This is a genomic window from Paenibacillus sp. N3/727, assembly GCF_022637315.1.
Taxonomy (GTDB): Bacteria; Bacillota; Bacilli; order Paenibacillales; family Paenibacillaceae; genus Paenibacillus_AQ; species Paenibacillus_AQ uliginis.
The window spans coordinates 661,050-891,735 of sequence record NZ_CP093336.1; the positions used below are offsets into that span (position 1 = coordinate 661,050).

General features: G+C 45.9%; 206 protein-coding genes, 1 tRNA gene, 5 pseudogenes, 2 riboswitches and 1 other annotated feature (1 of these 215 running past the window's edge). Of the genes and pseudogenes, 148 read left to right on the forward strand and 64 right to left on the reverse strand.

Annotation, left to right across the window (positions count from 1 at the left end; translation table 11 throughout):
* Nucleotides 1-415, reverse strand: partial view of a CoA-disulfide reductase gene (locus MNQ98_RS02950; RefSeq protein WP_241933825.1) — the 5' portion only. Its footprint begins 1,235 nt before the window's first position; 415 of the gene's 1,650 nt are visible here — the first part of the coding sequence; its start codon is at nt 413-415; the stop codon falls past the left edge of the window.
* 506 nt (nt 416-921) lie between these two features.
* Between MNQ98_RS02950 and MNQ98_RS02955 the strand changes: the two genes are divergently transcribed.
* The 8 genes from MNQ98_RS02955 (at nt 922) to MNQ98_RS02990 (ending at nt 5,526) form a co-directional block, all read left to right on the forward strand.
* A complete protein-coding gene (locus tag MNQ98_RS02955; protein WP_208916051.1) occupies nt 922-1,182 on the forward strand; it encodes a metal-sensitive transcriptional regulator in 261 nt (86 codons plus the stop codon).
* Nucleotides 1,183-1,273: 91 nt separating this feature from the next.
* Nucleotides 1,274-1,501: a sulfurtransferase TusA family protein gene (locus MNQ98_RS02960; RefSeq protein ID WP_241933826.1), complete on the forward strand. Its 228-nt coding sequence runs from the start codon at nt 1,274-1,276 to the stop codon at nt 1,499-1,501.
* A 64-nt stretch (nt 1,502-1,565) separates the two neighbouring features.
* Nucleotides 1,566-2,051 (forward strand): DsrE/DsrF/DrsH-like family protein, encoded by a 486-nt coding sequence (locus MNQ98_RS02965; protein WP_241931853.1) that lies wholly within the window; start codon nt 1,566-1,568, stop codon nt 2,049-2,051.
* Nucleotides 2,052-2,099: 48 nt separating this feature from the next.
* The gene (locus MNQ98_RS02970) at nt 2,100-2,459 is read left to right on the forward strand and encodes a rhodanese-like domain-containing protein (protein ID WP_241931854.1); all 360 of its coding nucleotides are present in this window, start codon (nt 2,100-2,102) and stop codon (nt 2,457-2,459) included.
* A gap of 28 nt (nt 2,460-2,487) precedes the next feature.
* Nucleotides 2,488-2,784, forward strand: a complete 297-nt coding sequence (locus MNQ98_RS02975; RefSeq protein ID WP_241931855.1) for a rhodanese-like domain-containing protein — start codon at nt 2,488-2,490, stop codon at nt 2,782-2,784.
* Nucleotides 2,785-2,923: 139 nt separating this feature from the next.
* Nucleotides 2,924-3,499, forward strand: coding sequence for a sulfurtransferase TusA family protein (locus MNQ98_RS02980; RefSeq protein WP_241931856.1), 576 nt, complete (start codon nt 2,924-2,926; stop codon nt 3,497-3,499).
* Nucleotides 3,500-3,536: 37 nt separating this feature from the next.
* Nucleotides 3,537-4,664 carry an MBL fold metallo-hydrolase gene (locus tag MNQ98_RS02985; RefSeq protein ID WP_241933827.1) on the forward strand — a complete coding sequence of 376 codons (1,128 nt, stop codon included), beginning with the start codon at nt 3,537-3,539 and terminating at the stop codon, nt 4,662-4,664.
* Nucleotides 4,665-4,749: 85 nt separating this feature from the next.
* Complete coding sequence (locus MNQ98_RS02990; RefSeq protein WP_241933828.1) at nt 4,750-5,526, forward strand: sulfite exporter TauE/SafE family protein; 777 nt, start codon at nt 4,750-4,752, stop codon at nt 5,524-5,526.
* Between the two features lie 85 nt (nt 5,527-5,611).
* On the opposite strand, the gene MNQ98_RS02995 is transcribed toward MNQ98_RS02990, so the two are convergent.
* Both MNQ98_RS02995 and MNQ98_RS03000 read right to left on the reverse strand, forming a co-directional pair.
* Nucleotides 5,612-6,103, reverse strand: a complete 492-nt coding sequence (locus MNQ98_RS02995; RefSeq protein WP_208916045.1) for a cytochrome c biogenesis protein CcdC — start codon at nt 6,101-6,103, stop codon at nt 5,612-5,614.
* A gap of 144 nt (nt 6,104-6,247) precedes the next feature.
* On the reverse strand, nt 6,248-6,958 hold the full coding sequence (locus MNQ98_RS03000; protein WP_241931857.1) for an MBL fold metallo-hydrolase: 711 nt from the start codon (nt 6,956-6,958) through the stop codon (nt 6,248-6,250).
* 718 nt (nt 6,959-7,676) lie between these two features.
* Here MNQ98_RS03000 and MNQ98_RS03005 point away from each other — a divergent pair.
* The 4 genes from MNQ98_RS03005 to MNQ98_RS03020 all read left to right on the forward strand — a co-directional run bounded on the left by MNQ98_RS03005 (nt 7,677) and on the right by MNQ98_RS03020 (nt 12,182).
* Nucleotides 7,677-8,855 (forward strand): FxLYD domain-containing protein, encoded by a 1,179-nt coding sequence (locus MNQ98_RS03005; RefSeq protein ID WP_241931858.1) that lies wholly within the window; start codon nt 7,677-7,679, stop codon nt 8,853-8,855.
* Nucleotides 8,856-8,868: 13 nt separating this feature from the next.
* The gene (locus MNQ98_RS03010) at nt 8,869-10,104 is read left to right on the forward strand and encodes a S1C family serine protease (protein WP_241931859.1); all 1,236 of its coding nucleotides are present in this window, start codon (nt 8,869-8,871) and stop codon (nt 10,102-10,104) included.
* Between the two features lie 160 nt (nt 10,105-10,264).
* Entirely contained in the window at nt 10,265-10,789 is a 525-nt protein-coding gene (locus MNQ98_RS03015) for a sigma-70 family RNA polymerase sigma factor (protein ID WP_241931860.1), read from the forward strand.
* Nucleotides 10,782-12,182, forward strand: a complete 1,401-nt coding sequence (locus MNQ98_RS03020; protein ID WP_241931861.1) for a DUF4179 domain-containing protein — start codon at nt 10,782-10,784, stop codon at nt 12,180-12,182. The genes MNQ98_RS03015 and MNQ98_RS03020 overlap by 8 nt, the downstream gene beginning before the upstream one ends.
* A gap of 126 nt (nt 12,183-12,308) precedes the next feature.
* Here MNQ98_RS03020 and MNQ98_RS03025 read toward each other — a convergent pair whose 3' ends face one another.
* Nucleotides 12,309-12,935 (reverse strand): helix-turn-helix transcriptional regulator, encoded by a 627-nt coding sequence (locus MNQ98_RS03025; RefSeq protein WP_241931862.1) that lies wholly within the window; start codon nt 12,933-12,935, stop codon nt 12,309-12,311.
* 230 nt (nt 12,936-13,165) lie between these two features.
* The gene (locus MNQ98_RS03030) at nt 13,166-14,155 is read right to left on the reverse strand and encodes a copper amine oxidase N-terminal domain-containing protein (RefSeq protein ID WP_241931863.1); all 990 of its coding nucleotides are present in this window, start codon (nt 14,153-14,155) and stop codon (nt 13,166-13,168) included.
* 185 nt (nt 14,156-14,340) lie between these two features.
* Here MNQ98_RS03030 and MNQ98_RS03035 point away from each other — a divergent pair, with 185 nt between their 5' ends.
* A complete protein-coding gene (locus MNQ98_RS03035; RefSeq protein ID WP_241933829.1) occupies nt 14,341-15,393 on the forward strand; it encodes a lactonase family protein in 1,053 nt (350 codons plus the stop codon).
* A gap of 709 nt (nt 15,394-16,102) precedes the next feature.
* Here MNQ98_RS03035 and MNQ98_RS03040 read toward each other — a convergent pair.
* Nucleotides 16,103-16,387: a hypothetical protein gene (locus MNQ98_RS03040; RefSeq protein WP_241931864.1), complete on the reverse strand. Its 285-nt coding sequence runs from the start codon at nt 16,385-16,387 to the stop codon at nt 16,103-16,105.
* Nucleotides 16,387-16,686 (reverse strand): DUF2089 family protein, encoded by a 300-nt coding sequence (locus MNQ98_RS03045; RefSeq protein WP_241931865.1) that lies wholly within the window; start codon nt 16,684-16,686, stop codon nt 16,387-16,389. Before MNQ98_RS03045 ends, MNQ98_RS03040 begins: the two co-directional genes overlap by 1 nt.
* 462 nt (nt 16,687-17,148) lie before the next feature.
* On the opposite strand from MNQ98_RS03045, the gene MNQ98_RS03050 reads away from it, so the two are divergent.
* From MNQ98_RS03050 to MNQ98_RS03090, 9 genes are all read left to right on the forward strand, one after another.
* Nucleotides 17,149-17,844, forward strand: a complete 696-nt coding sequence (locus MNQ98_RS03050) for a response regulator transcription factor (RefSeq protein ID WP_208916037.1) — start codon at nt 17,149-17,151, stop codon at nt 17,842-17,844.
* Nucleotides 17,845-17,851: 7 nt separating this feature from the next.
* Nucleotides 17,852-18,784, forward strand: coding sequence for a sensor histidine kinase (locus tag MNQ98_RS03055; RefSeq protein ID WP_208920803.1), 933 nt, complete (start codon nt 17,852-17,854; stop codon nt 18,782-18,784).
* Between the two features lie 90 nt (nt 18,785-18,874).
* Entirely contained in the window at nt 18,875-19,798 is a 924-nt protein-coding gene (locus MNQ98_RS03060; RefSeq protein WP_208916036.1) for an ABC transporter ATP-binding protein, read from the forward strand.
* Entirely contained in the window at nt 19,791-20,480 is a 690-nt protein-coding gene (locus tag MNQ98_RS03065) for an ABC transporter permease (protein WP_241931866.1), read from the forward strand. Before MNQ98_RS03060 ends, MNQ98_RS03065 begins: the two co-directional genes overlap by 8 nt.
* A gap of 306 nt (nt 20,481-20,786) precedes the next feature.
* Entirely contained in the window at nt 20,787-21,416 is a 630-nt protein-coding gene (locus tag MNQ98_RS03070; protein ID WP_208916034.1) for an HAD-IA family hydrolase, read from the forward strand.
* Nucleotides 21,417-21,678: 262 nt separating this feature from the next.
* Nucleotides 21,679-22,755 carry a sulfate ABC transporter substrate-binding protein gene (locus tag MNQ98_RS03075; RefSeq protein ID WP_241931867.1) on the forward strand — a complete coding sequence of 359 codons (1,077 nt, stop codon included), beginning with the start codon at nt 21,679-21,681 and terminating at the stop codon, nt 22,753-22,755.
* Between the two features lie 39 nt (nt 22,756-22,794).
* Nucleotides 22,795-23,637, forward strand: coding sequence for a sulfate ABC transporter permease subunit CysT (cysT, locus tag MNQ98_RS03080; protein ID WP_241933831.1), 843 nt, complete (start codon nt 22,795-22,797; stop codon nt 23,635-23,637).
* Between the two features lie 24 nt (nt 23,638-23,661).
* Entirely contained in the window at nt 23,662-24,525 is an 864-nt protein-coding gene (gene cysW / locus MNQ98_RS03085; RefSeq protein ID WP_481856715.1) for a sulfate ABC transporter permease subunit CysW, read from the forward strand.
* 162 nt (nt 24,526-24,687) lie between these two features.
* Nucleotides 24,688-24,915, forward strand: a complete 228-nt coding sequence (locus tag MNQ98_RS03090; protein WP_241931868.1) for a YezD family protein — start codon at nt 24,688-24,690, stop codon at nt 24,913-24,915.
* A 78-nt stretch (nt 24,916-24,993) separates the two neighbouring features.
* Here the strand turns inward: MNQ98_RS03090 and MNQ98_RS03095 are convergent, their stop codons facing one another.
* The 4 genes from MNQ98_RS03095 to MNQ98_RS03110 all read right to left on the reverse strand — a co-directional run bounded on the left by MNQ98_RS03095 (nt 24,994) and on the right by MNQ98_RS03110 (nt 28,758).
* Entirely contained in the window at nt 24,994-25,512 is a 519-nt protein-coding gene (locus MNQ98_RS03095) for a DUF4188 domain-containing protein (protein WP_241931869.1), read from the reverse strand.
* A gap of 20 nt (nt 25,513-25,532) precedes the next feature.
* Nucleotides 25,533-26,165 carry a TetR/AcrR family transcriptional regulator gene (locus MNQ98_RS03100; protein ID WP_241931870.1) on the reverse strand — a complete coding sequence of 211 codons (633 nt, stop codon included), beginning with the start codon at nt 26,163-26,165 and terminating at the stop codon, nt 25,533-25,535.
* Nucleotides 26,166-26,372: 207 nt separating this feature from the next.
* Nucleotides 26,373-27,305, reverse strand: coding sequence for a hypothetical protein (locus MNQ98_RS03105; RefSeq protein WP_241931871.1), 933 nt, complete (start codon nt 27,303-27,305; stop codon nt 26,373-26,375).
* Between the two features lie 559 nt (nt 27,306-27,864).
* Nucleotides 27,865-28,758, reverse strand: a complete 894-nt coding sequence (locus MNQ98_RS03110) for a hypothetical protein (RefSeq protein WP_241931872.1) — start codon at nt 28,756-28,758, stop codon at nt 27,865-27,867.
* 298 nt (nt 28,759-29,056) lie between these two features.
* On the opposite strand from MNQ98_RS03110, the gene MNQ98_RS03115 reads away from it, so the two are divergent.
* Nucleotides 29,057-29,689, forward strand: coding sequence for an NAD(P)-dependent oxidoreductase (locus tag MNQ98_RS03115; protein WP_241931873.1), 633 nt, complete (start codon nt 29,057-29,059; stop codon nt 29,687-29,689).
* A gap of 322 nt (nt 29,690-30,011) precedes the next feature.
* A complete protein-coding gene (locus MNQ98_RS03120; protein WP_241931874.1) occupies nt 30,012-31,022 on the forward strand; it encodes a phosphotransferase family protein in 1,011 nt (336 codons plus the stop codon).
* A 39-nt stretch (nt 31,023-31,061) separates the two neighbouring features.
* On the opposite strand, the gene MNQ98_RS03125 is transcribed toward MNQ98_RS03120, so the two are convergent.
* Nucleotides 31,062-31,520, reverse strand: a complete 459-nt coding sequence (locus tag MNQ98_RS03125; RefSeq protein ID WP_241931875.1) for a hypothetical protein — start codon at nt 31,518-31,520, stop codon at nt 31,062-31,064.
* A gap of 322 nt (nt 31,521-31,842) precedes the next feature.
* On the opposite strand from MNQ98_RS03125, the gene MNQ98_RS03130 reads away from it, so the two are divergent.
* Nucleotides 31,843-32,037, forward strand: a complete 195-nt coding sequence (locus MNQ98_RS03130; RefSeq protein WP_208916024.1) for a hypothetical protein — start codon at nt 31,843-31,845, stop codon at nt 32,035-32,037.
* A gap of 237 nt (nt 32,038-32,274) precedes the next feature.
* Here the strand turns inward: MNQ98_RS03130 and MNQ98_RS03135 are convergent.
* A pseudogene (locus MNQ98_RS03135) lies at nt 32,275-32,893 on the reverse strand (SDR family oxidoreductase).
* Nucleotides 32,894-33,123: 230 nt separating this feature from the next.
* Here MNQ98_RS03135 and MNQ98_RS03140 point away from each other — a divergent pair.
* The 7 genes and pseudogenes from MNQ98_RS03140 to MNQ98_RS03170 form a co-directional block, all read left to right on the forward strand.
* Nucleotides 33,124-33,297, forward strand: coding sequence for a hypothetical protein (locus MNQ98_RS03140; RefSeq protein ID WP_241931876.1), 174 nt, complete (start codon nt 33,124-33,126; stop codon nt 33,295-33,297).
* A 45-nt stretch (nt 33,298-33,342) separates the two neighbouring features.
* Entirely contained in the window at nt 33,343-33,825 is a 483-nt protein-coding gene (locus MNQ98_RS03145) for a hypothetical protein (RefSeq protein WP_241931877.1), read from the forward strand.
* A 219-nt stretch (nt 33,826-34,044) separates the two neighbouring features.
* Complete coding sequence (ssuE, locus tag MNQ98_RS03150; protein WP_241931878.1) at nt 34,045-34,590, forward strand: NADPH-dependent FMN reductase; 546 nt, start codon at nt 34,045-34,047, stop codon at nt 34,588-34,590.
* A gap of 58 nt (nt 34,591-34,648) precedes the next feature.
* Entirely contained in the window at nt 34,649-35,239 is a 591-nt protein-coding gene (locus MNQ98_RS03155) for a P-loop nucleotide/nucleoside kinase family protein (protein WP_241931879.1), read from the forward strand.
* 189 nt (nt 35,240-35,428) lie between these two features.
* Nucleotides 35,429-36,139, forward strand: coding sequence for an AAA family ATPase (locus MNQ98_RS03160; RefSeq protein ID WP_481856716.1), 711 nt, complete (start codon nt 35,429-35,431; stop codon nt 36,137-36,139).
* A 174-nt stretch (nt 36,140-36,313) separates the two neighbouring features.
* Nucleotides 36,314-37,111 carry a DUF817 domain-containing protein gene (locus MNQ98_RS03165; protein ID WP_241931880.1) on the forward strand — a complete coding sequence of 266 codons (798 nt, stop codon included), beginning with the start codon at nt 36,314-36,316 and terminating at the stop codon, nt 37,109-37,111.
* 389 nt (nt 37,112-37,500) lie between these two features.
* Nucleotides 37,501-38,040: pseudogene (locus tag MNQ98_RS03170) on the forward strand (GNAT family N-acetyltransferase); the annotation flags it as partial.
* A gap of 87 nt (nt 38,041-38,127) precedes the next feature.
* On the opposite strand, the gene MNQ98_RS03175 reads toward MNQ98_RS03170, so the two are convergent.
* A complete protein-coding gene (locus MNQ98_RS03175; RefSeq protein WP_208916017.1) occupies nt 38,128-39,159 on the reverse strand; it encodes a ribonucleotide-diphosphate reductase subunit beta in 1,032 nt (343 codons plus the stop codon).
* Nucleotides 39,160-39,262: 103 nt separating this feature from the next.
* Between MNQ98_RS03175 and MNQ98_RS03180 the strand changes: the two genes are divergently transcribed.
* Nucleotides 39,263-39,538 carry a hypothetical protein gene (locus MNQ98_RS03180; protein ID WP_241931882.1) on the forward strand — a complete coding sequence of 92 codons (276 nt, stop codon included), beginning with the start codon at nt 39,263-39,265 and terminating at the stop codon, nt 39,536-39,538.
* Between the two features lie 597 nt (nt 39,539-40,135).
* Here MNQ98_RS03180 and MNQ98_RS03185 read toward each other — a convergent pair.
* Nucleotides 40,136-42,469 carry a ribonucleoside-diphosphate reductase subunit alpha gene (locus MNQ98_RS03185; RefSeq protein ID WP_241931883.1) on the reverse strand — a complete coding sequence of 778 codons (2,334 nt, stop codon included), beginning with the start codon at nt 42,467-42,469 and terminating at the stop codon, nt 40,136-40,138.
* 196 nt (nt 42,470-42,665) lie between these two features.
* Nucleotides 42,666-42,898, reverse strand: a riboswitch (cobalamin riboswitch).
* 289 nt (nt 42,899-43,187) lie between these two features.
* Between MNQ98_RS03185 and MNQ98_RS03190 the strand changes: the two genes are divergently transcribed.
* The 4 genes and pseudogenes from MNQ98_RS03190 to MNQ98_RS03205 all read left to right on the forward strand — a co-directional run bounded on the left by MNQ98_RS03190 (nt 43,188) and on the right by MNQ98_RS03205 (nt 44,837).
* The gene (locus MNQ98_RS03190) at nt 43,188-43,373 is read left to right on the forward strand and encodes a transposase (RefSeq protein ID WP_241931884.1); all 186 of its coding nucleotides are present in this window, start codon (nt 43,188-43,190) and stop codon (nt 43,371-43,373) included.
* A gap of 10 nt (nt 43,374-43,383) precedes the next feature.
* Nucleotides 43,384-44,294 (forward strand): annotated as a pseudogene (locus tag MNQ98_RS03195) (RNA-guided endonuclease TnpB family protein).
* 68 nt (nt 44,295-44,362) lie between these two features.
* Nucleotides 44,363-44,668 carry an MTH1187 family thiamine-binding protein gene (locus tag MNQ98_RS03200; protein WP_241931885.1) on the forward strand — a complete coding sequence of 102 codons (306 nt, stop codon included), beginning with the start codon at nt 44,363-44,365 and terminating at the stop codon, nt 44,666-44,668.
* Between the two features lie 97 nt (nt 44,669-44,765).
* Nucleotides 44,766-44,837: transfer RNA gene (locus tag MNQ98_RS03205), tRNA-Thr, on the forward strand.
* A 242-nt stretch (nt 44,838-45,079) separates the two neighbouring features.
* Here the strand turns inward: MNQ98_RS03205 and MNQ98_RS03210 are convergent.
* Both MNQ98_RS03210 and MNQ98_RS03215 read right to left on the reverse strand, forming a co-directional pair.
* Nucleotides 45,080-45,178 carry a YjcZ family sporulation protein gene (locus MNQ98_RS03210; protein ID WP_241931886.1) on the reverse strand — a complete coding sequence of 33 codons (99 nt, stop codon included), beginning with the start codon at nt 45,176-45,178 and terminating at the stop codon, nt 45,080-45,082.
* Between the two features lie 343 nt (nt 45,179-45,521).
* Entirely contained in the window at nt 45,522-45,620 is a 99-nt protein-coding gene (locus MNQ98_RS03215) for a sporulation protein YjcZ (RefSeq protein ID WP_241931887.1), read from the reverse strand.
* Nucleotides 45,621-45,884: 264 nt separating this feature from the next.
* On the opposite strand from MNQ98_RS03215, the gene MNQ98_RS03220 reads away from it, so the two are divergent.
* Nucleotides 45,885-46,595 carry a DUF421 domain-containing protein gene (locus MNQ98_RS03220; RefSeq protein ID WP_241931888.1) on the forward strand — a complete coding sequence of 237 codons (711 nt, stop codon included), beginning with the start codon at nt 45,885-45,887 and terminating at the stop codon, nt 46,593-46,595.
* A gap of 106 nt (nt 46,596-46,701) precedes the next feature.
* On the opposite strand, the gene MNQ98_RS03225 is transcribed toward MNQ98_RS03220, so the two are convergent.
* Together MNQ98_RS03225 and MNQ98_RS29670 are read right to left on the reverse strand one after the other, a co-directional pair.
* A complete protein-coding gene (locus MNQ98_RS03225) occupies nt 46,702-47,295 on the reverse strand; it encodes a response regulator transcription factor (protein WP_241931889.1) in 594 nt (197 codons plus the stop codon).
* A complete protein-coding gene (locus MNQ98_RS29670; protein WP_347272239.1) occupies nt 47,280-47,444 on the reverse strand; it encodes an ATP-binding protein in 165 nt (54 codons plus the stop codon). Before MNQ98_RS29670 ends, MNQ98_RS03225 begins: the two co-directional genes overlap by 16 nt.
* Before the next feature lie 278 nt (nt 47,445-47,722).
* Here MNQ98_RS29670 and MNQ98_RS03230 point away from each other — a divergent pair, with 278 nt between their 5' ends.
* Nucleotides 47,723-48,496, forward strand: coding sequence for an alpha/beta fold hydrolase (locus MNQ98_RS03230; RefSeq protein WP_241931890.1), 774 nt, complete (start codon nt 47,723-47,725; stop codon nt 48,494-48,496).
* Between the two features lie 101 nt (nt 48,497-48,597).
* Here MNQ98_RS03230 and MNQ98_RS03235 read toward each other — a convergent pair whose 3' ends face one another.
* A complete protein-coding gene (locus MNQ98_RS03235) occupies nt 48,598-49,773 on the reverse strand; it encodes a PsbP-related protein (protein ID WP_241931891.1) in 1,176 nt (391 codons plus the stop codon).
* Between the two features lie 483 nt (nt 49,774-50,256).
* On the opposite strand from MNQ98_RS03235, the gene MNQ98_RS03240 reads away from it, so the two are divergent.
* The 6 genes from MNQ98_RS03240 (at nt 50,257) to MNQ98_RS03265 (ending at nt 56,161) form a co-directional block, all read left to right on the forward strand.
* Nucleotides 50,257-50,526 carry a phage holin family protein gene (locus tag MNQ98_RS03240; RefSeq protein ID WP_208920780.1) on the forward strand — a complete coding sequence of 90 codons (270 nt, stop codon included), beginning with the start codon at nt 50,257-50,259 and terminating at the stop codon, nt 50,524-50,526.
* Nucleotides 50,527-50,683: 157 nt separating this feature from the next.
* Entirely contained in the window at nt 50,684-50,791 is a 108-nt protein-coding gene (locus tag MNQ98_RS03245; RefSeq protein ID WP_241931892.1) for a YjcZ family sporulation protein, read from the forward strand.
* Nucleotides 50,792-51,059: 268 nt separating this feature from the next.
* Complete coding sequence (locus MNQ98_RS03250) at nt 51,060-53,258, forward strand: M1 family metallopeptidase (protein WP_241931893.1); 2,199 nt, start codon at nt 51,060-51,062, stop codon at nt 53,256-53,258.
* A 107-nt stretch (nt 53,259-53,365) separates the two neighbouring features.
* A complete protein-coding gene (locus MNQ98_RS03255; protein WP_208915989.1) occupies nt 53,366-54,073 on the forward strand; it encodes a response regulator transcription factor in 708 nt (235 codons plus the stop codon).
* A gap of 3 nt (nt 54,074-54,076) precedes the next feature.
* On the forward strand, nt 54,077-55,495 hold the full coding sequence (locus tag MNQ98_RS03260; protein WP_241931894.1) for a sensor histidine kinase: 1,419 nt from the start codon (nt 54,077-54,079) through the stop codon (nt 55,493-55,495).
* A gap of 276 nt (nt 55,496-55,771) precedes the next feature.
* Complete coding sequence (locus MNQ98_RS03265) at nt 55,772-56,161, forward strand: DUF3888 domain-containing protein (protein WP_241931895.1); 390 nt, start codon at nt 55,772-55,774, stop codon at nt 56,159-56,161.
* Between the two features lie 20 nt (nt 56,162-56,181).
* Here the strand turns inward: MNQ98_RS03265 and MNQ98_RS03270 are convergent, their stop codons facing one another.
* From MNQ98_RS03270 to MNQ98_RS03290, 5 genes are all read right to left on the reverse strand, one after another.
* Nucleotides 56,182-56,643: a 2-thiouracil desulfurase family protein gene (locus MNQ98_RS03270; RefSeq protein ID WP_241931896.1), complete on the reverse strand. Its 462-nt coding sequence runs from the start codon at nt 56,641-56,643 to the stop codon at nt 56,182-56,184.
* Between the two features lie 133 nt (nt 56,644-56,776).
* Complete coding sequence (locus MNQ98_RS03275; protein WP_241931897.1) at nt 56,777-57,271, reverse strand: NUDIX hydrolase; 495 nt, start codon at nt 57,269-57,271, stop codon at nt 56,777-56,779.
* Between the two features lie 112 nt (nt 57,272-57,383).
* Nucleotides 57,384-62,258, reverse strand: coding sequence for a WIAG-tail domain (locus MNQ98_RS03280; RefSeq protein ID WP_241931898.1), 4,875 nt, complete (start codon nt 62,256-62,258; stop codon nt 57,384-57,386).
* A gap of 246 nt (nt 62,259-62,504) precedes the next feature.
* A complete protein-coding gene (locus MNQ98_RS03285) occupies nt 62,505-62,951 on the reverse strand; it encodes a GreA/GreB family elongation factor (protein ID WP_241931899.1) in 447 nt (148 codons plus the stop codon).
* A 116-nt stretch (nt 62,952-63,067) separates the two neighbouring features.
* Complete coding sequence (locus MNQ98_RS03290) at nt 63,068-63,214, reverse strand: hypothetical protein (RefSeq protein ID WP_208915983.1); 147 nt, start codon at nt 63,212-63,214, stop codon at nt 63,068-63,070.
* An 819-nt stretch (nt 63,215-64,033) separates the two neighbouring features.
* Here MNQ98_RS03290 and MNQ98_RS03295 point away from each other — a divergent pair.
* Nucleotides 64,034-65,530 carry an HD-GYP domain-containing protein gene (locus MNQ98_RS03295; protein ID WP_241931900.1) on the forward strand — a complete coding sequence of 499 codons (1,497 nt, stop codon included), beginning with the start codon at nt 64,034-64,036 and terminating at the stop codon, nt 65,528-65,530.
* 129 nt (nt 65,531-65,659) lie between these two features.
* Here MNQ98_RS03295 and MNQ98_RS03300 read toward each other — a convergent pair whose 3' ends face one another.
* On the reverse strand, nt 65,660-66,754 hold the full coding sequence (locus tag MNQ98_RS03300; protein WP_241931901.1) for an FAD:protein FMN transferase: 1,095 nt from the start codon (nt 66,752-66,754) through the stop codon (nt 65,660-65,662).
* A gap of 239 nt (nt 66,755-66,993) precedes the next feature.
* On the opposite strand from MNQ98_RS03300, the gene MNQ98_RS03305 reads away from it, so the two are divergent.
* The 6 genes and pseudogenes from MNQ98_RS03305 to MNQ98_RS03330 all read left to right on the forward strand — a co-directional run.
* The gene (locus MNQ98_RS03305; RefSeq protein WP_241931902.1) at nt 66,994-67,392 is read left to right on the forward strand and encodes a NusG domain II-containing protein; all 399 of its coding nucleotides are present in this window, start codon (nt 66,994-66,996) and stop codon (nt 67,390-67,392) included.
* Entirely contained in the window at nt 67,367-67,921 is a 555-nt protein-coding gene (locus MNQ98_RS03310) for a Gx transporter family protein (RefSeq protein WP_241931903.1), read from the forward strand. Before MNQ98_RS03305 ends, MNQ98_RS03310 begins: the two co-directional genes overlap by 26 nt.
* A 68-nt stretch (nt 67,922-67,989) precedes the next feature.
* Nucleotides 67,990-68,883, forward strand: a complete 894-nt coding sequence (locus MNQ98_RS03315; RefSeq protein ID WP_241931904.1) for an energy-coupling factor transporter ATPase — start codon at nt 67,990-67,992, stop codon at nt 68,881-68,883.
* Nucleotides 68,868-69,761, forward strand: coding sequence for an energy-coupling factor transporter ATPase (locus tag MNQ98_RS03320; protein ID WP_241931905.1), 894 nt, complete (start codon nt 68,868-68,870; stop codon nt 69,759-69,761). Before MNQ98_RS03315 ends, MNQ98_RS03320 begins: the two co-directional genes overlap by 16 nt.
* Nucleotides 69,762-69,770: 9 nt before the next feature.
* Nucleotides 69,771-70,562 carry an energy-coupling factor transporter transmembrane component T family protein gene (locus tag MNQ98_RS03325; protein ID WP_241931906.1) on the forward strand — a complete coding sequence of 264 codons (792 nt, stop codon included), beginning with the start codon at nt 69,771-69,773 and terminating at the stop codon, nt 70,560-70,562.
* Between the two features lie 221 nt (nt 70,563-70,783).
* A pseudogene (locus MNQ98_RS03330) lies at nt 70,784-71,229 on the forward strand (DNA methyltransferase); the annotation flags it as partial.
* Between the two features lie 48 nt (nt 71,230-71,277).
* On the opposite strand, the gene MNQ98_RS03335 reads toward MNQ98_RS03330, so the two are convergent.
* Nucleotides 71,278-72,162 (reverse strand): helix-turn-helix domain-containing protein, encoded by an 885-nt coding sequence (locus MNQ98_RS03335; protein WP_241931907.1) that lies wholly within the window; start codon nt 72,160-72,162, stop codon nt 71,278-71,280.
* A gap of 289 nt (nt 72,163-72,451) precedes the next feature.
* Between MNQ98_RS03335 and MNQ98_RS03340 the strand changes: the two genes are divergently transcribed.
* Together MNQ98_RS03340 and MNQ98_RS03345 are read left to right on the forward strand one after the other, a co-directional pair.
* On the forward strand, nt 72,452-73,930 hold the full coding sequence (locus tag MNQ98_RS03340; protein ID WP_241931908.1) for an erythromycin esterase family protein: 1,479 nt from the start codon (nt 72,452-72,454) through the stop codon (nt 73,928-73,930).
* A gap of 460 nt (nt 73,931-74,390) precedes the next feature.
* Nucleotides 74,391-74,597, forward strand: coding sequence for a DUF5316 family protein (locus MNQ98_RS03345; protein ID WP_241931909.1), 207 nt, complete (start codon nt 74,391-74,393; stop codon nt 74,595-74,597).
* Nucleotides 74,598-74,753: 156 nt separating this feature from the next.
* Here MNQ98_RS03345 and MNQ98_RS03350 read toward each other — a convergent pair whose 3' ends face one another.
* The 4 genes from MNQ98_RS03350 to MNQ98_RS03365 all read right to left on the reverse strand — a co-directional run bounded on the left by MNQ98_RS03350 (nt 74,754) and on the right by MNQ98_RS03365 (nt 79,186).
* On the reverse strand, nt 74,754-75,728 hold the full coding sequence (locus tag MNQ98_RS03350; protein ID WP_241931910.1) for a polyprenyl synthetase family protein: 975 nt from the start codon (nt 75,726-75,728) through the stop codon (nt 74,754-74,756).
* 16 nt (nt 75,729-75,744) lie between these two features.
* Nucleotides 75,745-76,191 (reverse strand): hypothetical protein, encoded by a 447-nt coding sequence (locus tag MNQ98_RS03355; protein ID WP_241931911.1) that lies wholly within the window; start codon nt 76,189-76,191, stop codon nt 75,745-75,747.
* 119 nt (nt 76,192-76,310) lie between these two features.
* Complete coding sequence (locus tag MNQ98_RS03360; RefSeq protein ID WP_241931912.1) at nt 76,311-78,188, reverse strand: FAD-dependent oxidoreductase; 1,878 nt, start codon at nt 78,186-78,188, stop codon at nt 76,311-76,313.
* A 95-nt stretch (nt 78,189-78,283) separates the two neighbouring features.
* On the reverse strand, nt 78,284-79,186 hold the full coding sequence (locus tag MNQ98_RS03365) for an FMN-binding protein (protein ID WP_241931913.1): 903 nt from the start codon (nt 79,184-79,186) through the stop codon (nt 78,284-78,286).
* A gap of 720 nt (nt 79,187-79,906) precedes the next feature.
* Here MNQ98_RS03365 and MNQ98_RS03370 point away from each other — a divergent pair.
* The 3 genes from MNQ98_RS03370 to MNQ98_RS03380 all read left to right on the forward strand — a co-directional run bounded on the left by MNQ98_RS03370 (nt 79,907) and on the right by MNQ98_RS03380 (nt 82,341).
* Nucleotides 79,907-81,148: an MFS transporter gene (locus tag MNQ98_RS03370; RefSeq protein WP_241931914.1), complete on the forward strand. Its 1,242-nt coding sequence runs from the start codon at nt 79,907-79,909 to the stop codon at nt 81,146-81,148.
* A 92-nt stretch (nt 81,149-81,240) separates the two neighbouring features.
* Nucleotides 81,241-81,903: an NAD(P)H-binding protein gene (locus MNQ98_RS03375; protein WP_241931915.1), complete on the forward strand. Its 663-nt coding sequence runs from the start codon at nt 81,241-81,243 to the stop codon at nt 81,901-81,903.
* A gap of 57 nt (nt 81,904-81,960) precedes the next feature.
* The gene (locus MNQ98_RS03380; protein ID WP_241931916.1) at nt 81,961-82,341 is read left to right on the forward strand and encodes a RidA family protein; all 381 of its coding nucleotides are present in this window, start codon (nt 81,961-81,963) and stop codon (nt 82,339-82,341) included.
* 369 nt (nt 82,342-82,710) lie between these two features.
* Here the strand turns inward: MNQ98_RS03380 and MNQ98_RS03385 are convergent, their stop codons facing one another.
* The 3 genes from MNQ98_RS03385 to MNQ98_RS03395 all read right to left on the reverse strand — a co-directional run bounded on the left by MNQ98_RS03385 (nt 82,711) and on the right by MNQ98_RS03395 (nt 86,995).
* Entirely contained in the window at nt 82,711-83,469 is a 759-nt protein-coding gene (locus MNQ98_RS03385) for a tryptophan-rich sensory protein (protein ID WP_241931917.1), read from the reverse strand.
* A 127-nt stretch (nt 83,470-83,596) separates the two neighbouring features.
* A complete protein-coding gene (locus MNQ98_RS03390) occupies nt 83,597-85,219 on the reverse strand; it encodes a response regulator (RefSeq protein ID WP_241931918.1) in 1,623 nt (540 codons plus the stop codon).
* On the reverse strand, nt 85,220-86,995 hold the full coding sequence (locus tag MNQ98_RS03395) for a sensor histidine kinase (protein ID WP_241931919.1): 1,776 nt from the start codon (nt 86,993-86,995) through the stop codon (nt 85,220-85,222).
* A 148-nt stretch (nt 86,996-87,143) separates the two neighbouring features.
* Here MNQ98_RS03395 and MNQ98_RS03400 point away from each other — a divergent pair, with 148 nt between their 5' ends.
* From MNQ98_RS03400 to MNQ98_RS03410, 3 genes are all read left to right on the forward strand, one after another.
* Nucleotides 87,144-88,025 carry a carbohydrate ABC transporter permease gene (locus MNQ98_RS03400; RefSeq protein ID WP_241931920.1) on the forward strand — a complete coding sequence of 294 codons (882 nt, stop codon included), beginning with the start codon at nt 87,144-87,146 and terminating at the stop codon, nt 88,023-88,025.
* The gene (locus MNQ98_RS03405) at nt 88,025-88,861 is read left to right on the forward strand and encodes a carbohydrate ABC transporter permease (protein ID WP_241931921.1); all 837 of its coding nucleotides are present in this window, start codon (nt 88,025-88,027) and stop codon (nt 88,859-88,861) included. Before MNQ98_RS03400 ends, MNQ98_RS03405 begins: the two co-directional genes overlap by 1 nt.
* Nucleotides 88,862-88,996: 135 nt before the next feature.
* Nucleotides 88,997-90,283 carry an ABC transporter substrate-binding protein gene (locus MNQ98_RS03410; protein WP_241931922.1) on the forward strand — a complete coding sequence of 429 codons (1,287 nt, stop codon included), beginning with the start codon at nt 88,997-88,999 and terminating at the stop codon, nt 90,281-90,283.
* Nucleotides 90,284-90,537: 254 nt separating this feature from the next.
* Here MNQ98_RS03410 and MNQ98_RS03415 read toward each other — a convergent pair whose 3' ends face one another.
* Nucleotides 90,538-90,747, reverse strand: a complete 210-nt coding sequence (locus MNQ98_RS03415; RefSeq protein WP_241931923.1) for a PLDc N-terminal domain-containing protein — start codon at nt 90,745-90,747, stop codon at nt 90,538-90,540.
* 187 nt (nt 90,748-90,934) lie between these two features.
* Here MNQ98_RS03415 and MNQ98_RS03420 point away from each other — a divergent pair, with 187 nt between their 5' ends.
* The 9 genes from MNQ98_RS03420 to MNQ98_RS03460 all read left to right on the forward strand — a co-directional run bounded on the left by MNQ98_RS03420 (nt 90,935) and on the right by MNQ98_RS03460 (nt 102,165).
* The gene (locus MNQ98_RS03420) at nt 90,935-94,039 is read left to right on the forward strand and encodes a DEAD/DEAH box helicase (protein ID WP_241931924.1); all 3,105 of its coding nucleotides are present in this window, start codon (nt 90,935-90,937) and stop codon (nt 94,037-94,039) included.
* 67 nt (nt 94,040-94,106) lie between these two features.
* Nucleotides 94,107-94,826 carry a hypothetical protein gene (locus tag MNQ98_RS03425; RefSeq protein ID WP_241931925.1) on the forward strand — a complete coding sequence of 240 codons (720 nt, stop codon included), beginning with the start codon at nt 94,107-94,109 and terminating at the stop codon, nt 94,824-94,826.
* Nucleotides 94,827-95,014: 188 nt separating this feature from the next.
* Nucleotides 95,015-95,857 carry a M15 family metallopeptidase gene (locus MNQ98_RS03430; RefSeq protein WP_241931926.1) on the forward strand — a complete coding sequence of 281 codons (843 nt, stop codon included), beginning with the start codon at nt 95,015-95,017 and terminating at the stop codon, nt 95,855-95,857.
* A 374-nt stretch (nt 95,858-96,231) separates the two neighbouring features.
* Nucleotides 96,232-97,017: a zinc ribbon domain-containing protein gene (locus tag MNQ98_RS03435; protein WP_241931927.1), complete on the forward strand. Its 786-nt coding sequence runs from the start codon at nt 96,232-96,234 to the stop codon at nt 97,015-97,017.
* Between the two features lie 86 nt (nt 97,018-97,103).
* Nucleotides 97,104-97,940: a TrmB family transcriptional regulator gene (locus tag MNQ98_RS03440; protein WP_241931928.1), complete on the forward strand. Its 837-nt coding sequence runs from the start codon at nt 97,104-97,106 to the stop codon at nt 97,938-97,940.
* Between the two features lie 406 nt (nt 97,941-98,346).
* Complete coding sequence (locus MNQ98_RS03445) at nt 98,347-98,652, forward strand: hypothetical protein (RefSeq protein WP_241931929.1); 306 nt, start codon at nt 98,347-98,349, stop codon at nt 98,650-98,652.
* An 83-nt stretch (nt 98,653-98,735) separates the two neighbouring features.
* Entirely contained in the window at nt 98,736-99,836 is a 1,101-nt protein-coding gene (locus MNQ98_RS03450; RefSeq protein WP_241931930.1) for a metallophosphoesterase, read from the forward strand.
* Nucleotides 99,837-99,941: 105 nt separating this feature from the next.
* Nucleotides 99,942-100,041: riboswitch (purine riboswitch) on the forward strand.
* Between the two features lie 154 nt (nt 100,042-100,195).
* Nucleotides 100,196-100,765, forward strand: coding sequence for a xanthine phosphoribosyltransferase (locus tag MNQ98_RS03455; RefSeq protein WP_208915955.1), 570 nt, complete (start codon nt 100,196-100,198; stop codon nt 100,763-100,765).
* A gap of 38 nt (nt 100,766-100,803) precedes the next feature.
* Nucleotides 100,804-102,165, forward strand: coding sequence for a nucleobase:cation symporter-2 family protein (locus tag MNQ98_RS03460; protein ID WP_241931931.1), 1,362 nt, complete (start codon nt 100,804-100,806; stop codon nt 102,163-102,165).
* A 41-nt stretch (nt 102,166-102,206) separates the two neighbouring features.
* On the opposite strand, the gene MNQ98_RS03465 is transcribed toward MNQ98_RS03460, so the two are convergent.
* The 5 genes from MNQ98_RS03465 to MNQ98_RS03480 all read right to left on the reverse strand — a co-directional run bounded on the left by MNQ98_RS03465 (nt 102,207) and on the right by MNQ98_RS03480 (nt 105,464).
* Nucleotides 102,207-102,545 carry a DUF4870 domain-containing protein gene (locus tag MNQ98_RS03465; RefSeq protein WP_241931932.1) on the reverse strand — a complete coding sequence of 113 codons (339 nt, stop codon included), beginning with the start codon at nt 102,543-102,545 and terminating at the stop codon, nt 102,207-102,209.
* Nucleotides 102,546-102,697: 152 nt separating this feature from the next.
* Nucleotides 102,698-102,823: a hypothetical protein gene (locus tag MNQ98_RS29590; RefSeq protein WP_277883723.1), complete on the reverse strand. Its 126-nt coding sequence runs from the start codon at nt 102,821-102,823 to the stop codon at nt 102,698-102,700.
* 32 nt (nt 102,824-102,855) lie between these two features.
* Complete coding sequence (locus tag MNQ98_RS03470; protein WP_241931933.1) at nt 102,856-103,146, reverse strand: transposase; 291 nt, start codon at nt 103,144-103,146, stop codon at nt 102,856-102,858.
* Between the two features lie 77 nt (nt 103,147-103,223).
* Nucleotides 103,224-104,369: an MGDG synthase family glycosyltransferase gene (locus tag MNQ98_RS03475; protein WP_241931934.1), complete on the reverse strand. Its 1,146-nt coding sequence runs from the start codon at nt 104,367-104,369 to the stop codon at nt 103,224-103,226.
* Between the two features lie 75 nt (nt 104,370-104,444).
* Nucleotides 104,445-105,464 carry a serine hydrolase domain-containing protein gene (locus tag MNQ98_RS03480; protein ID WP_241931935.1) on the reverse strand — a complete coding sequence of 340 codons (1,020 nt, stop codon included), beginning with the start codon at nt 105,462-105,464 and terminating at the stop codon, nt 104,445-104,447.
* A 337-nt stretch (nt 105,465-105,801) separates the two neighbouring features.
* Here MNQ98_RS03480 and MNQ98_RS03485 point away from each other — a divergent pair, with 337 nt between their 5' ends.
* The 22 genes from MNQ98_RS03485 (at nt 105,802) to MNQ98_RS03590 (ending at nt 129,711) form a co-directional block, all read left to right on the forward strand.
* Nucleotides 105,802-105,990, forward strand: a complete 189-nt coding sequence (locus MNQ98_RS03485) for a hypothetical protein (RefSeq protein WP_208915949.1) — start codon at nt 105,802-105,804, stop codon at nt 105,988-105,990.
* A 191-nt stretch (nt 105,991-106,181) separates the two neighbouring features.
* A complete protein-coding gene (gene map / locus MNQ98_RS03490) occupies nt 106,182-106,931 on the forward strand; it encodes a type I methionyl aminopeptidase (protein WP_241931936.1) in 750 nt (249 codons plus the stop codon).
* A gap of 365 nt (nt 106,932-107,296) precedes the next feature.
* Entirely contained in the window at nt 107,297-108,346 is a 1,050-nt protein-coding gene (gene coxB / locus MNQ98_RS03495; RefSeq protein WP_241931937.1) for a cytochrome c oxidase subunit II, read from the forward strand.
* A 77-nt stretch (nt 108,347-108,423) separates the two neighbouring features.
* Nucleotides 108,424-110,271: a cytochrome c oxidase subunit I gene (gene ctaD, locus MNQ98_RS03500; RefSeq protein ID WP_241933834.1), complete on the forward strand. Its 1,848-nt coding sequence runs from the start codon at nt 108,424-108,426 to the stop codon at nt 110,269-110,271.
* Nucleotides 110,268-110,894 (forward strand): cytochrome (ubi)quinol oxidase subunit III, encoded by a 627-nt coding sequence (locus tag MNQ98_RS03505; RefSeq protein WP_241931938.1) that lies wholly within the window; start codon nt 110,268-110,270, stop codon nt 110,892-110,894. Before ctaD ends, MNQ98_RS03505 begins: the two co-directional genes overlap by 4 nt.
* Before the next feature lie 3 nt (nt 110,895-110,897).
* Nucleotides 110,898-111,221 carry a cytochrome C oxidase subunit IV family protein gene (locus tag MNQ98_RS03510; RefSeq protein WP_208915945.1) on the forward strand — a complete coding sequence of 108 codons (324 nt, stop codon included), beginning with the start codon at nt 110,898-110,900 and terminating at the stop codon, nt 111,219-111,221.
* A gap of 200 nt (nt 111,222-111,421) precedes the next feature.
* Nucleotides 111,422-112,330, forward strand: coding sequence for a cytochrome c oxidase assembly factor CtaG (ctaG, locus tag MNQ98_RS03515; RefSeq protein ID WP_241931939.1), 909 nt, complete (start codon nt 111,422-111,424; stop codon nt 112,328-112,330).
* A 20-nt stretch (nt 112,331-112,350) separates the two neighbouring features.
* A complete protein-coding gene (locus MNQ98_RS03520; protein WP_208915943.1) occupies nt 112,351-112,815 on the forward strand; it encodes a DUF420 domain-containing protein in 465 nt (154 codons plus the stop codon).
* A 193-nt stretch (nt 112,816-113,008) separates the two neighbouring features.
* Complete coding sequence (locus MNQ98_RS03525) at nt 113,009-113,737, forward strand: hypothetical protein (RefSeq protein WP_241931940.1); 729 nt, start codon at nt 113,009-113,011, stop codon at nt 113,735-113,737.
* Nucleotides 113,738-113,798: 61 nt separating this feature from the next.
* The gene (locus MNQ98_RS03530; protein WP_241931941.1) at nt 113,799-114,224 is read left to right on the forward strand and encodes a GntR family transcriptional regulator; all 426 of its coding nucleotides are present in this window, start codon (nt 113,799-113,801) and stop codon (nt 114,222-114,224) included.
* On the forward strand, nt 114,205-115,107 hold the full coding sequence (locus tag MNQ98_RS03535; protein ID WP_241931942.1) for an ABC transporter ATP-binding protein: 903 nt from the start codon (nt 114,205-114,207) through the stop codon (nt 115,105-115,107). The genes MNQ98_RS03530 and MNQ98_RS03535 overlap by 20 nt, the downstream gene beginning before the upstream one ends.
* A gap of 18 nt (nt 115,108-115,125) precedes the next feature.
* Nucleotides 115,126-116,028, forward strand: a complete 903-nt coding sequence (locus tag MNQ98_RS03540) for an ABC transporter ATP-binding protein (RefSeq protein ID WP_241931943.1) — start codon at nt 115,126-115,128, stop codon at nt 116,026-116,028.
* The gene (locus MNQ98_RS03545) at nt 116,021-117,316 is read left to right on the forward strand and encodes an ABC transporter permease (protein WP_241931944.1); all 1,296 of its coding nucleotides are present in this window, start codon (nt 116,021-116,023) and stop codon (nt 117,314-117,316) included. Before MNQ98_RS03540 ends, MNQ98_RS03545 begins: the two co-directional genes overlap by 8 nt.
* A gap of 321 nt (nt 117,317-117,637) precedes the next feature.
* Complete coding sequence (locus MNQ98_RS03550; protein ID WP_241931945.1) at nt 117,638-118,843, forward strand: TraB/GumN family protein; 1,206 nt, start codon at nt 117,638-117,640, stop codon at nt 118,841-118,843.
* Nucleotides 118,844-119,155: 312 nt separating this feature from the next.
* A complete protein-coding gene (locus MNQ98_RS03555) occupies nt 119,156-119,812 on the forward strand; it encodes a response regulator transcription factor (protein ID WP_241931946.1) in 657 nt (218 codons plus the stop codon).
* A 4-nt stretch (nt 119,813-119,816) separates the two neighbouring features.
* Entirely contained in the window at nt 119,817-121,250 is a 1,434-nt protein-coding gene (locus tag MNQ98_RS03560) for a HAMP domain-containing sensor histidine kinase (RefSeq protein WP_241931947.1), read from the forward strand.
* A complete protein-coding gene (locus MNQ98_RS03565; RefSeq protein ID WP_241931948.1) occupies nt 121,247-122,032 on the forward strand; it encodes a hypothetical protein in 786 nt (261 codons plus the stop codon). The genes MNQ98_RS03560 and MNQ98_RS03565 overlap by 4 nt, the downstream gene beginning before the upstream one ends.
* Before the next feature lie 208 nt (nt 122,033-122,240).
* The gene (locus MNQ98_RS03570; protein WP_241931949.1) at nt 122,241-123,698 is read left to right on the forward strand and encodes an ABC transporter substrate-binding protein; all 1,458 of its coding nucleotides are present in this window, start codon (nt 122,241-122,243) and stop codon (nt 123,696-123,698) included.
* Between the two features lie 106 nt (nt 123,699-123,804).
* Nucleotides 123,805-124,671, forward strand: a complete 867-nt coding sequence (locus tag MNQ98_RS03575; RefSeq protein ID WP_241933835.1) for a carbohydrate ABC transporter permease — start codon at nt 123,805-123,807, stop codon at nt 124,669-124,671.
* Nucleotides 124,672-124,724: 53 nt separating this feature from the next.
* Nucleotides 124,725-125,558, forward strand: coding sequence for a carbohydrate ABC transporter permease (locus MNQ98_RS03580; RefSeq protein ID WP_241933836.1), 834 nt, complete (start codon nt 124,725-124,727; stop codon nt 125,556-125,558).
* A 21-nt stretch (nt 125,559-125,579) separates the two neighbouring features.
* Nucleotides 125,580-126,716: an efflux RND transporter periplasmic adaptor subunit gene (locus MNQ98_RS03585; RefSeq protein WP_241931950.1), complete on the forward strand. Its 1,137-nt coding sequence runs from the start codon at nt 125,580-125,582 to the stop codon at nt 126,714-126,716.
* Nucleotides 126,717-126,783: 67 nt separating this feature from the next.
* Complete coding sequence (locus tag MNQ98_RS03590) at nt 126,784-129,711, forward strand: hypothetical protein (RefSeq protein ID WP_241931951.1); 2,928 nt, start codon at nt 126,784-126,786, stop codon at nt 129,709-129,711.
* A 409-nt stretch (nt 129,712-130,120) separates the two neighbouring features.
* Here the strand turns inward: MNQ98_RS03590 and MNQ98_RS03595 are convergent, their stop codons facing one another.
* Together MNQ98_RS03595 and MNQ98_RS03600 are read right to left on the reverse strand one after the other, a co-directional pair.
* Entirely contained in the window at nt 130,121-131,824 is a 1,704-nt protein-coding gene (locus tag MNQ98_RS03595; protein WP_241931952.1) for a sensor histidine kinase, read from the reverse strand.
* Complete coding sequence (locus MNQ98_RS03600; protein WP_241931953.1) at nt 131,821-133,353, reverse strand: response regulator; 1,533 nt, start codon at nt 133,351-133,353, stop codon at nt 131,821-131,823. The genes MNQ98_RS03595 and MNQ98_RS03600 overlap by 4 nt, the downstream gene beginning before the upstream one ends.
* Nucleotides 133,354-133,608: 255 nt before the next feature.
* On the opposite strand from MNQ98_RS03600, the gene MNQ98_RS03605 reads away from it, so the two are divergent.
* The 11 genes from MNQ98_RS03605 (at nt 133,609) to rbsB (ending at nt 147,683) form a co-directional block, all read left to right on the forward strand.
* Nucleotides 133,609-135,318 carry an extracellular solute-binding protein gene (locus tag MNQ98_RS03605; protein WP_241931954.1) on the forward strand — a complete coding sequence of 570 codons (1,710 nt, stop codon included), beginning with the start codon at nt 133,609-133,611 and terminating at the stop codon, nt 135,316-135,318.
* A gap of 21 nt (nt 135,319-135,339) precedes the next feature.
* Nucleotides 135,340-136,230 carry an ABC transporter permease gene (locus MNQ98_RS03610; protein WP_241931955.1) on the forward strand — a complete coding sequence of 297 codons (891 nt, stop codon included), beginning with the start codon at nt 135,340-135,342 and terminating at the stop codon, nt 136,228-136,230.
* A 17-nt stretch (nt 136,231-136,247) separates the two neighbouring features.
* Nucleotides 136,248-137,126 (forward strand): carbohydrate ABC transporter permease, encoded by an 879-nt coding sequence (locus MNQ98_RS03615; RefSeq protein WP_241933837.1) that lies wholly within the window; start codon nt 136,248-136,250, stop codon nt 137,124-137,126.
* 279 nt (nt 137,127-137,405) lie between these two features.
* Nucleotides 137,406-139,073, forward strand: coding sequence for a glycoside hydrolase family 13 protein (locus MNQ98_RS03620; protein ID WP_241931956.1), 1,668 nt, complete (start codon nt 137,406-137,408; stop codon nt 139,071-139,073).
* A gap of 81 nt (nt 139,074-139,154) precedes the next feature.
* On the forward strand, nt 139,155-141,377 hold the full coding sequence (locus MNQ98_RS03625; protein WP_241931957.1) for an amylo-alpha-1,6-glucosidase: 2,223 nt from the start codon (nt 139,155-139,157) through the stop codon (nt 141,375-141,377).
* 644 nt (nt 141,378-142,021) lie between these two features.
* Complete coding sequence (locus MNQ98_RS03630) at nt 142,022-143,011, forward strand: LacI family DNA-binding transcriptional regulator (RefSeq protein ID WP_241931958.1); 990 nt, start codon at nt 142,022-142,024, stop codon at nt 143,009-143,011.
* Nucleotides 143,004-143,882, forward strand: a complete 879-nt coding sequence (gene rbsK / locus MNQ98_RS03635) for a ribokinase (RefSeq protein WP_241933838.1) — start codon at nt 143,004-143,006, stop codon at nt 143,880-143,882. The genes MNQ98_RS03630 and rbsK overlap by 8 nt, the downstream gene beginning before the upstream one ends.
* A gap of 1 nt (nt 143,883) precedes the next feature.
* A complete protein-coding gene (rbsD, locus tag MNQ98_RS03640; protein ID WP_208915921.1) occupies nt 143,884-144,282 on the forward strand; it encodes a D-ribose pyranase in 399 nt (132 codons plus the stop codon).
* Between the two features lie 16 nt (nt 144,283-144,298).
* On the forward strand, nt 144,299-145,780 hold the full coding sequence (locus MNQ98_RS03645; protein WP_241931959.1) for a sugar ABC transporter ATP-binding protein: 1,482 nt from the start codon (nt 144,299-144,301) through the stop codon (nt 145,778-145,780).
* Between the two features lies 1 nt (nt 145,781).
* The gene (gene rbsC / locus MNQ98_RS03650; RefSeq protein ID WP_208915919.1) at nt 145,782-146,750 is read left to right on the forward strand and encodes an ABC transporter permease subunit; all 969 of its coding nucleotides are present in this window, start codon (nt 145,782-145,784) and stop codon (nt 146,748-146,750) included.
* 15 nt (nt 146,751-146,765) lie between these two features.
* Entirely contained in the window at nt 146,766-147,683 is a 918-nt protein-coding gene (rbsB, locus tag MNQ98_RS03655) for a ribose ABC transporter substrate-binding protein RbsB (protein WP_241931960.1), read from the forward strand.
* Between the two features lie 269 nt (nt 147,684-147,952).
* On the opposite strand, the gene MNQ98_RS03660 is transcribed toward rbsB, so the two are convergent.
* A complete protein-coding gene (locus MNQ98_RS03660) occupies nt 147,953-148,762 on the reverse strand; it encodes an AraC family transcriptional regulator (RefSeq protein ID WP_241931961.1) in 810 nt (269 codons plus the stop codon).
* Nucleotides 148,763-148,863: 101 nt separating this feature from the next.
* Here MNQ98_RS03660 and MNQ98_RS29595 point away from each other — a divergent pair, with 101 nt between their 5' ends.
* Entirely contained in the window at nt 148,864-148,989 is a 126-nt protein-coding gene (locus MNQ98_RS29595) for a hypothetical protein (RefSeq protein ID WP_277883724.1), read from the forward strand.
* A gap of 76 nt (nt 148,990-149,065) precedes the next feature.
* On the opposite strand, the gene MNQ98_RS03665 is transcribed toward MNQ98_RS29595, so the two are convergent.
* The 4 genes from MNQ98_RS03665 to MNQ98_RS03680 all read right to left on the reverse strand — a co-directional run bounded on the left by MNQ98_RS03665 (nt 149,066) and on the right by MNQ98_RS03680 (nt 153,350).
* Nucleotides 149,066-150,082 carry a S66 family peptidase gene (locus tag MNQ98_RS03665; protein ID WP_241931962.1) on the reverse strand — a complete coding sequence of 339 codons (1,017 nt, stop codon included), beginning with the start codon at nt 150,080-150,082 and terminating at the stop codon, nt 149,066-149,068.
* 114 nt (nt 150,083-150,196) lie between these two features.
* Nucleotides 150,197-151,120, reverse strand: coding sequence for an aminoglycoside phosphotransferase family protein (locus tag MNQ98_RS03670; RefSeq protein WP_241931963.1), 924 nt, complete (start codon nt 151,118-151,120; stop codon nt 150,197-150,199).
* Between the two features lie 374 nt (nt 151,121-151,494).
* Nucleotides 151,495-152,589, reverse strand: a complete 1,095-nt coding sequence (locus tag MNQ98_RS03675) for a Gfo/Idh/MocA family protein (protein WP_241931964.1) — start codon at nt 152,587-152,589, stop codon at nt 151,495-151,497.
* Between the two features lie 62 nt (nt 152,590-152,651).
* Nucleotides 152,652-153,350 carry a ThuA domain-containing protein gene (locus MNQ98_RS03680; protein ID WP_241931965.1) on the reverse strand — a complete coding sequence of 233 codons (699 nt, stop codon included), beginning with the start codon at nt 153,348-153,350 and terminating at the stop codon, nt 152,652-152,654.
* Nucleotides 153,351-153,748: 398 nt separating this feature from the next.
* Between MNQ98_RS03680 and MNQ98_RS03685 the strand changes: the two genes are divergently transcribed.
* From MNQ98_RS03685 to MNQ98_RS29600, 5 genes are all read left to right on the forward strand, one after another.
* Nucleotides 153,749-154,522 carry a hypothetical protein gene (locus MNQ98_RS03685; RefSeq protein ID WP_241931966.1) on the forward strand — a complete coding sequence of 258 codons (774 nt, stop codon included), beginning with the start codon at nt 153,749-153,751 and terminating at the stop codon, nt 154,520-154,522.
* Nucleotides 154,523-154,552: 30 nt separating this feature from the next.
* Complete coding sequence (locus tag MNQ98_RS03690; protein WP_241931967.1) at nt 154,553-155,095, forward strand: hypothetical protein; 543 nt, start codon at nt 154,553-154,555, stop codon at nt 155,093-155,095.
* On the forward strand, nt 155,095-155,760 hold the full coding sequence (locus tag MNQ98_RS03695; protein ID WP_241931968.1) for a PspA/IM30 family protein: 666 nt from the start codon (nt 155,095-155,097) through the stop codon (nt 155,758-155,760). The genes MNQ98_RS03690 and MNQ98_RS03695 overlap by 1 nt, the downstream gene beginning before the upstream one ends.
* Nucleotides 155,761-156,097: 337 nt before the next feature.
* On the forward strand, nt 156,098-156,391 hold the full coding sequence (locus MNQ98_RS03700; RefSeq protein ID WP_241931969.1) for a hypothetical protein: 294 nt from the start codon (nt 156,098-156,100) through the stop codon (nt 156,389-156,391).
* Between the two features lie 15 nt (nt 156,392-156,406).
* The gene (locus tag MNQ98_RS29600; protein WP_277883725.1) at nt 156,407-156,532 is read left to right on the forward strand and encodes a hypothetical protein; all 126 of its coding nucleotides are present in this window, start codon (nt 156,407-156,409) and stop codon (nt 156,530-156,532) included.
* Here MNQ98_RS29600 and MNQ98_RS03705 read toward each other — a convergent pair.
* Nucleotides 156,518-156,817 (reverse strand): annotated as a pseudogene (locus tag MNQ98_RS03705) (serine hydrolase domain-containing protein); the annotation flags it as partial. The gene MNQ98_RS29600 and the pseudogene MNQ98_RS03705 overlap by 15 nt on opposite strands.
* 314 nt (nt 156,818-157,131) lie before the next feature.
* Here MNQ98_RS03705 and MNQ98_RS03710 point away from each other — a divergent pair.
* From MNQ98_RS03710 to MNQ98_RS03770, 13 genes are all read left to right on the forward strand, one after another.
* Nucleotides 157,132-157,893: a MerR family transcriptional regulator gene (locus MNQ98_RS03710; protein ID WP_241931970.1), complete on the forward strand. Its 762-nt coding sequence runs from the start codon at nt 157,132-157,134 to the stop codon at nt 157,891-157,893.
* Nucleotides 157,894-158,100: 207 nt separating this feature from the next.
* Nucleotides 158,101-158,321 (forward strand) — a binding site (T-box leader).
* 97 nt (nt 158,322-158,418) lie between these two features.
* Nucleotides 158,419-159,681 (forward strand): tyrosine--tRNA ligase, encoded by a 1,263-nt coding sequence (gene tyrS / locus MNQ98_RS03715; RefSeq protein WP_241933839.1) that lies wholly within the window; start codon nt 158,419-158,421, stop codon nt 159,679-159,681.
* Between the two features lie 47 nt (nt 159,682-159,728).
* On the forward strand, nt 159,729-160,439 hold the full coding sequence (locus MNQ98_RS03720) for a protein rep (protein WP_241931971.1): 711 nt from the start codon (nt 159,729-159,731) through the stop codon (nt 160,437-160,439).
* 802 nt (nt 160,440-161,241) lie between these two features.
* Entirely contained in the window at nt 161,242-162,651 is a 1,410-nt protein-coding gene (gene tyrP / locus MNQ98_RS03725; RefSeq protein WP_241931972.1) for a tyrosine-tyramine antiporter, read from the forward strand.
* Nucleotides 162,652-162,717: 66 nt separating this feature from the next.
* On the forward strand, nt 162,718-164,634 hold the full coding sequence (gene tdc, locus MNQ98_RS03730; protein ID WP_241931973.1) for a tyrosine decarboxylase: 1,917 nt from the start codon (nt 162,718-162,720) through the stop codon (nt 164,632-164,634).
* A gap of 75 nt (nt 164,635-164,709) precedes the next feature.
* On the forward strand, nt 164,710-165,543 hold the full coding sequence (gene pdxK, locus MNQ98_RS03735) for a pyridoxine/pyridoxal/pyridoxamine kinase (RefSeq protein ID WP_241931974.1): 834 nt from the start codon (nt 164,710-164,712) through the stop codon (nt 165,541-165,543).
* A gap of 39 nt (nt 165,544-165,582) precedes the next feature.
* Nucleotides 165,583-166,956 carry a Na+/H+ antiporter NhaC gene (nhaC, locus tag MNQ98_RS03740; protein WP_241931975.1) on the forward strand — a complete coding sequence of 458 codons (1,374 nt, stop codon included), beginning with the start codon at nt 165,583-165,585 and terminating at the stop codon, nt 166,954-166,956.
* A gap of 175 nt (nt 166,957-167,131) precedes the next feature.
* The gene (locus MNQ98_RS03745) at nt 167,132-167,443 is read left to right on the forward strand and encodes a YerC/YecD family TrpR-related protein (RefSeq protein WP_241931976.1); all 312 of its coding nucleotides are present in this window, start codon (nt 167,132-167,134) and stop codon (nt 167,441-167,443) included.
* 404 nt (nt 167,444-167,847) lie between these two features.
* Complete coding sequence (locus MNQ98_RS03750; protein ID WP_241931977.1) at nt 167,848-172,071, forward strand: polysaccharide lyase family 8 super-sandwich domain-containing protein; 4,224 nt, start codon at nt 167,848-167,850, stop codon at nt 172,069-172,071.
* A gap of 108 nt (nt 172,072-172,179) precedes the next feature.
* A complete protein-coding gene (locus MNQ98_RS03755; RefSeq protein ID WP_241931978.1) occupies nt 172,180-173,301 on the forward strand; it encodes a glycoside hydrolase family 88 protein in 1,122 nt (373 codons plus the stop codon).
* The gene (locus MNQ98_RS03760; protein WP_241931979.1) at nt 173,291-175,453 is read left to right on the forward strand and encodes an alginate lyase family protein; all 2,163 of its coding nucleotides are present in this window, start codon (nt 173,291-173,293) and stop codon (nt 175,451-175,453) included. The genes MNQ98_RS03755 and MNQ98_RS03760 overlap by 11 nt, the downstream gene beginning before the upstream one ends.
* A 63-nt stretch (nt 175,454-175,516) precedes the next feature.
* Nucleotides 175,517-177,247 carry a sensor histidine kinase gene (locus MNQ98_RS03765; protein ID WP_241931980.1) on the forward strand — a complete coding sequence of 577 codons (1,731 nt, stop codon included), beginning with the start codon at nt 175,517-175,519 and terminating at the stop codon, nt 177,245-177,247.
* A complete protein-coding gene (locus MNQ98_RS03770; protein WP_241931981.1) occupies nt 177,237-178,826 on the forward strand; it encodes a response regulator transcription factor in 1,590 nt (529 codons plus the stop codon). The genes MNQ98_RS03765 and MNQ98_RS03770 overlap by 11 nt, the downstream gene beginning before the upstream one ends.
* 83 nt (nt 178,827-178,909) lie before the next feature.
* On the opposite strand, the gene MNQ98_RS03775 is transcribed toward MNQ98_RS03770, so the two are convergent.
* A complete protein-coding gene (locus tag MNQ98_RS03775) occupies nt 178,910-179,053 on the reverse strand; it encodes a hypothetical protein (RefSeq protein WP_241931982.1) in 144 nt (47 codons plus the stop codon).
* A 70-nt stretch (nt 179,054-179,123) separates the two neighbouring features.
* On the opposite strand from MNQ98_RS03775, the gene MNQ98_RS03780 reads away from it, so the two are divergent.
* From MNQ98_RS03780 to MNQ98_RS03815, 8 genes are all read left to right on the forward strand, one after another.
* Nucleotides 179,124-180,053, forward strand: a complete 930-nt coding sequence (locus MNQ98_RS03780; RefSeq protein ID WP_241931983.1) for a carbohydrate ABC transporter permease — start codon at nt 179,124-179,126, stop codon at nt 180,051-180,053.
* Between the two features lie 15 nt (nt 180,054-180,068).
* Nucleotides 180,069-180,905 (forward strand): carbohydrate ABC transporter permease, encoded by an 837-nt coding sequence (locus tag MNQ98_RS03785; protein ID WP_208915895.1) that lies wholly within the window; start codon nt 180,069-180,071, stop codon nt 180,903-180,905.
* Between the two features lie 135 nt (nt 180,906-181,040).
* Nucleotides 181,041-182,432, forward strand: a complete 1,392-nt coding sequence (locus tag MNQ98_RS03790) for an ABC transporter substrate-binding protein (RefSeq protein ID WP_241931984.1) — start codon at nt 181,041-181,043, stop codon at nt 182,430-182,432.
* A gap of 219 nt (nt 182,433-182,651) precedes the next feature.
* Nucleotides 182,652-184,994, forward strand: coding sequence for a glycoside hydrolase family 95 protein (locus MNQ98_RS03795; RefSeq protein ID WP_241931985.1), 2,343 nt, complete (start codon nt 182,652-182,654; stop codon nt 184,992-184,994).
* Between the two features lie 36 nt (nt 184,995-185,030).
* Nucleotides 185,031-186,863 carry a glycoside hydrolase family 35 protein gene (locus MNQ98_RS03800; protein ID WP_241931986.1) on the forward strand — a complete coding sequence of 611 codons (1,833 nt, stop codon included), beginning with the start codon at nt 185,031-185,033 and terminating at the stop codon, nt 186,861-186,863.
* Nucleotides 186,864-187,124: 261 nt separating this feature from the next.
* Nucleotides 187,125-188,543 carry an alanine/glycine:cation symporter family protein gene (locus tag MNQ98_RS03805; protein WP_241931987.1) on the forward strand — a complete coding sequence of 473 codons (1,419 nt, stop codon included), beginning with the start codon at nt 187,125-187,127 and terminating at the stop codon, nt 188,541-188,543.
* 130 nt (nt 188,544-188,673) lie between these two features.
* Nucleotides 188,674-189,708, forward strand: a complete 1,035-nt coding sequence (locus MNQ98_RS03810) for an anti sigma factor C-terminal domain-containing protein (RefSeq protein ID WP_241931988.1) — start codon at nt 188,674-188,676, stop codon at nt 189,706-189,708.
* A 122-nt stretch (nt 189,709-189,830) separates the two neighbouring features.
* Nucleotides 189,831-190,523: a spore coat protein gene (locus MNQ98_RS03815; RefSeq protein WP_241931989.1), complete on the forward strand. Its 693-nt coding sequence runs from the start codon at nt 189,831-189,833 to the stop codon at nt 190,521-190,523.
* A 78-nt stretch (nt 190,524-190,601) separates the two neighbouring features.
* On the opposite strand, the gene MNQ98_RS03820 is transcribed toward MNQ98_RS03815, so the two are convergent.
* The 4 genes from MNQ98_RS03820 to MNQ98_RS03835 form a co-directional block, all read right to left on the reverse strand.
* Nucleotides 190,602-191,207, reverse strand: a complete 606-nt coding sequence (locus MNQ98_RS03820; protein ID WP_241931990.1) for a class I SAM-dependent methyltransferase — start codon at nt 191,205-191,207, stop codon at nt 190,602-190,604.
* Between the two features lie 57 nt (nt 191,208-191,264).
* On the reverse strand, nt 191,265-192,701 hold the full coding sequence (locus MNQ98_RS03825) for a serine hydrolase domain-containing protein (RefSeq protein ID WP_241931991.1): 1,437 nt from the start codon (nt 192,699-192,701) through the stop codon (nt 191,265-191,267).
* Nucleotides 192,702-192,851: 150 nt separating this feature from the next.
* Nucleotides 192,852-193,289, reverse strand: coding sequence for a GNAT family N-acetyltransferase (locus tag MNQ98_RS03830; RefSeq protein WP_241931992.1), 438 nt, complete (start codon nt 193,287-193,289; stop codon nt 192,852-192,854).
* Nucleotides 193,290-193,382: 93 nt separating this feature from the next.
* Nucleotides 193,383-194,798 carry an NAD-dependent malic enzyme gene (locus MNQ98_RS03835; RefSeq protein ID WP_241931993.1) on the reverse strand — a complete coding sequence of 472 codons (1,416 nt, stop codon included), beginning with the start codon at nt 194,796-194,798 and terminating at the stop codon, nt 193,383-193,385.
* A 411-nt stretch (nt 194,799-195,209) separates the two neighbouring features.
* Between MNQ98_RS03835 and MNQ98_RS03840 the strand changes: the two genes are divergently transcribed.
* From MNQ98_RS03840 to MNQ98_RS03860, 5 genes are all read left to right on the forward strand, one after another.
* A complete protein-coding gene (locus MNQ98_RS03840; RefSeq protein ID WP_241931994.1) occupies nt 195,210-195,488 on the forward strand; it encodes a hypothetical protein in 279 nt (92 codons plus the stop codon).
* A 366-nt stretch (nt 195,489-195,854) separates the two neighbouring features.
* Complete coding sequence (locus tag MNQ98_RS03845; protein WP_241931995.1) at nt 195,855-197,105, forward strand: sn-glycerol-1-phosphate dehydrogenase; 1,251 nt, start codon at nt 195,855-195,857, stop codon at nt 197,103-197,105.
* Between the two features lie 412 nt (nt 197,106-197,517).
* On the forward strand, nt 197,518-199,485 hold the full coding sequence (locus tag MNQ98_RS03850; RefSeq protein WP_241931996.1) for a methyl-accepting chemotaxis protein: 1,968 nt from the start codon (nt 197,518-197,520) through the stop codon (nt 199,483-199,485).
* 196 nt (nt 199,486-199,681) lie between these two features.
* A complete protein-coding gene (locus MNQ98_RS03855) occupies nt 199,682-200,539 on the forward strand; it encodes a transporter substrate-binding domain-containing protein (protein ID WP_241931997.1) in 858 nt (285 codons plus the stop codon).
* A gap of 382 nt (nt 200,540-200,921) precedes the next feature.
* Nucleotides 200,922-202,895 (forward strand): methyl-accepting chemotaxis protein, encoded by a 1,974-nt coding sequence (locus tag MNQ98_RS03860; protein WP_241931998.1) that lies wholly within the window; start codon nt 200,922-200,924, stop codon nt 202,893-202,895.
* 72 nt (nt 202,896-202,967) lie between these two features.
* Here MNQ98_RS03860 and MNQ98_RS03865 read toward each other — a convergent pair whose 3' ends face one another.
* From MNQ98_RS03865 to MNQ98_RS03875, 3 genes are all read right to left on the reverse strand, one after another.
* Nucleotides 202,968-203,669 carry an ABC transporter permease gene (locus tag MNQ98_RS03865; protein WP_241931999.1) on the reverse strand — a complete coding sequence of 234 codons (702 nt, stop codon included), beginning with the start codon at nt 203,667-203,669 and terminating at the stop codon, nt 202,968-202,970.
* Nucleotides 203,666-204,514 carry an ABC transporter ATP-binding protein gene (locus tag MNQ98_RS03870; RefSeq protein ID WP_241932000.1) on the reverse strand — a complete coding sequence of 283 codons (849 nt, stop codon included), beginning with the start codon at nt 204,512-204,514 and terminating at the stop codon, nt 203,666-203,668. Before MNQ98_RS03870 ends, MNQ98_RS03865 begins: the two co-directional genes overlap by 4 nt.
* A 196-nt stretch (nt 204,515-204,710) precedes the next feature.
* Nucleotides 204,711-205,850, reverse strand: coding sequence for a LytTR family transcriptional regulator DNA-binding domain-containing protein (locus MNQ98_RS03875; protein ID WP_241932001.1), 1,140 nt, complete (start codon nt 205,848-205,850; stop codon nt 204,711-204,713).
* 365 nt (nt 205,851-206,215) lie between these two features.
* On the opposite strand from MNQ98_RS03875, the gene MNQ98_RS03880 reads away from it, so the two are divergent.
* The 3 genes from MNQ98_RS03880 to MNQ98_RS03890 are packed head-to-tail and all read left to right on the forward strand — an operon-like array spanning nt 206,216 to nt 209,131.
* On the forward strand, nt 206,216-207,118 hold the full coding sequence (locus MNQ98_RS03880; RefSeq protein ID WP_241932002.1) for an ROK family protein: 903 nt from the start codon (nt 206,216-206,218) through the stop codon (nt 207,116-207,118).
* Between the two features lie 25 nt (nt 207,119-207,143).
* A complete protein-coding gene (locus tag MNQ98_RS03885) occupies nt 207,144-208,139 on the forward strand; it encodes a Gfo/Idh/MocA family protein (RefSeq protein WP_241932003.1) in 996 nt (331 codons plus the stop codon).
* The gene (locus MNQ98_RS03890; protein WP_241932004.1) at nt 208,136-209,131 is read left to right on the forward strand and encodes a Gfo/Idh/MocA family protein; all 996 of its coding nucleotides are present in this window, start codon (nt 208,136-208,138) and stop codon (nt 209,129-209,131) included. The genes MNQ98_RS03885 and MNQ98_RS03890 overlap by 4 nt, the downstream gene beginning before the upstream one ends.
* Nucleotides 209,132-210,173: 1,042 nt before the next feature.
* On the opposite strand, the gene MNQ98_RS03895 is transcribed toward MNQ98_RS03890, so the two are convergent.
* The 6 genes from MNQ98_RS03895 to MNQ98_RS03920 form a co-directional block, all read right to left on the reverse strand.
* Nucleotides 210,174-211,016 carry an undecaprenyl-diphosphate phosphatase gene (locus MNQ98_RS03895; RefSeq protein WP_208915874.1) on the reverse strand — a complete coding sequence of 281 codons (843 nt, stop codon included), beginning with the start codon at nt 211,014-211,016 and terminating at the stop codon, nt 210,174-210,176.
* A gap of 42 nt (nt 211,017-211,058) precedes the next feature.
* Entirely contained in the window at nt 211,059-211,673 is a 615-nt protein-coding gene (locus MNQ98_RS03900; RefSeq protein ID WP_241932005.1) for a DedA family protein, read from the reverse strand.
* A 48-nt stretch (nt 211,674-211,721) separates the two neighbouring features.
* Nucleotides 211,722-213,665: an FtsX-like permease family protein gene (locus tag MNQ98_RS03905; RefSeq protein ID WP_241932006.1), complete on the reverse strand. Its 1,944-nt coding sequence runs from the start codon at nt 213,663-213,665 to the stop codon at nt 211,722-211,724.
* Nucleotides 213,640-214,410, reverse strand: coding sequence for an ABC transporter ATP-binding protein (locus MNQ98_RS03910; RefSeq protein ID WP_241932007.1), 771 nt, complete (start codon nt 214,408-214,410; stop codon nt 213,640-213,642). Before MNQ98_RS03910 ends, MNQ98_RS03905 begins: the two co-directional genes overlap by 26 nt.
* Before the next feature lie 98 nt (nt 214,411-214,508).
* Nucleotides 214,509-215,501, reverse strand: coding sequence for a HAMP domain-containing histidine kinase (locus tag MNQ98_RS03915; RefSeq protein WP_241932008.1), 993 nt, complete (start codon nt 215,499-215,501; stop codon nt 214,509-214,511).
* The gene (locus tag MNQ98_RS03920) at nt 215,498-216,199 is read right to left on the reverse strand and encodes a response regulator transcription factor (RefSeq protein ID WP_241932009.1); all 702 of its coding nucleotides are present in this window, start codon (nt 216,197-216,199) and stop codon (nt 215,498-215,500) included. The genes MNQ98_RS03915 and MNQ98_RS03920 overlap by 4 nt, the downstream gene beginning before the upstream one ends.
* 231 nt (nt 216,200-216,430) lie before the next feature.
* Here MNQ98_RS03920 and MNQ98_RS03925 point away from each other — a divergent pair, with 231 nt between their 5' ends.
* The 8 genes from MNQ98_RS03925 (at nt 216,431) to MNQ98_RS03960 (ending at nt 225,838) form a co-directional block, all read left to right on the forward strand.
* Complete coding sequence (locus MNQ98_RS03925; RefSeq protein ID WP_241932010.1) at nt 216,431-217,660, forward strand: FprA family A-type flavoprotein; 1,230 nt, start codon at nt 216,431-216,433, stop codon at nt 217,658-217,660.
* A 23-nt stretch (nt 217,661-217,683) separates the two neighbouring features.
* Nucleotides 217,684-218,907, forward strand: coding sequence for an NAD(P)/FAD-dependent oxidoreductase (locus MNQ98_RS03930; protein WP_241932011.1), 1,224 nt, complete (start codon nt 217,684-217,686; stop codon nt 218,905-218,907).
* Between the two features lie 20 nt (nt 218,908-218,927).
* Nucleotides 218,928-219,092 (forward strand): rubredoxin, encoded by a 165-nt coding sequence (gene rd / locus MNQ98_RS03935; protein WP_241932012.1) that lies wholly within the window; start codon nt 218,928-218,930, stop codon nt 219,090-219,092.
* 543 nt (nt 219,093-219,635) lie between these two features.
* Nucleotides 219,636-220,361 (forward strand): Crp/Fnr family transcriptional regulator, encoded by a 726-nt coding sequence (locus MNQ98_RS03940; protein ID WP_208915865.1) that lies wholly within the window; start codon nt 219,636-219,638, stop codon nt 220,359-220,361.
* A gap of 138 nt (nt 220,362-220,499) precedes the next feature.
* Nucleotides 220,500-221,216, forward strand: coding sequence for a response regulator transcription factor (locus MNQ98_RS03945; RefSeq protein ID WP_241932013.1), 717 nt, complete (start codon nt 220,500-220,502; stop codon nt 221,214-221,216).
* Nucleotides 221,213-222,232, forward strand: coding sequence for a sensor histidine kinase (locus tag MNQ98_RS03950; protein WP_241932014.1), 1,020 nt, complete (start codon nt 221,213-221,215; stop codon nt 222,230-222,232). Before MNQ98_RS03945 ends, MNQ98_RS03950 begins: the two co-directional genes overlap by 4 nt.
* Before the next feature lie 84 nt (nt 222,233-222,316).
* Nucleotides 222,317-223,030 carry an ABC transporter ATP-binding protein gene (locus tag MNQ98_RS03955; RefSeq protein ID WP_241932015.1) on the forward strand — a complete coding sequence of 238 codons (714 nt, stop codon included), beginning with the start codon at nt 222,317-222,319 and terminating at the stop codon, nt 223,028-223,030.
* Nucleotides 223,031-225,838 carry an ABC transporter permease gene (locus MNQ98_RS03960; RefSeq protein ID WP_241932016.1) on the forward strand — a complete coding sequence of 936 codons (2,808 nt, stop codon included), beginning with the start codon at nt 223,031-223,033 and terminating at the stop codon, nt 225,836-225,838. It begins immediately after the preceding gene.
* 75 nt (nt 225,839-225,913) lie between these two features.
* Here MNQ98_RS03960 and MNQ98_RS03965 read toward each other — a convergent pair whose 3' ends face one another.
* Nucleotides 225,914-227,410, reverse strand: a complete 1,497-nt coding sequence (locus MNQ98_RS03965) for a sensor histidine kinase (protein WP_241932017.1) — start codon at nt 227,408-227,410, stop codon at nt 225,914-225,916.
* The gene (locus MNQ98_RS03970) at nt 227,407-228,093 is read right to left on the reverse strand and encodes a response regulator transcription factor (protein WP_241932018.1); all 687 of its coding nucleotides are present in this window, start codon (nt 228,091-228,093) and stop codon (nt 227,407-227,409) included. The genes MNQ98_RS03965 and MNQ98_RS03970 overlap by 4 nt, the downstream gene beginning before the upstream one ends.
* A 208-nt stretch (nt 228,094-228,301) precedes the next feature.
* Between MNQ98_RS03970 and MNQ98_RS03975 the strand changes: the two genes are divergently transcribed.
* The 3 genes from MNQ98_RS03975 to MNQ98_RS03985 all read left to right on the forward strand — a co-directional run bounded on the left by MNQ98_RS03975 (nt 228,302) and on the right by MNQ98_RS03985 (nt 230,632).
* Entirely contained in the window at nt 228,302-229,072 is a 771-nt protein-coding gene (locus MNQ98_RS03975) for a pirin family protein (RefSeq protein WP_241932019.1), read from the forward strand.
* A gap of 361 nt (nt 229,073-229,433) precedes the next feature.
* On the forward strand, nt 229,434-230,237 hold the full coding sequence (locus MNQ98_RS03980) for a C40 family peptidase (RefSeq protein ID WP_241932020.1): 804 nt from the start codon (nt 229,434-229,436) through the stop codon (nt 230,235-230,237).
* 197 nt (nt 230,238-230,434) lie between these two features.
* Nucleotides 230,435-230,632, forward strand: coding sequence for a YwbE family protein (locus MNQ98_RS03985; RefSeq protein ID WP_241932021.1), 198 nt, complete (start codon nt 230,435-230,437; stop codon nt 230,630-230,632).
* The last annotated feature ends 54 nt before the right edge of the window (nt 230,633-230,686 follow it).

A 230,686-nucleotide genomic window follows, 5' to 3' on the forward strand; every position in this document is an offset into this window, starting at 1 on the left:
GAATATTGCGAAGGGTGAAGACGTCCTCAGCCTCATCCAGCCCCGGAATGTTCGGTACGATCGGCTTGGATCCGGGAGACAAAATCAGATGATCATAGCTTTCCTTGGTAGTTTCGCCAGTGGTCAGATTTTTGATGGATACCGTCTTTTCCTCACGCTGAATAGACACCACCTCGCTGAGGTTTCGTATGTCGAGATTGAATCTTTTACTCATACCCTCTACGGTCTGTACCATTAGCTTGCCGCGTTCTTTAATACTCTCTCCGATATAGTAAGGAAGCCCGCAGTTGGCAAAAGAAATATGTTCTCCGCGCTCCACCATGACTATCGTTGAATCCTCATCCAATCTGCGCAGCCGGGCTGCCGCAGAGGCTCCACCTGCAACACCGCCGACAATAACGATTTTTTTACCCATCATTAATTCCTCCAGTTATGTTTTTGATAATACCCTTGGGGGTATAATAACATATACGGCAAAAAAAGAAAGTGACAAATATATAAACATCTTTACAGGCGATACGTATTTTCGCACCACGCGCAGCTCACAGCACGAAGTATGGCGGTGCATACCGGCGATCGACTACATGCGGACGGACTCAGGTTCCGTTATTTGGAGCAAATTCGTCTATTAGAGTGAGGTTGAGGACTGAAAGGCCGTTATTTGCGCCTATTCAAGTGGAATCGGCTATGTTTTGAAGAATTAACGGATTCTCAGTCCGGAACGATGGAAAAAGTCGTCAATTGCAGCAAATAGCGGAATGTAAGTCCGTAATGCGCTCCGCCCGGGCCTTTCATACCCCATTGCTGGAAGACATTCCAGTCTTGACTTAATACCCTTAGGGGTATACATTATGGACATGTGTTATATAATGAAATTAAGGGCATGACAATATATAATCGAGTGGACAGGAGGGAAACGCGTTGGATTACAATGATCAAATGAAAAATCGGGTAAAGCGCATTGAAGGACAGCTTCGCGGTATTTTGAAAATGATGGAAGAGGACAAGGATTGCAAGGAAGTAATCACCCAGCTCTCTGCCGCACGGACAGCGATTGACCGGACCATCGGTGTCGTTGTCAGCTCGAACCTTGTGGAATGTGTACGTACTGCGGAAGAGAACGGCCACAATACTGAGGAGCTTGTGCTCCAGGCAGTGAACTTGTTGGTAAAAAGCCGCTAATAACGGAAGGGTTGACACCCCTTTCTGTATATTTATTATACCCCTATGGGTAATTAGAAAGATGATTTTTAACCTTAAGGAGGAATTTATGATGATTGCAAATAAAATATTGGATGCTAAAGGATTAGCTTGTCCGATGCCGATCGTCAAGACCAAGAAAGCGATGAATGATCTGGAAACAGGGCAGGTGCTTGAGATTCACAGCACAGATAAAGGTGCGAAGAACGATTTGGCAGCATGGGCTAAATCAAGCGGGAACGAACTGCTGGATCATAAAGAAGAGGATGGCGTTCTGAAGTTCTGGATCAAGAAAGGCTAAATTTTTTTGAATATTTGTATACCCCATGGGGTAATGATAAATTTAAAAAGGGGGAATCAATAACGTGACAGATCATAAAAGAACAACCATTGTGCTGTTTAGCGGTGATTATGATAAAGCAATGGCTGCGTACATTATTGCCAACGGTGCGGCGGCTTACGATCATGAAGTAACGATTTTTCATACCTTCTGGGGACTGAATGCACTTCGTAAAGACGAAGATGTGATGGTGCCAGTGAAAAAAGGATTCATGGAAAAAATGTTCGGGAAGATGATGCCGAGAGGAGCCAACAAAATGGGTCTCTCTAAGATGAATTTTGCCGGCATGGGTCCTAAGATGATTAAAGATGTTATCAAGAAACACAACGCCGTTCCACTTCCACAGCTGATTGAACTGGCACAGGAGCAGGATGTGAAGTTGGTAGCCTGCACGATGACCATGGATTTGCTTGGATTGCAGAAGGAAGAGCTGCTTGAAAACATTGAGTACGCGGGTGTTGCTGCTTATCTGTCGGATGCCCAAGACGGCAATGTGAACTTGTTTATCTAATTTTACGGGGATTAATTCTCCTAAAATATAAAGAGAGGAATTTCAAATATGGAATATCTCAATATCATCATAATCGCACTTATTGTCCTATTTTTGATCCAGCGCATGCTGCCTGCAAAGGGAATCCGGCAGATCACTACAGCGGAATTAAAAAATGAATTAATGGACAAAAACAAGCAGTTTATTGATGTTCGAACGCTGGGAGAATTCAGCGGGAACCATATTAGAGGGTTCAAGAACATTCCTTTGCAGCAGCTTGCCCAGAAGAGCGGAGAGCTCTCGCGGGACCGTGAGGTTGTTGTCATCTGTCAAAGCGGAATGCGAAGCAATAAAGCGAGTAAACTTTTGAAGAAATCTGGTTTTGGAAAAGTAACCAATGTTAAGGGCGGCATGAGTGCCTGGTCATAGACAAAAATAATTATTGGAGGCCTTTTTAATGAAGGAGATAACACCTGCCGAGGTAGAGAAGCTGTTGGACGAAGGCAAAAGCCTGAACATTATCGATGTACGCGAAACCGAAGAAGTGGAAGAAGGTAAAATTCCGGGGGCGATCAATATTCCGCTTGGATTGGTAGAATACTGCAAGCAAGACCTGGATAAATCCAAAGAATATATTATAGTATGCCTTTCCGGCGGCAGAAGCGGCCGTGCAACCGAGTATCTTCAAAGTCAGGGTTACAACGTAACTAACATGACTGGCGGGATGTTAGCGTGGGAAGGAAAGACAGAATAACGCTGGGAAACAGAATGAGATATGATGCTAAAACTTTGTATGTGACGGGTATCGATTTATTAACGGTGCGTTAAAGCGCCATTTTTTTTGAATGATAATATACCCCGGGCGGTATATAAAATGCAGGAGGTATTCATATATGAAATCTATTGATTCCAACGTGATGTTAGATGCAAAAGGTTTGGCATGCCCTATGCCGATCGTACGAACGAAGAAAGCGATGAAAGATCTTGAAGGAGGTCAAGTGCTGGAGGTAGAGGCGACGGATAAAGGATCCAAGGCAGATATGAAAGCATGGGCGGAAAGCACCGGCCATCAATACCTCGGCACCATTGAAGAAGGAGATGTGCTGAAGCATTACTTACGTAAATCTTCCGGTGAGGAAACGGCTGAACGCTCATACCCTCATGTGACGGACAATACCCAGCTGGAGCAGAAACTCCAGGCAGGTGAGCCGGTCATACTTCTGGACGTAAGAGAGTCTGCAGAATATGCATTCAAACACATTCCAAATGCCATCTCCATTCCTTTGGGAGATTTAGATAACCGTCTTGAAGAGCTGAACAAACAGGATAAGATCTATGTCGTATGCCGTACCGGAACCCGTAGTGACATGGCTGCACAGAAGCTCGCGGCCAGTGGATTTGATCGGGTGATCAATGTAGTGCCTGGAATGAGCGGCTGGACTGGAACAACGACGAGCAGCAACGATTAAATAACCAAACAACCAAGAATAAAGGAGGCAATACATGATGTCAGTCATCGAAATGCACGCAAAAGAAGTAGCAGAGAAGGCGATTGCCAAAGAGAACTTTTTCATACTGGACGTTCGAAATAAGACAGACTTTGAAGATTGGAAAATCGAAGGCGAGAATATCGAATATCTGAATATTCCTTATTTTGATCTGCTCGATGGTGTAGAGGATATTCTGGATCAGATTCCGGCAGATAAGGAAGTAATCGTAGTATGTGCGAAGGAAGGCTCCTCTGTAATGGTTGCAGAGATGCTGGCAGAGCACGGCCGTACGGTCGGGTACTTGAAAGGTGGGATGAAGGCATGGAGTGAGCATCTTATGCCTGTGAAAGTTGGGGATCTGAAAGACGGTGGTGAGCTGTATCAGTTCGTCCGCATCGGTAAAGGGTGCTTGTCCTATATGGCGATCTCGAACGGTGAAGCCGCGTTATTCGATGCGACCCGCATGACGGACGTTTATATCGATTTTGCCAAGAGTGTAAAAGCGGAGATCAAACACGTGTTTGATACTCACCTTCATGCAGACCATATTTCCGGTGGACGGATCATTGCTGAGAAGACCAACGCCATGTACTGGCTTCCTCCAAAAGATGCCGGAGAGGTTGTATTTCAATACCAGCCGCTGGAAAACGGTGATGAAATCGTGATCGGAAGCACCAAGATTAACATTGAGGCACTCTACTCTCCTGGACACACGATCGGATCTACATCGTTTGTGATCGACGATCAGTATCTGCTTACAGGCGACATCCTGTTCATTGATTCCATCGGACGACCGGATCTTGCGGGACTTGCGGAGGACTGGGTAGGTGATTTACGCGAAACGCTTTATGCCCGCTATAAAGAGCTATCAGATGAACTCATCGTACTGCCGGCTCATTTTATGATCATGGAAGAACTGAACGATGATGGCACCGTGGCGAAAAAGCTGGGTGAGCTGTATGCATCGAATCATGGCCTGAACATTGCGGATGAAGAAGAGTTCAGAACGATGGTGACGAAAAACCTTCCGCCGCAGCCGAACGCTTATCAGGAAATCCGTCAAACCAATATGGGTAAAATCAATCCGGACGAAGATAAGCAGCGTGAAATGGAAATTGGACCGAACCGTTGCGCGGTTCGTTAGAAACAAAGGGAACCGATTCGGTTCCCTTTTTTAAAGACATTAATAGATAAAGTGTTATTGAAGAAGGAGGATAAATGATATGGATATGAGTTTTGCATATATAATAACCATTTTCTTAATCGGATTTATTGGCTCTTACATTTCAGGCATGGTAGGCATCGGCGGCTCCATCATCAAATATCCGATGCTTCTGTATATTCCACCGTTGTTTGGATTGGCTGCATTTACCGCTCACGAGGTATCCGGAATCAGTGCCGTGCAGGTGCTGTTCGCAACGATAAGCGGTGTGTGGGCTTACCGTAAAGGCGGATACTTGAACCGAACGCTCATTATATACATGGGTGCTGCGATTCTGGTCGGCAGCTTTATCGGCGGATTTGGTTCCAAGTCGATGAGTGAAGGTGGCATCAACATCATTTACGGAATTTTGGCGCTGATCGCCGCTGTGATGATGTTCATCCCGAAAAAAGGCGTTGACGATATCCCGCTGGATCAGGTGGAATTCAATAAATGGCTTGCCGCTGTACTGGCCTTGATCGTAGGTATCGGAGCCGGTATTGTGGGTGCGGCTGGTGCGTTCCTGCTGGTGCCGATCATGCTTGTCGTATTAAAAATTCCTACCAGAATGACCATTGCATCCTCGCTTGCTATCACGTTTATTTCTTCGATTGGTTCCACGGTCGGGAAGGTTACGACCGGACAGGTTGAATATTTCCCCGCTCTTATTATGGTTATTGCCAGCTTGATCGCTTCCCCGCTTGGCGCTTCTACCGGTAAGAAGGTTAATACAAAAGTGCTGCAGATTATTTTGGCTGTTCTGATACTGGCTACGGCCATCAAGATTTGGATTGATATATTGTGAAACAATCATGTGAAATAAAAAAAAGCTGTCCGGATACATACCCGGATAGCCCTTTTTACTTGGTATTTCAATGAATCGGTTGTGATTACACCATCGGTTCAGGACGAGTAATCTGATGATATTGGCGGTACATAGAAAGACGCCAATGGGTAATCATGCCGTAGGCAAGCAGAAAGAACAGTGCAGCTGTCTGCGGAATGGAAATATGCTCTTCAATATATCCGTGGAGCAGCAGGCGTACAGTAAGCAGTCCGAGCAGAATGTATACAAAACTACGGGATCGTTGAATGAAGATTTGACCGTCCACCTTCTCGAATTTCGTTCCACGAATGAGCGGGTATGAGAAGATAAACCATCCGACAAGAAACGCTAGAATCCCCCACAGAATCGGGATTCTAACTTGTGGCTCGACAAACATCAAGAATCCTGTTGTCATGCCCAGCGGCGGAATAATAATCTTTTTAATAGTAACAGGACGATTGCTTGCTTTCATCCGAATAAAGATAACTGCGAGCGCCATGACCAGCATTCCGATCGTGGAGCCTATTTTAAGAATTGGGGAATTCAGATCAATCACAATTGAATACCTCTTTCCATCAAAAATGTCACACTTCATGCCCATTAATTATAGCACAGAACGATGAAGGAAAAAATTCAGTATAATAGCGTATTAATCTTCTGAAATGTGTCATTCGGTCAAAAATATTACGGATAATGACGTTTACTTGCTAAATGCGTTTTCCGCTTGTTGAATTGCCCGGTTCATAGAGGCAAAAGGATCCGTCAGTAGAGAACCATGGCCGCAGCCGAGTAGGGTGGGCTGAAGTGCTGCCAGTTTTTTGGCACTTTTTAAGGCAGTCTCTTTATGCCAGGTAGCCATGGCCGGAAATGGAAATAACCAACGTTTATCTCCGGATACAGCGAGTCCCGCACGGGTCTGCCACGCGTCTCCTGCAATGAGGAATCCGCTGCGCTTATCGATAAAAGACATATGACCGGGAGTATGACCGGGGGTGGATATAGCTTGCAGAGAGCCAACCATATCACCATCTTCAAGCAGCCGGTCGGGTGTGGATGTAATGCCTTTCGGTATTCCGCCTCGAATCGGCGTCTGTGGCTCGCCTGGTTCTAACTCCGTGTTGCCTGTCAGCAGTACGGCATCCCGGCGGGAGATGAGCACTTCCGCTTGGGGGAGTGACTGTTTTAAACCGTCCAGTGAACCGATATGGTCACCATGGGCATGGGTAAGCAAGATCCGCTTGATGGGTTTGCCCGCTGAGGCGGCAGCCTCTAAAATCCCCTTTTGACAAAATGACATACCGGTATCAATCAAGGTAAATCCGTCATTTTCCTCCACTAGGTATACATTTATAGGAAACAGCCGCGGCATGAACGATAATTGTATGACTTTACCTTTAATATTTTTTTTCATTCGAATTCACTCTCCAATGAACTAATGTTATTTATATATTAACTAATATCATTAGTTTATGCAAGGAGTTTATTTCTATTTATTTTTTCTTACTTAGTATATAAATCGATCAAACATAAAAAAATTAATATTTCTTCCAAATTTTGAGTGCATTTTCGTGAATTTTGAGTTACCATAATGTTATGAATACGGAAAAAAATGTAGATAATTGACCAACAACACAGAAGAAAGTGAGGCTGTGCTAATGGATCTGTACAAGCGTATTACAATATTTTTAATCATGTATACGATCTCAGCATACTTATTGTACATAGCGGGGAAGCACACTCCCTACTTGCTCCCCATTATCTGGTTTGCGGCTCTTATTTTGCTCATATGCGGTCTTTGCTATATTTTTTATCATTATGTATTCCGACACAAAAGAAAACGAAGTCGTTGATTGTCATATCATTAGAGCTCACTGTCCTTAGGGACAGTTTTTTTGTGTTTGCTGAGAAATTGTATTATTTCCGGGGAAATTCGTCATTTCGTGACGTTTTATGAAGAATAGCCCCTTTTACCTAGTCGTATTTTACTATATGATATGGAGGAAAATATTACATGTTCACGGAAACGGATCGTTTACGGCGTTCTAATGGGGGAGAACAAGTTGTATTGTCATGCATGTGGTGCAAAAAATTCATCAAGTCAGCTCAAATGCTCATCATGCGGTGAGGTGTTGGTTCATACTCGGACCGCTTCAACTGCGCGGGCAGGCTCTGCTTCATCCAAGGAAATAGAAGGAGCCGCTAGAAAATCGGGAGATTCTATGGGCGCTCAGCACACCGATGACCAAGGGAAGTCTGTACGAAAGAAGGGAAGCCCTTTTGCATGGCTTATTCCGCTGATGCTGCTGCTAACAACAGCTATGGGGCTGTCTGTGTATTATGTATATGAAGATAAAGTCAATAAGGATGTCAACCAGCTCCAAATGCAAGCTCAGAAGAAGGCACTGGAAGGGAAATATGAGGAATCCATCAAGCTGTTGGATACAGCGCTTACGAAGAGACCGGATCATTATGGGATATTACTCGACCGCGGCATTGCGGCTGAGGCTAATGAATTGGAAGAACAGCTAGCTCAGGCCCGCAGTAGTCTCAAAGCCAAGAAGATTACAGCTGCTGAGAAAAAACTTGGGGAGCTGAGCAAAAAGCTGAAATCCCGTTCAGAGCCATTGTTCAAGCCGCTGAAGAATGACTTGTCCAGCTCACAGGTTACATTGTCTGTTATGAAAGTTAAGGCCGAGCTAGATCAGCTGGCGACAGTACCCAAGCTGGCGGAGAAGCTGGAAACCATCAATAAACTGAAGGGAAAAGAAGCTGCAGAGCTTGAGAAACAGATTATTTCAAAAATCATTGAAGTTAGTCTGAGTGATGCAGCGGAAAGATTGAAATCGAATGATTTCTCTGGAGCAACTCTGGCGGTAGAAGGTGGTCTGGCATACGCCAAGGAGGATAAACGGTTGATCGAGCAGAAAGACCGAATTCTTCAGGAACAGGCTGCTTTTGAACGGGCAGAGGCCAAGCGAATTGAGATTGCCCGGCAGAAGGCAGCGGAAGAAGATCTGGTTAACCGTACAGCTGCTGTAGAAGTTGTTCATATGAACACGGTGCTGGATGATTACGGAGATCTGCGAGTCGAGGGACAGGTTAGGAATGTAGCAACTAGACCGATCTCTTCGGTTCTGATTGAACTTTCCGTCTATAATTTGGACGGGTCGTTCCTTGGAAGCGGAACGATTGATGTTTCTCCTTATGTACTGGAACGCGGGCAAAGCGGAGAGTTCAGGTCGGTTCTGTACGGTGCTTATACCGAAGGCCAAGCCGTTGTAGACAACATCACGTGGTATGTGGAATAGGGGGAAGACGTTCATGAACAAGAGGATTTTGGCAAGCTTCCTGTCCTGCATCATCATACTTGGAGCTGGTGCCGTTGGAGCGGTCTGGGTTTACGTTACCGTAGCGAAGGAAGGGCAACAGGGACCGCTACTCGCTGCTGTCGACAGCGTACAGACTTCGCAAGAGAGCAAGGGGGGAGAAGCGAAGGCTAACGATGTTAAGAGTACTTCGGCTCAACCTGACAACGACAGAGGAAATGATGCTAAGGATCAGTCCAGCGAGAAGGATTTAACCGTAAAGGAGATCATTAAGCAAAGCCAAAAGAAAGTGTTCACCGTCAAAACGATGGATGGCCTCGGCTCAGGATTTCTGTTTAACCGCTACGGTGATCTGCTCACCAATGCGCACGTTGTTGAGGGACACAGCGATGTGACCGTGACTGGACTAGACAAGCAGGAATATGCCGGAACGGTCATTGGGATCGGGGCTAGCATGGACGTAGCCGTTATTCGGGTTCCAGGACTGGCAGGTAAAGACCCGCTGCCGCTGGAGACCCGAAACAAGGCGGAAGTCGGAGATCCGGTGCTTGCACTCGGGAGCCCGCATGGTCTGGAAAATACGGTAACGACCGGAATCATTAGTGGACTGGATCGGGAATTTGAGCTTGATCCATATGTCTACAGCAATCTGTACCAGACCTCCGCACCCATTGCTCCAGGGAACAGCGGTGGACCGCTCATTAACTCGGACACTGGCAAGGTGGTCGGTATCAACTCGGCGATCATGACACAGGGAACGATAGGCTTTAGTATTCCGATCAGCCAAGTTGCGGCTATGATGGAGGAATGGACAGGACATCAAATCGACGGAACCTCGAACTCTACCAAGACGGCATCCGCCCCAAACACTGCGTCCTCTGCGCCTGCTTCAATCAGCAAGGAAGAGGCAGAAGGTCTTGTCATCCAATATTATTTAAGCCTGAGTGTGGAAGATTACGTAACGGCGTATTCTTTGCTCGGCAGCCAGTGGCAAAAGGGAACGACCTATAAGCAGTTTCGTGAAGGCTATTTAAATACACAGCAGGTGACAGTTGATTACATATCAGCCCTGACTGGAACGGGCGGAAAGACGGAAGTGAGCGGACTCATTACAGCGGAAGAGCGCAAAAATGGTGTCGTTTCTTATCGGCAATATGAGGTTTCCTATAAGATTGGATATGAGAATGGAGTTCTGAAGATGCTGAAGGGCTCAGGCAAGCCGCTGGAATAATTCCGGCGGCTTTATTTCTCGCAGAAACAGCCGCCGTCCTTTAAGGACGGCAAAGCCGTTTCTACTTGGTGAAAAAATAAAACGTTTTACCTCAGAGGTCAGTCTAATAATACAGAACTAACAATAAAGAGGGCTAGAATTCGGGGGAAGGAGCCTCGTCATGGAAGAAAGAGAGCTGGCTGCAGCGGCTTGCAGAGGGGATGAAGCAGCATTTCATGCCCTGATTACGGGGCAGAGGAGACGGCTGTACGGTATTGCTTACAGCTACTTGCACAATGAGAACGATGCGCTTGAGGCGGTTCAGGAGACCGTCTGCCGGGCATGGAGCCAATGTGGGCGTCTCAGAAACCCTGAAGTGTTTGTGTCTTGGCTGATCCGAATTTTAATTAACTGTTGTGTGGATGAGCAAAAGCGAAGGAAGCGCGTTGTCCCATACGAAGAGATAAGTACTACAAGCACGGGGGAAATGATCAACGATAGCAAGCTTGATCTGGAACGCGCACTGAATCGGATGAAGCCTAAATATCGTCATGTTTTGATTCTAAAATATTATCAGGACATGACGGTAACGGAAATCGCCAAGGTGCTAGATTGTCCTGAGGGGACTGTGAAGACAAGACTGCACCAGGGATTAAAGCTGCTGAGGCAAAAAATGAAGCCGGGAGGTGCGGCAATCCATGTATGAGAAAGAAGAGCGGATGCTTAAGAGTTATTTTCAAGACGCTGAAGCCAGTGCGGCAGACGTATCGGATGACGCATTGGAAGTCGCTATACAGGAAGGGATTCGTAAAGGAAGACACTCCAAGCGATCCCGTGTACGGTACAGAGGAATGGCCCTCCTGGCAGGAGCTTTAGCTGTAGTAATTCTGTTGGTGCTGAGCGGTTCTCTGCAGCAGACCGAACGGATGGCTTCCGGACCTTATCCTCCGCTTAAGGGGCATGATTTCGGGGAGGACATTACGCTGAATACGGCCAATAAACACGGGATGATTCAGCCGGTGGGCAAGTCCGTAACGAAGGGGGACTACACGATTACTGTAGACGGTGTATTGGTCGGATCCCAGCAGCTGAAGGTGCTGTATACGCTGGAGAATCGGTCTGACCGGAAGGCGATTATAAGGGAGACAAAGCTAACCGATCTTGTGGGAAGCGAACTTCCAGTAGGTACCCATTATGAGGGGAGCAATGAATTGGAGCCGGGTGTTCATCATTTGGAAAACAACTCTATTTTCTCGGACGCCCATTCCATACCAGACCAATTATCCGTCCAGTTCCGTGTTGCGAGGGATTCGGCCAATGCCCGTGTCCGTATTCCAACAGAGGATGAAGAGCTGCTGAGTATAGACCTTACCCTGGATCTGGATACCTACCGGAAGTATATTCGAACCATTCCGCTGAATAAGGTGATCGAGATTCAGGGACAGAAGATGACGATGAGGGAAGCTGTGTTTTCACCAGCGGGCATTGCCCTGAAAGGGAACATTGATGCAGGGAATACGATGAAGGTGTCGGGGCTGTGGGAAGGCTATTTGGAATCGGTCAAAGACGGGAAGACCACTCGGCTTACAAACTCTTTGGGTTGGGGACCAGGTAAGGATGGAGAAGTCACTTATTTCTTCGACAGCAATGCGTTAGATCAACCCGACTCGATTTCTTTGAAAGCGGGGGGCCTGTATGCGGTGGACCCTGCCAAGATGAGTATTGTGGTGGATACGGAAAAAAGGGCTGTGTTGAGCTCGCCAGACAATAAGATGAAATTTGGTCAATATACAAGAAAGAAGGAAGGTCATACTCTTACACTAGAGTACGAGGAAGAAGAGAAGATGAATTATGGCAGTGTTCAATATGATGAAGAGTTCATTGACGGGGAAGGGAACAAACATAAACTGGATGATTCATCGAGAGGAGTTCGATCGACAACGAGCTCAAATTCCGAGACAGGATGGAGCAAAACAACGGAGTATTTGTATCTTATACCGAAGGAGTACCCGCAGCCGTTGACTTTTACATTAACCAGCTATCCGGGTGTTATCGAGAAGGATATCGAGTTGCCTATTCCATATAATCTTAACCTCTAACGGTATAGAGACTGCCAATACAAGAAGGAGCTGCCCCCGCCTAACCGGTGAGGATAGCTCCTTTTTGAAAACTACAGTATAAACTCTGTTCAGACAGACCGTTGATTGCACGGACCCATGTTTCTTCTATTCTGTTATCACATAGACACACCGGCAGCCTCCACTTGCGAGACATTCCGTCCGTTCCACCTTCGCTTGTAGCAGAGATGAAAATAACTCCAGCTCACAGCTGCAGGCCTGATTATACCGGTTAGCAATTTGAGAGATCGGACAGTTATGCTCTTTAATAACATATTTGCCATCATCGGTTTGCTCACATTCAGCCATATACCCGTTGTCATTTTGAATGTCGGTCAGGGTGCGTACCCGATCAGCCAACTCTTTGCCGGAAACTCCCGATTCGTAGCGCTGCCGCAGCTTGTTGCGCCGGCGTTCAAAGAGCCGTGTGACCATTTCCTCGCCGGCTTCCTCGGTCAGCTCGTCGAGCAGATCCAGCGTAAGCGTGGAATATTTGTTCGGAAAGAGCGACTCTGCATGCGGTGAGAGACGGTACAGGGCAAGCGGACGACCCATGGCCTGACGAATCAGCTCGGTCTCAATGACGCCATCCTTTTCAAAACTACCGAGATGTCGGCGGACAGCCATCTCGGTGACGAGCAGGGTAGAAGCTATCGACTTGGCGCTGAGAGGCCCCTGAGTCTTTAACATATGGAGAATGGTATCCCGGGTGGACAGTTCCTGTATCTGTTCCATCTTGATCACCACCTGATAGAATAATGAGAAATATATATATGAGAATTATTATCGCTTATACGTGAGGACCTGTCTACCCGAGAGATCTTTCCTCCCCTAAAGGTACTACCTATGATATATGTCTGTGGAAAGGAAGTATGTCTGCATGGGCGATCAAAAATAGTGAATAGTAAACACCCTGTCCTCAACCGTTTGACGGTATAAAGACAGGGTGTTCATCGGTATAGGGCTTACTCTGTAATATCAATCAGATCGTAAATGAGCCAATGGTCGTTATTCTTTTTCAACCAGTACAGGGAGGAGGAAGTGTATGTGTCTCCATCCGCATCATCGGTTTCTTCCGCATAAATCACAGCTTCATTATCCTGATACAGGACGATATGGGAAGCGTCAGCTTGGATATGGAAGTTCAAATCATCAAAAATACCTGCGTTAATCGCTTCATTCATCATTTCAAAGTAAGGGGATTTCGGATAAACCGTTGACAATAGAGTTACGCGGTCCTCCTCGTTCATTCCCTTGTAAAGAGTTTGAAGTGTATTCAGCATCGCGGTCTGTTCCGCTTCTGGCACTACTGGCTTCTGTTCGAGGAAACCGTCCGGAACATGATACTCGATATCGAGCAGAGTGTTATCGTATTCTTTCCACGCACCTGAGGCATTCTTTTTCAAGATTACATCGTAATATATGGTGAAGTCCCAGATAAATGGTCCGCTGGTACGCTCGTAGGTTTTCTCAACGCTGGCCACAACGGATGAGCCAGCTACCGTTACGTCATAAGCGAAGGAGGACACTTTGACATTGTATCCAGCCATTTCTTTATAGCTCTGCTCGTACTCTTTATAGCTAGGTGATTTCGGATGAATTGCCGTCATCGCTCCCTTGAAATCGCCCTTGCTTTCTGCAGTAGCTTGGTTTTTATACAGCTTTTTGATTTCAGTACTGGCTTTATCCGTAACTGTTTTGCGGTCGATTTTGATCGTGCGGGCTTTGGCGTCCCACTTTACGGGCAAACCTGTGGATTCAGCTACAAAACGAAGGGGTACGAGTGTATGCCCGGCATTTGTATAAGGGGCAATGGGAAGTTTCGTCTTCTGCCCGTTTACATAAGCAATGGTTGATCCAAGCTTCATCACCAGCTTCTGGTCGGCCAGTGTTCCGGTAACCTGCTTGGTGGCGGAAGTCCAGGTTACCTTATATCCAAGCGCCGTACATGACAAACCCAGTAGGGGCAATACCTTTCGATTTATGCAAATATTGGATATATAATAGATGTATAACGAAAGTAATCTTTTCGTGAATTTGAGGAAGGAGGGATAAAGGTCAGCCGGCGTTGGGTAATACATTATAACGGAAGCAATCACAGCAGTTTCTTTCAGAAATTAAAGGAGTGTGGGACGACGTGATGATGGAGCAGGACGTTTATTTTTACATAGGAACCTATGGTTCTGACCAAGACAATGGTATTTATTTGGCTGCCCTTAACCGGGAGAGCGGAGAGATGCAGCTGCTGGACGGAACATCGGGTATTGAAAATGCAACCTATTTGGACTTTGACGAGCTACACCGTGTGCTGTATGCAGTCAGTGAAAAAGAAGCTAGCGAGGTCGTGGCATACAGCGCTGATCCAGAAACACGCAAGCTAAGCGTACTCAGCCGCAAACCGACTGATTCCTCGGGAACCTGTCATGTATCCCGTTCGAGGGATGGGAAATATTTGTTTACAACCGGCTACAGTGACGGGCGGATTACGGTGTTCGCGCTGGAAGAAGGGGGGGCCGTCGGGGAAATCACTTCCATTATCCGCCACAGCGGACGAGGACTGAGGGATGACCGACAGTCCGAGGCACATCCGCACTCCATATTCGAGGATCCTCACCATAAATATGTGGTGGTCAGTGATCTGGGGATGGATGACGTCAACTTATACCGGCTCGAGGATGGGAAGCTTGTGACCCACCGGGAGATTAGTCTGCCGCCTGGGTCCGGTCCTCGCCATATTGCCTTCCATCCGTCAGGGCAATGGGTATATGGCGTAAATGAGCTGAATAGTACGGTTACCGTGTACGCATATGACGCAACGTTTGGAGACCTGAAGATGCTGCAGCATTTTTCCACCCTACCGGAGGACGTGGTCATGGATAACACGGGCGCCCATGTTCTCGTTTCGCTATGCGGCCGCTTTCTGTATGCCTCTAACCGGGGCCATGACAGTATAGTCCAGTATGAGATCGATACGGATACCGGTATGCTGCGTGCGGTGAATTGGATCTCCTCCGGAGGAAAGAGCCCGCGTCACTTTAACATTCTGCCAGGCGGCTTCCTCGTATCCGCTAACCAGGACAACGGCTTAATCGCAAGTTATAAAATCGATAAGGATACAGGCAAGCTGGAATCGACCGGATATACGATCGAGGTTCCACGCCCGGTGTGCATCTGTCCGGTGGAGAAGGCGTAATAGTAGGAGATTATACGTAAGCTTTTTGAATATTGAAAAGGGTGTCTCAGGGGTTGAACTGGGACATCTTTTTCTGCTATAGGACGCAACGAGTACGTATCGTTTCTTACAATCGCTCCTGCCCCCGAATTTCTGGAATATTCCTTCTCTTCAAGAGTAATAGCGATTCAACATTGGCCCTTTAATCTGTTTTTCCAGAACAGACAAAAGCCTCATCCATTTGGATGAGGCTAGTCAGAAGAAAATAAATAAAACGATAGTATCAGAAGAATCGGGTGTCTCGAAAGCGAGTTTATATAACCATTCAGATATCCGCGAGAGGATCGAATCCTTAAGCTGTCAACAATCACAAGCACCTACTCCATAAGGAAAAAAAGCGTGAGGTGAATGATGCGAATAAGGATGTACTCATCGAAACGTTAAAACGCAAAATCAAAGCACTGGAGAACAAGAACAAAGAATTACGAGAAAAAATGAAAAAGGCTTATGCTCAGATTCACAAAAAATTTTAGTTGCACTTCATTGAGCTAACGGGCAGTTTAGTTAACAAAGAGTTTCATCATTCATTATCTTTAACTAGTCTAGAAGATAGCAATTAGAAATCAGAAATCAGAAAGGCAAAAACATTTTAAGTAATACCATTTACATAGAAGGAAAGATCATCTAATTCCAAGAGATAGTCTTTTTGTTATTATTCTTTAAAATTATACTACTTCATATCGTGAGTTTTTATCTTATCCAATTCTTTTTTTCTTTTCTGGTTAAGGGCTTTTCTTCCTGCACTCCATTCTGCAATAAGGAAAAGTAACCCTAATAGTAGATAAAGGATAAACCCTACAGTACTTTCGATACGATCCGTAACAAACATCCATGTTAAAAACACAATATAGGATGCTGGTATAATCGCTCCCCAAAAAACGTTGTTCCGAGTTGAGAAAAAGTATTGGACTGCTAATATCCCGACAATAATTAAAAGTCTATATATATCATCCATTATGGTTCTTTCCTTTCTTGTTTGTATTTTTCAATGATCAGTTTTGCGTCCTCTACGCTTATGCGATCATCAATCGAGAGATTTTTGATAAATTTGATGAATTCCTCGTTATCTATAGCGTCATTGATTTTTATTTTCTGGATTAATCTATCGAGCTTTAGCCTTACTGTTGGATATGACACTTCATATACTTTTGCAATTTCTTTCAATGAACCTGATTTGAGTACAAAATTTTTAATGAATTCCATGTCTTCATTGTCCAAGGATAATATCCAATTCGGCACATTTCTAATATCCATATTCCCCTCCTTCTTCAATAGTAGATTAACAGATGGTTTTAAAAAAATCAAATATAATTTTAATATTATTAAAGTAAATATTTATTGAATATTTTATTATTTACTTATAGAAGTTAAAGTTAAAGTTATTATTCTTATATTCGCAGGTGGAGAGAATAGAAACGCTTATAAAATGATTCTGTTTTTGGATAGTGTAAAGTTATGAATTAAGTGTTCGCCTAAAAGCTTTCCAACGGAAAGCTGCATCGGAAGCATACGCTCGTGTCCTCGAATTTCTTCCTCATAGGAATAATTCAAGAAATTCGGGGGCAAGAGCGATCGTAGGAACGATTCGTACTCGTAGCGTCTTCCTAACAACAAAATGCACATTCGTCGTTCCCGACCCAATCCATTTACTGGTCGCGGTTTTAGGATTAAAGTAATAGAGGAAGTTCTTTTATACACATAGGAGGAAAATGCTGTATGAACGGTACTATACTGCTTGTTGAGGACGATCTTTCCATCGGAGAAATGGTCGTGAGTTACTTATCTGGTGAGGGGTTTCAACTGTTTCATGCCCATGACGGGGAGGAGGCGTTGCAGATGTTCAGCCATCAGACGTTCGATTTAATCCTGCTGGATCTGATGCTGCCTAAGCTTAACGGGATGGACTTCCTTCGAATCGTGAGGGAGAAGAGCCATGTTCCGATCCTGATTTTATCTGCGAAGGGCGGGGAAGCAGACAAGGCGATCGGGCTGGGGTTCGGTGCGGATGACTATATCGCGAAGCCGTTCTCTATGATCGAGCTGTCTGCGAGAGTGAAAGCGGCGATCCGGCGGGCCACACATTATGTCGATAAGCTGCCGCAGCAGTCCCGTGTGATCAACGTACACGAGCTGTCCATGGATATGGATAACCTGACTGTGAGCAAGAACGGAGTAGAGGTCAAGCTGACTGCGAAGGAGCTGCAGATTTTACAGCTTTTTTTGAACAATCCGAAAAAGGTATTTACGAAACAGCAAATATTCAGCTCTGTCTGGAACGATGATTACTACGGAGATGAAAATGTCATTAACGTCCATATGAGCCGATTGCGTGAGAAAATCGAAGACGAACCCTCGGCACCTCAATATATAAAAACACTATGGGGTATCGGATACAGGTTGGGGGAATTCTAGCATGGGATTGACCCTCTTTCTGCTGGGCGTCATCGTGCTTCTTACCATATTAAACATCGTTCAGTACATATCACGGAGAAATACTGCGCGAAATATACAGTATATTACCGATAAGCTGGAGGCCGTCATGGCGTCCTCCTCGCAAGAGCAAGTGCTACTCGTCACCCAGGATCCCGGTGTGCACACACTGTTGAATACAGTCAATCGGCTGCTTGAATTGAAACGGCAGTATGAAGTGGAGTTTACCCGGACAGAGCTTGCGATGCGCAAAATGCTGGCGAACATCTCACACGATTTAAAGACACCCCTTACCGTGGTGCTTGGTTATATTGAGATGATTGCACATCAGCCTGATATGGAGCCTGAGGAACAGAAGCGCCTTCTTACCAAGGTTCATTCCAAAGCGGTGGAAATTGTGGAACTGATCAATCGATTTTTTGATTTGGCCAAGCTGGAGTCGGGGGATCGGGACATTCCGTTGACCCGGGTGGAAATGAACGAGATATGTCGCAGTAGCATCCTTATGTTCTACGATTTGCTGCAATCCCGCAAGCTCGAGGCAGTAATAGATATTCCTGATACACCGGTCTATGCCAAAGGGAACGAGGAAGCTCTCAGCCGGGTATTGGACAATCTTCTCTCGAATGCAATCCGCTACGGCGGGGATGGGGACAAGATCGGCGTAACCTTGCGCTGCGATGACGATCACGTCTACGTGGATGTGTGGGATCGGGGAAAAGGAATCGGCGAACGCGATCAGCGGCTTATTTTTGAACGGATGTATACGTTGGAGGATTCCAGAAACCAATCGTTCCAGGGCAGCGGACTCGGGCTTACGATTACGAAAAGGCTAGTGGAGGAAATGTATGGAGACATTACCGTAAGGAGCAAACCCTTCAAATCTACGGTGTTTACCGTCAAACTGGGTCGACTTTCGTGAACTTAAGAGTTTCGTAAGAATTGCGAAATAAATATGATAGGGCTTCGGTCTAGAATGGAATTAAGCAAGTGACGAGAGGAGTTTATCATTATGAGTTATATAATCAGTACCCGCAATTTAACTAAAGTATTCAACGGTAAAGAAGTGGTATCGGATGTCAGCATGAACATTTCCCAAGGACAAATTTACGGATTTCTTGGACCGAACGGTGCAGGTAAGACAACGGTCATGCGAATGATATTGAATCTTGTGAAGCCGACGAGTGGTGAAATTGAGCTGTTTGGAGAGATGCTGAAACCTTCCTCCGTTGAAATGTTCAAGCGCATAGGGAGCATTATCGAATACCCTATTTTTTACGATAAGCTGACGGCAAAAGAAAACCTGGAGATACACTGTGAGTACATGGGCTTGTATAACAAAAAGGCGATCAGTGATGCACTAGAGCTGGTGAAGCTTACCGGAGCGGACAAGAAGGCTGTCGCGGAATTCTCCCTCGGCATGAAGCAAAGACTCGGCATGGCCAGAGCCCTCGTAACGAAGCCTGAACTGCTCATTCTGGATGAGCCTATCAACGGCCTCGATCCGGCAGGCATCAAGGATTTTAGGGATCTGTTTCATATGCTTAGCAAGGAGTATAATATGACCCTGTTTATTTCAAGCCATCTGCTCAGCGAAATTGAGCAGGTTGCCGATACGATTGGCATTATCCAGAACGGTGTCCTTAAAGAGGAAGCCTCGATGAACGATTTGAAAACGCGCAATTTGGGCTTTATCGAAATCGTTACACCAGACTGCCGAAAAGCGGTATTTGTTCTGGAAAACAGCCTGAATATCCACAATTTCAAAGTCATCGGAGATGATACGATCCGTATTTACCAATCGGATGTTTCGCAGCCTGAAATATCGAAGACGCTCATTCTGAACGATGTGACCATTGAGTCTATTCATCATAAGCGTACTTCGCTCGAGGAATATTTCATCGATCAGACGGGTGGAGGAGAGAAATATGCTTAAGTTGATGAAGTTGGAACTGAAAAAGCACAAGATGGGATGGTACTGGAAGGGCGCTCTAATCGCAAGTTTCTTGATCATTGTGCTTATAGGACTTATATCTTATGTTGAAGAACAGGATCTTAAAGCGGCCTTTTCTACATTTGATGAAATGTTTACGGCGATGAGCGTTATGGTGAGAGTGGTGTTTGTTATTTTTGCAGCGGTCCTGATCGGTAAGCTCATTATTAATGAATACAACAACAAGACGATTTCGATTATGTTTACGTATCCGGTGCCGCGTAAGAAGTTGATTGCGGCTAAACTCTTGCTGATTATGGGGATTACTTTCATTACGATCTTGATCTCGAATGTAACGGTGATTGCCGTCTTTATCGCATTGAATTCTGTTCTTCACATCATTCCTGGGACTCCTTCTATGGAGTTGCTCATAAATGAAGGAATCCAAATGTTGATCCAGGGGTTGTCTGCAGCTGGGATTAGCATGATACCTCTGTATTTCGGAATGCGTAAGAAATCGGTAGCGGCAACGATTGTTTCTTCCTTTATTCTCATTACGCTCCTCAACAATAACGGTGGTTTTTACATCAGCTCTTTTATCGTTATTCCGATTACCCTTGGAATCATTGGTCTGTTAATCGCTTATATGTCCTTTAGAAATGTAGAAAACGTAGATGTCGTTTAACAGGAATTTTCCTTGTCATGTAGAAAATGTCATATAAGTGCGTGTTCAAAAAGTCAGATTTTCAGCACCGAAGCAAATGCTTCCGATGTGCGTTTTTTCAAAACGCTTGAGTTGGATGAAGCTAGGGACTGAGGAGTGGAGCGTAGGCTGAACCTACGTGAGCACGCTTTCGAAGTATGTTTCCTTCGGAAACATTTTAGCTGAATTCAAGATTCGACGTCGATTTCGCTTCCTGATTCACTTCGTGATCAAAAGATGATTTTTTGAACAACCTCTATAAGATATGTGGCATAAAGGAGGAACGACATGTACAAGGTGCTCATTTTTGATTTCAACGGAACGCTCGTCCAGAGTAAATACTTGGTTGTGAAGCTGATGAACGATCTGGCGGATAAATACGGTTATGAGAAGATTAAAGATGAGGATATCGAACACCTGGCTTCCCTCTCGATACGAGAGCGGCTAAAGGTGATGAAATGTCCGATCTACAAGCTGCCGATGCTTGTGGCCGACGTGAAGAAGAAATATAAGGACGATGTGATTGATCTGGACATTGTGCCGGGCATACGTGATGTCCTCTCCAGGGTGAAGTCACAAGGGATGACGATGGGGATTCTGTCGTCCAACAGTGAGGATAACATTCAGAAGTTTCTTGGCATTCATGACAGTCAGATGTTTGATTTCGTATACACGGCGAGCAATATATTCGGTAAGGAGAAGGCACTCCGGAAGCTATTGAAGGAGCGGGGAATCTCGAAGGATGAGGTACTCTACATTGGAGATGAGCTTCGGGATGCGGAGGCCTGCCAGAACACGGGTATTGCTTGCGCCATGGTTACGTGGGGATATGACGCCGAGGAGTTGCTGATTCAGGGAAAACCTACATACCTGATCCATGAACCGGAAGAACTTTATCAGATTGTAGCTTCTGTATGATGTTGTGAAAAAAGGTTTGACAGGTTGCAGTGGAGTCATTACAATTACTTATAACACACTAAACAGGTAGGAATTATATAAATTGTTCTCACCGTATGAACGGAGGAACACCCACAAGGATGAAGCAGATACGGCCGATTTGACCACATCCTTATGGGGGTCCTCCGTTCTTTTTGTATTCCTGTTTAGTAAAGACGGATTGTCAAATGAAGTGTGATAGCTTGGCAATCCGTCTAAAGAAAAATAGGGGAAGTGATTCCATATGAAAAAGGTGTTAAAACGAGGAGTTTTGGTAGGTCTGGCAGTCATGATGGCAGCGGCACTGGCAGCTTGCGGAACGGATAAAACTGACCCGAGCGTTTCGGCTAAAGGAAAGGAGCAGACGGGCGGAGCAGAAGCCAAAAGTGTGGAGCTCTTGAACGTATCCTATGATCCGACCCGTGAATTGTACGAGAGCTATAACAAAGCATTTGCAGCTTATTGGGAGAAGGAGAAAGGACAGAAGGTCACATTCAAACAATCGCATGGGGGCTCTGGCAAACAAAGCCGATCCGTTATTGACGGCTTGGAAGCGGACGTGGTCACGCTGGCACTCGGATATGATATTGATGCAATCCGTCAAGCCGGGCTGATCCAGGATGGCTGGGAAGGTAAGTTCGAGCATAACAGTGCGCCGTACACGTCGACCATTGTGTTCCTTGTACGTAAAGGCAATCCGAAGGGTATTAAGGACTGGCCGGATCTGATCAAGGAAGGCGTGGAGGTTATCACACCGAATCCGAAAACATCGGGCGGTGCGCGGTGGAATTATCTGGCGGCATGGGGGTATGCATTGAAGGCCAACAACAACGATGAAGCGAAGGCTCAGGAATATGTAAAGGAGCTGTTCACCCATGTGCCGGTGCTCGACAGCGGAGCCCGTGGGGCAACAACGACGTTCGTGGAGCGGCAAATCGGAGATGTGCTTCTGGCTTGGGAGAATGAAGCCTATTTATCGATCAACGAGCTTGGCCCAGATAAATTTGAAATTGTAAATCCGTCAGTGAGCATCCTGGCCGAGCCGCCGGTCGCTGTGGTAGACAAGATTGCTGACAAACACGGGACGCGAGAGGTGGCAGAAGCCTATCTGAAATATTTGTACAGTGAGGAAGGGCAGCAAATTGCCGCGGAGAACTACTACCGTCCAACGCTAGACAGTGTAAGTGAGAAATTTAATGATAAATTCCCGGCGATCGAGCTGTTTACACTGAAGGATATATTCGGAACTTGGGAAGAGACGCAAGTTAAGCATTTTAATGACGGGGGCATATTCGACAAGATTTACGTGCCTGGCAGCTGATCAGCCCATTAGGCTGAAGGTGGGAAAGGATGAGGAATGATGGCTTTACTTCAGGCAAAGAGCAGAGGCAGGCGCCGAGTGCTTCCTGGCTTTGGAATCGGAATGGGATTCACTGTGTTTTACATGAGTCTGGTTGTATTGGTGCCGCTATCTGCTCTGCTGCTAAACCATACAGGACTCACCTGGGGCAAGTTCTGGGAAATTGCGGCCGATCCACGTGTACTGGCATCTTATAAGGTCAGTCTTGGAACGGCAGCGCTGGCTGCCTTGATCGATACGATACTCGGATTGCTGCTGGCCTGGGTACTTGTGCGGTATGAATTCCCCGGTAAGCAGCTCTGGGATGCACTGATTGACCTCCCGTTTGCCCTCCCGACCGCTGTGGCGGGAGTTGCGCTTACAGCCATATATTCCGCAAACGGTTGGATCGGATCTCTTCTCGAGCCGCTCGGAATCAAGGTGGCCTTCACGCCGCTTGGCATTACACTGGCGCTGATGTTCATTGGTATCCCGTTCGTGGTAAGGACTGTTCAACCGGTTCTGCAGGATGCAGAGCGGGATGCCGAGGAAGCGGCGGCTACGCTCGGGGCGGGACGTTGGCGGACATTCCGCACAGTAATCTTTCCTGCGCTCATTCCACCGCTCTTGACGGGATTTGCATTGGCCTTCGCGCGGGGCATTGGAGAGTACGGCTCGGTGGTGTTTATCTCCGGTAATATGCCGATGAAGACCGAGATCGCCCCGCTGCTCATTATGTCGAAGCTGGAGCAGTTTGACTATGCCGGAGCCACGGCTGTGGCGCTGCTACTCTTACTCATCTCTTTCCTGATGCTTCTGGGCATTAATCTATTACAGTATTGGACGCGGAAGACCGCTCGCTAAACGGAGAACAAGGAGGATTTTATCATGGCAGGAACCGTACCGATGGCACGGGGAATACCCGGCAGCGTCCCTTCCTCTCCGGCATCAGCGGAGAAAGTGTGGGTGAAATGGACCTTGATCAGTGCGGCGGGTATGGTGCTGCTGTGGCTGATCGTGTTGCCGCTTTTGACCGTACTAACCGAGGCGCTGAAAAAGGGTTGGGACGTTTACACCGCGGCACTGTCCGATCCCGATGCGTTGTCGGCGCTACGGCTGACGCTGCTCGTGGCAGCCATCACCGTTCCGCTGAATACGATATTCGGCGTCATTGCAGCTTGGAGTATAACGAAATTCAGCTTTAAAGGAAAAGGATTGCTGATTACACTGATTGATCTGCCTTTTGCTGTCTCTCCCGTGATAGGCGGATTAATCTTTGTTCTGGTTTTTGGACGGCAGGGATGGCTCGGACCATGGCTGGATGGGCATGACATCAAGATTATATTCGCCCTACCGGGCATCGTCCTCGCCACCCTGTTTGTTACCTTTCCGTTCGTTGCGAAGGAACTGATTCCGTTAATGGAGGATCAGGGGACGAAGGAGGAGGAGGCAGCGGTAACCCTTGGAGCAGGCGGTTGGCACATATTCTGGCGGGTTACGTTGCCGAACATCAAGTGGGGACTTCTGTATGGTATCATCCTGTGTAACGCGAGAGCTATGGGAGAATTCGGTGCGGTATCTGTCGTATCCGGTCACATCCGGGGGGAGACGAATACATTGCCGCTTCATGTAGAAATATTGTATAACGAATACCAATTCTCGGCATCCTTCGCGGTAGCGTCTCTGCTTCTGCTTCTGGCTCTCATTACATTGCTGCTCAAAAATTGGTTATCACGAAAAAGTGCCCATTGACATAGGTTTCCAGACCATGCTAAGTTTAATTCATACTATACAGGTTGGATAAGGATGTTTTTTTGAATCCGGATGCTTCCGGATTTCTTGATGGGGATTATTATTGTTAAGCGCAGCGGTATCATAAAAGGGCTTATGACCCGGGTAAAGGAGGCGGTATCCATGGCGAAACCTTTAAAAGTGGATGAAACGTGGCTGGAACGTATTGCAGGCCTTCTGGACGATATGGAGTTCGGTTCGCTGCATATCGTTGTGCATGAGGGACAGATCGTTCAAATGGAGCGCACGGAGCGTAGGCGTTTTGGAAATACGTCCTCTGGCGCCGTCCCACCGGAAAAGTCCAGCCGGATTTCAGCCAGGCAGCAAACACCTCGTTCGGGTACGAAATAGAGCCGGGCTGTATAAAAGCACTTTCGGAGATCTTTATCCGGAAGTGCTTTTTTGGCTGCTTGATCTATATTCTAGACATCATCCGCGCTGTACAGGATTCGGCGGAGTGGGTACAGCAGGTTCGCTATCCCGGCCGAGTCTGCGGCTCGCCGTTTCTTTTCTTCCAGTTGCCGGAATGTGATGGCCTGCTTTAGCTAGTCCGAATATCGGCATGTTGTTATATACAGATTCGTGTTGACCCTGCTGCACCATATACGTTTCATGATAAATACCGACGGTGCCGTCTGTTCCAATGCTGCGGTTGAAATTTTTCCAAGCTTTAAGATGATTGTCTCCATGTCGCGCATAATGTTCTAGCTCCTCGAAGGATCTCCAATATTGGATAAGGCTTACGCCGCGCCAAGATAAATGTACGCTCCCGTCTAGGAAACCGATCTCCCGATTCGTATAAAGCTCTCGCATCATGGGCCCCATAGCCCGAAAGACCGGTAGCCATTTGTGGATTGCCCATAGGCGATTGACCCGCATCCCGATCATAAACACAACAAACGAGCCATCCATCTGGGCCGTATAGCGGCCTGGTATCACTTTACCCATATTAACTCCTCCTCAAATCTCTAATTCTCGATCAATTTAAGCTGTGCTTCATAAAAGGATCCAATATCATCCGAAGCGTAGAGCTGTGAAGTAAGAAAAGCGCCATAAAACACCATAAACAGAAACTGTATAGCTTCCGGTATGGGAACCCCGGGTTTTAGTGTGCCATCTTGAGCGGCCTCTGACATACAACGTTCAAATAGAGCAAACATATCGGGAGATTCGGCGCCAAGCTCCTCATGACCGGGAAACAGAAGCTGAACTTCAGCTTGACTGAGTTCCGGCATACACGGATGCATTTTCATTTCCGACAAAAAGGCAATCAGGCTTGGCATAATTCCGGCTTTTTCCCGTGACTGTTCTGCAATATGGCGATATAGATGCCGAACTGCTTCAAAACCGCGAAGTTGCTGCTCTTGGATGTCGATGATCCTGCCCGTCAGCCAGATTCGCATGAAATACAGAAGCAGATCTTCTTTTTTGCGGAACAGGTTGAAGTAGGTTACCCGTGATACCTCTGCCATCCGGCAAATGTCGTCCAGCATGACTTCACGGAACACGCGGTCTCCGATCAGTGACATCGCGGCCTCGTACAAGGCTATTCTTGTTTTGGCTTTTTTGAGTTCCCGTAAGGGAATATGAGGTTGGTTCATGAATGTCTCCTTTCTCTGATAATGCGGAATGAGTGAGATTGTTCCATTGAATATTTACTTGTGTAAATAAATTAACACAAGTAAAGTTATTTGTCGAGATGAGAATGAAGGGGTGATTGTCTTTCATGGAGGATTGACAGGATTATTCAACATTAAAAAGACGTCCTGTTGGTCGATATTGACCCTAGGACGCCTTTATGTGGATATTTATTTAAGAGAACGATGCTTGCTGCCTGTGCTGCCATCACGGGGAGGCAGGGGGGAGGGACATTTAGCTGATTGGATGTCGTCCTCTGACGCAGCCCCGGGATGCTGTGAGTACATCTCCAGCAGTTCCGGATGGCCTGCATAAGGCCGTTCTTTTCTGGAGCGGGTTGACGTGAACCAGAATCCTGTCAGGTACAGCATCAGCTGTGTGGCCAGCACATAAGGGGAAGCTTCGGGCCAGATCAGGTTCGGCAGAGCGGTTGCAGCAATCAGAAAATGGAGTCCATAGAAGATCACGCCGAGCGAACGGCGTCTGGAGTCCATCAGCAGTCGATAAAAGGAAACAGTAGCAATCATCCAGGAGAGCCACAGGCACCATACCTCGGGGGCCGTCCATGCCTCTGGATACTGCAGCTCAGAGATGAGCTCAAAGGTCCAGAACACGGCAGCAGCAAAAGCTACGCCAGGTACAGCTGGCTTCAGCAGCAGCCACAGACCGCTTCCCCAGCCAGGAGTTTCTATACGGCGAAGAAGTTCGCCGCGTTCCCGAACGAGCCCATTCATCTCACGTTCCAAAGTTCGGCTCAGCTGCGGCAGCCTTGAATCGTCACGGTCGCGCAGATAGTTGTCGATCTGCTCTAGCAGATCCATCGTCAACCGATCTGCCGCTTTGCATTCCTGCAAGAGTCCCACGAGCTGCTCATCAGGCAGGTCTGCCTCGTCAGGATGTTCGATAACGGCGGTGAGCGGTCCGGCCAGCTGTGTGTAAAGTGTCAAGGACTGCCTTATGCGTTCCAGCGTCTCCGTTCGGGCGGCCTGAAGTCGGGTAGCACTATATATGTATATGCCCAGGAATACGGCCGCTGACAACAGCACTGCCAGCAGACCTTCCATCGAGCCGAAAAAACCATCAATCCATTCAGCAAGGGACAAGCCGACCCCTCCTTCAATTTTCTTCTTTCACTATTGCACAAGAAGGATGGGATTTCAAGACAAGCTGTACTCTTTTATAGAAGAGACAAGCTTCGTTTTTTCACGGAAAAGACATATCACAGGCACTGCAAGAAGAAGACGGCTGTCTGTGTAAAAAGCACCATATTCAATGCCTTAGGGGAATTGGCAAGTTTGGTTTTGTTTCTTCCTTGCTGCTATTTTTTTTGCTCTTGGGAAACAAATTTAGTTGTGGTCAAAATTGATGCAGGGAATATACTGAAATATACAGGATCACGTACGTATGAAATTTCACTCGGAATCAAGGAGGGGATTCGTATGAATACACATATACCCATTGAAAAAGGTCCCATAATGCGTGCGAAACTGACACTTGGCTATGTACTCTTACTTCTATTGGCAGCATGATCAGTTAGAGCGGGGATGTTCGATTGGAGTGTTTGTGACGTAAGAGCGAACAAGAGTAAAGGCTGCCGTTACCGGCGGCCTTTTATGCGTGAAACGTTTGATGTTTCAAGGAATTGTGTGGTGGAATACATGCTTAATTCCCCCGGTCAACTAGATCCTTCCAAGCTCTGTATTCGTGAATGGCAAGACCGTCATAAGACGCGTGCTGAGCTGCCATGACATCCACCTGCTGCAGCTGTTCATTCATGATGGAGGAGCCTTCTTCATAGAACGTGATGAAATTTCCTTCACCGCTTGATTTCGTTTCGACAGCAATGATTGCTTTTTTGCCAAGTTCAGCAGCTTCATTCATTTCCGGAATGGCCAGATTATATATGTTGGTGGCCTGGTCACGGTAAGCCATTACGACGACAGCATCTACTTTGGAAATGATCCAGCGGCTCATCGACATGGAGTCATCTGGCAGATTGTAAGTATACAGCCAGAATGGAATATCGGCCGTAATCGGAAGGTTCAAGGAACGTGCTCCGTCGGCCAGAAAGCGGACATTGCTCTGCCACTGCTTGATCAGGGAAGAACGGTTTGTACTCCATTTACCAAGCACGTGCGGCTCGATATCAATATGTACACCGGTAAAACGTTCCTCAGGGGCAGCGGATGCCTGATAAGCAGCGATCCAGTCCAAAAAGATTTCCAGACGGTAGCGTTCTGACTCGAGTGACCAGCTAGGTGAGCCTCCAAGGACGTGGACTTCAATGCCTTTTGCCGTAGCTTGACGGATAAAGCTCTTGTAGTATTCTGGACGTACATCACGGTTCATTTGCAGATAAAATGTGTTCACGCCATTAGCGAAAGCGAAGGACAAAATATCCTCGGATGATTCCTTGATCATAGCTGTGTCCCAAAACCAGGTTGCTTTTTGTTTCGGCTGAGCCTGGGCGCTGTTGAATGGGAGGGCCAGACTGCCGAGGAACAATAGACAGCAGGCAAGCAACAGGTAGAATCGATGATTGGATTGATTTCTCATGAATAATGTTCTCCTTACACATTGTTTGATAAATAGAGACAGGAGGGACATGGTTAGATGTGATTCATCATTATTCGACAAAACATAAGGCCAACGCAAAGGGCGAGGAACTGTTGTGCAAGTATTTTTCGTAGTTATGCATGTCTATCTATACTATCGGTGAAAATAATGCATATTAATATAGGTCTCTGGTTGTTTTATTGCTAAAATTTGTGAAATATCAAGGTTTGAATGATGATCCATAGGGATAACCGAAAAAGACGATGAAATGATCATAGTTGAAAGGGGCAGGACAAACATGAAAATAGCGGTTGTTGGAGCAGCAGGAACGATTGGAATGCGGATTGCGAATGAGGCGATTCGGCGAGGCCATGAAGTCACTGCGGTAGTTCGAAACCCGGATAAGCTCAGTGAACATAAAGACAATATGAACATCGTTCGGGCCGATGCCGTTGATCCTTCTTCGGTTGCTGAAGCCGTTAAGGGACATGATGCAGTCATCAGTGCTTATGGACCGAGATTCGGCGAAGAGGAAGAACTGCTGGAAGCGGCACGGGCACTGATTGAAGGAATACGACGCGGGGGTGTGCAGCGGCTACTTATTGTAGGCGGCGCCGGCAGTTTGATTACGGATAGCGGAGAGGCACTAATGGATACACGGGAATTTCCGGAGGAGGTTCGTACTCTGGCGAAGGCCCACGCGGACGCTTATGGCATATATCAGGACTGTGATCTTGACTGGTCTTATTTAAGTCCAGCGGCGATCATTGAGCCAGGCCGACGTACTGGACAGTTCCGGATCGGTACGGACTGGCTGATTACGGACGAGAGCGGATCGAGTCGCATCTCTGCGGAAGATTACGCAGTTGCGATGCTGGATGAGCTGGAAGATCCGCAATTTATACGGACACGATTCACAGTGGCGTATTGATTTATACGCTGTCTACAGCACAACGTAGATGATGCACAAGATGTATAGAACAGCGGGCGCCGCACCTTCAGACGGATACGATATCCGGCCTGGGTGCGGCGTTCTTCGTTTTTTTGTCAAGCAATAAAAAGTGAATTGTCATGGGTTGCGGGCAGCGAGGGCTCGTCCTCTTTATAGGGTACATATATAATAGAAATCAGTAAGCTTTATTGGACTTGTCTTGCGGGTGAACGGGCCGCAGGTTTCCGCAGCCATCTGTCATCTGTTATAGCCGGTGATTTAATCCAAGCGTTATAATCTTCAGATCAGGAGTGAGGTTCTAATGTCTACACAAATATACTTTTCTTCTAATAAGCTAGGCGAAGTCAACGGGGAACAGCTGCAGAGTGTACTGGACCGGTTTGATCTAGGGAGGCTGATTTCCTTCTGTAGGACAGATCAAGGGGCCATGGGACAGACCCTGCTTGTATCTTCATCAGCTGGTGAGTTTGTTCTTAAAGGCAATCCTCTTTTTCCAGGACAGTTTTTAGAGGAGCGATATTTCATCCAATATTTGGATCAACATACCGACCTCCCGGTGCCCTCACCTTATCTTGTGGATGAGGGCGATGATATTTTTGGGTGGAGCTATTCGCTTATGCCGCGACTACCTGGAAGTCATCTGTTCTCTCCCGAACTGGAAGCAGAACTTAACCCACAGGATGAATCAGACATAGCCGTCCTATTTGCCGACACGCTGCTCCAGCTCCACCGCTGGAAGGTGGAACAACCCGGTGAATTTGATCCCGCTACAGGGAACGTGCGACCCTTCCACGATTCATACACGACCTGGCTGTTTGATACGATTACGTACTGGCTGGATGACGCCAAACGTTATTCCAAGATAACCGCTGAAGACACAGTTTGGGTGGAAGAGCTGCTGAAAGAATCGAAAGAAGCCTTTGATGATCTGAAGTACCCTTGCTTTGTAATGGGTGATTTCAAGCCCGGAAATCTACTCTTGCAACAGTCGACAAATTCGTGGAAGGTGAGCGGGCTGTTTGATTTTACAACCTCTTATTTTGGCGACGGAATAGCAGATCTTCCCAAAATGACAGCTTTGTACCTGGAAAACGGAAAGGAAGGTACGGCACGCAAGTTCCTCCAAGCGTATAAAGCGGGACTTCAATCATGCGATCAGGACGTTTTTGAGAAGCGGTTTAAGGTCCATATGCTGTACCAGCGGATTCTGTTCTGGGGGTGTGCCCAAGCCACAAATACGGTGACATGGGATACTCATTTATCGTTCTCCGCATGGGCAAGACCTTTCACGGAAGCTGCTTCCGAATTATGATTCCCTTACCGCAGATCGAAGACTTCATGCAACGCGCTTCTAGATTACAAACCAGCAAAGGAGCGGGACCACGAGTGCAAAAAATGGTGTGATGAGTGACTGGTTTGTGAAAGCCTGCTTGCCCCATGAGTACATCAGGAGCATGAAGGCTCCGGCTAACCCGCGTACCCAAAATGTATCGGTGTCTCCTCCGGTAAATAAAGCGAAGAACAGGAAGCCAGCTACTCCGTAAAGGGCGGCTTGTTTCACTTTGTTCAATGACGGGAGTAGAGAAATAATGGCATCGGCAGCCAGGGATGCGATTAACGCATAGCCATACACCCAATGCTCCAGCGGGATGGAGACCCCGAGGATAGATGCTGGACTGTCGGCACTGGCAGGCCACAGCCAGGAGATAATGGTTAGAAGTAACAGAATGGCTCCAGCACAGGCCAATTTATTCAGCGCATAAAATCCCATATCCATACGCCCGGTCAATCTCTTGTTACCGGAATTCATAAGTCTTAACCTCCTGTAAGGATTTTGTTTCGAAGCTAAGTTAATGTACGTTATAGCTTAGAGGAATGTCCCCAAGCATTGCCCCGATCGGCAATTGTTTCAGTTCTGTGAAATGTCCTCATACGGGGGACTTTTCAGGTCGAAAATGATGAAATCACATTCTCAAAAATGGGGGGATATGTTAAAATGAAAGCGTAAACAAAATTCACTCAGATTACTAAATCACCTGCGGCTTAGATCTTGCCGGCCCCCTGAAATGAATGGGAGCTTACTCCTCGGCAGGACAAAGGCTGCCGGTCATTATCCAGGGAGGTCGAGCAAAATGTTCGAAGGTTTTTCGGAAATGCAAAATGTGGTCAGTCGGATTCATACCCGCATGGATATAGACCACGAAGGCGAGTATTACCGTCTGGAGTTTGGCTGCAAACGGTTTAAGCACATTTCCGATACAGCCGAAGACGAGCGGATCACCGTGAAAGAAGAACCATCCTTGCTATGGAAATGGTGGAGACATTAAAAGGTATGACAGTCAGAAAGTTGTTCAGCCCGGAGAAATCCGGGCTTTTTTCATTATTTAAGAAAGTATAACTTTCGGGGTAAAATGCATCTCTATCTCATAAGAAAAACTACCGCTAAATGGGGTCTGTCCTCTTTGAGGTACGCCGATAGAGGTTCATTAAATGATGTCTCTGTATGGAGGACAGTATTCTGTTGTGAAGTGACATGTGATGTCAATTTTATTAACCCTCAATATTTAGCTGGTGATCATATCTCCGCCGTTTATATGAATGGCCTCACCTGTTACGAAGGAGGAGTCATTCGAAGCCAGATATACGTAAGCAGGCGCAAGTTCATACGGCTGAGCGGCCCGCTTCATTGGCGTATCCGTACCAAATACCGATACTTCCTCGGCGGAGTAGCTGGATGGGATAAGCCGTGTCCATACCGGTCCTGGGGCTACGCAGTTCACGCGAATGCCTTGGTCAACGAGAGAGAGGGCAAGGGAACGGGTGAGGGAGACGATAGCACCCTTGGTCGAAGAGTAATCGATGAGTTCGTTTGCCCCTTGATAGGCGGTAATAGATGCTGTATTAAAGTTTGCTTGTTTCATATAAGTATGGAATGACCACATTGGCCCCTTCTTTGGCAAAAGCAATTGCAGCCGCTTTGCCTATCCCGCTGTCACCGCCAGTAATGATAGCAATTTTGCCTTCCAGCTTCCCGCTTCCCCGGTAGTCAGGGTCCTCACTGATCGGGCGGGGATCCATCAGGCTCTCTAATCCCGGCTGACAATCCTGGTGCTGCGGCGGGAACGAGATGGGCTGCTCCTCACAGACGGTTTTGAACCCGAAGTACGGGTAGACCTTGCTAATGGCAACTCCTCCTTGATATTTCCCCTGAAGAATTCACAGGGATGCTTTATCTCTATGCAGATGCCCAGATGGAAGTGCGGTAAAGTCATGATTTTTGACGAATTAGGGATCTGATCACAAAAAATGTTCTTTATCAAGATGAAAAGAATGGTAAAATATTTCCAAACATGGTCCTTTCCAGCAAAAGGAGATGAACGTATGAAACCGGTGAAGCGGTCGAGACTCCGCTTGTGGGCAGGAATGCATTATTTTACGCATGGAGCGGATACGCACGGCATAACATGATCGGCCGGAAAGTGTACACCATGGAGGGTGACTTCATCAGCGATGAGATGATTACGGAAAACAACGCACTGATGAATTATTCCCCACTGCTGGCGGAGAATAATTCAGCTCCTAAATAGGTCATGTGATGAAGTATAAACGTACTTAATCAAAGGGGTGTAAAGATGACACAAAGACAGTTTGTTTTCTTATGGAGCTTCTTTATTTCGCTTTTATCCATCTATGCTGTCGTGCGTCTTCAATGGAACTGGTTGGGCACCTTGGACATTTGGGGTACCCAACATCAAGGAGGCTGGTTTCTGGAGCGTTTCCAGCTGCTGGGTCATCCGTATGTATTTTTAATTATCCAACCTATGGTTCTGTTCGCACTGCATGGCTGTCTCCATTGGCTAATATATAAAAAGTGCGTTTATGATTTTGCAACACGGAGGATGTCACTACTCCTGCTACTGCCGAAGAGGGACTCCCTGCTTATGAATGTTTTCAGAGTGCTGCTGTATACGGTGCTTTGGGGTCTGCTTGCTTTCTCGCAGAGCATTAACGGTCCGGCTCCTTCGACGGTGATTGCCTTTTTGATCGTACTGCAGTATGGCTGGTGGGTGCTGGAATGGGGAAAAGACGCATGGCATAAGGCTTCACAGGATTGACAAATATAGCGGCGGATTGATAACATGTTACTAAATCTGATGAATTCCCTATGAATTTGTCTTATATAGGTTACGACCGGACCACCGGAGGACTTTACAGTAATCTTGTGAAGTCTTTTTTTCTGGATTCCGGCCAGAAGGCCGGTCCTGATAAAGGACAACAATATACCGAACGCCTGCAATGGCGACACGATATTTTTACAACAGGGGGGATAGGTAATGGCTAAAGCTGTCATTATTAACGGCAGTCCTACAGCAGGTTCTCGTCTGAATGCCATTATGGATTTTGCGGAGCAGAGTCTGGCTGCTGCTGACTTTGAAGTAACACGGATTGATGTGGCACAATTGCCACCAGAGGATTTGATTCATACCAAGTTTGGAAGCGAGCATATCGTCAAGGCTAACGGACTTGTAGCCGAGGCTGATGTGGTCATTATCGCAAGCCCGGTTTACAAGGCTTCGTATACAGGCGTGCTCAAGACGTTCCTGGATTTGATTCCGGAAAAAGGTTTGGCAGGCAAAATCATTTTGCCGCTGTTCATTGGAGGGAGTCTTGCTCATCTGCTGGCTATCGACTATTCATTAAAGCCGGTGTTATCCTCGATTGGTGCCCGTCATATTTTGGGGGGCGTGTATGCTGTCAATGCTCAAGTGGCTCGCAAGGAAGATGGAGGGTTTGATATTGCTGAGGAGCTTCAGGAGCGTCTGGATTCCGCTGTTGAAGAATTGATAGAGGAAACGCGCCTGAGAATGCAGCGCAATTAAATTTGCAAGTTAACCCGTTAGGAAGACCAGATTTTCTCATAGGGGAGGGAGGTACGATATGCAAAAGCTAGTGTTTTTTGTTGGTGTGGCCGGAACAGGTAAAACAACCGTAGCCAAAAAGCTTGCGGTTCGTATTCCTGCGGCATTTCTAGATCGTGATACCGTAGGCGGACGTTTCGTTGAAAAGTTTCTGGAGGCTAACGGTCTGGACCCGAATGACCGGGATTCCGCATTTTACAAAGAAAATCTGCGTGATTTGGAGTATGACACGACGAAGGATATTTGTATCGAGAACCTGAATGCGGGTCAGAACGTATTTATGATCTCTCCGTTTACGGCAGAACTGAAAAACCAGGCATGGATTGAAGAGGTTATCTCGGCAGCAGATCTGACTAAGAACGAGGTCGATGTGAAGGTAATTGTTGTTGCACTTCAGGACATGGAGCTACAAAAGGAACGCATTATCGACAGACAAACCGAGCGTGACCAGTGGAAGCTGGAGCATTGGGATGATTTCAAGAAGCGTGTCGACTTCGTTCCGGATGTGAACTGGGATATTCCGAAAACATCTATCAAGGTGTTCGATAATAGTGGAGCTTTGACCGATGAGAAGATCGAGGAATTATACCAATTCCTAATGAATGATTAGAGATAATGAACAACAGCGGCGGATTTCCGGTATGTTAACGGGAAATCCGCCGTTTTTGGGCTAAGGCCGTTATCCGGTATAATGGAATGAAGCATATTACTCATTTACTTACGTGGTTTAATAAGGCCGGGAAAGGGTGTGGGAAAGATCGAATTATCCACTCTAAACGCATATTTAAGGGCTGTAACCTTGCTGAGAGATCGAATCCCTTCTTTTGAGAGGTATCCGTTTAACCTGCCGGCGGTATCGATGCTCGATCAGTTGGACTTTCACCCCAAGGTAACCTATATTGTCGGGGAGAACGGCATGGGCAAATCCACGCTGCTGGAGGCCATTGCTGCTGCACTTGGTTTTAATCCGGAGGGAGGAACGATGAATTTCTCGTTCGCCACGGAAGAGACGCATTCGGAGCTGTACCAATATATCCGGGCGGTACGGGGTGTGAGAAAGCCGAGGGATGGATTCTTTTTCCGTGCGGAAAGCTATTATAATGTTGCCTCCGAGATTGATTCACTGGAACGGGAATGCCCAGGTCTGTATCAATCCTATGGCGGGAAGTCATTGCACCAGCAGTCCCATGGCGAGTCTTTTTTTGCAACCTTTTTACACCGGTTCAGTGGGAATGGGCTGTATATTATGGATGAGCCTGAAGCGGCGCTGTCTCCATTCCGTCAAATGGCGCTGCTGACACGCATTCATGATCTCGTACAAGAAAACTCACAGTTCATTATCTCTACCCATTCACCTATTCTTATGGCATATCCAGACGCACGGATATTGAAGCTGAACGAGGGCGGCATTGAAGAGTGTAGTCTGGAGGAGACAGACCACTTTATTATTATGAAAGAATTTATTAACAATCGCGAAATTATGCTGCGGGAACTGCTTGCTGATGATTGACAAAGTATGAGCTTCAGCTTCAAGTGGATGTTGGGCGTAGGTAATCATATCCATTGGCAAGAGCCTTTTAAATTTCGGCTGCTATCGATTACAATGGTTACTGGATTGTACTTTAACTAGAGGTTCGGCTTGTGGTACGTTGGGACATATTAAGTTTGCATAACAGGAGGACGTATGACATTTATTCGCAAGCTGTGGGCGTTCGGCATTCAGCAGGCGCTGTCTTGTATTTTTCCGGTCATTATTTTCGCTGCGCTCGGTGTGACCAAAATGGTGGAGGTTCCGGGTATTCATCGGTATGACCTTATTCTGATCATTTGTCTGCTCGCACAGGTCGGGATGGTGGCAGCCAAGCTGGAGACGTTCGATGAGCTGAAGGTCATTTGCGTATTCCATGTGATTGGGTTAATGCTGGAGCTGTACAAGGTGCATATGGGGTCATGGTCTTATCCCGAAGAGGGCTGGAGCAAAATCGGCGGGGTCCCTCTCTATAGTGGCTTTATGTACGCGAGCGTTGCAAGCTATATTTGCCAAGCATGGCGCCGGATGAACTTGCGTATAACGGGATGGCCGCTGCCGATCTTGACCGTATTGATAAGTGCTGCAATCTATGCTAATTTCTTCACTCACCATTTCGTATGGGATGCTCGATGGTTGCTGACTCTACTACTCTTTTTGGTGTTTTTAAAAACTGTAGTGCATTTTGATGTCCTGGGCAAAACCTACCGCATGCCGTTGACGCTGTCTTTTCTGCTAATCGGGTTCTTTATCTGGATCGCGGAGAACATTTCGACTTTCCTTGGCGCCTGGACGTATCCAGGTCAGGAAAAGGTCTGGAGTCTGGTGCATATCGGCAAGATCAGTTCGTGGTTCCTGCTCGTTGTGATCAGCCTTATTATTGTGGCACAGTTGAAGCATCTAAAGTTGGGTAAACGTCCGGCAAAGGACGCGCCTAAGGGAACGGTTATGTAATTTTATAAGATTTGATATATCTACAGGAATACTGTATCCTGTTGTTCATAAAGTGATAATCATGAGATTTTAATAATATAGATGCGGGATTTTATAATAAGGATATAAGAGAGAGGAGAGAGTATTCAGATGAAAAAAAGATCGCTGGTGTCTTTATCTAAAGGAATCGGATACTCTACTGCTGTTTTCTTTGATCAAACGAATCACGGGAGAGGTATGTCCAAAATTGGATGCTCAGTGACTTTTATCCTTCGGTTAGGTTGAACTAAACAAGGATACAGTGGGAATAAACACCACAGGTCGCTACCTGTGGTTACATAGATCGACATGTACACCACAGGACTTCTGTGGTGTTTTTTTTATTTTTTCAGGAAGAGGAGATGATCAGAATGTTATTAGAAGGAGCACGTATTGTTGTAAAACCGGTGGAGGAATTCCATGTCGATTCACTATTAAAGCTGGAAGTGCAGAATAAGGATTTTTTCCAGTTGTTCACCGGATTGAGAGAAGACATCTTTTACACGTATCAGGGGCAATTAGTACGAATCCGGGAGGCAGTAGAGTCGAGTAGAGAGGATAAGGGATATGTATTTGTCATTGTGTTAAAAGACACACAACAAGTAATTGGTGAAGTCATACTGTCCGAGGTCGTGCGGGGAGATTTGCAAAGCTGCTGGATCGGTTATTTTCTGGATCAAGAGCATAACGGAAAGGGATATATGACTGAAGCGGTCAAATTGGTTGTGAAGTTTGCCTTTCAGGAATTGAATTTTCACAGAATTGAGGCTGGGGTGATGCCTCACAACATAGGCTCGATCAATGTACTCTTAAAATCTGGATTTCATAAAGAGGGCATCGCCAGGAAGAACGTCAAAATTAACGGAAAGTGGGAAGATCATCAAACGTTAGCTATTATTAACGAGGAAGATAGTTGATTTAGGCAATTTTATACGAATAGAAAACCTCCGTACTTTTCTCATGAGAAAATACGGAGGTTTTTATTGAACAGATAGATTTTACAGATCGTCAAATCCGTTATCGTCGCCAACTTTACCGTAGTTGCGGGATTTGGCTTCGAAGAAGTCAGTTTTCGTTGCATTCAATGCTTCGTCGGAGAAAGGCTTGATCCAAGGCATGCAGTTCACATCCACGCCTTCGTAAGCTTTTTCAAGACCCATCATTTTCAGGCGACGGTTAGCAATGTATTTGATGTAGTCAGACAGCTCGTTCAGATCAATGCCGCGAACTTCACTTAGTGTGTAATGAGCCCAGTTTGTTTCGAGCTCAACGGCGCGGTCAATCGTGCGGTACAGGTAGTCGATATTCTCCTTAGAGTTCAGTTCAGGGAAATCTATCAGCAGCTGCTTGAACACTTCGGCGAAGAAGTAGCAGTGCTGGTTCTCATCACGCTGAATGTAGGAGATCATTTGGCTTGTCGCCATCATTTTCTGGTCACGTGCCAGATTGTAGAAGAAGGCGAACGTGCTGTAGAAGAAAATACCTTCCAGAATCAGGTCAGCCACCATCGATTTGAAGAACGTCTGTGGTGACGGGTTGTCACGGAAAGACTGATAGATGTCAGCGATGAACCGGTTGCGGTCCAACAGAACCGGATCGTGCTTCCAGTATTCGAAAATCTCTTTCTGCTCCTGTTCGGAAACGATAGAAGATAGAACGTAGGAGTAGGATTGGTTGTGGACAACCTCTTGTTGACCGATAATCGCCGAGATTGCTTCAAGGGAAGAGTCTGTGAAGTACCGCTTCACATCCCCGACAAACATCGTCTGCATCGAATCTAATACAGCAAGCAGGGAGATATTGATCTTGAATGTACGTTGCTCTTCCGGATCCAGACGTGGGAACTGCTGTGCATCTTTGGACATCGGAATTTCATCAGCGATCCAGTGGTTCAGCAGCAGCACCTTGTACAGCTTGTACATATGCGGCATCCGGATGTCGTTCCAGTTCAAAATACCCGAGCATTCGCCTTCAATGATGCGTGTTGATTGGTTAGGCGCTTCAGTATTAAATATTTTTTGCATTTGCATGCTTAATCTCTCTCCTTAATATTCTTTTTTAGTAGCATATTCAATCACTGACTTACGGATCGCCCGTTTACAGTAGATAGATGGACAAAGTAACACACAAGTTATGCACAAACGTAGAGCAAATGTAAAGCGAATCCCGAAGGGAGAGCGCTCCAAGCAGGAAGCAACTCTAAAGAACGCCCAAGTAACTAACAAGTTATGCACAAACGTAGAACAAATCCCGAAGGGAGAGCGCTCCAAGCAGGAAGCAACTCTAAAGAACGCCCAAGTAACTCACAAGTTATGCACTAACGTAAAGCAAATCCCGAAGGGAGAGCGTTCCAAGCAGGAAGTAACTCTAAAGAACGCCAAAGTAACTCACAAGTTATGCACTAAGTAGAGCAAATCCCGAAGGGAGAGCGTTCCAAGCAGGAAGACACACTCAAGAACGCACAAAGTAACTCACAAGTTATGCACTAAGTAGAGCAAATCCCGAAGGGAGAGCGCTCCAAGCAGGAAGACACTCAAGAACGCACAAAGTAACTCACAAGTTATGCACTAAGTAGAGCAAATCCCGAAGGGAGAGCGCTCCAAGCAGGAAGCAACTCTAAAGAACGCCCAAGTAACTCACAAGTTATGCACTAACGCAAAGCAAATCCCGAAGGGAGAGCGCTCTAAGCAGGAAGCAACTCTAAAGAACGCCCAGTAACTCACAGGTTATGCACTAACGTAAAGCAAATCCCGAAGGGAGAGCGTTCCAAGCAGGAAATAACTCTAAAGAACGCACAAAGTAACTCATTATCTTCGCTCTAAAAGTAAAGCGTTCCCGAAGGGAGAAAGCGATCCTAGCACCAAAGTAACTTTTCAATCACCTCACAAACGTGTCTCGCATCTTGCGGGTGTCCAGAGGGCAGAGCCCTTGGGGCCCTCCCTTGGAAGGGAGGGTTTGGGAGGGATCGAAAAAAAGGGTTTACCTAAACAGTTCCATATATTCCGATCAGCTGGCACAACTCTCACATTCTTCAATAGTAAGCGCACGGCTGCGCACATAGTAGGTCGACTTCAAGCCGGCCTTCCATGCGTGAAGATGCAGCTCTAGGAACTCCGAAGCTCGGATGTCTGGACGAACGTACAGGTTAAAGCTTTGAGCCTGATCCACGTGACGCTGACGGGCAGCAGCCATTTTGATGGACCAGTTCTGATCGATCAGGAAGGCCGTTTTGTAATACCAGATCGTTTTCTCAGACAGATCGGGAGCTGGGTTGGCAATTTTATACGTTGTTTTCTCTTCATAAGAGAGAAGCTCATACAGCGGATCAATACTGGCAGTTGAGCCAGCAATAATAGAAGTGGAGCCGTTCGGCGCGATGGCAAAGAGCCATGCGTTGCGGACACCGCTTTGCTGTACTTCCTGCTGCAGCTCGCGCCACTGCTCGGTCGTTACATACTTGCCTTCATGCTCGCCGTCGGTGTAACCGCGGTACGTAAAGTACTCGCCGCTCTCCCAGTCGGAGCCTTTGAACTTCGGATAATGCCCTTTTTCCTTAGCCAGCTCCATGCTGGATTTAACGAGCAGGTAGTTAATTTTTTCATACAGATTGTCATTATAGGCAACCGCCTCATCGGATTCCCAGCGGATGCCTTCCAGGGCCAGCAGGTGATGCAGACCGAAGGTTCCAAGGCCGACAGCGCGGTATTGGCTGTTCGTGTATTGTGCTTGCAGCACTTCGATGTTGTTGATGTCAATGACGTTATCTAGCATACGCACCTGGATCGGTACAAGACGCTCCAGTACACCAGCTGGAACTGCACGTGCCAGATGAATGGAATTCAGGTTGCAGACAACAAAGTCGCCAGGAACTTTGGAGATGACAATGCGGGTCTGTCCATCTTTGGTTACGAGCTCTTCATGTTCAATAACTGTAGCCGATTGGTTCTGCATAATTTCAGTACACAGGTTGGAAGAGTAGACCATACCGTGTGCAGAGTTCGGGTTGGCACGGTTTACGGTGTCACGGTAGAACATGTACGGTGTTCCGGTTTCCAGTTGCGATTTCATGACACGTTTCATGATGTCGATCGCTTGAACCGTAATGCGGGAGAGCAGCGGATGTGCTACGGCTTCTGCATATTTTTCACGGAACATTCCTTGACCAAGCTTCTCATCGTAGAAGTCTTCCAGACCAAGCGGGCGGCCGTTCTCGTCTTTCCAGCCCATCACTTTCTTCACTTCGTGAGGACAGAAGAGGCTCCACTCATCGCGGGCTTCTACAGCCTCCATGAACAGGTCAGGCAAGCATACGCCGTGGAACACGTCATGTGCTCTCATACGCTCGTCACCGTTGTTCAGCTTCAGGTCCAGGAATGCGAGAATGTCTTTATGGAAAACATCCAGGTAAACGGCGATGGCGCCTTTGCGTGTGCCAAGCTGATCTACACTAACTGCTGTGTTGTTCAGCTGGCGGATCCAAGGGATAACGCCGGAGCTGGTGTTCTTGTGTCCACGGATGTCGGAGCCACGGGCACGGACTTTGCCGAGGTAAACGCCGATACCGCCGCCCATTTTGCTAAGACGCGCTATGTCGGTGTTGGAGTCGAAAATTCCTTCGAGCGAGTCATCTACCGTGTCGATAAAGCAGCTGGACAGCTGGCCGGCTACCTTTTTACCAGCATTGGACATCGTCGGCGTTGCAGCCGTCATGTAGATGTTGCTCATCGCCCAGTAGGCTTCTTTTACAAGCTCCATACGTTTCTCAGCTGGCTCTTTGTGCATGAGGTACATCGCGATGACCATGTAACGTTCCTGTGGAAGCTCCATCACTCGGCCGTCAAAGTCGGTTGCCAGGTAGCGCTCTGCCAGCGTCAGTAGTCCGATGTAATCGAATAGCAGGTCATGGGTATAATCAATCGTTTCCCCGAGCTCTTCAATCTGCGCTTTGGTGTAGCATTCCAGAAGCTCTTCACGGTAAATTCCTTTTTGTACTAGCTCTGTAATGAGGGGGAAGAAGGCGCCGTAAGGCTCTTCCGGATAAGCTTTGTAACGTCGGTGATTGGCCGCTTTTTTATACAGGGAGGTTAAAAGTGAACGTGCTGCCGCGAACTTCCAGTTCGGTTCCTCTTTGGTAACAAGCTCAAGAGCCGACATTGTGAATGCGCTGCTAATCTCATCGCCGGTCACTTTGTCGCCACGAAGTTTGGAATGAACACCGCGAAGTAGTTGTTCCTTGCTCAGCATATCCAGTTCGTTCAAAATTCGGTCGGCATAGACAGAGAGACGGTTTTCATCAAAAGCAAGTTGACGGTTGTTCGGTTTAATTACGAGTTGGGGCATAGGTAATTCCTCGCTTTCTCGGGAAAAATGGGAAAAAGAACATTAAAAAAACATTTTCCAAACCTTGGGGAGGTTGAAAATGTTCGTGTGCGCTGTGAATAAATATGTGCATACTAGCTTAAGCCGCTATTTTTAGGGCTTGCTGTTATGTACAGACGCAAAAGAGTGAACACTTTCCTAATTTCCCGTAGGATAGGTGTCGTGCTGTATACAGGCAGGTCTCCTGACTTGGGGTGTAGAGTTCGGCGCCTTCCCAAAGGCATAACGAGTTAATCCTTCAGTGGCCATAAAGCCGAATTCATATCAGAATCGCAAAAAAGCGCTCTGAAGCCCTATACAGTGGCGGGACCGTGATGGATTTGCACCATGCTTCCCTATTAAGTCTGACGGGTATATTAGACGCCAGACGCCTGTACACACTATATTTGGTTGATGTTAATAAATTTAACCCAATATATTGTGTTTGTAAACTGTTATCTTAAAATTTGACGCAAGTTGAATTATAGCAAATGACCGAAAAATCCGCCAATTCGCAAACCGCCAAAAGAGAGTGAGATTTCGCACATTTCTTCGAATTACGACCTTTTATACGGTGATACACGCTTTATGAATTAGCTGAGAACACTCGCGGTTTTAATCGTGAGATGAATTGTCCGACATATGTTAAATTGTAAATTAGAAAAGACACTGATAGTTAGTACAAAAACTATCTTGACGTATGTTATCCTATATTTGGGATTCCCAATGTATTAAGGGGGGGCAGCAAGACTGTTTTTTTAAAGAGTTCCCACAGCTAAAAAAGAAACTGTGGGGAGTTCGTCTTTGGAACCCTTCTTACTTTGTGGTAACTATTAACAAACATACAGAAGCACAGAACAACAGTACATTCAAAATCACTAATTGAGGTGAGAACAGTGATTGTAAACAAAGCATATAAATTTCGCATTTATCCAAGTAAGGAACAAGAAATTTTAATTGCTAAAACAATCGGCTGTTCTCGTTTCGTATTCAATCGTTTTTTGACACAATGGTGTGACGCATACAACGAAACAGGTAAAGGATTAAACTACAATTCGTGTTCAGCTAAACTTACACACCTGAAAAAAGAATTCGTATGGTTAAAAGAAGTGGACAGTATTTCCTTGCAGTCATCGCTAAAGAATCTTGCGAATGCATTTGATCGTTTCTTCAAAAAGCAAAATGACGTACCACGCTTCAAGTCTAAAAAGAATAAGGTGCAATCCTATACAACCAAGCAAACGAATGGGAATATTGCTATTGTAGGGAACAAAATTAAATTGCCTAAAACGAAAATCCAAAATGGTATCGCAAACTTGAAGAACAATTAGCGAACGCGCAGCGTATCCTTTCCAGACGTATAAAAGGTGGTTCGAATTGGAACAAGCAACGTGTTAAGGTTGCAAAAATCCATGAAAGAATCTCTAATTCAAGAACAGACTACTTGCAGAAAATCACTACTGAAATCATCAAAAAACACGATGTAATTGGTATTGAAGATTTGCAAGTATCAAATATGCTGAAAAATCACAAGCTGGCTAAAGCAATTAGTGAAGTATCGTGGTCACAATTTAGAACAATGCTTGAGTACAAGGCAAAATGGTACGGTAAAGAAGTGGTTATTGTATCCAAAACCTTTGCAAGTTCTCAGTTATGTTCGTGCTGTGGGTACAAAAATAAAGACGTCAAGGATCTAAAACTTCGTGAATGGGATTGTCCTAATTGTGGCGTGCATCACGATAGAGATATTAACGCAGGACAAAACCTTAAAAATGAAGCTATATTTGAACGGGACTATGGGGGATGAAATTTTGAAATGCTGCTGCTGGCTGATACAATATTAATATTCGAAAGGTTTGAGGAGGGTGAAATAAGATGGCAATTGCGGAAGTTACCGTCATTCCGATTGGAACCGCTACGACCAGCTTGAGTATGTATGTTGCAGAGATGCAGCGGGTGCTGGAGAAGCAGGAGGGGATCTCATACGAACTGACCTCGATGAGCACGATTATTGAAGGAGAGCTTAACTCTGTATGGGGTGCCATTTCTGCTCTGCATGAAGCGCCTTTCCTGTCTGGAGCACAGCGGGTGTCCACATCGGTCAAAATTGACGACCGCCGGGACCAAGTCTCTTCGAGCAAGCAAAAGCTGCAATCTGTGCAGGAAAAACTGGGCAGGTAACGAGGATTACCCTGCCCTTTTTTCATATAAAAAGGGTTGCATTTTCATGTCAAAGAGTTATAATATTTTTTGTCGTTTTATTTATATCATCCCATTCGCTGGTGTAGCTCAGGGGTAGAGCAACGCACTCGTAATGCGTAGGCCGGGGGTTCAATTCCCTTCACCAGCATCTTTGAAAATTCAAGCATGGCGCGACTTTCCGGTGAGATGGGGGTCGCGCTATTTTTATGGTTGCAAACGAATTGCAAACCAGGTAAGACGTGCGAATAGGTATCCAAAGTATAGTAATTGATGAGTGTCCTAAGCGTTCTTGGACGATCTTTGCGTGAACTCCGCGCTTAAGAATACGAAGACCCTACCAGCTTATATGCTGGCAGGGTCTCTCTTCAGCTTTGTGGATGCTAGGTCTTATTAGATGAAACCACAAGTACATGAGACAATAACCAGCAATATGAACAATACCAGAATAGTTCCTATTCCGGTGCCGAATCCACCCACTACATCACCCATGAATGATTCCTCCTTTGTTTTAGACTACACCTTATCTTATGATAATTAATTTAGATGGTAAGGGCATTTAGGTAACAAATGAGCCTAATCCGCTAATAAACGATCAAGGCAGTCCTGACGGAAAACTTGTTTATCGATGTGGCTGCAGACGCAGCCAAGCTGAAACGAGTCGAAGTGATTGAAGTTGTTATAAACGGTCATGTATAGGGGATAGCAAAGTACCTTGGACTCAAAAAGAAGGAGGGAAAGAAGGTGGATGATACCAAGCGCTTAAGAATACGAAGACCCTACCAGCTTATATGCTGGCAGGGTCTCTTTTCAGCTTTGCGGATGCTAGGTCTTGTTAGATGAAACCACAATGACATGAGATAATAACCAGCAATATGAACAATACCAGAATAGTTCCTATTCCGGTTCCAAATCCCCCCACTACTCCACTCATGATGATTCCTCCTTTGTTTTAAACTACACTGTATCTTATGATGATTAAATTGAACGGTCAGGGCGTTTGGGTAACAATTGTTTTTACTTCACTAATTTATGACCGGAAGAACTCAAGATGAAATTACTCAGGGGCTTTCGTCCTTAAGGATACTTAGGGAAACAGCGTGCTCCAGAGGCAATTATCTGACTAAATAAATCAGTGTGGACCATACTATGAAAGTGAAATTTCAATTGAACAATTTAGTTGATTGGAGTGAAGACTTTGATCGAGCATCTGATAATCTTACTTCGTAGTATTTCTGCTTTTGTGCTTCTACTTTTGATCACACGGATCTTAGGAAAACAAACTCTTTCCAATATGAACTTCCATGAATTTGTTACAGCTATCATAATGGGAGCTATTGCTGCTAATCTGGCGTTTAATGACAAAATGAAGGTAGTTTACCTTATCATTTCGCTTGTTGTTTTTACAGCTACATCATTTATATTAACTAAGACTGTACTAAAAAGCAGAAAATTACGCATGTGGGTAGAAGGTACACCAACAGTCCTTATTGAAGGTGGGAAAATTCTTGAAGATAATCTTAAAAAGAACAATCTAACCATGGATTCGTTAAACCAAATGCTCAGACAAAAGGATATTTTTGACTTAAACGAGGTGGAGTATGTGCTTCTTGAAGTCAATGGTAAAATATCCGTTATGAAAAAAAGAGAATACAAAAGTACAATCCTGAAAGATTTAAAGAAAGGGATAAGTAGTGCTCAACAGTTTCCCATCGAGCTTATTATGGATGGACAGGTATTGCATGGAAACTTTGATGCTAATCATATTTCTCGAGAATGGTTGACAGCTCAGCTGAAATTACGGGGGAAAAGAGAACAGGATGTATTTTATGCAGTCAAAGGAAGCAATGGACAGCTATACATTGATTTTTATAATGATAAGATCAAGCATCCTATAGATGTGGAGTAAAGAGGAACCAAAAACCGTATCATCATTGATGATACGGTGTCATAAAAGTCTTATTTGGCGGCGGGTTCTCTATTCTGAGAACACGCGCTTTTTGATTTCTCCCCACTTAAGAAATGAGATGTTCATTTCTTGCCTTCTCCACAGCTTCTTCGCGGCCCTGCACCTGCATTTTCAAATAGATTGAGGAAATGTAGTTCCTAATCGTTCCTTCTGACAAATACAGTCTCTGGGCGATAGCTTTATTGCGAAGCCCTTCCATCAAACACTGAAGGACATCTAACTCCCTCTCGGTTAATTCATACGGATTTTTCGCCGTATCCTTCATCTCATGATGAAACAATTGCTGAGCCATATCCTGTGAGATCATTGTCCCTCCGCCATATACTAGCTGTATGGTCGCTGCCAATTCTTTGGGGTGAATAGATTTCAGTATATAGCCTTCGGCCCCACTGTGAAGCGCTTCAGCCGCATAAGACACATCCTCGATGGTCGTGATAACGGTCACTTCAAAATCTTTTTCTTCTCCTAACAGCAGTTTCAAGCTTTCACGAATCAACGGCTGGTCGTCCGCCAGCAATATTTTAATCTTCTGGCTGCCCTCATTCGCCTGATTCGGGATGGTACAGGTGACTATCGTGCCCTCATCCTTCTGTGAATGGGTGTAGAGTTTGCCTTGTAATGAAGCTAGGCGTTCCTGCATGCCCGCAAGCCCAAAGCCGTATGAATGGTTTCCACGCCTTTGCCATTATCCTCAACCTGCAGCATCACCTGAGTATGATCATATTGCAGAGTAACTTGAATCGAGCTAGCCTGACCGTGCCTGCTTGCATTGGTCAAAGACTCTTGCAAGCAGTTGGATCAGATGTAATAACTATCACGAACATCAATGGACATATCATAGTCGATCAGGTGGGGGCTCGGCTGTGATTGACGTCAGAGACGGCTCCCTTGATATCAACGGTGTGGCAAAGGATGCAGCCATTACACAGTCTGGCAATGGGAAAGTATATTGTACACCGAATATCCGGTTTATTTGATGGAGTACTTTCCTTCAATCTGGACACTCTATATCATAATTGTGCAGAAAACCAACTTATGAATGATTTAACATGGAGTGTGACGATAAAATGACTTCTACCAACATAAACGGATACTCGATGCATTATATCGATCGCGGAAAAGGAACCGCTATCCTCTTTATTCATCCACCGGTACTGACAAGCTTAAATTTCATATACCAAATCCAAGGGCTGTCGCCTTATTTTCGAACCATTGCTTTTGACATCAGAGGACACGGCAAGAGCCAGCCTTCCAAACAAGCGGTTACTTATCCTTTAATCGTTGAGGATATCAAACAGTTGATAGACCAGTTAGGCATCGAAAAAATATTTTTGTGCGGATATTCTACTGGGGGTTCGGTTGTGCTTGAGTTTCTCTTGACTCATCCCGACCGGGCATGGGGAGGTATTGTTATCGGCGGAATGTCGGAAGTAAAAGGAAAGCGTCTAAGAAACAAAATATCTTTGGGTGTTGTATTATCCAAAATCGGAGCAGTCGGCACGATTGCGTTTTCTATTGCCTGGAATCAAGCTAAAAATATTTCTTTGTTCCGTAAGTTATTCAATGATGCGAAACAAGGAGATGCGAAAAATACGGAACAGTATTATCGATACAGCTTGAAGTATAACTGTTCATCGCAACTCCAGGAAATACATCTTCCCGTCCTGCTCGTTTACGGGGAAAAAGACAAGCACTTCCATCCTTACGCTAAAATGTTGCATCAACGATTGCCGAAGAGTGAGCTAGTTTTCATTAAAAAAGTCGATCACCGGATTCCGACGAAAGCCCCCGGACCATTAAACGAACGGATCAAGCAATTCGTAAGTCACTTCAGCAACTGACAGATGCAGCCGCAAGTAGCGTGAATTCACATTCGTTTTTTGTTCTAAAAGAAAAAGCCCAGAAAGGGCTTTTTCTTTTAGAGTGATTTATAAAACGTGACTTATTGAACTTTTTTAAGAGTTGATACTGTTAAAAGAACAGCGTTTGTTGTTCCACCGCCAATATTTTCAAACGAGTATTGAATTGTTGGTACACCCCGCATCGTAACATAGTCGTCATCCAAGATGTCACCCGTTGAGTTAAGATAGATGCCAATAATAGAATTATCGTTGTCATCCAATATATGAACCTCAGCAATAGTGGTGTTTTCATCGATTTTCTCTTCTGTAATCTCAAGAACATATCCACTTACCTCCACCATTTTGTCCAAATAAGGATTGATATTCTTGAACAGGTGGCGTGAGGTTATGGCTTTGTCGACTTCAGCACTTGCGGCCTTTTTCGATTCGGCGGTGACAGCAGGGAACAGTTTGTGGTTGTTAACAATGTAATTATATGTTTTTTCGTTAATAACTCCGCCTTCAACTAAACTAGGAAGCATCAATGACATCATATCGGCTACATTCGTCTTCGCTGTAGCTTTTTCAGTATTTGAATCTGTACTCGTACTGGTTGCCGCGGTTTCAGTTACTTGGAAGGAATCAATGATCTGTTGGACCATTTCTTCTCCGCCGTTTTTATAGGATTCTTCTGAGAAGGTAATGGATGCTGTATAAAGTTTCGTTCCAGTCGACACAAAGTATTGAGTCAAAATAACTGTGGCTCCTGACTGTGGCTGATTATACTGGGCTTTTAGGACACCGGCAGTTTGGTTACCGGAAGCAGAATGATCCTTGTAATCTATCTTTTTATAATCTTTAATAGCTTCCCCACCAGCACCACTGGATAATTGGGATACTGTCAGATCAGCTGCTTCTTTCGCTGATGCAGAAGAATCTTCAACCGTTACATTAAGATTGTCTCCAAATCCATGCTTCGGGTTAGAGTCAACAAATGCCGCTACTATTAATGGAATGTTGAGCTCAGCAGCTTCCCATGAGGAGGGAAACGATAATGAAAAACCATCACCCTTATATGATGTTGTTTCTACTTCGACTTTTTCTTTCTCTTTCTCTGTTTCAGTTGAAGTACTTGCTGGTGCAGCACTTTCTTCGGTTGTTGACTCATTGTTAAACGATGCTGGCGCGTTCGTGGTCTCGTTTTTTCCAGAGCCACACGCAGTCAAAACAACAGTTAATGACAATAGTAGTACTGAAAACTTTCTTAAACCTTTCATGCCTGATTCTCTTTTCTGAGTCCCCATCGGCTGAGGTATTTGCTAACGGGATTACTCCCCTTGTTGTGTTCTGGCGACAGCAATTGCCAAATGTTGTAACACTATGTCAACGGCGTCCATTACTCAAGTCTCTCTCAAAAGCATTTGCCTAGGCAAATTATACCAGAGGGGGTGTGATTAAGGTAGTGCAGTTTTCGTGAATAAGCATCCTCTAAGCTCGACTACAACTACTTCTTGCACAAATCACGTGATGATTAAATTCATGAGATGTCCGGGTTTTAATTTTGCTGTAGGTACTTTTCCGAGGTCCAGGATAATATGCTAATAAACAAGCATTCTTAAGATCTTCAAAATCTGAAGCGTCATCAGGAGTGCTTTTTTTGCACCTCTTTTCTGATTATGAATGGAACATAATCCATCTGGACAACAGACATATCCGTCTCTTGACGCATTGTGAATTATATTAGAGAGGACGTGTACAAAATGGAATGGAGCATGATTTTTGAATTGATCGATCCGAGGTTATTTCTTGTTGTCGCGGCTTGTTGGGTAATTGGCTACATGTTAAAGAAAACACCAAAGGTACCGGATTGGAGCATCGTTTACATTGTTGTTGTGTTTGCTGTCGTTTTTGCTGTGGGCCTGATCGGATGGAGCATGGAAGCGATTATCCAGGGCATACTGACCGGCGCTTTTGCTGTATTCGGGCATCAGGCCGTTAAACAGGCTATAAAAGGGGCTGGGGATAAATAAAAAGAGGTTTGACGGGACGAGTCATTCGGACTCGTTTTTTCTTGTTGGGGGAGATGGTGCTGATAAGCGAAGCAAGCAATTGTTGCCTAAACGCCCTGACCGTTTCATGTAATCATCATAAGATAAGGTGTAGCTTAAAACAAAGGAGGAATCATTCATGGGTGATGTAGTGGGGGGATTCGGTGGATTTGGCCACGGAATAGGATTTATTCTGGTATTGTTCATCTTGCTGGTTATTATCTCATGTGGTTGTGGTTTCATCTAATAAGACCTAGCATCCACAAAGCTGAAGAGAAACCCTGTAGGCATGTGCCTTCAGGGTCTCTTTTTTTGTGTTCAGAACCTATGCCTATACATAAAGCATCTCCAGTCATAACACCATGTCACATTAGCCCTTAGTGACTTTAATGCGAAGTTTCTTACAGATTTCTTGGGAACAAATGCTAAATTAAGGATTATGTAAGGTTAACAGCAAGATGATGAAAGGTTGGGGGTGTATAATGCAAGAATCAGCATAAAGGAGAGAATCTCATATGAATCATTTACAACGAAAACGCATTTCAACTCGAATCGTAGCCTGTTCGCTTGTATTCTCAGTAATGGCTAGCCCGATCGTCGGTACAGGCATTGTTCAGGCGGCACCCGTAAATGCACCTGCATCGTCTGCCCATCAGGCAAAAGAGCAAGCAACTACAAACAGTCCGATTCGATATCAAATTGATGCCCGATTGGATGAGAAGACGATGACCTTGCACGGCAGTGAGACGGTCATCTACAAAAATACATCGAAGGACAGCTTGCGCGAGTTGGTCTTCCATACATTCGCTGATGCGAATCGATCGGAGTCTACGCAAGCCCAGATGTTTGCCTCGGCGAATGCCCAGATTCGCAAGGACAATCCAGATAAGCAGGCGGCCGATTTTCTTGGCGGCATCGATATTTTGCAAGTAAAAGAGACAGGAAAGCAGCTTGTGTTTGAGAACAAACAACAAGTACTGACAGTGAAGCTTGCTCGTGAGTTGAAACCCGGTGAAACGGTAACCGCTCAAGTGGACTTCAAGGTTAAAATTCCTTACGGTTCGCATCGACTGTCGTATTATCAAAATATAATTAATGGGGCACACTGGTTCCCTGTGATGTCCGTTTATGATGGCAGTAAACATCAGTGGGATCGAACGCCGTACAGCACTTCATTCGAATCCGATTATTATACGATCTCCGATTACGAGGTTCAACTGAATGTACCGGCATCATATCAGGTATCCATGCCGGGTATGATTACGGTACAAGATGCCGAAGTTGGCCGCAAGACGGTAGCAACGACAGCTAACCGTACGCGTGAGTTTGTCTTTTTCGCGAGTCCAGATTATAAGGTGGAGCGAGATACGCGTGACGGACTGACAGTAGAGTATTACTACTTTGACAATGGGCCAGGAAAAGAAAAGGTCATCGAGGCTTACATTGATCAGGCCTTTAAGGCGATTCAATTCTTCAACGATAAGTATGGAGAATATCCATATCCCGAATTCCGAATTGTGGAATCGCATGTAGAAGGGCTGGCAGTTGAATTCTCACGCCTCATTCAGATGGGGATGATCAAGGGGACTCCTAATGTAGAAGGCCATACTGCATTCGTACATGAAATTGCGCATCAATGGTTTCATTCCTTGATTGGCAATAACTCGGAGACCGAGTCATTTCTGGATGAAGGATTTGCGGACTTCTCTACAGTATATTTTTCGGAAAAACAAGGGGATATCATGAATGGGTTTAAGTCCATTCAGCTTGACGAGGGCGCATTCGATACGGCGATCAGTGCCTCCAATACGGAGGTTGGCGATCTGTGGCAACCAGTTTACTACCATAAGGGGCGTCAAGCCATATATCAATTGTATCGCACTGTTGGTGAAGAGAAATTTGACCTGTTTATGAAGGCTTATTTCAACCGATTCGTTTATCAGAATGCGACCATTGACGGTTTGCTCGAGACGATTGGCGAGACTATAGGCAAAGAGGCGCAAAGCGAGATGGAACAGGCGTTGCGGCAGCCTAATTTCGAGCTGAAGCCCGAGTATCAGCTAACGGATGCTGAGAGGGCAGAGTACATGCATGAGATGATGAAATCTATGTACCACGGTGTACTAGCTCAGAATCCGGATTTGCCGTTTGAGACGATAAGCCGGATCATGGATAAAACGCTGCAAGGCGAGCCGTTAACGGTGGTGCTGAGTGAATCGGCGAGCAAGAAAGCGAAGGCGCAGCAGCAAGCGGTACTGAAATCATTACAGACGACGTTCGACATTTTCGGCATTCAACAGCCTACCGTTCTCTCGGAACGGCAAGTGATCAAAAAGAAGCTGAAGACCGAACTCGCAAACAGCAATGTCATTGTAATTGGCTCTGCCGCAACGAATCCGCTCGTTCAGGCGTTAAAGCCCGGGATTATTAAGCGTGCGGGTGATATCGGCTTTAAATGGAAGGCAACAATGAGTAAACCGAATACAGCTGGGGCATATATTATTAAACATCCACACAATCAGAAACGTTTGCTATTACATTTTTTCTGGACAGGAGATCAGTTAAGCACTGCGAGTGCGGAGGATTATAATGCGATGATATCTAAGTCAATGAGTTTCAGCAGCGCATTCTACCAGTTTTACCTCATGGATCAGACCGGCAAGCTGGTGATGGAGAAGAAAAATGATAATGCGATCTCGGAATTGTTTGAATAGCCTACAGTAAGCATGGTCGGTGAGCGCCATATCTTCACCAAGGCAAGCTTATGGTAAAATGATAAAATGATATTCAAAAGCTCACCAAGCTTCGGGGAGGATACATCATGGCGCTGTTGAGAAAAGTGCTAATTGTCGACGATGAAGAGGATTTGTTGCGTTTGCTCAAGACGGTGCTTGGTAAGGAAGGCATTGAGCATGTCTATACCGCTGTGACAGTGGCAGATGGTTGGCGGCAATTTCAGGAGAAGCAGCCGGATCTGGTATTGCTCGACATAATGCTGCCGGACGGGGAAGGCTATGAGCTCTGTAAGCAGATTCGAAGCGTCTCGCAAGTTCCAGTCTTGTTTCTGTCCGCCAAGACGGAAGAAATCGATAAATTGCTCGGTCTCGCCATAGGTGGCGATGATTATATCACGAAGCCGTTCAGCCCGAAAGAAGTGGCTTATCGCATTAAAGCCCATTTTCGCCGGGCGGATTACCAACAGGTTCAAGTAAAGCCGGACCCCGTCATTCAGGCGGGGCCGTTTCTCTACGATGAGCAGAAGATGGAGCTGCGCAAGAACGGAAACTCGATTGAGCTAAAACCGAAGGAACTGGGGTTGTTCACCCACATGCTCCGCCATCCCAACCAGATTATCAGCAAAGAAAAATTATGCTTGCACGTATGGGGTGAGGATTTCATCGGCTACGATAATACGGTGATGGTTCATATTCGTCGTTTGCGCGAGAAAATCGAGGATAATCCATCCAATCCAGTCTATCTGGTCACAGTGAAGGGATTGGGGTACAAGCTGGTCATAAAGGATGAATAGCTGATGAAATGGAGATTGACTGGCAGATTTTTAACATCAGTTGTGCTGATCGTTGTGATGGTGGTGTCCATGAATTTTCTGCTCATAGCGATGCTGCTTATCGGCCAGTCATCCTGGTTCGGGCCTATCTTCAATAAGCAGGAGACATCTGCAGAAGAGATCACCAGAGCATTCCACGAACATATCGTCTTCACTGATCAACAGGAGGTCAATGTGACCGCCGAAGGCAAGGAAATACTTGATCACGCGCAAGCCTGGATTCAGATTTTAGATGAGGATGGCAATCAGCGGTATGGTTATCATGTGCCGCAAGGCGTCAAGATGAAATACACTCCGTTTGACATCGTTCAGATGTACAAGTATCGAGAGATTGACGGCGATACAACGGTGTTTATCGGTGAAAAGCAGGCGGGGCAGACCGCTTACAGCTATTTTATTGGCTTTGAGAATCGGTATTTACAACGGAGTGTGCTGCTTTTAGATTACCGGGAAGTAGGGCAGTTTCTTAAAATAGGGAGCCTGCTACTTATTGGGATTGATGCGCTCATTGCACTGTTCATTGCCTATTTATTCAGCAAGCGGCTTACGGAGCCGCTGCATGCGCTCATGGACGGGATCAAAAGTTTGGCCAACAAACAATACGATCTGCATAATCGGCCTAAAGGTATCTATAAAGAAATGTTTCAGCATGTCCACAACCTATCCAAGGAGTTGCGTGCGAATGAGCACAAGCAGCGGCAAATGGATAAAATGAAGGAAGAATGGATCGGCAACATTTCTCATGATATTAAGACGCCGCTCGCTTCCATTCAGGGGTATGCGGAATTGATGAAGGAGGTAGAATATCGCCTCTCTGTTGAGGAGATGCAGGAGTATGCTGCGATCATTGAACAGAAGGCGCTCTATCTGGAGGAAGTGATCGAGGATCTCAATCTGTCGACCCGACTCAAGAACAAACAGCTCGCTGTCCGGCGGGAGCCTGTCAATCTTGTGTCAGTTGTGCGGGATGTCGTTATTGACCGGTTGAACGATCCGAGGCATGCGGAGCGGGCAATTGAGTTTCATTGCAGTGCCGAACGGTTGGTCAAAGACGTTGACAAAATCTTAATGCAGCGGGTGATCGGCAATCTGATCGACAATGCGATTGTTCATAACGATGAGAGTGTGGTTATTCAAGTAAGTATCGAGCAGGAGTACAAAGGACGCGTCCGTATTACTGTGGCCGATAATGGCAAGGGCATTCCGGAAGAGGAACTGGAACGGATCTTCGACCGTTACTATCGGGGTACAAATACTGGGGAACGGCATAAAGGCTCCGGTCTAGGCATGGCGATCGCACATGATATTATTATCGCACATGATGGCATGATTACAGCGGAAAGTCAGCCGGGTCATGGCACTACAATCGAGATTGTGTTGTAAAGCGGATTGGTTTCACCAATGGACGGGCCGACCGTGGTGGTTAAGAGCTTGTTTAGGATTAGTAGTAGTTTACAGAAAAGGTGCTTCCAGAGTATAGCTTTGGGGGTGCCTTTTTTTCTGGATTAATATGATGTGTAATAACATAACTACAAACACACGGATACCGAATTCGGGCTCCGTGCGTTTGTAGTTTTGAACAAGGACGAGAAATGTGTATGAAAAATTGTTATTTTGGAATATTTATATTCAACTGCTGTTGTCCAAAGGAGGAGAACATTGAGAAAAGGATGGATTGTTTTTTCTTTGATCCTAACACTGTTTGTGGGGTGGGAGGGGTCCTGCTTTGCAGAAGTGAAGAACCCTCAAGAATCCAGAGAGCTGCAATTTCAAGATATGCTAATGCTTTTTCTGTTACCGCATATAGAGCAAAAACTTGATGAAGTTTATTCAAGCCTGCTGACCGTCTCACCGAAGCAGTATCCTTATTCTATTGATATCAAACATGTAGAGCGATTAAACGGGTTTAGGAGTTTTCACTTATTGATTACTCTTGAAGCGAATCCTACGGTTGGTCCGCATATTCCTGTAGGAAAAGATCGTTTTACTTTCGAAATATCCCCTATAATACCTGACAACGTGAAACTCGTTCATTTCAAGGCTTGTTAAAAAATAAATAAAACTCCGATCTATGAAACGACAAGTTCCGCCAACTGCTCTTCGGATATCACGCGTATGCCGTGCCGGGTCAGCAGCGCAGTGGTAACGCCGTTGCCAGTCATTTTTTCGTTCTCAAAACGGCCGTTATAAATCATGGCGCTGCCGCACGAGGGACTGTATTCTTTGAGGACAACGGTTGTTGCATGGATGTCTTGGGCTTTTTCTAGAGCGGCATAAGCACCTTTAATGTACATATCCGTCACGTCCCGGCCTGATTTCTCGACCACTTTGGCTTTGCCGTCTAACACGTCATCCCCGTCACCGCCAATAATCTCGGCAGGTTCTCTGGGTGTAAAAAAACCGCCGAGCAGTTCGGGACATACGCTGACCGCTTTGTTTTGCTCGATCAGCTCGCGGATCGTTTGATTTAAGCTATGCGTACCGTTATATCTTACTTCCATTCCTGCCAGACAGGAGCTTACTAATATCATAGATACCACCTCAAACTAATTGTAGTTTATGATTTCGCCCAAGTAAACCCGGCTATGTTGAATACGGTTCGATTGTGAATAGAATTCATATATTCAAAACAAAAAGCCCAGCTTACAAATGGGTGTTAATTCCTTATGGCTTCAGCTCGAGTGAGTCCTCCAAAATATGCTTATGTACCGGATTCCAGCCCTTGTAATAATGCTGCGTCTCAGCAGGATTGATAAAAATCCGGCGAGCCGACTCGAATTCGGCCTCGAAAGGATGGAGCTGGGCGATGTCCATCCGGTAAAACACCTGATAGCCTATTTTGGGGTAGCGGCTGTTCTCGGTCCAGTTAGGGCATTCGCTGTGGTCGACTGAGATATGACCTAGCAGCTTACAGTCACCTTCAACATAACCCTCTTCCAGCGCTTCCCGCTTGAAGCAGGACTCTGGCATTTCCCGCGGTTCAATGTGTCCCCCGGGAAAGTCCCAGCCGCGGTCGCGCAGGTCCACGAGAAGCAGGCGGCTATCCAGATAGCAGAAACCATGCACACTTGTGATCAGATGAAGGGGAGGGAGGTCGTCGCTCCCATGCCACCTCAGCTTGACTCTCGACTGACCCCAAACGGTATAAAAATGGGTCATTTGAATACCTCCTATATTACTCCGGTTTACCCTATTATATGGGAAATACTAGGTTTAGAGCACTGTGAATTTAACAAGCGGTACTCTGGATAGAGTACCGCTTAAGAATGGATTATTGGGATGGACCGATAGCAATCCAGGATAAAAATCCGTAGCTTGAATTGCAGCTTGATTGGCGTGTGACTTCCAGGACGGTGACGTCGCTTCTTTGAAGTTTAAGTGATACTTGGAAGCCAGGATGATTGCTCATGGCAACGATGACGTAATTAACAGATGCAAACGGCTCTTCAAAGTTGACGATCACTTCGGTCGTGTTTTCTCCTGCCGGAATTGCGAACGCGGTCAAACCGTACTGCTGGACTGCAGGCTGAGCATCGGTACTCCGGATCGGTGTGAAGGACATATGCTTTGGGAATACGGAGGCCGGTGCAAGATGATCCTCTGTGACGGCTTCATCGGCAAGATGCTGACTGGTAATCGTTCCGTCCGCAATCTTGTTTCCCGTAATACTGTCATCCTGTACGGCAAGGGATTCTATCGCCCCTGGCGTGAGGTGACGGTAGTCGATGGAACTTTCGGCAATCTTGTTCCCCGTAATGCTGTCATCCTGTACGGCAAGGGAGTCTAGCGCCTCAGGCGTGAGATGACGGTACTCAATGGAACTTTCTGCAATTTTAGCCGCCGTAATGCTGTCATCCTGTACAGCAAGGGACTCTATCGCTCCTGGCGTGAGATGACGGTAGTCGATGGAACTTTCCGCGATTTTAGCCCCCGTAATGCTGTCATCTTGTACAGCAAGGGACTCTATCGCCCCTGGTGTGAGATGACGGCAGTCAATGGAACTTTCCGCAATTTTAGCCCCCGTAATGCTGTCATCCTGTACGGCAAGGGACTCTATCGCCCCTGGCGTGAGATGACGGTAGTCGATGGAACTTTCGGCAATCTTGTTCCCCGTAATGCTGTCATCCTGTACGGCAAGGGACTCTATCACCCCTGGCGTGAGATGACGGTAGTCGATGGAACTTTCAGCAATCTTGTTCCCCGTAATGCTGTCATCCTGTACGGCAAGGGACTCTATCGCCCCTGGCGTGAGATGACGGTAGTCGATGGAACTTTCGGCAATTTTTTTTCCCGTAATGCTGTCGTCCTGTACGGCAAGGGACTCTAGCGCTTCTAGCGTGAGATGACGGCAGTCGATGGAACTTTCGGCAATCTTGTTCCCCGTAATGCTGTCATCCTGTACGGCAAGGGACTCTATCGCCCCTGACGTGAGATGACGGTAGTCGATGGAACTTTCGGCAATTTTGTTCCCCGTAATGCTGTCATCCTGTACGGCAAGGGAGTCTAGCGCCTCTGGCGTGAGATGACGGTATTCGATGGAGCTTTCCGCTATTTTAGTCCCTGTAATGCTACCATCTTGTACCGCAAGGGAATCGAGTGCTTCCGGCGTGAGATGACGGCAGTCAATGGAACTTTCGGCAATTTTGTTCCCCGTAATGCTGCCATCTTGTACCGCAAGGGAATCGAGTGCCTCCGGCGTAAGATGACGGTAGTCAATGGAACCGTCTGCAATTTTTGCTCCTGTAATGCTGTCATCTTGTACGGCGAGGGAGTCTAGCGCCCCTGGCGTGAGATGACGGTAGTCGATGGAACTTTCCGCGATCTTGTTCCCCGTAATGCTGTCATCTTGAACGGCAAGGGAGTCTAGCGCCTCCGGTGTGAGATGACGGTAGTCGATGGAACTTTCCGCGATCTTGTTCCCCGTAATGCTGTCATCTTGTACGGCAAGGGAGTCTAGTGCCTCCGGCGTGAGATGACGGTAGTCGATGGAACTTTCCGCGATCTTGATCCCATTAATGCTACCATCCTGTACGGCAAGGGAATCTAATGCTTCCGGTGTGAGATGACGGCAGTCGATGGAACTTTCCGCGATCTTGATCCCATTAATGCTGCCATCCTGTACGGCAAGGGAATCTAATGCTTCCGGTGTGAGATGACGGTATTCGATGGAGCCGTCTACAAGATGCTTGCCGGAGAGGGAACCTGAGGCGATTTTGCTGCCCGGTATGCTGTGAGCTGCGAATTTGTCACCCGTCAGACTGCCTTTCTGTAAGAGGTCAGATGTGATAGCGCCCTTTTCAATATGACTGGAAGCGATGCTACGCTCCTGTAAATGATGGGGGAGAACCGCTCCTTCTGCTAAATGGCGGGACTGTACGACACCAAGCTGCAGATGATCGGAGCCTACACTCTCTTCCTGCAGGTGGTTGTAGGATACGGATTGACTTTGCAAATGTTCAGTCGTGATGGAAGAAGCTGCAATATGACGATCTTTTATAGCGGAATCATCAATATGATGTGAGGCTATGCTGCCTTCTGCGATGTGGGAGCGGTTGACAGCTTCCAATTGAATGTGGGAGGAGCCGACGGATCCTTCCATGATGTGTCTGGAGGTTACCACCTCATCCTGCAGATGATTCTGGCCTACCGATTCCGGAGCGATATGGCTTTCTCCGATAACTCCGTTCTGGAGGTGGCGGGAGTGGATAACATTATCGCTGAGATGATTCGGCTGAATGATACCAGACTGCAAGTGATCTGCGGAAATCGAGGCGTTCTGGATTTTGTTGCCGCTGACCGCGTTATCTTGTATGACGGCCTCAGATACAGCCGAAGGACTGAGATGAGTCTCTATAATAAGCCCAGGCTGAAGCTTGTGACCAGGTATGCTTTCGTCTGCGAAAATTTCAACGGAACGAACTTCGTCGGAAAGATGATCCAGCGTAATAATATTTTTTTTGAGATGATATCCGTAGATGGATTCTTGTGTCAAATGTTTGCCGTAAATGGATTCGAGTGCCAGATGCTGGGCAGAAACCGAATGAGGAGCGATTTTGTCAGTTGTAACAGAGTTCTTTTGCAAGGCATCAGCCGATACCGACTCAACGGATAAATGAATGCCCTTAATTGCATTTTCTTTAATTTTAGAGGAGCTTACGCTTCCTTCTGCCAGCTTGGCGGTAGTGACCGCCAGGTCGGTTAATTTATCAGTCGACACGCTTTCCGGGGAAAGCTTAAGCGAGGTTACCGCATGATCCGACAGATGCTGCGGGAATACAGCTCCAGGAGCGATGAAAGAGTCCGTAATGGCACCCAGTGCAAGCTTCTCTGTCGTTATCGAGCCGTTAGCAATAGCATCCGATACAACGGAGGATGGTGCGATATGCTTGCTTGTAACGGAGCCGATGGCAAGATGATCCTGACCGACCGCACCGGTCTGCAGAGATACAGAGCCAACACTTCCTGCTGCAAGATGTGCCTGTCGTATCGCTCCTTTCGCAATGTTCGAGGAATTGACGCCTTCCTTCGCAATGATTTCTCCGTTGACGGAACCAGCTGCCAGCTTGCTGCTTGTTACACAGCCTAGTGAAAGTTTATCTTCCGTCACAGATTCTGTCTGAAGATGAAATGAGGTAACCGATCCACCAGACAAATGACGCTCTGTAATCGCTTGGGACGCTATAGCAGCCGGATGGACAGCATTATCGTTAAAGTGGTGGGGCTGCAGACTACCTTCCGTAATATGCTCGCTCTGGATAGCGCTATTACCGATATGTTGGGAACGCACTGCTTTGGTAGCGAGCTGTTCTGAATCGACGGACCCTTTACCCAAATGGCGGGTGTGGATAGCTTCATCGGAAATCTTGCTGGACAAAATACTTTGGTCGGCAATTTTTGATGCTGTAACAGATTGCTCCACCAGTTTTGCGGTGCCTACTGACTGATTTGCCAGCTTTGTGTTTGTAATGCTGAAATCGCTAATGTGACGAGATTGAATTTCTTGGCTCCCGATCTGATCCTTACCAACGGCGGCTGTTCGGATTTGATCTGACCCGATTGCGCCTTGCGCCAGGTGGACAGTAGTAATGGCGTCTTTCTGAATATGCTTCCCACTGATCGTACTCTCAGCCAACTGCTCAGATCCGATCACCTCATGCTCCAGGTGATTCCGGGCAACAACTCCATCGGCCAAGTGAAGACCGGTAATGGAATGATTCTGGATGTGAGTTCCATCAACGGCGCCGGACTCAATCTTACTGGCGCTGACTGCGCCTTCCCGAAGTTTGGATGTGGAGACAGATTGATCCGCCAGCTTGGAGGTGTGCACGGATTCGTTGGCCAGATGCCGTGTTTCCACAGCGCTTGAGGCAATCTTGTTACTGGTGACGGCAGCATCATCAAGCAGGCCGCCTGATATGCTTAGACCACTGAGATGGCGGGAGAGCACCGCTCCGTTCGCAAGTTTATCCGAGGTGATGCTATGATCGGCCAGCTTGTGAGAGGTTAGACTGGCATCCTTGATTTTATCTCCACTTATCGTACCAACTACAATCTTCCGGTCAGTGATGGAACTATCGGCCAGATGATCACTGTTGATTACCGAACCTCCAAGCTTGGCGGAGGTGATGCTGCCGTCGGCAATTTGAAGACCTGTTATAGCGTAATCCTGCAATGCATCACTTCCGACTGATCCGGTGGCCAGCTTGGAGGCGGTGATGGCACGGGAGGCGATCCGGCTTTCCGTGACTGCACCTTCACTGATATCTTCAGTATAGATAAAAGGCCCCTTTAGGCCGGGCATTTGTTTCTCAGTCAGCAGGTGCTCCCGGTGGTCGGCGGTGTTGAATAATTCTAAGGTGTCTGGAGAGAGGGGGCTGTCTTCCTCTTCAAAATCTTCTCTCATTACCTCCTCTTCCGGTACATCGGTGCTTTCCTCAGGCAGCAGAGCTTCGAGATCTAAGGCGTCGATGCTTTCTTCTTCCGGAGCAGCTGCCGCTGGAGCCGAAAGAACCCGGGCCTCCCTATCTGCTGCTGCACGGTTTTTTGCTTCGTTACGTCCTGCCCAATCAATTTCTCTTGTATTAGGGTCCACCACATAGCGCTGGGTTGGATTTTTACCCGCTGTATGCTTCCCTCGTTTTTTCAAGACTGCACGCTCCTTCCGAAAAGTGGTTCGTCTTCGGCATCATATGCATGGGACTAGGCGTCTGTCACAACTATACTGGTATTTCAGAGCAGCAATTGGAGAAAAATTTCGTTATACATATTTGAAGGGAAGTGAAAGGGGCTTAAAGGCAAAAAAGGGACTGTCAACTTGGTCGTGGGTAGACCGAAGGACAGCCCCTTGAGGTGTGCTGATGGTTATTCTATGTGTTTAACTCATGCTTGGGAATTAGTCGCAGTTTATATCTACAACGGTCACTTTTGTGATTTGCCCGGGAGTCACAATTGTAATTTGGCTGTCTTTGGCAGCCATAAGAAGCTGGGAGCCGAGCGGAGAGACGATGGATATGCAGCCATTATCCGGATCAGAGTCTTCCGGCAGACACAATGCATAGGATTCGCAGTGATTGCTGTCGTCATATTGCACGGTTACCGTACTCCCGAGAAATACAAAATCGGGGCACGGGATGTCATCACCGTCGATGTGATTGTTCAGATACTGCTCCAGCTTGAACATATAGCGTTCGATAAACGCTTTGGTATTTTTTCGTTCTCGCACAATACGGACGTCGTCAGCGGCAGGGAGGTACCGATCAAGAAATAGAGTGAGCTGTTCATCAAAAAAAGTTAATTGGGAAACAAGCGTTTCTCTTACATTGATCTTATGCAAATTCATGGTCATATCTCCTCTCCTCATGCTATGGCTCATTATAGATTGAGCTGCAACCTAAATTTATTGTGATGCACAATCCGGTCCATTTCATACATGATCCTCCTTGGTATCGAATACGTTCATTTCAGTGTTCCAAACATGGTCCTCAGGATAATCTCAACGATAATGAATACGAGAATCGCGGTCGAGATGCAGGAGATCGCAAATATGAAGATACCTGCCCGATCTTTTGGCTTTTTCCCTTGCTTGGTTTTTGGAATATTCATATAAACATCCTCCGCTTCCGAATTCTTGTGTGAAAGAACGTCTACAGAGATGTATACCGATCGCCTCAACCTCCCTTAATGGAGCAGCCGATTTAAGAAGGTTACATTTAATGTAAAAATCATGTTGATAAACAGGAAGGCATCTCGTTTGTAAACAAACGAAATGCCCTCCATTTAGCTGCCCAATCTATGCCTCCATTATGCCATAAAGGCAGGTAATCGACAACATAAATGGTATGATATGTATTTTAAAGGCTGGTGTAACATTTAATTACTTTTCTGGATCTGGTGGATATAGACGTACCCTGCAGAATAGTCTGCAGGGTACTTTTGTGAGCGCTGAAGCGCCAATATAATTTAACCCCTGACGGCCTGATCGGCTGTACAGTCGGTTCCTTGTGTTTGAAGTTCAATTTCGGGATACATTACTTCCAAAACAACAAAAGCCCTGCCTCTCTTTCGTCCTTGCGGCTCCGATGACCGCTCCAGTGTGAATCAGAAAACCAACATCCTTAAACTCTTACTTTTGGGTTAGAAAATAGGAATTCTCAACTTCATCTGAGTTAGAAAATATAAAATTCGCGAGGAACTTACGGGGTTAAACTTCGCCTAACAATTTATGATTATATCACACTTGATACACTTTAGCAAAGATAGGTCAGTACAAAATTGGAAAGAAACAAAATCTCTTGATTTTTTTGTCGATTCCAACGATATTCTATACATAGGTAATTTATTCCTAATGAATGGAAGTATAATTCCAGCCAACGGTGCATAAACGAATATAATATGACTAATTGCGACGAAAGTAGGCATTTCATGCAACTATACAGGTCCTTCTTAAATCAGCTTATCCGTAATTATGTAATCGGTTCCCTTATTGCTGTACTCGTAGTAGGCGGCGTGTTGCTCATAAGTACATTTGAAATTTCTTACATTGAAGGTATGCGTCTGTTGAGCATTATTGGAATCTCGTTCCTCATTATGATTATTGCAGAAATCTTTGTATTTTTGAGGCATATGCGATTGATCCGGCAAACCTTGAATACTTCAAATGCAGATCTGGCGACCCTGGAGGCTGCTTACCTTCAGGTGCACCGTATGCCGAAGCAGGCGGTGTACCGTATATATGGTCCACATTTGTTCGGCCTGTCTGTGCCGGCGATCTTGATTACGATTTGGATGCTGAATCGTGGGCTGCTCAGCATACCGTCCTTTTATATTTGGCTGGCTTCACTAGGTGCGGTGCTCATTGCAAGTTGTCATGCGATGATCGAATTTTTCCTTACCGTAGCTGCTATTCGTCCAGTGGTAAAAGAGCTTCGCCGACAGGCGCTGTCCCGGTTTGGCGTTGACTTTTCGCTGGAGGGACATGTGTTTACTGCCATTCGTACGAAGTTCCTGCTCAGCACGATGCTGATCGGAACTTTTCCGCTCTTTTTATTCAGTCTGGCAGCCCAGATCCGACTTGAGGAGTTTGACAAGATCATTTCCCAGCAATATTGGGGCTGGGCTGGTGTCATTCTGTTGATTGGAGTAACTTTCGCCTATATTGGCGCACTTCTGTTGACACAAGATGTGCATCGTCCCATTCGTCAGTTATACCGGGCAATGAATGAAGTTAAGGAAGGGCGTCTGATTCAGACCTCGAATCTGTATTCAGATGAATTTTCCACACTGATCGCCGGTTTTAATATGATGGTCCGGGGGTTGCAGGTGAGAGAAGAACGGAACCGGAAGTTACTAGACAGCTATTTTGCGGCTCTGGCTGCTGCACTGGATGCACGTGACCCTTATACGGCAGGACACTCATTACGTGTGGCGGAATACTCGGTTCTTCTTGGTGAACTGGCAGGACTGAATGAAAGTGAGATCGACCTCTTGCATAAGACTGCGCTACTTCATGACATTGGGAAAATCGGAGTCCGGGATAACGTTTTGTTGAAGGAGGGAAGATTGACAGAGGAAGAGTTTTCTCAGGTGAAAGCCCATCCGGAGCAGGGGGAGAACATCCTGCGGCAGATCGAGCCAGCTGATGCGATGGCTCCATATCTGGAAGGGGTACGTTCCCATCATGAGCGCTATGACGGAAAAGGTTATCCTGACGGCTTGAAGGGCTGTGATATCCCGCTGTTCGGGCGGATTATTGCGGTTGCGGACGCATATGACGCGATGACCTCTGATCGACCTTACCGCAGTGGGATGAGATCCATCGAGGCTCTGAATATTCTGGAAGAAGGCCAGGGAACACAGTGGGATCCCGATTTTGCGGGCATGTTCGTGAAATATATGAGGGCCCAACAGGAAATGGCTTAACACGGCTGCAGACCAGTTGGTAGACTCGGTACTCTGTGCTGAATGAGTTAGTAGGGAACAAACAACAGCACATAGAAGAGCAGGGCAGCTTTTCCAGTAAGGAAGAGATGTCCTGCTCTTACTTTTGTGCTATTCGTTCATTAACGTGTAGCTGTCGTTGGTCATAGTCAGAACCTTAGCCATACCTGACGTAATGTACACTTTTTTATCCTTGGTTATAAATAAGGCCTCTGCCTTATCCAGTTGCTCCGCAAATTCGAGGCCCTTTTCTAATCCCATGGAGAAGATCGAGGTGGACAGCGCGTCCGCATCGATGGATTTGTCTGTCAGAATCGTGACACTGCTCAGATTGTTGTCGACAGGATATCCTGTATCCGAATCCAGAATATGGTGGTACACTTTTCCATCTTCCTCGAAAAAGCGCTCGTATACGCCCGATGTGACGATAGTCTGGTTCTCCACCTTCAGGTTGCCGATCGGATTGCCCCGAGAAAGGTCAGGATCTTGGATACCGATGGTCCATTTGTGGCCGCCCGGCTTTTGTCCCAAGGCAAGCACGTTACCGCCCAGATCAATGATGGCGCTCTTGAAGCCGTTGTCGGTCAAATATTTGGCAATGACGTCCGCCGAATAACCCTTGGCGATAGCGCCAAGATCCATTTCCATGCCTTTTTCTTTCAAGTATACTTCACGGGTGTCCGGGTTCAGTTCGACCTGGTTATATTGACTAAGCGGTATAAGTTCATCAATTTTAGACTGGTCAGGAACATGCGCGCCTTCATTTCCGATATTCCACAGCGTGACGAGAGGGCCAATTGCCAGATTGAAACGGCCTTCTGTTTGCTTAGAGTACTCATATGCTTTTTGAATAACATTGAAGGTTTGTTCGGATACTTGGACAGGCTTGATCCCGGCATTATCGTTCACCTTGGCCAGCTCACTCTTGTCATTCGTGCGGCTCATTTCAGCGTCGATCGTTTTAAGTAGTTCTTCAATTTCATCAAAATGACGGTCCGTGATCCGGCTGTCATACACCTTAACCTGCACAATGGTATCAAAAATATAGTAAGACTTCTTGATTGGATCGGTTATTTCCGTCTTCTGGCCGGAGTCGGGCGTCTTTTCAGTGAGATCTGCAGGAGCCGCGCCGGAGTTCATGCAGCCTCCGATGATAAGCAGGGCGGACAAAAGCAGAAGCAGTGATGAGCGCTTAATTATTTTCATGAGGATTCCTCTTTTCCACCAGGTTTCGACTGGATTATAGCAGAGCCCGTCAGAGGGTGGATGTGAGACTTCTCATAATTTACTTAAATTTTTGAATAAAATTTTGGATTTAGTGATGATTTTGTGAAATCATTCTCAAACTGGCCGGATTGGGTGTTTCCTTCATTGAAGGATAGGTGGGGAGTAGGTATAATGAGGACGTCTAAGATTTATATAATCAAAAAATAAGGAAGATGCTTATGAAACGCGGAGACTTGGTACTGATCTCAGTTGTGCTGGCAGCAGCACTGATATTTCTTGTTCCGAGATGGTTGGACGGAAAAGATAGTGAAAAAAATCACAATAATCCGTTGACGGCAACCATTACGGTGGATGGTCAATTGTTTAAGACTGTGGAATTAACGGAAGAAGAACAGATTATTGAAATTAAGACGGATCATGGTATGAATATTCTTAAGGTGTATGATTACGGGATCGAAATGATTGAAGCGGACTGCCCGGATAAAGTGTGCCTCAGCTTCGGGTTCGTTGACAAGAAAAATCAAAGCATCGTCTGCTTGCCTCACAAAGTATTGGTTGAGGTAGAGGGTGCCTCGGGAGGAGAGAGCCAGGATGAAGTCGACGCCGTTGTCAATTAACGAATCTGCCATGCTGCTTAAAAAGACGGTCATTATTGCCATTTTTGCGGCGGTTGCTGTTGTGCTAAGCATTGTGGAATCCCTTATTCCGGTGAACCTGTCAGTGCCGGGCGCAAAGCTGGGGCTGGCTAACATTATGGTGCTGACCTGCTTGTATTTTTTGCGGGGAAGAGACGCGATGACGTTAATCGTTCTAAAGACGGTTCTGACCGCGATGATCTTCGGAACCTTTTCCAGCTTTTTGTTCAGTCTGTTCGGCGCGCTATTCAGTTTTGTTGTCATGTATGGCCTGCTCAAAATTAGCGGAAAAAGACTCAGTCTGATCGGAATCAGCATCGCCGGCGGGGTAGCGCACAATATCGGTCAGCTGACGGCTGCTTCGATTATTTTCAAAACCTCTTCGATCTTTTACTATTTGCCGGCGCTTCTTCTGACCGGTATTGTGACCGGTGTCCTTATCGGTATTGCCGTAAGATATTTGGTGCCATCGCTTTCCAAGCTGTCATTGTTTGCTGGTTTTACAGATTAAGAGGTTGCACGGGAGACCGTAAACAGGCAGATTTCAGCTGTGAGGACGGCAGAAGGGAGGAACTTGCTATGAACAGAGCGGGATTATATAACAGGCCTAAGTCGCATGAATCGGAAAAGTGCGCGTCTGGAGAACAGCATCAGGCCCCGGCACTAACCTTTAAGGAGGTTAGCTTTTCGTATAACGGGCAGTCGAACAACATCCGCTCTGTCAGCTTTACGGTTCCCCAAGGACAGTGGGTGACTGTCGTGGGGAGTAATGGGAGTGGAAAATCTACGCTTGCCAGACTGTTTAACGGACTGTTGGCGCCTAATGAAGGTCTTATAGAGACAGCGGGCTTGGAGCTTGTACCGGATAACCTGATCGCAATCCGCCGTAAGGTAGGGATGGTATTTCAGAATCCGGACAATCAATTTGTTGGCAGCACGGTGGAAGAGGACATTGCCTTTGGACTTGAGGGCATGTGTATGCCGAGGCGGCAGATGAGAGAGCAGATCGACCGGTATGCTGAACGATTTGGCGTTAGCCATCTGCTTAAAAGACATCCCTCCGAGCTGTCCGGTGGACAGAAGCAGCGGGTTGCGTTAGCCTCAGTGCTTGCCATGGAGCCAGAAATATTGGTGCTGGACGAAGCCTCCTCCATGCTGGATGAACAGGCAAGGCGCGACTTGACCCATATCCTTAGGGATATGCACCGGGAGGGGCGGTATACCATTGTGTCCATTACGCATGACGCGGATGAAATTATGGCCTCTGAAAGGGTGCTTGCTCTGCGGGACGGTGCTGTTATTGCAGATGTGTCACCTGACGACCTGTTTAAGGATAGGGAGCTGATGTTGCTGTGCAGCCTAGAGGCCCCATTTGCACGGAAGCTTGTACAGGAATTGGAGTCTCGGGGAGTTGCAAAAGGACAATCCGGTGATGAACAGGAGCTGATGGATTTCTTATGGTCATTCAATTAGAGAAGGTGTGCTTCGATTATGATGCCCGTACCCCTTGGGCCAGCGCTGCACTTCGAAATATCGATCTCGGAATTGGTTCAGGAGAATTCATTGGCGTGGCCGGAACGACTGGATCAGGTAAATCCACGCTGCTTCAGCTGTTCAACGGTATTATCAAACCGACAGCCGGCACAGTATCTGTGCTTGATGTCATGATTACTGCAGGTGAGAAGGCACCTAAAATGCGAGAGCTCCGGCGACGTGTCGGATTGGTGTTTCAGTTCCCGGAGCAGCAGATGTTCGAGGAAACGGTGGAAAAGGATATTTGTTTCGGGCCGATGAATTTCGGAGCAAGTCAGGAGGAAGCTAAACAGAAAGCATTGCAGGCATTTGTTAAAATGGGTCTGGATCCGGCCCTGCTGCAGCGCAGCCCGTTTCAGCTGAGCGGCGGGCAGATGCGAAAGGCCGCCATCGCCTCAGTGCTTGCCATGGAGCCGGACATTCTCGTCCTAGACGAACCGACGGCTACACTGGACCCCGTTAGCAGGATGGAACTGATTGGGATGCTGCAGACCCTATGTCGTGAGGAAGGCAGAACGATCATTATGGTTACACACCGTATGGATGAATTACTGGAAGCGGCTGACCGATGGGTCCTTCTTCATAAGGGGGAGTGTGCCTTTCAAGGTACTGCCCGCGAGCTGGCAGGCCGGGTGGAAGTCATGGAAGAGTGTGGTATGGCAGTTCCGCTACCGCTTCGCTGCTGGAGCATTCTGTCGGAACGCTTCAATCTGGGGCACGAAGAGCCCTGTTTCACGGCAGAATCACTAACAGAGCGCATAGCAGCCCTGCGAAACACAAAGGCTGAGATGTTTACGGAAAACACCGGAGAGGAATGAGGGAGGATTATGCGCGACAAGCTGATAATCGGGAGGAGCATTGATACCGGCTCTTGGATACACGGTCTGGATCCACGGGCGAAGCTTGCGGCCATGCTGCTGTACGTTGCGGTCATCGTCATGGTGTCCTCATGGCCGGGCATGGTGCTAACGGCGCTCTTTTCCATTCTGATTATGTATAGCACACGAATATCGTTCCGTTATTACCTCAAGGCGATGAAGCCGCTGCGATTCCTTATGGTGTTTATATTTGTCATTCAGGTGCTCACGGTTAAAAGTGGGGAAGCCTTGCTTAGTCTGGGATCGTTCACCCTCTTTAGCGGCGGATTGGAAGTTGGCCTGCTTAGCGTAATGCGGATGGCTCTTCTGGTATCGTTCACGGCTATACTGACGTTTACAACAACACCTGGCAAGCTGAATCTGGGTCTGGAGGGTGTGCTCAAGCCGTTAAAAAAAGTCGGGGTGCACCCGGAGCGGCTCAGTCTGATGATCAGCATAGCACTCCGGTTCATTCCGACAATATTGGATGAGACGCATAAAATTTTGAAAGCTCAGGCATCCCGTGGAGCAGATCTGAAGGAATTGCCGTGGAAGGATAAGGCCAAAATGCTCGTCGCCTTGCTCGTGCCCGTTACGGTCAGTGCCTTTCGCCGGGCGCAGGATCTCATTCATTCCATGGAGTCCAGGGGATTTGTGATGAACGAGCCGCGGACCAGCCTGCACAGTCTGTCATGGGCAGCAAGAGATACGGGCTTTCTGATGCTGTTTGTTATGCTTGGTGCAACTATACTGCTAGTTTGACCGTAGTCTGCGACCGGGCTTAAGCCTTTACTGGACGTAGTCATATGACATGGATGCAAGGTGTAAAAACTGATGCTGCTGAAAGCAAAAAGTTGATGCCATGAATGATTCATAGGATAAAGCATTAAGAGGCTGTTCTATTAAATAAAAACAGACAATGGGGGTGTCCCAAAAGGTCCATTGACCTGGGACGCCCCCATTGTCTGTTGTAAGACGGCTGCGTGCCCGCAGAGGAATTTGCGGGCTTTTTACAAGCTGTATTCCATCCGTCGTCCTTTCAACGGGGTTTCGAGGACGCCATGAACGCAGCAGACATCACGGTCAGGACCACAGATGTATTAGGGTTAAGAACGCAGCAACCTTTGGTTGGGCGCAGTGTCGCTTTAAACATTTTATGCTCATTTGAAAGGTAAGGCACCGGCTTGGTACGGTGACCGCACTCAGACAACCATTTGGAAGGCAGGGCTACCGGCGGAGGAACCCCTTCCGGACACAGTATGGGAAATCTCCAAAGGTGATGTAACGAAGTATGTTCATCCAACCCAGAAGCCGTTCGAACTGTAGCTATTCCAATCAAGAATAGCAGTCGTCGGGTGATGAGGTGGTCGACTTCTTTGGCGGTAGCGGATCAAAGCCATCACGGCCGCCACGATCACAAGACCGATGACAATGCCAAGGCTTTGTTTTTTAGTATCATTCATTCTACAACACCTCTCTATTCCTCAAACGATAAATTCATAGGCTCGTCTAGAAGTTCACACATAAAATCCATATTTGTCGTAGGCACCTTGGTATCGACTTCCTCGAATTGAAGCCCATCAATCCAGACCTTTCCGCTTCCGGACAGCAGCACCCCAAAAGCAATCGAGGCACTATTTTCCGGCACATCCAGCACGATGCTGTAATGGTTCCACGCCGTATCTCCGATAATGGGGCGGTCACTCATGTTGTCAAATTGCAGCACATCATGAAGCGCATCGTCGACTCGCATCCAGAACCCGCAAAACCCGTTCACTGCCTTTGTTTTGATAAACCCTGAGAGCTTTAGTTTTTTGCCCATATATTTATCCGCTTTGAATTGCTGCATCATCGTTGCAAATTCGCCTTCCGTCGGTACTACTGTAACCGACTTTAAAAATCCGGATGCTTTCCCTTGATGGAAGGTTTCTCGGTCAATCCCCATCTGATAATTGAAGGGGTGACTCCCGCTTAATTGCCATCCTTTTAATAATTGTCCATTCTTCATTTTCATTTCCTCCCTTTGCATCGTTAATTTGCCCATAATTTTGCGATACTGCCCTGGCGGTAATTGATAGTATTTCTTAAAAGAACGGGTGAACGATTCTTGGCTTTCAAAGCGATAATAGATGGCAATATCTATAATTTTTTCATCTGTGAACAGTAACATGTTGGATGAATTTGCAATTCTCCGAAATCGGATATACTCAGAAACGGTCACGCCAACCTCTTGCTGAAAAATCCGATGATAATGATACTTTGAAAACCCCGCAAACGCAGCCATGCTCTCTAGCGATAATTCTTCGTGCAAATGCGTCTCTATAAAGGCAATAGACTCTTGGATGATCGGACTGTAGCTCAATTGATAACCTCCTTAGCAATAGAATAACAGAAGCAACCGCTGCTAATTTGACATATATTGCTTTATTCCCTGCTACACTTTTGTCTAAAAACCTAAGCGATCTTCATATGGAGATCTTCTCAGTAGATTTGCAAAGTTTATAAAGCAACTCTTGTTCATGTGACGATAATCAACTCTCCAATATTATTGTGTTCAAATGAAGATAGCAATAATGATCAAAAAGACATGGTGCTATTTATGTATTCTTGAAGAAGAACGCAAATTATTTTTCGGTAAGGAGTTAGATTCAATGAAATGGAACACGAATACCTTTGATTTACGTCGTTTTTTTTGCATGCCGCTTACTTTAATCATGCTTAGTACCACGATAACAGCTGCTGTTATTCCGGTAAAGACCGCATATGGGGAAGCAGCGGTGGGAACTTCGTCCCAGCCCATAAACGGAGCATTAATACATGAACAACAAGCCAGAACCGCCAGGTCGTATCCGGACGCATTATCCGATTGGAAGCGTTGGGCCGCGGATCATGCTTATGCCTTAAACACGATCCAACCGGAACCATGGTCTTCGAGTGGTGGATCCATTGCGCAGGACAAATTTAGCGATCTCGATATGCTGATCCCATTGCTCGCTGACAAGCGAATTGTATATTTAGGAGAAAATTCACATGGCGTGGCCGAATTTAATCTAGTCAAAACGCGCCTCATTCAGTACATGCATCAAACACTAGGATATAACATTGTTGCATTTGAAAGTGGTTTGGCCGACGCTGCCCTTGCACAAGGAAGAATAAAAAAGACGGCGACCCAGGAAACGATGATGCGTTCCATATTTGGCGTATGGTGGACGGAAGAGACGAATCCGCTATTCGAGTACATGAAGGAGACACATAAGAGTGAATCACCTTTGCGGCTGATGGGTTTCGATATTCAGATGCAATCCCCGCTATTTCAGGATGCGAATTGGATTCCAAGCAAGGGGCTGAAGGACAGAGCGTTGCAAGCGGAACATGCAATTCATAAGTGGAGACTGAGCAAGGATCTCAGTGGATTCCGCAAGGCCAAGCCTGAGCTGATTAAGGTGTATGAAGAGCTATTGCAGGTCGTGACTAAGAATGAAAATGCGCTGAAGATGGACTATCCCGATGAGCCGCATATCGTCAAGTTGATGAAGCGAGCACTAGAGGATCGCATCCGGGTCATTCAGGAGTTTAATGAGCTGTGCATCCAATCCAATTTATTAACAGAACAAGAGGATTATCGTGGCGCCCAGTCCATGATGGAATGGCGCGATCGTGCGATGGCTAGCAATCTTGCATGGCTAGCAACAGAAATTTATCCGGAAGAGAAAATCATCGTGTGGGGACATAATGGTCATATAAGCAAAGCACAGTCTCTGATTTCAACCATGCCAAAGAGTATGGGAGAGCTCATGCCGAAGGAACTGCAGCAGGAAAGCTACGTCATGGGTCTATTTATGGGCGAAGGACAAGTAGCCGAGAATACGAGGGAACCGGTACAGCTGGATCCGATGATCCCGGGATCTATGGAAGATATTTTATCTGCAGTAGGACAGCCATATACATTCATGGATTTACGCTATCGGGAAAATGAACGCGGAAATTCGTGGATATTCGAACGGATGATAGCCTCTTATCAGGTGATGATGCCGATGACGCTGGAGCTAAGACGACATTTCGACGGCGTTCTGCTGATCAAACAAGTGAAAATGCCGACATATTTGCCGCAAAAAACGACCAAGGAATAGGCTAATCCGAAGTGAAGCGCGCATAAGCTAGAAGGAAACCGTTTCAAAAAAGTTATTCTTCTTCGTTTTTGAACTCTTTGTATTCAACTAACGGGATACTATAGTTTAGAATCAACTGTCTGATAGGGGCGGTTTTTCTTATGCCAAGACATATTAAAAGGAGGACGCTGACACGTAGCATGAACTTGCAGTGATGGAAGGTATACTCGAGTAAAAGCAGTATCGCAAGATAGTAAAGGTCAGCTTTACCAAGTGGGTCAAGGACTTTTAGGATGACCGCATCGAGATCAAGACGGTAGGTGATCTTAAAAAGCTTATTGAAGGATATGGAGTTGCAGAAGGATAAGTATTAATTCCGTGATGTGTTTATGGAAAAGGTGCTTTTTTCAGCCTTGAACATAACTATAGCCAGAAATAAACGTTGTTACGAAAGAGGGTGACTTAAGAAGGGGGCTCTATTATGCAGTGGTTTTTATATATTGGATTTACTTGCATATTTATATCTGGACTTTGCGTTGGAGCATGGACTACTGGTTATCAACAAAGAGGTAATTTTTATTCGGAATCTAAGGATGACCGTGGATTAAAGAAAAAAGTAGCTACATGGTTTGCCGTAGCTGGTATCGTTTCGTTTACAGTAGCGGGTATATATTATTTATTAAGTTAACCAATCAGGAAATTCGGGGGCAAGAGCGATCGTAGGAATGATTCGTACGCGGAACGTCTCACAACAGATAAATGGAGATACCCAGCGACTACAAGTACAAAACAAGGGTGCCCCATTGGTCTAATGACCGTGTTGGGACACCCTGTTGTTGTTAGATCAAGCTGCCGAGAAGTAGTGAAGAAGAACCTTCAGATCCTCATGAGCCGGGAAGCCGGATAACTGCCCGATAATGGCATTAGCACGCTCCAGATACGAACGGCTGAACTGCACTGTCTTCTCAAGCGCTCCACTTTGCCGGATTGTCTCCAGAACCTGCTCGATATCGGAATCAGGAGAGTCCGGGCCAATGGAGCGAATCATTCCAGAGAGAGCTGGGTCCTGCAGAGCGAACAGTACGGGTAGAGTAACTTGGCCATGACGGAGATCGCTTCCTGCCGGCTTGCCGAGTGTTGCGGCATCCTGCGTAAAATCCATCAAGTCGTCCTGAATCTGAAAATGCATGCCTAAACATTCTCCAAATTCATAGAGAAGGTCCGCCGTTTGTGATTCGCAGCCTGAGGAGAGAGCTCCGGTTCTCAGGCAGGTAGCCATGAGCAGCGCTGTCTTGTTACGGGATTTCTCCAGATACTGCTCAAGGGTTTGATCGTAGTCGAAAGCATGGGCCATTTGCTGGTATTCCCCAATACACAGCTGGGTGCTTGCGATAGATGATAAATCATGCACATACCGTTCCTGATCCGATGCATATTGGGAGAGAAGTTCAACAATGCGTAGCGACATATAGCTACCGATATGAACGGCCTGGCTGACACCGGTCTTCAAATGCATGGCTGGTTGTCCACGGCGTAGGTCTGAACGGTCGATCACATCGTCATGAACTAGCGAAGCTGCGTGTATGAACTCGGCTGCAGCTGCAAGCTGCCACTGTTTACGTCCTACAGACTTCGGTCCAAATCGGGAGCCAACCAGCACCATCAAAGGACGTAGTCGTTTGCCGCCGGATCGAATGAGCTCAAGCACACTTTTGGCTACGACAGATGAACGAGAGAGATCAGGGTCATGCTTGACGATTTGTTCGATTTCCCGGTTCACCCGGTTGATGTCTACATTCAATGCTTCATGAAGCTTCATCCCTGATTCCTCCTCGTTACATCGCTTTTCCAGTCTGTTTGTGCTTATATTCGCCGCATAGAAATTTCTCGAAATGCATCGTAAGATCTTCGTCTATCAATCGCCCTTCTGCCAAAGCAATTTTCTGCCGTTTCAGCACTGGGGCTAGATGGCTTACCAGATCCGTTTCCTGAAATTTGACGGCCATCTGTAAATAAAGGCTGTATAGGTAGTCGCCGTCCAATATGTTTCGAGTCAGATCGGGATCACTGAACGAGCAGTCCCGGTGACGCTCTCGCGCCATGTGGAGCAGGCTGTAGAGTGCTAGCAAAACCGTCTGTCGTTTAGGCTCCAACTGATGATGATCCAGTACCTGAACTAGCCGGTTCATATCGTGACAAGGAATATCCAGGACGATTCCGGCAATCGGGGACCATTCTTCATGCAGTAAACGTACGGTATCGTTCATCAGTCGAGTATTCATTAAGCCCACTCCTTCGAGAAGTTTTGCGGAAGATCATCCTCAAAACGAGATCATATTAACAGGAGTCATACGCAGTAATATGCATATGCCTCCTTGTTTAGACAACGTGATTCAAATTACTAATCGGTATACAGATACCAACGTTTCACAAGAGGAACCTTTTTCCAATGCTTTTTCAGCCAAGGCAGTACATAGTAGTCGAGGCCAAGTGTGCTTCCAGCACCGCCGATTGTAGCGATAGCAGCCGTTACAAACCACAGCATTTCATAAGGGGCCATACCTGATGTCCAGATCATAACACCCATCGCAATTGTACCGATGGAGGCAACAGCTGTGAACAGACCGGCGATGAGCATAAGGCCAAACACAATTTCAGCCCCTACCATACCCACTTGGAATACGGAAGCAAGGGCGGTATAACCTCCGTCTGCGGTATAGAAGAACATATCCATAAAGCCACTGACCATGCTGCTGATGAAGCCGGGCACCGGAAGAGCTTCAATAGCATCCTTAGCGGTTGTTACTGCAGAAGCAGCTGTCTGTGCGTCAACCGTCTGGGAGACTGCTTCCACCGCTTGGGTTGCCGCAGTTGTCGCATCTGCTGTAGGAGCAGGGGGAATCAGGAAGATCCGGTTCGGATCATCTATGATTTTAAGCAGTTTCTCCCACCCTTCGGTTAGCCACATGATGCCCAGATATATACGAAGCGGGACGAGCCAGAAATTCGGGGAGCGCTTCGAGAAATGTCCCCCGAGGAAACTTCTACGGTTATTCACATGGAAAAATTCATGCATCATATAAGACCAAACTTTGTTGAAACCGGCAACTGTAGACAGGTAGAACATGTTCATGAAATGCTTGGATAGCATTGCGAAAAACCCAGTTAGCATGAACATTTTATTCGGCAATCCAACATTGGCTACACCATAACGGCTGCCGATGCAGACCATGGTGCCATGGAACGCCGGTTTATATGATTTCTTCGTTCCGTTAGTAATGTCCGCAATCAGGTTGTGTGCGGCCAGCGCTGCAGCCTGCTCAGCGTTCTCTACCATCTGTGGTACGGGACGGGTCTCACCTTCCGGAACATAGAAGATGTTATCGCCTATGACATATACATTTTCATGATCAACACTTTGCAGCTTGTCATTCGTTACGATCCGTTTGCGTCCTTGCTGCTGAACGTCCAGATTTCCGACCAGTTCGGAACCTTCGACACCAGCTGTCCATACGATTGTGTTAGCGATGATTTCCTTGCCTTCTCCGAGAATGACGCGGTCTTCGCCAACGCCGGTAATTTTGGCGCTTGTGATGATTTCAACTCCGATTTTGCGGAGGTATTTCTCGGATTTGGCGATCAGTTTATCCGGCAGGATAGGCAAGATTTTTGGTGCCATATCCGCTACAACGAGTCGGACCTCGGATTTATCAATATAAAACTCTTTGCACAATTCATCACGGAATTCAGCCATTTCACCGATGAGCTCAACACCGGTAAAACCAGCGCCTACGACGACGAAGGAGAGCTTTGACTTACGTACAGCCGGGTCGTGCTCTTTAGCTGCTTCGCGGAAACTGTGACGGATTTGCTCCTTCAGACGTACCGCATCTTCAAACGACCAGAGGGTGAACGCATTTTCTTCCGCGCCCGGAATGCCGAAGAAGGTTGGTTTACAACCTGTACCTATGACCAGATAGTCGTATTCATAGACAGCAGTTTCTGAACTCAGCTTTTTACCGTCAAAGTCGATGTTGTTGATTTCGTCGAGCACGACATCAACGTTAAGCCCAGCAAATATTTTTTTTAGATCAATCTTGACTGAATCCTCCGGTGTCCGGTTAGCCGCTACCTCATGTAGCTCAGTCAGGAGGGTATGGTAGGGATTGCGGTCAATCAGAGTAATCTGTACATCTTTGTCCTTCTTGAACTTCTTAGCCAGCTTTTTAGCTGCATGAACGCCGCCGTATCCGCCGCCTAGTAAGACAATCTTTTTCACGAAGCTCACCTCATTGGTCTCATTGTGCTGCAAAAGCAGAAGCGGGAGCATGCTCCCGGTCTTCTGCTTGCAGTGTTATTTTCATTTTTAGTCGCTTACTTTGCTCCTTCGAGCGCTTTTTCAGCAAGCTGGAAATATTCTTGAACGCCGACGGATACACCGGAAAGTGCATCTGTTTTGCCTTCTTCGTTAAAAGATAAGCTGCCGACGCCTTGGTTCTCCAGGTAGAACTGCTGAGCTTTCTCAACTTGCTCGTGCCATTCAGCCTGTGCTCCACCTTTTTCCTTCATGCCGTATTTTCCGTCTTTGGAGAAGTCTTGTTTGTCTTCGCCTTTATCGTTCACGCCGCTGAAGTAAGCTGCGATAACTTTACCGTTGGCAACTGTAAGATCAACAGTTGATTTCCAGCCGCTATTGGCATCCATTTCTCCTTCAGCATGGTAGCCTCCATCTTTGTAAGGTCCAGCTTCAGTAGGTCCAGCCTGAATTGCTTTCTGAGCGATTTCTACGAAGTCATTTACATGGATCGACACACCGCTGATCGCATCTGTATTGCCTTCTTCGTTATAAGTGATAGCTGCCAGATCCTGCTTCTCAACCAGGAACTGTTCGGCTTTCTCAGCCTGTTCGTGCCACTCGGCTTGAGCACCGGCTTTTTCCTTCATGCCGTATTCACCGGACTCAGAGAGGGTTTTCTTGTCAGGTCCAGCCTTGATATTAGAGCCGTTCCAGTTCACGTCTTTGATCTTTCCGCCTTCAACATGAAGGGTGACATTGTACTGCCAGCCGGATTTTTCGTCCATTTCGCCTTGAGCGAAGTAGGCTCCGTCTGTGTATTCGCCAGCTTTTGCCTCCGTAGTAGGTGTTTCTGTTGCGGGTGCTTCAGCCGCAGGTTTTTCCGTGTTGGCAGGTTCCTCAGCTTTTTCCCCGCCGCAGCCTGCGAGCAGTCCTCCAAGGACCAGAGTTCCGGACAAAATGATGGACAATTTCTTTTTCATACCAATGACCTCCACTTTTTGTTCAAAATTTGGTGAAAAATATGATATTAAAATGTTGAAACATTTTAACAACGAAAGGTATTGCCGGAATACGACGTTAGCCGACACTTTATTCCGTCGAAATGATATAAATATGTGGCTTTTTACCCGGTAAAAGCTTGGAAAGGTAAGTCGCAATGACTACCATTCGATGGAATCTTAGCATAAGTAGAAGGAGTTTTATGTGAAAATAATCACTAATTATTTAAAACTTGATTTTTTATATAAAATTTTATTTTTCTTCTGTTGTTTCGTGTCGAAAACTATAGTTCCCGCATAGGTAAAGGATTAGATCCGGGATCACCGGGTAATCGGAAAGTATATAGCGAGGAGTGATTGAGCATGGACAACAACATATTTAAAAGTAAATGGAATCAGCTGTGACTCTAGCAGGAGGAGTCCATATTAATGAAGCAACGATGGCCGGGCAGGAATTGGGCTCTCGATCACCCGTGATTTAGCCCATTTTTTTGATGGAAACGTAGAGGTCGTAAGCAGTAAGGGCTTGGCAGCAACTTCTCAATATACTTGCCTTTATATCGTACTTGAAGTAACGTCACAATTATTTTTTCAGCCGTATTGACAGGGGGTAATCCGGGTGTAGAATGGGGTCAAAGAGAGAGTTTAATCAGCCATTATAAGTCACCAAAGGAGTGTATCCCCATCAAGGCTGTAAGAGTTATGCACAAGCCGCATCGGCAGGTTTCCCCTCAGCGCAGACACTTGCTCACGGCAACCTGGGAAGGTGTCCCGGCCGTTATTTACCAGACGCTGCTTGGAGGTCCGTTTTTGACAGGTTATCTGTTATATTTGGGTGCCGAATCTAGTGAAGTGGGATTTGTGCTTGCTGTCACCACATTTTTTAACGTTTTTCAGATTTTGACAGCTTTTTTGATTCAACGTCTGCAGTATAGGAAGAAAGCCATGATTGTGTCTACCTTCCTGAACCGGATATTGTGGGGTGCAACGGGAGTTATACCGTTCGTGTTTGACGAGAAATGGTGGATTCCTTCGTTCCTGGTACTGTACATGGGTGCTTTTCTTGCCGGTACCGTATCAGGCATAATCTGGACCTCAGTCATCAGTGACATGGTTCCCTCCAAGGTTCGAGGCCGTTATTTTGGCATTCGGAATACGATCTTGAACGCATTGGGCGCGGTAATGCTGTTTATCGGCGGTATGATTCTGGACCGTTATCCCGGAGGCACAGGCTTTCTGATCTTGTTTATTATTGCATGGATTGCGATTGCAGCGAACCTATCACTGTTTTTCCTGTATCCGGACCCACCGTTTGAACGTTCCAAGGAAACAAAGTTTTGGCCGATGGTGAAAAAACCGCTCTCGGATCAGCCATTCATTAAATCCACTTTGTTTCTCGGAGGCTGGCTGTTTCTTCAAACGCTGGTAGTGCCTCTGTATTCTTACGCGATGCTGGATGTGCTGCATATCTCGTATTCTGTTGTATCAATTATGACAGTGGCTCAGACGGCCATTATGATGATGGGCTTTTATGTCTGGGGTAATTTGAACGCCCGTTTTAGCAACCGCAGACTGCTATTCTGGACGCTTCCGCTTATCGCCTTTTCCTGCCTGTCATGGGGCTTGCTGGCTGTTCTGCCGGTTATTCCGGTCCTTCTGCTGTCCCATATGCTGTTAGGCGCTGGTGTTGGGGGCTTTAACCAGTTGGCGTTCAACTTTATGATCGGGGATACACCGAAGAGTGAGCGGCCGATGTTTATTGCGATGTATTCGGCAATTACCGGGTTAGCCTCATTTTTGGGCCCTATGATCGGAGGCCAGGTGTTCAAAATGATGAAGGACGCACCGGTTTGGATTCAGCAGTACGGATTTCAGGCATTCGTTGGCGTTATTATGCTGCTGACCACTTTGACACTTGGACGAAAAGTGCTTCGTGCGACATAAATTCGACGACATACATTCGTACCACATATAAGAATATAAGTAATAACGAAGAACCCATATCAATTAATAATCGTGAAAAAGGGGGAGCTTCCATGGGGATGACGTCACTCGTTATGGGAGCCACGGGACTGGTAGGACGTCATGTGACGGAGGAGCTGCTGAGTCGTGAAGGTATTGACGAGGTGCGGCTCCTTGTCAGACGTCCGCCAGATATTGTCCATCCCAAACTGACCGTGATACAGACGGATTGGGACAAGCTGGAGCAGTATGAAGACGCGTTTACTGGAGTTCACAGCGTATTCAGCTGTCTGGGAACAACGATCAAAAAAGCTGGCTCGCGAAAACAGTTCCGAAAGGTGGATCTCGAATATGTCCTTGCCGGCGCCAAGCTGGCCAAGGGGGCACAGGTTGGTCAATTTCTGGCCGTAAGCAGCGTTGGTGCTGATCCGAAAGCCAGAACCTTTTACAGCCGAGTTAAGGGAGAAATGGAAGAAGAGCTGTGCAGACTTCGGTTTCAGGGGCTTCATCTCTTCCGTCCATCACTGCTGCTAGGCAACCGGGATGAGAGTCGCTTGGGTGAGGGAGTTGCTTCTGTGCTGATGACAAAGCTGGATTTTGCCTTTAAGGGACGACTCGCTCCGTATCGTGCAGTGCCAGCTGTCAAAGTCGCCAAGTCTATGGTTAATATTTCCATGACCGATACAAGAGGAAATCATGTATATCCTAACGAAGTTATCCATGTTCTGGGTGAATAATAACCCAGTAACTATTACAGTATAGGACCTATATAGTCTAAAGAGAGGGGAATACATATGACGAAAAATATTCTATCCACCACAAAGGCTCCTGGAGCCATTGGACCCTACAGCCAGGGTGTAGAAATCGGAGGGTTTGTGTATACTTCCGGCCAACTCGGGTTAAACCCGGAGACAGGACAATTTGGCGAAGGAGTTGCTGAACAGACTCGGTACTCCCTCAGTAATGTACAGGCGATTCTGGAAGCCGCAGGCACAACGCTTGATCAGGTCGTTAAGACGACGGTTTTCTTGAAAGACATGAATGATTTTGCCGCGATGAATGAGGTATACGGAAGCTTTTTTGCAGAGCCGTATCCAGCGCGTAGTGCGGTAGAGGTAGCCCGTCTTCCGAAGGACGGACTTGTAGAAATCGAGGTCATTGCAGTTAAGAAATAAGAACAGTCAGCCGAAAAAAAGCTGTCCTGCTCCAGGATCCCGTAAGGGTCCAAAGAGCGGGGCAGCTTTTTTGATACCTGTCAACAACGGTACCAGTTCATCAAAATTAGAGCTGATGATTAAGAAGTTGCATGGGATGCTACCATGATCAAGCTTGATGAGATAAGTAATGTTGTATGTTATACAACATTAGACGAGCGGAATGCCCGAACCTACTGATATTGTTGTAGATTTTACAACAATCCCTTCTGGATAGAGGTGGAAAAATGATTATCTATCCTTATTGTTGTATTACATGCAACAATCCGTCCCTTGGCGCTATATCACGAAATATGGTTGCACTTTATACAACAGTCACTAATTCCAAGGTTAATCCCGTTCTCTATTTCGGGCAAAGAAGAGCCATATCGCGTAAATGAACAGAATGGCAGCCAGAATAAATGAAGAGAGCAAAATCTTATCCACGTCCTTATGCTCGATAGAAATCGCCAAATAAGCCCAGACGAACACCAGCGGAAGAATGCTGTCGCGGTAATGACGGCTGATCAGTATAGCTAGGACAGCTCCAATACACAGAAGGGCAATGCTCCAGCCGAGCTCGGTTAATCCGAAAGGGGACCAGCCGTTTTTATGAATGACAATTCCAACGTTGACCACAAAAGCGGCGCATATCCAGCCAAGATAGATGCTAAACGGCAGCTTTACAAATAGCGTTTCTCCGGTTGTCGGATAATGAATGCTGCGTGTTTTGCGGTATATGACCAAGGCCGACAGCACCAACAGCAGCATGATCCCCACCGACCATTCGATGTAGAGGTAATGCCACAGAAAGAGCCAAGCGATATTGAATATACAGCTGAGAATAAACCATATGCCTATATCTTCGACGGAGTCGCGTGTCCCGGTATCCCTGCGCAGCTGATAGAAAATAAACCCGGCTAAAAGTACATAGATCAAGGACCAGATCGTAAACGCGTAACCGGCAGGGGTTATGTAAATATAATACTGGTCTGAAATTTGTTTTGTTGTTTTGCCGCCGAGCGGCAGCAGATTGGAAAGGACATTAACAGTGATGACGGCAGCAAAAGCGAATACGTTCCACCAACGAAAAGGGTTGGTTCGGTACATCCTATCTCCTCCTATACAGCCTCAGATCATTGTATAAATGGATAAACTCTGCAACTCAACATTTTTATCGTTATTATTGAATATACCCATTTCATATGAAATCAAGCCTGTAACCTGATCGAGAAGCTCACTCTGATGCCCTTTCCTTCCGGTAATCATTGGGCGTTTGCCCTTCAAGCTTCTTGAACACTTTGCTGAAATATTTCTCATCCTGATATCCGACCATCTCGGCAATTTGTGCAATCCGTAGATGGGGATTTAACAGCAGCATTTTGGCTTTATCGATCCGGATGCGGCCCAGAAAATCGGACAGAGTAACGCCAAATTCCTGTCTGAATTTGCGGGATATGTATTCCCGGCTCAAAAAGAAGCGGGAGGCAATATCCTGCAACGATATTTCCTCATGGTACGAATGCTCCAAATATCGAGCGATATCATGGATGATATGGTTCTCCTTGGCATGAATCTGTGTCATAACCCTCGAAGCAGATTGGATTCGTCCCGTAATCTGCTGTCTCCAAATATCCCAAGAGAGCAGTCCTTCTTTATCCAATGGAAGTGGGGAAGGGAGGTCCTGTGAAATCTCAGCATCCTCCTCAGGCGTTTGTCCTCCGATGACTTCAGGTTCAGTCCAGTGATGCTGGAGCCAATCCCATTCCGAATTCCACCGTGTCAGATGCTCGGGAGATAAAGCCCCCCGCTGACGCACTTCGTTCAGCCATTGATCAGCTGCGGATTCAATCTGTTCTTTGCTGCCACTTAGTGCAGCCAGCCGGAATTTCTCCTCATAGGAGGCAAGTCTTAATGTTCTGGCGCCGCTGCTTTCAACACAGCAGCCGCTGTGAATACGGGAATTTCTGTCCAACAGATTGCGGCTCCACAGTGCTTGTTCGGCATCTTGATAGGCCCTCGGAAGTTCTTCAGGGAACTTCGCCCTATTTCCGGTGCCGAAATGGACGCGGCGGTGAAGCGTGGCATAAATTCCGTCATTAATCCGGCTAAGGATCGAAGAAAAAGGAACGACCGTATCCCAGCACAGAATGATGATTGTGCCCGGTTTATCCATGTGCCGGAAAGCTGCGCCTTTAAGCTTCAGCAGCTCTGCGCAAATATTAATCAGGGTAAAGGCAAGGAGATCACGCCGGTTGCGGAATTTGGCCAGCAGCTCCTTGTCGAAGTGCATATCACTGATCACGGCTACGGAGCAGGCGCTGACATGAATCGCGAGTGAATTCCGATCTCTAAGCTGTTCCACCAGCTGATATTTGTTTCCTCTACCGGTGATGAGGTCTGTCCAGAGTCGGTCCATATAAAGAGGCTTCATTTGATTCATTTCAATCTCCTGGATTGTACTCAGGCGGCGTTTTTCCTCGTCACGGTGCCACGCTGTGGCTGCCTTTTCCAGCGCCTCGTTCAAAGCGGCGGGATCCACAGGTTTGAGGATATAATCCATACCCCCATAGCGGATCGTATGGCGAACATATTCAAAGTCGTCATAACCACTGATGACGAGTACTTTAACATCAGGCATATCGGTATACAGCCAGGTCAACAGTTCAGCACCGTTCTTCCGTGGCATACGCATATCGGTCATGACAATCTGGGGCGAATGCTCACGGATTAATTCCACAGCTTCTTCACCGTCAGCGGCTTGGAGTATTTCTGTGATACCGTGTTTTTTCCAATCCGCTAACAGTTGAATGGCTTCCCTGACATGCTTTTCATCATCAACAATTATTGCTTTCATCATTTATTTCACTCCCCATGCGTTGATTTCCAAAGTGACTGCAACGCCGTGCGGCTCCACATTCTCGATGGAGAGCAGTGCGGAATTGTCGGAATACAGATTGAGTCTCATCAGCACGTTGTTCAGTCCTATAGAATAGCCGTTATCTATTTCCTCATGTCCGGCGGCATGTTGGAGCAGCTTCTGGAGCTTTAACAGCTCGTCTGTATCGATAGAAGTTCCTGTGTTTTCTATCCTGATGAATAATCGATGTTCTTTAGTAACCTTCGCAGATACCGACAGGCGTCCGGTATCCGAACGGTTGTCCATGCCATGCTTGAAATAATTTTCAACGATAGGCTGCAGGATCATCTTGGGAACGGGAGCGTTCAGGGTATCCGGATCAATATCCCATACGACTTCGAGCTGGTCACCAAATCTCTCCTTTTGCAGTTCAAGGTATAACTCAAGGTGGTTCAGTTCATCTCTCAGTGTAACCATGGCCTCACTGTTGCGCATGTTATACCTCATGATGTTGGCGAGAGAAGAGAGCAGCGAATAGATTCGCGGAACGTTATTTTGAAGGGCCAATGTGCCGATCGATTGCAAGGAATTGTACAAAAAATGAGGATCGATCTGAGCTTGAAGCGCCTTGAGTTGGTTCGTTTTATTGGCGAGCTCGAGTCTGTATTCCTTAAGAATCAGGTTGTTGATGGTATCCATCATCTGACGGAAACGGCGGGCCAATGCACCAATCTCATCAGGTCTCTTCACATCAATCTCGACATCCAGTCGGCCGGTCTGTACCTGATTCATATAGCTTGCAAGTTGTTTAATTGGTTGTGTAATACGTATTGAAATCCACAGTGTCCCGAAAATGACGGTTAGGAGTGCCAGCAAGGCAATGATCAGATTGATACTCGTCAGCTCCGTTGAATTTTTGTACAAGGATTGGTGCGGAATTTGCTTAACCAACGTCCAGGGAGCAAAGGTCACATCCAGTTTTTCATAAATGCTCATCGCGTTGCTGCCGTCAAAATGCCCGCTTTCTTTGTCTGAAATCTCATCCATTAAAGCTTGATCTTTTAACGTTGTCCCAATCTCATCGGGATTTCCGCTATATATCACAAGGCCTGTATCATCAATCAAGTAGAATTGTTCCTCTCCTGCAGCATAGAGCTGCTCACAGATCTCCGTTACACTGTCCAGTTTCACATCGATAGCCATCAAGGCTAGCTGTTTGCTAGACGGTATATTGGTAATCGAACGATAGAACGTAAATACCGGAAGACTAGCGAGATCAGCTGGCCGGTAAGAAAAGCCGTAACTGTGGCTCATATGAACAGGCTCAATAGCGGTGTCGCCATGATCGAACTGCTCCAGGCGACGGAACGGCTCTGTGCGGAACTCCCGGCGGGGAACACCGCTCGTAATTTGAGTCGATTGGCCGGAGAGATTGTTGTGCATGTAAATCTGGTGAATATCCGAATTCGTGTTTAAGATGGATTGGAGCGTGGTATACAATTCCGCTACCACCCGGTAGTTGTCTGGACTCAGTGCCAGATTGAGAAGAAAGTGATTGTCGGAGTATATGGACAGGGAAGCCCGGTTGATGTTGTTCAAATAGTTGGTCAGGTTTGTTTTTCCTTGATAAATCAACCGCACATTCTCATTCACTGTCTGTTCCTTGACAGACTCCCGGGTGTGCATCCATGTGATCATTAGCGACAGAAGCAGTGGAATGGTTGTTATGGCGAGCATGAACTGAATAAGACGGGTACGGATACTGCGGACTTTCATAGGGTCACCTCAGACTTTCATGTAGGACAAATGATCAGGTCAATATTTTACTCCTATCGGTTCATGATCCTCTGTGTTTATAGTCTTTCTGTTATCGCATAATTGCATTACATACTACAAAAACGAAAAAGAAAAGGGGGAGATCAGGATGAAGCGGAAAAAAGCATCAGGTTGGATTCAACAGCTCATTTTCGTGGGACCCTCCACATTTTTTTTCATCCTTATCATGATCATTCCATTCCTGCTCGGTTTATATTACTCTTTTACGAATTGGAACGGGGTATCCGAACAGGTTGAGTGGGTCGGATTCGACAACTTTATTACGATTTTTACGAATGATCCGAAGTTCCGCGACGCTTTCTGGTTTACAACCCGATTTACTGTGCTGGGTGTTATCTTTACGAACTTGCTTGGGTTTTTCCTGGCATACTTGCTTACGAAGCCTTTGAAGACACGTAATGTGCTCCGGACCATCTTTTTTATGCCGAACGTGATCGGCGGTTTGCTTCTAGGTTTCATCTGGCAGTTCATATTTGTGAAAGGGTTTGCAGCTATCGGCAATATGACCGACAATCCCTTCTTCACACTCCCATGGCTTGGTACAAAGGGAACGGCTTTCTGGGCGATTGTCATTGTGTTCGTGTGGCAGACAGCCGGTTACCTTATGGTTATCTACATTTCATCGCTCAACAACGTGCCGAAGGATATTTTGGAAGCGGCCGAGATCGACGGCGCAAGCCGCGGACAAGTGCTCCGGTCTATCATTCTACCGCTCGTTATGCCAGCTGTCACGGTTTGTTTGTTCCTGGCTATTTCCTGGTCCTTCAAAATGTTTGACCTGAACTTGTCCCTGACGAAGGGTGGACCGTTCGGTTCCACCGAATCGGTTGCTATGAATATTTACAATGAAGCCTTTACGAACAATCGTCTTGGGCTTGGTACTGCCAAAGCAGTTATCTTCTTCTTGGTAGTAGCCATTATTACAAGTTTGCAGGTTCGATTCACGAAAAGCAAGGAGGTCGAAGCCTGATGGACGCGATCAAAAAATACCGTACGGGCACCTTATTTACTGAAATCATGATGATTCTGATCGGTTTGATCTTTCTGGTTCCGTTCTACTTCCTGTTCGTGAACTCGGTTAAATCGTTCGGCGAGCTGCTCACGGATTCTGCAGGGTTGCCGACGGTTTTTGAATGGACCAACTATTCTCGAGCCTGGACCATTACGAAATTCCCGTCTGCGCTCTGGAACTCGCTCGTTGTTACGGTTGTCAGCAATTTGCTTCTTGCTCTATTCAGCGCCATGACAGCCTATCAGATGGTACGCCGCGATACCGGGTTTAACCGGCTGCTCTTCGCGATGTTTGTAGCGGCGATGGTTATTCCTTTCCAATCCATTATGATTCCACTAGTGAAAGTGACGTCAACGATTGGGCTCAGCAACAGCTTGTATGGACTCATTATATGTTATCTTGGATTTGGTGTACCGCTGAGTGTGTTCCTGTTCCATGGCTTTACAAAATCGATTCCACTCGAAATCGAAGAAGCGGCAACAGTGGATGGGTCAAGTCCTTACGGGGTGTTCTTCCGGGTTGTATTCCCGCTTATGAAGCCGATGTTTGTGACGGTTATCATTCTGAACACGCTCTGGATCTGGAATGACTATCTGCTTCCATCCCTGATCCTGACATCCGCCGAGCTGCGGACCATTCCGATTGCAACCTTTGCTTTCTTTGGGCAGTATACGAAACAATGGGATCTGGCCCTACCGGCCCTTGTGCTCGGAATTACGCCAGTCATCATATTTTTCCTTGCAATGCAGAAATATATCATTGAAGGAATCACTGCAGGTGCGGTTAAAGGGTAACTTCAGGACTGGTCAATTCCATCCCCCTTTTATATCAATATCGTACCTGATGTTATAAAAAAGGTTCATTATACTAAGAAAGTAAGCGTTATCATTATTCTTCAATTGAGTAAACACAAAAGGGAGGATTCATCAATGAAGAAATACAGTAAGCTCGCGCTAGTGATGGTATTGGCATTTTCAACTCTTCTGGCGGGCTGCGGCGGTGCCAAGGAAGATAACAAAGAGGCTGATAGTGGCCAAGGCGGAACCAAGACGCTGAAAATTTTCCAATTTAAAGTGGAAATTGCTGAAGCAATGAACAAAATGAAGGAAGAATACGAGAAAGAGCATCCAGGCATCAAGCTGGACATTCAGACCGTCGGTGGCGGTTCGGACTACGGCGCTGCATTGAAAGCAAAATTTGCCTCCGGCGATCAGCCTGACGTCTTTAATGTCGCCGGCTACAGAGATCTGGATACCTGGTTTGAGAAGCTTGAAGATTTATCGGACCAGCCATGGGTAAGTGACGTTGTGGATGTTGCGAAGGAGCCTATGACGAAGGACGGCAAGCTTTATGGTCAGCCAATGGCAATCGAAGGTTATGGATTTATTTATAACAAAGACCTGTTTGCCAAGGCAGGGATAACAGAGCTTCCTAAAACGTTGACCGAGTTGGAAGCAGCAGCTCAGAAGCTTCAAGCAGCCGGAATTACACCGTTTGTGAACGGATATCAGGAAACATGGATTTTGGCCAATCACCTGCTTAACATCGGGTTTGCCCATCAGAAGGACCCAAATGCATTTGTTACAGGTCTGAACGAAGGCAAAGAGAAAATGGTCAGCAATGCAGTGCTTGACGAGTGGACTAAACTGTTTGATTTGACATTGAAATATGGACAGAAGAACCCGCTGACAACCGACTATAATACCGAAATTACGACATTTGCAAGTGGTGAAGCTGCTATGACGCAAAACGGTAACTGGACACAGGTTCAGATTGACGGCATCAACCCGGAATTGAATATCGGTTTCCTGCCGATGCCAATTAACGACAATGCAGAGCAGAACGATAAACTCCCAATCGGCGTACCTAACAACTGGGTTGTCAACAAAGACTCTAAGATGAAGGATGAAGCAAAAGAATTCTTGAACTGGCTTGTAACTTCTGAGACAGGTAAGAAATATATCGCAGAAGACTTTAAATTCATTCCGGCTTTCAAATCCATTGAAGCGAATACGGAGCTGCTTGGCGATCTGGGAAGCGATGTTATGAAATACAGCCAGGAAGGTAAAGCACTTTCTTGGGAATTCAACAAATTCCCTGATGGCGGTATGAACGAATTCGGTAGCCAAATGCAGGGGTATGTCGCAGGCAATGTGGACAAAACTCAATTGTTCGAGGCATTGGAGCAGTCCTGGGCTAGTCTGAAAACGAAGTAAAAGGTAAGAAAAAGTTTACGCAATTAGCGTAACAGCGTATGTAAATGCGGGTATCCCGCATATGTTAAAAGAGGTGTCCAGCTTGCCATAACGGCAGTGGACACCTTTTTTTAAGAGATAAGAAAGTGTGACTTTGGGAGTCAAGTGCATCCTTATCTCGCAAGAAAAGCTACCGTTAAATGCGGCCTGTCTTCTCAGAGGTACTTCGATACACGTTTTTTTATGCGGTGAATGACTGTTGAAGGTTCATTCTGTTAATAATCACGTATCAGGAGATACACAATGATGCCGACGACGGGAAAGAACAAGAGGCCCAGAACCACGAGCAGGGCATATTCAGAACTTCTGCCTCTGCGTCTGGCGTCACGGAAGCCCCAGACACAGATGGCGATATGAAGGATGAAGAACAAAAAGGGAATAAGTAACGCGAATATCCCAAAAACACCCAAAAAACCGACAGCCATGCAAACCAACCTCCCCGAACACGTTATAATAAATAGTTACGGTAGAAAAACTAAAAAGTGTCAAATAAATGAAAAGATAATGAATATGTAGGATGTCTCATGAACAGGATATCGTTTTGAAATTAGTCCGCTATCGTTTAAGATAAGAATAATATCTGTAAAGCAGGAAAAAAGACAGGAGACAACCATGAATCAACCGCTGTATGGCGTATGGCTAGGAGACGCTTTCTTTTGTTTTTCCGGTGAAGTATCGGAACCCAAAGTGGATGCATGGAGCAGGGTCATGAGAAAGGTGCAGCTTGATGACGGAATCCGTCCATTTGCACATGCCTCGCTCCGGCTGGCAGAAATGAGATACCCTGTTCAATCGGCAGTGGTGAAAAATGTGCGGCGTACGGAACGCAAGACACTGGGAGGGCGAACGATGGAAGGTTTGGCCCTGACCCCGGGAGATGCTTTCACGATGCTGCTGTCACTAGATACCGGGCTTTATCAGAGCAAGGGTCTTATACTGGGAGAAGAAATGGAATACTGGTCAACGGCAGCCAGGTTTGCGCTGGAGCTGCAGCTTCGCGGCCGGATTGCGCCGGGAACCGCCGAGGTTCCTTCGGCCGGACGGCGAAGGAGCGCCACCATGCATATGGTCAAAGCGGTGTGGAAGCCTCAGCTTACAGGAGAAGACGCGGAGCGATTTTTGCAACTGGCAGCTAATATACCGCCGTTATGTATGGGCGTCCCTGCGGCACTGGCAGGAAGTGAACCGGCGACTCGGGAAGAAGCGGGGGCTGTTGTCCTCTATTCGTTCCTCTGTTCAATTATCGATGCCGAGGCCAGGGAAGCTGTGCGGGGCATTGAAGGGAAACTTTCTTCTTACTTGCGGGATTACCGCCGAGGACGTTCACCGCTGACAGAGCTGTGGTGGAACAGTTTACTTACCGTAAGCCGTGAACTTGCTGTGCAGGGAGCTGCGGAGGAAGTCTATGATCTAACCCGTGAAGTCGAGTTTGCTGGACACACAGTCCTCCCCTATACAGAGGGTGAAGATCTGCCTCCGGAGAATGGAAATATTCGGCTTGGCCTCCGACTGGAACCACCGCTTGAGGAGGGGCAGAAGGATTGGCGTTTATCCGTATGGGCCGGAGGCCGGGAGGATGAAGGATTGTGGCTGCCGGCGCACAGTATATGGAGCTGCAGAGAGAAGGATCTTCTGGTCCGCGGACGTATATATACATCGATTCAGGAACAGCTGCTTCTAACGATTGGGGGCGCGGCTGATCAATCTGCTGAGCTGGCAGAAGGTTTGAGGGGACCTGCTCCGGAAGGTGTGGTTCTGCCGCTGGAGAAGCTCTCATCTTTCATGAGGGAATCTGTGCCAAGGCTAACACGTACCGGTGTGACGGTTCAAATGCCATCCAAGTGGAGCCGGGAAGGGAGACGCCGGGTTGGTTTGTCGCTAAAAATGATGCAGGATACGTCTCCAAACGGCGGCGTAGACAACCACTTGCCTATTCTCGGCATGGAGCATCTTGTATCATTTGAGGTATCGGCTGCCGTTGGTGGACAGCAGCTTTCCCGGGAAGAGCTAGCGGCATTGGCGGAGGCCAATATGCCATATGTACAGTTCCGGGGCGAGTGGATTGAGGTGGATCTGAAGGAGATCAATCAGGTGCTACGCTTCATGAAGCGGCATGAACAGGGTGAAATGGAGCTGTCCGAATGGATGCATCTTACGGCCGAAATGGACGGAGAGCGCATGTGGAAGGGGCTCTTTATTGAAGAAGTGGAGACGACGGGGCTATTGTCGGCACTGCTGGACGGGGAAGGGGAGCGCAGGCTTCCTAGCCGCCAGATTCCGTCTTCCCTTCACGGTCAGCTGAGACCCTATCAGGAGCGAGGTTACCAGTGGCTGAGTGTTATGCGTGATCTGGGCTTTGGTGTTTGTCTCGCTGATGACATGGGTCTAGGTAAGACGATTCAGGTCATTACATGTTTGTTAGACCAGAGAAGAGAAGCGCATAGCGGTCCTGTTCTAATCGTCTGTCCAACCTCATTGCTTGGAAACTGGCAGAGGGAACTGCAGCGCTTCGCGCCCGATCTTTCCCTTTATATCCATCATGGTGTCCACCGGCTGAGGGGCGAGTCGTTTCAGCAAGAAGCACTCCAATATGATATCGTGTTAACCACGTATCACCTGGCTGGACGCGATGGCGGGGATTTATCGTCTGTTAGCTGGTCCAGCGTTGTGCTGGATGAAGCTCAATATATTAAAAATTATCGAACCAAACAGGCGCAAAGCGTAATGAAGCTATCTGCACCACACCGGATCGCCATGACGGGTACCCCGGTGGAGAATCGGCTGGGAGAGTTATGGTCAATCTTCCACTTCTTGAATCCGGGCTATCTGGGTTCGTTTAATGCCTTCCGCCAGCGTTACGCCCTTGGAGAAGGTCAGGAGGAAAGACTTCATGAGCTGCATCGGCTGGTGTCGCCGTTCATGCTTCGCCGACTCAAGAGCGATCCGGACATCCGTAAGGATCTGCCGGAGAAGCTGGAGATCAAATCTTACTGTCCATTGACAGAGGTTCAGGGGGCTATGTATCAGGCTATCGTGGATGAAATGTTGGGACAGATCGAGAATCGTACGGGCATGGCGCGTAAGGGGTTAGTGCTGTCCTCCCTGACCAAGCTGAAGCAGATTTGTGACCATCCGCAGCTGCTGCGGGGAGAAGACGGTCGTTCACCGAAGATGGAGTCCTCGGGTAAAATGCAGCGGCTGCTCGAAATTCTCGACAGTATAGCAGATGTGGAGGAATCGGCACTCATCTTTACACAGTATGTTGGCATGGGTGAGCTGTTGGTGAAGTTCTTGACCAAGCGCTATGGCAAAGAGCCTGCGTTCCTGCATGGCGGAGTACCTAAAAAAGAACGGGATGATATGGTTCGTGCTTTTCAGGAAGGCGAAAGCGCAAGCTTCTTCGTACTCTCCTTGAAAGCGGGTGGAGTCGGTCTGAACCTGACGCGTGCGAATCATGTGCTTCATTATGACCGCTGGTGGAATCCGGCGGTGGAGAACCAGGCAACAGACCGGGTGTTCCGGATCGGTCAGCATAAGAACGTTCAGGTTCATAAGCTGATCAGCCAGGGAACGCTTGAAGAGCGGATCGATGAGTTGATTGAGCAGAAAAAGGCTCTGTCCGAGCAGGTGGTTGGATCGGGTGAGACGTGGCTGACAGAAATGTCCGATGGAGAGCTGCGTCAGCTCATCGAGCTGCAGGGACAGGACTGGATGTGATGTGCAGGGCTTTCGTTATTGAGTAACTGCACGAGATACGACTGCAGAAGGGATGGTGAGCGCCGCGATGGTGATGCCGGAAGAACAGGAAAAGATAACGCTGGAGTTTACGCCGGGGCTGCTGTGCGGAACGATATCCAGCGACAAGGCAGCAAGGGTCAGCATCCCGGTTCAAATGCTTGAGCCCGCCGCCAAGGACGGCGTGCTGCACCGCCTAATCGGCGACCCACAGGCGCTGTACCGCCTGCTGCAGAGCCGTCCAGCCCCATGGCTGGACGAATGGGCCCCTTCATCCGTACCGGATGAAGGATCGGCCGCGCGCTGCACCTGCGGGCGCACAGCCTGCGAACATGCCGCAGCCGTGCTGGAAGCCGCACGGGCGCGGCTTGCGGCGGAGCCGCTCCAGCGGCTGGCGCTGCTGGGCCTGCCGCGGGAAGCGCTGCTGGCCGGCGTCTTCGGCGCCTGGGCCGAGGCAGCCCCGCCTGCGGCGCGCGGCTCCGCCGAAGACGCGGCCGCCCGGCAGAAGGAGAAGGCCCTATCGGGTCCTTCTCCGGGCGAGTGGCTGGCCGAGGCTGCGGCCGAGGGCCGGCTGCATCGCCCCGGGCCGCTGCTGCAGGAGGTGGAGGTACGGCTTGCGCCGCCTCCCCCACCGGGTCAGCTCGGACCGGCCGGGGATTGGGCCGGTCTGCTGCCGCAGGTGCGCGGCGCATCGAAGGCACTGGGGCTTGTGGTCCGCGAGGCGGCCAACAAAGCCGAGCGCCGGCGCCGCGGTCTGAAGAGCAAGTAGACGCGAATGCAGTCGAATCGCGATTGTTTAGATACCGCGTGAAACGCCGAAAAAACGACTTGTTTGCCGCAACTTCGGCTCTAATGCCGGGAAACTGTCATTTTCTGTCGTTTCTGGATTTGTCCCTCCCAAATGGATAGGGTACAATGGACATCTAGGAGACAGAGGATGAAAGGAAGAGGCGGACAATGAGCAAAGATAGAGGGAAAAGAATACGGCAGATAAGCCTGATGCTGTCTTCTCTAATGCTTGCCGGAGTAATGCTGGCCGGCTGTCAATCCGAAGGATCCGGTGAGAAGCAGGAACAAGACCTGAAAGCGCAGGCCGGCGGACAGCAGGAAGGTACACTGCCGGATAACGGTGGACAAGCTGACCCGGTAATGACGAAACGCAGCGAGAATTCTCTGCAAGCTACAGCACGTGAGGAGAACGGGAAGCAGGTCGTGACGAACGAAGATTCGGTTACGGTAATTGTCAACAAGGAGCGCAGCTTGCCGGATGGTTATGAGCCGAGTGATCTGGTGGAACCGAATGTGCCATTTTCTTTCGATGAACCGCATGAAAAGCGGAATATGAGAAAAGAAGCGGCAGAGGCGCTGGAGAAGCTATTCGCAGCGGCTGATGCCGAGGGTATCGAGCTTAGAGCCGTATCCGGATACCGTTCCTTTGCGCGGCAAAAGTCGGTATATGAGAGCCATGTGGCTACCAAGGGTGAAGAGGAAGCGTCCCGTATCAGTGCGGTTCCGGGCACGAGTGAGCATCAGACGGGACTTACCATTGATGTGTCTAGCCCAAGCGCAGGCAATGCGCTGGAGCAATCCTTTGGACAGACGAAGGAAGGCATATGGCTGGCGGAGAACGCACCGGAGTACGGTTTTATTATTCGCTATCTGGAAGGCCAAGAAGGAATCACCGGATATGTGTATGAGCCTTGGCATATTCGTTACGTCGGGGAAGACCTTGCTCCTGATATTGCCGAGAGCGGTTTGACACTTGAGGAATACTTTGACGAAACCAATATCAAGTTGTAAGCATACAGCATGAATAGCACAAAACCCGAAGCCGAAAGCGGCTCCGGGTTTTGTTTCGTGTTCCGGATTGCCCCGGAGTTTCATTTACCTTATGTATACACGGTCCAGGGGCGGTAAATCAGAGACTGATGAATGGTAAATGCTACCTTTTTCCATCAGGCTAGTAAATTTGGTATGATAGAGTCACCTTCCAGGTTAGAAGAGAATGGGAAGGTCCTGCATGGAAGTAACTGCAATAACATAGGATGTTGAGTAAACATTCGGTACAGCCGGTTTTCGGCTGACTAAAATCATTAAAACAAAGAAGGAACGATTCGCGAAAATAAACCGGATAACCGGAACAACTCGCATGCGGAAATGAGGAGGAGATACGGATGAATATTTTGCAAAGGCTGAAAGACGGGGCAAACAAAGCGACCGAGAAAGCCCAGCATGTTGTTGAAATCAACAAACTGAACAGCCAAATTTCTGACATTGAGCACAGAAAATCTTCTTATTATATGGAAATGGGAAAAGTGTTCTATGAGGGCTACCGCTCCCAGGATATGTCCATTGCCGAGAAGGAAATGGTAGATTTGGCTAAGTCGTGCGACAGTCTGCAAGAGCAGATCGACGAACTGCGCAACCGGATTGCAATTTTGAAAAATGAACGGCTTTGCCAATGTGGCCGTACCGTCGCCCTCGACGCGAACTTCTGTCCATATTGCGGTAGCAAGCTGGGGGATCTGACGGCGAAGACAGAGCAATGGAGCGAGCCGAAGGAAAAGGAGACACAGCCGGAGCGTAAAGTGCTGTATTCCGAAGAGATTACGGTTACGGAAGAGGACATGGGGCCTTATATTTACCGTCCGGAGCCTGAGAGTGTTACGGTGGAAGCTGAAGAGCAGCAGCCCGTATTTGATGAGGAAGATGAGGAACTCTGCCGAATTGAGGATGAGGTGCGCGAGAAGGAGCGTCGTCATCTGGAAGAACTGGAGCGTGAGCGTGAACGTCAGTTAGAACTGGACCGGCGCATCCGTTTCTGGCAGGAGAACAATCAGAGCCAGGAGAATTTGCCTAAAGATGGGGAGTTACGGGATACGGTGAAATGCCAGATCTGCAGTACAGACCTGCCGAAGGGCTCCAAATGGTGCCCGCGGTGCGGTGCTGAACAAATTTAGCAGCATCGCAGCAGAAGCCAGATTGCGCGAGGATCGAGGGACAAGTGGACGATGGTTCGTTCAGGCAGCTTTGGGAGGACAGGAAAATGGAACAGTTACTGAATCATTTGCGCAACTTGGGATTTACAGAGATTGAATCAAAAATTATGGTTGACCTTGCCGAACACGGTCCAGCTGGAGGATATGAGGTCGCGAAGCGTCTGGGCGCTTCACGCTCTAATGTGTATGCTGCCATGCAGCGGCTGGAGCGTCAAGGTGCGCTGCAGCGGGGAAGCGGGGAGCCGGTTCGCTACAAGACACTGAAGCCGGAGGAGCTAACCCGGATGATATCGGGCAGGGTGGAAGCTTCACTCGCCTTTGTGGAGAAAAGTCTACCGAGACAAGATGGAAATGAGGCTCCTTTTCTGAGTGTGGAGGGCGATAAGGCAGTACTTGAGCAAGTTACACGTAAACTGGCGCAGGCTGAAACTGAAATTGTGGTTGACGTGTGGCGGGAAGAAGCAACACTGCTGCGCGAGGAGCTTGAGGCTGCAGAGAACCGGGGCGTTCGGGTGCTCTGGGCCTGCGATGGCCCTGATAACGGTCTCGCTCGTACATTGGCTTGGACCGGCTGGAAGGGAATTGAGGAGCGTAAACAGGGCGGACGCAAATTCTCTTTTGTTATCGATAGGGAATGGTGTATGCTCGGCATGCGTGGAGGAGAAATGGAAACCCAAGCTGTCGTTACCGCACATCCAGTTATGGCGGAGCTGCTGCTGCACCATTTCTCACAGGAAATGGTTCTGTTCGAGCTTGAGCAGGATATGGGGCGGCAGCTGGAGAACACATACGGCCCGCATTACGGCCGCATCCAAAGAAAGTACATTGCCTCGGAAGGTGATACGACAGAAGAACCTGCGAGTGAAGGGGAAGAGGTCGTGTAAGAAACAGGCTTCATTTGATTCTTTATGAAGTTAACTTTATTATTACTTTAAGAGGTTGTTCAAAAAGTCCGCTTTTGATCACGAAGTGAATCAGGAAGTGGGCTCGGCATCGAATCTTGAATTCAGCCGGTCCTTCCGGTGCTCACGTACCCAAAACGTACGCTCCGCTCCTCAGTCCCTAGCTTCATTCAACCTTCTCGGTGCTGAAAACCGACCTTTTTGAACACGCACTTTAAGTAGAAAAAATGGATATACTGGACAGACTAGCAGTGGGATGGCGCCGGGAGACTATCCCGGCTTTTACTGTTTTAAGTAGGTGTTTCCCGAAAATACATACATGAAGGCTGTCCCGAATGAATTGCGTAGCAGATCGGCGGGATATGCCACTGGAGAGGAGATGTTGGGAATGGAATGTATCGTTCACTTTACAGTCATGAATGAGGAGGGCCCCAAAAAACTTCGGGGGCTGATCTTTGTAGATAAAGGAAAGCTGCCCGATAGCAGCCAGATCCTGGAGATGTTTCACGATATGGAGTATAAGGTGGCCCAGGATACCGATGACGAGCTGGTATTCAGGCCGGTAGACGCGGGTGAGAAGTACAAATACATCCGGGTCAACGAGCTTGATATGGGGAAGGACAAGTATACGGAGGACCGAAATCTCAAATCGATTGTGAACAATCTGCTCCCGAAAGGGCCGACCGGTTTATAGTTTAGGGTAGATTCTCCTTCTGTTGCATAGGCGGGGATATGGAAAATCCTCCTGATATAATGAATGCACGGAAGGGGATGGCGATGTTTATTGTTATAGGGATTGTAACGCTCTTGATTTACGGTTTGCTGGTCTATTATATCGGCCGGAGCATATGGAAGTGGATGAGTCCGGGGTCTTCCAGGCTGCTTAAAATTTTGTACATCGTGGTACTGACTGTTGTATCGACATCTTTCATTTCTGGGCGGTTCTTCGGCAACATCACTGTACTGAATATTATTGGATCCTACTGGATGGCTATATTTTACGTATTGATCATCCTTCTCCCGCTGATGCATGTTAGTCTATGGCTGTTGCGATTGACGTCATTGCGCCGACATTACATGGAGAAAATCGCAGGATATGCCGTGTTGGTGCTAATGCTAGCTTTGATCGGGTATGGAACTTTTAACGCCTATAGTCCGACAGTCCGGTCATATGACATCAACATAGCCAAGGGAGCTGGCTCACTGGAACAGTTGGATATCGTGATGGCTTCCGATATGCATTTTGGTTTGCTCTCAGGTAAAGATCATGCAGAGCGAATGGTGAAGGAAATCAATGCCTTGAAGCCTGATATAGTATTATTTCCCGGTGACATTATTGATGATGATATGGCCGCCTATTTACGTCAGGGGATTAATGAAATATTAACCGAAATTCAGGCACCATATGGTGTGTATGCATCTCTTGGCAATCATGACCGTTTCGAAGGGGAAATTACGGAATTGATCAGTGTCCTTGAGAATAGTGGAATGACCGTACTTTATGATGAGACGTTAACTGTAGGTGATCTTACTTTGGTAGGAAGACGGGACAAGCAGGATAAAGATAGAGCTGAGCTATCCTCTATCGTGCAAAATGCCGATTTGACCAAACCGGTTATTCTGTTGGATCATCAACCGAATGCGTTGGACGAGGCAGAACAGCAGGGCGTTGATCTGGTCGTTTCTGGTCATACCCATCGCGGACAGGTGTTTCCCGCACATTTGATCACGCAAGCTTTGTTTGAGAACGACTGGGGATATTTGCAAAAGGGAAATCTCCATTCTGTTGTTTCCTCAGGGTATGGATTCTGGGGACCTCCAATTCGGCTAGGCTCACGTTCCGAGATTGTGCAGATTCATGTTACTTTTCATGAATAGCGATGTATGAATACGGCCACCTGAGGGTGGATAATAAATTTCCGAAAATTTTCACTTTATTTTTTCATAGAGAATGAGGTATACTTCATTCATTCACGAAATGTAATTTTCATAGTGTACGTTTCTCGTATATGTGTAGGAATTGGCCTGCACGTCTCTACCCGATCACCGGAATGATTGGACTACGGGATGATAACAATTCGTTGATTTGCCCAGACCATGCTATATGGTGACGGTAAATTTATGAGTTGTTGTTCAAGCCCGCTTGTTCCGTATACCGGTCGTTTCGGTAACGAGACAAGTGGGCTTTTTTGCATTGCGGTGATAAAGCGAACATACAAACAATGAGGAGGGGCATCATGCAATTGCTGCAAAACAAAGTCCGGGAGGAAGGAATTGTACTAAATGGACAAGTCTTAAAAGTTGACTCATTCCTGAATCACCAGATGGATCCGGTGCTGATGAAAGAGGTTGGACGGGAATTTACACGCTTGTTTCAAGGGGAAAACATTACACGGGTGCTGACGATTGAATCGTCCGGTATTGCGCCTGGTATTATGACCGCTTTGGAGCTGGAGGTACCGCTGATCTTTGCCCGGAAGCAGAAATCGCTGACCCTCCGTGAGGATATTTATGTGGAGAAGGTGTACTCCTTCACGAAGCAGGAGAGCAATGAAATTACCGTTTCGAAAAAATTTATTCATCCTGGCGACCGGGTGCTCATTATTGATGATTTCCTTGCCAACGGTGAGGCTGCATTCGGTCTTGCCCGTATCGTGGAGCAGGCTGGTGCTGAAGTGGCAGGGATCGGCATTGTGATTGAAAAAGCATTTCAGCCTGGCGGCAGGCTGCTGGCGGAAGCGGGTTACCGTGTAGAATCTCTGGTTCGTATTGCGGCATTGGACAACGGCGTCGTTACATTCGCGTAAAACAATAAATCCAAATTATCAGGAGGCTTTCAATTTCCATGGAAGAACAGAGGTTGTCCGCAGAGGAACCGATTTTTGATAAACGTCGTCATCCAGCCAAAACTTTGTCACTGGGTATCCAACATGTTCTTGCAATGTATGCTGGCGCGATTATTGTACCGCTGATTGTAGGCAATGCTCTTGATCTGACGACGGAACAGCTGACTTATCTCATTGCGATCGATTTGTTGGCTTGTGGGGTTGCGACCTTGTTGCAGGTGTTCGGCAACAAATATTTCGGCATTGGACTCCCTGTAATGCTCGGTTGTGCCTTCCAAGCTGTAGGTCCGATGATTATTATCGGTTCGGAGCATGGCATGTCGGTTATTTACGGTTCCATTATCGCTTCCGGTTTATTCGTGGTTCTGTTCTCGGGATTATTCGGTAAGCTGATCACCGTGTTTCCTCCAGTCGTCACCGGTTCGGTGGTCACGATTATCGGTTTAACACTCATTCCGGTGGCGCTTAATGACCTTGCTGGTGGTCAGGGCAGCGATGATTTTGGAAGCCCGCTTAATTTGGCGCTTGGCTTTGGTGTTCTCCTATTCATTATCTTAATGAATCGTTTCTCAACAGGCTTCCTGCGTTCCATATCTGTATTGCTCGGCCTGATTCTCGGAACATTGGCAGCAGCGGCTTTCGGTGGGTTGAATCTGATACCGCTGCAGGAAGCGGGCTGGTTCCGTGCACCGCAGCCATTTTATTTCGGGACGCCGGAGTTTAAGCTGACTCCAATCCTGACGATGATTCTCGTGGCCATTGTCAGTGTTGCCGAATCTACAGGTGTATTTATGGCCCTCGGCAAAATTGTCGGCAAAGATGTTAATTCAAAGGACTTGTCCCGCGGTTATCGTGCGGAGGGAATTGCCATCGTTATTGGCGGTATATTCAACTCGTTTCCTTATACAACATACTCTCAGAATGTCGGGCTTGTACAGATGAGCCGTATCAAAACCCGCGACGTGATCGTTGTGGCCGGCAGTCTGCTCATTCTGATCGGATTCGTACCGAAGATTGCTGCCTTGACGCAGCTTGTACCGTCGTCTGTACTGGGAGGCGCGATGGTTGCTCTGTTCGGTATGGTTGTTTCTTCAGGTATCCGTATGCTCGGTGACCAGGTTGACCTGAACCGTCATGAGAATCTGTTCATCATTGCCTGCTCCGTAGGTATAGGGCTGGGCGTGACGACAGTGCCGAACTTGTTCGCGCAGCTACCGGACTGGATCCGCATTTTGGCTGACAACGGCATTGTAGCCGGAAGCTTGACTGCAATCATTCTCAACCTGTTGTTTAACGGATTGAAACAGAATAAGGCTGTGTCCCTCCAGACAGGAGAGACGGCAGAAGGGCATGCCGCGTAAGCGGATGCCCTTTTTTTGCCGGGGCTATTTCGCATTAATCACTACATCCGCTGAATCTGCTTCTCCGCAAAGTGTCCAATCCAAGGCAGTTTAAACCATCTGCCTTGAATCGAATGGAACATTAGTACGAGCCACAGTAGGACACCGATCAGAACGAGAAGAGCGGAGGCCAGCATACCGATAATTGGAACGGCACCGGAGAGCACGTGAGCCAGCGCCAGACACCCGAACGTCAGCAAAGACTGTAGCGCATGGAACATGACGTATCGGCTTCTCTTTTCCAGGGCAAGAAAAAAGATCCCGCCAACCATCGGGAATAAGTAACACAGGGTGGCAGCCAGGTTCTCCGGAATTCCTGTGGACGATTTGAATGGAGACATAAAACCAACTCCTTGTCTTTAGGGCAAGCTAATATACAATATGAGCGCCTTGGACAAAGTATGTGCCTGCCCTGCAATAAAGATGGCACATAAATAAGAAGCAGATCGACTTTCACGCTTAAGGGCGCTTAGATCTGCTTCTTTATTTTGGTTTATTTCATCTGGAGATAGAGCAAATGATGGACGAGCGCATCCTGCTGCTCTTTTGTAAAGCCGATGCTTTCATCCACCCAGAATTCATGCCCTTGTATGAGAAGCATTAACCATCTTTGTTTCATATCTTATAGAATCTCTTCATGATGGCGAATCATTACGACCGGGGATCATTTATATCTGGATTGCTAGTGTATTTAGGTTCAACCTTCTCCTGTTTGCCATGCCCTTTTTCTTTAACAATCAATCGCTCGTCGGTGCGGCCGTCATGGTGATTCTCAAATTCAAATTCCGTCAGTTTCCATTCCGTTGATCCCATAATAGGGTCCGTAGGGAAATCTTCACCGCGTTTAAGACGCTCTTCACGCCCCCATTCGTTAGTGTACACACCGTCGACTTCAACCTCTTCACGAGAAACAGGAAGCATGCCTTTATCTTTACTGGACATTTCGGTACTCCTCTCAAGTTGTGTAATAAGATTCCTATGCATAACGTATCCAGAATAAAGGAGGAATATCCACAGACTTATACGCCCAGTAGCTCTGTATTCAGATGAAGTAGATTTTCAAACAGGTCGTCCACAATCTTTTCAGCGGCTTTAGGTTTATGGAGGGATTTCATTCGATTACGTGTCGCATTGACGGCTTCCGGATTTCGAACCAGATAGCATATCTGACGGACTAACTCCTCAGGCTCGTAAGAGATGGACGCAGCTCCTTTTCCTTCGAAATAGAGGGCATTACCGTGTTCCTGCCCGGGAACGGGGGAGTAGAGGAAGAGAGGAAGACTGCAAGCGATGCATTCGGAAAGGGTAATTCCTCCCGGCTTGGTGATAATGCAAGAGCTGTACTTCATAAGCACGAATATTTGATTGACGTAACCCAGTACATGAACATTCGAATGGTCTTTGAACAAGCTAGTCAGTCTCCGGCATAAAGCATCATTCCGGCCGCATACAATCACCAGTTCAAGATCCGGCTCCAGACTTAATTGTTTGCATATTTCGTCACAGTTCCTCATTGCACCGTAGGCTCCTCCCATAAGCAGCACTGTTTTGCGGTCAGGGTCTAAGGTCAAGCCATCTGGGAGTCCGCTTAGCTGCTCAGCAGGTTCATCAAACAATGGCATCAAGGGAATACCGCTTACGATAATTCGTTCGGAGCATATTCCTCGATCAATAGCTTCGCTCTTAAGGTCATCCGTAGCGACATAGTATCGGTCAACTCCAGGGTGCAGCCATCTTCCGTGCAGATCAAAATCGGTAATGATGGTTACATTACGCGGTGAATTGACGGCTTGACGTGCGAGCAGAGGAACTGCGGCTTGCGGGAATGTATGAATGATAAGGTCTGGTTTCTCATTCAATAAGTACTCCTTCAATTTCGTCATTCCCAGGCAGTGCAGCAGATTTCCTAGAGGGGAGTCTGATTGCATATGTTTAGTTTTATTGTAAATCCATCCGTATACCTGGGGAATGTTCTTGAAACATTGCATGTAAACAAATTTGTTGATCTCATACATCAGGGGATAAGCTTCGGCCATGAGATCAAGAAGGACTACATCGTTCATACCCCTTCGGCGCAATTCCGATTCGATGGCATGGGAGACCTGCAGATGCCCGTTTCCGTAACTGGCATAAAGAATCATAATGCGTGGTGAACCTTTACTCATGCCATATCCACCTTTCCCATTATTAGTACGTTAGATACTGATAGTATGGTTGGTTCAAGTGTTCTATATTAGAAGTCAATCCAGAATGGATTTCAAAATAAACTGTTCTAGCAGCATGCGCGGATTTTTCCAACGGCTGACATGGCTGTCTTGGGTAAAGACAATCACCGTGCCGAGTCCGGGGAACAGGTAAATTTGTTGTCCGCCGTGGCCGTGAGCTAAAGAGAAGGACTGACCGTCGATTTTCCCTGTCCACCACTGAAACCCGTAATCTCCAAAGGCGGGATAACCCTCAACCTGTGGAGCCAGCGCTTCCTTCAACCATTCCTTCGGTATGACTTGCTGCCCCTTCCATTTTCCTTCGTTCAGACAGCATTGCCCGAATTTGGCCATGTCCCGAGACGTAAGGTAAAGTCCGACATGGCCCATGCTGTGGCCTTCCGGACTCGGGGTCCAGGCGCAGTGGGTTATATCAAGGGGTGAGAATAACTGTTTTCCGGCATAAGTAAAAGCATCCATTCCGGTTGCTTCACTTAGGGCTACGGACAGAAGGTGGGAATCTGTACTGCGGTACTGGAATGTCCCCATCTTCTCCTCCTTAATTGGAAGAGACAGAGCAAAGGAAGCCCATTTCCGGTTACGGTGAAACCGATGAATGAGAGGCTCTCCAAGCTTCCTACCCGTCTGCCAAGCAAAGCCGGACGTCATGGTCAGCAGGTGCCTTAATGTTACCCGATGAAGGAGAGGGTGAGAACGCGAAGTGACGTAATGTTTAAGCATCGGAAGCAGCGATGTATCGATCGGCGGAAGTTTACCTTTTTGAACAGCTATGCCGAAGAGTATGGAAGTAAAGCTTTTGGTGGCTGAGCGAAGGTCGTTTAATGCACCCGCATGATGACCTCCGTAGTATCGTTCAAATATTAGCTTTCCTCCGCGTACCAGAAGAAAACTGCGCATCTTGGGGTAGCGGTGAATAATCGTCTGATGCACTTTTTCCAGAACTGCTGCTTTGCAGCCCATTTCTTCCGGGTTTCCAACAGGAAAGAGTGGAGCAGCAGCGGCTGGTGATGAAAGTGTGAATAACGATTGATCCATAAGCCAATTCTCCTTTCTGGTCAGCGTATATCATTAATAGGTACGTATCTAACGTTATCTTAACCAATTTCCGGGCCATCAACGGTTTGTATAAAAATAATGGTCCCAAAAAACATTTTTTGGGAAAGATGAAACAATTAGAGGAGTATGATACAATATAAGAATGATTCAGTTACATGCTTTTGTGGTATGTATAGTGTCAGATGCATTGGTAAGTTGCTGAATATATCAACCTATCACCGCCAGAACTGCAGTCAGCTACAATTTAACGAGGTAGATCTTTTCGGCATTCTCTTAAACGGAGTTATTATTTCCACGTTTTGGGAGGGGATTCATCATGGCAACGAAAGGTCACAATGAGGTTAAAGAAAGTCTGCGGGAAATGACACGTATTTTCCGGCCTAAGGATCCGAAAAAATTTGTAAAGGAGTATGTCCGGAAGTATCATATAATGGGAGGATATGAAGAAGAGCTTACACTCGTTGTAGAGAATGAGCTGGGAAGACTTGATTCTTCCGTATCGTAAGACTTCAACCCGCCTAAGAGAAGCCATTTGCATGTTTCATAACGTAAATTTCACATGTGATTAACTATTTTAAACCGTTTTTGGGGCAAATGCTCCAGAAACGGTTTTTTTGCGCGCCTTCACACATATATTGATATCGATACCCTCCTGTTTATGAAGCGTGGGTTATGCGGCAAAGGAGTGTGAAGGACATGAAAATTGTGATCAAGAGCCGGAAAGAAATAGAGTACATGAGGGAGGCTGGCCGGATTCTGGCCGCTTGTCATCGTGAAATAGCCAAGTGGGTTCAGCCAGGCGTCACAACGCTTGAGATCGATGCCAGTGTGGAGGAATATTTGAAGGGGGCCGGTGCTTCACCTGAACAAAAAGGCTACAAAGGATTTCCGTTTGCAACCTGTGCATCGGTAAATGATGTTGTATGCCATGGCTTTCCAGATCGCAGACCGCTGCAGGCAGGAGATGTAGTGACCATTGATATCGTAGTGAATAAGAATGGGTGGCTGGCCGACTCCGGCTGGACCTATGCTGTTTCGGAACCGGTACCAGCCGTGGCACGTCTGATGAAAGATACACAGAAAGCCCTTTATAAGGGGATAGAAATGGCTAAGATTGGTAACACTTTGGGAGATATAGGTCATATCATCGAGCAGGAAGCCTTAACTGGTGGCTACGGCCTTGTTAAGCCGCTGGTTGGACACGGTATAGGTAAGGTTATTCATGAACCGCCGGACGTACCCTGTTACGGCACGCCCGGTAAGGGCAGGAAGCTCAAAGAGGGCATGGTGATTACGATTGAGCCAGTGTTTACACTCGGGCCGTTTGGTGCTGTGCTTTGGGGTGATGACGGCTGGACTATTTCGACAGCTGACGGAACAGTAGGGGTTCAGTATGAACACACGATCGCGATTACGAGAGATGGCCCCTTCATCTTGACAGAATAAGGGAGGGAGGGGACCCTCTCTCTTATTTTTGTATGAACAAATGAGGTTTCAAAATATGCCTCCGTCCAAATATATACATATTATCTACTATGTTGGAAATTGTCGATGTCAAGATCAGAGAAAGGGGTGGTCATATGAATGAAAGATATGAAAACGGTTGCAAAATCAGATATAGCGCGACTTTGACAAATTTTCGAACAATTTGTGAACTCCCTGTGAATGATTGACAAAAGGTAGCCTTAAATTTATATTTAATAAGTGATTGCATTAATTGACAGGATTATTTCATCCGTGATATTGCAGGTAGATTACCGCTGTTTGCGCCGGATGGTAGTCTACGAAAATCGGAAAAGTGGGGTAGATCAATGATGAAACGGTGGCAGGCTGTAAAGCGTCTCCTTCCTTTGTTGGCCGTGTTTTCTTTGCTCTTGTCCGGCTGCGGCCGTGAGGACTTATCAGTATTAAGACCACAGGGTCCGGTAGCTGAAGGGCAATTGGATTTAATTAAGCTGTCGATATCGATTATGGTTGTCGTGGTTATTGTTGTATTTGCCATAGCGACGTATGTGCTGATTAAATTCCGCAGAAAACCGGATCAGAACGAGGTTCCGGAGCAAGTAGAAGGAAACTTCAAGCTAGAGATCATCTGGACGGCTATTCCGCTGCTCCTTGTACTCGTGCTTGCAATTCCTACTATTCAAAAGGTTTTTGCTTATGGAGAGAATGATTGGAACGACAAGGATGCAATTCAGGTAAAAGTTACAGGCCATCAGTTTTGGTGGGAGTTTGAGTATCCGCAGTACGGTGTGAAAACTGCACAGGAAATGCTCATACCTGTGGATAAGAAAATCGCTTTAGAGTTGAAAACGGCAGATGTGCTCCACTCTTTCTGGGTTCCATCGCTTGCGGGTAAAATGGATACGAATACAGAAGGAAGCGTCAACAATATGACGATTAGTACACCTAACGCAGGTACATACATCGGTAAGTGCGCCGAATTGTGCGGACCATCACATGGATTCATGGAATTCCGAGTGAAAGCGGTTGACCAAGCTTCGTTCGATCAATGGGTTGAAGCAACGAAAGCACCGGCTGTACTTCCAGAAGACACGCAGCTTGCTGAGAAGTTTAAGACAAATTGCCTCTCTTGCCACGCTGTGGGTGACCAAGGTGGATTTACGGGTCCTAACCTGACAGGTATGGGATCGCGTGAGACCGTAGCGGGTATCTTGCTGAATGATACGAACGGTGCAAAAGGCTCAAAACCGGCAAAAGACAACCTTGTGGAATGGCTTTCTGATCCACAGGCTGTTAAACCAGGCAACCTGATGCCTGCTCCGAAGGATCTCGGATTGAGTGATCAAGAGATCGAGCAGATTGCCGAATACTTGGCCAATTATAAATTGGAGTATTAATACAGCAAGAACTTTTAAAGGGGGTACCAAACTTGGCTCATGCTCATAGCCATAGCGTCAAGCGCTACACGGGGTTAATGGACTGGCTGACGACCGTTGACCACAAGAAAATCGCAATATTATACTTGGTGGCAGGCGGCCTGTTCTTCGGTATCGGCGGTATTGAGGCGATTCTCATTCGTTTGCAGCTGATTAAGCCGATGAACGATCTTATCTCGGCGCAAGTATTTAATGAATTGATTACAATGCACGGAACAACGATGATCTTTCTCGGCGTCATGCCTATTATCTTTTCGTTGATGAACGCGATTATTCCGCTTCAAATCGGTGCACGTGACGTCGCGTTTCCGTTTCTGAACTCGCTCGGATTTTGGACGTTCCTGTTCGGTGGACTTTTGCTGAACTTGAGCTGGGTTATGGGTGGAGCTCCGGATGCGGGCTGGACAGCATATACACCGTTATCCAGTACAGAATACAGTACAACTCGTGGGGTTGACTTCTATACCATCGGTCTGCAGATAGCAGGTCTCGGTACTTTGATCGGTGGTATCAATTTCCTGATAACCATCATTACGATGCGTGCTCCAGGGATGTCTTTCATGAGAATGCCGATGTTTACATGGACTTCATTTATTACATCAGCAATGATCCTGTTTGCTTTCCCGGCTGTAACGGTAGGTCTGGTTCTGCTGAGCTTTGACCGGATTTTAGGGGCTAACTTCTTCGATGTAGCAGCGGGTGGTAGTCCTGTACTCTGGCAGCATATTTTCTGGATCTTCGGCCATCCTGAAGTATATATCCTGATTCTGCCTGCCTTCGGTATCATATCCGAGGTTGTCCCGACATTCTCGCGTAAGCGCTTGTTCGGTTACAGCTCCATGGTGTTCGCGACGATTCTGATCGCCTTCCTGGGCTTCATGGTCTGGGCTCACCATATGTTCACGACAGGACTTGGTTCGGTAGCAAACGCACTGTTCTCGATCGCAACGATGCTGATTGCGGTACCTACCGGTATCAAAATCTTCAACTGGCTCTTTACGATGTGGGGTGGACAAATCCGTTTCACGAGTGCGAACTTGTTTGCTATCGGATTTATACCGACCTTTGTTATGGGCGGTGTAACGGGTGTCATGCTGGCTTCTGCACCTGCTGACTTCCAGTTCCATGATACGTATTTTGTCGTAGCCCATTTCCACTACGTTATTGTAGGCGGATTGGTCTTTGGACTGTTTTCCGGATTGCATTACTGGTGGCCGAAGATGTTCGGCTCCCTGTTGAACGAAGCTATTGGTAAATGGACGTTCTGGTTTTTCGCGATCGGATTCCACATGACATTCTTTGTACAACATTTCCTTGGTTTGCTCGGAATGCAGCGGCGGATCGTAAGTTATCTTCCGAATCAGAATTTCGACTTGATGAACTTCATCAGTACCATCGGAGCTATTCTGATGGGAGTCGGTGTTCTTCTCTTCCTGGGCAACATTTTCATTACAGCGCGCAAGCCAAAAAATGCTCCAGCCGATCCTTGGGAAGACGGACGTACGCTGGAATGGAGTATTCCATCTCCTCCTCCGGAGTATAACTTTAAGCAGATCCCGCTTGTACGTGGTCTCGATGCTTTCTGGAAAGAGAAAATGGCAGGTAGCAAACAGATGACTCCGGCTGAACCGGTTGGTCCGATCCATATGCCTTCACCAACCATTTTACCTTTCGTTATGTCGCTTGGTCTTTTCATTGCAGGTCTTGGTTTTATGTTTAGTACCGAAAAGTTCTCGAACTCCTTTATGAGTTTGATCTTCAATAATTACATTGTTCTGATTATCGGCCTTGTGATAACGTTCGGCTCTATGCTTGTTCGTTCTCTGTACGATGATCATGGTTATCACATTGAGCCTGAAGAACTGGAAGAGGAGGTAAAAGCATGACATCCGCACACGCAGAACCGGTAAACGGAGAACTTCCTCACGAGCCGGAAAAAGCGACCTTGGAAGGCCGTAATAAGATTATCGGAAACTGGCTCTTCCTTGGCGGAGAGGCTGTTCTCTTCGGCACATTGTTCGCAACGTTCCTGGCTTTACGAAATCAGAACAACGAGGGTCCAACAGCTAATGAATTGTTCTCGCTGCCGCTTACGGGAGTGGCAACATTCATCCTCCTACTCAGTAGCTTGACCAGTGTATTCGCCGTTCAGGCGATGCACAAACATAATGTGAAATCTCTTAGAATGTGGCTTATGGTTACCGTTGGCTTGGGTCTGGCGTTCCTGGGTATTGAGATTTATGAGTTCTATGAGTATGTCGTACACAAAAACTTCGGTATGACGACCAGCGCATTCTCTTCTGCATTCTTTACCTTGGTCGGCTTCCACGGCGCTCACGTGGCGTTCGGGGTAGTTTGGATTAGCGTACTGATCGGGCAGCTGTTTAAAAAAGGACTTACTGTAGTTACAGCACCAAAAATTTATGTGTCTGCTATCTACTGGCATTTTATTGACGTGGTATGGGTGTTCATTTTCTCGGTCGTATACCTACTTGGAAAGGTGGGCTAAGGGATGACTGCAGATCAACAGCAATCAGATCGTCACGCGGTTAAACATCGCCACAGACCGGAAGGTCCACAGAAACACATTATTGTGTTTATTTTCTCCATCGTGCTTACAGCAATCGCCTTTGCGGCGGTTGCTGCTGGTGATATAAACCCGGTGTTTACGGTGATCCTGCTACTGGTTATGGCGCTACTGCAGGTGTTCGTACAAATGGGTTACTGGATGCACATGAAGGATAAAGGCCATCTGATGCCTATCTTGTTTATGATCGGCGGATTTTTTGTAGCTAGTACAGCTATCGTCATGGCATTATTTTGGGTTTGGTGGTAAACTGAAAAAGAGGTGGGCTCTGCGCCACCTCTTTTTTTCAAAATTGCAAATTTGCATGAGACTCACGGTTTATACTGTGCTTGTGCTCCCTCAGAAACGGTTACTGTCCGCTGTATGGACGGCAAAACCGTTTCTGTTCTGTTAGAAGGGCTTTGTCACAATTTAGACAGAATTTTACCCGGTAAAGGGAGGTTTTGGGCATGCTGGGTTTAGAATATTTTAGTTTCGAGGCTAAATGGAGTCCCGTGTTTCTCGCATTCATGCTGCTGGTGACCGCAGGTTATTTCTTGCTGACAGGACCGCTCAGCAGTAGGTTCCAAAGCAGTGAGCCTGTATCAGCAGGAAGAAAAGTGCTTTTTGTCTCCGGTATGTTAGCGATGTATATGGCTCATGGTGGGCCCATTGACCTACTGGGACATACGATGTTTTCATTCCATATGGTTAGTATGGCGCTGTCCTATCTAATGGCTACGCCGCTGCTGATTCTCGGTACTCCGGTGTGGATGTGGCGTACGATAGAACGAAAAAATCCATTTAAGAAGCTCGGTTTCCTGACACGCCCGATTCTTGCCTCAGTCGTGTTCAACGGTTTGTTCTCGTTCTATCATATACCAGTTATCCATGACTTTGTTATGCTAAACTTCACGGTGCACCGGATCTATTATGTCATCTTGTTCATCAGCTCGTTTACGATGTGGTGGGCAATAATTCAGCCAATCCCTGAGAAGGACAAGAGTTCCGGTTTGTTGAAGATGGGATATATTTTCCTGAACATGGTACTTTTAACCCCGGCATGCGCATTAATTATATTCGCTCCTGAGCCTTTGTATGCAACGTACAGTGACCCTAATACATGGGCGAAAGCGATGGGTTACTGTGTGCCCGGAGATACATCATTTCTCCTGGAGCAGTTTGGCGGTCCAGCTTTCTTCGGGTATCTTGCACCTGAGATCGACCAGCGGGTAGGCGGAATTACTATGAAGTTTTTCCAGGAGATCATCTTTGCATCGATGCTGGCCTATGTATTCTTCCATTGGTACAAACGGGAAAATAAAGAGGATGATCCAATGCCGACAGAACCGCCTGCTAGTAAACTGAATCAAGCGTAATTTTATGGAGGAGGATATTCATGGATTTGTACACACTGTTTCCCACTATTAGCACCACGTTTATCGTCATCAGCGCCGTGCTCGTTGCGATTGGTTGGAGACTCATCATCAAAGGAAAGAGAGAGCAGCATAAGAAGGTTATGATATGGGCTGCTATCACAGCGATTATCTTCTTTATCATCTATTCTTCACGTACCATATTTATCGGCAATACTTCATGGGGAGGACCGGATGACCTGAAACCATATTATCAGGTATTCCTGATTTTCCATATTACACTGGCTACCGTAGCTGCGGTATTCGGCCTCACAACCCTTACTCTCGGGTTTAAGGAGAAGTATTCCAAGCACCGGAAATGGGGCCGAGTAACTGCAGTCATTTGGTTTTTCACAGCAATTACAGGTGTTGCGGTGTATTCACTGCTGTATGTTTTGTATCCGGGCGGTCATACGCAGCCTATGTGGAAAGTTATTTTCGGTATGTAAGTGGTCGTAAATTAATGATATTAAATACATGAAACGTATCCGGCAGGTCTTAACTGCCGGATTTTTTTGTGCACCAAATTTGGAATAATTAGGGTTGACACCTGTAAATCAGCACTATATACTGTGTATAAAGATATACACACTGAGCACAGATAAGCACAGTTATATGACATGGATGGAAGGGTGAACGGAGTTGCAGATCGTCAACCATGCGTTGAAGATTGTGTCTAGAGACATCAAGTGTGATAAGTTCCAGTGGTTGTGGACCATTATTTTTATGCTCTACATGGCAATCTCATTCAGCTTTATGATGAACAGCTTGTTTAAGGATCATGAATTTTTTAATCCGTTTGCTGATTTTCTTATGCTGCTCGTGAGCCCTCTGATGGGACTCTTTTTCTCAAGAAGATCATTCAAATATTTGAGTGAGGACTCATACACCCAGATGCTGTTCTATTATCGGAGTATTCCGGTTCCTACAGAAGCCGTAATATTGAGCAGAGCCTTTATGGGCTTAACCGCTTTTGTTATGAATGGAATTATTTATTTCGGGGTTACTTACGCAATTGCATCGAACCTTAGATCTTACATGGACTTGGCAGCTTACGCTGCTTTCGCGATTAGTTGGCTCGGAATCGGAATTCTGATTAACGGACTGTTCATCTATTTCGAATTTATGAGCAGCGGAAAGGCCTATTTCTGGTTTACCATTCTGCTTATGTTCATTTTTGGAGTTATCATGCTGGGATTGGTATTCGTAGGTGGTTTCAAGATAAGCCTGTTTGGTTACTTTGTAGTTGCTTCGTATAAATGGAAGCTGTTATCGCCAGTGATGTGGGGCTCGTTAGCTCTAGGACTTACAGGATATATACTGATGTGTCGGTTGACTTATAAGCGTATGCAGTTAAGGGATCTATCATGATGAACATCATACGAATGTTTCGCTGCGCCGCGAATTATGTAGACAAGGTGAGGTGAAAGAGGTGCGAATCCCGATTCAAATTAATGAGCACAGTGCTGAGCCCTTGTATCACCAGATTAAGACGCAGTTAAGGTCACTTATCATCAGCGGACAGATCGAGGAGGGGACACTTTTGCCGTCGATAAGGGAATTTGCCAGTGGTTTGAACTGTAGTGTTATAACGGTTCGGCGGGTGTATCAGGACCTGGAGAATGAAGGCTTGCTGCGAACGCGACAAGGAACTGGGACATTCGTTGCCGGCGTCGGCGATCAGATGCGGGAGCGATTTAAGCGGGATACCGTTGTTGAAGCTTTAACGGCTGCAGTCGATACGGGTCTCTCTGTACATTGCAGTGAAGAAGAATTGAAATCGATCTTCATGGAAATTGTTGAGCAGAAATATCATGGGCAAGAGGGAGGTGAAGCCAATGGAACCCCAGTTGATTGAGATGCGTAATATCATCAAACGGCGTCGTACCAAAAGCATAGGGCCCTTAAATCTGTCGATTCCGGAAGGATACATTATTGCTCTGGTCGGACCGAACGGCTCAGGGAAAAGTACCATATTGAATATGATGATTCAGACGGTGTTTCCAGATGAAGGGGAAATCAGCTGGTTCGGTAGGCTTTTTCCTAAAGGTCTGCCCTTGGAAATCCGACAGCAAATCGGTTATGTTCCGGAGCAGCTGAGTATAGAGGAGAAATATATGACGGTTGATGATGCAGCCGCGTTCCGTTCTTCCTGGTACGACAGCTGGGATGGTTACTTTTTTGACGAGCTGCTATCCAAGTTTGGCGTTCCTCGCGGCGTCAAGCTGAACAAGATGTCCAAGGGAGAACGGCGGAAATTCGAAATAGCAGCTGCCCTGGCTCCTCGGCCCAAGCTACTGCTGCTGGATGAACCTTCTTCGGGTCTGGATCCGTTTGCCTGGAAGCTGATGATGGAACAGCTTAGGAGTTGCATGAAAGATGGGAAGACCACAATTGTATTGTCCACACATATTGTGGATGAAATCCGTAGGCTTGCCGATTATATTATCCTCATGCATCACGGGAAATATCTCGGTATGGTAGAGAAGGATAGCCTGCTGGACAACTGGAAGGAATGCTGGGTTACAGGAGATGCTTCTCTGGTCAGCGAATTGCCGGGCATTGTAAGTTGGAAACAAGAAACGGCAACTACCGTCTCTTTTGTTACAACGGAATGTTTGGAAGTCGAGAGAATATTACAATCTGCCGGCATATCATTTCATCAGACCCGCAGTTTGGAGCTGGATGAAGTGCTGAACTTATGGATACATGGGAATAAACCTGCCGGAGTGCAGGAATAGGAGAGAGGAGTTCATACAATGCAACGATTGCAATTGGAAAATGTGGTTAAGATTTATGCCGACAAAACGGCAGTCAATCAGATTTCACTTCAAGTGGAAGAGGGGGAGATCTACGGTCTTCTCGGAGCGAACGGTGCCGGCAAAACAACTACCATGCGTATGGTGTTAGGACTTATTTATCCTGATGAAGGTACGATTTTGTACAATGGCAAGCCGTACCGTAAAGAGCTGCGTCGTATTATGGGATATCTTCCTGAAGAGCGTGGCTTGTATCCGAAAGTTAAGGTAAGCGAGCAAATCTCGTATCTGGCGCAATTGCGGGGAATGTCAGCCAAGGAGGCCGATAAGAGTCTTCGTTATTGGCTTGATCGCTTTGAAGTGCCGGAATATTATAATAAGAAGATTGAAGAGCTTTCCAAAGGTAATCAGCAAAAAATGGGCTTTATCGCCGCTGTGGTTCACAATCCGCAAATTCTGATTCTGGATGAAGCGTTCAGCGGTCTCGATCCGGTTAACGTGGAATTGCTGAAGACAACGGTTAAAGAACTTCGCGACAAGGGCACGAGCATTTTGTTCTCCACACACCGGATGGAGCATGTTGAGGAGCTGTGCCAGAACATTACGATTTTGGATCGTTCGAACACGGTTGTTAAGGGTAACCTTAAGGAAATCAAATCTGGTTATCCCCGTGAAGAGGTGCTGCTAGGAACTTCAAGTGAAGTGAAGGGCCTAGAGCAGCTGCCGGGTATAACTGGAGTCAGCCGAACAGAGGATGGCTACTCTGTAAGAATCAGCAATGTGGACGCGGCCCAGGCTATCCTGAATACAGCGATGTCACAGAGCGTCATACACCGGTTTGAAGTGAAGGAACCAACGTTAAATCAAATATTCATTAAGGCGGTAGGTGAATCCAATGAATAGTATGTGGACAGTTATTCGATTTACATTTATGAATAAGGTGAGAACCAAATCTTTTATCGTCACCACCTTGATCTTTGCACTTTTAATTTCAATCGGAGTGAATCTTCCTTATATCATTCAAATGTTTAGTGGTGAAAAAGCAGGTGCGCCTGATAAAATCGGTCTGGTGTATGAGCAGCAGCAACAGCTTGCAGAAGATTTGACCAAAACGATGAGCGGTCTTACAACAAACTATGAGTTGGTCAAATACGATAAGCTGGATGAAGCTGTCTTGAATAAAGATGTAGCAGACGGGGTTATCGAAGGTTACATTAAGTTCGAAGCACAAGAGGGAAGCAAATTCCCGGCAGTTATATACAGCTCGGAGGACGAGGGAATTGATCCGGAGCTTCAGTCCACGCTTCAGGCGGCTCTTCAAGGACCGAAAACACGTAGCGTTGTTGAAGGATTGACGCTGACGGACGCACAAATTAATGAAATCAACACACCCGTTCAGATTAGTTCTCAAAGTGTTGCTGATCTGAAGGGCGGAGCAGCAGGTGGTGTGACTGCCGGTGAACACCCCGGTGAAGAAGCTATCAATTATGCAGTCGTATACGCACTTGTTATTTTGTTCTTTGTTACACTGATGGGAACAGGTAACATGATCGCTTCTGAAGTAACAACAGAGAAAAGCTCCCGTATTATGGAGATTCTGATTACAAGTGTATCTCCTTTGAGCCAAATGTTTGGTAAGGTTATCGGTATGTTCTTGCTTGGTCTTGCACAGATTGTCACTTTCGGTGTGGTTCTCGTTGTAAACTTGATGCTGCCACACAATATCGATACTTTTGCATCGCTGGATTTGAACCTGAGCGCGATTGATCCTATGCTGCTGGTGTTCGGTATCGTCTTCTACATTTTTGGTTACTTCCTGTACGCAGTGATTTACGCAGCTGTTGGTTCCATCGTAAGCCGTACGGAAGATCTTGGTCAGGCTATTATGCCAATTACGATGCTGTCGCTCGCTGCATTCTACATCGCAATCTTCAGCCTGGCAGCTCCGAATTCAACGCTGATGAAAGTATCAGCATACATTCCGTTCTTCTCGCCAACCTCGATGATTGTACGGATCGGATTGGGTAATCCGCCAATGTGGGAGATTCTTGCGTCACTTGCCATTCTCATCGTATCGATCTTCATCTTGGGCTGGTTGTCAGCGAAAATTTATCGCACCGGCGTTCTGATGTACGGCAAACGTCCGTCCTTCAAAGAACTGGTTAAAGCGATGAAAGCTTATAAGATGTAATTAAAGAATAAATATTGCGAGAATTTTTACTCAAGTCCAAAATCAGTGCTTGCATTAGGCAATGAAGCCGCTACGTGGATGGATCGTTCTTACGATCGCTGTTGTCCCCAAATTTCTTATGAATCAACTTTTAAAGTGGATAAAATTCGGGGACAGTGTATGCTTACGAAGCGAGCTTTCCTGTGGAAAGCTTTCAGGCGAACGCTTCGCTTCTTCAGATCGATTCCATCCCCTCCGCTACTTTGCTTTTATGTCAAGAACTGATTATAAGATTGAGCCAGAATTTTACTTTATATCTACTACAGAAGGAGAACTTAAAACATGAAAAATTGGAAACGGTCGCTCTTATCACTCATGATTTCTGTGGGTTTGCTTGCAACAGCGGCCCCGGTAATGGCTGCTCCGCAGCAACCGGCCTTGAAGGTCGATAACGAAAACGTTGAATTTGCAATGAGTGCACCTATTGTGGATCAGGGAACAACGATGGTACCGCTGAGAACAACACTTCAGAGCTTGAATGTTAAGCTGAAAAATGTACAGAATGGCACCATTCATGTGGTTATTGACGGCAAGGAGATCGCACTGAAAAGTAAGACGAAGCTGATTAATGGTGTGACGTATGCACCGATCCGAACCGTTGGTGAAGCTGCAGGTTACGAAGTCCGTTGGGATCAGAAATCCCGCACCGTGCTGCTTGTCTCCAAAGTAACTGGAGAAGCCGCCCGCGGTTTCATGTGGGAAGTGGAGAATAACGGAAATACCGTATATCTGGTAGGATCAATGCATATTGCGGACGACAGCTTCTACCCGCTGCGTTCGGAAATTGAAGAGGCTTTTGTTGAAGCGGACTATCTGGGTGTGGAGATTGATATTAGTAAAGCAGCAAATGAAGAGCAACAGAAGCTAATTATGAATATGGGGATGTATCAGGACGGTACAACACTGAAGGATCATGTGTCCAAGGAAACGTATGCGAAGGTTGAGGGAATTCTGAAGCGGAACGGAATGGAATCGAACGCGCTAGATGCGTTTAAGCCTTGGGTTGTCGAGACGACGATGAGCAGCCTTAAATCGGCAGCGGCAGGTTACGAAGCAGCTGCGGGTATCGATCTGTATTTCATCCAGAAAGCCGTTGAACGCAAAATACCGGTTCTGGAGTTGGAATCCTATAAGTCCCAGCTGGGCATGTTCGATGGGTTCTCCGATAAATTACAAGAGAAGAATCTGAATGCTACATTGGATAACTTCGACACCCTTGACGACACTATAAACCAAATGGCCGACATGTGGAAATCAGGGGATGACCAACAATTGCTTGAGCTCACCAACAGCATGGCCGTTGATCCAGAGTATAACAAAGCGATGTTGGTTGATCGGAATATTGGCATGGCCGATAAAATCGATGGTTATCTGAAAAGCGATAAGAAAGAAGAGTATTTTATCGTAGTTGGCGCAGCCCACTATCTGGGTAAAGATGGAGTCATCCAACTGCTTCGAGATAAAGGATATACCGTCGTGCGCAAATAACCTTCTGGCTCTAAGGGGCTTTGAACCTTTTAGTTGGTACAGTACTTATCAAGTGAGAATATCACCATTAGTTGATATGGAAAAGGACGAAGGGGGTGTCCCAAAAGCCATGAAATGGCTGCTTGGGACACCCTTCGTTTATTTCTGAATTAAATTCAGATTTTCGTACAAAAAGACGAAAGTGAAGCTAGAGAAGACAAGTGTAGTTGCATAGCTTCAATGGCCGCTGTCATGTCTAGTTGCAATTTTAATGCGGCTTCGTTATCGTAGCATTAAGATAGTGACTATTATTCGTGTTAGGAGATTCAGAGGATGAGCAAAAAGATTTTGATTGTTGAAGACGACGTTCATATATCCAAAATCATTAAAATGAATCTCAATATTGTGAGCTACGAAACGATGGAGGTTTACGATGGCGAAGCTGCGCTTGAGCTAGTGCAACAGGAAAAGTTCGATCTCATTTTGCTGGATGTCATGATACCGAAACTGGACGGCTTTGAACTTATGGAACGAATTAAGCCGTACAATATTCCGGTTATTTTTTTGACGGCAAAAAACTCGGTCTACGATAAAGTAAATGGACTAAAGCTCGGGGCAGACGATTATATGGTGAAGCCGTTCGAAGCGATTGAATTGCTTGCTAGAATAGAAACGGTATTACGAAGATATGGTAAAGAAGAACGTGTACTGGCATTCAAAAATGTGATTGTTGATTTAGACAAGCGGGAAGTAACAAAACAGAATGCAATTGTGGAGCTAACGCCCAAGGAATATGATTTGCTTGTCGTGCTGATGAAAAACAAAAACATCGCGTTATCTAGAGAGCAATTTATCGATAAAGTATGGGGCGGAGATTATTACGGCGAAACAAGAACAGTGGATATGCATATAAAAACGCTGCGCAAAAAGCTAGAGCTGCAAGATTATATTAAAACGATTTATAAGCTTGGCTATCGGTTGGAGGATTGAGAGGATGAAATTTTGGCAAAAAATTTACGTCTTCTCTATTCTAGGATTCGTTATTGTTTTCAATGCTGCTTCCATTATGGTCATCGAGCGGAGCCATACTCGAATGCTCCAAGGGGAGATTAACAGTGCGCTAAGCCAAAATATGAGTATTCATTCCACCGTCGATGCGGTTGTGCCGATTTTCCGTATTTATGATTCGATTGATTATGAGAAAACAGTGTTGACGAGAATTTCCAATGAATTTGTAAGCAAAAATCCGGGTGCTTATTTGGATATCCGAGATGAGGAAGGCCGAGAAATCTTTAGCAATATTGATTTTCAAATGCCGTCAAAACGCTCGGAGCTAGATGGGGTGAGTGTCGATCAGATCAACTATGTACTGCGGGATATCGATGATCGAACCATTTTGTTTACATCCAACATTGCGGACATTAACGGGAAGAGTTATCTATTTACTTACATGATGGACGTTACACCCGTATATCAAGACCGTGTAGAACAATATCAATTTTTTATAAAAGTGGATGTGGCGGCTTGTATCGTTTTTATGATATTTATGTTTTTTGTTAGTCGTAGACTGACGAGATCGATTGAACAGTTAAGCCGGACGGCTCAAGTTATTGCGAAGGGTAATTTCTCAGAACGTGTTCATCTGAATTCAAAAGATGAAGTAGGTATAATGGCTCACAACTTTAACGTTATGGCTGGCGTAGTCGAGGACAAAATTACCCATCTAGAGCGGAATAATGAACAAAAGCAACGATTTATAAACCATTTTACGCATGAATTAAAGACGCCGCTTACCTCTATTATCGCCTACTCTAATTTTATGAGGACGACGAAATATAACGAAGAATTGTTTCTGGAAGGTCTGAATGTTATTTATTCAGAGGGAAAACGCTTAGAGTCGCTGTCCTTAAAGCTGATGAACTTGATTATGATGCAGGGCGACAATTTTCAGTTGGAGCGGCACGATTTGGGATCGATCATTGTAGAGATGCAGTCTACGCTTACTATGATGGCTCAGGAAAAGCGAGTGAAAATCATCTTCGAATGCGAGCACGGTGAGCTTCAATTGGAGCAGGGTTTGATCAAAGTGTTAATCTTTAATTTAATGGATAATGCGATCAAAGCCTCTGACGAGGAAGGGACTATCATACTTCGCACAATATGGCATGATGGTAGTTGTATCCTTGAAGTCATTGATCAAGGGATTGGGATTGCTATGGAGCATCAGAATAACATATTTGAACCATTCTACATGGTGGATAAATCTCGAACAAGAAGCCGGGATGGGGCTGGGCTCGGTCTTTCAATATGCCAAAGCATTGCGAATGTTCATAACGCCGTTATTACGGTAAAGAGTACCGAAGGCGAGGGAACAATAGTCGAGGTTTTGTTCGCTCCTATCCATACACAGGGAGGAATGGAGAAATGAACAAGCTTAATGTTGTTATGTTAAGTATAGTATTCATGATACTTATGACAGGATGCGGGGGCGTGTTTGATCAGATTCCGAAAGACACCGTAATGGTAAAGAAAATCACGAAGGAAGAGAATGCGAATGAAATGGAATATGAAGGCGTGCTCTCTCAAGATGCTGTAAAGACACTTAGTCTAAATGCGGTTAATACGTATTTTGGCGAAAATATAGGGATGGAAGAGCTCGAGTATGAGCTATTGTTTATTGATCAGATTAAGGATTTGCTTAGAGAAGCGGAATCCGGGGTCATTTCTAGCGTAGAACCCAGAGTCATCTCTAGCGCAGAATCCGCAGTCATTCCTAGACCGGTAGAAATACCGCAAGTAAAACGGCGCTATCAAGCGGATTTAGAGCCGATTTCTAGTGGATTGTATTATGCAACGCTAACCAAGCGGGCTGACCCACAGGAAAGTTATGAAATTGTACTGAATGCCAAGGATGGGGATATCATAAAAGTTTTAAAGGGAAGGATCGTCCGGGGTTTTCCTAGCTATAGCGAGGAAGATTTGGCTAAAGTTATCGAGTTAGCCAGTCCTTTTATTGAAAAGAGGGGAAGCTACTCGTTGTCCGATCTGTCGTTTAATAACGCTATAACCAGATGGGGCAATGTTGCGGAGCTATATTATACGAGCAAGGACGGTAATGAGTTGAAATATAGTGTTATGGTTGATGTGAGGGCTCAAAAAGTTGTCGGCTTTAATAAGGATGTTATGGCGCTCATTAGCTACTATACGTAGCATTAAATATGAAGTTAAACAGAGCAATTTATTATATCTATATTCTGAAGGCTAATCGCCAACGCGATTAGCCTCTTGTCATTTTTAGGTAAATATTTTTTACAACTTCAATACAACTCCATCTAACTTATCATATATCTCCTCCCTATACTGATAGAGTGAAGCTGTGGAACGAAGAGTCAGCATGAACGAGAAAGGGAGAACAAACGTGAAAAAATCTATTGTTATTTTAATGGCAATTATTATGGTCATCGTTACTGCGTGCAGCAATCCGAGTAATGGCAACGTGGGAGAAACAAATACATCTACAGAGGGAAAAGGGAACACTTCGGCAGGGAAAGAAGGAAGTGGGACAACGCCGTCTAAGGATGGGAAGGATGGCAAGAAGAACAACACGGATAAAAAAACGATCGTCATTTCTACCTTTTATCACGGGGATTTCTTCTTAGAAGCAAAGAAGAGATATGAAGCAAAGTACCCTCATATTACAATCGATGTTCAATATGTTGAATCTACGGATGCAGATTCTGAGGCTAAGCTGGAAAAGCACGAGAAAACGATAGGAACGGCAATGTTATCGGGTAAAGGACCTGATCTGATTGAGATGGATCAGTTGCCAACCGAGAGCTACGTAAACAAGAAGCTGCTAGTTAATTTGGGCACTATGATGGATCAGGACGACACTTTTAATAGGGACGACTATTTCAATAATATATTTGAAGGAATCAAAGTAAATGGTGGATTATACGGAATGCCAATGGGCTTTTTCGTTTACGGGCTTATTGGCGATGAAACGATGATCGAGAAGAGTGGCGTAAAAGTCGACGACAGTAATTGGAATTGGAGCCAATTTGCCAACAAAACGAAGGAAATTAGCAAGACTGTGAACGGTGGAGCATCGGGGCTAGCTGTAGGTGGATCTGCAGGTATAATTACAGCGGATTTTAAAATTAGTGAATTTGTTAGTGAATTTGTTAACGACCAGTATGCAACGTTTGTAGATCAAGAAAGCGGGAAAGCAAATTTTGAATCCACTGCTTTTATCGATTTGCTTAAGGAAGTAAAACGTTTAGTGGATGAGAAAGTTATTGATCCAGCAGCGAGTAATGTTATTTTTCGAGAAACTCAAATTAACTCCCCCGGCGACTATGTACGTGCGCTGAAGCAGAGTCAATTTTACCCGAATAACTCTGATTTCAAGTCTAAGCTTTACTTAAGACCGAATGGAAGCGGACAGGAAGCAGGGGGTTATTTTAGAACATATCGAACGGTAGGCCTTAACGCGAAGTCTGAAGTTAAGGAAGAGGCGTGGCACTTCTTGAAATTTATGATGTCTGAAGAGATGAAGGATGCAGCAAGCAGTTCGGGATTTCCATTAAATAAAAAGTCCTACGCATTGATTGCCGAAAAGGCATTGGAAAAAGGGAAAGTAGAGTCTGATCAGCCGATCGGACCGTTAAAAGGAGTCATATATGACATTACAAAAGAGGACATCGACGACTTGGAAAAGTTTCTGGTCAACGCGAAGTATCCCGTACAATTCAAGGAATCTAAAATCAATGAAATCATAACAGAAGAGTCCCACGCTTATTTCACTGGGCAAAAATCGCCCGAAGCGGTGGCAGGGCTTATTCAAAACAGGGTGACCACTGTATTAAACGAATAGGAAAGTAAATAGGGATGGGCCCTGAACAGTTGGTGCAGGGTTCATTCTCTCTTTCGGAAATGGTGAAGGAGGTATAAAGGTGAAAGGCAATCTTTTCTGGAGAAAAATGAGGGGTAAGCTGCGTCAAGACTGGACCGTTGCAGCTCTGTTTCTGGCACCAAGCCTGATCGGTTTTTCAATCTTTTATCTCGTTCCGTTCGGCATGGGATTTCTTTATTCGTTCCAGGATAGTACGGTCGATGGTTCATTTGTTGGATTTGATAATTACGATGCATTGCTTGCAAGTTCTTCTTTCCGCAAGGCAGCAACGAATACGTTTCTGTTCACAAGTGTGAGCGTGCCGCTCATGATCGTGTTGTCTTTGTTGCTTGCTCAGTTGTTAAACAAAAGGTTATTTCTTCGGAATTGGCTGCAAACTGCTTTTGTATTGCCACTTGTCGTACCAGTAGCATCTATCGTTATGATCTGGCAAATCTTATTTGATTGGAATGGCACCTTAAATGCATGGCTGCAGAATTTTGGTCTGGAGCGGATTGATTGGATGAAATCAGAGTGGTCAATTGGTGTGCTTGCAATCGTATATACGTGGAAAAATATCGGGTATAACATCATTTTATTTCTAGCGGGACTACAAAGCATTCCTAAAGACTACTATGAAACGGCAGATATCGAAGGAGCGAGCAGTTTTCATAAATGGTTCCATATTACACTTGTTTATTTGACTCCGACGATGGTTTTTGTTTTTCTGATTTCTATTATTAATTCATTCAAAGTGTTTCGCGAAACGTATCTGATTGCAGGCGATTATCCACATGACCGTATTTATATGTTGCAACATTATATGAACAACATGTTTCTTTCTCTCGATGTTCAGAAACTGACTGCTGCTGCTGTGTTAATGGTATGCTGCATTCTTATTTTTGTAATGATGATGTTAGCTGTCGAACGTCGTTTTAGGGATTCCATGGAATAGGCAAGGTGGTGGGAAAAGTGACTTTCATTCATAAGCTTACTCTATCGTTAATTATGGGTGTGCTGGCTATGATGATGCTGTTACCGATTGTGATCACAGTCGTGAGCTCATTCATGACGGAGGCCGAAATCGAATATAACTATCATCTCATTGGCCAATTGATCAATATTGAAGCAGGGGAAAAGGACGGATTTATTAATGTAAAGCTGCTTCCTGATTGGGTATCTTTCCGTCAATATGCGGAGGTGCTGGTTCACAAACCTGTGTTCCTCCATATGTTATGGAATTCTGTGTTTATGGTCGTACCTATTATTGCTTTGCAAGTGCTGGTTGCGTCATTAGCTGCCTATGCGTTTGCAAAGCTGAGGTTTCCGGGACGAGACAAGTTATTCCTTCTATATGTTTTAACTATGCTTATGCCATTTCAAGTGACACTCGTGCCCAATTATATCATTGCCGATAAGCTGGGGCTGATGAATACAACCTCAGCAATTATATTGCCGGGTATATTCAGTGCTTTCGGTGTATTTATGCTCAGACAGTTCATAATGCATATTCCTAATTCTTATATCGAAGCGGCCAAAATAGATGGGGCGAGGCATTTGAGAATTTTTTATCAAATTATTGTCCCGCTTGTTCAGCCCGGTATTGCTGCGCTCGTCGTTCTACTATTCGTTGATAATTGGAATATGGTCGAGCAGCCGCTTATTTTTCTTGAGGATGCATTTAAACAACCGTTGTCGCTGTATTTGTCGCACATTAATAAAGATGCAAGGGGCGTCGCCTTTGCTGCATCTGTTTTATATATGACTCCGATGGTGCTGTTGTATTTGTACGCTGAGTCTTATTTTGTACAGGGCATTCAGCTATCAGGGGTTAAAGGCTAGTCTATTTACGGGGGGATATGAATGGAAATGCAACCTGCCAGTGAAACGGTATCTGGACGCAAAAGGAGAATTCGTATCTTCTTTAGCTTATTTGTGTTGCTACTCGTTGCATTTACGTTGTTCAGTAATACTTTAATGGCGTTAACGTTGCCTAAGGTTGTAGTTACAACACCGGGAAGAGGGGAACTACAACATACTTTTCAAGGTATGGGAACTGTGAAGTGGCGAGAGGAAACGGCTTTAACGGGCGCTGCGGGAGGCGAAGTTGAGAAGGTCCATGTTAAGGAAGGCGAACCTGTTAAAAAAGGAGCGGTGCTTGTTGTTTACAATCAACAGACTATCGAGCATCAGATAGAGGATGAGCAGGCAAATCTGAGTAGGTTAAAGCTTACGTTAGAGGATCAGCAAAATAGTTATAAGGAAGCTTCGAGTAGTGGCGATGAGAAAGCAATCGCAAAAGCTAAACACGATATGAAGATGACCGGAATAGATGTCGATATTCAAGGACGGAAAGTTCAGAGACTTCAGAAGGATTTGCAAGAAAATAGCGAATTGGTAGCTCCTTTTGACGGGATCGTTACGAAGGTCAACGCAGTGGAAGGACTTGGGTCAAGCGAAGGAGAATCGGATGTCATTATCGCCAATGTGAACCTCGGTTTCGAGTTTGGGTTTGCGGCTCCTGCTTCATTAATTGCTGATTTGGAAAAAGAAGCAAAGCTATTTGTTCGAATAGGAGGTAGTAATACCAGACAAGTAGAGGGGAGAATCGAGGCTATTAAAGATACTGAACCGCTTAGTGAACCAGGAAAAGGTGAAAACACAACGATTTACAAAGCGATGAAGCAACTAGTTATCGCTCTTGAAGATAAAGACTTGAAGGGTGGGGAGCAGGCTGAAACTCAGTTAATCAAAACGATGAGTGATGCCATGATTGTTCCCAATGATGCAATCCACAAAGAGGGGGACAAATCGTACGTATTAAGCGTTGAGGAAAGAAATGGGCCGCTTGGAAACAGTTTTTTTGTTAGACAAACCTACATTACGATCATTGATTCGAATGAAGCCCAATCGGCAGTAGAGGGTTTAATGGAGCATCAACCGATCATTTCTAATAGCAGTGATCCGCTGCAAGAAGGCGATAAGATTCGATTGCACTAGCAAACTGATCCAGAACCAGGCAACCACCAATTTAAACGAATAGGAAAACGAACAGGGAGGTACATTTATGAACAGGCCAAAAAAGACATGTGTGGCAATGGTGCTCAGCGCCGCGGTGTTGAGTCAATTCGTTGTCGTTGACGTGTACGGGGCTTCCGCAGCAGATTCGTCACTTTCCAAATTTGCAGCAGCCGCGTCTAGCCTGACACTGGATAAACTGGGCTCGGTTACTTTGAAGCAGAGCGTCAATGTGAAGCTGACGGGTATGGATATTTTTGCTCAGCCTGACGGGAATATACTAGTATACACGCTTCGTTACAGTAACAGTAGTGGCAGTAGATTAGATCTAATCGATTATTTCTCTAAGGTTTCCACGCCAAGTGGCGCAATCGTAAAAGGAAAAGTAGTTACGAGTGATGCTGGTAAAAGGACGGTGCCTGCGAACAGCAGCCTATCTATGACGTACTATGTGAACATTGGACAATCTGCACAGGTTCACGGATTTAAGGTTTCCATATTCGGATGGGATTTTGACAGTGCCAATTATGAGAAAAAGTTGGGGGAATTCACGATTCCGGCTCAGTATTCAACTGTAGTTCCTGTAGGCAAGAGCAAGAAGATCACGATGAATCATCTTCCTGTTACGGCCAAGGCGGATACTATGCAGAGCTATAAAATCAATGGAAAAGTGTATATAAAATTGGGACTCAGGCTCTCGAATGGGGGGACAAAAGTACTCGATCCAGGATATAAAGCATATCTGAAGTCGGCTGGCGGCTCGGTGTTTGAGCTCATCCCCGATTCGGCCAGCACGAGCTTCAAGTTGCAGCCTCAGGAGAGCAAAATGATCTATTATTGGACGGAGATTCCTTCCACGATGAAAACGAATGGTATGACACTGCAGCTCGCCCAAGAAGACGAAGCTTTGAAAATAAACCTTCCGCTGCAATCGTTCAAGCTTCCTGCGGCAGCTTCGGATATGGCCGTGGCTAAAGGAAAAAGTGTAAAAATGATGATGAAACAGCAGCCTGTTACGGTCAAGACGGAAAGTTTGCAACGAATGAAACATAGTGGGAAAGTGTATATGAGGGTCGGGGTCAATCTCGCAAACGGAGGAACGAAGGTACTAAGCGATCCTGGATATAAAGTACATCTGAAGTCAGCCGGCGGCTCGGTATTTGACCTTGCGCCTGAGGATGATACAGGGAACAGCTTCAAGATTCAGCCAGGACAGAAGAGGACGATTTATTATCTAGCAGAGGTTCCGCCCAATCTTAAAACAGACAATATGACGCTGCAATTCACGCAGGAAGATGAAGCTTTGAAAATGACGCTCCCGGTAAAAACCTTCAAGCTACCCGCTGTTACCGTGGATGTGCCTGTGGCTGAATATGCCATCAAAAAAATATCTGTTAACCATCATACGATTGAAACGCAGTTGAAAAATGCTTCCGTATTTGCTGAGAACGATACCGGTAAATGGAGCCTTCAGTTCCGTGTTAAAAATCTCGGTGAAAAATCAGTGAAGCTGCCGGTTTATGAGCTTTCCATTCAAACGGCTGAAGGCTATAGCATACCGGTGAATGCGAAGGCGCTCGACAATGTTACGCTGAAGCCGCTAGAGGAGAAACTCATTGATCTCAGTGCAGATGTGCCACTACATATGAAACAGAATATGCTGCAACTGCAATTAACTGAGCCTGCTGTGGAAGGAAAGATCAGCTTCCCGGCAGCCCGTTATAAAATTCCTTATGCTCAGGAAGGCAAAAGCCATCTGGGCTTAGAGAATATTATCGAGAACGATCATGGAACATTCGGCGTAAAACTGAACTCATATCAGCGGCAGCCTTGGGGAGATGGGGATCAAATTGTAGCCCGAATCAGCATTCGTAATACGAAAATGTCGACCGTGCAGCTGCCTGAGCTCAAAGCTGCAGTTAAGGCAGGAATGCGCGACCTCAGCAGTACAGCTCAAATCGTGGTACCGAATGAGCAAACGACTCTGGCGCCTAATGAAACCGTAGAGCTATATGTACTTGCCAATGTACCGTATTCCTATAATTTCAATCAATTACGAATTGAGCTTCAGGAAATTTCAGGAGAGGACGTCACGAGGTTTCTGTCGCTAAATACCCGTGCGCTCAACAATGTGATGAACCAGGTTGCTGCAGGTGACTCTTATCGCATCCATACACCGGGCAAGAAAGCAGAAGTCCGTGAACGCATGACTACCGTTTACCATGACAGCAGCTCCAATCTGATTTACACGGAACTGGAGATGGCCAGTCAGGAAACACGTCAATCCAAGCAAGCGCAGTTGGTTGCTTACTATAAATCACCGGAAAACGAGTATTTTGAGGCAGAGGTTAGTCAATCGTCCAACAAAACAAGCCCGAATGGAAAAAATCTGGTTACGGTCTGGAGCAAGCTTCCGCTGAATGTGAATACGTCTCAGCTTGCACTGTATGTCGGCGAAGGTGTAAGCAACGGAAAGCTGACAGATTTGGGGGAAGAATCAACGGCAGCTATTGGATCTATCAATACCGTGGGATTATCACTTAGCCCTAGAGCGATACAACCAGCAACGAATCTGCGAAATGTGGAATTGTTTCCGTACAATCTCTCCATTACGAGAGGAGAAGCTACGCTTAGCGAAGGGAAAAATATGCTCGATACCGTTTTTCATTATAACCTCTCCAGAAATAGCGATTACGAGACAGGCCCTTATGAACACAAGCTCATCATGGAGCTTATTGATCCAACCGGACAATCCACGGAGAAGACTTTAACATTCGGCACCGATTTGACCACGGGGAACAATAAATCATACTCCATTCCATTGAATGGAAACTTCCGCAAAAACGTAAGTGGAGGGGCGGTTCGCATTAATCTGTATGATGAGTTCCAGGGGCGGAGAATGCTGCTCGGAAGTCAGTCGTATCCAATTATTTATGAAGAGAACCCTATCAAAAGAACTGATAGCACAAGCGATTAAGGTATCAGCGAGACGCACATATATCTGTTAGAGGAGAACAACATTTACACATAAGGACTGGGTTTCGCTCATTGCCATATGAATCAGTTTTGCAAGAAATCTTTAGGTTTTAATGGCGTAATCATTGACAAAGTTTAAGTTTAGATTGTGGTACATCCAAAACAACCTTGAAGATATTTATATCTTTCAGGGTTGTTTTTTTACTTGGGAAAAAGTAAAGCAGGTCACCCGAGGATTCCTCCTTGGGCGACCTGCTTTTTAGTGCACACGCACGCAGCAGCGGAGAGGACGAAGCGATTCCGGAGAAGCGAAGCGTTCGCCTTTGTCCCCGAATTTCTTCCGTTGAAGAATCATTCAGGAAATTCGGGGGCAAGAGCGATCGCAGGAACGATTCGTACTCGTAGCGTCTCTATTTCTCCATAGGAATCCTCAACGTCACCTGAGTCCCAACCTCAACGATACTGTTTATGGTTAACCCATACTCTTGTCCATACATTAGCTTGGCTCGATCATGTACATTTTTAAGTCCATAGCCCTTGGATTTCGTTACTAGTAAATGAGGAAGTCGATCTGGCGGAATTCCAATTCCATTGTCATTAATCTGAAAAACAATGCACTGATCTTCCCGTTTTCCTGAAACGCAGATTTTCCCGCCACCTTCTTCTCTATTTTCAATCCCGTGAATAATGGCATTTTCAATTAGAGGTTGAAGCATTAAGTTAGGCATGTGACAAGAAAGAATCTCCTCATCGATTTGATATTCCACATCGAAGTTATTGCTGTGCATGATGAGCTGTATACTCATGTAGGATTGTATATTAAGAATTTCGTCCGAGACTAAGATCATATTGTCGCCCTTATTAAGGGTCGTTCGATAAAACGTGGACAAAAGCTGAGCCATTTCACTAATATCTGTCGCACGGATCCGAATGGCCCGCCAATTGATAAGAGAGAGGGAGTTGTAAAGGAAATGGGGATTTATTTGAGCCTGAAGAGCCTTCATTTCATACTCTTTACGCGCTATTTCCTCGACATACACTTTTTTGATAAGAACTTTAGTTTCGTCCACCATATTACCAAAACCTCTGATCAAATCTCCGATTTCATCTTTAGAATCACTTGAGACCGTAACCTCTAATACGCCTTTCCCAACTTGTTTCATATTTTTATGCAGATGATCAATTCGGGACATCATTTTTCTTGCAAAAAAGGTGCCTGCCATAGCTACGGCGATAATACAGGCTATCATAATCAGTACAATCGTCACAATAATCAACCAAGCAGAGTCGGTAATGAGATTTATCGGCTTATATAAATACACATTCCAGCCAGAGGTTGGAATCATAGATTGCAAAACGGCGTATTTCTCTCCATCCCAACTCAACTCATCAACTGATTTGTTAGCGGTATTAATATTGGAATATCCCTTAAGTCCTTCCGATGAATAGACAGAATTTCCGTTTGAGTCTGTTACGAGGATCTCTGCTCCATTGGATTGTAAGGACTCAAAGGATTTAAACAGGGAAGCATAGTCTACTTGTGTAAACAAAATATTATCTTTCGGATCTTTTTGTTTTGTGTTAAAAATGCGCCCAACGCTGAAAATAGTATTTTCTTCAAAAAACCAAAGGATATCCGTTGTTTTCATGACTTGTGGGTACCAATAAGTGTTTGTGATTTCTTCAATAGGTATAACTGTGTTTCCATGTTTAGGTAGATTGGTTCCCGTATACAGAGTAATTCGTTCGATATCTGTATTCAGAAAACGGGCTGTGAAAAAATTCTGATCAATCACATTTTTTAACTGATCATACATGTCATAAGCACTGTCATACGTGTGACTAGCGGCATTAATGATTTCCTGATTAAAGCTCAAAAATGTAATTATTTTATTGTAGGTATTCAGTTGATTGTTTACAGATTGAACACTTTGCTTCAAATTCGCATTCATATCAGCTTCTGACTGCTTCAACAAGAGAGACTTGGTTTCATAAAAACAAAATCCTCCCAAAACAATAACAGGAATCAAGCTGATTAGCAGAAAAGCAAGCTTGATTTTGGTTTGAAATTTCAGATCGCGAATGATTTGCTTCTGCGCTTGCCATACTTTCATACTCTTTCTCCTGTTACAATAAACTGCCGGAATTTTTCAGGAGTACGACCATAAAAATCTCTATAATTTTGGCAAAAATAGGATACATCTCGATATCCAACGGCGCTGGATATATCTGAAACTTTGAGATGAGTACTTGTTAACAGCTCCTTCGCCTTCTGCATTCGTACGTTTTTAATGAATTTGTTCAAACCACACCCCATATTCTTCTTGAAAATAGAACTGAGGTAATGGGGTGATAAATATACTTTGGCAGCAAGAGAATCCAGACTCAGATCGTCAGCAAAGTGGTCTTCGATATATTTTTTGATGTAAGCAATATCTCGATTAAAAGAGGATTCGGAGTCGGTACATTCCTCCTCAAGCCGCAAGACGTACTCATTAATAATTTTTTTTATATCTCTGATATCTTCAGCTCTGCAAATTTTCTCAATTCCGTGATTTAGCTCCATTTCGGAAACATCCATATGGTGAGTTACAATTTCTTGATAGAGATTAGAAAACATATACTTCACATACAGTTGAGAAAACTGCACTTGTTTTTCATATTTTTGATAAAGAATTTCTGTGTTTGCCTTAAGACCGAATATATCCCGGTTTTTAATATTCGTCCGAATAGTATCCAAAATAGCGCTATCAGATAATTCAGTTTCAGTGGAATAATAAAAGTTATCGTCATTTTCCTCAAATACAAAATGGTCCGGTGAGAAAAATCTGTACTCCATCAGCTGCTCTAATTGGTTTAGTCCTGCAGCCAAATCTCCAATAGCTATGGGTCTCTCGTTAACTGCTACATAGCAGATCAAATTAAATGTATCTAGAATGCTTTCATGAATGAGTCCTGCCATTTCACGATAGGAAAAGCGAGAAGGCACCTTAGCTTCGGGAAATAGTAGCAGACTTTGATATCCATTCAAATTTATATAATCAGCCGGTGTGCCCAATAGAGAAAGGACGAAACTTTCGAACTCCGGTCCGACATGTTCAAAGAAGTTTTTTTCAAATTCAAGCAACAGCATTCTATGGTAACAATCCGGCAGATCCAATGAAACCCCCTTCAAAGAAGGCGGTTCTCCAATGCCGTTGACTAGAGTGAACAGTACATGTTTATTGACATAGGTTTGTTTCATATTCGTTGCTTCATCTACTTGTTTTTGTTCCGTTATTTCATGGATGACTTTTTCCATTGTATCTTGAAATGCATCCACATTGATTGGCTTGAGAAGGTAATCAGACACGCCCAGGGAGATGGCGGTTTTAGCATATTCAAATTCTGCGAAACCACTAAATAGGATAACCTTCAAATGAGGTTGAAGCTTTAGTGCCTCTTTGGTAAGCTGCAATCCATCCATAAGTGGCATTCGAACATCGGTAAACAATATATCGACAGACTGATGGCGCAAAAATTCGAGCGCTTTTTTTCCGTTCTCTGCAAACTCAATTTTAAGAGGAAATTCAAGTTCTTGTATGAGAAAAGCGATGCCTTCTCTTTCTTCCTGTTGATCATCTGCAATTAAAATGGTTAGCATTCGTATCCTCTTTTCAAACGTTATTAATCATAGTTTATTATAAGCCTTTTCAAAACGAATGAAATAGAAGGAGCTGTCATTGTTAAACTGAGTAAAAAATTTGTGTAAAGCGCAAATTATTCATATATACGATCGTGAAGCAAAAATATTAGAATTAGAAACGTATAAGAGTGTAATAGTGTAACCAATTTGAAACAAGCCGGCGTTTTGAAATCGTTACCACTAAATAGCAAATCACTTAAAGGGGATTTTGTCATGTCTAAACTAAGAAAGTCTAGCTTTATTGCATTAGCATTTCTCTTGGTTCTTGCTACGGTTGGTTGTTCAAAAACTGACAACGCACCTGCAGAAGAATCCGCTATTGATATGAATGACCCGGCGTGGAAGGAAGCCAAGACAACTCCTTTTGCTCCTTATCCTGAAACCGTTACCTATTCCGTAGGTCAAACGGCAGGCAATTATACTTCGCTTAAAGGTACGCCATATGAGAGCGACAATGCTATAAACAATGTATGGACAAGATACCTCAAGAACAAGCTTAACGTGCAAAATGAGATTTCATTTGAGGCAAATGACGGTACAGATTATCAGCAAAAAGTTTCGATGGCCATCGTAAGTGGTGAAATTCCAGATATTATGGTCGTTCCTGATCGTGAAACATTGGTACAACTTTACGAAAATGATCTAATTGAGGACCTCACATCTGCATATGAAAACACAGCTAGTGACCGAATCAAGGAAATCTATGATTCTTATGATGGTCGTGTTCTGGATACTGCAAAGTTTGACGATAAGCTGATGGCGCTGCCAACCACTGAAATTTCTCATGGTCCAGGTATCCTGTGGTTGCGCAAAGACTGGATGGAGAAATTAGAGCTTTCAGAACCTAAAACAATGGAAGATATCGAACACATTTTGACCCAATTTGTAGAAAAAGATCCTGGTGGAAATGGAGCTGGAAAGACGATTGGTCTTGTTGTCGATAATGAACAACCTGTCGGAATTTCTGGTGGACAATATGAAATCAATAACATATTCGCATTATATGGAGCATTCCCGAAACAATGGATTGATGATGGAAGTGGAAAAGCAGTATACGGTTCCATACAGCCAGAAATGAAGCCTGCCCTTGCCAAAGTAGCGGACATGTATAAAAAAGGGCTCATTGATCGTCAGTTTGCTGTCCGTACAGGTGATGACCGTAAGGCGCTGCTTACTAGCGGAAAAAGTGGCTCGTTCTTGGACAACTGGTGGGGTAGTTGGACAGTGGCTGATTCTCTCAAGCTAAATCCGGATGCAGAGTGGGTTCCTTACGTTGCTCCACAATCGGAGGACGGCTCGGTAACGATGTTCACCGGAAAACCTACCAGCAGTTATCTGGTTGTTCGCAAAGGGTTCAGCCATCCTGAAGCCGCTATTAAAATCGCTAGCCTTCAGTTCGACTTTCAGCGGTATCAGGAAAAGGACGAAACTACTTTAAAGGAATTTGAGGATTACAGCACTTATAGTGTTGGTGGATCTCCGCTTGCAGTCAACATTGACTATTATGATGCATTTTACCGCAATGTTGGAAGTATGGAAGACGCATTAACAACAGGCGATGATAGCAAATTAACCAGCAATTCGGATAAAGCTGCTTATAAAGCATACAAAAAATATTTGGAAGATTCAAAGAATGGAAATGCAGTAGATTCCAACGGATGGGCTGGATATACATCGAATATTGCTACAGCTAAATTGGTCCAAAACTCCAATATCAAAGAAGTGAATCCAATTTTCTTCGGAAGTACGAAATCCATGTCTTTGAAATGGCCTACGTTAATGAAAATGGAGCTTGAAATGTATCTGAAGATTATTACTGGAGAGCAGACTCCTGATGATTTCGATAAATTTGTCGATAGTTGGAAGAAAACAGGCGGCGATTTAATTACGGAGGAAGTTAACGAAGCGATTGCCTCGAAATGATGGTGAAAGAGATGGTTCTTTATGAAGAATAAAAAAGATCAGTTAGCGTTTCACTCCATGCTTGGAGTAGGTATGATATTCCTGATTATTTTCTCATTCATCCCTATGTTTGGCATCGTGATGGCTTTTCAAGATTACGTTCCAGCTAAAGGGATCAAAGGTTCTGAATGGGTGGGATTAGAAAATTTTAAGTTCATGTTGCAAATTCCAGACAGTAAACAAATTTTCATCAATACGATTGTCATTGCTGTCTGGAAAATTGTAGTGGGCACCTTCGTTTCTATTACTTTTGCATTACTCTTGAATGAAATTCGTATGAAATTTGCCAAGCGGTTCATGCAAACCGTAGTATATTTGCCTAACTTCTTGTCATGGGCCGTACTAGCTACCGTAGTAATGAACATCTTCTCTTATGAAGGTCCGATTAACGCAATATTAGGGTGGTTTGGTATAGATCCGATTTTATTTATGGCTAGTAATGAATGGTTTAGATCGATGTTGGTGATGTCCGATGTGTGGAAGGGATTCGGATATGGATCTATCATCTATCTGGCCTCTCTGACCTCGATTGATCCGGGGCAGTACGAAGCTGCATCCATTGATGGAGCAAATCGATTCAAACAGCTATGGTATATCACGTTGCCCGGCTTATTACCTACGATTCTACTTGTTACAACTTTAAATCTGCCGAATGTATTGAACGCTGGTTTTGACCAAATTTTTAATCTTTATAATCCTTTGGTTTACGAGACTGCCGACATCATCGACACGTATGTGTACCGGGTAGGTCTGGTAGAAAGACAATATAGTCTGGGAACAGCAGTCGGTCTCTTACGTTCCGTTGTCGGAATTATCTTGATTTTATCTGCGAATAAGTTGGCTCAAAAGCTGACAGATTATCGTATTTTCTAATTTAGGTGGTGTCTCTCATTACAATTCATAGTGTTAAAAGCCGCTTTGCAGACGCCATCATCTGGATCGTATTATTGGCGCTTACTTTATCCTGTCTCTTTCCATTACTTAATATGGTAGCTATTTCTTTAAGTGATAATGCAGCCGCATCCGCAAACTTAGTAGGTATTTTCCCGGTGAATTTCACATTTAGCTCATATGAAAAGTTGTTGTCAGACTCTCAGTTTTGGAGATCATTTATGATCTCAGTGGAGAGGGTTGTACTGGGTCTCGGTGTCAATATGACACTGATGATCCTTATGGCCTACCCATTATCCAAAAGCTCAAAACAATTCCGTGGGCAAAAAGTGTACATGAATGTCGTTATTTTTGCCATGTTGTTTTCTGGTGGGCTCATCCCAACATTCATGGTGGTAAAAGAGCTTAATCTGCTCGATTCCATTTGGGCTTTGATTTTGCCGGGGGCTGTACCCATTGGTAATATGATCTTGCTTATGAACGCATTCCGAGCCGTTCCAAAATCTTTGGAGGAAGCTGCTAAGATTGACGGAGCCTCACAGTGGAGAATATTATCAGCTATTTATTTGCCAGTGGTATTGCCTACGCTTGCCACGGTCATGTTGTTCACCATAGTCGGTCATTGGAATGATTATTTCAGTGCATTGGTGTATATCAACAAAACTTCGAATTATCCGTTACAGACCTATATTCAACAACTAAGTGTGGAAGTTCAGAACATAACGGATCCAGCGAAGTTGGCTGAATATGCAAAAATCTCGGATAGGACCTTGAATTCCGCCAAAATTGTTGTTTCTACGTTGCCCTTGCTGTTGATTTATCCTTTCATGCAAAAGTATTTTGTTTCAGGGATCGTAGTTGGTTCAGTTAAGGAATAGAGCATACTGTTATTTGGGGCTGCACTTTGTGTGTCATGGTGCAGCCCTTTTAAATTTTTTGAAAAATAGAAGAACATCAACGGAGAAGGCGGAATTATTCTGGAGAAGCACAGCGTTCGCCCGAAAGCTTTCCGCAGGAAAGCTCGCATCGGAAGAATAAGCTGTCCCCGAATTTCAACATTTAAATACATAATAGAAAATCTGGGGGCAACAGCGATCGGAAGAATAATCTGCATTCGCAGTGATGCTTAGACTGGTATTGGAAAGGTTTGAGAGATAATGCAACAAAAGTGGTGGAAAGAAGCTGTAGCGTATCAAGTTTATCCTAGAAGCTTTATGGATTCCAACGGAGACGGTATTGGCGATCTACAAGGCATGATATCCAAGCTTGATTATATTAAGGATCTTGGTATCGATGTAATCTGGATTTGTCCGATGTACAAGTCTCCAAATGATGATAATGGATATGATATCAGTGATTATCAGGATATTATGGATGAGTTCGGAACGATGGAGGATTTTGATCAACTGCTTGGCGAGGTCCATAACAGAGGAATGAAGCTAATCATTGATCTTGTCATTAATCATACCAGCGATGAACATCCGTGGTTTGTGGAATCCCGTTCTTCTAAAGACAATCCGAAGCGGGACTGGTACATCTGGAAAGATGGCAATAATGGCGAAGAACCAAATAACTGGGAGAGTATTTTTAGTGGTTCTGCCTGGAAATATGACGAAACAACAGAACAATATTATCTTCATATATTCTCGGAAAAGCAGCCCGATCTCAACTGGGCTAATCGGGAAGTTCGGCAATCCATTTACCAGATGATTAACTGGTGGCTGGATAAAGGAATAGACGGATTCCGTGTAGATGCCATCAGTCATATTCATAAGGAAGATGGGCTCATGGATATGGATAATCCTCTGGGTTTAAAATACGTACCTTCATTCCAGAAGCATATGAATGTTAAGGGTGTACAGACATATCTGGAGGAATTAAAAAAAGAAACGTTTGCCAAGTATGACATTATGACGGTCGGGGAAGCCAATGGAGTCAACGTAGAAGATCAGGAGGATCTCCTGGATTGGATCTGTGAAACTAGAGGAAAGTTTAATATGGTGTTTCAGTTTGAGCATCTTGGACTTTGGAAGCAGACCGACGAAGGAAATCAGCTGGATATTCTAGGGCTCAAGAACACATTAACCAAATGGCAAAAATCTCTGGAAGGTATCGGCTGGAATGCCCTATTTATCGAGAATCACGATAAGCCGCGCACTGTGTCTACTTGGGGAAATGACAGCGAGTACAGATATGAGAGTGCAACGGCTCTTGCGACAATGTACTTCCTGATGCAGGGAACTCCTTTTATATATCAGGGACAAGAGATTGGAATGACCAACGTTAAATTTAACTCTATTGAAGAGTACGATGATGTAGCAGATCGTAATATGTACCGGCAAAAACGGGAGGAAGGCGTCCCTCACGAAGATATTATGAAGATTATTTGGGCATCCAGTCGTGATAACTCGAGAACGCCAATGCAGTGGTCATCGGAAGAAAATGCAGGTTTTACGACAGGCAAACCTTGGCTTGGTGTGAACGAAAATTATAAGGATATCAACGTTCAGGATCAGCTTCAAAAGGAACATTCTGTTCTGGGCTTTTATAAGAAGATGATCCGAATGAAGAAGGAAAACCATATTTTCACTTATGGTACCTATGATCTGATCATGCCGGATCATCCGGCGATTTACGCTTATACCCGAACTTTAGATGATCAGAAAGTTGTTGTCATCACCAACTTGACCGATACGGTTGCAAAGCTTGGTAAAGATGCTGATCTACTGAACTTGGCGGATGCGACATTACTGCTGTCCAACTATGCAGATCACAATAACACAAGTACGCTGCAGCCTTATGAAGCAAGAGTATACGCGCTGTAGTTGTTGTAAACAGACGGTTATTTAGAACGAAAGGGCGGACATGAACGGATGAGCCGCATTTTCCAATCAGGGAGGTTAGCAATGATGAATGTCAAAGAGAAATCGATTTTAAATGAAATGAAAACGTTCGTAGCAAGAGATGATAATCGAAGCATTTCCTTTACCAATAAGGAAGCAGCTTTTTATTTTACGCAATCTCATCTGACCAATCATCCGGAGCATGCTTATTTTGCAGGATTAAACATTGCGAAAAACAGAATTTTTCAAGGCTATCATTTATATGACGGCAGCAATAAGCTGGATAATCAGAATTCCAAAGTGTGCGTTTACCCATATAAAATGGTACGTGAGCATGATGCTCTTGCAGAAGAGCTTTGGATGCTGGATTATAAAAATGTGCTAGAAGTGAGCCTCACCGGTGCAGAGCAGCAGATCGGTATTGAACTCTTAGGAGAAAATGTGAAGGCGGTTGGTCAAGAGGGCCATATCATTATCTTCTCGTCTTTAACAGAAGGCTGGGTTATTGCTGTTGGCTCCAAGCAGCTTCAGCCTATTACTATTGAGGGGCAGATCATCTATGCGGATGCGAAGGATGAAGGTTTCTACATCGCTGCTGGCAAAACGGCAGCAGAAGCTGCAACTCTTTTGCAGGATACAAGGGATCAGGTTGATCGCCTCAAGGCTGAGCGAGTAGAGCGAATGGAAAATCTGCTTCTCCAAAATACGTATATGCGGAGCACGGATGAAACTCTGGAACTGGCTCATCGTTGGATGAACATTACGATGGATCAACTAGTAACTAGGCAGCAAGGAGACGGTATCTATGCCGGACTCCCTTGGTTTAATGAATACTGGGGACGGGATCAGTTCATTTCACTTCCAGGGGCCGTTCTAGTTAGCGGACAGTTTGACACGGCAAGGAATATCCTGCTTTCCTTTGCTAAATTTCAGAATACGGATAAGGATTCTAAATTTTTTGGTAGAGTACCTAATATACTTGCTCCTGAAAATATTGACTATCATACAACGGATGGTACACCGCGTTTTATTATCCAATTGCAGGATTATGTCAAATATTCCGGTGATACCGAAATTATTAAAGAGCTATATCCCGCTGTAATCAATAGCATTCAAGGATCTATGGATCACTGGATGGATGAAAAGGGCTACCTGATGCATGCTGACAATGAAACCTGGATGGATGCCAGGGATAGCGAATTAAAGTCCTATTCTCCTCGAGATACGCGGGCTAATGACATTCAGGCACTATGGTATAATCAGCTGCTTGCCGGAGTTTATTTTGCTGAATATATGAATGATCAAGTAAATGCAGAGCAATGGAAGCGCATTGCAGAACAATTGAAGATGAATTTTGAGAAGGATTACCGGGATTCACAGCATTCTTATCTGGCTGACAGACTGGATAAGGAAGGGAAGCCGGAGTTTTCCTTGCGTCCTAATCAGCTCTTTGCCTTTGACATGTTTGATGACCAGGAATTTGCGTGTAAGGCAGCTCGTACGGCTTGGGAAGAGCTTGTATATCCTTGGGGAGTAGCTTCTCTGGACAGAAACCATCCGTTGTTTCATCCGTTTCACTTAACCCATCATTATCATAAAGATGCGGCTTATCATAACGGTGCTGTATGGATTTGGCTGAACGGAATCGCGATGCAGCGCATGATTGAGGTAGGAGCACAAGAAACAGCCTATCAACTCTTTAAGAACATGAACTGGATGGCACTGAATAAAGGGGTTGTTGGTGGACTTTGTGAAAACATGGATGCCTACCCTCAAGAAGGTGAGAACTGGGCGAAGCTGACAGGTGCGTATCTTCAAGCATGGTCAAATGCTGAGCAACTACGGGTATGGTACCAATATTTCTTAGGCGTTCGTCCGGATTTGATTAACAATACACTTGCTCTCGCTCCGCGTATACCGGAGGAGATTAAGGATCTGGATTATATGATCAAAGTGGGTAATGGCCTCATTACAGCAAGTTATCATGCGGATTCTATCAAGGAGTATCGTTATCAGTTCCAAAACATCTCGCTTACAGCGACCATTGATATTTCTCCTTTTGAGATTGTGGAGATGGAGGTCATCTCTGGTTCAGAGTTAATTATAACTCAGGCCGACCGCACATTAACGGTAACCTTGTGTGATGGTCAGAACAATACAATCAAGGAGATTGAAGCTTCCTGGTCTCAAGCACGTGCAGATCAGCGAGAAAGAAATCATGAAATACTGAAAGATGTGTCCTTCGCAGAGCCTATGGATTTAAAGAATCATCCTGTTGTGAACTAGGTTTGATTCCCTTTAAAGAACGATAAAATGTTGATTTATCAGCGTTTTATCGTTCTTTTTTTTGAGGATAACAAAAATTGCGATTTTATATATTTGTAGAATGTGACTACTCTTATAATCCAGTAAAATTAGTGAATGTTGTATAAAGTGCAACCATATTCCAAGATGTAGCGGCAAAGGGAGGATTGTTGCATGCAGTACAACAATAGGAATCGAAAATCGTTTATTTACTTCTTTCCAGAAGGGATTGTTGTATAATCTACAACAATATCAGTAGATATAGGTATTCTGCTCATGTAGTGTTGTATTACATACAACATTACTTATCACCTCATGTTTGATCATTGCTGCAGCCAGTGATCGTGACAGTTCTTCGGGGAACTGCGGTTTTCATGTAGCGCGTTCATTGAGATGAATCCATTGCACACATAGAAATACAGCTGCACCGCGTCAAACTCTCAGGCGCGCGGTGTGGCGTTGCATAAAGAGGAAATGCAATGAGCAACTGCATCCTTACTGGGCTGTTTTGTGAATGACATTTGATTAGTATCCCTCCAATTTCCATCATAAAAACGCTTGCAGACATAAAAATGATATGTTATGGTATACCTGTAACCGGTTACACATGAGTGAGGTGGATTGAGATGGCGACAATTAAAGAAGTGGCAATGACAGCGGGTGTTTCTGTTGCAACAGTTTCAAGGGTTTTGAATCAAAATGGTTATGTCCATGAAGACACCCGCCGAAAAGTTGAAGATGCGATTCGCCAGCTGAATTACACACCGAATGAAGTAGCTCGTTCCTTATATAAAAGAAAATCGAAATTGATCGGATTATTGCTTCCGGACATTACGAATCCATATTTTCCACAGCTGGCCCGTGGTGTTGAAGACCAGATGCAGAAGAATGATTACCGATTGATCTTCGGAAACAGTGATGAGAGCCGGCAAAAGGAAATGGATTACATCCAGACCTTTATTCAGAACAATGTTGTCGGTGTGATTTCATCCACAAATGATTCCGATGCAGACATTTACGCAGGACTGAACATTCCAGTTGTATTTTTGGACAGAACCTCCAATGACCGCCCATCCGTTTACGCAGATGGCCGGGAAGGTGGAAGAATAGCCGCCCGAGAGATGGTTCGGCGCGGCAGCAAGCAGATTACCGTACTGCAAGGTCCGGCACATGTACGGCCCGCTATAGACCGTTTTGAAGGAGCGGTCGAGATTCTTCAAGAGCTGAACATTCCCTATGAGGTGCTCCTGACGACATCCTTTTCTTTAACCGAAGCAGAAGATTGGGCCAAGGAATTGTTTTACAAGTACCCGGACACCGACGGCATTATAGCCAGTAATGATATGGTTGCATCCGCTGTGCTGCAGGAAGCGCATCGGTTGGGGAAAAGGGTGCCGGAAGATGTGCAAATCATCGGTTTTGACGATATTCCATTAAGCAAGCTGCTTGCTCCATCTCTTTCTACGATTCATCAGCCCGCTTATGAAATGGGCCGGGAAGCAGCAGATTTGCTCATTCAATTGATTGAAGGACATCATGTAGAGCGTAACAGTATACAATATTCCGTGAAATTTATAGAACGTCAGACAACGAGAAAGGTGGATCATGATGGCTAAAATAACGGTAGTAGGAAGCAGTGCGATGGATTTGGTAGTAACTACATCGAAACGTCCGGGAGCAGGAGAAACGGTGCTCGGCGAGAGCTTTAAGACGGTTCCCGGAGGTAAAGGCGCCAATCAGGCAGTCGCTGCTGCCAGACTTGGCGCAGAGGTTTCAATGATCGGGTGTGTCGGTGATGATCATTTCGGGCAATTGCTCCTGAGCAATTATAAGTCGAACGGTGTTATTACAGACAATGTGGAACCGGTTACAGGTATGGAAACGGGAACAGCCCATATCGTTTTGGCTGAAGGGGATAACAGTATTGTTGTTGTCAAAGCGGCCAATGACCGGGTCACACCGGCGTATGTAGACCGAGCAGTAGATGTCATCAAGGCATCGGATATCGTTCTGATTCAACAAGAAATTCCGGAGGAGACGGTCATTCATGTCAGTGAACTATGTGCGAAATATAACGTTCCGCTTATGCTTAATCCCGCACCTGCCCGTCCAGTACCTCAGGGAGTAGTTGAGAAGGCTGCTTACATTACGCCAAATGAACATGAAGCAGCTATTCTATTTGGAGACGAGCCGCTGGGTGAGGTGCTGCGTCGGTATCCGAACAAGCTGTTCGTAACCGAAGGGAAGAATGGGGTTCGGTATTTCGATGGGACACAGGAAGTTTTGGTGCCTGGATATAAAGTTGAAGCAGTAGATACAACTGGAGCAGGAGATACATTCAACGGAGCGTTTGCTGTGGCACTAGCAGAAGGAATGAGTCTTCAGAACAGCTTGAAATTTGCCAACCGGGCAGCTTCCTTGTCCGTCATGAAATTCGGAGCACAGGGCGGTATGCCGACACGCAGTGAAGTTGAAGGGAGTCTTTAATATGAAAAAGAGTGGCATGCTAAACAGTCACATCGCAAAAGTACTGGCGGATCTGGGACATACCGATACGATCGTTGTTGGAGACGTTGGCCTTCCGATCCCGCCAGGGGTTCTGAAGATTGACCTTGCGCTAACGTTAGGACAGCCAAGCTTCCGTGATGTGGTTGATGCGATTGCTGAGGATATGGTTATAGAGAAAGTAATTATTGCGGAAGAAATCAAAGCGGAAAATATGGAAACACTGCAATATATAAATGATCAGTTTAAAGATTGTACGATAGAAGCTTGCTCACATGAGCAGTTCAAGGAGCTAACTCGAAATGCCAAGGCTGTGATCCGTACGGGAGAAGCGAAGCCGTACGCGAATTGCATCTTGCAGGCAGGCGTCAATTTCGGTTGAAAAGGAGGAAAGCATAATGAACATCGAGATGAAAAACATTCATAAATCCTTTGGTACGAACCGTGTTTTGACAGGCGTGGACTTTGATCTCCGTGAAGGAGAAGTTCATGCATTAATGGGTGAGAACGGCGCAGGAAAGTCGACACTGATGAATATATTGACCGGCCTTCACAACCGGGATGAGGGAACGATTGTTATCGATGGGCAGGAAACGTATTTCGGAAGTCCGAAGGAAGCGGAAGAGAGAGGCGTTGCTTTTATCCACCAGGAACTGAACATTTGGCCGGAGATGACCGTTCTGGACAACTTGTTTATAGGCAAGGAAATGACATCGAAATTCGGATTCCTCAACATGAAACAGATGAAAGCGTTAGCGAAGGAACAGTTCAATAAACTGTCTGTTACGATCCCGCTGGTGCAGGAGGCGGGGGAATGCTCCGTCGGCCAGAAGCAGATGATTGAAATCGCCAAGGCACTGATGACAGACGCTAAAGTTATTATTATGGACGAGCCGACAGCTGCTTTGACCGAGCGTGAAATTCAGAAGCTGTTTGAAGTGATCACTTCATTGAAAAAAGAAGGCGTATCTATCGTGTATATCTCGCACAGGATGGAAGAGATCTTTGCCATCTGCGACCGGATTACGGTCATGCGGGACGGTAAAACGGTGGATACGAAAGCGATTTCAGAGACGAACTTTGATGAAGTCGTCAAGAAAATGGTCGGACGGGAGCTCACCGAACGTTATCCGGCGCGCCATCCGAATATCGGAGACGTCGTGCTCGAAGTGAAGAATATCTCCGGCAAAGATCGATTCAAGGACGTAAGCTTTTCCGTTCACGCGGGAGAAATCGTCGGTATATCCGGACTGATGGGTGCAGGACGCACAGAAATGATGAGAGCCATCTTTGGCCTTGACCCGCTGGACAGCGGCGAGGTATGGGTTCGGGGCAAAAAGGTTGCCATCAAGAAACCCGATGATGCCGTTAAGCATGGCATTGGATTTATTACGGAAGACCGTAAAGATGAAGGATTGGTACTGGATTTCTCAGTACGTGAAAATATGGCTCTGACCAACTTGTTCAGCTTTTCTTCTAAAGGGTTTATCTCCGGGAAGAAGGAACAGGAATTTGTTGATACGCTGACGAAACGGCTACAGATCAAGATGCATACGTCGGAGACGGCCGCACGTAATCTGTCGGGCGGCAACCAGCAGAAGGTTGTTATCGCTAAATGGATTGGCATTGGCCCAAGCGTCCTCATTCTAGATGAGCCAACACGCGGTGTGGACGTCGGGGCGAAGAGGGAAATTTATCAGCTGATGAATGAGCTGACGGAACGCGGCGTGGCGATTATTATGGTCTCCTCGGAGCTGCCCGAAGTGCTCGGCATGAGCGATCGCATTCTTGTCGTTCACGAGGGCAAGATTACCGGTGAATTGGACCGTGAACATGCGACACAGGAACATATCATGACTTTAGCTACAGGAGGACAGTAACATGACAACAATAAATGATGCTAAGGCAGGAAAAGGTTTCAAGGTCTCTAACATGACGCAAAAGCTCGGTCCACTGCTTGGACTGATCATACTCATTGTTATTGTCTCCGTTCTGAATCCGAGCTTTTTGGAACCGCTTAATATCCTGAACCTGCTTCGTCAGGTATCCATTAATGCCCTGATTGCTTTCGGTATGACGTTTGTTATCCTGACAGGAGGCATTGATTTGTCGGTCGGATCTATATTGGCGCTGTCCAGTGCATTTGTTGCCAATATGATGGTGGCCGGGTTCGACCCGATTCTCGCGATTATTATCGGCTGTGCGCTCGGCGGTGTGATGGGTATGATCAACGGTCTTATGATCACGAAGGGTAAGATGGCTCCTTTTATTGCAACATTGGCAACGATGACGATTTTCAGAGGACTTACACTCGTTTATACGAATGGTAACCCGATCACAGGACTTGGCGACAGTCTGGTATTCCAGCTGTTCGGACGCGGTTATCTGTTTGGCATTCCAGTACCGGCAGTTACGATGATCATTACGTTTGCAGTATTGTGGGTTATCTTGCATAAAACTTCGTTTGGTCGCAAAACTTATGCGATTGGTGGTAACGAGAAAGCTTCGCTTGTATCTGGTATTAAAGTACCGCGTGTAAAAATTATGATTTACTCCCTGGCAGGTATGTTGTCCGCTCTCGCAGGCGCGATTCTGACTTCCCGTCTGAATTCCGCACAGCCGACAGCAGGTACTTCTTATGAACTGGATGCTATCGCAGCGGTAGTATTGGGCGGAACAAGCCTGTCGGGCGGACGAGGACGGATCGTTGGTACATTGATCGGTGTACTTATTATCGGAACGCTGAATAATGGATTGAACCTGCTGGGTGTCAATTCCTTCTATCAGATGGTCGTCAAAGGTATCGTGATTGCGATTGCCGTCCTGCTCGACCGGAAAAAATCGGCTTAAGGGGGAGAACTAACGATGAAAAAAACTACTTTGTTCCTTGTATCATTGATGCTGATCTTCATGACAGGTTGTTCGTTAGAGCCGCCCGAGTGGGCTAAGCCCAAAGCAAGCGGTGATGTGAAAGATATGAAAATTGGGCTTTCGATTTCTACGCTTAACAATCCGTTCTTCGTATCGTTGAAAGACGGGGTTGTAGCTGAAGCTGCCAAGCAGGGCATAGAAGTTGTCGTAGTCGACGCGCAAAACGACTCTGCCAAGCAGAGCAATGACGTGGACGACCTGATCCAGCAGGGTGTAAATGCACTGTTGATAAACCCTACGGATTCTTCTGCAATCTCTACGGTGGTGCAAACAGCAAACAGTCTGGGCATCCCGGTTATTACGCTGGACCGCTCGGCTGAGAAAGGCGAAGTGGAAGCTTTGGTCGCTTCAGACAACATCAAGGGCGGTCAAATGGCAGCGGAATATATGGTGGAGCAGCTTGGCGAAGGTGCAAAGGTCATTGAGCTGGAAGGTGTACCGGGCGCTTCCGCAACTCGGGAGCGGGGCAAGGGATTTCATGACGTAGCTGATCAAAAACTGAAAGTGGTAGCCAAGCAGTCTGCAGATTTTGACCGAACCAAAGGCCTTAATGTTATGGAAAATCTGCTGCAAGGTAATCCGGATGTGAAGGCAGTTTTTGCCCATAACGATGAAATGGCTCTGGGTGCTATAGAGGCGATCCAAAGCTCCGGTAAAGACATCATGGTCATCGGTTTTGATGGTAATGATGATGCGCTTAACTCGATCAAGGCTGGTAAGCTGACTGCAACAATTGCACAGCAGCCCGAGTTGATCGGACAACTGGCTGTCCAGGCAGCTAAAGATGTGCAGCAGGGCAAAGCGGTTGAGAAAACGATTCCTGCTCCGTTGAAATTGGTAATAAAAGAATAGCAGCTGATAAAACGAAAACGAATGAAAGCAGCCTGCTTTCCCGGTTTAATGGGGAGAGCAGGCTGTTTTTTGGCGGACTGACATTCCGCTATTTGCTACAATTGCTCCATATAACGGAACGTGAGTCCGCCCAATGTATCGCCTGTTTATTTAAAACCACTCACGACTAAAGTCACGAATTTGCGTAAACGACTAATCCATATTGATGTTAATCTTCAGAAACTAATTTTTGTGTTGAACCGAAGAATGGCTTTAACTTACTACTGATGTTAATCTCCCTTGCGCAGCTCGGAGGGTGTTCGCCCCTTCAACGACTTATACACCCGGTTGAACGTCCGGATGCTTGTAAATCCGCAATCAAGCGCAATATCTGTAATGCTGGAATCCGTGGTTTCCAGTTGGATTTCCGCTAATGAGATTCTGACGGTATTCAAGTAGGTTTTGAAGCTTATCCCGAGCGTCGATTTAAACGTCCGGCTAAAATGATGGGGATCCATGTTAAAATGCCGGGAAATCGACTCCAGGGTTATTTCGGAGCAGCAGTTTTCTTCTATGTAAGAAAGGATCTTCTGCATCCGGGCTCTTTGCTTATGAGGTTCTTTGTTCTTCGGGAGAGAAGGGATGGATCTTTGCAGAGAACCGCACAGCTGAAGGATCATTCCCCTAATAATTAACGCTGAACCGGGTTCCGATTTGGTGCTCTCCGTAAGGATCGAAATCATGAGATCCCCTAGAGGCTGTGTTTTCTGGCTGTCGGTCAGGTAGGGGGAGGAGAACTGGAATTCACTGGGCCAGACACGTAATGCCCCTAGCAGGTCCGGTTTAAAAATAAGAATGATAACGTTCGAATCGGTCCCGCCATTCTCGTAGTAATGAATGTCATTGCTCCCGCAAACGACAAACTGTCCTCCGGAAACCAGCTGTTTATCTTCGTTCACGCCGACGAACAGCGACCCCGACACCACATAAATGAGCTCAACTTCCGGATGGCAGTGAGCATGATATCTTAAATCGTTAGTTGAAAAAATCGTCATCGGCAGCTCACTGTCGAATTGCCAGTTCTGATAAAAAAACTTCATGCTTCATTACACCACCAAACATCGAATGGCCTAAAGGGTAAGCCCTTTTCAGCAATTAAATCATAGATAGGATAACTGTATTTGTCCAGCAGGGGGAAGAGATGGAGAACAGTCGATTACAGGCGCTGCATGACAGAGGATCGAACCGAATTCCAAATAACAGTCCGGCTCTATCTAACGGGTTCTTCGTTTGGGTGCAAAAATCATTTGGACGAGATAATTGGTAGCACTTTTGCCCATTAAAAAACGATAAAAAGACAGTTTAACGGCTGTCTTTTTATCGTTCTATAGGGAATGGAGTAATTATTGGTTAAAAGATTGCTTTACTGACCCTTTGCCATCTCCAACTTCAATCTCAGCATATGCCCCGTTTATGAAAGTTATTTGTGGTGGAACATGACCACAATCAATATCGTAGATTATTGGTATCTGCAACTCCTCATATAGCTCTGTGTAAATATCCTCCGCTGTATAATTGTCAATAGCTTGATTTGCATCGCTTCTTCCAAACAGAAGACCCGTACAGTTATCAAACCAACCAGCTAATTTCATCTGAACCAAAGACCTGCGTAAATCAGTCGTTGATAGTTCGCAATTCTCTAAATACCATAAAATGGGTTCATTATTAATATGATTCTTTTGAAAATGTTGTACATCACCGAACGGCGTGCCAATTAAATGTCTTATCACATCGATACACCCACCAAGTAAGCGACCCTGTATTTTCACATTAGCATTCGAAATAACTTTCCAATATGTTTGTTCTGTTAGATGAAAGACGCATGGTGAAGGGTCAGAGTGTTTCCATTCCTTTTGATATTTTTCTGATGAATGTTGGATCATTGATTCGCCAGTTTTAGTTGATAAGGCAGATTGCCACATTGCAGTTGTGTTATCTGAGAAATCTCCTCTTAAATCAATGAGATTTGGACCATGAGCAGTTGCTATGCCTGTTTTTAAGGTTATTGCTAACAATAATCCACTTATATCTGAATAACCTAAAATCCACTTACTCTTTAAATTTTCAAAATCAATGTATTCAAGAATTTCGATTAAAAGTTCGCCACCCCAAGGTGGGATGATAATACTGATGTAATCATCTCTCATCATTTCATTGAATTCAGTAGCGCGTAATTTGGCTGGCGAAGACTTTGCCTTTTCTTGAGTCCAAACCGTTTCTCCACAAATAACGTTGAATCCCTTCATTTTCATACGATTACATGAAAGTTTAAGCAGATCATGTAGTTCGACTTTTACCCCTGACGAGGGTGCGGTTACACCAATTGTTGCTCCTTCTTCTAAAGACGGATATCTAATCATTTATGTCACCTTCTCCAGTTTACATTATTTTACTGAATAGATTCGTGTGAAGCAATATGTTTCAATGATAGCATAGAAATGAGAATCCGTTAGGCTCATAACAGCCGAACCGTGTTAGTATTTCAACAAAGTCTTCAACCGCTCTTTCATATAATCATAGCTTGGTCTTGAATCCTGTTTCGCATAAAAGCGAAGCCCGTCAATGGCCTTAACTAGCATATAACAGCGCAGCCGTTCCTCAAAATGAGGGATGTCAACTTTGTTAGCGTTGCATACATCCCTTACTTTTTGAGGGAAATCCAGTGTAGAAGACCAGAAATGCAGACCGGCAACATCAAACATAAAATCACCATGCATAGCCATCTCCCAATCCACGATCCCCGTAACCTTTCTGCCATCAGAGAGCATGTTGCCTAAATGAAAGTCACCGTGCACAAGGAGCGGACTGTCAGGGGCATATTGCAGCAGCTCCATCATAGCCGAGTATCCTTCTTCGAACAGCGGCCTTTCCAGAAAGCTTTCGTCATATAACCGAGTCCAGTCTTGATAGAAGTCATTCGGATCAATCTTAAAAAATGTTTCAATCGTTTCAACCCATGATGTAGATGAGGTGCTGCCCTCCGGTGATATCCATCCGTAGCCTTGAGAACGGTCAATGCTCAGTTGACCTAGCGCCACTAAATGCTTAGCAACATCTTGCAATATGATCTCTTGCTGGGATGGAGGAAAGGCGCTTATAGGCTTTCCGTGCGCCTTATCGCTTATGGCAAAGAATACCCCGTCGATTTCCCCGACCTCCACAACCTTGGGAATAGGCAGACGAGAACCATAGGTCTGGTACATATAGCGTGCCTTTTCCAGTGATTCCTTCGTTTCTTTGAAATGGGCCACGTACGGAAGGCCATTACATTCAAAGCTGAACACTCTGCTGAGTTCTCCCATTTCAATAGGGGACAGGTTAGTTACGGGGCTACCGAGGATCGTCGTCAATTTTTCTTTAGCGACATGAATATCCATACTTAACTTAAACGATTTCAAAAGACCATCTCCATTCAAAAAGTGGTTTGATGAACTCGGTCAAAAGAACGCAAAAAAGCCGTGACGAACCCTCTTAGGATCAGTCACGGCGTAGAACCGTTTTAGACAGAAATAAAAAAGCCTGCTAAAGCGGTGCATTCCAATCGGCGTTATGATGAGCGAGTTCTTCTGATAGCTCATGCTTGAAGTCCATAACAAAGTGAACCCCCCTACAGGAGTTAGTTCGTTTCAAGCATAAAGCGTTATTCAATTTATCATTATTGAATAACAGTCAGGAACACGGTCATCATCATCATGATTGGAACACCTCCGTTTTATAGTTAGGTTTATTGTATTTCAGCATGCTCAAAAAGACAATGATGAATCGAATGAAATCACGAAGTAAACGAAAGCTCCGCCATAGGCATGGCAGGTTCACACGTGCTCTTCATGTTATAATAGCTGCCTGAATCGGATGAGAGGTGGAAGGCCCACATCGCTTCCAGAACATGATAGGCTAGCTCGCCATTCGCACGGTGCTTTCGCTGATGCAGCAAGGCGTCAGCCATATCGGCAGGTCCGATTCCACGGCTGTTTCCGTCATATCCCCGGACAAGAGGCTGTTCCGTCCATTGCTCCTGACCGAGCCTCCGGTACATGACCTTTCCGTCAAATCCGTTCGGATCAGGCACGAGCAGGCTGCCCTCCGTACCATGAATTTCAATATGAGGTAGCGTGCTTCCCCCGAAAATATCAAAGCTCGTAATGAGGGTGGCCACGGCTCCACCATGGAACTGCATCGTACCGGCCACATGGGTCGGGATATCCACAGGAATGCTTTTGCCATGCTTCTTCTGGCTCGTAATCGTCCGTTCCGTCAGTGCTTTGCTCGTAATGCCCGCTACTGTCCGGATAGGACCGAGCAGCTGTACGAGTGCCGTTAAATAATATGGCCCCATATCAAACATCGGGCCGCCGCCTTCTGCGTAATAAAACTCCGGATCAGGATGCCAGTGCTCGTGACCGCGGCTCATCATAAACGCTGTAGCCGAAACAGGGCGGCCAATGGCTCCCTCAGAAATCAATTTCAGAGCGGTTTGGATACCGGCGCCAAGGAATGTATCCGGAGCGCTTCCGACAAGCAGACCTTTTTGTGCGGCTGTATCCAGAACCTTGCGCCCTTGCTCAAGCGTCAGAGTCAGCGGCTTCTCTACATAGACATGCTTTCCGGCTTCCAGAGCCTGAAGGCTCACTTCGGCGTGTACGGCCGGAATCGTCAGATTGATCACTAGGTTAATCTCAGGATGGGCGAGCAGTTCCTCTGTTGTACAGGCTAAAGGAATGTTGTATTTATCCGCTTGAGCTCTGGCTTTGTCGAGATCCAGATCAGCACACGCGATGAGGTCCAGTACTGCGAACTTTTTGCAGTTATCCATGTAGATATTGCTGATATTTCCGCAACCGATAATTCCAGCTTTTATAGTTTGCATTGTAATTATCTCCTTTTCATCAATCCACTTGACTACCGCCCATGCTGCTGTAGATGTTAGCCTTAGAGCCGGGATCCTGAACCCGCATTCGCTTCTGTAGAAACTTTCCCTTCAGCAGCCCATAACAGTCCTCGGGTCATCAATTCCTTAACACTCGGTATTTCAACGATGCCTGCATGATGGCCCAGCGAGTTGTAGTACACTCTTCCGTGGCCCCAACGCTTTGTCCATACAACAGGCATATCTACAGCCTTATTAAACCGGTGAGGACCGTCGGCGACAGGAAAGCGGGTAGTGGCAAGCACTTCAACCGCGGGGTCTACATGTAAGTAATATTGCTCTGATTCTACTAAGAAGTCTTCCATTCCCTGAACCAGAGGGCTGGAGCTTTGTTTTATTTCCACGGTATATTTCACGCTGTCGTTGCCGGGGTGCGCCACCCACTGCCCTCCGGTCATAAATTGCCAGTCTACATTGTTACGGAAAGCATCACACATCCCGCCGTGGCATCCTGCTAGTCCAGTCCCGCCCTGTACCGCTTCGGAAACGTTGTTCACATACTCCTGCGAAATCTCTCCCATCGTCCATACTGGAACGATCAGATCGAGGCTTTTTAGCTTGGACCCATCTCCAAAAGCATCAAGCGTGTCAGATACTTCTACTTGAAACTGATGTGCTTCTAAAATATTTGCGAAAATAGCTGCGATTTGCTGCGGCTCATGACCATCCCAGCCACCCCAAACGATCAGTGCTTTTTTCATTCGTGATAACACTCCTCAAATTGTTATAATTCAGAAATTTTTACCCAGCGGTGTTCCTGTATAGAACGATCTACGGCTTAACCTCCCTAGGAATGATCGAAAGTAAGCCATGGCGTTGTTGTAACGCTTTCATTATAGGGAATACAGAAACAATTCTCTCGCCAGTTTATGTTTTGATATGGACAAAAATTGTAGTACGGACTGTTATTTAGTATTTCTCGCAGAAACGGCCACCGTCTTTCTAAGGACGGCAGTGCCGTTTCTACTTGGTCTGGAGCCATATTCAGCAAACATTCAGCGGAGCCTAAGTGTCCCATAACGTTCTGCTAAGTTTCATCTCAGGTTAAGGTTATATACTTCGAAATGTAAGACCAAACAACATTAAGGAGCGATGAGAGATGATTTATATCGGTAAAAAAGTAATTGCAGGGAGCATTATAGCAAGTGTGGTATTGGGAGGAGCAGGTTATCTGCAGAATAATACGTTTGCTGCCAGTGCAGATACCACCACTAAGGCTACGGATCAGGCGGCGTCGGACACGGCTAAGAAAGAAGCGGGTGACAAAGTCAGGGAGGATGACAGCAAAATGGGACACCTCCGTGGCGGATTCGGGGGCGGTAGCTTGATCAAACAAACGGCTGAGGTGCTGGACTTGAAGGAAAGCGACATCCGGACTCAGCTCGAAGCGGGGAAAACATTTGCCGAAATTGCGGAAGATAAGGGTCTTACGAAAGCAGCCTTTTTGCAAAAGCTGATCGATGCCGAAACGAAGAAGATTGACGAACGTAAGAGCGAAGGTGCGCTGACGGACAACCAGGCAGTGGAGCAGAAAGAGAAGCTGAGTGACCGTCTGGAGCAGGCCATTGAGAGCAGTGACATGGGGAGAAGCGGACATGGCAAGGAAAGCGGGATGGATCACGGAATGGGCAGATTCGGAAAGACAGACGAAATTGCTGAGATTCTCGGCATGACGGAAGAGAAACTGAAGGAGGGACTTGAAGAGGGAAAAACGATTGCTGAGCTTGCTGCGGCTAAGGGTATCAGCGAGGCAGACCTGATCCAGAAACTGAAAGACAATATGACAGAGCCGTTGAAACAGTGGGTGAACGAGAAACATACAGCGCCGGATAAAAAGGCGGAAACAACAGAAACCGAGGCGGATGCTACTTAATAAATAGAGGCAGGAAAGGAGGAGGAGTAAATGAAGCAAAAACGGGGATTATCGTGGTTTTGGATCGGCTTAACGGTAGTCGTTCTCATATGGTTTGGCATTAAAGCAGTCGACTTAATCGGTCACTTGGCACATGTCGAGGGACCGCGAGGATTCGGACGAGGACAGGGCTTTGGATATGGTGGCCCTCACCGCTTAGTATCCCATCATGGCTACGGTGTTTTTGGAATGTCAGCTGTGTATGCAATGTTAATGAAGGCATCACTGTTTGCTCTGTTTGCAGTTATTTGGGCGAAGGCCTCCGGTCTGTTGAAATGGGGGGGAGCCGTACTCACCGGTGTGGTTCTAATGAGCTTGCTGACTCCGTTCTGGGGACTCGCCGTGATGATTGTATTGTTCCTGACCAAGGGCAGAATGAACCGGCTGAAGCATGATTACGGAAATCTTTCAGGAACGCCGGCCGGTACATATCCGGTATATGACGCGAGCGGTTTTTACACATCATCGGCTTATGAACGAGGAAGAATGCTTGATGAATGGGAGAAAAATAATCACAAGGAGGAGAAACAATAATGGGTATTTTCGGAAGAGTGAAAGAGATGGCGGCAGCTGACATACATCATATGCTGGATCGGATGGAAGATCCGATTCCTATGGCTAAGCAGTATATTCGTCAGGTGGAGGAGCAATTGGATCATACCCGTCAGGCTCTGATTCAACAGCTGGCTGCAGAGCAGAATTACGATGTGATGATAGCCAGGGCTAAAGAGATGGTGGGAAAAAGGCTGCGCCAGGCGGAGCTCGCTGTGGAACGTGATGAAGAGCCTATTGCGGAAATCGCTGTTCAGGACAAGTTGTATCATGAGCGGCTGATTCAGGAATATGAAGGACAAAGGGAGGTCATCCGTCAGCAGGCAGATTTATTGAGGAAGCAGATGGTACAGTTAACGGATATGCACCAGGATTTGCAGAACCGGTTGTTCTTCCTAGTCTCCCGCATCCATGCGGCTCAATCGATGAAGTCGGCTTCCTCAACATTAACGAATCTTGACACCGATAGAGTGACAAGGAGCTTCACACGAGTGGAAGACAAATTACGCTATTTGGAGACAGGCATAAACGCTCGGGAATACGGTTCCGCTGCCTCCGATACGGCAGGAAAGCTAGACGTTTTTGAGACACAGGAAGCGATCAAAGCGGAATTATACAGAATCAAGGAGGCTAAAGGAAAAGAGTAAATAATGCAGGGTTAAAAGGGCCGTCCCCAAAGTGGTAACCTCACTTGAAGAATAGATCGCTTTAATCAAAAAAAGGTACGAAAAATAAAGAAATTGCGGTGCAGCAGGTTATTCATGCACCGTCATTTCTTTATTTCTATATATTGCAGGTACCTCAGACTGATTCGAATCTCCCGATTTCCTTTCTTTGGTTTCATGTGCAGTCTTTCTTCCAGCATTTTAATCAAACATTTATCGCAGTTTAAGTGTCTCATAACGTTCCACTAAGCTTCTTCTCAGGTTGAGGCTATATACTTTGAAATATAAGACGGAACAACATATGAAGGAGTGATGAGAGATGATTTATATAGGTAAAACATTAATTACAGGGAGTTTACTAGCTAGCTTGGTCCTTGGAGGAGCCGCTTATCTGCAGAACGATACATTAGCTGACAGTACAGATACCTCTAGCAAGGCTACCAATCTGCCTGTGTCGGACAAGATTAAGAAAGTTGCGGGTGATAAGATCGAGGAGGGCGGCAGTAAAATGGGACATGGCAAGGAAAACCGGACGGATACAGCGACTAAGGACATAAGCGAGGTCGAACTGATCCAAAAGCTGATAGACAATATGACAGAGTCGCAAAAATAGGAGATGAACGAGAACATGCAGCGCCGGGTTAAAAGTGGAATCAACAACAGAAACCAAGGCAGAGGAGGAGTTCATGAAGAAAAAATGGGGGGAGACGGACTCACTGGTGTGGTGCAGATGAGTCTGTTAACTCCGTTCTGAAGGGGCGAAATCATTATCCGCACAGAGATACGCCACCATCATACATTGAAATCCTACACCCCAACCAAGTGAAGAGATTTTGAGATCATGTTGTGAACCATCTAGAAAAACTCCTAATCCAGTCCATTCTTTACAACCTTGAGAGGTAATTAACTCCTTCACCTTACTTACAGAAAGCCCCAGTTTATTCTTGCCTTTAAGGGAATCCATTAATTCAATCACCAAAATGGCTAAATCGGATGGTGTTGTCCAAAGTCCAGAAGCTGCCGGATAAGGATATATCGGAACTTGTCATCAAATACTTAAACCGCTTACATTATAATGCTCCATCCGTTCATTCATATTAATATTTAATTCCATATCCCAACCACCCCCTCCTATTCCTTTACATTATAGAAACGTAAGTTCGCAATCAAGCAATTATTTTTAATACAAATTTTTCAAGATATAAAGAATTAATCGCATGAAAAACTTCCGATAAAAGCGGTCTGTCAACTGTGAGAATACACCCAAGAACGTTTTTCTTTTGAATGGGAAAAATAGATGTTGACCTTAACGTTACGTAAAGGTGTACAGTGAAGTTGTCAGGAGGTGAACTCATGGAGTATACCATTCAGAAGCTGGGGCAGCTGGCCGGAATTAGCACGAGGACTCTGCGGTATTATGACGAGATTGGTATTCTTAAGCCGGCAAGAATCAATTCGTCAGGCTACCGTATTTACGGCCAGTTCGAGGTGGACCAACTGCAGCAAATATTGTTTTACAGGGAACTCGGACTTCAGCTGGACCAGATTAAGCAGATCATCACCTCACCTTCTTTTGACAGCGTACACGCTCTTAAACTGCACCGTGAGCAGCTCCGGGACAAAAGAAGACAGTTGGATTTGCTTATTGCGAATGTGAATAAGACGATAGCATCCACGGAAGGGAGAGGTACAATGAGTAATCAAGAGAAATTCGAAGGCTTCAAGCAAAAAATGATAGATGATAACGAGAAAAAATATGGTAAAGAGATTCGTGAAAAATATGGAAATGAGAGCGTTGACCAATCCAATACCAAACTGAAAAATATGACGCAGGAGCAGCACGAAAGGGTGACCCGACTGGCTGAAGAGGTGAAGGATACACTCGCTCAGGCTTTCAAACAGGGTGATCCGGCAGGGGAGCTGGCTCAAAAGGCTGCGGACTTGCATAAACAATGGCTGACCTTTTATTGGAACGAGTACAGTAAAGAAGCACATGCCGGTTTGGCTCAAATGTATGTCGATGATGAACGCTTTAAAGCCTACTATGATGCAGAGCAGCCGGGAAGCGCCGAATTTTTGAGAGATGCGATCCTCATTTATACGCAGATGATATAGTGTGGGGGAGAACCACTCAACAAGGAAAAAGTTGGATAAATATTATACTGAAAATATGCAAATAATAAATGAGTCCCAAAGGTAGCCTTTGGCAACACATCTACAGCCCTAGTAAAACGGTGATCAAAATCTTTCACGTCGAATTTTTGAAAATAGGTGTTGACAAACCATATGTACAGGACTAAGATGTGTATTAATCTAATATTGGATAACACGATGAAAGAGCGAAGTAGCAATTTTGTCCCTGTACTCAGAAAGCCGGGGGTTGATGCGACCCGGCACACACACAATTGCGAATTACACTCTGGAGGATCTTAGGTAACGCTAAGCGGATTGGCAATCGATACTATTGCCGAGAGTGGTATTAACAGTGACTGCAGCCTGTTAATGCAATTTGGGTGGTAACACGGTTAATAATCGTCCCTATGTCTGTAACAGACACTAGGCGACGATTTTTTTGTTTTTCTTGTCTTTTTTATCAACACACTAACTTAAAATAAATTACCAAGGGAGCGAACCAAAATGATGAACATTATCGATGAACTCGAATGGCGCGGAGCCATCAATCAACAAACAGATGCAGAGGGATTGCGTAAACTGACAAACGAGAAATCGGTATCGCTATACTGCGGGGTTGACCCGACCGGAGACAGTATGCACATCGGTCACTTGATTCCCTTTATGATGCTGAAACGTTTCCAGATGGCTGGTCACCGTCCTGTTATTCTGATTGGCGGAGCGACTGGCACCATCGGTGACCCAAGCGGCAGAACTTCAGAACGCACATTGCAAACGATGGATCAAGTTCAGAATAACGTTGATGCTCTGACAGCACAAATGAAGAAACTGTTTGTCAACGAGGGTGACACAGGATTACGCATGGTGAACAACTTTGATTGGACACATAACTTAACGATATTGGATTTCCTTCGTGACTTCGGGAAAAACTTCAGTGTCAACACGATGTTGGCCAAAGATATCGTTGCAAGTCGTCTTGATAGTGGAATTTCGTTTACCGAATTCTCATACCAGATTCTTCAATCCATGGACTTCCATCACTTGTTCACACAATTAGATGTGCAGCTTCAGATCGGAGGGGCAGATCAATGGGGTAATATTACAAGTGGTCTTGACCTTATCCGTAAAAAAGAAGGTTCAGAAGCGAAAGCATTTGGTCTCACCATTCCATTGATGCTTAAAGCGGATGGTACGAAGTTTGGTAAAACTGCGGGTGGCGCTATCTGGCTGGATCCGAATAAGACGACTCCATTTGAATTCTACCAGTTCTGGGCAAACACAGACGATCGTGACGTTATCAGATACCTGAAATTCTTCACTTTCTTGACCAAAGAACAGATTGATGAGCTGGAAGTTAAGGTACAGACCGAGCCGCATAAACGTGAAGCACAGCTTAAACTGGCTGAAGAAATGACGAGATTCGTTCACAGTGAAGAAGCTCTGATACAAGCTCAGAAAATTACAGAGGCTCTGTTCAGCGGGGAAATTAAGTCGCTGACAGCCGATGAAATCGAGCAAGGCTTCAAAGAAATGCCGACATTCCATGCTTTGAAAGAATCTAAAAATATCATCGATTGGCTAGTCGATTTAGGCATTGAGCCTTCCAAACGTCAAGCACGTGAAGATGTTACCAGAGGTGCCATCTCTATGAATGGAGAGAAGGTTACCGATATGGATATGGAAGTTTCAGTCGATAACTCCTTTGATGGACGGTTCATTATTATTCGCAAAGGCAAAAAGAACTACAGCCTGGTGAAATTGGGAGAATAGCTCTTTAGCTATTCTCCACCCCATCACTCGTGGAGGCGAGGTTAAAAGTGTCTGAATCGTGGAAAAGATCGCTTCAATACGCTTTTACTAATCACCGAATCATCTCTGGCATTAACCATGATCAGCAAGTCACTTGGCTTAGTTTGGATCTTGTTCTTGATCAGGTTCCATTCAATCAGATCAATGCAGAATTAGATCATATGTTGGTGGCATTTAATCGTTTATTTAAATATAAAAGTGTTAAACAGGTAGCACTGGGTTATTTTCGAATGCTGGATGTTATGCAGCATGGCGATCTATACCAAGCCAAGATTCACCTTCTTCTACCCACGTTAAAGAGTTACTTTCAGGGCAGATACTATCTGAAGTATGATGCATGGCTGTCTCTGTGGCGCAAAGCACTGAACTGCGAATCAGATCTTAGGGCGCTTGTCAATGTGAGCGTCATGAGTGGAAAGAGCGATCAACGTGGAATTATTCGCAAAATGGAGTTTGGATTGCAGCAACTGCATCAAGAACTGGGGTGTGAATCTGCTGGTTTTAACGGATCGCTTACTGGACGCAGATGGATCGGTTACAGTAGATTGCTTAAAGAGTACATGGTTCCGCCGAAATCCATCACCAGTTCTAACATGAATTTCTACAATACGGAAGATTCAATTGCTAACAGCGCGTTTGAGTCGATGGTTCAGTGGTACCCGGGCGTACGAAACGATGCAAACATCAATCCTATCTTTGAAAATATAAAATTACCGTGATAACTATCACAATTTCATAGTGAAATACATCACTCCAAGACTGGTTTTAAGTCATGAAAAATGACTAAAACCAGTCTTTTTTTTGTCATTTTAGCCCAAATATATCAGTTCAGACAAAGGCTATATTTGTGCATATTGGAAGGTTATAACTGTTCCTGAATGGAATCTGTGGGTATTTTAGTCATCTCTAGTATGATGTCGATTTGCACAACAACCTTAATGAATAACTATGTTGTGATTAAGTATTCACTTTGTATTTCCTGAATGGAATGCCAATCTTCATAAAACAAGACCCACGATCTTCAATACTTGATTCATGTGTCAGATGAAGATCATCTTTCACAAGCCAATCTATAGTTACCGGAAGTGGAGTACTGCTCTTTTGAAAAATTACTTCAGACAGGAATACGGGAGGCATAAAAGATGGGAAATATCAGCTAGGTCGAATAAATATAATATACATATATAAGAATAATTATGCATTAATTTATCTCGAAAATGCTTTTATCAATAAAAGCGTTAAACCTTTTATGCATCTATGAATAGCGTGATGAAAGCGTTGGTGTATACAACAACAAGATTTTGGAAAAAGAGAAAAAATCCATATGTGACAAGGCTTTGAAGCGAATTGACAAAACAAAAAAATGAGGCGTATACTGACGACACAAGTTAATCGATTAACAAAAAAATATAATTTTTCGTGACGTTAAGGTGGTGAAGTCGAAGCATTGTTCCTATGTTTTAATTCATTGTTTATGCACCAAGGTTAGACAATAGGATAGAGAAAGAAGGATCGGATTTTATGGCCAATTCTAAAAAATTGACTCTGTTTGGCTTGATCGGTATCACCATGGCTTTCTTTGGTACCGTACGTAGTGTACCGACGCTGTCCGCTACGGGTTGGACACAGATTTTTTACATGCTGGTGGCGGCAATTTTGTTTGCCCTTCCCATTGCACTGATGTCCGCCGAGATGTCAACAGGATTTCCCGAAGAGGGTGGTCCGCAAGTATGGGTCAAGAAAGCATTAGGAGAAAAGTGGGGCTTCGTTACATCCTGGCTGTTATGGGTTCAAATGTTTTTCGGGATGGTAATGGTTGCATCCACTGTCGGCGTACTGTTTGGTTACGTCATTAATAAACCTGAGCTTTCATCCAATAACGTATTCATTTTTATAGTAATTCTTATTTCTTACTGGGGTGTAACCTTGTTGAACCTGAAATTCGACATGGTAAAGATTGCGGGTAACTGGGGCGCAATTATCGGTGTATACATTCCATTCGTATTTCTCGTAATCCTTGGCGTTATGTACATGATCAAAAATGGTATTCAACCTGAAAGCTACCTGGGCAACTTCAAGGCAAGCGACTTGCTACCTAACCTTTCAGATCTGGGAAGTTTGGCTTATTTGTCAGGTATTATCTTTATCTTCGCTGGTGTGGAGATTTCTTCGGTCCATGCGAACAACATTGAAAATCCGAAACGGAATTATCCAATTGCCGTTATTGCATCTGTAATATTGCTTGTTATTTTCAACCTTGTTGCCGGTTTGACTGTGTCCAATGCAGTGCCAAGGGGCAAGATGGAATTAGCGAATATTACACAACCGTATATGATTTTCTGTGAGAATTTGGGCATTCCATCCATTTTCGTCAATCTTATTTCCGGCATGATTTTGATCGGTGTGTTGGTTCAGCTGAGCGCCTGGGTACTTGGACCAAGTAAATCGATGATTAAAGTAGCGGATGAGGGTAACTTGCCTCCGTTCTTCCAAAAAAGAACTTCCAAGAATGTTCCTATTACATTCGTTATGATTCAAGCGATTGTCATCTCGCTTGTGTCGGTTCTATATATTGTTGTACCTAATGTCAACAGCGCATTTCTTATCATAACAATCACAACAACGATTTTGTATTGTATCGTTTACGCGTTGATTGCTATTTCCGCGATCCGCTTGCGTTATAAAATGCCTGAAGTTGAGAGACCGTTCAGACTTGGTGCCAAAGGCAATGGATTAATGTGGTTTGTATCCCTGTTGTCCTTGCTTAGTGTAGGCATTACACTTACCGTCAGCTTGATTCCGCCTTCCGTTCTGGAGCCAAGCCAGTATACAGGCTACATCATTTATCAAGTAGGAGCTACGATTGTGATGGTGGGTATTGCTCTGATTATCAATAAAATGAAGAAGCCAAGCTGGAAGAAAAGTGAATAACTTCACATAACATTGTTAACTAACTTTTTAATCATATACCATTCAATTTATTAGGAGGACTAAAACATGAATTATCAAATTCCAGAAATTGACCTGAAAGCTTTATTCCTTGGACATAAAGGGGAAAACGTGGATATTTTCAAAGAAGTGCTGCTTAAAATGGTGGACGAGCATGTTGGCTGGCGTCAAAATTACCAGCCGCAGGATCTGCCAGTAATTACTCCATTTGATAAGAGCTCAAAAAGCTTTCAGGATACTACAGACCATATGCGTAGTGTTTTCAATGAATTATCCTCCAAGCTTCGTTCAGAGTCACTGCCATGGCATACTGCTGGCCGCTTCTGGGGCCATATGAACTCCGAAACTCTGATGCCAGCTATTATTGCTTACTCCACAGCTATGCTCTGGAACGGCAACAACGTGGCATATGAATCCTCTCCGGGAACATCGCAAATGGAAGAGGAAGTCGGACACCAGCTGTGCAAAATGATGAGTTACAAAGCAGGCGAGAGCTGGGGCCACATTTGTGCCGACGGTTCGATCGCAAACTTTGAGGGACTCTGGTATGCCCGTAACATGAAATCTTTGCCGCTTGCTATTAAAGAAGTAGCGCCTGAATATGTTGAAGGCAAATCCGAGTGGGAACTTCTTAATATGTCCACAGATGAAATTCTTGATATTATGGACAAGCTTCCTGAAAAGATGGATGAAATTAAAGCGAAATCCGCTCGCAGCGGCCGTCATCTTACGAAATTGGGCAAATGGCTCATTCCGCAAACGAAACACTATTCCTGGCTGAAAGCTGGCGACATTCTGGGCGTTGGTCTGGATGCTGTTGAAGCAATCGATGTAGATAGCACTTATCACATGGATATCGAGAAGCTGGAAATTAGAATTCGTGAGCTTGCAGCGCAAAATATTCCAATTCTTGGCGTAGTAGGTGTTGTTGGTAGTACGGAAGAAGGTCAAATCGACCATATCCACAAAATGGTTGCTTTGCGCGAGAAATTGATGAAGGAAGGCATTTACTTCTATATTCACGTCGATGCAGCTTACGGCGGTTATGCTCGCGCTATCTTCCTGGATGAAAATGACAACTTCATTGACTACGACAAAATTGACGAAGTGTATGCAAGAAACAATGTCTTTAAGGATATGAAGCTGAAAGACGAATGGCTTACTGATGATGTATATAATGCATTCAAAGCCATGAGCCAAGTTGAATCGGTCACGATTGACCCGCACAAAATGGGATACATTCCTTATTCTGCTGGTGCCATTGCGATCAAAGATATCAGAATGCGCGACGCGATCTCATACTTCGCAACTTATGTATTTGAAAAAGGTGCAGACATTCCTGCATTGCTTGGCGCTTATATCATGGAAGGTTCCAAAGCAGGCGCTACTGCAGCTGCTGTATGGACTGCTCACAAAGTATTGCCGCTTAACATCACTGGTTACGGCAAACTGATGGGAGCTAGCATCGAGGGTGCATTCCGCTTCTACAACTTCCTGAAAAACAAGAAATTCCATGTGAATGGCAAAGTCATTACCGCATATCCATTGACCAGACCAGACTTCAACATGGTTGACTATGTCTTCAATGAAGAAGGAAACACGGATCTGGAGAAAATGAACAAACTTAACCATGACTTCTTCGACTATTCATCTTATGTAAAAGGCGACTTGTACAGCAATGAATTCTTTACTTCTCACACGGATTTTGCTGTTCCGGACTATGGCAACAGCCCGCTGGAATATGTACAAAGCCTTGGTTTCGCTAAAGGAGAATGGGATCGTGTCGAAAAAGTAACCATCTTGCGTGCTTGTGCCCTGTCTCCATATGCTCATGATCCAGAAGTATTTGAAGATTATGCTGCCAAAATCGAGAAAGCTATGCAAGAAAATCTCGAGAAAGTCTATACGTATGAGAATGTTATGCAAGATAATCTCGACAAGATCTTAACGTATCAAATGAACTAATAACAACATCACAAAATGGGATGCGTAACAGTATGCTGTTACGCATTCCTACTTATTCCCAAGGAGTGTCGAAAATTGCAAAATACTGCGATTAAAAAGGTGTTAACCGTTGCTGGATCCGATTCAAGCGGTGGAGCCGGATTGCAAGCAGATCTTAAGACTTTTCAGGAATATGGAACATTTGGGTTTACTGCAATAACTTCCATTGTAACGATGGACCCAGACCAGGGCTGGAATCATGCCGTTCATCCGGTAAATTCCGAGCTGGTTAGACAACAATTGAAAACAGTTCTATCCGGCGGTCCACTGGATGCAATGAAGACCGGCATGCTGGGATCAACGGAAATCATTGAAATTTTGAGCGAAACGATCGATGAACACGATATTCACAATGTTGTTATCGATCCTGTTATGGTGTGCAAAGGGGAAGATGAAGTGCTCCAACCTGAAAATGGACAAGCCATTCGTGAGCTTCTTCTGCCTCGGGCTACCATTGTAACGCCAAATTTATTTGAAGCAGGGCAATTGGCGGGAATGCGATGCCTAAGCACTGTAGAAGAAATGAAAGAAGCTGCCCGGATCATACATGAACTTGGTGCGAAACATGTAGTTATTAAAGGCGGGAAGTCAGTTAAAGGTGATAAAGCTATTGATCTGCTATTCAATGGTAGTGAGTTTACTCTCTTCGAAAATGTCAAACTGGAGACCAGTCATAACCATGGAGCAGGTTGTACTTTTGCCGCTGCGATTACAGCCGGACTTGCAAAAGGAATGCCTGTAAGAGATGCCGTTGCAAAAGCGAAGTTGTTTGCTACCGAAGGGATTAAAAACGGATTTGCTTTTAACTCTTTTGTAGGGCCTGTATGGCACGGTGCATACAATAAGGCCGAACAACGCATGAACTCGTAACAGCATGTTTTGACCTATTACAGATAAGGAGTTCAGCTTATGAAAAAAGAAGAGGTAACGTTAAAAGAAAGCCTATTTCTTTTAGTTGTGCTACTAGCAATTATCGGAGTTTGTATTATTGCATTGGGTATGGATCCTCAAATCCCCATTCTAATCTCCCTTGGGGCCATTATTATCTTCGCTAAAATCAAGGGCTTTTCCTGGGATCGTGTTCACAATGGCATACAAAATGGTATTACCCCTGGATTAATACCGATCCTAATATTTATGCTAATTGGCGCTCTGGTCAGCGTTTGGATTGCGGCTGGAACCATTCCAACCATCATGGTGTATGGATTTGGAATATTGTCCGCAAAATTCTTTTTACCTTCCGTATTTATTATTTGCGCTCTTGTAGGGGTCACTGTAGGCAGTTCCTTCACAACGATCTCTACTGTCGGCATTGCTTTTTTCGGCATGGGACAGATCATGGGATACAGTCCAGCTATTACAACAGGCGCCATCATTTCCGGTGCGTTTCTGGGAAACAATATCTCTCCGTTGTCAGACACAACCAATTTGGCATCAGCCATAGCTGAGGTCGATTTATTTGAACACATCCGCTACATCTTGCGGGTCGTTATTCCAGCCTCTTTAATTTCGCTTCTGTTTTTTATGGTGGTGGGACATTCCAAGGTCTTGTCGTCAGGAGAAGAGATCAATGAGCTGGTGAATACATTGAATTCTTCCTTCACCATTTCTGCAGTGACACTAATTCCGGTGCTTGTGCTTTTCCTATGTGCTTGGCGAAAAGTTCCCGCTATACCGACCTTGTTGTCATGCATTGCTTGTACGATCATCATTCTCTTTATTTATCATCCTCAAACCAGTTTCCTCGATATATCCAAGCTGATGCAAGACGGTTATGTGTCCAGCACTGGCGTGGAAAGTGTGGACAAGCTACTCTCTCGCGGCGGTATTCAAAGCATGATGTGGTCTGTATCTCTAATACTGCTCGCACTGGCGCTAGGCGGATTGCTTGTAGAATTGAAAATCATCAGTACTTTAATTTCTCGAATTTCCGATTTTGTTAGTACCAAAGGCAAACTCATACTTATGACAGCTATCAGTTCAATGGGAATTAACATTCTTCTCGGGGAACAATATTTGTCCATAATTTTACCCGGTGAAGCGTTTAAGCCTCAATTTGATGAGATCCATCTTCCTCGCAAAGAAATGTCGAGGATTTTGGCTAATGCAGGTGCTGCCTTTAATGCTCTTATTCCTTGGGGTGTCAGCGGTGTGTTTATAACCGGAACCTTGGGGGTTTCCACACTTGAGTATTTGCCATTTGCAATCTTTTGTATTATTGCCCCGGCCCTTAACATTTTGTACGGATTTATGAGATCGAACAAGGCTTCGCAAGCAAGTTGAAACTTCATATCCGACACAGAAATAACTTGTAAAATGCTAGCTACTTTTCTGTGTCGGATTAATTTAGTTTTACAATGCAAGTGGTATACTATAAAATAGTATGCCTAAGAAGAAAAAATACATAAGAAAACTCTTCATGCAACAAAATGCAGTCATCACTGAAGGAGGTTAACATATGTTGGTTGAAGAACTTCAAGGAAAAGCGTTGGATGATTTTTTTCAGGGCATTTTATCACTGGAAACAATGGAAGAGTGCTATGCTTTCTTTGATGATCTGTGTACAGTTAATGAAATTAAAACTTTGATGCAACGATTCCAAGTAGCAAAAATGTTATATAATCACAAAACATATTGTGAAATTGAGGAGGAAGCCAACGCCAGCACAGCTACCATCTCACGCGTAAAACGTTCGTTACATCATGGAAATCACAGTTATGAGGCTATTTTTAAACGCATGCAAGATCAAGCAGGTGCTGAATCAGAATAATTGCCCTAGTAAGCGCAGAAGGGTTATTCCAACTTAATGCACTCTTCTTTCGAGTGACCAACTCTTGTCTCTTTATGAGAATATAATCCCTATGAGATACAGGATTATGTTTTGGTTACTATAAAGGGAAAGTGCATTTTTATATGCCTACAAGCTGTCTTTCGACCCACATTGGCGTGGAAGGAAAGACAGCTTTATTTTTGTGAATTGTGTTTTCAGTCTCCCCTGAAGGGGAATTCTCCGCCTTGAATACGAATGATGAAGTTCTGGTAGTGAACGGCTGCATGTTGTCTTATAAAGTCAAAATCGTTCGTCTATGAGTCAAAATATGACATGCAACAGAGATGCATTTCAATGTATTTTCAAGGGGATGTCAGTCATCAGCAGTAGAGGAGGAACCAGACTTGAAAGCGTATACAAATAAAGTATCGTTATTACTGGTCGTCTGTATGACGTTCCAAATGGTTTTATCGTTTCAACCAGGGGGGATAAACAGGGTGGAAGCAAGCATTTCTGGAATGAACCTGGTGCCTAACGGGGATTTCGAGGCAGTATTCTATCCTGGTGATGTCGGCTGGATCGATCGCAAGCAAGCTCAGGGCTGGGGAGTTTGGCAGGCTAGCGGGTCGGGAAAGGTATCTGTTAATGAAGCAGTTTATACTTCAAGCACCAAGGCAGTACAAGTGGAGCATGACGTTTCTTCGCGGACAGGCCTTTCCGGGAATGTACGAATAAGCACTGGCACAACCTTTAAGCTCAGCGCCCAGATTAAAACAGACAACGTTGTTTCAAGCGGCGGCGCTTTTGTCAGAACGCAGTACTACAAGAGCATCAATGGGGTAGACGGGGCAACATCCAACGTCAAATTGGGTGACGGCCCTGTACTCGCCAAGTTAACCGGAACCAATGATTGGACATTACGGGAAGCGATATTCACTATCCCGGCAGGCACGAAATATGTAAGGGTAGAGCCTTTTTTCGATACGGGTACGGGAACAGCCTGGTTTGACGACATCAGTATTCACGAATGGAACGGCATCAACGGACTGAGACTCGAACCCACGGCCGTCACTTTGAGTAAAGGGCAAACATTTACTTTTACTCCGGTCTTTTCACCTGCAGGTGCATCTGAGGAATTAATATGGTCTTCATCCAATCCAGAGACGGTTTCAGTATACGACGACGGTACGGTTATAGCCCATGAAATTGGGAGCGTTACGATTACTGCAGCCACAAGTGATGGCTTGATTCGGGGACAATCAGCCGTTATGGTCGAATCAGCTGCCATGCAAGAGGCGTATGATGTGTTAAGACAGAAGTGGCGCTACAAATTGCTGGGCGGAGATCAAATGGATTTGAATGATCCTGATATTGCCGCTTATATTACTTCACTCAATGAACGGATCTCCAACGCCTCAGGCACGGGGATATGGGATCTCATGAATAAAGCGTCAAATCCCGACTATTTGTGGGCGGAACTTGGGAAAAAAAACAATACCAACTCCGCCAATATGACCAAAGGGTTTACGAATATCAGTGATATGGCGGTTGCCTATTCAACCAAGGGTGCCGCTTTGTACGGGAATGCGCAGCTGCGCGACGATATTATAAGTGCGCTGGAATGGATGTATACGAACCAGTACAACGAAGGAAGATCCATGCCTTCAGGAGCAAACTGGTGGGATTGGGAAATCGGCACTCCCCAGGTCCTGATGAATATTGTTGTTTTGATGTACAACGAGTTGAGTCAAACACAGATTGATAATTACATAAAAGTTATGGACAGATATGTTCCGGATCCAACTAAAAGAGTACAGAACGGAAGCGTTACAGAAACCGGAGCCAACCTGTTGGACAAAGCCCTGGCTGTTGTTCTCCGCGGAGTCGTAGGAAAAAACAGCTCGAAAATCGAACAAGCCAGAAATTCCATGGCTAGAGAATTTCTTTATGTTCAAAGCGGGGATGGCATATATGAGGACGGATCGTTAATCCAGCATACCAATATTGTTTATACGGGGGCATATGGAACGGTGCTCGTGGGACGAATTGCCGATCTTTTGTACCTTTTTACCTCATCGCCATGGGAAGTTACGGATCCGAATGTAAATAACGTGTATAAATGGGTCGAGGATTCGTTTGAACCCCTAGTTTACAAGGGAGCCATGATGGACGCTGTAAAAGGGCGTAGTATTTCCCGGGAGAAGGACTCGGATCATTTAACGGGCAGAGCCGTTATCCGAACGTTGGCGCGGCTAGCCGGCGGTGCGCCAGCTGAGCAATCTGCAACAATAAAAAGCATGATTAAAGAATGGGTTCAGTCAGATACTACGTTCCCGAACTATTATGAGGGGATGCCTATTTATGAAATGAACCTGATTAAAGGCATTATAAATGATTCCTCTGTCTTGCCGAGAGGGGAGTTAATCAAGCATCAGAACTTTGCTGCTATGGACAGGGTTGTCCATCTGCGTCCCGGTTACGGGTTCGTGATCAGTATGTTCTCCGATCGTATCTCCGCTTTTGAATTCGGCAACGATGAGAACATCAAAGGCTGGTATACAGGAATGGGTATGACCAATCTGTATAATGAAGATTTGAAACAATTCAGTAACCAGTATTGGCCGACTGTAAACATGCATCGCCTGGCGGGAACGACAACGGACGGATACTTCCCGGCTCCGAAGGCATGGGCGTCATACTATAACCCAAAAACCTGGGTTGGCGGCTCGTCTATAGATAATCTGTATGGTTCGGCAGGAATGGACTTTTCTCTGGAATTGAGCACAGGGAGCAAACTGCGGGGCAAAAAATCCTGGTTTATGTTTGATGATGAAATCGTCGCGCTAGGCTCAGGCATCACAAGTCCTGAAGCCCGTGTCGTGGAAACGATCGTGGAAAACCGCCAAGTGTCAGAATCGGGCGAAAATGCTTTAACTGTAAATGGCGTGCTACAACCCGTGAATCTTGGCTGGAACGAAACGATGAAGGATGTACAATGGGCTCATCTTGCCGGACATGTTACCGGCTCGGATATCGGTTATTATTTCCCGGGCAGTCCTGAGCTTCGGGGGTTAAGAGAAGCAAGGAAAGGGGCATGGAAGGACATCAATACAGGCGGTTCGGCAGATCCGATCACCAAAAATTATGTCAGTCTATCCTTCGATCATGGGAAGATGCCGCAGGATGCATCGTATTCCTATGTGCTGTTGCCAAACAAAGATGCGGCGGCAACGGAACAATACAGTCAAAACCCGGATATTGAAGTGATCAGCCAGAACAATCAGGTTCACGCTGTTAAGGAGAGCAAGCTCGGGTGGTATGGCTTTAACTTCTGGGAAGCAGCCACTTCCGCCTTTGTACGCACTTACAGTCCGGCTTCTGTTCAGGTGCATGAACAGGGCGACCAGCTGACGGTAGCGGTTGCGGATCCTACCCAAAAGCAAAGCAGGATTGTCGTAGAACTTCTGGATAAAGTTGATGTACAGGAGCTGGAAAAAGATTCTGCTGTTCGTGTGATCGAGACTTCACCTTATCTGAAGTTGGAAATTGACACGACAGGTGCCCGAGGAAAAAGCCATGTGGCAACCTTTCGGATCGTCCCGCCTGCTGCCGGAATTCAGCTTGATAAACAGGCTATTACGTTGAATGTGGGGGACTCCGTAAGTCTTACAGCAGCAACCGTTCCGTCTAATGCGGCCAGTCTTGACCTTAACTGGAGCGTGGACTCCGGCGATATTGTCAAATTGGAGCAAGACGGAAAAACTACAGTGGTAACTGGGCTTAAAGCGGGGACAGCAACCATTACCGTTGCATCCGTTAATGGAGCGTTTACCGCAACTTGCGTGGTAACTGTGAAGGAGAAGAGTACAGGCAATCCACCAGATGGAGGGAACACCGGAAGTCCACCAGATGAAGGGAATACCGGAAATTCATCAGGTGAAGATATTACAACAGGCAGTTCTTCGAATGGAGGCAGCACGGACAAGCCATCGAAGGGGGAACAGGGGAGCAAGCGAGCGGAGGGCTCCGAAAGCCATGCCGGTGGAGATACGGGCCAACCTACTTCGAAACCAGGTTCGAGCGATAAAAACATCGTAATATCAGACATGAAAGGACACTGGGCAGAAGACAAGATTAAGGTTGCCATGGAACAAGGTCTCGTCACCGGTTACCCAGATGGTACTTTTAAGCCTGATAAACCTGTCACACGCGCAGAATTTGTTGTATTGCTGGCAAGAGGATTAGGTTTAGAGGGGGAATCGGGAATTTCCTTTGCCGATGAACGGCTTATTCCGAACTGGGCGAAATCTTATGTGGCTGCAGGAATCTCATATGGCTTTATTTCCGGTTATGCTGACAACACTTTCCGTGCCTCCAAATCAATGACCAGAACAGAACTGGCAATGATGGCCATGAAGGCGCTTCAACTAAAAGAAAGCTCGCCGGATTTCTTAACTTTTGCTGATGTTGATGACATACCAGGCTGGGCTAAGGGCTTTATTGCCTCCGCTGTAAAAGCAGGTATTATCGAAGGGCGTAATAAAAATCGGTTTGTACCGGATGTACAAGCCACCCGTGCCGAGGCTGTCGTCATAATGGCGCGGATCCTTGAGCAAAAATCAAAATAACGAAAGTCAAAATAATGCACATCAAGGCAAAAATCCCCCCTATTAGAATCTGACAGCTCTCCTTATCATGTATCGTAAGAAGACTGATCCGAAGGGGGTAAAGATTTCATGTGGAACAAGGCGATAGAAGATGCAGTAGATAAAATCCGGACCAACATCAATCGATTTGGTACAAGGTTTCCTCACGTAAGTGAGGACGGATCTTATCTGATGAATGATAACGACGATTGGACGAACGGATTTTGGAGCGGCATGCTGTGGCTGTGCTATGAATATACAGGGGACGAGGAATTCCGCCTGGCGGCATCCCGGACGGTGGAAGACTTTCGCCGTCGTTTTGAGAAAAAAACGGTGCTTGATCACCATGATATCGGATTCTTATATTCATTGTCCTCTAAAGCACAGTGGATTGTTGACAAGGATGAGAACGGCCGTCAGTTGACGTTGCAGGCCGCTGATCATCTGCTGAAACGCTGGCGTCCGGAAGGGGGCTACATCCAGGCATGGGGGCCGGAGGGAGATGAGAAGGAAGGCGGGCGTATTATTATCGACTGCCTGATGAATCTGCCGCTCCTGTTCTGGGCGGGTCAACAGACCGGCGATCCCGAATACTATCAGGTTGCGGCCATGCAGGCCGAAAAATCGAGACGTTATCTCGTGCGTGGAGATGACAGTTCCTATCATACATTCTTCTTCGATCCGAAAACCGGCGAGCCGATTGGAGGCGCTACACACCAAGGATATACGAATGGATCGACCTGGACACGCGGACAGGCTTGGGGGGTTTACGGTTTTGCGCTAGCTTACCGCTATACCCAGAATCCTTTATATTTGGATACGTCCAAACGGATGGCAAGGTATTTTCTAGAGCGTTTGCCTGAAGATTACGTAGCTTACTGGGATTTTAATGCTCCGGTAACTGACGGAACGAGCCGTGACAGTTCTGCCTCTGCCATTGTCGCTGCCGGACTGCAGGAATTGATCGGACATATGGATAAGGATGATCAGGAGCGGACCTATTTTGAGCAGGGGGTCATGAAGTCGATGACTTCACTGGTGCAAAATTATTCCACGATCAGCGAAAACGCTGAAGGTTTGCTTAAACACGGCTCTTACCATGTCCGCGGAGGATTGTCCCCTGATGATTACATGATCTGGGGGGATTATTTCTATCTCGAAGCCTTGATTCGGCTGGAGAATGGCGGAAGAGGGTACTGGTATGAACGCTGAAGGCATTCAAGCAGCTCCTTATGCCGTCTTTACGCTCCTTGACCTGACAGAGCCAGGCTTGGCATCGGTTAGGAAGGCAGTCTGCCAAAACCGATACGAAGAAGCGCTGATTGAGCTGCATCAGCATTTCATCCAACGCGGAACACCCGGCTGGGCGCTAGAGGAGGAGGAGAAGGGTCAGATCGCCGACTATGTGAAGCATAACTGCGGAAGCGACCTGGAAACAGTGATGAAGACGGCGGATGAGGTCGTGCGGCAAACGTTTCTTTTCCGTTTTCCATGGGATATGGAACGGAGCCGCATCCCGGTTACATTTGAGGGGGAGATCGATTGGGGTTTTATTCCCGATCACGATGTTGAATGGGCTTACATGCTGAATCGTCACCGCTATTGGCAGGCTTTGGGTCAGGCATTCGCGCTGACAGGAGACGAAAAGTATGCGGCAGCCCTTTGCCGCCAGCTTGAAGACTGGATTAACCGAAATCCTGTCCCTGACAGACCTGTGAACGATAACCTAACATGGCGCACGATTGAGGCGGGGCTTCGCTGTGCTAACTGGATCAAGGCGCTTCGTTATGTAAAAGACAGTCCGCTGCTGACTCCGCTGCTCCTTGCCAAAGTGTTGATATCCTTACATGAACATGGCCATTACTTAGCCTCATCGTTTACTAGCTGGAAGAAAATCAGCAACTGGGGGGTTCTGGAAACTTGCGGCCTGTACCATGTGGCGATGTTCATTCCCGAATTCTCTCATGCTGATGACTGGAAGCGTTTGTGTGAGCAAAGACTCAAGGAGACAGCACGGATACAGATTATGGCGGACGGTATCCATTGGGAACAGTCGCCAACTTACCATCACGAGGTTCTGGCTTGTTATCTCGATTGTATTTACGCGGCACGTATAAATGGGATTGAGCTTGATGATGACTTTAGACGCACGGTTCATCAAATGGCTACCGCCTCCCTTTATTGGGCGAAGCCAAATCACAGGCAGCCTCTGCTTGGCGACAGTGACGACAGCGATATCCGTTCTCTTCTCACCTACGCAGCCTGGTTGTTTCAGGATAGCATACTGCGTTTTGGCGGACATCAGCGGATGGACTACGACAATGCCTGGCTGTTCGGGGGGGAGGGGATACGGAACTACGACCGGTTGCGTGCGGAGTTGCCGGCTAACCTCTCTTATCCCTTTGCACATTCCGGCCATTATGTGATGCGTACGGGCTGGGAACCGCGGGACTTGTACCTGTATTTTCACTGCGGTCCTCTCGGGGGCGGTCACGGGCATGCCGATCTCTTACATTTTGATCTGCATGCCTATGGCAGGGATTTGCTAACCGATCTCGGCAGATACAATTACAGCGATCACACTCCGCTCAGAAAAAAGTTAAAAGAGAGTGCTTCTCATAATACGACCATAGTTGACGGTATCGGATTCACCGAGATTGTAAGCACCTGGGACTTCGGCCGGATCGCGAAGCCTTCGGGATGCCGATGGATCAGCAAGCCTGGCTATGACTATGTTGAAGGTGGTCATGACGGTTACCTTCATTTGGACGACCCGGTGTACCCGCTCAGGAGAATAATCTTTATCAAACCGTATTACTGGCTGTTGGTCGACAGCTTTACTTGCAAGGAATCGCATACCTTCACCCAGCGGTTTCATTTTGCTCCGGGAGAAGTCGAGCTGGATGTAGACTCGCTCATTTGCCGCACGTTAAACGGACGGGAGGCCAATCTTTGCATTATTCCGGTTGACCGTGAAGGGTTAGAGGGTCGCATTAACGAAGGGGTTATTTCCCGCGAATACAATCTGATAGAGCCCAATCAATATGCGGTGTACTCCCGGACCGGAAAAGGAACCATATCAATGATGCAGGTGCTGTACCCGCAGCGGCCCGGGGAGACGGCTTGTCCCGTGGTTGAGAAGGTACCGGTTTTCCGCCATACGGGCGAACAGGTGGACGATGCTCAGGCGACAGCGTGCAAAATTGTTATACCGGGAACGGACGAGGAGCACACTCTCGTGATCAGCCACAAAGTGCCTTCCGGCCATTTTGATTCCTATATAGTGGATGGCATTCAAATCTTTGGCGAAGTCGTTCTGATAGCCGGCACAAAATGCAAAAAAGAAGTTGATGTCATTATTTAATATTGGACGACGGGCTGATAGAATAAAAGAAAAGATGAAAGCAAGAGAAAGGCGCGGGAGAACATGTTCAAGTTTACTTACTACAAGAGAATCCAGTTGTCATTTCTTTTGCTTATTTTTATCCCGTTGATTGCGGTTTCGGTCATCTCCTTTGTCCTGATCAGAGGTACGATGGTGGAGAAGTTGCAGCTCAGTAACGATAACTTTTTGAATGTCATGATAGATGAACTGAACAAAACCGTTGATGATGTGACATTTGCCTCTCATTTTATTGTAAACGATACCAATGTTCGTTCTAACCTGAAGGCTTTTGCGGAGACAAAGCGGCTTGAAAATTACCAGGATTACATGTTTTTTACGCATTTGCAAAATGTGTTTTCCCTGATTAACTCCAAGCCGCTGAACAATAACATCAGCATGTACTTGGTCAACCGGCAGAATTTTGTGATTTCTTCCGGCATTGAGGATCTGACTGTAATCAAAAATAACATGGACAAACTGATGAAACGTGTTAATCTTCATGAACCTGAAAGGCTGCAATGGCTAGGCATGGCTGACAGCGGATCTGGCAAAAACAGCAGCTACTATATTGCCAGAGTGATCTATGACAGCCGCGAGAATCAGCATGTGGCGGTGCTGCTTATCTCCATTTCCGACAAGTATTTCACCAAACTGCTCGAACCGGTCGAATTCGGCAAGGTTGCGCTTTTTGATTCCGCTGGCGGATTTATCGCTGGCAATACAGAGCTTGCCCCGCATAACGCGGATGCAAATGGAAGCGTTCGCACAGCCAGAACCATCGCGAAATCCAGCTGGCGGATTGTTTATGAAGCCTCGGAGAAAGAATGGTCTGGCCAAATCTCACGAACCTTTTACAGTGGTATTGTAGCGGTACTTTTGCTGTTTATCGTTTTCTCCGCTACCTCTATCTTGATTGCCAAAAGATTGCATAGTCCGATTCTCAAGCTGCAGCGGGTTGTACGCCAATTCGGAATGGGTAATCTGGACGTGAGGCTGGAGGTAAAGGGGAAGGATGATATCGCCGAGCTTGGACAGACGCTGAATACGATGCTGGATCAACTGCAGAGGCTGATTCACGATATCGAGCAGGAGCAGGAACAGAAGCGGGTGATGGAGTTGGAAGCCCTGTTTATGCAGATTCGCCCTCATTTTTTGATCAATACGTTGAATTCGATTAAATGCAGCCTTATTCTATCTAAAGATACGCTGCACAGCGGAATTATCGATTCTCTAATGAGTCTGCTCCGGGCTTATCTCAAGGTCAATGAACCGGCTACCCTGCGGGAAGAGTGCAAGCTGCTCGGTCACTACGTCGATATTATGAAAATCCGAAATGAAATCCCGCTGGAACTGGATATCGATCTGGCTCCAGGAACCGAAGAACTCATCGTTCCCAAACTTATTTTACAGCCGCTCGTAGAGAATGCTATCGTCCACGGTCTGGTTGATCATCCGAGGCCCCGTATTTCCGTTCGTTCACGAACTATTCCTGAAGGTATTGTGATAGAGATTTCTGACAATGGCTGCGGGGCGGACGAAGAGATTCTGGATGGTCTGAACTGTAGGCTGCTACATAACCATGATGAACAGGATGGATTTTATACAAGAGTAGGGTTAATTAACGTGGCTCAAAGACTGAGGCTGACCTACGGGCAGGAAGCCGGTCTATCTCTGCATAATCTTCAGCAGGGCGGGGTCTCCGTATCTCTGTATTTGCCTCCGGGTAGCAACCATCATGTTTTTCCGTCAGAGGAGGGCAATTATGATGTTTAGAGTGATGCTCATTGACGATGATGTCCCTATGCTTAAAGTGCTGCGGCAAATGATTGACTGGGAAGCCCATCATTTGCAAATTGTCGGCAGTACCTATTCGAGCGCTAAGGCGCTGCATATGTTTGAAGAAGTGCAGCCTGACATCGTCATTACAGACATCGGTCTGCCGCAAACAAATGGCATCGAGCTGGCTGATCGATTTATCAGCATGAAACCGGAAATAAGGGTAATCTTTCTGACATGTCATGAGGATTTCCAATATGCACAGCAGGCGGTCAAGCTGAAGGCCGACGACTATTTGATCAAGGACCAGCTTACGGCAGAGCAATTAGTACAAAGTTTAGGCAAATCGGTAAGATTGCTGAAATCAAGGGTCGGGTTGATTAACCGCGAGACCGCGCGCTGCAACAGCATTCTTTTCCGGAAGGATCTGCTGCAAAGAGTGATTGACGGAGCCCCGTCCGAGACAACGGTGGCCTATGCGGAACAAATCGGCATCTCCTGGACCTATCCGTGGTTTATGTTGGGGATTGTCAGCATTCATTTTTCCAGCTTCGACAACCGTTACAAGCAGAGTGAATATCCGCTGATCTTATATGCCATCTACAACATTGCCTTGGAACTGTCCGAATCGAGCGAAGGGATAACCCCTTTTCTTGAGCAGGAGAATATTGTAATTATGTATAATTTCCGGGTTAATCTTGCGCAGAACGCCAATCTGCATCTTCATAATTATTTGCAACAGCTGCGTTTTAAGTGCTCCCATTTCCTTAAGATTCAACCGAGTGTTATTAAGGTTACGGACAAAGTGGAGCTAGACACCATCGGCCCGGTATTTCAAAAAATGGTTCAGGACAAGTGCGAGTTTTACGAGAATACCGATTATATTGATTCTGATACGTTGCATATTACATCGCAAATGTTTCAACCTGCTCCGAAGGGGTTTCTGGATGGCTATGTTTCGGAATTGGAACGGGCAGTCATCCGAGATGATTTGGAAGGCATCAGCGGAATTCTGCAGGAAATTGCCAGGATTGCTAGAGAGATGTCTATCATTCCGGACGACTTTGTCCGGGAGTTGTCTTCTATGCTCCGCGGCATTGAGCTGATTTTTTCCAGTCTGAAATTCGATGAGGATCTGTTCGCCTATCTCGCTCTGACAAGGACGCTAGAGGATACGATGGAGCTGGTGGAAAGAAAATTTATGCTAGCCATGAAAAGCCGGCATAAGGGAGCGGTAATCACGGTACAGGAGCCCAAGCTTCAGGTCATCCAGCAATATATCGACCAGCACCTTGCCGATAATATTACCTCAATCGATATGGCGCGTTATCTGTTTCTGAATCCGAGCTACTTTTCACGCTATTTCAAGCGGATGGCCGGCCTGACTTTTACGGACTATGTGCACCAGTATAAGATGAAGGTAGCTACGAACATGCTGAAAATGTCTAACCAGAATTTAGAATCACTTGCGGTTGGACTCGGCTATTCGGATAGAACGTATTTCTCCAAAGTGTTTAAAAAATATGTGGGATCTACGCCAAGCGAGTACAAGGCCAGACATTTGGCACGCAAATGATTCTCTCCAGATAAAAACAATCCAATATTTGCAGGGGGTGTCCCAAAAGATCTTTAGATCTGGCGGGATACCCCTTTGTTCTGTTAGGAGACGATCCACGGATGAATCGTTCCTCCCATCGCTGTTGTCCCCAAATTTCTTGGAATGGTTTTAAGCATGTCAACCACCGGTTCCTCGCTATTATACACATACGAATAAAGGTCAAAATCGTGCACGTTGCTGGTCATAATCTCTCCTTCATGCCGCGGGAGGATGAATTATTATAATGACATATTTAATTTGCCGAGGTGATACAACGTGGAGAGTATAAAACAATCTGTACCAAAGAGTCAGCGTGAACCGCGAAAATTTTGGACTCCGCAGAAGAAAGAAGCTTTGACCGGGTGGCTGTTTCTGGCCCCGGAGATTATCGGGATGCTATTTCTTAACGTGTTTGCGCTTGGATTTTCTCTGTATTTGAGTTTTTCCGATTGGGACCTTCTGTCAGGCGTTGAAGGCATCAAGTTTACAGGGTTGGATAACTATATCCAAATGTTTCAGGATCCTACCATTATTCAGGCACTGAAGAACAATGTGATTTATATGATTCTGACGGTTCCCATTCCGATCGCGATTGCTCTGGTACTGGCGACATTGATTCATAACAGTGTGTTTTTTAAAGATTATTTCAAAGTCGCGTTTTTTATCCCCTATATTTCTTCCATCATCGCGATTGCTGCGGTATGGAGTGCTTTATTTCACCCGTCCCTGGGACCGATTAACCAGTTTCTGATGGATTTAGGGCTGTCCAATCCTCCTAAATGGCTGGTAGATCCAAAAACATCGCTTCTGTCGATTGCAATTATCAGTTCATGGGCCGCTCTGGGCTACACTATCATTATCTATATGGCTGGTCTGACGAATATTTCGAATGAAATTTACGAAGCAGCTGAAATTGATGGCGCCGGCGTGATGAAAAAGTTTTTCGCCATCACGGTACCGATGCTTCGTCCGACGACTTTCTTCCTCCTTATCACCATGCTGATCGGCTCGTTTAAAGTGTTTGACGTCATTGCCTTTTTGACCGAAGGCGGACCGAACAATTCTTCAACCGTGCTCGTATTCCGGATTTATGAGGAAGGATTCAAATATTACAATATGGGCTACGCTTCGGCCATCTCCTGGCTGCTGTTCGCCATTATCGGCGTGATTACCGCAGTCACCTGGAAATTTAGAAATGAAGAATAGGAGGGGGACATAAAGATGCAATGGATTAGAAAAAACATGTCCAAATTGATCACAACCGGTTTTATGGGAGCGTTGTCTATCGTTTTCCTGATTCCGCTGATCTGGATGATTTCAGCAGCCTTCAAATACGAGAAAGATGTTATGCGTTTTCCGATTCAATGGATACCCGAGAAGATTAATGTGGCGTATAATTTCAAGATGGTCTGGATGGGAAGGGTTCCTTTTACCGATTTTTACTTCAATTCATTTAAAATAGCCATTATTACGACCTGCATCACGTTGCTCGTTTCGTCCATGGCGGCGTACTCGCTGACCAAGATTAAATTTAAAGGCCGTGATCTGGTGTTTGTGGCCCTTTTATCCTTTATGATCATTCCCGATCAGGCCACGCTGATCCCGCGCTTTCTGTTGGTTCGCTGGTTCGGCCTCTATAATACACATGCCGCAATCATATTCATGAGCATGTTCTCGATTTACTTCACGTTCCTGCTGCGGCAGTTTATGATAGGGATCAGCGATGAATATATGGAAGCATCCAAAATCGATGGTGCGGGTCATTTGCGGATATTCTCGTCCATCATGGTTCCACTATGCAAACCGGTGCTGGCTACGGTAGCCATCATTAAATTCATCTGGACATGGAACGATTATCAGAATCCGCTCATCTTCCTGTTGGACAAGGATCTGTACACCATTCCACTCGGCATGACGTTGTTCCGGGACGATTACACGAACAACTATGCGATTATGATGACAGCGGCGGTGTCGGCGATTATACCGCTTGTGATCGTGTTTATCGCTTTGCAAAAACAGGTAATTAACGGGATTGCCCTGGGCGGCGTGAAGGGTTGATCATACTTTCTTTTGAAAAAGTCAAAAAAGTAATCATACAATATCAAAATTTTGCACTTGCCCAGTCGAGCGGCTGCCTATAATGAACAGTGAATACAGCACTACACCTAAATATTAAGTGCAGGGGGAAGTAAAATGAAACAAAAGGTCAAGCAAAGATTGTCTGTAATACTCGGAATGATTCTGGCCGTCTCCTTGGTGCTCACCGGCTGTGGAAAGTCCGGAGGTTCATCGTCGAATGACAGCTCCGGGGCAAATGAAGGCAGCGCCGAGACCGGAAAGCAAGTCACCGTCAAGTATTATAACTGGGATAACGAAGCTCAGTCGGTAGGCACCGATGCCATGCTGCAGGAATTTATGGATCAAAATCCAGATATCAAGGTAGAGCATGTAGTACTTGTTCCCGGCGATTCTGTGGAAATGATGAAAAAACTCGATTTTCTCATTTCTTCCGGTGAAGCGATCGATGTTGTACAAATACCAAGCTTGGGATCTGTACTTGAACGGGCGACCCGGGGAGCGCTGGCACCACTTAATGAATTCTATGAAAAGGAAAATATCGTCCCTGAGGACGAATATTTCGTTAACCCAAAGATTGAAAACAATTATTACGGTATGCAGTATACAAAGAGTTTCAACTACGTGATGCTCAACAAGGATGCTCTTGACGAAGTGGGATTAGAAGTTCCAAAGTTCGGATGGACATGGGATGACTACCGGGAATATGCCAAGAAGCTGAATAAAGGTGAAGGCATTGACAAACGTTACGGTACGTACTTCCATACTTGGGAGCTTTATTCAAATGCTCCGGCGCAAACGATGATGAAAGATCCATTCCTGTATGATGACGGAACAACGATTCTGTCCGATCCAACCTACAAATACTTCTACCAGCTTCGCAAGGGTATGGAGTCGGAGGACAAATCAGCTAAACCTTTCTCGGATGTTCTCGCTGCAAAGCTGAACTATCGAACCGAATTTTTCAATGAGGAAGCAGCTATGATTCTGACAGGTAACTGGACAATCGCTGACCCGGGCAATACCGAGCAGTATCCACACGATTTCAAAACAGCTTTCGCTCCGGTACCGGTGCCTCCGAAAGGATCGGAACCTAAAGATTACGAAGGCAAATATTTCACTAGTGGTGGCCAGTTGGTAATGGGCGCTAACTCTGAAAACAAGGAAGCATCCTTCAAGCTTATGAGATTTATGACAACAGCAGATTCGGACAATAGACCAGAATTCTCGGGTTATAAAAAAGCCAATAACGAAGCTCTGTTAACAAAGCTGGTTGCTGGCAATGAAGATATGTATGATATGGATTCTCTTAAATACACACTGTTTGACGATGCAATCCAATATCTTGATGCTGCACAGGTCATGACCACGGCCTCATCGGAATTGACCAAAGTGATCGAGGACGGCTTCAGCAGATATATGCTGAATAATGAATCGATCGATGATGTACAGAAATGGATGGTTGATGAGGCAACAAAAGTCATCAATAAAAAAGGTGTAATCAAATAAGCAGGATAGTCACTCTATCCTGGTTACGCAACGGGCTTTGAGATTTATCTTAAAGTGTCGGGGAACGAGGAGAAACACAATCGTCTGCCTATGAAGAGCTGTCTCTATGGATCGTACCGGCCACGAGAGACAGCTCTTTTTATTCTATCTAATGGACGAATTTTATAGAACAGAACGATTTGAACAGCGGAAAAATGATTGATTATTAGGAGTAGGACGATGACAAACGAAACTTGCAAGCTGATAGAAAAACAACCTGCCCGTGTCTGGACGGAAGCCTTTCCGCTTGGTAATGGAAGACTAGGCGCGATGGTTTTTGGAGATGTATCAGCCGAACGAATCGGGCTAAATGAAGATTCGGTCTGGTACGGCGGACCGAGAGGGTGCGATAATCCAGCAGCTCCTGGGACGGTGGAGGAACTCAGAAAGCTGATTCGTGAAGGTGAACCCCAGGAAGCGGAGAGAATGGCGCTTCTGCATCTCACGAATACACCGCAGTATTTTGGTCCATATCAACCGCTAGGAGACTTGAGGCTTCAGTTCGATTATCGACTGTGGGACAGTTCGGATTATCGGCGGGAATTAAATCTGAGGAATGGTGTTGCATCGGTAACGTATAAGATTGGGGAAGTTCAGTATAACCGGGAAATATTCTCCAGCGCCGTAAATCATGTGCTTGTGGTCCGGTTAACAGCATCAGAACCGAGATCGATCTCCTTAACTGCACGCTTAAGCAGGCGGCCGTTTGAAGGAGAGATAAAGCATGACCATGATCGTTTGCTGACGATGGAAGGAAGCTGTGGAGCGGATGGCATTAAATATGCGACGGTTCTGACCTCTTGTATCACGGGGGGCGAGTGCCGGACGGTTGGCAATTATATGGATATTCGCGGGGCGGATACCGTTACTTTGATTCTCGCGGCTCAAACCTCATTCCGTTGCAATGATCCCCGGATGGAAGCCATCAGGCAGGCCGAGTCCGCTGCTTCCCTTTCATATGAACAATTGAGAGAAGCTCATATTAAGGATCACAGAGCCTTATTTGACCGGGTCTCGCTGGATCTTTCACCTCAGGAAACCGTGAGCGAAACGAACAGGGATAAGTCCACCACGGAGCGTCTTCAGCTTTATCGACAAGGTGGTGCGGACCCATTATTGGAAGCGTTGTTCTACCAATTCGGGCGCTATTTGCTGATGGCAAGCTCAAGACCCGGCAGCCTGCCGGCCAATCTTCAGGGTATTTGGAATGAAAGCTTTACACCACCTTGGGAGAGCGACTACCATCTGAATATTAACCTGCAGATGAACTACTGGATTGCGGAGACGGGCAATTTGCCTGAATGTCATGAACCGTTGTTCGATTTCATTGACCGGCTGGCTGCAAACGGGCGGCACACTGCTGCAGCTTTGTATAGTGCAAGAGGATTCACGGCCCATTCTTCATCCAACCTATGGGCGGAGAGTGGATTGTTTGGAGCCTGGACGCCTGCGATTTTTTGGCCTACAGGCGGGGCTTGGCTGGCGCTGCATCTATGGGAGCATTACCGATATAACCGCTCAGAGGACTTTTTACGTGATCGGGCCTATCCGGTGCTGAAGGAAGCCTCGCTATTCTTCCTTGATTTTCTGACCTATGATAAGAGCGGTTTTCTTGTCACTTCACCATCGCTTTCTCCAGAAAACAGCTACGTAACGGATACAGGACAGGTAGGGGTCTTATGTTCCGGTCCCTCTATGGATTCACAGATTGTGTACGCCCTTTTCACTGCTTGCATCGAAGCAGCCGAATACCTTGAAGTGGATAGCATGCTCACCAAGGAGTGGAGAAGCGTAAGGTCCAAGCTTTCCCCTCCTCGGGTTGGCCGGCACGGTCAGATCATGGAATGGTCCGTCGACTATGAAGAGGCGGAACCGGGGCACCGCCATATCTCTCATTTGTTTGCACTTCACCCCGGGGAGCAAATCATTCCCCATAGGATGCCCGAACTGGCGGAGGCCGCCCAAAGAACATTGGAGCGGCGTTTAAAAAACGGCGGTGGACATACCGGCTGGAGCCAAGCATGGATTTCCAACTTCTGGGCGAGGCTCGGCAATGGAGACAAAGCTTATGACAGTCTTCGCGAGCTACTGGTAAAAGCAGTCCATCCGAATTTATTCGGTGATCATCCACCTTTCCAGATTGACGCTAATTTCGGAGGAGCGGCTGCGATACAGGAGATGCTGATTCAATCCCATGGCGGAGAAATACGTTTGCTGCCAACCCTACCTTCTTCGTGGCCCTCTGGTTCAGTCAGGGGGCTTCGGGCCAGGGGAGGATTTACCGTTAATATTGATTGGAGAGACGGCATGTTAGAGCTGGCAGAGATTTGCGCCGCTAAAACAGGAGAATGTACGTTATATAGCATGGAGCCTCTTTTGATCTCTGATTCGGATCGGCATTCCGTTCCAGTGACAAAAGCGGGCTATCTGTATACGTTTTCTTTACGCCAGGGAGAAATGATCTGGATTTCCTTGGAGCAACGAAAGCTGTCCAACTCCGATGATCAGAAAAATCGCCAGTAATAGATCCTATACATTATTAAGCGGAGGTCATCTATAATGAGCATACTTACTTGGAGCAACGGACAATATTTACTAGACGGGGAGCCTTACCGGATTATCTCAGGAGCGATCCATTATTTCAGGGTGGTGCCGCAATATTGGAAGGACCGGCTGTTGAAGCTGAAGGCCTGCGGATTCAATACAGTTGAAACCTACATTGCCTGGAACGTGCATGAACCTCAGGAGGGAGAGTATGATTTTACCGGCATGGCCGATGTAGTTTCGTTTATTGAGCTTGCCGGAGAACTCGGCCTTCACGTCATTGTCAGACCAAGTCCGTTCATTTGTGCGGAATGGGAATTCGGCGGTTTGCCGGGCTGGCTGCTGGCTTACGGGGAACTCAAACTTCGCTGTTACGATCCCTTCTATTTAAGTAAGGTGGACCGCTATTATAACGAGCTGATTCCTCGGCTTGTTCCGCTCCAATCCACTCATGGCGGGCCGATTCTGGCTGTCCAGGTGGAAAATGAATACGGCAGCTATGGCAATGACCATGCGTATTTGGGCTATTTGCGGGACGGATTGCTGAGTCGTGGAATTGATGTACTGCTCTTTACTTCCGACGGCCCTACCGATGAAATGCTGCTGGGAGGAACACTGGGCGATGTGCATGCCACAGTCAACTTCGGTTCGCGGGTAGAAGAATCTTTGGCCAAATATCGGGAATACCGCAAGGAAGAGCCGCTTATGGTGATGGAATTCTGGAACGGCTGGTTCGATCACTGGATGGAAGATCATCATGTGCGGGATGCGGCGGATGTAGCTGGCGTTCTGGATGAAATGCTGGAACAGGGCGCTTCCATCAATATGTACATGTTCCATGGTGGAACAAACTTTGGCTTTTATAACGGGGCAAATCATATTGCCAAATACGAGCCGACGACGACAAGTTATGACTATGACGCTCCGTTGACAGAATGGGGAGATAGAACGGAGAAGTTAGATGCTGTCCAAAAGGTGCTCGCAAAGCATGGATTTACTCCTGATTGTCCGTTTCCCGAGCCGATCCCGAAAATAAGTTACGGAAAAGTCGCCTTGACGGAAAAGGCGGAACTGTTCGCTGACTTCAATCTGGATACGTTATCCAAACCGGTGAAAAGTGTAAACATAGAGCCGATGGAGAAATTCGGACAGTCCTATGGTTTTATTATGTACAGTACCTATATTCAGGGGCCGCGCTCCGGTCAGAAGCTGTACATTCAGGAGGTTCGGGACCGGGCGCAAGTGTTCCTGGATGGAAGGGCGATTGGGGTCGTTGAGCGTTGGAACCCGCAGCCATTGAATATTTCTGTCCCGGCAGGAGGGGCACGGCTTGACATCCTCGTTGAAAATATGGGACGGATTAATTACGGACCACTCATTCGTGACCCGAAAGGGATTACAGAGGGGGTTCGGATCGACAATCAGTTCCAGTATGACTGGAGTATCCGTACGCTGCCTCTAGGGTCTTTAGAGCTGGCTTCGCTTGTGTACAGCAAGCAGAGCGGAGAGATACCGGACAACTCCGAATATTCAGGGATGCCGGGATTTTACCGCGGGTGCTTCAAGGTTGAGGAGATCGGCGACACGTTTCTCCGGTTTGACGGCTGGAGTAAAGGAGTCGCCTGGATCAACGGCTTCAATCTCGGCCGCTATTGGCACGCGGGTCCGCAGCGAGCGTTGTATATTCCAGGTCCTTTGCTTCGCAAGGGGCAAAATGAACTGGTTCTTTTGGAATTGCACGCCTGTCCGGAATCTTGCGAGATCGAACTGACGGATCGCCCTGATCTTGGCAAGACTGCAGCTGTAGACGATGCAGTGCTGAATTTTGTACAGGAAGACGAGTTGTAAAAGCAGAAAAATTTTTCATATGGCACTAGATGACCTACCAAGCCCGTCCGTTAATCCGGATGGGCTTCTGCCATATTATTTCGTTTATCTCGCCAACCAGCTGCCGTCTCGTTAAGTGGATTAACGGGTGGCCTTATTAGTTTTAGAGCGGTTTTTGTGGATTCCATATTTTTCCGCATTTTTTGAGGTCGGGAAACAAGTTATAATGATAAGTTGAGAAGGTCTATTAGCATCTAGATTATACACAGAGAGGAACATTCTATGGAGCAGGTAGTACAAAGTTTTATTAATATAGTTAACGATTTACTTTGGTCCAAGCTGTTAATTGTTTTGCTTATTGGCGGAGGACTTTATTTTACATTCAAAAGCAGATTTATGCAGTTTCGATTATTCAAAGAAATGTTGCGTGTCATTCGGGAGTCCAAAAGCAGCGAACCGGGCAGTATTTCATCGTTTCAGGCGTTCGCCATCAGTATGGCTGCTCGTGTTGGTACGGGTAACATCACAGGTGTGGCGCTGGCTATATCGCTTGGTGGTCCGGGTGCGGTGTTCTGGATGTGGATTATTGCGATTATCGGATCAGCGTCCAGCTTTATTGAAAGTACGTTAGCCCAAATTTACAAAGTTAAAGATAGCAAGACTGGCGGTTTCCGCGGAGGTCCGGCTTATTACATGGAGTTTGGTCTGAATAAACGCTGGATGGGTTCCTTGTTTGCGATTCTTATTACGCTGTCTTTCGGTCTTGTGTTTAACGCGGTTCAATCCAATACTATTTCGGTCGCATTTCAAAATTCATTCGGGACAAATCGTCTGACACTGGGTATTGTGATGGCCTTAGTATTTGGCGCCATTATTTTTGGCGGTGTAAAGCGAATTGCGCAATGGTCCGAGTGGATCGTAGTCGTGTTGGCTGTAATTTACGTAGGTGCTGCGTTGTTTATAGTGCTGGCTAACATTACAAGCCTTCCGGAAGTGATCTCCGTTATTGTAAAAAGTGCATTCGGCTTTGAGCAGGCGGTCGGAGGTGCGTTTGGTGCTGCCCTTATGAACGGCATTAAACGCGGTTTGTTCTCGAACGAAGCGGGTATGGGTAGTGCGCCGAATGCTGCGGCCACGGCATCGACAAGCCATCCGGCGAAGCAGGGTCTCATTCAATCTTTAGGTGTACTCATTGATACGTTGGTCATCTGTACAAGCACGGCATTTATGATTCTGTTCACAGGAGCCTACAAACAGACAGGGCTCGATGGGATAGAGCTTACTCAAGCAGCGCTAGGGATGCAGATGGGTTCTTGGGCTTCCGATTTCCTCGCTATTATGATATTCCTCTTTGCCTTCAGCACACTGCTAGGCAACTATTATTACGGTGAGACCAATATCGAGTTTTTGAACTCCAAACGGATTTGGATCTGGATTTACCGGATTGGTGTTCTCGCTATGGTTCTATTCGGTTCCGTCACAAGTGTGAAGCTCGTGTGGGATATGGCAGATCTGTTTATGGGCCTCATGGCTATCGTTAACCTGATTGCCATTATGCTGTTGTCCAAGATTGCCTTCGCTGCGCTCAAGGATTATACGGCGCAGAAGAAGGCCGGAAAAGACCCGGTGTTTACGAAGGACAGTATTTCGGGATTGAAAAATGTGGAATGCTGGGATGACAGCCCGGTTGAAACGAAGTAAATATTTATAATTAGAGACGCTGTATTTGCGGTTGGCTTTGGCCGCAGGTGCAGCGTTTTTGTGCTGTGTTTTTTTATAACATTTTAAGGGGGAGAGGTGTTATACAGATGAGAGGGTAGGGAGGATGGATATGTTTATGAGTGATGAGATGGTGGGAATTTCCGGAACGGAACATTTCTCCCCGGATTTATTGGAACGTAAGAAGCAGCGGTCTAAATGGGGCAACAGAATCAGGTGGGGAGTAGATATCATTGCTCTTGTCATACTGTTGACTATTTTATTTTCGATTTATATGTGGGGAACACATTGGTATTTCGAGAAATCGGGAAAAAATGCCCAGTTTACACGCGCAGTCGCTATCTTAGCAGAGATGCAGGGGAGCGGGATGAAATTAGACAAAGATTTCGGATTAGTTTACATAAGTCCATTGTTTAAGCAAACCGTGACAACCAAGGTTTACCGTCAGGTTGGTGAATGGAGTGTCATAACAGGTGAATTGCATGCGGAGAAAAGTTTGTTTGGCGAGATCAGATATTCGATTAAAGAAGAAGAAAAATATTTCAGGGGGGACAGACGCCCTTTCATTGGATTTCCAATATCCTTGATTTATGGAGGGAGTGATGCCCTGCCGATTGGGGGAGAACCCGATATGGAACGATTGGGTCATATCGAGGACGGCTTTGTAGCTGAGATGTGGTTTTCGTTTGGAAAGGGAATGACACCGAAAGAGTTTATGGAAGTTTTGTCTGAATATGATCTTTGGGTCACAGGAATGGCGGTATATTCCGGAGAAATGAAGGATGTGAAAGTGTCCAATTATGTATCAACCAACGATACAGTTTACCCTCCTCATTTAACGCTCCGGCCCTTGGTTACTTTTCATGAAAACGGAACGGCAGGAGGAGAATCTTTCAGTTTGACGAAACAGGATATCGCTCTTGCTGAAGAACAATTGATGAAAGACTTGGAGTGGCTGACAAGCCATGTGAATTATTATGGTGTCAATGAGGATAAACAGCGACTTTCCTATCTGAAACAAAACGGCATTCAAGTGTACGGCGCTACTGTTACCGGACCCGCAAGAGAACTGGAGAAGCTGAGGCAGGTACCGGAGTTTCGGAGATTTGGGCTTGGACGGGTTGAGGTGTGGAATTGGGATAACTAGTGTTGAGGCACCCTCGCCCGCGTTGTTATATAAGATAGAAACATTCAGCAGGTGAATAATTGTTATACACATCGGAAAGATTATCCTTGGTTGAAACCTATATACCAAAGGAGTGATTTCCTATGAAGTTTGGAGCTCATGAAGTCATGGATACCCATGAAGTTCTGGCAGAAAAAATGAACATGATGAATCATTTAGGCTTTTATGCGTCCCAAGCTAAAAATCCGCAGCTGCAAAGTATGATCCAGCGTCATCAACAAGAAGGCATCCGTTCTTACAATGAGGTTGTTGCTCTTACACGTGGAACCGACATAAATGCAAACACCCGTATGAACCCCCTCATGCCTTCAGCTGGCGTACAAGGAACCCAACAGAACGTGCAATACGGGATCAATAACCCTCAGACCGTTACGCCTCATCCTGATGCCGTAATGTCTGATAACGAAATCGCCTCAGCCATGCTTATTGCGCATAAAAACAGTGCAAAAAACTGCACGACGGCCGCGCTGGAATGCACGGACATCAACCTGCGTCGGGCGCTTACGAACAGCTCCGTTAGCTGCATTAACCAGGCTTACGAAGTATTTCTGTTCATGAATGAGCAGGGCCAGTATCCGGTGCCTACCTTTGAACAAGGAACAGCGCAGACGTATCTGAACACCTATCAGCCTGCGCCGGCCTACGTCATGCCCGGACTTCACACGCAAAGTGGTGCCATGGAAAATCGGGGGCCATTCATGGCTGGGCAAGCAAATCCGGATAGTTTTGGAAGTTTTACGAATCCAGGCGGGTCACAACCTTCCTCTAGGACGTAATGTATAAACACCAAAAGGGCATTCCCTGTGGAATGCCCTTTTGGTGTTTATGTTGTTGTTGTGTCTATTAGCCGTTGCTTAAGTGGATACCGCCCAAATGAGATGAATCATCCCGCCATAATACCGTTCGGTGTTCACAACCTCAACTTCGGAGTCATGAACGATCTGAAGCATATCTCGATTAAAGTGACAGCCCGATATTCGCCTGGCAACGGGATTGACCAGGTGTTGAGTAAAACCGAGTAACCGGTTGGAACTGATCCCGTGTTCCAGCAAACAAATTCGTCCTCCGGGCCGGCACCAGCGATTCATTTTGTTGAGAACAGCTAACGGATCATCGTAACCGCACAGGGACAAGGTGGAAACCACACAATCAAAGGACCTTTCCGGCAGCTCGAGAGTCTCGATGTCCTGCTCCTGAAATGACACCTCAAGCTGCAGTTCTAAGGCCATCCGCCGTGCGCTATTCAGCATTTCCGGACTGAAGTCTACCGCGGTCAGATCAACTGTATCCCGATTGTAATAAGGAAAATTGGCCCCGGCCCCGACGGCAACCTCCAGCACCTTTCCATGTACATCTTGAAGGAGTCGGCTTCTCCACATTCCGAGCATACGCTGTCTGCTGTTTCGCTCATACATAGATGCCTGCTTGTTGAATTTTCGAACGAGGGTGTCTTTATTCATGAATTATACTCCTCATGTGGATCAGAAGTTGATGATGGAAGACGCTGGAGTCCTCTCTTACATAGAAGCTCGCAGTTTTTCAATCATGATCTCACCTTCACGGTGAGTGGGGTCAAGCTCAACCGATTTTTCGTAGTGCCGAAGAGCCACAGCCGGATCTCCTGCTGACAAATACATTTCTCCAAGACTGTCATAAAGGTTGGATGACTCCGGAAAAAGTTGTACAGATAATTCAAGGACTTTAATTCCCTCGGTGAGAAAGCCTTTTTCCATCATGGTATAAGCGATGAAATTGAATTCACCTTCAAGAATAAGATAACGGTCCAGATCGTGGGAAGACATGGAACTGTACTCCCGCCAAGCTGCCTCGACACCAGAAATGATCGTGATTTTAGACAGATGGTGGGACAGTGATTTTTTAACATACCTTATATCTTCACCGAGGAGAAGGTCGATGATGGATGTTGAGACGACTTTAAGTCCGATATAATCACAGTTCGTCATGAGCACTAATCCTAAGCCTTGATCGGGCATGAGCATAAGATTGCTACGGAAGCCCGTATCCATACCACTATGCGACATAATGTGGCAATCTTTATAAGACCCCAGAAACCAGGAGAGACCGATGCCGTTCATCCAGCTGCCGTAATGCGTCTCGGCATATTCTTCCCATAATGGTCCATACCCTTCAGGCTGTAAAATCTGCTTGCCCCCGAACGTCATTCCTCGGTTCAGTTGGAAGATCATATATCGGCACATTTCCTCCGCGCTGCTGTATAGCGTTGAACTCGGTCCATGAGCCCGGTGATAAGGAAAGATGTCACTTGATTCCGGTCCATAGCCTTCCTTAAATCCGTGAAGATGGGGTGATGCCAACTGGTCAGATGGGATGTCGCTTTTAAAAAAAGAGCTTCCGTGCATCTGCGCAGGTTCCAGAAGGAGGGACTTCATATATTCCTCGAAGGATAGACCGGACACTTTGGCGATGACGTCGCCCAATATTTCGTAGCCGATATTGCTGTATGCAAATTTTTCGCCTGGTGTAGACAGCAAACGGTGATTCTCCATGCGTCTTACATACCTCTCCAAGCTGTGTTCATCGAATTCAGGCCGATCCCATTCAAAATCATCCTCGTCCGGCATACCCGAAGTGTGATTAAGAAGTTGGCGGACGGTTATATCAGCATAGTTATGGTCATTTAGCTTGAAGTATGGCAAATACTGAATTACAGGCGAGTCCAGTTCAATCTTTCCCTGCTGGACAAGCTGCATAATCCCCGTTGCCACACATGTTTTGGAGACGGAAGCCATATGGAACATCGTTTCTTTCCCTACAGGACAACCCGTACGGATGTCGGTCGTCCCGAATCCGCTAACATACAATATCTCCTGATTTCGTACGATGCCGACCGCTAGCCCTGGAACAGCCTCATCCTGCACGAACTTTGCCAAAATGGTATCTAAACGTTCAATAATACGTTGGAATTGACTCATCTTATCGGACCCTCCGTTATATTTAGTTTTCAAAGAATAGAAGGATGGATGCGATAAATTATACCAACGGATTCACCTGCTTCCTAAAGTTTTCCAATCTATTATAAATGAATACGGAGCTAATACATAGTGGATTTTTGAACCCGTGCTTTATAAATTCAAACTCATGTTCACCGTTCTTACATGAAAACCTGTTTTTTCATATAGTTTAATGGCATGATTACCTGAAAAAGCGCTAAGACGTACTTCAAGTAAATTTTCACTTTTCAAGTGATCTAGTGCCTTGGATAACAATTGTTTTGAATACCCTTTTCCCCTGAATTGCTCCAAAACGAATAGCTCATAGATAAAGCCGATTGGCGTATCTGTAAATTGATCTTTGCTCTTACCGAAAAGAATCCATCCAGCTAAGTCACCACCTTCAACAGCGATGAAATAGCGACAGCCTTTTGCCAAGAGAGGTTCAATAAGCCCTTTGATTTTCTCACTCGTCGGCATTACACCACCTAGCGTTCCTTCAAATAAAGCTTGCGGCGATAGAGTCAGAATTAGTTCGAGTTCAGCTGATGTGGGTGTTCTGATTTCCAATTGTATTAACTCCTCTCGATTGTAGTCCATAGACCAAATTCACATAAAAAGACCGGATGCTTTCTACGCATCCGATCATTAAGAGAGTAAAGCTTATTCCCGTGGGAATCTACGGGCAACCCCGGAACTGATCGCTGCTTTAACAACGAGTTCACGGATGGCTTTAACAACATTCTGATTAAAGACGCTTGGGATGATATATGAAGGATTTCGTTCCTCATCTGATACGGCAGACGCGATAGCCTCAGCAGCAGCCAGCTTCATCTCTTCGTTAATAGTGGTAGCTCTACAGTCCAAGGCGGCGCGGAAAATACCAGGGAAGCACAATACGTTGTTGATCTGGTTCGGGTAATCCGAACGTCCGGTAGCAATGACGCCTACAATATCCTCAACCTCTTCCGGTTTTATTTCCGGATTCGGATTGGCCATTGCAAATACGATGGGCTTATCGGCCATCGACAACACATCTTCGCGGGTAAGCAGTCCGCCTGCTGATAGGCCAATGAAGACATCTGCTCCCTGAATGACTTCCCGCAATGAACCTTGTACACGGCGTGGGTTGGTATTCTCCGCATACCACTGCCACATGCTGTTGGTATAGTTATTTCCTGAAGCAAGGGCACCTTCCCGGTCTACGCCGATGATTTCCTTAACGCCTGCGGACAATAAAATTTTACTGCAGGCAACACCCGCAGCCCCGATTCCGCAGACGATAACTTTGACTTGATCAATGGACTTGCCTACGATTTTAAGCGCATTAATTAAAGCGGCATACAGTACGACGGCTGTGCCGTGCTGGTCGTCATGGAATACAGGAATTTCGAGTTCTTCCCGGAGCCGCTGTTCTATCTCGAAGCAGCGGGGGGAAGCGATATCCTCCAGATTGATGCCGCCAAAAGCGGGAGCAATCGCTTTGATGCAGGCAATGATTTCTTCGGTATCCTGCGTGTCCAGACAGATCGGAAACGAATCGACACCGGCAAATTGTTTGAACAGCATGGATTTCCCTTCCATAACGGGCATAGCTGCATAAGGTCCGACATTGCCGAGACCCAAGACAGCGCTTCCATCTGAAATGACAGCAACTGTATTTCTTTTGATCGTAAGAGTGTACGCCTTTTTAGGATCTTCTTGGATAGCTGTACACACCCGGGCTACGTCAGGCGTATATACACGGGACAAGTCATCACGGTTTTGAATCGGTACTTTGGGCTGTGTCTCGATTTTGCCCCCCAGATGCATCAGGAAGGTGCGGTCGGAAACGTTGACGAGGCGGACGCCGCGCAAGTTTTTTACAGATTTTGTAATTTTGTCGATGTCCACACTGTCCGTCACGGTAATCGTAATATCCCGGACTGTAATATGACCGCTGGCCTGAATGACGTCAATCGCCACCATATCGCCGCCTGCTTCAAAAATGGCGGAAGCTACCTGTCCAAATTTGATTTCCTGCGTGTTCATTTCCAGTCTGAGAATGATGCTTTTTCCCCCGAGTCCACTGTTCTCCATGGTTACCTCCATCATGATAATCAGATAACTTACGATAAACAGTTCGCGAAGAGAGGTGCATATTCCTTTTTTTAGCTGTGTAATACTTTCTTTTAGATTCATTCTTGATATAACGGAAGGGTAGAAAACATTGCAGCGGAGCGGACGAAACAATTCCAGAGAAGCGGAGCGTTCGCCCGAAAGCTTTTAAGAAGTTACTCAACACGTCGAAGCAGCGGAGCGGACGAAACAATTTTGGAGAAGCGGAGCGTTCGCCTTTGTCCCTGGATTTCATCAAATGAAATATAGTTCAAGAAATCCAGGGGCAACAGCGATCGTAGGAATGTTTCGTACGCGGAGCGTCATATTATTTTCCCCGTGAACCACTTTCTGTTACAATGGCGGTAATCTACTTCTAGGAGCTGAATAACAATGGATAAAACATTGAACGAGCAAGAGCTTGTCGACTATATTGGGAGCAAAACGAAGGCCACTCCGCAAGACATCCGGCTTGTACTGAAGCATGAACAGGCCTATATCGATAACGCGCACAAGGGTGCCAAAGGAGATATCGATATCGATAGTGATGACCTGGTGGATTACGTCATGAGCCGCAAGGATGTAAAGCTGGACGAGCTGACAGTAGAAAATATTTTGGATAGTGAGATGGACTATCTCATGAAAAAAGGACTTGCCGGATATATGGACTAAGTTGATTTCAATGAAAAAGGCTCATGTTTCCCCAAAGCGGGGCACATGAGCCTTTTTGGTCAGGAAGCAGCATGAAACTCCGAATTTGACGCTTCTTTGCCGGTTACCACGGTATGAATGGCGAATCTGATTCAAGTGTAAGGGAGAACTGTTACCTATGTTAAATCATCGCTTCCCGTCTGCATTTACAAAATCTATGATCTGGTCTAACACTGCGCAAATGTTTAAATCCTACAATCAAATTAAATAGTGCTTGGCATCCATCGAATTTGTGAAAGTATCCAAGCAATTCGATCATCATCCCGTCATTCAGGATTTGAACCTCAGATTGAGGATGGAAAATGGCAGCAGGGAAGGGAAGACTATATGACGGATATATTGAAGAGAATCAGACAGCAGACATCGGATTTGGGAGAAGAACAGAGCCGTTTGGACGGTGTGGATGTCATTCGCATCGAGCCGGGAGCGATTAAGGAAATACCCGAATATCTTGGGCAAAAAGGGTTCATAAGAGCTGTAGTCGTTGTGGATTCCAACACGTATAGATGTGCCGGACGTACTTTGGAGCCGTTGCTGCAGGGATCCGGAATAGCTGTTCATATGACAACGCTTCGTCCTGACACCAAAGGAGATGTTCGGGCTGACGAGGCTTCACTCATTCAGGCCATTCTCGACATTCAACAGTTTGACGCTGAAGTTGTTCTGGCGGTTGGCGGGGGTACGATTCATGATATCTCGCGTTACGCCGCTTATACAACTGCAATTCCGTTTGTGGCTGTTCCGACAGCGCCTTCGGTAGACGGCTTTAATTCGAAGGGAGCATCGATTATCGTCCACGGTGAGAAAGTAACGATTCCGGCTATCGGCCCATCGGCGATGTTTGCGGATACCGACATTCTGACCCGGGCTCCGGCGCCACTCGTTGCAGCGGGGTTCGGGGATATGCTAGGTAAGTATACGTCTCTGTTCGACTGGAGGTTTAGCTCCATGATTGCCGGAGAGCCTTATATGGAGCGTTCCGTTGAAATCACAAGATCTGCGCTTCAAAAATGTGTGAATCAAATCAGCCAAATAGCAGAGCGGAGTGAAGCAGGTGTTACAATCCTGATGGAAGCGCTGGTTGAATCGGGGCTGGCCATGCTGTTGTTCGGTCAATCACACCCAGCTTCCGGTTCGGAACATCACTTGTCACACTATTGGGAGATGGAGTACATCCGTCTTGGCAAAAAGCAGCTTCTCCACGGAGCCAAGGTGGGTGCAGCTTGTATTGAAATTTCCAAGCTGTATCACCGGATCGCCAAAGAAGGGCCGGATAAATGGAGCTACGAGGCTGCTTTCGGCAGTGGTGACAAGGGCGGAGCTGCATCCATCTATGTACACTGGAACGCTATTGCCAAAGAAATTGCTCTTATACCGGATGAGGATACTCTTCGGGGCTTGCTAAGAACTGTTGGTGGAACCGTATCACCAATCGAGCTTGGCATAAACCATGATTTGCTGGACCGGAGCTTACGGGAGGCCCCTCGCGTACGTGCCAACCGTTATACGCTCTTGCGGGCGTATAACGAACGACAGCAGGAGCATGGCTGGAACCCGCAGCGGAAAAGCAATCGATAAAACAAAGAGACTGTCTCGCAGCAGCGTGAATCTGCAGCGAACAGTCTCTTTTTGTGGAATCCTCATCTATTCGGCGTCCCAGATGGAGCTTGCGGTAAGTGGAAATCGTCCCGCAACCTAATGGGTCTGTGGTTATGGTACTTAAGGAGGGAGGTTGCTGTTCTTACTTTTGATAGGTGAAGGTCACATCTAAAATTAAACTGGTTTTTGTGATTTCTCTCACTCAAAAACTGGAAAGAGGATGCCGATAACAACATATATGGAGTCTTACCGCTTAATTTATCCCAAACATTTTGCTAAAAATATTAAATTTGGATGGAGATAGCTGTCCTCTTACAAAAAGAACGTACGTAAAAAACAGTGGACAGATGAAGGGTAGGACCCTGGAACTATATTAGGGGGATTTACTGTGATGCTTAAAAGTCTTAAGCAAAAAATGATTCTCATGATTTGCATGCTTCTGCTGCTCAGTCTGGCATCGGTCTCGATTGCAAGCTTCAACAGCGCTTCTGGCCTGTTGAAAGAAAGTATTAATAAAGAGGCGATGCTGAACGCTGAGAACCTGGCGATGCAAATCAATGAATTCCTTGACACCAAAATTGCCAAGGTTGAGTCAATCGGAAAACTGATTACAGGGAATAAGGAACAGGATTTAAAACTGATTCAGAAGGCACAAGAATTAAATGAGGAATATGAAACCTTCTTTTTCTCGTATGACTTAACAGGTAAAAACGTCATTAACTTCCTCGGGGAAACAACGGATGTGTCCGACCGTGCTCACTATCAGGAGTCTGGTAAGGGCGAGGGGAAGATTGTAATCTCTGAACCTGTAGTGTCCAAACGTACCGGTAATAACATCGTTACGATGATTCTTCCACTGATGAAAGACGGTAAGCAGTATGGTTATATGGGATCGACGCTGCCGATTGATGAGGTTCAGAAGAGTGTATCCACTCAAACATTCGGAAAAACAGGATACGCTTATCTCCTCAGCAATTCTGGTAAGTTCATGTGGCATCCGGATAAGGATTATGTATTGCAAAAATCCGTCCAAGATATCAATATTCCAAAACTGGTCAGCGCCTACGAAAACGTAAAGCAAGCTAAATCAGGCAATTTTGAATATACCCAGAACAATACAAATTACTCGGCTGCCTATACGCCGTCAACTTATAACTGGGGTGTGTTTGTTGCTGCTCCAACACATGAACTGTATGCTCCGATTACCAAGCTGATGAATACGCTGGTGATCATTTCAATCATTGCCCTGATAGTGGCTATTGTTATTGCTTACCGGTTCACTGTACATCTTGTTCGTCCAATTCAGAGGCTGAACTCGGCCGTGAAGGAAGTAGCCCAAGGGGATTTGACAAAGACGATTCAGGTTCAAGGAAAAGACGAAGTGGCTGTACTTTCGGGTGACTTTAACCAAACCGTAGCTCACTTGAAACACCTGATCGAGGGTGTAACGAATTCTTCCAACCAGGTGATGAACGAAACCCAAGTTGTTTCCACCGGCATAGATTCCGCGAAAAAGAATGTTAACGTTATCGGCTCCTCCATTCGTCAAATTGCCGATGGGGCGACTACCCATGCTTCCAGCTCGGAAGAAATTGCAATGTCTATGAGTGATATGGCCAGCGGCGTTGTGAAGATTGCCGAGACTTCCTCGATGGTTTCCGAGGCTGCACAGGAAGCAGCGGGCCATGCCGAGACAGGTGCGGCTGTAGTTGAACAGGCCGTTATACAGATCAGCAGCATTGGTGAGGGTACGACTAAGGTTGGAATGGCTATTGAACGACTGAATGAACGCTCCCATGAAATTGAGGAGATTTTGAGCTTTATTACGGAGATTACTTCCCGAATCCGACTGTTGTCTCTGAATGCTTCGATCGAAGCAGCTAGAGCGGGTGAACACGGACGCGGATTTGCTGTCGTTGCCGAAGAGGTTAAGAAGCTTGCCGGACAGTCAGAGGAGTCTACAGACAAGATCGCACGCCTGATTTCCGAGACTCACGAGGATACGTTAAACGCCGTTCAGGCGATGGATGTGAGCCGTAAAGATGTTCAGGAAGGCATTACGCTGATCGAAGATGTGCGCGAGAAGTTCGCTAACATTCTTCATGCTTCCCGCAATGTTGCCGAGCATATTTTGGAGGTGTCCGCCGCTTCCGAGGAAATGTCGGCAGGCTCGGAGCAGGTGAGCGCTTCGGTCGAAGAATTGAAATCCATTGCGAACCTGACCTCTAAAGACGCAAGTAAAGCGGCCACAGCTGCCGAAGAACAAATTGGTTCGATTGAGGATATCTCGTCTTCGGTACAGCAGCTGGAAGCTGTAGTTGGAGAACTACGCAAAGAGCTGTCCAAGTTTAAAGTATAGATCAAATGATGCTACTCCCAAGTTCGGTGTGCATGGCACTTGAAAGGGGGGATGCCTGTAAGGGTTGGACTTGGGTGAGCAGCAGTATTTTTAGAAGTAACAGAGCAACACGGCAACAAAGCTTAGAGGTCTGCTTGAACAGCCATTTAAGCAGCAACAAAACTAATCAACAGGAAGAAATCGGAGGAAACAACACATGTTAAAGAATTGGAAAAAAGTAGTAATTGCTGGCGTAGTCAGCTTATCATTGGTAGGAACAGGCTTCGCCGCGAACGAGCTGCTTACCACACCATCCGCATCCGCAAAATCGGCTTCCGAGCATGCACCGGGACAACAAAAGAAAGCTCAATCCCAGCTTGATAAAATTATTGATAAAGGATACATTCGGGTAGGTATGACCGGAGACTACAAACCGTTTACATATTTGAATCCTAAAACGAATAAGTACGAAGGCTACGACGTTGATGCAGCGATTGAGCTTGGTAAAGATCTGGGTGTTGAAGTTCGTTTTGTGAACACAACATGGTCCACTATGATGAAAGACCTGCAGGATGACAAGTTTGATATCGCTGTTGGTGGTGTTACCCGTAACACAGCTAGACAAAAAACTGCTTATGTATCCCAAGGTTATGTTTCCTTCGGTAAAGCGCCTTTGATCCGTGCAGAAGATAAAGGCAAATACCTATCTATCGAAGACATCAACAAACCGACAGTACGTATCGGTGTAAACCCAGGTGGTACTAACGAAGTATTCGTTCGCCAACACCTGACTAAAGCTAATGTTACCGTTGTTCCTAACAACCTGGACATTCCTCATTTGGTTGCAGACGGCACTTATGATGTTATGATTACGGATACTGTAGAAGCAATCACTTATGCAAAGGCTGATTCCAGACTGTATGCAGCTTTGACAGACAAGCCTTTCACAAACAGTGAAAAAGGTTACATGATTCCTCGTGGTGACTTTGAATATGCAAGCTACCTGGAAATGTGGATGGATGAAATGGAGCTTCAAGGCAAGTTCGACACTCTTGACAAAAAATGGTTGCAATAGTATTCGAATGAAAACAGCAGGTCTGGATTTTCCAGCCTGCTGTTTTTTTCGTATATACCTACCTTTTACTTATCTACCATGCGCTTTTTGTACACGACGAGGGAATTTTCTTAGGTTTTTAGTCTGGATTTATAGATGGATGAAGGCTATCTGTGAAAATAACTTTTTTATGCAATCTTTCATGTTTTCACTTAAAAAGTGTAAAGTTGATGCCGATAAAAACATATGTGGAGTCTTACCGCCTAATTTATCCCGAACATTTTGCTGAAAATATTTTAATTTGGATGGAGATTTTGTCCTCTTACAAAAAGAACATTGCGCAAAAATAGTGGACAGATGATCGGATAGGGCCCCGGAACTTTATGGGGGAGGATTTACTGTAATGCTTAAAAGTCTTAAGCAAAAAATGATTAGTATGATTTGCCTGCTTCTGGTACTCAGTTTGGCATCCGTCACGATAGTAAGCTATAACAACGCTTCTGGCCTGTTGGAAAAAAGCATTGATGAAGAGGCGAGACTGAACGCGGAAAATTTGGCAAGGGAAATCAATGAATTTATTGACACTAAAATTGCCAAGATTGAGGCTGTCGGAAAATTGTTTACTGGGAATAAGGAAGAGGATTTAAAACTGATTCAGAAGGCACAGGAGACAAATGAGGAATTTGAAACCTTCCTTTTTTCGTATGATCTAACAGCCAAAAACGTCATCTACTTCCACGGGGAAACAACGGACTTGTCTGATCGTGCTCATCATCAGGAGATTAGTAAGGGCGAGGGGAAGATTGTAGTCTCTGAACCTACAAAATCAGGCCGTACCGGTAATATCGTCATTAGTCTGCTTGTTCCGCTGATGAAAGACGGCAAGCAGTATGGTTACATAGGTTCGACGCTGCCGATTGATACGGTTCAGAAGAGTGTATCCACCCAAAAGTTTGGTGAGACTGGTTATGCGTTTCTGGTAAGCCCGTCAGGTGAATTTATTTGGCATCCCGACAAGGAACTGATTTTGCAAAAGACCGTCCAGGAACAAAATGTTGATAGTGTCAACGAGGCCTTTGAACAAGTAATTCAGGGGAAATCGGGTGTATTTAATTATACTAAGCACCAGAACAATACAACATACTCGGCTGCTTATGCGCCATCAACTTATAACTGGGGGGTGTTCGTTGCTGCCCCAACCAAAGAACTACATACTCCGATCGCCAAACTGACCAATACGCTTGTGATGATTTCGGTTATCTCATTGATTGTAGCTATTGTTATTGCCTACCTGTTCACTGAGCGTCTGGTTCGTCCCATTCAGCATCTGAACTCAGCTGTGAAAGATGTAGCCCAAGGGGATTTGACAAAGACGCTTCAGGTTCGAGGAAAAGATGAAGTGGCTGTGCTTTCGGGCGATTTTAATCAAACGGTATCTCACTTGAAACATCTGATCGAGGGCGTAAATAATTCGTCGAATCAGGTTATAAATGTGACTGAATTTGTTTCTAGCGGTATTGATTCCGCGAAAAAGAGTGTGAACGTTATCGGTTCCTCCATTCGCCAAATTGCAGATGGAGCGACGACCCATGCCTCCGGCTCGGAAGAAATCGCATTGTCGATGAGCGATATGGCCAGCGGTATTGTGAAGATTGCTGAAACTTCCTCCATGGTCTCTGAGGCTGCACAGGAAGCAGCAGGCCATGCTGAGACAGGTGCGGCCGTGGTTGAACAGACTGTTATTCAGATCGGCAACATTGGTGAAGGAACGACCAAGGTAGGAACAGCTATTGAACAACTAAGTGAACGTTCCCATGAGATTGAGAAGATTTTGGGTTTCATTACGGAGATCACTTCCCGGATTCGTCTGTTGTCTCTGAATGCATCAATAGAAGCAGCTAGAGCAGGGGAACATGGACGCGGCTTTGCTGTCGTAGCTGAAGAGGTGAAGAAGCTGGCGGGACAATCCGAAGAATCTACAGATAAGATCGCACAAATCATTACCGAGATCCGTGAAGATACGTTAAACGCTGTTCATGTGATGGAAGACAGCCGTAAAGATGTTCAAGAAGGTATTACACTGATCGAAGAGGTACGTGAGAAGTTCGCTAGCATTCTCCATGCCTCCCGTAATGTTGCCGAGCATATTTTGGAAGTGTCTGCCGCTTCAGAAGAAATGTCAGCAGGTTCCGAGCAGGTGAGTGCTTCGGTTGAAGAATTGAAATCCATTGCAAGCCTGACCTCCAAAGACGCAAGTAATGCGGCTACAGCTGCCGAAGAGCAGATTGGTTCGATTGAGGAAATCTCGACTTCGGTACAGCAGTTGGAAGCTGTAGTCGGAGAACTTCGCAAAGAGTTGTCCAAGTTTAAAGTATAGATCATGTATTCGAACGAAAACAGCAGGTCCGGAATTTTTCCGGCCTGCTGTTTTTTTGCCTATAGCTGCCTTCTATTCATCTACCATACGTTTTTTGTACATGACATAAGCAAGCGCGTTAATAACGATGGCCCACAGCAAGATGATTCCTATATTAAACAAGACGTCCATGAAGCTGATTCCGGCCTGAGCCTTATTCGCGAGATCAACCAGCTGTATGTTCGGCATGATTTTTAGTATCGGATAATCTTCCACCAAAGGAGTGAGATAAGACGTAAAGCTGAAGAAGAATACAATAGGCAGAACGGCAATGGATGCTTCCATAACAGATTTGGTAGCCAGACCGAGCAGCGTGCCGATACCAATGTAAAAAATACAGGATAAAAAGAGTGCCAGTCCTACAGCAACCATGTTTCCGGGTTGGTATTCTAATAGTAATCCGCAGCCGATTAGAGCGATGATCGTTGCAATCAAACTAAGCAGGCTTTTGCCGCCAATAATTTCAAGCGGGCTTGCAGGTGAGAGCATCAGTCCACGCAGCGTATTCTTTTCTTTTTCCTCAGCGATCAGGGAGCTCTGTAAATAGGTTGCCACGAGAGTGAGAGCGAGGTTAATCACCATGTACACGACGTTGATTGTATTTACACCCGTTCGGCCGTAAAATGCGGCCATCGCCAGTGGCATGATCAACGAGAAGCTTACATACATATTTTTTGAAACGTCCTTATAATCCTTTTGTAAAATAGCTAGTGATCTCTTTAATGAAAATGTCATGCCAATTCCCTCCCCGTAATTTCTACAAATATGTCTCCAAGTGTAGGCTCATTTGAATAAATCGAAGATACACGATCCTCGTTCATATAATGGAAGAGCTTCTCTGCTCCTTCAGGTCCCCGTTTAACCGTCACTTTGCTTCCATCGGTCAGCTCCACGGTTATCGTGTCGTCTCCGAATTTCTTGCGGAGATTTTTCGGTGTATCCAGCTGTTGAATCGCTCCGTTATGCAAAAAGGCGATCCGGTCACACAGCGTCTCCGCTTCATTCATATCATGTGTAGTCAAAAAGATGGTCGTTCCCTTTTCTTTAAGTTTTAAGAGTCCTTCATATATATGTTTCGTATTGCCCGGATCCAGTGCCGAGGTTGGCTCATCCAGGAACAATAGCTCAGGCTCATGTAGGAAGGCACGTGCCAGAGTCACACGCTGCAGCATCCCTTTGGATAGCTTGGATACGATTTTTTTCTGTTCTCCAGCCAAATTCACCATTTCTAATACCTCAGGAATCCGGCTATATGGAACTTCATACAAATCGCAGTAAAACTTCAGGTTATCATATACGCTCAATCGGCTGTACAAAGCGCTGTTGTCGGTAATAACACCGATTTTTTTGCGGTATGTTGCTTCCTTAAGACGATGTGCGGGCACTCCAAATATATAAGCATCTCCAATGGTTTGGTTCAATTGCGCGGTCAGGATTTTAATGGTAGTTGTTTTACCGGAACCGCTCGGTCCGAGAAATCCGAACACTTCACCTTTATGTACTTGAAAGGAAACGTCTTTTAAAGCTCGATGATCGGAAAAAGTTTTTCCTAATGATGTAACTTCGATAATGTTCTCCACTGCCGTGTACCTCCGTTTGCTCATTCGTTTTTCGATATCCTCATGTTACGTCCTTCCGAAAATGCCCGCATTATAATTCCATTGAAAGGAGCATCTCAGGGGGTGAATGGCGCAGAACAGGGCATGAGTGGAGCGTTGAAAATGCTGTAGTAGCGCGGTTTTAAAGGCGAATGGAGCATAGAGACAGGTGAATGGATCACGCTTTTAAGCCGAGCATCTCCTTGAGTTCCGCCATTTTGGATTTGGATAATGGAACCGAAGATTTGGCTTGATCATCCAATACTAAGCTGAAGCTGTTACGAGTGTATGTGATCACTTCTCTGACTTTTTGCAGATTGACGATGTACGAGCGGTGGCAACGGAAGAAGCCGAATGGCTGAAGCCGTTCCTCTAATTCATTGATTTTGAACACACAAGGATAGGCATCGCCTTTAACATAAATATTCGATTGTCCGTCACTGCTCTCGATATAATCAATTTCCGGCGGATCGAACAGAATCATTTTATCGTTCATCTTGGTAGGTATTTTTTCGAGCCGAACAGGTTGCACGAATACTTCTGATATTTCTTCTTGATCTGGGATGTTTTGCTCTTCTGGAGAATCTATGTCGAGAGGCAGCTCGGTTGTCTCAGCCGGATTTTCCGTTTTAGCTGAATGCTTATCCTGAGGATGAGGGGAGGGGGAATCCTCCTGTTCAGTCTCATCTATAATTTCATAACGATGCAGCCCTTTCTCGTCCAACCGGAAGATCTTGTTGGTTACGCTAAGGGCAGTCTCCATGTTGCCGGTAAGAATGAGCACACTTTTGCCTCTCTCGGAGAGCGTGTTAACAAACCGGGTAAATACAAGCTTCGTTTCATTATCGACATTTTGGACAGGCTCTTCGAATACGAACAATGCTGGGTCCATCAATAACAGGCGTGCAAAATGAACCCTTCTCTTTTCGGAGAGAGTTAACTTGGAGACACGCACATTACTTTTCATCTCAAGCTGAACAATTTTTAATACTTCATCTATAGGCCACGGGGAGAGGCTTAGTTTCTGTGCAAAAATAAGGTGATCCTTTACAGTTAGGCGTTCATAGAGCCCATCATCGAGAAAGGATATACCGAGCTGTGAAAGGTATTCCGTCCGGTTCCCAGACAACGTTGCCTGCTTGATGGACAGCTCACCGCGAGATAGGGGGATTTTTCCAATGAGCATATGTAGAAGGGTGCTTCTGACATTCATGCTGGAGTATAGTGCTACAATCTCATGTTGTACGATTTCAAGGCTGAATGCCGGAAACACCACCATATTTTCTGTATATCTCTCTACATCCTTAATAGCCAACACATTCACGTTATCACCTGATCTTCTTAGATTTCCTTATGACTGAAGTGCAAAAGGGTTACCTATATACAATAGCGAAATATGGAACTTTTGGGAATGAAAAAGAAAGCTTTAATGTAATCCAAACTTACTATTGCGACAGTTAATCATTGAAATAAATAACAACACCAACGATATACAGCATGTATTTTATCGATCATAAAATAACCTCAAAAAGGAAGGGGATTCACGGTATGAAATCGAATAGTTAGAACAGGAGAGAGTGAGGCTCTTTACCGGTTTTAATATAGTATTATTAGAATTATTATCACCAGCAGATCTGATGTACTTGGGGTGTAACTTATTGAAAAGTGAGGGTATCTGAACCTATGAAACGCTGGATTGGATTGGATATTGGTGGAACGGAGATCAAAGGAGCGTTGGTCGATACAGACGGCAACATGACGGAACCGCTCGCTGTCACGACCCCCGCGCTGGAAGGCAGAGACCGGATTATGGAGGCAACCGTAGGCTTGATTCGATCTCTTGAGCAGCAAGCCGGAGAATCAGAGATTTGTGGCATTGGCATCGGCACTGCCGGCCGAGTGGATCGTTCAACGGGTAGCATCGTCTATGCAACAGACAATATGCCGGGTTGGACCGGTACGGAAATCAAGAAAGAGATCGAGAAGCAGTTCCCTTACCGTGTCTCGGTTGAGAATGACGTGAATGCGGCTGCCTGGGGTGAAGCATGGCTTGGAGCGGGAGAAGGGGTTCATTCCTTTATGCTTGTCGCGCTTGGAACCGGAATTGGAGGCGCTTTCTTTTATGAAGGTAGTGTGCTGCCAGGTATGCGTGGCGGATTCGCTGAGATCGGCCATCTAATTGTGGATAAAGACGGAGGTTCCTGCACCTGCGGCCAACGCGGCTGCTGGGAAACACAGTGTTCTGGTACTGCGCTGAGCCGGATTGCGAAGTCTGTGAATCCGGAATGGAGCAGCCGGTATCTAGTACAGGCTTACGAGGAAGGTAATAAAGAAGCGACAGATGCAATGAATGATTATTTGTCCGATCTCGCCAGAGGCTTGACTTCTGTGCAGCAGGCCTATGATCCGGAAGTTATTATTTTGGGCGGGGGGGTGTCCGACGGTTACCAAAAATGGAGCAAGGCGCTGAATGAGAAGCTCCAAGAGTTGTGCGTGTTGCCTGTACGTCTTGCCAAGGCAGAGCTTGGCAACCGTGCTGGCATCATCGGTGCGGTCAAGTGGGCTTTGACGGATCAAACAACCTAACAAGAAGTAGAATGGAGGGATTTCCATGAACATAGCCATTATCGGCTGTGGAACGATGGGCATGACCCATGCCCATAACCTGGGGAAGATGCCCGGTGTTAAAGTGTCTGGCGTTGCAGACTTGATTCAGAAGCGTGCAGATCAGGCTGCAGAAGCCTGCGGTGCAGTGCCATATAAGGATTGGGAGCAGATGCTTGAGCAGGTAAAGCCGGATACGGTAGCCGTATGTTTGCCGACATATCTGCACAAGTCGTTTGTGTTAAAGCTTGCCGAGCGAGGACTTCATATTATTTGTGAAAAGCCTGCGGCCTTGACTCTGGAAGACGCCAAAGCGATGGAAGCCGCATGCAGTAAGCATGGCGTTCGGCTGTTTATCGGCCACGTTGTCCGCTTCTTCCCGAACTACCGGAATGCGTTCGATCAGGTACGATCCGGAAAAATCGGCGAGGCTAAAATGGCACATTTCAAACGTCACGGTTCCTATCCGCTAGGAGTGAGTTTTTGGTACCGTGATCGCTCCAAGAGCGGCGGAGTCATTATGGATCTGATGATTCATGACATCGACTTTGCCTGCTGGTTGTTCGGAGACGTGGAATCCGTATATGCTTCGGTTACGAAGCCGTCCCTGTCCATGGAATATGCCCAGGTGACATTGAAGTTTTCCAGTGGAGCTATTGCCAATTTGACCGGATTCTGGGGATACGCTGGGCCGTTCACTACCCAGTTTGAAATATCCGGCAAAGAGGGAATCATCCGTTTTGACAGCAACCAGGTACAGTCGCTTGATTTGAAGGTCGCCACTGGCGGCGACGATCAGAAGGTAGCGGTTCAAGTGCCGTCGAGCCCGACGCTACATGATCCTTATTATGATGAAGTGAAACATTTTATCGAATGCATTCGCGAGGGCAGCGAGCCGATTGTCAGCGTAGCTGACGCTTGTCGGGCTGTTGAAATTGCTCTTGCATGCGAACATTCGGCTCAGACAGGACAACCCGTCCGCATGGGAGGGATTACGTCATGAACAAGATGAAAGTAGGATTTATCAGCTTTGCCCATATGCATGCTGTCAGCTATCTGAACGCTATGCTCCAGAGAAGTGATGTGGAAGTGATTGGAATCGCTGATGAGGATGCTGAACGAGTAGCTCCGTTCACCAGCGATCGAGGAATTCCTTACTATGCAGACTATAACGAGCTGCTTGCGCAGGACATCGATGCAGTTGTAATCTGTTCGGAAAACGCCCGACATGCGGAGCTCACTTTCAAGGCAGCCGAAGCAGGTAAGCATGTGCTCTGCGAGAAGCCGCTTGGCTTGTCCGAAGAGGAAATGATAAGTATGATCCGGGTATGCAGGGAACAGGGCGTTCAGCTGATGACAGCATTCCCGTGCCGTTTCCTGACAGCGGTCCGCCAAGCGAAGCAGGCAATTGACGAAGGCAAAATCGGTGATATTCTAGCCATGAAAGGTACGAACCGCGGTACGATGCCCGGCGGCTGGTTCCTTGAGAAGGAGCATTCCGGCGGCGGTGCGGTTTTTGATCATACCGTCCATGTCATGGACTTGATGCACTGGTTTACAGGCAGCGTAGCGGAGGAAGTATATGCCCACGCAGAAACGTTATTTCATGACACGGACATTGATGACGCAGGCATGGTGCATGTGAAGTTTGCGAATGGTGTGTTTGCCGTGCTGGATCCAAGCTGGTCCCGCTCTAGCAGTTTCCCGACTTGGGGTGATGTGACATTAGAGATCATCGGAACCAAGGGGACGCTCTCCATCGATGCGTTTTCCCAGAAGAACGATTTGTACAGTGATGCAGCTCAGAAAGCCAACTGGAGTTACTGGGGTGACGATATGGATACCGAGCTGATCAACAGCTTTGTGGACAGCATTGTCCAAGGTAAGCCAGTTAGCGTTTCGGGCGAGGACGGTTATCTGTCCGCCCGCGTGGGCCTTGCCGCTTACGAGTCAGCCCGTACGGGCCAACCGGTCCAATTGAAGCCGCAAGGATAAAAGACTGGCCCAGCGCCTTTATAGCAATGTACGTATTTAAGAGGAACATCCTTGAAGCAGCCGCTTCCGGAGTTCCTCTTTATTTTGTTAGAGGTGCACGACACTGGTTTTTGAATAAATTGGATAATCGAGGCAACTTTTATCGTCATAGTTCCGTCTTGCAGCAGTATATCCTCTCGAGAATTTGTCGTCCAACATCGTTGAGGTCGGTGCAGAGATGTATTCTTCGAACGAGGATGGCACAGTTGTAATTGTGAAGCGGGAGGACGGAAGGTATGACAAGTTCACAGGGAGGGGCGATTAGCAGGGATGCTGTACTCCAAATGGATGGCCGCTGAGCTGATGGGTGTTAGTATCATGTTGGGATAAGTAATGTTGTATGTTATACAACACTGGAGAAGCAGAATACCTGAACCTACTGGTATTGTTGTAGAATATACAACAATCCTTCTTGAGAAGAGGTAACTAAGTAATTTCCTATCCCTATTATTGTATAAAGTGCAACAATTCGTCCTTAGCCGCTATATCTCGAAATATTGTTGCACTTTATACAACACTCACTAAATCCTGTGGATCATTTGAATAGTTAGGAATTCCGTACGTAAGAAGGTTTCATTCAAGTACTGGTGTGTCTTCAATCATATGGGCTGCTACAATTTTCAAGCACTATGTTTTGAATAAAGCCTAAAACGTATTTCAGACAATGATGAGTTAGCTCGGAGCAGCGGAGCAGACGAAACAATTCTGGAGAAGCGACAGCGCTTGCCTAAAAGCTTTCCAAAGGAAAGATACATCGGAAGCATAAGCTGTCCCCGAATTTCTACCGTTGATTAGTATATTCAAGGAAATTCGGGGACAACAGCAATCGGAAGAATGTTTCGTAGGCGGAGCGTCTCAGAACAGAAACAGCAGGAACAAAGGAATGTTTCGTACGTGGAGCGTCTCCCAATAGAAGCAGAAGTAGCACAAATACAGAAACAAAAGGACGCTCCCTCAGGCCACAATTGACCTTGGGGAACGCCCTTTTTAACGTGTTCACTGATTAGAAAATCCAAACAAAATAAATGACAGCCGCCAGAACGATACGATAAATCGCAAACGGTACGAGTTTGATCTTGTTGATCAGCTTCAGGAAGAAGCGAATCGAGATCAGCGCGAACACGAATGCGCTAATGAAGCCCGCGATAAAGAACGGCAGCGCGCTCATCGTGAAGTACTCCAAGTTTTTCAACAAGGACAGGAAGCTTGCACCGAACATGATCGGCACGGCCATAATGAAGGTGAAGTCCGCAGCAGTGCGGTGATTCATACCTAGCATAACACCGCCTGAGATCGTAGATCCCGAGCGGGAGAATCCAGGCCAGAGAGACAAACACTGAATCAGACCGACACTGAACGCCTGCTTGTAGGTGATCTGGTCAACCGTAACGGTAGTAGGTGCTTTTTTGCTGCTGAATTTGTCTGCGATAATCATGAAAATAGCGCCGATTACTAGGCCGATCAATACCGTTTCTATAGAGAATAAGTGTTCATCGATGACGTCTTCAAACAATACACCCAGCACACCAGCAGGAATCAAGCCTACAATAACCTGGGTCAGCTTCAAACGTCCGGTTCCGACAGGGGCACCCAGTTCCGGTTTTTTGCGCTTAATGTTCAGAAGATCGAGGAAACGGTCTTTGAACACGACAAGCACGGCGAGAATAGAGCCCAGTTGAATGACAACCTTGAATGTATTGGCTACATACTTGGTCAGAAACTCCTCCGATTGCAGCCACATATCGTCAACAATGATCATATGGCCTGTAGAGGATACAGGAGCGAATTCGGTCAAGCCCTCCACCATACCGAGAATAATGGCTTTAATAAACAAAATAAAATCCATAAGTGCGAATCTCTCCCTTGCTTTGAATAATAGTACAGGTTCTTATTGAGCAGATTTTTTTCGCTTGCGGATGAAGAGAACAACGAATACAATTGCTGCCACCGCTATAACGGCATAGGCTATGTTTGAGTATACATCCATGAAGGCCAGTATGTCTTCCCATGATTCTCCGAGCGCAGCGCCTATGGATACGAGTAATACGTTCCAGATCAGCGTTCCGAGCGTTGTAAACAGCAGGAACATTCCGAATTTCATGTTGGACATACCCGCAGGAATGGAGATCAGGCTTCGGATCAGGGGAACCATACGGCAGAAGAGTACAGTCCAGTAGCCATATTTGTCAAACCAGGCATCTGCTCTGCGAATGTCCTCTTTTTTGACCCGGAGAATGTGGCCCCAACGGTCTATAATCTTCTCCAGTCTTTCCACATCGAGCAGCAAACCGATACCATACAGTATAACAGCTCCGATGACCGAGCCCAAAGTGGCTGCTAAAATAACACCGGGAATCGTGAGATCCGTATAGGTTGTCATGAATCCGCCAAAGGTTAAAATAACTTCCGATGGAATCGGCGGAAATACATTTTCCAGTGCGATCATCAGAAAAATTCCAAAGTAACCGAACTGCTCCATAAAATGTGTAATCCAGTTTTGCAATACGTACACCTCTTTCAATTCACTAACATGATTGTACCAAAATTGTTGTTATATAAGTGCTTTCTTGAGCTTTCGCAGGTACTGGCTTCGGATGAACAGGAAATACAGAACTTGCGCAATCAAAAAACCGATAAGCACCACACCCATCTCTGCGGCAATAGAAAGGAAGAAATAGCTCTGAAGCGCAATGAACGCAAAAATACTATGAAGGATTGCTGTGCCAATCGGTACGAAAAACAGAAGGGCCAGCTGTCCTGTGACAATCCGGCTGAATTCACGGTCTGTGAGCCCAATTCTTGACACCGTAGCGTAGAAACGGAAATCATAATCCAGATCGGCATACAGGCGGAAATATAAAAAGCTGCCGGCCGCTATGAAGAACACGGTCCCCACGAGCAGGGCTGCAAACAACATCATACTGAACTGGCTGCTCATTAGAGCAAACAGCGTTCCGCTGATCGTGAGTGCATACGACTCATTCATCTCATAACGAACGTCCCCTCTGGTCGTTAAGTGGGATGCGATGCCTTCGGTTTGTCGGAAATCTTGAACATAAAAGCCTGTATATCGATCCATTCTCTCTGGTGACGAGATTTGTTCGAAGCGAGAGTCACTAACAACAAGCCCGCCTAATAAAGAATCCTCGTATAGCTCTGGTAGCAAATATTCTGGAACCGCGACATGACGGGTATATCCAATCTCTGTAACTTCGGCTTTAGAACCACGGAGTGTGTAAGATGCCTGAGCGCGCTCCCGGATATGAGTCCGGTTATTTTGCGAATTGACGAGCACCAGAGCATCGTTTCCGGTTAAAGGTTCTTCGTCAAAAGGAAATCCGGCTATCGTAGCTGCCTTCCGGTAATCAGAAAATGACAGCAGCGGAAGCAGATCCGGAGGATTTTTAATGGTCGAAGACACAACCCCAACATATTTAACCGGCAAGGATATGGATTCAAATGAAATAGATCGTTCGGTTAGTTCCTGCCGAATTTCCAGAAGGTGTTCAAACTCCGAGGGGTCACCCTCTTTGGCCATATAACCCACGGCTGCGGGAAAATCTTCGTTGAATTGCTTGGTCAGTACGGGTATGGAAGCAAACACGCCTACAGAACAGAACGAAACAGCAAGTACTGTCGTTACCATAAACAGCATTTGCGCATTATCTTTTAATCGATAATTTAGACTCGAAAGTGAAATTAACCGGGTTCGGTTCCAGGTGAACAGCCTGCTGCGTTTCAGTAACCGTATCAGGAAAATGCTGAGCTGTGAATAAAGTAAGTAGGTGCCAACAATAGTCATCAGGGTCACGGGAAACATGCGGTAAATAAGTGAAGCTGCTGTTGTCGTTGCTGCCAGCGTGTAGCTGCTCACCAAGAGTGCTGCGGCCAGAAGCGCCAGAAGTGGTGACACCTTAGCTTCGGTCTTTGGCTTTTGTCCGGACCGGAACAATTCGATTAATGTAACCGGACGAAGCAGCAGGGATGTAAAGAGCGAGATCAGGATAAACAGAAGCATGTAACCGCCCACGGTCAATCCAATCGCTTGCAGCGACAGATGAAATGGCAAGGAAGGGACGTCGAGAAATGCGGCCCCGGCCATCAGAAACAGCTTGCCGGTGATGATCCCGGACGTCATTCCGGTCAGTATGGAGCCGATGCCGATAATCATATTTTCGAGAAAGACCATCTTATTAAATTGGCCTTGTGTCATCCCGTGCATGAACAGGACGCCGAATTCGCGTTTTCGTGTTTTGAGAAAAGAGCTCACCGAGTATAGCACGAAGAAAAACGAGAAGATATACATGATCAGCTCGGCCCCTATCATAGCCTGCATAACGACAGGGTAAAATGCCTCATCCCTGATCTCCGGGTTAAAGATGAACAACGCACAAACAAAAAAAATCATGACCGAAAAGGAGCTGCTCAGAAAGTAAGCGGCGTAGGTGCGCTTGTTCCGGACAACATTCCTAAAAACGAATTGCCGAAAGGTCATGGTTTCCTCCTCCGAGCAGAGCAAGCATATCGATAATCTTCTGGAAAAAAGCCTGGCGGTTGTCGCCGCAGTATATCTCATTATAAAGTTGGCCGTCTTTTATGAACAGGACACGGTCACAGTAACTGGCTGCTACCGGATCGTGCGTCACTATCAGCACGGTGGCTGAGGCCTCTTTGCTCATCCCCGACAAAGCCTGCATGACATCCTTCGATGCCTTGGAATCCAGATTTCCGGTCGGCTCATCAGCAAGAATTAGAGAAGGCTGCTGTATAAGCGCTCGTGCGATAGCCGTCCGCTGCATTTGTCCGCCAGAAATCTCATACGTACGTTTGTTCAAAATGGACTGGATTCCGAGTTTGTCTGCAATCTCACTCAGCTTTCTGTCCATTTCGCGCAAGGATTCCCCTTCCAGCGTAAGAGGGAGAACGATGTTCTCCTCCACCGTTAGTGTGTCTAGTAGATTGAAGTGCTGAAACACAAATCCTAGCTCGCGTCGACGGAAGAGCGCAGCCTCCTCACGGCCCAGAAGATGCGGATTGCGCCCGTTGATGTTCACTTCACCGGCTGTCGGCTGGTCTATGGTTGCGATCAGGTTGAGGAGCGTTGTTTTTCCGCTGCCGGAAGGGCCCATAATGCCAACAAATTCACCCCGCTCGGCAGAGAAGTGAATATTATGCAGAGCCTGATGTGCCACTCGGCCTTCGTAAATTTTAGTTAGATGTTTAACGTTTAGGATAGGCACTCTTGCTCACACTCCTTGCCTGGTATCTTTATTGTAGGACAGTAGCACAGACTGCCGCTATGGCGATAACTTACAGTTACCTTACAACTCTGTAAGGTTCAAACACTGTGAAATGTAATACGGACGGTGGTTCCTTCTCCAACGGTGGATTCAATATGGAGATCATGGCCCAGCTTGCTGCAAATTTGCTGCACCAAATACAGTCCCATTCCGGTTGATTCCTGATAACGTCTGCCGTTTTCTCCGGTGAAGTAAGGATCAAATACACGCGGAAGATCGCTCCCAGGAATACCGATCCCCTCATCCCGGATTTCCAGAACAATGCCTTGGTCTTGGCGGTAACCTTTGAAAAATAGTTTCCCTCGTTCAGAGGGGGTGTAACGGACGGCATTTGTAATGAGCTGTGAGAGCACAAAGGACAACCATTTTTCATCGGAAGTGATCGAAATACCGGCTTCAATATCAATAGAAGGAAAAATCCTCCGGCGGATAAAGAGACGTTTCTGCTCCGATGCTGCTGACCGTACAATTTGCTCCAGCTGTAAAGTCTCGACATAGAAATCCCGCTCGAACGTATCGAGGCGTGCACTGTACAATACGAGATCAAGCCCCTTTTTTAGACGGTCTAGTTCGTCACCGATGGCTGTGGAGTCGGGGTCGTCCTTTTTCTGCAGGATCAGATGAATGACCGATATGGGGGTCTTCATTTGATGGGCCCATTGGTTGATAAACTGAATATGAGACTCGATTTTATGTTTATAGTTATGCAGATCGGTAGTGTAATGCCTGAATTGGCTCCGCAGCACTTGCTGCAGTGCCTCGGCGAGCGGGGTTTGGGAAGGTTCGCGGGAGAATTCCTTCTGGAACGGTTCCGGAGAAGCATGTGGCTGCTCTAATCTTTTGTAAAATGTGCGGTTGGCGACGTAACGGAAGATGAGGTAACCAGCCAGCAGACAGCCGCTGATCAAGCAGGCATAGATACTGACTGACATATTTCTGTACCCGTCCAGCCAGTAAACTAGCGTAATGATGAGAAGCTGGGCCATGTAAACAAAGATCAGCGGTCGCTGCTCACGTAGAAACAGTTTCATATCTCTTCACTCCAATTCGGATTGAGGCGATAGCCGCGTCCCCTTATCGTCTGTAACCCTTCTTCAATACCGAATTGAGCAAGTTTTTTGCGTACACGGGTTACGTAGACATTGAGGGTGTTATCGTCCACAAAGACCTGGTCATCCCATATTTTCTCCAATAGTCGATCCCGGCTTACCACTTGTCCAGATCGCTGCATGAGCTCGTCCAAAATTTTGGCTTCCGTGTGGCTAAGATCAATCTGGGAATCGCCTAGCGTTAAGGAAAGGCGTTCAACGTCCAGCGTCAGACCGGCAACAGTTAGCGTACGCTCGTTATTTGAGGATGCGTAGGAGCCATAGGCCCGGCGTAGCTGGCTTTTGATTTTGGCCATAGCAATTTCATAATCAAAGGGCTTTGTTATATAATCGTCAGCACCGTTTTCCAGTGCCATCACCTGATCCATTTTGCCGTCACGAGCGGAGATGAACACGATAGGACAGGTGGAGATGCTGCGGAACTGGCGGCACCAGTAATATCCATCATATTTGGGAAGATTGACGTCAAGAAGGACAAGTTGCGGATCATACTGTTCGAATTGACTGCGTACGGACTCAAAGTCGTCTACGGACTGAGTCATGTAACCGAATTTATGAAGATGCTCTTTGAGCAGGCTGACCAGATGATAGTCATCCTCGACGATAAATATTTTAAACATATTGATAAGTCCCTCTCTCTAGGCATAGCATTACATACGTATCGACTGTAATTGTACCAAATTGTTGGACACAAGGAAAAACGACGCAAATTAGAGCGGATTCCGAAGTGGAAGCTATAAATTACTTTTAAATTGTGATTCAAATCCTGATTTGATTTTTTAAAGTACTATACGATGGATCTTGTTAAGAGACACATGATCAATATCATTCAAATCAGGAGGGCGATATAGATGAATGAAGTAATGCTGGAAAAGGATATTTTCTGGGTAGGAAAAATTGATGATAGAGAAGTGCCATTTCATAGATTAATTTTAGCAAAAGGGACGACTTACAATGCGTACTTGTTAAAAACAGAAAAGCCGACGGTAATCGATACGGTGGATTTGGAGTTTGGCAGAGAATTTGTAGAGTATTTAAGCGAATTGATCGACCCTAAAGAAATCCAATATATCGTCATTAACCATACGGAACCCGACCATTCAGGTGGATTAGCAGCGTTAGCAGGAAGAGCACCTGATGCAACGATTGTCTGTACAGAAATTGCAGTAAATGAATTAAAAGAAATGTACAAGCTTCATAGCAGAAATTTCCTGGTAGTAAAGGATGGAGATATATTAGATATCGGAGGCAAAACACTGAAGTTCAAAGAAACCCCATATCTTCACACAGAAGAAACTATGATTACTTATTGCATCGAAGATAAAATCTTATTCCCTTGTGATATCTTTAGCACACATGTTGCAGGTAAAGAGTTTTTCGCTGATGAAGCGGGCTATGATATTACAGAAGATTTTATTGGCTACTACAACGCGATTATTCACCCACATAGAAGATATGTAAGAACATTAATCAATGCATTAGAAGAATTAGATGTTCAGATGATTGCCCCTTCCCACGGCTATATTTTACGAAACGACATCCAAAAGTATATTGATCTCTATGCAACATTGAGTGCGGATACGGTTGAAGGCAAAAAAGTAACGATTGTATATACAACGATTAGGAACAGTACGAAAAAGATAGCAGAATATTTAAAGAAAATTTTTGAAGAAAATAACATCCAAGCGTCTGTTTTCAATGCGGATAAGTCAGATCAAGCTGAAATCCTCGAAAGCATTAAGGAAGCCGATGCCGTATTCATCGGAAGTTCGACGAAATATGCGGATATGATTGGTAATCTGGAGGATCTGCTTAAAGAGCTGACAAAGATGGATCTTGAAGGAAAAATTGGCGCTGCCTTTGGGTCATACGGTTGGAGCGGAGAAGCTACTGAAGTTATTCAAGACTACCTTAACCAGACAAATATGAATGTTCAAAGCACCTCACATGTTATTAAAACGACGGGTATGACGCATGTGGAGTTTCCTGTAAGAGTGAGATTTGCTCCTAAAGATGATCAGTTGAAAAAAATTGAGCATTCCGCTACTTACGTGGCCGATTTACTGCTAAGTGCAATCTAGTAACATGATAAGTGGGTGAAAAAATGAATAAAAATTATTGTATCATCGGAACGGGTGTTGCGGCTGTAAATGCAGCGAAAGCAATACGAGACCTGGATCAGGGATCGAATATATTATTAATTGGAGCCGAAACATCATTACCCTATAACAGAATCAAATTGTCAAAAGAATTATTTTCAGACTTGGGCAGTGAAAAAGTGCTAATTAAGAAGGAAAAATGGTATCAAACTCAAAATATTCAACCCCTGCTTCATACAAAAATCGAACGTATTGATACCGATAACCATACCCTCCATACGTCAACGAGTGAAACGATTCAGTACGATAAATTGCTCATTTGTACGGGGGCTAAAAACCGGAAGCTGCTAATTGATGGGGCAGATAAAAAAGGGGTTTTTACCATTAGAGAAATGCATGAAGCAGAAGACTTCAAAGCATTTATAGAGGATAAAACAAGCATCGTAAATATTGGCGGGGGAATTCAAGGTTTAGAAACGGCCTGGTCCATTTTTAAGGCGGGTAAAAAGGTTACGATTGTCGAAGCTGCGCCAAGGCTAATGGCCAGACAGCTGGATGATAAAACAAGCGCTTTACTCAAAAATAAAATTGAAGAAGCAGGCGTAGATGTTCATTTAGATACCTCCATTAAGCAGATCATGGGTGGAGATGAAGTAGAAGGGATCGTACTGGGGGATCAAACCATTTCTTGTGATAGTGTAATCTACTCCATCGGAGTCGTTCCGAACATCGACCTAACAGAAAACACACCAATCCATACAGGCAAGGGTATTATTGTGAATGAGCGAATGGAAACGAACATTAAAGGTGTTTATGCAGCTGGAGATGTAATAGAGCTAAATGGTGAAGTGGAAGGTCTATGGGGCCCGGCGATGGACCAAGGAAAAGTGGCGGGTAAGAATATGGTGTCTGTTGCTGAATCTTATCAGAAGACGACTCCGTTTACGGTGTTCAATGCCTTTAATCTTTCTCTGTTTTCAATTGGATTCATAGATGAAAGCCGCTGTGATACAACGATCATTGAGGAAGATGGTGCTGAAAAATACACTAGAGTCTTTATTAAAGATAATAAAATGGTTGGTGTTATTTCTCTTGGTGACATGTTGGGGTCTATTCCGTATAAAACAGCTATTGAAAGCGGAGTTTCATTAGATGGGATTAATCTGAACGATATTTCTATACAGGATTTAATGAGTGAAGTGAAAGGTCGGCTTACGATACCCGCTTAAACAACAAGGAGGATTTCGAAATGAAAAAATACATTTGTTTACCCTGTGGTTACGTTTACGATCCGGCTGTCGGGGATCCTGATGAAGGTGTTGATCCCGGGACTTCATTTCAGGATTTGCCGGAGGATTGGGTATGCCCGGTGTGTGGCGAAGACAAAGATAAATTTGCAGAGATAGAAGAATAAGATAACGGCACATATATCATTTTTTAATTGGGGCTGTCCCAAAAGTAGTTTTCAAACTTTGTGAAACAGCAAGTGTTTACAAGACAGTCGATGATTTAACGAAAAGAGCGAGTTTGAGGGTCATATCCCCATCAACACTCGCTCTTTTTCTTGTAATGTTGGAGGACGAAGCGATTCCGGAAAAGCGTGAGCGGTTAAAGCTTTCCAAAGGAAAGCTTGCATCGAAAGCATACGCTCCTTTGTCCTCGAATTTCTTCCGCTAAGGAATAATTCAAGAATTTGAGGGCAAGAGCGATTGTAGGAACGCTTCGTACACGTAGCATCTTAGGGGGCGTCCCAGGTCAATGGTTCCACATGAATATGACGTTTTCGCGAACCGCATTGGCAATTTGACGGGAGGATACTTTGGAGCCAGCTCCCCTTATGAAGCAGTGTGATTCAAAACATAATACGCCCTTTAGCATAATGATATATTTTTGTTATTGATATTGATTCTCAAAGTATTAGTAGATTGATAATAAAATTTCTTATTAGGTGATGATAATGAAGGAACATAATTGTAACCATGATAATCACAAAATGATAGAGCCCTGCCCTAAAAAAGTTCCGATTTTCAAGGAATTATCTGATGAGGAAATCTTAAAAGTAGCTAAAATGACGAAACACATCCATTTCAAAAAGGGGCAAGCGCTTCTGCACGAGGGCGAGAAATCAGACAAATTATTTATTGTGAATAAAGGGCAAGTAAAAGTATCTAAATTTACTGTTAATGGGAAAGAACAAATTTTATATATTTTGACAACTGGCGAGTTTTTTGGGGAGTTGCATCTTTTTAATCATGATGAAGTAAACAATTTTAGTGTATATGCCATTGAAGACACAGTGATTTGCCTGTTAACGAAAGATGATATTGATCGTATTATGGAAGCCAATCCTGAAATTGCACTAAAACTTTTAAGAGCGGTGACAAAACGGTTAGCCCATATAGAAAATTTAGCACAGAATTTAGCAACTAACGATGCTGAAGTAAGAATCGTACAAATGATATTGGAATTCTGCCAAAAGTTTGGAATGAAAAAAAATGAGGGAATTCTTATCGAATTACCCATAACACGAGAAGAAGTGGCGAGTTACGTAGGTGTTGCAAGAGAAACGGTAAGCCGAAAATTCAGCAAGTTTGAGGATTTAGGTTTAATAACTTTATCAGGTAATAAACAGATCTTTGTTAAAAATCAGTTAGCTTTAAGGGAATATTTACATTTGATATAGGGCTAAAGTGCACCCCTTTAAATGGATATTGGGATAACCGATTGGTTGATCCGATGAAATTTTAGGAAGTGCACTTTTTTAAATACTATGATATGAATGGAAGAAGATAGAAATGGAAGACAGAGGGAAGGGACAATTATGCAGCATACGTTACTGATTGTAGAGGACGAGCACCAACTTCGCAGTATAACCGCTGATTATTTACGCAACGAAGGATACCGGGTATTGGAGGCGGCGGACGGGGAAGAGGCTTTGGCTCTGTCCCTGAGGGATACAGTCTCCTTGTACATATTGGATTGGATGCTGCCAGGAATAGATGGAAAAGGTTTGTGTAGACGCATTAGAGAGATCTCGCCCGCACCGATTCTATTCTTGACAGCCAAATCAGAAGAATTGGATAAATTAACCGCGCTAGAGCTCGGGGCTGATGATTATATGACTAAGCCCTTTTCCATCCGGGAATTGGCGGTCCGGGTAAAGGTGCTGATTCGTAGGGCTTTTGAAATGAATGGCCGTTCTTCGGGCATGCCAACATGGATGGCGGAGAATCCGGTGTTAGAACGGGGCAGAATGCTGATGGACCCGGAGAAACATCAAGTGTACATCGATCAGGTTCCTGTAGAACTAACTTCAACCGAATTCAAAATATTGCTCGTTCTGTCTCGGGTTCCCGGTAGAGTCTATAGCAGAATGCAGCTGCTAGAGCAGGCTATGGGGGTCGAATATGCAGGTTATGAACGAACGATAGATACCCATATTCGGAATGTAAGGAAGAAAATCGAGCGAAATGCCGATCAGCCAGAGATGATACTTACGGTTTTTGGAGTAGGGTATAAGTTCGAGGTTGCTTTATGAGCATCGGTAAAAAAATAGCGTTAATCTTCGGTATGTTGCAACTTGTGATCGGATTCGGATATTTGAGTCTTTATGTATGGAGTAGCGGATTACATCCTTTTTCAATTGCATTATGGAGCGATTATAAATTATGGTTGGCGCTGCTGCTTTTCCTCGGAGGACTTGTGGCAGTATATATCGCAGCAGTGTATATAGGGTACCCGTTCAAAAGAGACTTAAAAAAACTCGAAAATGCTTCACCTTCCAGCTTGGATAACATGAACATGGACTCTCAAAAGGATGAATGGCAGCAGCTTATGCTGTATACCACATATTTAGCCCGCAGATTGGAGGAAGACTCGGAGGTCAAGGAAAGAATCCTGGCAGATGCAGTTCATGAAATGAGGACCCCGCTCTCGGTCATACGAGGACAGGTTGAGAGTATTCTGGAGGGGACGCTTGCATACGAGCCTGAGCAGCTACTCCCTTTACTTGATGAGACATCAAGATTGACCAGACTTATTCATGATTTAAGAGAGCTTAGTCGGGCGGAATCAGGAAAATTGAAATTGAATTACGAGTGGATAGACTTTTCGGAACTGATTGGCCGCGTATGGGAACGATTTGAAGCTGAGGCAGAAGAGAAATGGATCCAGTGTGATAAGAAAACCGAAGCGGAGAAGGTGTTTTGTGATCCTCAACGTATGGAGCAGGTGCTCATTAATTTGATTGGAAACGCTGTTACATACACGCCTAACGACGGATTTTTAAGCATTCAAGCCAAGAGTCAAGATTATATGTTGACAGTTACTGTGCACAATTCGGGAGAAGGGATATCGCTGGAACATCTTCCGTATGTATTTCAGCGCTTTTACCGGGCGGACTTTTCGCGTCAGCGTTCGAGCGGCGGAATGGGACTCGGGCTGGCCATCGCCAAGCACTATGTAGAAGCTCACGAAGGCAAGATCACGGTTGACAGTAATCCTGGAAAAGGAGCTGTTTTTCAATTTTCGATCCCCTTATTTCCGCAATCTTGATAACTTCTTAACAACTTTTTGAATCGTCCTTCAAAGCTCCTTGCTACAATCAGGAACGTGAAAGAAGCGGGGAGGAATATCTAAATGAACCATAATGACGGAGCGCTGCTCCAATGTATGAATGTCAAAAAAGTATATGGCCGGGGTGAAAGCCGGACAGAAGCGCTTCGTGGTGTTGACTTTAGCTTGTCCCAAGGAGAGATGACAGCCATTATGGGCCCGTCGGGATGCGGAAAAACGACGCTTCTGCACTGTTTGTCTGGAATGGATCAAATCACTTCAGGGGAAATCTGGTTTCAAGGACAAGAACTTCACAGTATGAAAGAGAAGCGGAAGGACGCGCTTCGGGGTTCTGCCATGGGATTTGTTTTTCAAAACTATAACCTCATTCCGGTACTGACAGCTGTTGAGAATGTAGAACTGCCTTTGCTAAGTCAAGGAGTATCCCCATCCGTCTCACGTAAAAAAGCGATGGAGGCGCTCGGTAAAGTAGGGTTACATGAACGTAGATTTCATAAACCTGCCCATATGTCGGGAGGGCAGCAGCAGCGCGTTGCTTTGGCGAGAGCTATGGTGCATAACCCCCAAATCATATGGGCGGATGAGCCTACAGGGGCTCTGGACCGTGAAACAACAGACAAGGTTATGCAATTGATACAGCATCTGAACCGTGAGGAAGGCACAACATTTGTCATCGTAACACATGATCCCCGCATTGCATCGGTTACTTCTCGCATCGTGTATATGGACAGCGGAAAAGTCATCCATGAGAAGCGTAACGACGGCGGGGGAATGTAGATGATGCTATATGCCATTTCCATCGTTGGCCTGTTCCTCATTATCTTGATGTCAGTTTATATGAAAAAGCATCCCCATTTGCGGCGCATGTCGTTCCGGAATATTTGGTCACAGCGGCAGAAGAGCTTGTACGCTCTTTTTGGGGGAATCATGAGCACAGCACTAATTACGGCAGCCCTGCAGCTTCAGTTCTCCATGAGCCATAGTGTGGATAATTATATGCAGCATAGTTTCGGACCCATTGTGGCTGAAATTTCTGCACAAAGACAGCAGACAACCAGCCTTATGAAACAGGACTTAGAGCGTCTTACGGAAGATATGGAAGAGTCCGGGTTTTACGCAGGATTTATTCCGGCTATGATGGGGGAGGCAACATTATCTAAGAGGGATTCCAGTGGAACTCCGTTTATTTTGCAGCCCAAGACGATGGTATACTCATTTCCTGATATGGGGGATATATCGGTTCCTGAAGGCGAGTCTGCTGCTGTGTATATGAAACAGACAGCCGAACTCAGGCCGCTTCCGGGCGAGATTTGGCTGGACTCCCAAACGGCGAAACAGCTTGAGACAGAGATCGGCCAAAACATTGTTGTCACGATGGATGGGCGGGAAGTCGAGCTTCGCGTTGGAAATATTGTGGAAGAGAAAGGGCTGCTCGCTTATCGCGGAGAAGAGAAAACAACAGCCTCGGCCGTTGTGAACTGCGAGACAGCGGGGCAGTTGTTTAATTTCCCCGTGGATGCAGTCAATCGGGTTCTGTTGCTTCGTAATAACGACTCTGGCAGCTCGGTCAATTATAGCGGGTTGCGAATAAATAACGAGTGGAACATGTATTTTTCCGCCGCACTTGCCTACAATGATCTGCAAGGCTCGACAAAGCTGCTGCCGATTTTTACGATTGCCAGCTTGACATCGATTTTTATTGGAATGCTATTTACGGTTAATTTATTTCATATGATTACAGAAGAACGGAGGCAGGAAATCGGCATATTACGCGCGATCGGTATGAACGCCTCCCAGACTCGGGGGCTACTCCTGCTTGAAGGATTTTGGTATGCGCTGATTTCTGGAATTATTGGCCTGATCGTAGGAGGGGCATTATCGAAATTGCTGGTGTCACAGCTCGGTGTTGTGCTCCGCGAGCTGATGATGAATGAGGACGGGCTGGCCGTTGAATTCAGTTTCCATATGGACCCCGTCAGTTATTCGGCTGCATTAGGACTAGGGATAATTCTGATAATGCTCTCTATCCTTCAAGTGAGTGGTAAACCGTTAAAAATAAGCATTGTAGAATCTTTGAAGCCTGCGTCAGCGGAGCAACGCCATACCTTAAAAAGGTATAAAGTTGCCCGCTGGGTATTAGGCGGTGCGGCACTTGCAGCGTTAGCCGGTATAATCGGATACTCGATGACGGACAGCTTTTTGGAAAGCATCAGTTTTCCGGAGATTAATCCGCTAGATATTTTGTTTTTTTGCTTCGTTGTTTTGGCCCTTGCTGCTGTCACCAGCGTACTACTGCTCCCGTTATTATTAAAGCTGCTGTATGCAATTCTTGCTCCGCTCGGGAGCTGGAGAGGAATGTTGAAAATATCTTTGCGCTACCCGCTGTACTATAACCGGAGAACGGTGTTACAGCTGCTTATGTTCTCCTGTGTCTTATTCCTGACTTGTTTTTCAGCGTTGTTTAGCGAGACACTTGGAGGCCGTTTTGGCCAGTTTGATCCACGAAATGCAACAGGAGGGTTTGACCGATATGCCTTAACCTCTGAACAAGTCACTTCTGAGCGTCTAAAAGATAAATTGGAACAATCTCTTTATGGCAATGCGAAAGGAATTCAATATACCGTTATATCAAGCATGAATCTGCCATTTGGCTATAAACAGAGTTTGTACGGAGTTACAGAAGACTATGGAAAGCTGCAAACGATGAGACTAAAGCAAAGGGTGCCTGAGCTGGCAAGCGATCAGGAGGCTTGGAGTAAAGTAGCGACTGATCCGGAATGGATTATCGTAAGTGACAGTCTACTTAAGGCTATCGGCCAAGATCTCTCACCGGGAGATTTGCTTATAACTGATGGTAATAGCTTTAGGAATAGAATGGGGGAAGAGAACGCCAAACCGTTTGTCATACGTAAACAGATTGCGGCGATCATTGAGGGTCATGTGAATTCGGTTAATTATCCGACGGCCCAGGGCATTTGGGTTTCCTCACAATCCTTTGATAAGGAGTATTCCAATCATCAGTCTTCCCGGCTTCTTCTCTTTAAGGAGGGAGAGAATGCTGGATTAACAGCGGAGTGGAACGCACTGGAGAAGACTTTGACTGCAATGAATGTACATCCGCTCTTTGATCCGCAGAAAGTGAATGAACAGAGCACCGGCTTCTTCCGCGTATTTTTCGGATTGTTTGAAGGTTTTAATGCGCTTGCCGCATTTATCGGGAGCATGGGACTCTTAATTCTGATGCTGCGTGCCTTCGCAGAGCGAAGACAGCAGTTTGGCATGCTACGAGCCATTGGTGTTAGCTCAACCCATATTCGGCATGGATTTACCCTGGAAGGAGCGGTGATTGCGGTTCTTGGTGTTACGATCGGGGTTGTGATCGGAACCTATGGAGGATATTTAATGGTCCAGGCTTTTATGCAGGATGGGAAAGAAATGTTTTCGAGGGAACCGGTATCCGTTCCTTGGAGCAAGCTGGCTGTCTATTATTTTGGAGCTATCCTATTAACGTTATTGTGTACCTCTATTCCAGCCAGAAAGGCTCAAAAGCAGTCTCCAGCAGAGGCATTTCGGTATACGGAATAAGCGTATGATATATAACAAAATCAAGGGACTGTCCTCAGGTCATGTATTGACCATAAAGGACAGTCCCTTGATTGTTTATAGTGATGGAATGATAACGCGGAATACAGATCCTTCACCAACCTTGCTGTCTCCCTCAATCATTCCACCATGAGCTTCCACAATGGATTGTGTAATCGAAAGTCCTAACCCGGAGCCTCCATATTTACGGCTTCGGGAATTATCGATGCGGTAAAATCGTTCAAACAGGTGAGGAAGATGATCGGACGGTATGCCTTGGCCATTGTCACTCACTGTAAGAACGGCTTGTTTCTCATGGAGTTTCAAGCTGACCTCAATTTGTCCTTTTTTAAGGTTAGTGTGCTGGACGGCATTATGAAACAAGTTCAGCACGACCTGCTTGAGTTTGTCTGGATCACACATGCAGCGAATACCTTGTTCCAGGTTAAAGGACACGAATCGTTCATCCGCCAGCATTCTCAGGTGCGGCTCCATCTCCATGATCAGCATATCCAGCTGAGTTTCCTTTAGCTGAAGTTCGGGAGCTCTGTCGAGCTTGGCGAGCAGAAGGAGATCCTCGATCAACTTTTTCATACGGTTTGATTCACCATGCATACTGCGTAAAGCTGCTTCCAGCTGATCTGGATGATTGGCCGCTCCGCGGAGTAGCACTTCCAGAAAGCCGTGAATGGAAGTCAGCGGTGTGCGAAGCTCATGTGATGCATCCGCAATGAAGCGGCGCATCTGCTCCTTGGATTCACGCTCCGCCCTGAAGGAAGTGTCCAAGCGTTCAAGCATGCTGTTAAACGATTCCGCGAGGCGGTCGATCTCCTGCTGACCCTGCTGATCTGGAAAACGGTCAGCCAAATTGCCGGCATCCGTCCGCTCTACGGCCTCCACCATGTTGTTCAACGGATTTAGTGTTTGGCGCAGAAGCGGCAGATAGAGAAGCAGACCGCCGGCCATAGCGAGCAATGCGAGTGCAGTAAAGGTCACCAATTGCCGCAGAATCACATCCTGAATCGGATCCGTATTTTTCCCCATCTGCAGCAGTCCATCTGGATTTCCCGGATTGCCGGCAGGGAGGAATACAACCAATTGTTCGGTGCCATCCTTATCTTTTACAACCCGGTACTCGTTCGGCTTACGTTCCTTCATTTCACTTAAAATGGAACGATACGTATCAGCCGACAGCTGCGGTGCGCTATATCCTCCATCAGTCTGCACCTCATTAAAACCGCCCTCCGCGTCGATAACGGCCAGTGACATATCCGGCATGAAGAACAACGGTCTCCGGCCGGTGTCGGGTTCTTTGGCCTGCTTGTCGTTATCTATCTGATCCGGCTGGTGTCTGTCAGATAAAGTCCCGGAAGAATTCCAGACGTCTCTGGGAACGGAGTGCAGCTGGGCCGTCATCGCTTCCGCCTGGCTACGGTACATGACATTTTTCATCAATACATACTGCAGGAAACCTATCAGAATCAGAAGTACAGCCAGGACGAACAGCGACCTGGATAACAGCTGAACCCTTAGAGAACCGGGTTTCCGAAATATCTTTGAGATACGTTCCTTCATGGCAGATCAACCCGGTATCCGGCGCCCCGTAGGGTGCGTATAATTACGTGTTCTTTATCTCCCAGCTTCTCGCGAAGAGAGCGGATATACACTTCGACAATGTTGTCCTCTCCACCAAAATCATAGTCCCATACGATATTCAAAATTTTACTCTTGCTCATGACGGTGCCATGTTTGATGATTAACAGTTTAAGAAGGTCATACTCTGTTGGGGACAATGTCAGGGCCTGCCCTAAGTACGTGATTTCCCGTTTACGGTCATCAATTCCAAAGGGACCTAATGTAATCTCTCCGAAAAGATTAGGGAATTGATTACGCAACCGCGCTTGAATTCGGGCGAGAAGCTCCTCGAAGCTGAAGGGTTTTATCATATAATCGTCCGCACCGGTGGTGAGTCCACGAATCCGGTCGCTTACCTCGTCCTTAGCGGTGAGCATAATAATGGCGGCATCATTTCCGTTCTGTTTTAATTGCCGACATACCTCCACGCCATCGATTCCCGGCATCATGATGTCCAAGATGATGATATGAGGATTGTAGAGATCAGCCATTTGAACAGCGCTTATGCCGTCTGAAGCGGATTCCACCTCAAACCCTTCACTGCGCAGTCCAAGCTCCAAAAATTGCAAAATATGCGGCTCATCATCCACTAGCAAAATTTTAATGCCTTTGATCGTATTCATTACTGTAGCCCCCATATCCATTCCAGTATCTATATTAACTAACAATGATCATACACCGGGAAGCTGAATGGCTCCTGAAACTTTTCTGAACATAAACTGAAAGCTAGTTTAAATATACAATCTTAATAGTAGTTGATATTATCTTAATTTAAGATATTATGAGTTTAAAAGTAAAAAACGATACAAAAACGTAAGGAGGAGTCAGGACATGAAAGGGACGCTGTATCCACCCGAAATGCATGGAAGAGGCATATACGATGGAGGGAAAATTACAGAATCGAAGCCGATCGGTCTTTCGGGAGAGGGATCTGCCGTTACCCGTGTAGGTCCACTGTTTTATTGGTCCTGGTTTCACTCACCTCTTGAGGGATATATAGGATTGCATCCGCACCAAGGCTTTGAAATCATCACCTATATGATTCAAGGCAGAGCGGTTCATAGTGATACGCTCGGTATTACAAGTGAGGTAGAGGCTGGTGGTCTGCAGCTCATGCGAACAGGATCTGGTGTCCGGCATGAGGAGCGTTTTATTGGACCGGATGCGGAAGGATTTCAAATCTGGTTTGAACCGCTATTGCGGGACTCTTTGAAGCAAAATCCGTCTTATCGGCGATACCAGCACAAAGATTTTCATATCGAACGGGAGGATGGAATTGTCCGCAAGACGGTCATTGGTGATAGATCTCCGGCTGATTTATCGGTAGATGCCCGTATGTATGATGTCCATCTTCAGGAAGGTAAGAGCATAACCTATATGCTGCTTCAAGGACGCGTGTTAACCGCCCTTGCTGTCCGAGGTAGCGGAATTTGGAATGGCCAAACAGAGGGAGACCAGCTTCAGTTTCATCATAAGGATTTTGTCCTTCTGAGTTCGAATGCTAATGAATTACTCAGTCTTACAGCTAGTGAGGGACTAAGAATGATTTTGATTGATGTGCCTGACAATCCAGGTTATCCACTTTATCCGAAGAAACCATAAACCTTTGCATCTGTGAATCCTAAAAGAGAACTGCCTTCACCAAATAGGTGTATGCAGCTCTCTTTTTTGATTGGTGCACGCTCATTTCTTTAAGTAGATCCAGAAATAAGAAGCAGAACATGTAAATTTATCCATTTAATAAGGAAAATATTAAAAGTAGTTATTTCATTAATAATCCTATGTACCCAATATTAGGTCGGATTCGAGACGAAAGTCCTTGTTTTTGGTAGAAGTTGGCTTGTTCTTTTGTGAAAATGGGAGCATGCGGTCCCGGTTTTGGCCTGTCTATAATGGGGGACGGGAAGACGGAGCGTGTTTTTGGATTCCAGACTTTTACGAGAATCAGGGAGGTACACATCACATGCAAATGAATTGGAGAAAAATAATGGCCGGTGCGCTTTTGTCTGTAACGGTTATGGGTTCTTACACATATGGATCAACTACATACGCGGCTGCAGCATCCAATGCTCAGGTCAGTGTACAGCAGGGGAAAGCCAATGGTAACGTCAATCTGAGAAGCAAGCCATCAACTTCAGGCAAAATCGTTGCTAAAATTAATAAAGGCGAAAAGGTTCAGATTGTAAAAAAAAGCAGCAGCAGCTGGTATGAAGTGAAGACAAGCTCAGGGAAACAGGGCTACGCTTCTTCGAAATATATTGTACCTGGAGGAAGCACAAATACCGGTGGAAGCTCCTCGAATAACAATAGCAATGGATCGGCTTCCAGCTCTGTTATGGTAGAGAACGCTATTAAAGCCGGAATGAAGTACTTGGGTACTCCTTATGAATTTGGTTCAGACCGCAATACGACGACAACCTTTGATTGCTCTGACTTTGTTCGTCGAGCATTTTTGGAAGGGACAGGCATTAAGCTTCCAAGCAGTTCCCGCACACAAGGTGACTGGATTAAGGACAAAGGAACTGCCGTTAGCAAAATCAGTAATTTGAAGCGCGGAGACCTCGTATTCTTCATGAGTTATAAAGGTTCTTCCGCTTCGAATTATGCCGGATTGGACAAGTCCAAGCAGCGTATTACCCATGTTGCTATCTATCTTGGAGACAATAAACTCCTGCATACATACTCACAAAAGTCCGGCGGCGTGCTGGTCGGTAATTTCAGTGATTCTTGGAAAAATCGTTTCCTCTTTGGTGGAAGTGTAATATAAAGAAATCGTGTTAGGTAATAATTGAGTTTATTTTAACGAGCATGAATCTAAAGGAAATATTATGGATTAAACGCGGATGAAAAGGTTGAAACAGCCTTTTGTCCGTTTTTTTATTTGCATTTTAATCTATATTTCCGTATTGTGTGTCATAATTAGAAATGAAAAAACGCATGAAAGATTGAATAGGAGTGACATCTATGAATGGGCAGAATCGTTCTGACATAAAACCCGGAATTGAAGTAGATATTGTGTTGAAGCAGGATCAGCGGACGGGCAAGCTGACGCGAGGTATTGTAAAAGATATTTTAACGAATTCTCCGCGTCATCCGCATGGTATTAAGGTCCGGCTTCAGGACGGACAAGTGGGTCGTGTCAAAGCTATATATGCGGACTAACTGGCAGGAGCGATTGTAGGAACGATTCGTAAGCGTAGCGTTAGATAAAGGGGT

Bases quoted from the DNA above. Each gene is read 5' to 3' on its own strand.
- MNQ98_RS02960 (WP_241933826.1), top strand. From the start codon at position 1,274: ATGATTGCAAATAAAATATTGGATGCTAAAGGATTAGCTTGTCCGATG.
- MNQ98_RS02970 (WP_241931854.1), top strand. From the start codon at position 2,100: ATGGAATATCTCAATATCATCATAATCGCACTTATTGTCCTATTTTTG.
- MNQ98_RS02975 (WP_241931855.1), top strand. From the start codon at position 2,488: ATGAAGGAGATAACACCTGCCGAGGTAGAGAAGCTGTTGGACGAAGGC.
- MNQ98_RS02980 (WP_241931856.1), top strand. From the start codon at position 2,924: ATGAAATCTATTGATTCCAACGTGATGTTAGATGCAAAAGGTTTGGCA.
- MNQ98_RS02985 (WP_241933827.1), top strand. From the start codon at position 3,537: ATGTCAGTCATCGAAATGCACGCAAAAGAAGTAGCAGAGAAGGCGATT.
- MNQ98_RS02990 (WP_241933828.1), top strand. From the start codon at position 4,750: ATGAGTTTTGCATATATAATAACCATTTTCTTAATCGGATTTATTGGC.
- MNQ98_RS03000 (WP_241931857.1), bottom strand. From the start codon at position 6,958: ATGAAAAAAAATATTAAAGGTAAAGTCATACAATTATCGTTCATGCCG.
- MNQ98_RS03010 (WP_241931859.1), top strand. From the start codon at position 8,869: ATGAACAAGAGGATTTTGGCAAGCTTCCTGTCCTGCATCATCATACTT.
- MNQ98_RS03015 (WP_241931860.1), top strand. From the start codon at position 10,265: ATGGAAGAAAGAGAGCTGGCTGCAGCGGCTTGCAGAGGGGATGAAGCA.
- MNQ98_RS03020 (WP_241931861.1), top strand. From the start codon at position 10,782: ATGTATGAGAAAGAAGAGCGGATGCTTAAGAGTTATTTTCAAGACGCT.
- MNQ98_RS03025 (WP_241931862.1), bottom strand. From the start codon at position 12,935: ATGGAACAGATACAGGAACTGTCCACCCGGGATACCATTCTCCATATG.
- MNQ98_RS03035 (WP_241933829.1), top strand. From the start codon at position 14,341: ATGATGGAGCAGGACGTTTATTTTTACATAGGAACCTATGGTTCTGAC.
- MNQ98_RS03040 (WP_241931864.1), bottom strand. From the start codon at position 16,387: ATGGATGATATATATAGACTTTTAATTATTGTCGGGATATTAGCAGTC.
- MNQ98_RS03045 (WP_241931865.1), bottom strand. From the start codon at position 16,686: ATGGATATTAGAAATGTGCCGAATTGGATATTATCCTTGGACAATGAA.
- MNQ98_RS03050 (WP_208916037.1), top strand. From the start codon at position 17,149: ATGAACGGTACTATACTGCTTGTTGAGGACGATCTTTCCATCGGAGAA.
- MNQ98_RS03060 (WP_208916036.1), top strand. From the start codon at position 18,875: ATGAGTTATATAATCAGTACCCGCAATTTAACTAAAGTATTCAACGGT.
- MNQ98_RS03065 (WP_241931866.1), top strand. From the start codon at position 19,791: ATGCTTAAGTTGATGAAGTTGGAACTGAAAAAGCACAAGATGGGATGG.
- MNQ98_RS03070 (WP_208916034.1), top strand. From the start codon at position 20,787: ATGTACAAGGTGCTCATTTTTGATTTCAACGGAACGCTCGTCCAGAGT.
- MNQ98_RS03075 (WP_241931867.1), top strand. From the start codon at position 21,679: ATGAAAAAGGTGTTAAAACGAGGAGTTTTGGTAGGTCTGGCAGTCATG.
- cysT (WP_241933831.1), top strand. From the start codon at position 22,795: ATGGCTTTACTTCAGGCAAAGAGCAGAGGCAGGCGCCGAGTGCTTCCT.
- cysW (WP_481856715.1), top strand. From the start codon at position 23,662: ATGGCAGGAACCGTACCGATGGCACGGGGAATACCCGGCAGCGTCCCT.
- MNQ98_RS03090 (WP_241931868.1), top strand. From the start codon at position 24,688: ATGGCGAAACCTTTAAAAGTGGATGAAACGTGGCTGGAACGTATTGCA.
- MNQ98_RS03095 (WP_241931869.1), bottom strand. From the start codon at position 25,512: ATGGGTAAAGTGATACCAGGCCGCTATACGGCCCAGATGGATGGCTCG.
- MNQ98_RS03100 (WP_241931870.1), bottom strand. From the start codon at position 26,165: ATGAACCAACCTCATATTCCCTTACGGGAACTCAAAAAAGCCAAAACA.
- MNQ98_RS03110 (WP_241931872.1), bottom strand. From the start codon at position 28,758: ATGAGAAATCAATCCAATCATCGATTCTACCTGTTGCTTGCCTGCTGT.
- MNQ98_RS03115 (WP_241931873.1), top strand. From the start codon at position 29,057: ATGAAAATAGCGGTTGTTGGAGCAGCAGGAACGATTGGAATGCGGATT.
- MNQ98_RS03120 (WP_241931874.1), top strand. From the start codon at position 30,012: ATGTCTACACAAATATACTTTTCTTCTAATAAGCTAGGCGAAGTCAAC.
- MNQ98_RS03125 (WP_241931875.1), bottom strand. From the start codon at position 31,520: ATGAATTCCGGTAACAAGAGATTGACCGGGCGTATGGATATGGGATTT.
- MNQ98_RS03130 (WP_208916024.1), top strand. From the start codon at position 31,843: ATGTTCGAAGGTTTTTCGGAAATGCAAAATGTGGTCAGTCGGATTCAT.
- MNQ98_RS03145 (WP_241931877.1), top strand. From the start codon at position 33,343: ATGACACAAAGACAGTTTGTTTTCTTATGGAGCTTCTTTATTTCGCTT.
- ssuE (WP_241931878.1), top strand. From the start codon at position 34,045: ATGGCTAAAGCTGTCATTATTAACGGCAGTCCTACAGCAGGTTCTCGT.
- MNQ98_RS03155 (WP_241931879.1), top strand. From the start codon at position 34,649: ATGCAAAAGCTAGTGTTTTTTGTTGGTGTGGCCGGAACAGGTAAAACA.
- MNQ98_RS03165 (WP_241931880.1), top strand. From the start codon at position 36,314: ATGACATTTATTCGCAAGCTGTGGGCGTTCGGCATTCAGCAGGCGCTG.
- MNQ98_RS03175 (WP_208916017.1), bottom strand. From the start codon at position 39,159: ATGCAAATGCAAAAAATATTTAATACTGAAGCGCCTAACCAATCAACA.
- MNQ98_RS03180 (WP_241931882.1), top strand. From the start codon at position 39,263: ATGCACAAACGTAGAGCAAATGTAAAGCGAATCCCGAAGGGAGAGCGC.
- MNQ98_RS03185 (WP_241931883.1), bottom strand. From the start codon at position 42,469: ATGCCCCAACTCGTAATTAAACCGAACAACCGTCAACTTGCTTTTGAT.
- MNQ98_RS03190 (WP_241931884.1), top strand. From the start codon at position 43,188: ATGTTATCCTATATTTGGGATTCCCAATGTATTAAGGGGGGGCAGCAA.
- MNQ98_RS03200 (WP_241931885.1), top strand. From the start codon at position 44,363: ATGGCAATTGCGGAAGTTACCGTCATTCCGATTGGAACCGCTACGACC.
- MNQ98_RS03210 (WP_241931886.1), bottom strand. From the start codon at position 45,178: ATGGGTGATGTAGTGGGTGGATTCGGCACCGGAATAGGAACTATTCTG.
- MNQ98_RS03215 (WP_241931887.1), bottom strand. From the start codon at position 45,620: ATGAGTGGAGTAGTGGGGGGATTTGGAACCGGAATAGGAACTATTCTG.
- MNQ98_RS03225 (WP_241931889.1), bottom strand. From the start codon at position 47,295: ATGCAGGAACGCCTAGCTTCATTACAAGGCAAACTCTACACCCATTCA.
- MNQ98_RS03230 (WP_241931890.1), top strand. From the start codon at position 47,723: ATGACTTCTACCAACATAAACGGATACTCGATGCATTATATCGATCGC.
- MNQ98_RS03235 (WP_241931891.1), bottom strand. From the start codon at position 49,773: ATGAAAGGTTTAAGAAAGTTTTCAGTACTACTATTGTCATTAACTGTT.
- MNQ98_RS03240 (WP_208920780.1), top strand. From the start codon at position 50,257: ATGGAATGGAGCATGATTTTTGAATTGATCGATCCGAGGTTATTTCTT.
- MNQ98_RS03245 (WP_241931892.1), top strand. From the start codon at position 50,684: ATGGGTGATGTAGTGGGGGGATTCGGTGGATTTGGCCACGGAATAGGA.
- MNQ98_RS03250 (WP_241931893.1), top strand. From the start codon at position 51,060: ATGAATCATTTACAACGAAAACGCATTTCAACTCGAATCGTAGCCTGT.
- MNQ98_RS03255 (WP_208915989.1), top strand. From the start codon at position 53,366: ATGGCGCTGTTGAGAAAAGTGCTAATTGTCGACGATGAAGAGGATTTG.
- MNQ98_RS03260 (WP_241931894.1), top strand. From the start codon at position 54,077: ATGAAATGGAGATTGACTGGCAGATTTTTAACATCAGTTGTGCTGATC.
- MNQ98_RS03270 (WP_241931896.1), bottom strand. From the start codon at position 56,643: ATGATATTAGTAAGCTCCTGTCTGGCAGGAATGGAAGTAAGATATAAC.
- MNQ98_RS03275 (WP_241931897.1), bottom strand. From the start codon at position 57,271: ATGACCCATTTTTATACCGTTTGGGGTCAGTCGAGAGTCAAGCTGAGG.
- MNQ98_RS03285 (WP_241931899.1), bottom strand. From the start codon at position 62,951: ATGAATTTGCATAAGATCAATGTAAGAGAAACGCTTGTTTCCCAATTA.
- MNQ98_RS03290 (WP_208915983.1), bottom strand. From the start codon at position 63,214: ATGAATATTCCAAAAACCAAGCAAGGGAAAAAGCCAAAAGATCGGGCA.
- MNQ98_RS03295 (WP_241931900.1), top strand. From the start codon at position 64,034: ATGCAACTATACAGGTCCTTCTTAAATCAGCTTATCCGTAATTATGTA.
- MNQ98_RS03300 (WP_241931901.1), bottom strand. From the start codon at position 66,754: ATGAAAATAATTAAGCGCTCATCACTGCTTCTGCTTTTGTCCGCCCTG.
- MNQ98_RS03305 (WP_241931902.1), top strand. From the start codon at position 66,994: ATGAAACGCGGAGACTTGGTACTGATCTCAGTTGTGCTGGCAGCAGCA.
- MNQ98_RS03310 (WP_241931903.1), top strand. From the start codon at position 67,367: ATGAAGTCGACGCCGTTGTCAATTAACGAATCTGCCATGCTGCTTAAA.
- MNQ98_RS03315 (WP_241931904.1), top strand. From the start codon at position 67,990: ATGAACAGAGCGGGATTATATAACAGGCCTAAGTCGCATGAATCGGAA.
- MNQ98_RS03320 (WP_241931905.1), top strand. From the start codon at position 68,868: ATGGTCATTCAATTAGAGAAGGTGTGCTTCGATTATGATGCCCGTACC.
- MNQ98_RS03325 (WP_241931906.1), top strand. From the start codon at position 69,771: ATGCGCGACAAGCTGATAATCGGGAGGAGCATTGATACCGGCTCTTGG.
- MNQ98_RS03340 (WP_241931908.1), top strand. From the start codon at position 72,452: ATGAAATGGAACACGAATACCTTTGATTTACGTCGTTTTTTTTGCATG.
- MNQ98_RS03345 (WP_241931909.1), top strand. From the start codon at position 74,391: ATGCAGTGGTTTTTATATATTGGATTTACTTGCATATTTATATCTGGA.
- MNQ98_RS03350 (WP_241931910.1), bottom strand. From the start codon at position 75,728: ATGAAGCTTCATGAAGCATTGAATGTAGACATCAACCGGGTGAACCGG.
- MNQ98_RS03355 (WP_241931911.1), bottom strand. From the start codon at position 76,191: ATGAATACTCGACTGATGAACGATACCGTACGTTTACTGCATGAAGAA.
- MNQ98_RS03365 (WP_241931913.1), bottom strand. From the start codon at position 79,186: ATGAAAAAGAAATTGTCCATCATTTTGTCCGGAACTCTGGTCCTTGGA.
- MNQ98_RS03370 (WP_241931914.1), top strand. From the start codon at position 79,907: ATGCACAAGCCGCATCGGCAGGTTTCCCCTCAGCGCAGACACTTGCTC.
- MNQ98_RS03375 (WP_241931915.1), top strand. From the start codon at position 81,241: ATGGGGATGACGTCACTCGTTATGGGAGCCACGGGACTGGTAGGACGT.
- MNQ98_RS03380 (WP_241931916.1), top strand. From the start codon at position 81,961: ATGACGAAAAATATTCTATCCACCACAAAGGCTCCTGGAGCCATTGGA.
- MNQ98_RS03385 (WP_241931917.1), bottom strand. From the start codon at position 83,469: ATGTACCGAACCAACCCTTTTCGTTGGTGGAACGTATTCGCTTTTGCT.
- MNQ98_RS03390 (WP_241931918.1), bottom strand. From the start codon at position 85,219: ATGATGAAAGCAATAATTGTTGATGATGAAAAGCATGTCAGGGAAGCC.
- MNQ98_RS03395 (WP_241931919.1), bottom strand. From the start codon at position 86,995: ATGAAAGTCCGCAGTATCCGTACCCGTCTTATTCAGTTCATGCTCGCC.
- MNQ98_RS03400 (WP_241931920.1), top strand. From the start codon at position 87,144: ATGAAGCGGAAAAAAGCATCAGGTTGGATTCAACAGCTCATTTTCGTG.
- MNQ98_RS03405 (WP_241931921.1), top strand. From the start codon at position 88,025: ATGGACGCGATCAAAAAATACCGTACGGGCACCTTATTTACTGAAATC.
- MNQ98_RS03410 (WP_241931922.1), top strand. From the start codon at position 88,997: ATGAAGAAATACAGTAAGCTCGCGCTAGTGATGGTATTGGCATTTTCA.
- MNQ98_RS03415 (WP_241931923.1), bottom strand. From the start codon at position 90,747: ATGGCTGTCGGTTTTTTGGGTGTTTTTGGGATATTCGCGTTACTTATT.
- MNQ98_RS03420 (WP_241931924.1), top strand. From the start codon at position 90,935: ATGAATCAACCGCTGTATGGCGTATGGCTAGGAGACGCTTTCTTTTGT.
- MNQ98_RS03425 (WP_241931925.1), top strand. From the start codon at position 94,107: ATGGTGATGCCGGAAGAACAGGAAAAGATAACGCTGGAGTTTACGCCG.
- MNQ98_RS03430 (WP_241931926.1), top strand. From the start codon at position 95,015: ATGAGCAAAGATAGAGGGAAAAGAATACGGCAGATAAGCCTGATGCTG.
- MNQ98_RS03435 (WP_241931927.1), top strand. From the start codon at position 96,232: ATGAATATTTTGCAAAGGCTGAAAGACGGGGCAAACAAAGCGACCGAG.
- MNQ98_RS03440 (WP_241931928.1), top strand. From the start codon at position 97,104: ATGGAACAGTTACTGAATCATTTGCGCAACTTGGGATTTACAGAGATT.
- MNQ98_RS03445 (WP_241931929.1), top strand. From the start codon at position 98,347: ATGGAATGTATCGTTCACTTTACAGTCATGAATGAGGAGGGCCCCAAA.
- MNQ98_RS03450 (WP_241931930.1), top strand. From the start codon at position 98,736: ATGTTTATTGTTATAGGGATTGTAACGCTCTTGATTTACGGTTTGCTG.
- MNQ98_RS03455 (WP_208915955.1), top strand. From the start codon at position 100,196: ATGCAATTGCTGCAAAACAAAGTCCGGGAGGAAGGAATTGTACTAAAT.
- MNQ98_RS03460 (WP_241931931.1), top strand. From the start codon at position 100,804: ATGGAAGAACAGAGGTTGTCCGCAGAGGAACCGATTTTTGATAAACGT.
- MNQ98_RS03465 (WP_241931932.1), bottom strand. From the start codon at position 102,545: ATGTCTCCATTCAAATCGTCCACAGGAATTCCGGAGAACCTGGCTGCC.
- MNQ98_RS29590 (WP_277883723.1), bottom strand. From the start codon at position 102,823: ATGAAACAAAGATGGTTAATGCTTCTCATACAAGGGCATGAATTCTGG.
- MNQ98_RS03470 (WP_241931933.1), bottom strand. From the start codon at position 103,146: ATGTCCAGTAAAGATAAAGGCATGCTTCCTGTTTCTCGTGAAGAGGTT.
- MNQ98_RS03475 (WP_241931934.1), bottom strand. From the start codon at position 104,369: ATGAGTAAAGGTTCACCACGCATTATGATTCTTTATGCCAGTTACGGA.
- MNQ98_RS03480 (WP_241931935.1), bottom strand. From the start codon at position 105,464: ATGGATCAATCGTTATTCACACTTTCATCACCAGCCGCTGCTGCTCCA.
- MNQ98_RS03485 (WP_208915949.1), top strand. From the start codon at position 105,802: ATGGCAACGAAAGGTCACAATGAGGTTAAAGAAAGTCTGCGGGAAATG.
- map (WP_241931936.1), top strand. From the start codon at position 106,182: ATGAAAATTGTGATCAAGAGCCGGAAAGAAATAGAGTACATGAGGGAG.
- coxB (WP_241931937.1), top strand. From the start codon at position 107,297: ATGATGAAACGGTGGCAGGCTGTAAAGCGTCTCCTTCCTTTGTTGGCC.
- ctaD (WP_241933834.1), top strand. From the start codon at position 108,424: ATGGACTGGCTGACGACCGTTGACCACAAGAAAATCGCAATATTATAC.
- MNQ98_RS03505 (WP_241931938.1), top strand. From the start codon at position 110,268: ATGACATCCGCACACGCAGAACCGGTAAACGGAGAACTTCCTCACGAG.
- MNQ98_RS03510 (WP_208915945.1), top strand. From the start codon at position 110,898: ATGACTGCAGATCAACAGCAATCAGATCGTCACGCGGTTAAACATCGC.
- ctaG (WP_241931939.1), top strand. From the start codon at position 111,422: ATGCTGGGTTTAGAATATTTTAGTTTCGAGGCTAAATGGAGTCCCGTG.
- MNQ98_RS03520 (WP_208915943.1), top strand. From the start codon at position 112,351: ATGGATTTGTACACACTGTTTCCCACTATTAGCACCACGTTTATCGTC.
- MNQ98_RS03535 (WP_241931942.1), top strand. From the start codon at position 114,205: ATGGAACCCCAGTTGATTGAGATGCGTAATATCATCAAACGGCGTCGT.
- MNQ98_RS03540 (WP_241931943.1), top strand. From the start codon at position 115,126: ATGCAACGATTGCAATTGGAAAATGTGGTTAAGATTTATGCCGACAAA.
- MNQ98_RS03545 (WP_241931944.1), top strand. From the start codon at position 116,021: ATGAATAGTATGTGGACAGTTATTCGATTTACATTTATGAATAAGGTG.
- MNQ98_RS03550 (WP_241931945.1), top strand. From the start codon at position 117,638: ATGAAAAATTGGAAACGGTCGCTCTTATCACTCATGATTTCTGTGGGT.
- MNQ98_RS03555 (WP_241931946.1), top strand. From the start codon at position 119,156: ATGAGCAAAAAGATTTTGATTGTTGAAGACGACGTTCATATATCCAAA.
- MNQ98_RS03560 (WP_241931947.1), top strand. From the start codon at position 119,817: ATGAAATTTTGGCAAAAAATTTACGTCTTCTCTATTCTAGGATTCGTT.
- MNQ98_RS03565 (WP_241931948.1), top strand. From the start codon at position 121,247: ATGAACAAGCTTAATGTTGTTATGTTAAGTATAGTATTCATGATACTT.
- MNQ98_RS03575 (WP_241933835.1), top strand. From the start codon at position 123,805: ATGAGGGGTAAGCTGCGTCAAGACTGGACCGTTGCAGCTCTGTTTCTG.
- MNQ98_RS03580 (WP_241933836.1), top strand. From the start codon at position 124,725: ATGGGTGTGCTGGCTATGATGATGCTGTTACCGATTGTGATCACAGTC.
- MNQ98_RS03585 (WP_241931950.1), top strand. From the start codon at position 125,580: ATGGAAATGCAACCTGCCAGTGAAACGGTATCTGGACGCAAAAGGAGA.
- MNQ98_RS03590 (WP_241931951.1), top strand. From the start codon at position 126,784: ATGAACAGGCCAAAAAAGACATGTGTGGCAATGGTGCTCAGCGCCGCG.
- MNQ98_RS03595 (WP_241931952.1), bottom strand. From the start codon at position 131,824: ATGAAAGTATGGCAAGCGCAGAAGCAAATCATTCGCGATCTGAAATTT.
- MNQ98_RS03600 (WP_241931953.1), bottom strand. From the start codon at position 133,353: ATGCTAACCATTTTAATTGCAGATGATCAACAGGAAGAAAGAGAAGGC.
- MNQ98_RS03605 (WP_241931954.1), top strand. From the start codon at position 133,609: ATGTCTAAACTAAGAAAGTCTAGCTTTATTGCATTAGCATTTCTCTTG.
- MNQ98_RS03610 (WP_241931955.1), top strand. From the start codon at position 135,340: ATGAAGAATAAAAAAGATCAGTTAGCGTTTCACTCCATGCTTGGAGTA.
- MNQ98_RS03620 (WP_241931956.1), top strand. From the start codon at position 137,406: ATGCAACAAAAGTGGTGGAAAGAAGCTGTAGCGTATCAAGTTTATCCT.
- MNQ98_RS03625 (WP_241931957.1), top strand. From the start codon at position 139,155: ATGATGAATGTCAAAGAGAAATCGATTTTAAATGAAATGAAAACGTTC.
- MNQ98_RS03630 (WP_241931958.1), top strand. From the start codon at position 142,022: ATGGCGACAATTAAAGAAGTGGCAATGACAGCGGGTGTTTCTGTTGCA.
- rbsK (WP_241933838.1), top strand. From the start codon at position 143,004: ATGGCTAAAATAACGGTAGTAGGAAGCAGTGCGATGGATTTGGTAGTA.
- rbsD (WP_208915921.1), top strand. From the start codon at position 143,884: ATGAAAAAGAGTGGCATGCTAAACAGTCACATCGCAAAAGTACTGGCG.
- MNQ98_RS03645 (WP_241931959.1), top strand. From the start codon at position 144,299: ATGAACATCGAGATGAAAAACATTCATAAATCCTTTGGTACGAACCGT.
- rbsC (WP_208915919.1), top strand. From the start codon at position 145,782: ATGACAACAATAAATGATGCTAAGGCAGGAAAAGGTTTCAAGGTCTCT.
- rbsB (WP_241931960.1), top strand. From the start codon at position 146,766: ATGAAAAAAACTACTTTGTTCCTTGTATCATTGATGCTGATCTTCATG.
- MNQ98_RS03660 (WP_241931961.1), bottom strand. From the start codon at position 148,762: ATGAAGTTTTTTTATCAGAACTGGCAATTCGACAGTGAGCTGCCGATG.
- MNQ98_RS29595 (WP_277883724.1), top strand. From the start codon at position 148,864: ATGGAGAACAGTCGATTACAGGCGCTGCATGACAGAGGATCGAACCGA.
- MNQ98_RS03665 (WP_241931962.1), bottom strand. From the start codon at position 150,082: ATGATTAGATATCCGTCTTTAGAAGAAGGAGCAACAATTGGTGTAACC.
- MNQ98_RS03675 (WP_241931964.1), bottom strand. From the start codon at position 152,589: ATGCAAACTATAAAAGCTGGAATTATCGGTTGCGGAAATATCAGCAAT.
- MNQ98_RS03680 (WP_241931965.1), bottom strand. From the start codon at position 153,350: ATGAAAAAAGCACTGATCGTTTGGGGTGGCTGGGATGGTCATGAGCCG.
- MNQ98_RS03685 (WP_241931966.1), top strand. From the start codon at position 153,749: ATGATTTATATCGGTAAAAAAGTAATTGCAGGGAGCATTATAGCAAGT.
- MNQ98_RS03690 (WP_241931967.1), top strand. From the start codon at position 154,553: ATGAAGCAAAAACGGGGATTATCGTGGTTTTGGATCGGCTTAACGGTA.
- MNQ98_RS03695 (WP_241931968.1), top strand. From the start codon at position 155,095: ATGGGTATTTTCGGAAGAGTGAAAGAGATGGCGGCAGCTGACATACAT.
- MNQ98_RS03700 (WP_241931969.1), top strand. From the start codon at position 156,098: ATGATTTATATAGGTAAAACATTAATTACAGGGAGTTTACTAGCTAGC.
- MNQ98_RS29600 (WP_277883725.1), top strand. From the start codon at position 156,407: ATGCAGCGCCGGGTTAAAAGTGGAATCAACAACAGAAACCAAGGCAGA.
- MNQ98_RS03710 (WP_241931970.1), top strand. From the start codon at position 157,132: ATGGAGTATACCATTCAGAAGCTGGGGCAGCTGGCCGGAATTAGCACG.
- tyrS (WP_241933839.1), top strand. From the start codon at position 158,419: ATGAACATTATCGATGAACTCGAATGGCGCGGAGCCATCAATCAACAA.
- tyrP (WP_241931972.1), top strand. From the start codon at position 161,242: ATGGCCAATTCTAAAAAATTGACTCTGTTTGGCTTGATCGGTATCACC.
- tdc (WP_241931973.1), top strand. From the start codon at position 162,718: ATGAATTATCAAATTCCAGAAATTGACCTGAAAGCTTTATTCCTTGGA.
- nhaC (WP_241931975.1), top strand. From the start codon at position 165,583: ATGAAAAAAGAAGAGGTAACGTTAAAAGAAAGCCTATTTCTTTTAGTT.
- MNQ98_RS03745 (WP_241931976.1), top strand. From the start codon at position 167,132: ATGTTGGTTGAAGAACTTCAAGGAAAAGCGTTGGATGATTTTTTTCAG.
- MNQ98_RS03755 (WP_241931978.1), top strand. From the start codon at position 172,180: ATGTGGAACAAGGCGATAGAAGATGCAGTAGATAAAATCCGGACCAAC.
- MNQ98_RS03760 (WP_241931979.1), top strand. From the start codon at position 173,291: ATGAACGCTGAAGGCATTCAAGCAGCTCCTTATGCCGTCTTTACGCTC.
- MNQ98_RS03765 (WP_241931980.1), top strand. From the start codon at position 175,517: ATGTTCAAGTTTACTTACTACAAGAGAATCCAGTTGTCATTTCTTTTG.
- MNQ98_RS03770 (WP_241931981.1), top strand. From the start codon at position 177,237: ATGATGTTTAGAGTGATGCTCATTGACGATGATGTCCCTATGCTTAAA.
- MNQ98_RS03775 (WP_241931982.1), bottom strand. From the start codon at position 179,053: ATGACCAGCAACGTGCACGATTTTGACCTTTATTCGTATGTGTATAAT.
- MNQ98_RS03785 (WP_208915895.1), top strand. From the start codon at position 180,069: ATGCAATGGATTAGAAAAAACATGTCCAAATTGATCACAACCGGTTTT.
- MNQ98_RS03790 (WP_241931984.1), top strand. From the start codon at position 181,041: ATGAAACAAAAGGTCAAGCAAAGATTGTCTGTAATACTCGGAATGATT.
- MNQ98_RS03795 (WP_241931985.1), top strand. From the start codon at position 182,652: ATGACAAACGAAACTTGCAAGCTGATAGAAAAACAACCTGCCCGTGTC.
- MNQ98_RS03800 (WP_241931986.1), top strand. From the start codon at position 185,031: ATGAGCATACTTACTTGGAGCAACGGACAATATTTACTAGACGGGGAG.
- MNQ98_RS03805 (WP_241931987.1), top strand. From the start codon at position 187,125: ATGGAGCAGGTAGTACAAAGTTTTATTAATATAGTTAACGATTTACTT.
- MNQ98_RS03810 (WP_241931988.1), top strand. From the start codon at position 188,674: ATGTTTATGAGTGATGAGATGGTGGGAATTTCCGGAACGGAACATTTC.
- MNQ98_RS03815 (WP_241931989.1), top strand. From the start codon at position 189,831: ATGAAGTTTGGAGCTCATGAAGTCATGGATACCCATGAAGTTCTGGCA.
- MNQ98_RS03820 (WP_241931990.1), bottom strand. From the start codon at position 191,207: ATGAATAAAGACACCCTCGTTCGAAAATTCAACAAGCAGGCATCTATG.
- MNQ98_RS03825 (WP_241931991.1), bottom strand. From the start codon at position 192,701: ATGAGTCAATTCCAACGTATTATTGAACGTTTAGATACCATTTTGGCA.
- MNQ98_RS03835 (WP_241931993.1), bottom strand. From the start codon at position 194,798: ATGGAGAACAGTGGACTCGGGGGAAAAAGCATCATTCTCAGACTGGAA.
- MNQ98_RS03840 (WP_241931994.1), top strand. From the start codon at position 195,210: ATGGATAAAACATTGAACGAGCAAGAGCTTGTCGACTATATTGGGAGC.
- MNQ98_RS03845 (WP_241931995.1), top strand. From the start codon at position 195,855: ATGACGGATATATTGAAGAGAATCAGACAGCAGACATCGGATTTGGGA.
- MNQ98_RS03850 (WP_241931996.1), top strand. From the start codon at position 197,518: ATGCTTAAAAGTCTTAAGCAAAAAATGATTCTCATGATTTGCATGCTT.
- MNQ98_RS03855 (WP_241931997.1), top strand. From the start codon at position 199,682: ATGTTAAAGAATTGGAAAAAAGTAGTAATTGCTGGCGTAGTCAGCTTA.
- MNQ98_RS03860 (WP_241931998.1), top strand. From the start codon at position 200,922: ATGCTTAAAAGTCTTAAGCAAAAAATGATTAGTATGATTTGCCTGCTT.
- MNQ98_RS03865 (WP_241931999.1), bottom strand. From the start codon at position 203,669: ATGACATTTTCATTAAAGAGATCACTAGCTATTTTACAAAAGGATTAT.
- MNQ98_RS03880 (WP_241932002.1), top strand. From the start codon at position 206,216: ATGAAACGCTGGATTGGATTGGATATTGGTGGAACGGAGATCAAAGGA.
- MNQ98_RS03885 (WP_241932003.1), top strand. From the start codon at position 207,144: ATGAACATAGCCATTATCGGCTGTGGAACGATGGGCATGACCCATGCC.
- MNQ98_RS03890 (WP_241932004.1), top strand. From the start codon at position 208,136: ATGAACAAGATGAAAGTAGGATTTATCAGCTTTGCCCATATGCATGCT.
- MNQ98_RS03895 (WP_208915874.1), bottom strand. From the start codon at position 211,016: ATGGATTTTATTTTGTTTATTAAAGCCATTATTCTCGGTATGGTGGAG.
- MNQ98_RS03905 (WP_241932006.1), bottom strand. From the start codon at position 213,665: ATGACCTTTCGGCAATTCGTTTTTAGGAATGTTGTCCGGAACAAGCGC.
- MNQ98_RS03915 (WP_241932008.1), bottom strand. From the start codon at position 215,501: ATGAAACTGTTTCTACGTGAGCAGCGACCGCTGATCTTTGTTTACATG.
- MNQ98_RS03920 (WP_241932009.1), bottom strand. From the start codon at position 216,199: ATGTTTAAAATATTTATCGTCGAGGATGACTATCATCTGGTCAGCCTG.
- MNQ98_RS03925 (WP_241932010.1), top strand. From the start codon at position 216,431: ATGAATGAAGTAATGCTGGAAAAGGATATTTTCTGGGTAGGAAAAATT.
- MNQ98_RS03930 (WP_241932011.1), top strand. From the start codon at position 217,684: ATGAATAAAAATTATTGTATCATCGGAACGGGTGTTGCGGCTGTAAAT.
- rd (WP_241932012.1), top strand. From the start codon at position 218,928: ATGAAAAAATACATTTGTTTACCCTGTGGTTACGTTTACGATCCGGCT.
- MNQ98_RS03940 (WP_208915865.1), top strand. From the start codon at position 219,636: ATGAAGGAACATAATTGTAACCATGATAATCACAAAATGATAGAGCCC.
- MNQ98_RS03945 (WP_241932013.1), top strand. From the start codon at position 220,500: ATGCAGCATACGTTACTGATTGTAGAGGACGAGCACCAACTTCGCAGT.
- MNQ98_RS03950 (WP_241932014.1), top strand. From the start codon at position 221,213: ATGAGCATCGGTAAAAAAATAGCGTTAATCTTCGGTATGTTGCAACTT.
- MNQ98_RS03955 (WP_241932015.1), top strand. From the start codon at position 222,317: ATGAACCATAATGACGGAGCGCTGCTCCAATGTATGAATGTCAAAAAA.
- MNQ98_RS03960 (WP_241932016.1), top strand. From the start codon at position 223,031: ATGATGCTATATGCCATTTCCATCGTTGGCCTGTTCCTCATTATCTTG.
- MNQ98_RS03965 (WP_241932017.1), bottom strand. From the start codon at position 227,410: ATGAAGGAACGTATCTCAAAGATATTTCGGAAACCCGGTTCTCTAAGG.
- MNQ98_RS03970 (WP_241932018.1), bottom strand. From the start codon at position 228,093: ATGAATACGATCAAAGGCATTAAAATTTTGCTAGTGGATGATGAGCCG.
- MNQ98_RS03975 (WP_241932019.1), top strand. From the start codon at position 228,302: ATGAAAGGGACGCTGTATCCACCCGAAATGCATGGAAGAGGCATATAC.
- MNQ98_RS03980 (WP_241932020.1), top strand. From the start codon at position 229,434: ATGCAAATGAATTGGAGAAAAATAATGGCCGGTGCGCTTTTGTCTGTA.
- MNQ98_RS03985 (WP_241932021.1), top strand. From the start codon at position 230,435: ATGAATGGGCAGAATCGTTCTGACATAAAACCCGGAATTGAAGTAGAT.